We start from the raw sequence: 230,686 nt of genomic DNA on the forward strand, positions 1-230,686 counted from the left end.
TCAACCTGATCCACCACAGCTAATTTAAAGGCAAGAGAATAATCTCGCTGAGTACGCTTAGTGATTGTTGTCATAACACTTTCCAAATTTAAGGTTAGAAAGTGTCAACCTTATTCAGGACGGGTCACAGCTATAAAAAAAGCCGCTGATAGCAGCGGCTTTTTTATACCTGTAAAACAGACTTACGCCTGTCCTTTCCGGAACTCATCCAGAGCCATGCTCATCAGCTGACAGCGCTGGTCGTTTCCTGAGGCTCATCCATGCTGATTTTCTTATTATTCAGCACTTCGATTACCTTCGTCCCGGCAATTAAATCATGCACACAACGTTTGTCTTTCCGGAAAATAAACAGGTTATCAATCAATGATAAGTACTGGCCAACCAAAGGAATGTAACTCACCAAAGCAACGGGAAAATAGCGCCGGGTGATTAAAGGAAAAAACTCAGGCTTATGGCCATCAGTGGTAACAATCGCAATATCCATAATATTTTTACCGATTGTCTGGCCTTTTTTCTTTAACAAATACCCGTGAACTAAAAAGAACATTGCCCAGCTAAAAATCGCTACCTTTATCGAAAGCTCAAGAGGAACAGCTTGTTGCTCGGCGATAACTGTCCAATAATCAAGATAAAACATGAACGGAAGCGTCACTGCCATCGTAATAAGTGCATCGATACAAGCTGCACACAACCGTGTCCAGCGAGACGCTAATGCAGGCGCACCGTCATCCTCAGCGAAATGTGCAGCATGAGTAAGCTTTGCCTGTTCTAAGTCAGCAGCACAATCGCTGTGTTCTTCACACAAAGCAACATGTCCGCTACCCCAGTTAATCCTGATCTTTAATCCGCAAACTTCGCAGTTCATCCCTTTCTCCGCAAATACTGAAGCTAAAGATTCACATGCCTCAGCCTCGTTTTTATCTTGCCGACATTAAACACTTTTTCTTCCAAAAAGGCAGTATCTCACTGATATTAATAACAATATCCCTACTCCTGCCCCTTCCTGAACTCATCGGGAGTCATGCCCATCAGTTTACGGAACATTACGATAAACGCCGATGCACTGCTGTAGCCCAGATCAAACGCAATGGTCTCTACCGTTTGTCCTTCAGCCAGTAGTGGCAGAGCTGCCATGGTGCGTAACCGCTGCCGCCACTCGGTAAAGGTCATGCCCAGTTCCTGTTTACAGCGACGGATCAACGTACGTTCGGTGGTATTAGCCCACTTTGCCAGCTCTGCCAGGGAACGGTTATCCCCCGGGCAGGCTTCTAACTGATTCAGCACCTTACTCAATAACGGATCATTTGTGTCTGGCAGATAACTGCCCGCACACTCTGCCCGGGCCAGTTGGTCCCGCAACACTAACAGCAAGCGTTCATCTTCAGCAGACAACGGTAAGCCCTGAAAATTATCCCGCAGGTATTCCAGTACCGAACGCACCATGGGTGACACGGCCAGCGCACAGGGCACCTTCGGCAATCCCTCCAAAAACGGCTCACTTAAATAAACCGAACAGTAAAGCGTGGCATCCCGGTTCTGCCCACGGTGTGCGGTATGTGGTGGCAGCCAGACTCCGTATGGCGGCGGTGCCATATAGTGACCATCTGCCAGTTTCACCTCCATGACGCCACAGAAGGAATAGACAAACTCTCCCCAGGTATGGCTATGCTCCGGATAACTGGAATCCGCCAGCATATTCTCTGCCCGGTAAAACAGCGGCGCCGGCAACTCATCCGGAAACGGCGTTGCATAAACATGGGTACTGCCCACTTCAGCCACAGACTTACTCCTTCACCTGAAAACTTTAACTGCTGACATATATACAGGATAAATTGTCACTAATTCACTATATCAATAATAAATTCCAGACCGATAATCAACACCCATGTTACACCGAGTCTGGAAATGCTTATGAATACCCGCCTGCCCGTTGATGGCCGTGCCATCGGCCTGATGATGCTCCTCTGTATGACCTGGGGTATGCAACAGGTATCTATCAAACTGGCCGCTGATGATATGGCTGCCGTGCTGCAAATCTGTCTGCGCTCAGGCATCGCAGCCGTCTTACTCGGCCTGTTCATGCTCTGGCGCAAGGAACAGATGAACATCGCCGATACCTGGAAACCGGGGTTACTGGCCGGCTTTCTGTTCTCATCAGAATTCTTTCTGGTGGGTGAAGGCCTGCGGTACACAACCGCTTCCCACATTTCGGTCTTCCTCTACAGTGCACCGGTATTTGCAGCACTGGGGCTGCACATTAAACTGCCGGTCGAACGGCTCAGCCTGCTGCAATGGACCGGTATTCTGCTGGCCTTCTCAGGCATTGCGGTAACTTTTCTGGGCCGGGAAACCGCCACGGATACCGCCACTGCCGACATGATCATCGGCGATATGTACGGCTTAATGGCAGGTTTCTGCTGGGGGATGACCACCGTACTAATCCGCTGCTCAACGCTGTCATCAACACCCGCCAGCCAGACACTCATGTATCAGTTACTGGTATGTTTTGTACTGCTACTCGGTGCCACACTCATCTCCGGCCGAATCGATATCCAGTGGAGTGACGTCGCCATCGGCAGCCTGGTGTTTCAGGGCGTCATCGTATGCTTTATCAGCTTCCTGGTGTGGTTCTGGTTGCTAAAGGAATACGTCGCCTCACAGCTGGGCGTATTCTCCTTCATGACCCCCATGTTCGGCATTGTCTTCGGTGTCGTTGTGCTGGGGGAAAAACTGGAACAGAGCTTTATCTCCGGTGCAGTCCTAGTCATGAGCGGTATTATTCTGGTCAGTGGCCAGAGCCTGATAAAGAAATACCTCACTAACCGGCGTAATCAGGAAATATCATCAACTGAATAGCGCTTTTCAAACGCTTTTTTGAATAGCGCCGATCCCGTGAAAGTGCTTAATTTCTATTGAATTAAGCACGTTCCCTTCCCAAAACCGCCGAATTGCCTTGCCTCAGGCGCCTTGAAATTTATTCATAAATCCCGGCACATCAACAATGTGCTCCTCTCACCCATCTAAACTTTAAACAGCCTTCAGCCACTCATAACAGGCACCTAACCACCCGCTAAACATCAGTATTGGCTTACTTGGGAGGGAATACCATGGTCATTGCCAAACCGATTTACGAACCACTGCCCTTTGTTTACCTGCTGATCGCAGTCGGCCTCGTATACTGGCTCGATAACCCGTTTGCCCTGGCATCAGCTGTATTATTTTATTGCGCCGGCTCGCTCATCTGGGTGCAAAGATCAGTGTTTCGGCGGGATCAGCGAATCATCGCGCGGAACGGCCGCAGTCATATAAAAACCCGGCCAGACCATGCAATGATCAACCTGCCGGAATCAACCTATGAATTACTGCCGTTCATCTATATAGGCATAGGTTTTCTGATTGTTTATTTCCAGCCCGGAAGGCTGGGTTTATTGCTTGCCGTCCTGTGTTGCTTTGCCGGCAGTCTGGCCCTGGCCATGCGTTCAACTAACCGGCACCGGCGCTGACAGAGAGGTAATTAAACAGCGAACACAAGTCCTGTCCCCTGCGTGCACGTAGACATATAATGGTCCGACATGCATCGGGCAGGCACCTTAATCTCTACGCTCCCCTTCCCTAACAAGTACACGTAACAGCAAACACTGCGGCTGTATATTTATGTTCAGGCAACAGAGGTTAACAACGGTATCTGATAATGCGTCGCGAACGCCTTCAGCCCTGCCGGCGTAAACGCCACCGTCCGTGAATCAGCTACCCGGCTCGCCCAGCCTCTGCGAAATACATCCTGTAACAGCCACTGCCCCAAAGACCCGGCAAGGTGGTTGCGCCGCTCGCTCCAGTCCAGACAGGACTTACACAACGGCCTTCGCCCCTTAAACTGCGAAAAATCCACACCGGCGGCTGAAAACCACTGTTTGCCCTCAGGGGTCAGTATTGTGTCCTCACCCTGATCAAGAATAAGTCCCTGCTCTGCCAGCGCATCATATACTGCTACACCATACTCACCGGCCAGATGGTCATAACACACCCGGGCCCGGCGTAGTGCAGGATCAGCAGGGCCGGTTACCGCAGGCGAAACAGCCGCAGCAAGGTTCAGCAGATTCTCGATTACCCCGGCAACCTGAGCATCCCGTAACTGAAAATACTTATGCCGCCCCTGTTTGCGCACAACAATCAATTCTGCGGCTAACAACTTCGCCAAATGGCTGCTGGCAGTTTGCGGCATAATGTCCGCCTCCAACGCCAGTTCAGTGGCTGTCAGCGCCCGACCGCCCATCAGTGCGGTCAGCATCTTACTGCGGGCACTGTCCCCAATCAGACCTGCGATCTGCGAAATATCCGGCTGCACACCCCACCTCCCTCTGTTTACTATCGCCTAAGTGTACCCCACAAAATACCCGCACACTTCGATCACCACCGAAGCACCCAGACACCAGCGACCTAATATACCGGCTGACCCAACCACATTACTGAGGGAACCAGCCAAAATGACCATCACATGTTTCATTGAATACCGGATCGACCCGGCCAAAATAACCGAATTTCAACAATATGCTGAAAACTGGGGGCACATTATTCCCGGCTGCGGCGGCCAGTTACTGGGCTATTTTCTGCCCCATGAAGGCACCAATAACCGGGCATTCGGCCTGATCAGTTTTGCCAGCCTGGCGGATTACGAAAGCTACCGCCAACGGCTGAAAGCAGACCCGGCCGGCAGTAAAAACTTTCAACTGGCTAATACCGGGCAATTTATTCTGGAAGAACAGCGCAGTTTTTTAAAAGCCGTGCCAGGCACCTATTTTCCCGATACCTGCCACACAACGGCCTTCACCGTAAAAGACAGCCCCGAGACACCGGAGACAAACCTATGATCGCGATTATTTTTGAAGTGACACCTAAGGCCAGTGGTAAGCAGGCCTATATGGATATCGCCGCTGAACTGAAAATACATCTGGCCAGTATGCCGGGGTTTATCTCCATCGAGCGCTTTCAGAGCCTGAATGATCCGGAGAAAATCCTCTCACTGTCCTTCTGGGAAGATGAAACCGCCGTCGCCCGCTGGCGTAAAGACATGCACCACCAGAACGCCCAACATCAGGGCCGTCATCACCTGTTCGCCGACTACCGCCTGCGGGTTGCCAGCATCCTGCGGGACTATGGTATGAACAACCGTCAACAAGCTCCGCAGGAATAATACCTGCACCTCTCTTAAGCCTGCACTCAGCCGTAAAGGCTGAATGCAGCTACTTCCATCTCCCCCACAGGCATGCAGAGGACAGTCTAAAACCGTTATCCTCAAATTGGGAACTGGCCAAGCGTTCAAACGTTAGTATTAATATACACTCAGTTATAACAGCCATTAGTTTTATTCAGGCACGGACGCGTTAACCCCTTAACATTTACAGTTAAGCAACGGGAAGGTTCATGCCACTCAACATCCGCTCAGCCATACTCAGTTTCGCGATAGCTCTGCCCGTTCAGGCAGACACCCTGCGGCTGCTGAACTGGGATGAATACCTCAGCCAGAACGTACTCAGCCAGTGGCAGGCGACCGGTCATGATATTGAATCCGTACTGATCGATAACGATGAAACCAGAGATGCAGTACTGCTCAACTCAGTGGATAACCTGATTGATCTGGCGGTCATTGACGAAACTGTCAGCAAGCGCTTTGGCAGCGAAGGGCGGCTGGTAGAAGTCAGTGAAACCAACGTCCCCTCACTTGCAAACGTGGAACCGTTCTGGCGGGAACGCTGTGGCAACTACGCGGTGCCGTATCTCTGGGGCACACTGGGCATCGCCTACCGCGCAGATAAAGTTGAGCAACCACCCACCTCCTGGCAGGACCTGTTGCAACCCGGCGACGCCCTTAAAGGCCATATCGGCATGATGGATGACCACATCGACATGCTCGCCCCGGCCCTCTTTGCCAACGGCCACTCACTCAACAGTGAAAACGAAGCCGAACTGAAACAGGCTTTTGCCACCCTGGAAAAACAGGCTGCCCATGTACTGACCTATGAGTACCCCATCACGTATCTGGGCAACAGCCCGGACGCCGACCAGTTACACATGGCCATGGTCTACGGTGGTGATCAGTACACAATGAACATGAAAGCCGATAAAGAAGACCTCTGGAAATACACCGTGCCAGAAGAAGGCACTGTTCTCTGGGTAGACTGCATTGCCGTCACCACCAGCTCAAACAATCAGGCCCTGGCACTGGCGTTTCTGGACTTTATCAACCGCCCGGCCATCGCTGCACAAAGTGCGGAAGACCTATACTTCGCCACCCCTAACGCCGCAGCAAAACAATTACTTAAAACCGAATTCCGACAAAACACAGAAGTATTCCCATCCGAAGACATTATCCGCCGCAGCCAGCTCTACCGGGAACTGAGTCGTGACAATGTTCAACTGCGCTTACGCATCACTAACGCTGTCATAAATATCTATGAATCTCGGAAAACGCACTAGTTTACTGATCCTCCCGGTGATCATCATCAGCTATGCGATGATCGCCTGGATCATCTACGAACGGGAATCCGGTTCGTTACAGGCGCTTGAAAAAAACCGTCTGGAACAGCGCGCCAGCCTGATCGGCTTTACCTTTAACGACTACAACAACTTTCTGGACACATATCTGAGGTCATTAACCGAAGGGAATATACTTGCTGCCTACCTGCGCAACACCAACAACGTATACCGGGAAAAGATGCTCACAGGCCATCTGGAATCGGCCATTAGCCGGGGCCGGCAAGGCAGGCAAACCTTCGCTTCACTGAGTATCTTCGACAGCGATAACACTCTGAAGCTCTATATCGAAAACAGCACCGACCCGTTTGCGACCATCCAGCCGGAACAAATCCGTATCGCCACTGAAATGGCCGATCAGAAACTGCGTAAAAAATGGGAACACACAACCTCCGATAATGGCCAGTCAGCTATCCGGCAAGGCACCGCCATTGATGCCAAAACCCTGCTGACCCCCACCCTGCTGCAGGCTGAAAGCACCTACCGCATAATCGTAACCGCACGGCCGGACAAATTCGATGAGCTGCTGCGAACAACACAAACAGAATATCAGGCTGAACTTCGCTACTTCGGCATCGACAACCCACTGGACGCACCCCCACAGGGGCTAAGCGCCATTGTTAAACTGTCGCAGAATTACTTTTTACTGATCCAGCCGTCTGAAGCCTATCTGGCCTCCCTGCTCAGCCAGCTACAAATTCGCCTGCTGGCCATAATGTCCGCCAGCGTACTCATTACCTTCATCCTGCTACAGTTATTGATACGCCGTTATATAACCAACCCCATTGTCCGGCTGGATGAACAGCTAACCGACGTAATCGCCCGCAAAAAAGACAATATCGACTTCCCCCACTCCGAAGACGAGGTAGGCCGGCTGGGCCGGAAATTCCACGACCTGTACGAAAAACTCAATCAGGCATTTCAGGAAAGCTTCCTGCAGGCCCGGATCGACGTCCTTACCCAACTGCCAAACCGTGTAGGCTTTCACGAAGCCGCCGAAAAAATGCTGCTCGACGCGGAAAAACACCAAAAGCAGTTCAGCATTATTTACATCGACATCGACAACTTTAAGTTCGTTAACGATAAGTACGGCCATGAAATCGGAGACGAACTGCTAAAAGCCATCTCTGCCAAGTTTAACTACCTGATCGCCATCGCGCTGAAACGCAATGACATGCCCTTTGTGTACCGGCTCTCCGGCGATGAATTCATCATCATGCTGCCTGAGTATGACAACGACAGCGCCAGCCAGGTGTGCAATAAAATCCTGAAACTGTTTACCAATGGCTTCAATTTCGAACGGGGGCACTTTGCAGTCACCGCCAGCCTCGGCCTGGCCAGCTACCCGCAGGACGGCAGCAGCATCACCCAACTGATCTCCAACGCGGACCTGGCCATGTATCAGGCGAAAAATACCGGTAAAAACCGCCTCGCCCATTACTCCAATGAACTGGCCAAAAACGACCGGCAACTTAAAGAAATCGAATTCCTGCTGAAAGAGATTAATCCAGAAGCAGAACTCTCCCTCAACTATATGCCGGTGATCGACCATGCCGACAATGTAAAAGGCTGTGAAGCTCTGCTGCGCTGGCACTCACCCCAGATCGGTCCTGTCTCCCCGGCGGTTTTCATTCCTATCGCCGAAGAAACCGGCGTTTTCGAAATGATCGACCTGTGGGTCATCGAACAAAGCTTTAAAGACTATCCGCAACTGCAAAGCATTCTGGGTGAACAACTACAGGTATCCATCAACATCTCCTCAGCTGAAGTTCACTCCGATAACTTCATCCACAAACTCAAAACCCTATGCCACCAGTACGGCATTACCCCCGGTGACTTCGTGCTGGAAATCACCGAAACCTTCGCCATGGAACAAAGCTCCGACGCGATACAGTGGCTGGAACGCCTCCGCCAGCTGGGTTTTAAAATTGCCATCGACGACTTCGGTACCGGCTACACCAGCCTCATGCAAATGGTGGACTACCCGGTAGACATCATTAAATTCGACAAACAACTGGTCGAACGGATCACCCAGACAGAACGCCGCCACCTGGCCAAAGCACTGATCGACCTTTGCCATATTCAGAGCATACAGGTCGTCGCTGAAGGCATTGAAACCAGCGAACAGAGCCGTTGCCTGTGGCAGGCAGACTGCGACATACAGCAAGGCTTCCTCATCGCCAAACCCATGCCCATCGACACCCTTAAACAATGGCTGGAAGAACACCGCTATCTGGAACGGGTGGTATAACCGCTTAGCTGAGACAATCAGAATGCAGCCGGACAGAGATCTCTATCCGGCCATCAGCCATCAGCGACCAACAGCCCCTGTAATAAGCACTGTAACTCTACTCAGAGCTGGCAATTTTGCAGCAAACGGCGCTGCGCCTGACTATTCGCAGCGCGGGCTTCCAATGCTTCGTCGATAAGAATTGCGGCCATTTTAGACTCCGTACGGTCTTCCTTTTCCCGTAACAGTGTCAGCTGCCTGTAGGTAGCCGCCGGAATAACTGTCTGAACCCGGTGGCTTTTTCCGGTGGTGTTCGTTGCTTCCATTGATATAATCCCTTATCAAGTATGTGGTAGTAACTTTTTTGCAGCTTTAGTATTAATGGAATATATACACAGTGTCAAACAAAAATATGGATTTATTCCATAAGCGACTAAGGGAAGAAATTAAGGCGACGGGCTACACCATGGCTGAAGCATCCCGCCAGATGGGTGAGTCCAGCCCACAGCGCCTCAATGATGTCGTGAATGGCAGGCAAAAAATCCCCACCGAAATGCTGGCATCCGCGGCTGGCATCGGCGTGGATATACTCTATGTAATCACAGGAAAACACCGGGCCACAGAAGACTCTCTGTCTGAAGACGAACAAATCCTTGTTCAGCACTACCGATCACTGAAAGAAAGCGATAAACAGGCCATCTATCAGGTCAGCGAAACTATGGCCGCTTATCGGATACATAAAGAATCTGAGTGATCAGGATACTCTGAGTATTCCCCCTTCCCCATCGCCTTCGGCTTATTGCATCATCACCTCCCAGCACAAGCCCTTTGCAATGAACTACCTATTTGAATTAAGAAGCCTGTACGATTAATCTGTGATTGGTCATGAAACTCAGGGAGGGAGTAACTATGAACTTACAAACATTGAAAGAGTGCGTCCTTCACAATGAAGATGTGCGGACAGAGTATGATGCACTGGAAAGTGAGTTCGCACTTATCAATCAATTGCTCGAAATGCGTAAAGCGGCTGGCTTAACCCAGGAACAGGTAGCAGCGGTGATGCATACTACAAAAAGCAATATCAGCCGTCTGGAGACAGGAGGCACTGCGCCTAAAATTGATACTATCAAACGTTATGCTGATGCTTGCGGTTATGACCTTAACCTTACTTTTCAAGCCCGATCAGCAAACTAAAGACTTATAAAAATCAAACCTTCCTACGTCCTGTAGTTAATCCAGTGCCAGACGATTTAACAGATCATGTACACTATCGAACACAGCTATAACATGGTGTGGTTTTACCCCAATTCTTCGGACAGTCAGTTAAGAGCAGTGGACTTACGCCATATCAGCGGACACTCATCTAAATAATGTCGTCTGCTCTTCATATGCCACAGGCCTGATGTTTCCTATGTGTGCATGGCGTCGAGCTTGATTGTAAAAGACCTCAATATAATCGAATATTTCAGATCTCGCTTCTTCTCTGGTTTTAAATATATATCGACGATATCTTTTCTTTCTTCAGAGTGCTAAAAAATGACTCAGCTGCTGCATTATCATAACAGTTACCACGTCGACTCATACTTGGCATTAAGTTATGAGAAGCGCAGAATCTTTGCCATTCATCACTGCTGTATTGCGAGCCCTGATCAGAATGAATAATGACTTCCTGTTGTGGGTTTCGCCGCCACACGGCCATTAGGATGGCATCTAATACTATTTCTTTCGCCAGGGTTGCTTTCATTGACCAGCCAATAATTTTTCGTGAATAAAGATCCATCACTACTGCAAGGTACAGCCAGCCTTCATAGGCGCGTATATAAATAATATCGGTTACCCAAGCTCTGTCTGGTTGGTTGATGGTAAATTGCTGCCATAAACGATTTGGTACAGCAATTAACGATTTATGATATTTATAGCCAGGACGCTTATATCCACGTACAGCCTTGATTTTATTCGCCTGCATGATTCTGGCAACTCAGTTCAAACTGACTTTTTCACCTATTTCCCGCAAGTCGATCCAGATTCTCGATGCGCCATAAACTTGATTACTCGCTTGATAAGAATCATGAATCAATTCCAACAACCGCTGATTTTCGATAGATCGTCTGGAAGGTGGCCTGTTCAGCCAGTCATAGTAACCACTGTGTGAAATACCCAACGCACGGCACATCCGACGAATGGGATAACACCCCCGATGCTGCAAAACAAACGCATACTTCAGCCGGGGTTCTTGGCGAAGTATACGGCGGCCTTTTTTAATATTTCTCGACCTTCTTTAACCCGCTGAAGCTCTGCTTTTAGCTTTAGATTTTCTCACCTGATCTCACGAATTTCTGCTTCGAATCGATCCTTTTCATCAGGGGCATATGCTTTCACCCATTTATATAAACTCTGAACCGATACGCCTAACCGCTTCGCTACATCAGGAACCGTATAACCCCTTTCGATGACCTGCTTAACAGCCTTGTCTTTGAATTCTTCGGTAAATCTTGCCTTAGTCATGGACCTCTCCCATATGCTTTAAATTAAAGTATATGAGTGTCCGTCAAAATGAAGGAAGTCCAGTTTAAATATCTAGCTGTAATGAGCCTAAAGAAACAGCTTCACTACCGGTCCAATATGCAATCCAGTCAGATTGTTGTCCGATGATTATCAAAACAGCTTCTTTGCCCTGTAAGTTTTTTTTCCACTCAGATATATCATCTCTTGATGGGAATGGATGGGGCTCAGGGTGTGTATGCCACTCCCCCAAATACGTCTGTTCCTCATTGGAGGCGACCCATGCATCCATGATTTTTTTCAAATGACTGTAACTGCGTCGAATAAATCCAAACTTCGAACGCTTATCAAACCAGTCAGGTTCTGAGCAGTCAGTAAGCTCAAAATGGGTCACGCTACCGGGTATACCATGGGATCGTTTATAACCAATAAGTACACCTCCAGCCTCTTTATCTGAAAACCTTAATTGTTGATATTTATGAAGTTTATCCATCAATATTGTAGGAACTATTAGATACCCACCACTAGGTAATTTCGATATCAAATCAGTCTCGGGCTGCAGCATGGGCAATTAACACTTTTTTTCGGGTTTTGATCTTGCGTTCTCTTCACAAAGCTAGCATGGCTTTGATGTCTGAATTTGAAGCCGGCGTTTTCAGATACAGCTTCAAGCACCATTTGCTGAACTAAACCTGCTGCGGCACTCGATATTCCCGCAGAAAAGGGGATATAGCTTTCTCCGCAACGCTGTGTAACTACAATCATATCCTCTTCCTTATCAACTGAATTGAAGAGGGGATATCTCTCGACTAATGCACCAGTATCTGCTCCATTCTTTTGAATTTTTAAGCATCTATAGCATGCACCTGAACCATCATCGAGTAGAGAGCGTACAGCATAACCACCGGCATCTATCCATGTGTGTAACACTATAGGTAGTTTCTGGTCGTCTCTTCTAAGATCTGATAAGTAGCTTGCTAGAAGACATGAAAATGTTTCTTCACCTGTAGCATCGATCACCACATCATAATGTTTGAGCAAACTCAGGTTCTTTACTTTAACTCCGATAGCGGCATTGATATTCAATTGTGATGATGAATTTTTTAAAAGAAAGTCCGCTACGGCATGGCTTTTAGACTCCATTAAATACTCAGCGCCTAAGAGATGTCGTCCTAAGTTACCTTCTTTTAGTATATCCCTATCAAATAAATCAAATTGCCCCTTTGAACCACTACCTGCACCTGCTTTTTGTAATAAGGCAGCGGCCTGGCTTCCGATAGTTCCACAACCAATCAAAGCAATTTTATAATTTCGCAAAGATGAGGTTGTCAGGTTTCTTTCATAAATATACTTTTCTGTTACATCGCTAACTTGCAGGCGATAAAAGTTCTTCACCATTAGTTTATTGCTGACTATCGTACGAAATTGATCAAGATGCTTTCCAGGTAGCACTTTATTTGCATTAGACCGGAATTTCTCGACGCTTTTTCTTAAGTTTGAAGAAAAAAGAAGAGAAACACCAAAAGATCCACTTTTTTCAGACTGTAAAATAATTACTGCGGAAACACATTCTTTAGTTACGGGCAATAAAGCTCGGAGTAGTTGAGCCTCTACAGATGAACTCAAGCTTTTTGTCCACCCCAAAAAATCAGCCATATTCTTCGGAGGCCAAATTTTTTCTAGCTCATAGCATAAAGCTTCGTCCATCTGAAGGACTATTGCATTGGATTCAAATCGGGGTGATAAACTTTCTTTACCATTTCGAATACGGCACCAGTGATTAATTTCACTTGAAGATGCTCCTACTACAAGCTCCTTGGATACTGTCCCATCTAAAGCAACACGATCATAAAAATGACTAATACAACGCTTATTATTACTAGTTAAAAATCCATGCAATTTAGACGGCCAATAGGATTGAAACTCCCCTGCAAAATCATTCTGACTTTGATCCGGATTCACTATTATTTCCAGCGTACTACGCACATGCCCAAGCAAAACAAGCATTGTACGCGCTGGATAGAAAGGGTCTAAGAACTGTCCTAGGCGATCTAGATAACATAACTTATTATTTGGTTCTAAATGAGGTAAGAGAGCAGGCAAGTTTTCAGGCCTGTGCAGCAAATGAACTTCTGGAAGTTCTTCAAACTTCGGATCAATCCTGCTGATACGCAAATGAAAGTCGATACCTTCTACATTCATTTTCCCTTCGAAACATGGCCTCATTCCTGATTTCAGGTGAAAACCTTCGCCTACAAGGGTACGAGCAATAAGCTCATACCCCTCATTCCAAGATACATTCATGCTGAACGATGACTTTTTGAAGGCTGAGGGCGTTCTTGACGCTGGGCAGGTATGTTACGCACAGACTCTGAAACTGTTACAACCTCTACCCAATCTGGCCGATTTGGGATTCGCATCCCGAAAACACTCCGCAAGCTATCAACTACCATTTCAGTGGTTGTAGAGTTGCATAATGCATCCTCAGTTTGTTGCTTGAGCAATCGAATCTGGCTACGAATAATCTGAAGTTCTTCCGAGCTCTGTCCTCGTGGAAACATCTTCTCTTCGCTATCTTCTGGGTTGTAAATCTCTCCATCAAATTGATTAGGCATAGCTCTGACAACTGCTAAAAATGCTTGGCAGTCTGTATCAAAACCTTTTCCGTTCAAATTGAAGAACCGATCAAACGTTTCTGTAGCAGCTACCATCAAAGTGATAGAAGAGGGCCCACCCTTCTTCCAAGTAAAATCTCGCCAAGCTTTTAAGTAACGGCACACACGCCTTAAACGTTTCGTATGTATTGAACAACGTCCTTCAAACCAACGTTGCAACACCATAGGATCAGATGGCTTCCAATGCTCTTTATTACGCATAGCCAGATAGACAAGATTAGAATCTAACCAAATATCCTCTTCAGCATCAAAATTAGCATTGGCACTAAATTTTTCGTCAAAAGTGCGAGCTTCTAATGAAGCTTTAAGGATGGCGTACCTCTCTTCTGGAATTGCATAAATTGGCACATCGATATGTATACGCTCATTAACATTTAATCGAGCACAAGTTGATTTAGAGTCATCAAACTCCCAGCCTTTTGAATTAGCTAAGTTCCGCAGAATGCCATCTACTAGCTTAAACAGAATATCCTTTGCTGCTTTTGGGTTCCCTTCCACAACCTCCATCGGAAAGTAGACACCGTCATCTAAATCAATCTGCTGAGGAGGCACGTAGGCAGGGGAATTCAAAGTTCTATAAACAAAACTACCTTGGGTCCAGAACTTGGGTTCAAGTCTCGCAATATATCGCTGAGTGTCATCAGGATATGTATGAGCACGATCCCTTAATTCTTTGAAGCCGACCTTCAAAGCAGATCTTACTTCTTTCCTCAACATTCTGAGTTGAGAATCTTCTTTATCCGATATGGTAATGTTATCTAAAAAATTCTTTTGTAATTTTATTGTATGGAGCAGTTTAGGTACCTTATGACGCTGATTCATGATCGTTTCCTTAAACATTCTTATTTGGACCGTAATGGAACTCTGGTCTAAGCGCCTGGTACTGCACCATTTCACGGTAAACTAAGTTATTGATAGTTTTTTGAGCCCTAGCTTCTGCTCTGCCTTTCAAAGTATTCGCAGCATCATCTGAAGCGTTATCAAGAGCTAAAATTTTTGACTGATCTGCCGTCTGAACATCATCAACTTCTAAGAACCTTTCTGTTGTAAGCAAATGCTTAGCAATCTGATTATGAAGCCCTTCGTTTGCTGATAGAGTCAGGTCAATTAAATCTCCGCCGGCACCCCAATCCATATACCCTCGTTGAAGCTTTGAGCTCTGGTCAGCAGTTTTTTCTGCCCCCATCGTACCAACAAGCATTAAACGAATTTGTTCTGATGACTTGCCTAAAAAATACTGAGCTTCGTGAATTGCCATCAAAGCAGGTGAATTCGCAGCTAATCCCCCATCTACGTACCAACAGTTTCCAATTTGATGAATTGGAAAGTATGTTGGCGCGGCGCTTGTAGCAAGAGCTACATCAACAGCTTTTACCTTCCAATCGCGTTGAAAGTCAGGATGGTGAGGAGTTTTGAATACCTGAACGCTTCCGGTCGTAAAGTTAACCGTTGGAATTAATACACGAGACTTCAATTCCCCAATGAGCATGTTTCCAAACACATCATCAAGAACTTCTCTAAGCGGTTCTGAAGAATACAATCCTTTACGGGCTTGTCTGATCTTCTTTGTAATCTTTGCTATTTTATTTGTTTTCTCTAAAGGGAAAATTTTTAATCGATTACTATCCAATATATGGCTTAAATCTCGAGCATTTATCCCGCTAGCGAGACCTAAAGCAACTATTCCGCCAATAGATGTGCCACAAATTAAATCAAAATGCTTACCGATCCAATAATCTGGCTCATCATGCAGTTCAGCGAGTGATTGTTCTAACTCGGCTAATACATGTACTGTATATAGCCCTCTCATGCCACCGCCACTAAGGGATAATATTTGGAAATCTTTGTTCGTATTTAAACTCATGATGAATAGGCCCTGAAATCAGTCAGCATCTGATATAATTAGTATGTTTTCCTCAACCCATTGATCCATATCTTCCGGTGACTCGAACTCATAAATTTCATCCTGATACGTAATTGTTAAGTTCATGTAATCTGTTTCATAAATAGTTTTGTTATCTACTATTAAACGTCCCATAGTAACTATCTCCTAAAAGATGATGCTGAAAATAAAATCGAAAAATGTTCTATTGGATATCTGAATATCATCAAAAATAAACTCCACAGAAAGGATTTATTTTATGATTAAATATCAATCAATATTGTCAGATTGGCATCTATTTGGGTTAGCTCGAACATATTCAACACCATTTACGTCAACAGTATGAACTCCCTGATGAGAGCCATTATTAACTTCTCTTACCAATTGAGATCGGCTTACAACCCCACGTCCTTGAACGGTATAGGATTGATTTTCTCCATTTACGCCATCAGCGTTTCCGGAAATACTACTTGCTTTAGCCATAGTGAGGGCCTCGCTTAAAAACTTTATTTATGAAAAGCCAGGAGCGATCCTGGCTTTCCTGTGTTGCTATATCTCACACAAAGGAGAGATCCTAGTCATCGCTATCTAGGTAGTGAACGCCAATGGGTACAAACTTGCTCCCAACGTCCAAAACGAAAGCGAGGATAGGTAGTCACACGAACTACTTTTGGCTTTTTCATAAAAAAGCACCTCTTATACTTTTTGCTAAGAGGTTCTTGTAAAGCAAAGCAACTAAAGCTAATCTGCAAGGGTAACGCTTGCGTATAGCTAGGGGATGTAGACCTCTGTTATACAACCCATCAGAAGCACTCCTACATGCTTCTGGTATGCTTTACTAAGGGTATCTAACATCCTACTGTTAGTTACCCTAAATTCTTCTCTGTCTCTCTTCCTCAGTACTCAAAATCGACTCTATATAGTGTGGAAAGCAATCTTAAAGCACTACATATAGTTCGAGTATAATTCCGTTCAAAAAATATGCAACTAGATTTGATACGGAGAACGTACATTATGATACGCCCGTAATTTCATATTTCAATACGCATTCGCGTATCATTTTGATACGCATGTTGATTGATCAAATATTTTACGTATACTTCTTATCTCTAACAATAAGTAAAGATGCACCTATTATGGATACTTCTCTTAACTACCTAGAGTTACAGAACATTGCTGGAAACAAAGCCGAGCGGCTTGCCTACGTAGACTTTAAGGTACATTTCACGGGATCTATCAAACGAAGCGATTTGAATGTTGCTTTCGGCTTAGCTGACGCCTCAGCCTCAAGACTCTTATCAGACTACGCCGAGTTAAGACCCCAGAACCTGTATCGAGACCCTTCACGAAAAGTGAACGCTATTACAGAATCTTTCCAGCCACTAATAGACATCGATCCGGTTATCGCATTAGGGATGCTTTCGCATGGTTTTAATAAAAACAAACTAATTGATAGTCCTGTTCTCCCGTATGCTCGAATTGGAGCATTAGCAAATGTATTAGAAAGAGAAGACGTTGCTAAGATAACTCGAGCAATGTTTAATTCATCCGCCATTGAGTGCCACTATATTTCAAGCAACAGTAATAACCACCAAAAACGTGAGATCTTACCACTTAGCCTTTTATTTGATGGTCGTTACTGGATTTTTAGAGGTTACCAACGCTGTGAGCAAAGACCGAATAAATTTAAGAACTTCAATTTTAGTCGAACGACATTAGTGAGTGAGTTAGAAGTTGAAAACAAACAACTACCGCATGAGTCTTTGACTGCTGACAGTGCATGGAATGAGAAAATACCATTGGTCTTGGCTCTTCATCCTCAGTTATCAGAAGATCAAAAGAAATCTGTAAGAAAAGATTTTGGTATGTCTATCGATAGCGAAGAACTAATTTTAACCGAACGTGCCGCGCTTCTGTGGATATTAAAACGCCGTTGGTTTATTGATACTGCAGATGTCATTGCTAGTGGAGGTCATGAGTATTACAACTTTTATCTTAAGAATCGTGAGATGTGCATACCCTATGTATGAAGTCGTTTCGATACTCTCGATTGTAAAATCAACTCTAATTTTAAGATAAATATATGCCTTTCCACCTAATAAATATGCATGGATGATAAGGGTAGTTGTAATAAGTATTACACGGCTAATACAATTTTATTAAGTGGTCAGTTAGAAAATGGAATAGAATTACAGGTTGCAAATGTAAAAATGAGTGCTGAAGAACAATACATAATTACAGATGAACTCTTAGAAGAAATAAGAGAGCAATTCAAACTCTGGGCTACTTTTCTCAATACAGGCGTTGGGCTCTTATCTTTTACTCTAGCAATTGCCTGTCTAGGAACAGGTTCACCAGGCATTAATGCCTCGATATCCATGTTAGTAATTGTTTTAGTAAGGTCTCAAGGAAAGAGCTATTTCCCTTCAAAAGTTCAAGATTTAAGGCAAAGAGCTAAAGAAGATAAAAAAGCAAAGGTCCTACTTAAAGGGTTAGAGAGTGAGTTTTTAAGTTTTAAAGCCCTAATCACTGGTTACCCCATTTTCTTGATTGGTTTCATTTTTTTATCTTTAATTGTAGTGAGTCCTTTTCTTGTAAGCTTTCTTCCTGTGTTAGAAAGCTACTTTGGCAGTTAACAAATTACAATAATTTGAGGTCTAAGTTGGCAATCTCAATAACTTAGACCAGTGCCATATCTGTAGAGGCTAATCTGGGGGCTCTTAACCAAATGTCCGACTAACTGGAGTAGCACCACTATCATTTTAGATAAACAAACACAATAAGGTAAGATATATCTGGTGTTCATGTAATTCTTGTGTACTGATCACTGGTAACCCTAGTGAAGAGGGTTACTATGGAAATCAAAAGGGTAAATTCTGAGTATCAGAAGCTTGAAACAGCTAGATTATCTGCTCAGATAGGAGCCTTGATAAAGCAAGCGAGAAAGACGAAAGGGATTTCTCAGGAAAGGCTTGCAGAGGCTGCTGATATTTCTGAAAAATATTTATCATCCGTCGAAAATAGCAAAGAGCCCAATCTTTCCATTGGCTATGTTGTAGCGATAGCGTTAGCCCTTAAGGTACCCTTTTTACAGCTAATTCCCTCAGATACCCCATAAGTCAGTGTTTACTGCTCTTTATTATAAGTCCGACGACCTATGGCCAGGCTCTTATACCTTTGATAGACGTGAGGGGATAGAAGCTTCATGATTATGATGTAGATACGTTTCCTCTTATTATTGACATTCCTACATTATCCTTCACACCTACTATTTGATCGTTTTTTAACCACCACACAATACTCTGCAATATTCCTGACTAACCGCCCCTCTGGTATGTACTAATGAGGCTGTATAAAGCCCTCCCCCTCCTACTTTCAGTAGTTAAAAACGGGCAGATATCTGTGATAATCTGCGTTCAAAGGAATACATCAACAACGCAATACGGAAATAACAGCAATGGAACAGCCACCACAGGGAATGAGCTTTCTACAGCGCAAAGGCAGAGCCATTCGCACCTTATGCATCATCGCGCTGATACTGGCGGCATACGCTTACCTCGGTCCACAACTACTGTTTATCAACACCAAGAATATGGAACCCAGCCTGCTCAGGGGCAACTATGCGTTTTACTGGCAATTCAACACCTTAGTGTATGAACCGAAGCGATGGGATGTGGTGCGGTTTAAAACCCAGATCGGCACCTATTCATTTGGCAGGATTGTTGGCTTACCCGGTGAAGAACTTCATCTTTCAAAAAACGGAACCTACCTGAACGGTGAGTACCTCATGTTACCGGAAACACTTAATGCTAAAGGTGTGAAATATCTCCCGCCACAGGTGCAGCTGAACGATACATCTACAGAATTTGCGACCTATAACATACCCGCCAACGAGTATTTTATTCTGGGGGATAACTCGGAACGTTCCTTCGACAGCCGTTACTTTGGCGGCATTCCTGAAGATAAAATTATTGCCGATATTCAGACAATCACCTGGCTAAGCCAGCGTAACTGATCAGAGCTTCCCCTCTGAGAAGCATTACTACCCCGGACGAATACACCTGAAGCCTTGCCATCGCTGGCAAGTCGCGCCATCATGCCTGTGTACATACATCACAGGGAGCGTGATCATGTTTGAATTTACACTGGGCAGGAAACAGTCAATTATCATTAATGGCGAGACAACTATTAAGGTGCTCAATGTCACCGCCAAAGAAAAAGTCTTTCTGGGCATAACAGCCCCCCGCCACGTCAACATCCTCCGGGAAAACGCCAAACGCAAAAAGCCGGGAACGGATGAAGAATCAGAGATTCAGTCTGATGACGCTGAGCAAACAACTGAATAACCAGCCATTATTCTGCCGAAACAACTTTCGGTATAAAAAGCCTAGCGGGATAAAAACCTGGTGGGATTAAAAACCTGGTGGGATAAAAGCATGCCGACACTGCTTACAGTGACGGTTCTTTTACGTCTGGCGACTTAAGTCAGAAAAACTAAAACAACGATTACCAGTACAATGAAAATCAATCCAATCAGAGATAACCAGCTTCTGGTTGAGGTATAGCTATTTGCCATCCCTTTCAGGGACAAAGGTTGTTTCGGGTATTTGCCTATCGTACACACTTTACAGACAATCCAGCCGGTGTAATAACAAACGCCCCAAAACAGAAACTCTACAAAAAACCAGATAACACCCTGAAAAGTCAGTCTGATAACAACAACGAATAATTCCTCCAAGCAAAACTCCCTGTGCTGATAACAAAGTGTGCAACTAAATGTTACAGATACTCAACTTCAGCATCCCCAGAAGGCTTGCCGTTCCGGTCCACCGCCTGATAAGCAAGAACAATCTGCGAAACCCTGTTATTCTCGAACCAATACGTTATGCCATTTTTCAGATCAGCCACTGCACGGTTTCTGATCCGTTTATTCAATGCATATTCAACGTTTTGTTTGTATTCGCCAACCCTTATTCCGTTCGCATCCACATACTGACGATCATAAATAATAATGGTATTTATCCGACCGGTGCTGTCCTGAATCGTGATATGTACACCGTCGAAAAAATACCTAACGTTGTTAATGTTAGCTTTTTTCCCGTGGGGCGACCCCAACAGGGAGATAACATCCGCGATTGTCGCCTTCCCTACCTGCAGACCTTTATACTTTGATTCATATGTGATGATTTGCGCACCACAGGCAAGAACAGCCATAAACAGACATACACACAACACGATAGGCTTCATTGCTGACCTCCCAATCCAGTAGCCTTCCCTGTGGACGGATATCCATTTCCTTCCCACCAGTGTAGTAGTTTTTAAACAGGCCCCACGAACCGTTAACCGTTATGGCAAACTCACCTAATAAACCCTAAGCCCTTCTTATGACGAACCGGTAGCGGCTCTGTTCTTTTCCGACCTTAGCGACAAGGCAAAAAGCACAAATGCCGTCACCCCCACGGCGGTTCCGGCAGAAATGATCTGGTCAGTCAGTGTATATACGTCATAGGCCACTCCGGTTGGGAGACCGTTCTTGTATTCCAGGTAAGGCATGACAAGCTCGAAACCTGTGACTGAAAGTGTCGACGGTATAAACCCGAACATCATAATCAGCGCCGACAGTTTGCGGGTATTCAGCCAGCATAGCAGCGCCCCCACACATAAAATGCATGGCGAGTAAGCCAATATTATTGCTATGAAGTTATCCACTCTGGAACTACTCCTTTAAGAACGAAAAACTAATCCACGTCCCCAACAAAAAGCATAGACGCAGAAAACGCCAGTAGCTAAAAGCGTCCGGACTTTGTGAGCAGTCATCCAGTGAAACTGAACAAGTGAACCTGGGTTCTTAGCCCCGAATGATGAGAAGTCTGTCTGCTTTCTAATCTCCGAAAGAGACTTCAGCCAGGCGTCAAACTCAAATTGCAGACACAAAAAAGCCGCTACAATGAGCGGCTTTTTTCTGTGAATACTGGCTTACAGCACAGTGCCGTTTTCCTGCTGGTCTTTCTTCAGCAGTTCGCGGGCCAGCTTAGCCACCGGGCCAGGCTTGCCGTCACCAACGGTCTGACCGGCTACTTCAACAACCGGAAGCGCATCCAGCGTGGTGCCAATCATGAACACTTCTTTTGCTTTGTACAGCTCATCAGCACTTTGCTTAGCTTCTTTCATGCCAGTGATCAGACCCTGTGCCTGCAGCTCACCAGACAGCTCGTGCAAACGCAGCAGTGTGGTGCCGCGCAGGGTGTGATCAAAGCTTGAGTAGATCAGTTCATTGGCTTCGTTCAGGTAAACGATGTTCTCAGTCGGGCCTTCACCCAGGAAACCATCTTCAGTCACGTTCACCACGAAGTTCAGCTTCTGATCAACCGCTTCTTTAGCCATCAGCACGTTGGAGATGTAGTTACAGGTTTTAACCTTCGCTAAGCCGCCGCTCTTAATCGCTACCTGGCTGAAACCGATTTTCGCGCCGTTTTCATACAGTTCCGGTGCAGGGTTACGCAACGCAGAGGCGATCAGGTATAACTGTGGGCCAACAGATGCGTACGGGTTTGGGGTAAAACCACCCGGTCCACGGGAAGCGTACAGACGGAACAGAATGTCCTTCAGGCCGCTGACTTCTGCCAGTTGCTTGCAGATATCGATCATTTCTTCTTTGGTATGACGCAATTCCAGGAAGATATCACCGGCAGAACGCTCCAGACGCGCCAGGTGCTCATCCAGCAGGAAGACTTTACCGTCAACCATTTTAAAGGCTTCAAATACGCCGTCACCACGGTGTACCAGATGGTCATCCACAGGCACGGTCATCAGTTTAGGGTCGGTAACGATCCCTGAAAAAACACTGGAGTACATAGCATGATAGTCATTCTGCGCCGCATACTCAGGGCAGGCGTTCACTATCTCTGTCACGTCGTTATAAACTGGATATCCCATAAAGTTTCCTCACTAAACTGATGTTCCGGACCAACCGGCAAAACTGATACAGTAAACCGCTAAACAGGCCGTTCATTTTACAGCCAGTTTCAGAAAAACCTATGGTCCAGAAGTGGGATACGGGATTCAGATTGCCCCCGCAACTGTCAGGACAACCATAACTGATTGAATCAGATTAGCATTCAATTCTATCAGGCTACCCAGCCTGCCGGCCCGTTTACCGGTAAAACTCAGAGGCTTTCAAAGCCTGAATATCCAGGGGCCTTGAGATAATGAAGCCCTGCACCAGATGACAGCCCAGCTCATCCCGGATAAAGGCCAGTTGCGCTTCAGACTCCGCGCCTTCTGCCAGCAAGGTCAGCTCCATACCACTGGCCAGACCGGCAATGGCTTTAACAATGTACACATCATCGGAGTTATCGGGCAGCCCCTGCACAAACTGCTGATCAATTTTCAGCGTATCGATCGGCAACTGCTTCAGATAGGTCAACGACGAATAACCGGTACCGAAATCATCAATGGCAATACTGACACCCAGGTCTCTTAATTCCTGAAGATGTTCACGGGCCGAATTATAGTTATCCAGAATGACATTCTCAGTGATCTCAACCACCAGCCGTGATGCTTCAAGCTGATACTGCTGCAGGTTGTTCCGGATAATCTCCGTCAGATTATGACGTTTAAACTGGTGCGGAGAGATATTCACCGACACCTTACTGATTTTAGAACCGTCCTGAATAAAGTCAGCCAGATCGGCACAGGCCTGCTGAATCACCCAGTTGCCAATGTCATCGATCAGGCCACACTGCTCAGCAACCGGAATGAATACCGCAGGAGATAACTTACGCAGCGACGGATGCTGACAACGGATCAGGGCTTCCACGGCCACCGAACCATCCTTCAGATTCACCTGTGGCTGATAATGCAGGGTAAATGCCTTACTGTGCACAGCTTCACGCAAGGATGACTCAAGTACCTGTTGCTGCTCAATTGCCCGGTTCATTTCAGGCTGGAAAAAGCGGAAGGTATTTTTGCCACTTTCTTTCGCGTAATACATGGCATGATCCGCACTGATCAGCAGCTCTTCAGCACTGCTGCCATCCCGCGGGTAAATGCTGATACCCACACTGCCGGAAATATGAATAATGTTCTTAAATATTTCGAAAGGCGTACTGAGCTGCTCCCGGATGCGGTTAACAACCTTGGGCAGGTTAACAATTTCATCCTCAGGGCTGAGATTCGGAATCAAAATGGTAAATTCATCGCCCCCCATGCGAGCCAGCGAATCTTCATCACGGATACACAGCTTCATTCGCTGGCTGGCTTCTTTCAGCAGCAAGTCACCAATGTTGTGGCCAAAGGTATCATTGGCCGCTTTGAAACCGTCCAGATCCACATACAGAATCGCCACATGCTTCTCTTCCCGAGCCGCCTCAGCCAGCGCCTGGGTAAGCCGGTCCTGAAACAGGTTCCGATTAGGGATGTTCGTCAGCGGATCAAAATATGCCAGATGCTCAATCTTACGTGCAGCGTTGATCCGCTCCGTCACATCATTCTGAACCCCTACCAGATGGGTGGCCTGACCGTTGTTATCCGTAATGACAGAGAGGGTAAATTCATTCCAGAAGGTTGAGCCGTCTTTACGGACATTCTGAATAACCACGGTACAGGGCGTCCGGGTTTCGATGGCATGTCTGATTTTATTCAGGCTCAGGGCATCGCCTTCCCCTGATCCGAAAATACGCGGGTTTTGCCCAATCAGCTCAGCCTGTGTATAGCCTGTCAGATCAGTCACTGCCGGGTTCACATAAATGATCGGATAGTCCGGCCCGTCATAGGCACAGATAACAATGCCGCTTTTAACCGACTCAACCGCCCTGTACAGCTGGGTTAACTGCAGCTCCCGCTCTTTCTTTTCAGTAATATCAAAACAGAGTGCCCCGACCCATTCGATCTCATCAGAACTACTGAAAACCGGAAACAGGGTCGCTTCATAGTGGCGGTTTTTATCTCCAAAGCTCAGTTGCTCTTCGTAGCGGATCGTCCGCCGGGACGCTAACACCCTGGCCTGCAACGTCTGCTGACGTTCCATCACATCCTGTCGTTCAGAAGCGTCCAGCTCAGCTGACAGGTACGACTGTTTGTAAGCTTCATTCCTGATCAGGTTTGTGCCATCAATCCGGTTAAGGGCAAACCCCACCGGTAAATGATTAACAACAGTTTTCAGCAGCTTATCCCGGGAATTAATGGCATCCAGCATTTCATTGATCGATTCGCCAAGCACCCCGATTTCATCGTCCGTCAGTTGACGGGTACGGGCCTCGCTAACGCCGCTTTTCTGCTCACGAATCGTCCGGCCAATCAGGTTCAGCGGTTTCAGAATGACGTGATACACCGTAACCGTGGACAGCACCAGCATCAGCACAATGGCTGCAGTAATGGCCAGCATGTCGTTAATCAGATCTTTATAGGCCAGCGCTTCAACTTCTGCCCAGTTGAAACGCAGGTACAGAATGCCTTCATAATCCCCGGCGAGCAGCGTGTAGGCGTTAGAAACCGCCACACCTTCCGGCAATGAAAGCGACGTGGTATCCATAACCGGATAACGGCTGTCTGAATTAAATTGCTTCAGGGGTGCAACCACAATCACATCGCCATTGCCCTGAATAAACTCACCAAACAGGTGCTGCTCGGCGCTGTCATCCAGAAAATTCAGCATATCAGTGGTGTGCTGATCCGGTTCTGCATCAGGATGGGTGCTTGATGCCCAGATAATCGTAGGGTTAAGGGTGGCCAGGGTAATGCCATAAACCCCGGACGTCTGCAGGGTAATTTCTTCCAGCGCCAGGCGCAGGTCCTGATACCGGGGATTAATCGCAGATGCCGCTCTGATGGTCGTGATCATCAGCTCTGCCCGCTTATATAACTGGGCACGTAAGTCAGGCAGCAGCCCAAGGTGCGTGGTTATTGCAGCACACAGGATCAGCACGATTGCGCCAAAGGAAATAGGCAGCACAAACTTGCGCTGCAGAGACGTCCCCACTGACCATTACCCCCCGGTAATCAGATATGAGATAGCTTAAAAAACGCGTAGAATACCCTGCCGGGGTATTCACCCGCTACTCTTTTCGTGATGCCGCCCCGCCAGATCCGTATTTATCAGAGAAAGTAACCATGTTAAGAATCGCCAGACTGCTCATCCTCTCGGTTTGTATGACGGTGTTATGTGTTCAAGCCACCCCGGAAAAGAACACCATTCGGGTCGCGCTAAATGATCTGCCGGGGGTCGACATGCTGCCAACACTGATCGCCATCGAGCGTAGTAAAGAACAGGGGGTGGATATTAAAGTCAGCTACATGCTCTCAGAAGGCATGGCACTGCGCAGCATTGTTAATCAGCATGCGGATGTGGGCATGGGAACCCCCTATCAGAAAATCCAGCAGGAACAGGCCCCGATCCGAATGTTCTACCAACTGAGCATGCTGCGGTTCCATCCGGTCATCGACACCCGTTATTACAACAGTTGGCACGAGCTGGACGGCGTGGAAATGTATTCCCACGGCAAAGGTTCCGGCACCGAAGCGCTGGTGAATATGATGGCCAACAAGCATGGCATCACCTACAGCAAAATGATTTACCTGCCAGGCTCAGGGGTACGTGCCAGAGCCATGATCAACGGCCGTATTCATGCCACCGTCGTTGATACCGAGCGCAAGAACAAACTGTTGTCGATGCCGGACTCACCGTTTAAGGCGTTGCCCATTCCGCCGATTAACGCATCTGACGAAGCACTTTACGCCCATGAAGCTTTTCTCCGCTCCCATCAGAATGAACTGACGATCCTGACGGCAGAACTGCTAAATGTATGGCAGACGATGATCCGTGAGCCGGAATTCGTACTGGAACAGCGTAATAAATATGCCCTGCTGCCTGATCTGGAAGAAAGCCAGATCCGCCGGTATATGCAGGAAATGGTTGCCGAAAAAACCTTCCCAATTGACGGCGGTAACAGTAATGCATTTGACGCCGACCTGGCATTTTACGGCGCCAGCGGCACTATCACCGAACCGGAACAGCAGCAGTTAAATCAGTACTGGGACTTTTCGCTGCTCCGGCCACTGCTGGAACAACACTGATTCACAACATACAGGTGAAACACCACAAAGGAATATCCCACACCCGGTGCAAACCTGTATCACTGGAGACCGTTCATAAAAAAAGCAGCCATAATGGCTGCTTTTTTTATGCGCGCTTATTTAACAGGAAGGGTCGTCAGTTATCCTGAAAACTCTGGTAACTCTCCAGGCGACCGCCCAGGACTTCTAACTCATCAGCAATCATCATCGCCTGCTCTCGCAAACTGGCAATGCTCTCTTTTATTCGCAGCAACTCTGTTGCATCTCCGGAATGGCTCACCGGCTCTTCACCCTGCCCTACCAGTAGCCAGGTCGGCGCAACATTCAGAATGCCCGCCAGCATCGCCAGACGGCTGGAGCGTGGCTCCGACCGGTCGGATTCCCAGGCTTTCAAAGTGGTGGTGTTGACGCCCAGACGGCGGGCTAGCTGTGAACGAGTGATATTCTGTGATTCCCTGGCACGCACTAAGCGACCTCCCAGAGTGGCAGACATAGACTCATGATTTGATTCTTCGATAAAAGCCACTGAACAGTTCCTTATGTAATTAACGGATCTTTACCATACGGAGATAACCGGCAAGTAGCTATCATCCTTTTGACCCGTGTCATCTAACCTGCCTGTAACACGCCACCTCACCGAGAGCCGGTTTCCTTCATTGCTATACTCAGACTATCCAATACAGGAACGCCTGACACCCACAAAGGAGGAAGGCACTATGTTTCATAAAATACTCATCCCCCTGGACTTAAGTGACTCAGAGGCACAAACAAAGGCGCTTTCAGTCGCCACAGAAATGGCCCGGACTCATAATGCGGAATTACATGCAGTGAGTATCGGCAGTAACCTCCCTGATCCGGCAGCCCGGACTGAAAGCGAACGCACCGCCACCCTGAACGCTCTGGTCTCAGACCTGCGAACACAACACAATATCGATGCGACCGCCCATGAAATTCACTCTGTCGACCCCGGTGCTGAAATGGATTCACTGCTGATGCAGTTCATTGAAGAGTGCCAGATTGATCTGGTGGTTATGTCGTCCCACGAACCGGGCCTGATGGAATACATCTTCCCTGCTCACGGCAGCTACATTGCCAGCCACGCTAAAATTTCCGTTTTCGTGGTCCGTTAATTTCAACCGTTCCCGCCCGGCAGTAACCACTGCTGGCCGGGCGCATATCCTTCCCTACAGAATCCCCATCTGCTTGGCTTCAGCAACGCAGCCGGTACGGTTATCCACGTCAAAAATGTGCATCAGCCTGGAGACATGAAATTTAACCGTACTTTGTGTAATGCCCAGTGATGCACTGATATCGTGATTGCTGTATCCGTTCGCCAGCAGCACCAACACCTCTTTCTGGCGCTCAGAAAGCTGTTCGTCAACCGCCTGATAAACAGGCAGTGCAATGCTTCGGTACTGCTGCAACGCCAGGCTGACTGGCCCCGGTAAATACATCCGCCCCTGCCTCACCGCCTGTAAACAGTCCGCCAGACAGCTTTTCGCGGTCCGTTTTTCCAGATACGCAGCAGCCCCTGATTCCATCACACAATGCACTCTTTCAGGATTCACATATTCCGCCATCACCACAACCGGCGCACTGTGTTTCAGCATTTCAATCATCGCCGGTGCATCGGCACCGTTAGCCGCCTTAAAATCCGGATCCAGAATAATCAGATCAACTGGCTTTATCTGTAGAAACGCCCTTACCTTTGATAAGTCAGACAGACACTCCACCTGCACACAGCCCAACATTTGCGACAACGATAACGTCAGCCCATCCACAAAAAACGAATGATCATCAAGGATTAACACCGAATTCATACCTGATACAGCCCCCACTGCAGTTGAAAACAGCCCATCAAAAACGTGACCGTATCAGGGAAAACTTAAGAAACTCTTAAATCACAAAACATGGGGACAATACTGAAAAGAAAACCGGCAGTATGAAAAAACCGAACAGACGGACGCATGAGTACTCTTCTTTGCCTGTAAGGCCTGCTTATCTGAAGAGTCTGCTCCCGCCTTTCTTCCAGACGCAATGAAACACCATCAAAATCACATGGTCAGAAATAAAACAGAACAGAAAAAAAGAGATTGGGGGCGACCCCGCCAGCCAACATCCCGGCACATGAATCCATCGCTGTGGCTGCTCCCTTCCGGGCCTGACCAGATTCACGACTTATCATTGCGGGAGGACCAACAGGACCGCCATAACAGACCGATTTTACCCGCAGTCACCGGGTAAATGGCCACCTCGAATGAGGTACGGCGCGCAGTATAACAGCCTTCGTTCAGGATGCAACTGCCGCTTGTCATATCCCGGTATTTTTCCTTAACCATCGGGATAACCGGAAGCCGCACCTTTAACTATCAAACAGTTGCGGGTACGGCGGGCTATAGTAAGATAAAAGCTAACAAAGTGTTGTAAACACCCAACGGAATGCCCATGAGTGATCAGGATGGCCCGCGCAAAGGGCTGGCGAAATCGTTTTTTTACCTCAGCTGGATCTGCCTGCTCGGGGTGCTGTATCTGGTATTCGGCAATGTACTTGAGTCCCGGTACAACCCGAATAAAGATCTGAACAGCCGGCAGCAGGCAGGCGAACCTGTGGTACTGACCCGCAATAAGCAGGGGCATTACATTGCGCCCGGGCTGATCAACCAGCAGCCGGTGATTTTTTTACTGGATACCGGTGCCACCAATGTCAGCGTTCCGGCATCCGTGGCTGAAAAAATCGGTTTACAGGGGCAGGCCTGGGGCAAGGTACAAACGGCGAACGGCACCATTGATATACAGGTAACTACTCTGGACTCCATCAGCCTGGGCAGTATTACCCAGACCGGCGTGCGGGCGAATATTAACCCCTATATGGATGATAACACTGTGCTGCTGGGGATGAGCTTCCTCAGGCACCTGGAGTTAACCCAACGGGGCAACACGCTGACGCTGAAGCCTTAACAGTAAGACATTAAGCAGGAATAACGATGCAGGCACAGAAGTTTAAAATCTATCAGATGACGGCCATTTTCAGCATGCTGTTTGCCCTTCTGGGTTTCAGCTATAACGTCTGGCGAATGGAAGTCACAGAAGAGAACAGCAATATCCGCACCGCCTGCTTCGAGATCTTGCTGGAGCTTTCCAATCTGGAACAGCAGATTTACGCACTGCATTACGATAAAGATCAGGTAGCCGGTAATCCCCGTAAGGGCTGGGTTAAGGTAGGGCTGATTGCCGATCTGAGTACCCTGACCAAAGACAGCGTCATAGAAGAAGCCCAGGAACTGAAAGCTGTCTGGTCAAACAAGTGGGATAAAATTGAATACGACCAGAGCGCAACCAACAACATGGTGACGCAAATTGAAGCGGTACGGAGTGAAATTAAGCTGGTGCTCAGTACGCTTGAATAGCTCATCTGAAAAGCACACCTTAACAACCCCATCCTGCATACTGCTACGCCGGATAAACATCCGGCGCACATCCCTGAAATACCCGGTCACAGACCGGAAATATCCGCATACACCCGGTAGTCGTCAATCACTCCCTCCTGCCAGCGCAGAACCGTAGCAAACCGGGCAGAGTGATGAGTTTTATCTAACCTCACATAATCTACCTTCCCATGGCAAATGGTGTGGTTCGCTTCCTGCCAGATGTTATCCAGCGTATGAGACATGGATTCTATACTGCTGAAAAATCCCCGGTTCGCCTCCAGGACCGCGCCAAGGCCTTCAACCGCCGGGAAATTACCCAGCTGAAAGTACACCGCCTCCCCCAGTACCTGTGCCAAAAAATCCACATCTTTGCGGTCTACCGCCTGATATAACGCTTGTGTCAGCGACACTGTATCGGTACTTGTTTTCATGCCGGCTCCCCCGCTAATGAACGTACATTGAATTTAAAATCACCACTTTCTCCGCCGTACAAATTGCGCTCTTCCGGCCGGTCACTGCGGTACTCCAGAAACTCAAACTGAAACCCCGCCGGATCGGTGTAATACACTGTTTTGCGGTACGGATGATCCATGCCGAGAATGTCGATGGCATAGCCTTGCTGCCATAACCGTTCGGTCAGGCCGGCCAGGTCATCCACCACAAAGCCCAGATGGGCAAGCCCGGGCTGAATGCCGCCGATATCCCGGTTCTCACCTTCGGCGCTGTCATTCAGAGTGATGTAATAGTCGTCATTACCCACATGTACCCAGCGTCTCACGGTATCTCCCCAGCGCCCTTTTCCGCTGCCCCGCAACTGCCATTCTGGAAAGGCTGTCAGCAGGAAATCCAGCGTGGGCTGTATCTCCTTTACCACGAGATTGGCGTGTTCAAATCGCACCATTGTCTGACTCCTCTGAAGCTTTCAACAAAGCAGTTAAATACGTAAAACCACTTTAACCAGCAGCAAATTGACAAACAATATAGGTAAAAATAGACTCTTAGTTGACTAAAACTCAACAATATAAGTAACGGGCTCCGATCATGGAAAACTTCAATGCAATCCCTGTTTTCGTGGCGGTGGCACAACAGGGCGGTTTTTCAGCCGCCGCCCGGGAACTGAATATATCCAAGTCGGCGGTCAGCAAACGCATCACCCAGCTGGAACAGCAGTTAGGAGTCAGGCTGATCCACCGCACTACCCGTAAACTCAGCCTGACTGAAGCCGGTGAACGGTATTATGAATACTCACTGCAGGCGACCCGTGCAGCCCAGCAGGCGGAAGATGCTGTGGGAGAGTTACAGGGGGAGCCCCGTGGGCTGCTGCGGATCAACGCGCCGATGTCCTTCGGCCGTCTGCACATCGCCCCGCTGATAGCCGAATTTCTGCAACGCTACCCGCTGATACAGATGGATCTGGTACTGGACGACAATACCCTGAACATCATCGAACAGGGTTTTGATCTGGCCATCAGGGCCACCCGGCTGCCCGACTCAACCCTGATCGCCCGCAAGCTGGCCCCGTTGCGCAGCGTGATTTGCGCCGCGCCGGAATATCCGTTTCGTACTGCGCTCACTTCTCCCGCCTGTCTGGCGGATGAAAACTGCCTGCTATACAGCTATTCCGACGACGCCAGCCACTGGGAATTTATGCCGCAACCTGAAACCGGGGAAGCAGCCCTGCACGTAAAGGTCAGCGGGAACTACCGGGTGAATAACAGCGAAGCCTTACTGGAAGCGATTTTGGCGGGGGCGGGTATTGGCCGGCTACCATCATTTGCAGCCGCGGAATATATCCGTCAGGGTAAACTCATCCGGCTATTCCCGGAGTACAGCATGCCGGTTAAAACCATGTATGCAGTGTATCCGGAGCGGCACTATATGCCCGCCAAGGTACGGGCGTTTCTGGAATTCGCCAGCGAGAAACTGGGGAAGGATACGCCACACTGGGATGCCGGGTTATTCAGATGCTAACCAGCATCTGAATTTCAGTACTGACCTTCAGCCGAGCTGTTCACTCAGAAAGTCCACCAGCACCCGAACCTTGGGCGACAGATGACGGTTATGCGGATACAGGGCCCAGATCCCTTCTTCCGCTGGCCGATAAGGCACCAGCAATTCAGTCAGTAACCCTTTGGCAAGGTAATCCTGTACGTAGTAATCCGGCAGTTGCACTACTCCCAAACCTTTCAGCGCTGCATCCAGTAAGACCTGACCACTGTTACAGTGCAGCGGCCCGGTCACCCGAACGTTTTTCTCGACGCCCTGCTCAGCAAAACGCCAATACCCCAGATTGCCCTGCAGGCAGTTTTGCACTGCCAGATCTTCCGGAGTTTCAGGCACCCCGTGCTCCGCCAGATATTCTTCAGAGGCACAGACATGCAGAGTACGGGTTGCCAGCCGTCTGGCCATCATACTGGAGTCTTCCAGTTGCCCCAGGCGAATCGCCAGATCAAACCCAGCCTCTACTAAATCCACTTTCTGATTAGTCAGCCGGCAATGCACTTCCAGCTCTGGATAACGCAGCATAAAGTCATTCAGCAACGGGCTTATACGGGTTTCACCGTAAGTGGTCGGTGCGGTGATCTTCAGCTTGCCACGGGGTGTACTCTGCAACTGACTTAACGCCCGCTCCGCCTCCTCAAGGCCATCCAGAACCTGCCGGCAATGCTGGTAGTACACTTCACCGGCTTCCGTTAACGAGACTTTACGGGTGGTCCGGTAAAACAGTTTGGTTGCCAGCCGTGTTTCCAGCGCAGTGACCTGCCGGCTCACCTGCGCCGTCGATATACCAAGCTGCGCGGCTGCCGGTGTAAACCCTCCCTGCTCCGCGACTGCCACAAATTCAGAGACCCCTTCCCAGTTACCCATTATTACCAACCAGTAAAAGTTATTTGATAAAAACGCAGATTATCACCCAAACAGAAACAATTAAAATAGCCGCATTCATTAATCAGCAAGAGACAGCTTAATGTCAGATACCATGATCAAATCCAAAGCCGCCATTGCCTGGGGGCCAGGCCAACCTTTAAGCATCGAAGAAATCGATGTTATGCCTCCCAAGGCCGGTGAGGTACTGGTCAAAGTTATTGCCAGCGGAGTATGCCATACCGACGCTTTCACCCTTTCCGGAGATGACCCGGAAGGCATTTTCCCGGTAGTACTCGGTCACGAAGGTGGCGGCATTGTTGAAGCCATAGGCGAAGGCGTTACCAGCGTAGCAGTCGGGGATCATGTTATTCCGCTGTACACACCTGAATGCGGCGAATGTAAGTACTGTCTGTCGGGTAAAACGAACCTGTGCCAGAAGATTCGCGAAACCCAGGGTAAGGGCCTGATGCCTGACGGTACGACCCGTTTCTATAAAGATGGCCAGCCGATTTATCACTACATGGGTTGCTCGACCTTTTCGGAATACACGGTGTTGCCGGAAATTTCCCTGGCAAAGGTGAATCCGGAAGCACCGCTGGAAGAAATCTGTCTGCTCGGCTGCGGTGTCACGACCGGTATGGGCGCGGTGATCAACACCGCCAAAGTTGAAGAAGGCGCCACAGTGGCAATATTTGGTTTGGGAGGCATTGGCCTGTCGGCCATTATCGGCGCCACCATGGCCGGTGCCAGTCGCATCATCGCCATTGACATCAACACCTCAAAGTTTGAGCTGGCAACAAAGCTGGGCGCAACCGACTGCATCAACCCGCAGGAGCATGATAAGCCGATTCAGGATCTCATCGTTGAGATGACCGACGGTGGCGTCGATTACTCATTCGAATGTATCGGCAATACCCAGGTGATGCGTTCCGCGCTGGAATGCTGCCACAAAGGCTGGGGCGAATCGGTGATTATCGGCGTTGCCGGTGCCGGTCAGGAAATATCCACCCGTCCTTTCCAGCTGGTTACCGGCCGGGTATGGCGTGGTTCTGCCTTTGGCGGGGTCAAGGGTCGCTCGGAACTGCCGGATTACGTGGAGCGTTATCTGCAGGGTGAATTCCGGCTGGATGATTTCATCACCCACACCATGAGGCTGGAATCCATCAATGAGGCTTTCGACCTGATGCATCAGGGCAAAAGTATTCGCAGCGTGATTCATTTCGACGCTTAAACTGCAGCAGACTCTCCTGCAGCACTGATAACTGCTCCGGTATTTTTCCGGAGCAGAATTTCACCGGCCGCCTCTTCAACAATACAGGCCCGGAATATTCTCCGCACAACCGTTGCAACTGTTCAGAAAATATCCTAAATTAACCGCCATTAAATCGTTACATCAAGAGAAGGGCTGACGTCCTCGCCAACCTGCCAACCTGGGCAAGGTGGTAACCCGGAAATTCCGGGCGATGTGGTCTTACCGACAAAGAATCAGGTACTACCCCGCACACGTCAGTTCTCATGAAAATGGGAGCAGATCCATGTTTGAAGCACACGTTTATTCAACTGAACCACCCCGGCTTGCTGCAGAGCACAGCCTGCAACCCTGTGAACCTGTTCTTTGCTGGCATCCGGCGCAACAGTGTAATCTGGCAGTCTGGTTTACCCCCGGCAAGCGTAATGGCCGGCAGGTCAGTTTTGTTTACTTTGAATACCGCCGCGGGGATAACAGCCACGCATCAGTACAAACGGAAATAACCGGTACGCCGGACTTCAGCCGTTTACAGTTACTGACGGCTGATCAGCACATTACCGATCTGGACGCCCGCCGCACTGACGAATGGCACCGGCAACGGGCCCTCTGATCCGCAGCTAAATCCACCAGAAACAAAAACAGCGCCATCAGGCGCTGTTTTTACATCAGAGTCAGCAGATCAGTGCTGGTGACCGCCGACACCGTGGGCGTGGCCGTGGGCAACTTCTTCTTCGGTCGCGTCACGCACATCCATGATTTCCACATCAAAGGTCAGGGTCTTGCCTGCCAGTGGGTGGTTGTTATCGACAGTTACCTTAGACATCCCCACCTTAACAACGGAGACCTGACGCAGGCCTTTATCTGTCTGAACGGTAGCAACCATACCCGGCTTCCAGTTCTTTTTGCCCTGCAGGTGCTTCTTCTGAATAACCTGTTCGCAGTTAGGCAGGAACGCACCGTAAGCGTCTTCCGGTGCCAGAGTCACTGAAAAGACATCGCCGGTTTCACGGTCGTTCATTGCCGCTTCCAGACCTTTGATCATATTGTCATGGCCATGCAGGTATAACATCGGGTTACCTTTACGGCTGGTTTCCTGCACGCTGTCGTCGGCAGCGGATAGGTTGTAATGAAACTGAACAACCTTATCTTTGGTGATTTTCATGTTTGTTCCTAAATTCTGAACTATGTGTCTGGCGGCATTATACGCTGGCTTGGCAGTAATAATCAGCCTTTATTGCACATCGGTAATTTCAAATTCAGTGGCGGCAATCATCACGCAGTCCCCCACATATTTTCCCACCAGCTGCGCCCCCAACGGCGCTTCCGGCGTCAGCACAGTAACTGTCATGCCGGCATAGGAAAGTTTCTTACCACCCGCAGCGGGGCCAAGCAGTAGCATCCGTTGTTCACCGGACTCCAGCGCTTCAAGAACAATGAGGCAACCGGACACCACCGGATCATCTTCATAGAACTCTGTATCCGGTACTGCACGCCAGGCGGCGATTTCCTGCTGTATTTCGGCAACCCGGCGGGATTGCCCTTCCGCCAGATAAGAGGCTTCCAGCCCCAGGGTGTCATACTGATTTTCGGCAACGCTCTCTTCATGGGTGGCCGCCTGATGGGCTTCATTCGCGGCCTGCTGACAAACGGCCAGATCCGCTTCCAGCTGTTCAATCACAGCGGCTATTAATGCCTGTTTACTCATAATTCTGCATCCGTCGCCAATTGCTCAATATCTTCAAAGCAGCAGATCTGATTACGGCCATTGGATTTGGCTTTATACAGGCTGCGGTCTGCCTGACTGAGCAGTTTCTGCGCGGTACTTGCCCCATCACGGGTTGTGCTGATTCCGATGCTGGCGGTGATATAAGGCGCGACATGTGAATGCTGATGCTCAATTCGCTCCTGAGCCAATTTAAGCAGGATACTCTGAGCGAGCTTTTCCGCCGCACGCAAAGTCGTATTGGGCAGGACGATGACAAACTCTTCACCGCCGTAGCGAGCCAGCAAATCACTCTCGTTGCGTAAACAGGTTTTGAATAACTCCGCCACCTGACGCAGACAGCGGTCCCCCTGCGGGTGGCCGTAGTTGTCGTTATAGGTTTTAAAGTCATCGATATCCAGAAACAGCAAACACAGTTCCTGATCATTCCGTCGGTGTAGCCGCCAACTGTGCATCAGAGACTCATCAAAACCGCGACGGTTAATCACATTGGTCAGCGCATCGATCTGAGTCAGCCGGTTCAGCTGTAAATTGGTTTCATCCAGCGCAGCCTTCATGTTGGAAATCCGTGCCATGGCATGCACTTTCGCCAGCAAGACCACCGGATTAACCGGCTTGACCAGATAGTCATCCCCGCCGGCATCAATGGCTGCCGCCAGATAATCCGGATCGTCTTTTATCGTCAGGAAAATAATCGGAATCCATTGTTCATCTTTCAGATTCCGGCGAATCTGGCGGGTAAGCTGCAGGCCATCTACTCCCGGTAACTGAATGTCCATCAGAATCAGGTCAACCACCGAGCGTTTGATATGCGCTTTAGCTTCCCGCGCATCTTTGGCAAGCAGTGGTTGTGGATAACCGGCGTTAACGACAATGCTTGTTACCATGTCCCGCACCAGCGCGGAATCATCTACTACTAATATCTGCATCCGGAGGCCCGTTCCATGTAAGTAGCCCGTAGAAAGGGCTTATGGTACCAAGGTATAGCATTCACGCCAAAACATGATTGCCGGCAACACAAATGAATCAGGCACCGCCTGCCGGTTACCGGGCTTTTCTGCAGGGCTGTTTTTGATTAAAATGCCGCCCCTGCCATGTTGGCAGCCCGCATCAGCACTGATGCCCGATATACATAATGAATGCTCCGGATTTACGCTCCGGTTCGCAGAGGAAAATCATGTCACAAATCGTTGTATGTGCGCTCTATAAGTTCGTCACCCTGGAAGATTATCAGGAAATCCGTGAACCGCTTCGCCAGCTGCTGGAAAGCAACGGCATCCGCGGTACTCTGCTGCTGGCCAAAGAAGGCATTAACGGCACCGTTGCCGGTACCCGTGAAGGTATCGATGCCCTGCTGGCCTGGCTGAAGAATGATCCCCGTCTGGCGGATACCGTCTACAAAGAATCTTTCGATGACAGTAACCCGTTCTACCGCACCAAGGTTAAGTTGAAAAAAGAAATCGTAACCATGGGCGTTGAAGGCATCGACCCTAAACAGGTAGTGGGTACTTACGTTAAACCGAAAGACTGGAACGCACTGATCTCCGACCCGGATGTCATTCTGGTAGATACCCGTAACGACTACGAAGTACAGGTCGGCACCTTTGAAGGCGCCATCAACCCGGAAACCGATACTTTCCGTGAATTCCCTCAGTATGTGAAAGACAATCTGGACCCGGAAAAGAACAAGAAAGTTGCCATGTTCTGCACCGGCGGCATCCGCTGTGAAAAGTCTACCGCGTATCTGAAAGAACAGGGCTTCGATGAGGTTTACCACCTGGAAGGCGGCATCCTGAAGTACCTTGAAGAGGTACCTGAAGAAGAAACCATGTGGCAGGGTGAATGTTTCGTATTCGACAACCGTATCACCGTTAACCACCAGCTGGAAAAAGGCATTTACGATCAGTGCCACGCCTGCCGCCTGCCGATCACTGAAGAAGATAAGCAGAGCGATAAGTACATGCAGGGTGTCAGCTGTCACCAGTGCTACGACAAACAGGACCCGGCTCAGCGTCAGCGTTTCATCGAACGGCAGAAGCAGATGCAGCTGGCAGAAACCCGCGGTGAAGCCCACCTGGGTGCCGATGCGGTAGAAACCATCGCCCAGCGCCGTGAACAGAAAGAGCAACTGCGTAAAGAACAGCAGGCCCGTAACGCCCAGGCATAACGGCTCTGACTATGAAAAAACCGGCCAGATGGCCGGTTTTTTTTATTTCAGCGCCGGCACAACTGCATCCAGTGCTCAATGCCCGCACTGATGTATTTATGCCGGTGCAGCATCAGATACAGCCGCCGGTTCAGATCCCGCCCAGCGACCTGTAAGGGCACCAGCCTGCCCTGAGCAAAATCTTCCAGCAAGGCAATCCGGGACAGACACCCCAGCCCCAGCCCGGCCGCCACCGCCCCTTTAATCGCTTCGATGTGTTCCAGCTCCAGCATCACTTTCAGCTCTGGCAGTAAACCGTGCATGGCCCGGTCAAAGGTTTGCCGGGTGCCGGACCCTTGCTCCCGTAAAATCCACTGGGCCTGAAGCAGATCTGTATCACTGAGACGTATCTTCTGCGCCAGCGGGTTATCCGCCGCACAGAACACCACCAGCTCATCATTCTGCCAGGGCAAAATCTCCAGCTCCGGGTGCTGCACCTCCCCTTCGATCAGGCCGATATCAATGTCAAAATTCACCAGGCGTTTGGTAATGGTGGTGGTGTTGGCCACCTGCAAATCCAGCCGGGCCTGTGGGTGTTCTGCCATATACTGCGCCATTAATCCCACCGCCAGATAATTCCCGATGGTCAGGGTTGCACCGATACGTAATTCCCCAACAGCCTGATGCTGCTCCATTTCCTGCTGTAAAGATTTAGCCCGTTCCAGCAGCGCTTCAACCCTTGGCCGCAGGGAACGGCCCAGTTCATTAATCTGCAAACGCTTGCCAACCCGGTCAAACAGCTGCATATCAAACTGCTGCTCAAGGTCCCGCAATGCGCCGCTTACCGCCGACTGGGACATCGCCAGATTCTGGGCAGCCTTGGTAATGTTGTCGAAATGAGCAACCGCCAAAAACACTTCCAGTTGTCTTAAGGTATATTTCATATTCGGTTTTACCGATATAAGTTTTCTGAATTATCGTCTTTACCAATATCATAGACAGGCCTATTATCGATAACAAGAAATAAGGAATACGATTTTTATAACTTTAAATTATAGATAATTCTCTCCGGTCATGAGCACACAAACACTCCGCCCCGGCGAAAACATCTTATATAGGAATCAGCAATGGCAAATATAGCAACCGAAGAAGTCCTCAGCGTCCATCACTGGAACGATACTTTATTCAGTTTCACCACCAGCCGGGATCCGGGTTTTCGTTTCAAGAACGGTCATTTCGTTATGATCGGTCTGGAACATGAAGGCCGTCCGCTGATGCGTGCTTACAGCATTGCCAGCGCTAACCACGAAGATCGTCTGGAATTTTTCAGCATTAAAGTGCAGGACGGCCCGCTGACATCCAAACTGCAGAACATCAATGTAGGTGATCAGATTCTGGTAAGCCGCAAGCCTACCGGCACCCTGATCAACGACAACCTGCTGCCGGGCAAGCGCTTGTTCCTGATCAGCACCGGTACTGGTCTGGCACCTTTCATGAGCATCATTAAAGATCCGGAAATCTACGATGCTTATGATCAGGTGATTCTGACCCACGGCGTGCGCTATCTGTCAGAATTGGCCTATACCGATGTGATCGAAAACCAGTTACCGAACGATGAGTTCCTTGGCGAAATGGTGTCAGACAAGTTGCTGTACTACCCGACCGTTACCCGGGAAAAATTCCGCAATAACGGCCGCCTGACTGACTTAATGGTCACCGGTAAACTGACCAAAGATCTGGACCTGCCGGATCTGAACCCGGAACACGACCGTTTCATGCTGTGCGGCAGCCCGAGCATGCTCAAGGATACCTGCAAGATTCTTGAGAACATGGGCTTCCACGAAGCCCGTCAGGGCGAGCAGGGCCACTATGTCATTGAACGGGCATTTGTTGAACGCTAATCCCTGTTAAAAGGCCGGCTCTCCCCGACCGGCTTTACCGACTTGTTGAAAGCAGAGATCTCTCTCCTGCGTTGGCAGCTCAGCCTCTGAGCTGCCTTTTTTATACCCTTCATTCGAACAGACTTTTCATTTTCTGAACAAACCGTTCAAAAAGAAATTACACCCCATACAGTATTTTTTTACGTGCCAGACTTAGCTGCAAAACTCCCCTGTAAAAACTGAAATTATGACGCTCAGATAGAACAAAGCAGCGTAATTGTTCAAGCGGCTGCCGGAGACAATCCCCAATACTAGAGCTCATCACACAGCAGCAGTCTGTCGCTTGCGGTCAAATACAATGCGTATTCTGACGAAACCGTACTGATCGCTCTGTAATACTGCCAGCAGATCTGCTGTTTCCGTTTTCAGAAACAACCGATCCGCACCTTATAACGATAAAAAGCAACGGAGTAATTATGACCCTATTGAAGCAATCAGTCGCCGCCGTCACTCTCGCCCTGGCATCCGGCATGGCAATGGCCGAATGCGGAGACATCGTCGTCGCCGAAATGGACTGGGCATCCGCCGAGTTCGCCGCCAACCTGGATAAGATCATTCTTGAAGAAGGTTTCGGCTGCAGCGTGGATCTGGCCCCTGGCGCAACCGCGACCACACTGGCCTCAATGGAGTCGAAAGGCCGGCCGCATATTGCGCCGGAATTCTGGTCTAACGCCGTGCGTGAACGGCTGCAACAGGCCGAGGATAACGGCCAGGTTATTGTGGCAACCAAACTGATTCCTGATGCCGCTGACGGCTGGTACGTGTCCAAGAGCATTGCCGATGACTACCCGGAAATTAACAGCATTGATGACGTGCTGGCCCGCCCGGAACTGTTCCCGAATAAAGAAAACCCAGGCAAAGGTACCTTCGTCAACTGTCCGTCTGGCTGGACCTGTCAGATTGCCAATACCAACCTGACCAAGCCAACCGCCTACAACTTTGAAAAAGCCGGCTTCGTTGCCATTGATCCGGGCTCTGCTGCCGGCCTGGACGGCACCATTGCCAAGTCCTATGACCGTGAGGAAGGCTGGTTCGGTTACTACTGGCAGCCATCATCCGTACTGAGCAAATATGAACTGAAGCGCCTCACCACCGACGCTGACGTCAATGATGATCACTGGAACAGCTGTATCGCCAAAGAAGAGTGTGACACACCACAGCGCACTAACTTTACCCCGACCACAGTAAACACCATTGTGACTACCGGATTCGCCGGTGAAAACCCGGATGTAATGGAATACATCAACAAGCGGGGCTACACCTCAGATGAAGTGGGCAAGGTGCTGGTATACATGAGTGATAACCAGGCCGACGGTGAAGACGGTGCAATCTACTTCCTGGAAAACCATGAAGAGATCTGGACTAAATGGGTAACAGCAGAAGTCGCTGACAAGGTACGTGAAGCGATTAACTGATCCCACCTTTCCCGAAGCCGGCGCTGCCCGGCTTCGGATTCATTCTGTCCGACCGGACGATAAAAAATACCTCAGCCCTCTTTCATATTGATATATAAGCACTTTATAATCTAAGCCATCTTCAGCACACACCTTATGTGCCATAAGACCTTTGTCTGACCCGCATTTCAGCTTCCCGCTTGTCAGCTCCGTTCAATATTTCACCATTTAAGAAATAAAGACTTAGAAATCAAAAATATATAGTTAAATACGCTATATAAAACCTGGTTTCAGAGAAAAGTCCCACAACACACGGGGTAGAATGGCCGCGGTTTTCTCCGCCAGTTTTCCGACATTTGCCGTCAAGTGCCCTGACCGTTAAATCCGGCAACTGGCCAGTAATAATAAATATTGGAGTTTGTCTCAATGCAAGCATTTGTCGATTTTATGAACGGCATTATCTGGAGCCCGGCGCTGATTTACCTATGCCTGGGTGCCGGTCTGTTCTATTCCATCATGACCCGTTTCGTACAGGTTCGCCTGTTCCGCGAAATGTGGCGCTTACTGTTTTCCGGTAAGAGCTCTGACAAGGGTATCTCTTCTTTCCAGGCTCTGGCGGTTTCCCTGTCTGGCCGTGTCGGTACCGGTAACATTGCCGGTGTTGCTGCCGCCATCGGTTTCGGTGGTCCGGGTGCAGTTTTCTGGATGTGGGTTGTAGCTTTCCTGGGCGCCGCTACAGCTTATGCAGAATCTACGCTGGCACAGATCTACAAAGAAGAGGCGGACGGTGAATACCGTGGCGGTCCGGCTTACTACATCGAAAAAGCGATGGGTCAGAAGTGGTATGCGTGGATCTTCGCAATCGCGACTATCCTGGCCTGTGGTGTATTCCTGCCGGGCGTACAGTCCAACAGTATCGGTAACGCTGTAGAAACCGCATTCGGTTCCGGCGACATGATCGAAACTGCTATCGGTACCCTGAGCTTCGCGAAAATCATTACCGGTACTATTGTTGTGCTGGTGCTGGGCTTCATCATCTTCGGTGGTGTTAAGCGTATTGCGAACTTCACTCAGGTTGTCGTACCTTTCATGGCACTGGCGTACATCATCATCGCCACTGTTATCGTTCTGCTGAACGTTGACATGCTGCCAGAAATCTTCGGCATGATCATCGGCGATGCATTCACTCCAATGGCTGGCCTGGGGGCTGCGATTGGCTGGGGTGTTAAGCGTGGTGTTTACTCCAACGAAGCCGGTCAGGGTACTGGTCCTCACGCTGCAGCAGCTGCTGAAGTTGAGCACCCTGCTCAGCAAGGTCTGGTACAGGCGTTCTCTGTATACATCGATACACTGTTCGTATGTACTGCAACTGCCCTGATGATTCTGATCACCGGTGCTTACAACGTACACGGTGCAGGTGATGCGTTCCTGATTCAGAACCTGGCGGCTGACGTTGCTGCAAACAGCCCTGCTTTCACCCAGAATGCGATTGAAAGCGTTCTGCCAGGTGTGGGTAGCCCGTTTGTTGCTTTCGCTCTGTTCTTCTTCTCGTTCACCACTATTCTGGCGTACTACTACATTGCCGAAACCAACATTGCGTACATCCAGCGTACTCTGCACATCCCGGGCCTGACCCTGATGCTGAAGGTCGTGCTGATGGCCGCAACCTTCTACGGTTCTGTGAAAACAGCTAACCTGGCGTGGGGTATGGGTGACGTAGGCGTAGGCATGATGGCCTGGCTGAACATCGTCGGTATCCTGATCATCTTCTTCATGGCCCGCCCTGCGATCAAGGCCCTGAAAGACTATGAAGCTCAGCGTAAAGCCGGCGTAACCGAGTACACTTTCGATCCTAAGAAACTGGGCATCAAGAATGCCAAGTTCTGGGAAGACCGTATCAGCAAGAAGTAACTGATACTGTTAAGTACACTTCTAAAGGCCGCGATCATCGCGGCCTTTTTTGTTTCCAGCATTGCTTTATTCCCCACTCACCTGCTACGTACAATTCCCGAAAAATAAAGACACTCCCCGGAACCTTAGCCAGCCGGATCATTCAAACATGTAGCAGGCATTCAACATACTTACTGCAAACCACAGGGATGAAATATGGAAAGCTTTGAACTGGTTATCTTTGACTGCGACGGCGTACTGGTAGACAGCGAACGCATTGCCAATGAGGTATTTGCAGAAATACTGCAGGACAGCTGCGGCCTCACGCTGAATCAGGCGACCATGTTTGAACTGTTCGTCGGCCGCTCTGCTAAGCAGTGCATCGAAACCGTCACAGACTTGCTGGGCCATCCACCGCCGGCAGACATACAGCACCGTTATGAGCAGGAAATAAACACCGCGCTGCGTACATCAGTTACCGCTGTTGAAGGCATCAGAGACGTACTTGAGGGGTTACAGCTCCCCTATTGTGTTGCCTCCGGCGGCTCCTATGCAAAGATGCACACCACACTGGGGAAAACCGGCCTGCTTCCCTTCCTTGAAGACAGGCTGTTCAGTACTTCAGACGTGAAACAAGGCAAGCCCCATCCGGATATATTTCTGCATGCTGCCAAGTCCATGGGTGTTACTGATCCGGCAAAATGTCTGGTGATCGAAGACAGCGCTCCGGGAGTACAGGGCGGCATTGAAGCCGGGATGACGGTATTCGGCTATGCAGAATGCATGAACCCGCATACGCTGCGGCAAGCCGGCGCCCACCTGGTTTTCGATGATATGCGGCAATTACTCAGGCTTAACCGGGGCCAGTGGCCTGACGGCCTATCTATAGAAAAGCAGGCAAAAGAACTTACAGAAGAGCTTACAGAAGAACTTACAGAAAAGCGGACATAACAGACGCAAAAAAGCCGCATCCCTGCGGCCCGTTTGCACAATCCCTTGCACCGGAATCCTTACCGGTCATCCCTGCAAATATTTATACCCGGCCGGCAGCCTGTGCAGCGGCCGTCAGGGCAGCAATTGCCTTGCTGTTACGCTCAGACTTTTTCGCCTCATCCTTCCAGACGGACATGGCCGCGGCGGTCAACGCGTTGGAATCCTCCACCGGCAGAGAAGCAAATTCAAAGATGCCTTCGCCGTTTACATCCATACAGCCGTTCACGTTCCAGGCGTGCATATCCGTTGCGTGCTTAGCGTAGGCCAGCTCGATCACACGGCGCTGGTCATCGCTCATGGAATCCCACTTAGCCTTGTTGATCAGCATACCGTCGGCATAGCCCGGGTTGATCATGTTCAGGTAGGTGTAGTGCTTCGCCGCTTCGTGCAGCTTCAGGGCTTTATATTCCAGTGAACCGCCGTAGATCACACCATCAATGGCACCGGTAGTCAGGGCCACATACAGCTCCTGGCTTGGCAGATAAACGGTCGGAATATCGAATTTCTCAAGAATGGAAGCAACAGTCGCTGTCGCCCGGATCTTCATGTTCTTCAGATCCGCCAGGCTCTTAACCGGCTTGGTGGTCAGCAGGTCGTAAGGACCGCCAAACACAGGACCCAAATAATGCACGCCTTTTTCCGCATAGGCTTCGGCAATCAGATCCGACAGGCCTTTTGCCTTGTGCAGGTACATTGCTTCATCAAAGCTGGTCCAGGCACCGGGAATACCGGATTCGATCTTGGCAATATCCAGCTGGCCGGCCCAGTAGCCGCCATAGCCCTGACACATATCCAGTGTGCCCTTGGATACCGCTTCCAGCATCTGGTCATTCGCTACCAGCTCGCCACCACGGAAACGGCTGATACGAACGCTTTTGTTAGAACTGGTTTTCACATCATCCGCAAACGCTTTATACAGGTCGTCGGTTTCAGTGCCATACAGGGTTTGCATCCGCAGACGAACTTTATCAGCAGCCTGGGCTGAACCGGTTGCCATCGCCAGTGGAGCTGCAGCCATGCCGGTGGCCGCTACTTTCAGCAGATCTCTTCTCTTCACGTGGGTGGTCCTTTTGTTATTGTCGTTATGGCGCTGGGCCGTTATGGGCAAATGCCCGGTCACCGGCGTATTATCCCGCGACAGACGAGAATCAGGGTATACCCCTATAAGGGGATAACACCTAAACCATTGTTAAACAAAAGATTATTTGAAATCAGAAGAGAAAAAATTCGACCTTAGTCGCAGGCAAAATCAGCCTTTTCAGAGGGCAATTTCATGCTGCAGGAGCAGTTTTGTGAGGTGTTTATCCAGACGGCTGAGATCATCAGGGCGCAGATCAGCCACCTCAGACTTATGCAGAGCATAGTGGTTTTTACGGGCCATTTTCTGTGCCAGCTGATGGGCCGTCAGAGAATCGCACCAGTATTCCAGGTAGAGACCGGCATCCGGTAAATAAAAGTCCGCCTGCTGACCCGGCAATTCAGGAATATTCATGTGTGTGGTAAAGCGGATATTGGCCAGATACAGCCAGTTAGCCACCAGCGCTGCACCCTGGTTTTCAATAATGCGGCCATCCAGCGTCCGGATTCCTTGAATGCCCTCGGGGCTGTCTTTACCCAGAGCCACTTCCAGGCGCTGTTCCAGAAGAGCATTCGTCTGCACCGATTTCTGCCATAACACCTTCGGCACACCGGATTCCTGATCTTCATGCTGTACCCCGCCCTGCAGTTTTCCGGCGGCGGTTAACTGCCAGCCATGCAGGTGCGGCTTCATCCAGCCCAGCTCTGCCAGCAAACGCTGCATCATCAGGGGTTCATAACTGAAATGATCGGCAAGATCTTTATGGCTCAATAAACGGGCTTCAAATTTCACCAGTGCCGGATGCTGGCGCACCGACTCCGGCCAGACAATGTAGGTGCCAAATTTATCACTGGTATGGTACTTACCCTTTTCGAACTCACCTTTTGCGGTGAGTTGCCACTGATCATCCTCACGGCGAATCCAGCCTAAGGCAGCCAGCTCTGCAAACATCTGCTTACTGGTTTTATCCAGTGCCCGGGCCAGAGCAGATGTCGATAAACCCCGTGATGATTCCTTTGTCATTGGCTGTTTCCTGAAACCTGAATACTGCCGTCAATAGTGCCACAGGGAGCATTCCGCTGTTAAGAAAAATCACTGCAAAAACAATTCTTCCGCGCTTAAAACTATCACCAGCAAATACCCGGCAGATTCCCACCAACAGCCTTCAGCCTACGGCTCACTCAGGGCAGGAACACACTGCAGCTGTTCACTGATCAGCGCGCGGATCTGCCGATAACGCCGCGGCAGGTTACGGTGTTTTCGGGTAATCAGATAAACGCTTTCATCAATCGCCGTTGTCAGACTGGCGGTGCGAATCAGCTCCCCAAACGGGCATACATCCAGCGAAGATTTTGGAATCACCGTAAAACCCAACCCGCGGGATACCGGTAATAAAATCTGGCTAAGCTGATTGATATAGCCAGACTGAGGCACAGAGGACATACCTTTAAAATCCTCTGCAAAGTTCGCCTCTAATACCTGAATCGCGTAATGGTGGCCATCCGGATGATCAATAAACCCCAGCGCCATCAGGCTGTCCCAGTCTGCCGCGGCATCCGCCGGTAATGCCAGACACAACCTGTCGGCCCCTATTTTCTCTTGCAGCATCTGCGGATCGTTCACCGGCTGGGTGATCAGGCCTATATCCGACTCCCTGCTGCGGACCCGTTCCACAATGGCAGCATTCGGCGCCGCCTCCACACTCATCTTCAGGCCGGGATAATGGCTTTGAAGACTCAGTAATTGTGGATACAGCAACATCGCCATGGAACCGGAACAGGCCAGCCGGCATTCACCGGTGTGCTCATCATCCTGTGCGATGGCACTGAGTAATTCAGACTCAGCAACCGCCTGCTGGCTGGCATACTGACACAACAACTCACCCGCCTGCGTTAACTCAAAACTTTTACCCTGACGGTCTAACAATGCCGTACCCAGCTGCGCCTCCAGCTTCTGAATATGCTGACTGACACCCGGCTGGGTCATATATAACTGTTGTGCGGTTTGGGTGAAATGACGGGTTTCCACCAGATGCATAAAGGTTCGCAGGTATACGGGATTAATCATAATTTAAAATTATCAAAATAATCATTAATGATAATTTCATATTAACACAATCAATTCATACACTGCGCTCAAGATTAATTCTGAGGAGCCAGTACCATGAATACACCCACTCCATATCCCCGTACGTTTTCCCATATCGGTATCTCAGTGCCTGACCTTGAAGCAGCGGTTAAATTTTATACCGAAGTGCTTGGCTGGTATCTGATCATGCAGCCCACAGAAATCACTGAAGATGACAGCCCCATCGGTGAAATGTGTACCGATGTATTCGGTGCCGGCTGGGAATCATTCAGAATTGCTCACCTGTCCACCGGCGACCGGATCGGCGTGGAGCTGTTCCAGTTTAAAGATCAGCAGAACCCGGAGAACAACTTCGAATACTGGAAAACCGGCATCTTTCATTTCTGCGTTCAGGACCCGGACGTAGAAGGTCTGGCAGAAAAAATCGTTCAGGCAGGCGGTAAAAAACGCATGGCCAAACCCCGTTATTATTTCCCCGGTGAAAAGCCCTACCGGATGATTTACATGGAAGACCCGTTCGGCAACATTCTGGAAATTTACAGCCACAGTTATGAACTGCACTATGCCTCCGGTGCCTATAACTGATTAGCTCATACTACCAGCCAGTATCGTATCCAGATGCTGGCTGCCTTTTACACATCATCGACCACTCAGACAGACAGGATTTACCCGCTGCAATCTTATATCCACTCAACGTGCTACAAGAGATGCTGCAAAAAGTTCATCTGTTCAGTATTTTCAACAGTAAAAACCCTTCAATTCATTGATCTGCGTTGTTTTGTAAGAAAAATTACACATTTTGACCACCGGCCCTATTGCAATTTTTTTTAATCGGCGCATTCTGTAAGTGAGCCTGTCAGCAAGGACAGTAGGTATGGCAGGCGGAGACGTGTCCGAGTTTTTTGCAGTAAGGGTTATATATGAATATAAACATCACTAATCGCAACGACAAAGTTTCAGACGCAACACGGGAAAAAATAGAAGGTTGGTTACACGAAAGTCAGAAGCGCTATAACGTCATTACCAGCGCACAAGTCACCATTGAAAAATCAAACGGCAAAGAGGAAGTCGTCGAAGCGACTGTCCATGCCACCGGCAAAGATCTGTTCGCCAAAGCAAGCCACGAAAATCTGTACGCGGCACTGGATGCACTGAGCAGCAAAATCGACAAGCAATTAGCCAAAATCCGCGACATTCAGACCAACAAGAAAGGTACCACCAAACCTGTTGAAGAATCCGCTGAACCAATGCTTGATGATGAGGACGACACCGATTACGAAGAGCAGTATTCCGCGTAACGTGGTTCGCCAACACCGAATCAGAAAGGCCGCACACTGTGCGGCCTTTTTTATTGTCATTCACATCACGAACCGCCAATTGAAAACCAACCACCCCTCCCCTAACTCAGGTACATCTACACTGAAATACATATATAGAGCATCAGAGACTTAACCTTTCTTAACAACCTTTTTACGTTGTCTGGTGTACAAAGAGAGGTACACACTCATCATTACCTTTTATACCGGCTATGCTAAAACGAAATCTTCCACTTCTGACCCTGTTCCTGCTCAGCGCCTGCACCCAGGTAAGCGACCAAAGCCCATTACACACAGCATCTGCCACCCTGCCTGAATACCGGCAGGCTGATTTTCAGAGCTACCTGAGCGACACCCGCGCCTGGCTGGAACAGCAGCGGGTATTCGTCTCAGCAGATAAACAGGCAGAACTGGATGCCAATATGCCTTACGAACTCCAGCCTGCAGATGGCCTGCCAGCACAAAAAGCTATTCTGCTGGTACACGGTCTGGGAGACTCCCCCTTCTTCTTCCGCGATATCGCCCAGGCGCTCAGCCAACAGGGATTTCTGGTACGTACGATCTTACTGTCGGGCCACGGCAGCCGGCCAGCAGACCTGATGCTGGCAGACTCTGATGAATGGCAAACAATGGTCAGCCATCACACCCAACTGTTGCAACAACAGGTCAGTGAAGTATGGCTGGGCGGTTTCTCAACCGGGGCGAACCTGGCGACCTCCGAAGCGTTGAACAATGATGACGTCAGTGGCTTACTGCTGTTCTCACCGGCAATCGTGCCTGAATCCGCCATGACCCACTTATTGCCGGTCGCTAACCTGTTCAGTAACTGGCTGGATCAGGAGGCACCAGACGGCAACTACACCCGCTACGGCTCACTGACCACCAACGGCGCAACTCAGTATTACTACACCACCCGGCAGGTACGCCAACAACTGGCAGATAGCACTTACGACAAACCGGTCCTCATGGCCCTCAGCGCCGATGACAGCGTGGTGGATTCAGAAGCCGTAAAAACCCTGTTTGAACAACGCTTCAGCAACCCGGCCAGCAAACTGTTCTGGTTTGGCAAAACCACAGAGCCTACCGACCCGCGCATCGAAATTCTGACCAGCCACTTACCCCAGCAGCGGATCAGTAACTTCTCCCATATGTCACTGCTGTTCGCCGCCAATAATCCTTTCTACGGCCGTAACGGCAGCCACCGGATCTGTGAAAACGGCCAGACCGAAGCCGCAGAACAGGCATGCCCGAACAGCAATGACCTGTGGTACTCCAACTGGGGCTATCAGGAAGCGAATAAAGTACATGCCCGGCTAACCTGGAATCCATATTTTGATCGATTAGTTAGCGGTATAGAAACAGTAACTGCTGCTGATCAACAGGCAAGTCGGTAGGCACTCTAAATACTGTGGAGAACGGTATCCTGCCGTTCCTCAAAAAAAAAGGACGGTAACAGAAAACTCTGTGTCCACTTTTACCAAAAGTGGACATCCTGATTTTGACTCTCTCCGGATAAAAATATCACGAACCTTACGGCCTTCAGATAACTCTCATTCATAAGCTTGTTTTCTATCAGGCTTCGTTCACTTTTCCCTCTTGCCTTTTCCAGGAATCAGTTACATATTAGATGCTTAGGGATTTTTACTGTTCAGGCTTACGCGCACAGTCATCATACGCACTTTTCTGTTTTCACCGGAGGAAATATAGTTGTGCTGTCATAATTACAAATAGATTCGAATTCTCAAAGTCATTTTGGCTTCTATATTAATAAAAAAGCTCACCAAATTAATAAATCATTAAAAACTTAATGGAATAAGTTCACATGTTTTCAAATAAAAAAGCTATCATTAGAGACAGTCTAATAATCTACACACTTACTTTAATTGGAGGATTCATAGTTGGTGTCACTAGCAAAGGGATACCTAACGAATCAGCAATCGCATTATCAAACTTCATTTTCTCCATTATAGGTTTTTTATTTCCGGCTGTTTAAACAAAAATCACAGATTCAAGCACTTAACAAAAATCACATTCATACTTTGGCTACTAGGCTTATTCAACATGTTATTAGGCGTAACTTTTACTCAGTGGGTAATAAGTATTATTTTCTTATTTATCACCATGGGAATCGGTGGTGGTCTCTCACTACTGGCAGTAAGACCTAATAAAAAAATCAATATATAAAATCAAAGCCTCATTAAATATATTATAAAAATTCAAAAACAAGGAAGAGTTAATAATGTCTGATACACCTGAAATTTTACAACATGCAATAAAAGAATACGAAAACAGGTATGATGGAAGTTTTAACAATGTTCCTTTTATATTAAAAAGAGTTGAATCAGAGTTTGTAGTCGAGTGCCTATCTGACTTGGTTATAGATGACGATGAGCTAGCCTTATTAATTGAATCTTTAGAATTAAACGAAAATCCTGGCTTTAGTGAATACTGTTTATGCTTTCCCGGTAGCTTCTCAGATAGTGATTATCAAGGAGAAGTCATCACTTTAGATTATTGTCATATTGACTCGGAAGAATCAAAAATTTACTTGAATAAAATAGAACTGATACAACAAGAATGGAAAGCTTCTGGTAAACCTTGGTTAATTTCAAATAGCAGAAACAGGTTTATCAAAAAAATAGATAATCCGAAAGAAATTAAAAGCTTGAAAATTGAAGCAGGGACATCTACAAGTTTTGTTGATAATTACTCAGGACATTATCAATTTGTTCGTATTGAGATAAATAGCATAAAGTGCTTTAAAATAAAAACAAAAACAAAATTCTTGCCTGAAAAACCCAAAAGAACTGATGCATACAATTTCAAAGGGCGCCTATTAGATATTAACAAAAACCCTACGGGAAGTTATTCGCTAAACATTAGTAATATATCTACACCTCATCCAAATCATATAAAACTAACTCTGAACTTTAATGGTCAAGAATACGAGACAATAGGATTCCTATACATAATAGAAAACAATGAAGGAAAACTGGTCGTAAAGGATGATTTTGAATCTATTCAACAGTTTTAAGTAAAAAATAACCTAACATTTGAGGACTAAGCTAGAACTAAACAACTTTTTAATATTCACTCCATATCCCTCAGCTATATAACTTATAGTTTGTAGTACTCCCCACTCTTTCAGGGTGGGGAAGCCAAACTCAAGCTGAGTGCGATCAGGCTCATTTCAAGGCACGGGATCAGGTTTTTCCTTTTACTTATTCGAGTAAATTGGCAAGTAAGGTCTCAACCGTTACTCCAAGTTCAAGCCACACGGGACCGAACGTTCTGCTTAATTGCTTCTCCCGCCTCTGTTTCAGCCAGCTTAAGATCATAAGCAATCTGCAGATTCATCCAGGACTGCGCATCACCACCGAAATAACGGGCCAGACGCAATGCGGTATCGGATGTCACAGCACGCTTACCCCGGACAATATCGTTGATACGTGTAGCCGGTACGTGAAGCGCAATCGCCAGAGCATTTTCGGACATACCCAGCGGGACCAGATATTCTTCTTTCAGAATTTCACCCGGATGGATTGGCCGTAGTTTGTTGGTTACCATAATTTTTATGCCTCAGTCGTCGTCCATAACTTGCTCGCCACGGTTCAACAATTTACCTCACCACACTAAACATCAAACGTTAAACCAATCTGACAACCAGATATAAAAAAGCCCCTGCCGGTGACCTTCTGAAGCACCGGCAGGGGCCTGACCAACACAGTAAACGGTTAGTTGTTCATGTCATCCAGAATCATCTGCGCACCTTTTTCACCGATCATCATTGATGGCGCTGAGGTGTTGCCGCTGATCAGAGTAGGCATGACTGAAGCATCCATAACCCGCAGGTTCTGCATGCCTTTCACCTTGAGGGTTTCAGGATCGACCACAGCCATTTCATCGATACCCATTTTGCAGGTACCCACCGGGTGGTACACCGTGGTAGTGGTTTCACGCAGGTAGTCGAGGATCTGCTCGTCAGTCTGAATATGCTTACCCGGCGCCATTTCTTCACCGCGCAGATGGTCAAACTCAGGAGATGCCAGAATCTCCCGGGCCTTTTTCACCCCTTCCACCAACACGTCCTGATCCCGTTTATCAGCAAAGAAATTATGGTCGATCAGCACATTACGGCGGGTACCGTCGTTGGCCAGTTTTACTGTACCAGCACTGCGGGGTCGCAGTACGCAGGTAAACACTGAATAACCGTGGCCGTATTCAAACTTCTTACCCCGGTGGCTACGGTACAGGGGCGTGAAGTGGAACTGGATGTCCGGGTCTGCATCGGCAGAGCCGGGTTCGGCTTCTTCCGCCAACCGGGTTTTGGCAAAGCCGCCAGCTTCCACATAGTTGGTGGTCCACCAGCCTTTCCGGTTCAGCCAGTATTTAAATGGCGCCGGAAGGATGTGCGGTAACAGCGTGCCCACCGAAACACCAATGGTATCGGACTTTTCAGAGCGTACCGTCACCATGCTGTCTACATGGTCCTGCAGGTTTTCACCCACACCCGGTACGTGCTGCTTACAGTCGATGCCCAGCGCATCCAACTGAGACTGATCACCAATACCGGAGGCCAGCAGAATACGTGGCGAAACAATGGTGCCGGCACACAGAATCACTTCTTTACCGGCCAGAATTGTTTCAGGTGTGCCGTTCACTTCCGCTTCCAGCCCGGTAACCCGGTCGCCTTCAATGATCAGAGAGACCACTTCGGTATGGGTCATAATGGTCAGGTTTGGCCGCGAGAGAACCGGCTCAACAAAGGCCGTGTAGCTGCTCTCCCGTTTGCCCTGACGCTGTTTAACGTCATAGATCCCCAGGCCCAGCTGGGTTTCGGCATTAAAGTCAGTGTTTTCCGGCAAACCGGCCGCCTGTCCTGCTTTCACAAACACCCTTCCAACCGGGTTCGGGTCCTGCGGCTTGGTGACATTCAGCTCGCCGTCCGTGCCGTGAAAGTCCCGGCTCTGGCCATTCTGGTTAGCTTCCAGCTTTTTAAACAGGGGTAAAACATCCCCGTAAGACCAGCCCTTACAACCCAGTTTTTCCCAGCCGTCGTAGTCGTTCCGATTACCGCGGATGTACACCATGCTGTTAATCGCACTGGAGCCGCCCAGCGCTTTACCCCGGTTCACCATCATGGTGCGGTTGTTCAGGTGTTTCTGGGGCGTCCCTTCAAAGGTGTAGTCATATTTCTTATTACCATACAGGCCGAAAATGCCTGCGGGGATGGTTACCCAGGGGCTTTTATCACTGCCACCGGCTTCAATCAGACACACGCTCACGGCAGGATCCGCCGTCAGACGGTTAGCCACCACACAACCGGCTGAACCGGCACCGACAATGATGTAATCAAATGACTTCATCGCTCACCTGCCATCAGTCTGTAGAGGTTTTAAAGTGGAAGCTTTTCGGCCGGGTCAGGGCGTCGAATCCCAAAGTCGACAAGGAGCAGCCACGGCCGGTGTCTTTCACGCCGGTCCAGGCCAGCGCCGGGTCCAGATAGTCACAGCGGTTCATGAATACGGTGCCGGTTTCCAGCTGCGGTGCAATGCGCTCAGCAGCGGCCAGATCTTCTGTCCAAATGCCAGCGGTCAGGCCAAACTCTGAATCATTCATCAGCGCGATAGCTTCTTCATCACTGGCAACTTTGATCACGCCCACTACCGGGCCGAAGCTCTCGTCGGTCATCACGGACATTTCGTGGGTTACGTTCGACAACACCTGCGGCGCCATATAAGCAGAGCCAGGCTGATCCAGTTCAAACTGGCTGGTATCCACATGAGCCTGCGCCCCTGCCGCTACTGCATCCGCAATTTGCTGGCGAACAAAGTCTGCTGCGGCTGGCTTGATCATCGGACCAAGATTCGTTGCTGCGTCCAGCGGGTTGCCCAGTACATAGGCCTGACCTGCTGCTGCCAGACCAGCCACCAGCTCATCATGAATGCTTTCGTGCACGTAAATCCGTTCGATACTGCAACAGGACTGGCCACTGTTAAAGAACGCGCCATCTGCCAGATTTTCAATGGTATACGGCAGGTTAGCATCCGCCCGAACATAGGCAGGGTCTTTACCGCCCAGCTCCAGACCCAGCGGGATAAACTGTCCTGCAGCTGCCTTCTCCATCGCCTTACCGCCACCGACAGATCCGGTGAAGCACACCATGTCTACATTGCCCGAGCCAATCAGTTCACTGGTGGCGTCATGATCCAGCACGATATGCTGGAACACGCCTTCCGGCAGCCCGGCCTGATCAAAGGCATCCTGAATACGCTCGGCCACCAGCAAGGTATTTGCGGCATGTTTCAGCACCACGGCATTACCCGCCAACAATGCAGGAATCACTGAGTTCAGTGCGGTCATAAACGGGAAGTTCCACGGGGCAATGGTCATGATCACACCCAGCGGCTCCTTGCTGATCTTACGGGCAAAGCCTGGCTTTTCACCGGGATCAACCGGGCAGAGAGATTCCTCCGCCACAGAGATCATATAACGGGCCCGTTCTTCCAGACCGCGTACTTCTCCTGCACCCTGGCTAATTGGTCTCCCCATCTGCCAGACCAGCTCTTCAGCGATCCGGTCGGTCATGGCCACCATGGCATCCACGGCCGCGGTGCAGTAGGTACAACGTTCCGCCACACTTAACTGCGCCCAGGCATGCTGAGCTAATTTACTGCGGGCGAACAGGGCCGTTACCTGCTCCGCATCAGCCACCGGGCGTTCAGCGTAAACACTGCCATCAACCGGTGAAATACTCTGGATTGTACTCATCATCATTTACTCAGATATTTTGCTCCGCCGGATACGGGCAGAGCGTGCTTTTCAGCTTTCATATGTAAGTGCCGCCACAACCTGCATAACCATTCTGTTGCTCCCCTAAGCACAGGCTGAATGAATTCTAAAGAGATATTCATTCAGACAATGTTCTGAGCAGGCTGCAGCGACAACGACCCGGTAACGCGTTATGCCCGTTCAAATCCGCGGGCAACTTCCCAGTCGGTCACGCGCTTATCATGTTCTTTCTGCTCCCAGCGAGCCGCGTGTACATAGTGATCAATCACCTCATCACCGAAGGCTTCACGCAGCATGGTGGATTCGTTCATTTTCTCAGCCGCAGCCCGCAGGGTTTTCGGTACTTCACGGGCGTTTTCACCGGCGTAGGCATCACCGACAAATTCCGGTTCCAACTCAAGCTTTTGTTCCATACCGGCAATACCGGCTGCCAGCTGTCCGGCCAGTGCCAGATACGGGTTCAGGTCTGCGCCGCCAATCCGGCATTCAATGCGGATGGCTTTCGTGCCTTCGCCGCACAGGCGGAAACCGGCTGTGCGGTTATCCAGGCTCCAAACCGCTTTGGTTGGCGCAAAGGTACCTTCCTGGAATCGCTTGTAAGAGTTCACATAAGGCGCCAGCAGGCAGGTCACATCGTCCGCGTAGGCCAGCAGCCCCGCCAGATAGTGGCACATCACTTCAGACATACCGTGAGGACGGCTTTCATCCAGGAACAGTGGCTGTCCGTCGGTGCTCCACAGTGACTGATGCACGTGGGAAGAGCTGCCCGCCGCCTCGTTATGCCATTTCGCCATGAAGGTCACTGCCTTACCGTGCTGCCAGGCAATTTCTTTACAGGCGTTCTTCACGATGGAGTGCTGATCAGCCGTCACCAGGGCTTTGTCGTATTTAATGTTCAGTTCTTCCTGACCGGCAGAGGCTTCACCTTTGGAACATTCCACCGCAATGCCGGCACCGTATACACCGTTACGCATGGCGCGGATCACTTCTTCTTCCTTGGTAGTCTGGAAGATGTGGTAGTCCTCGTTATAGGCGCTGGCCAGCTGCATATCCCGGTAACCGGCTTTGCAGGCATCAGAATAGCTCTGGTCGAACAGGAAGAATTCCAGCTCAGTGGCCATCATCGGCTCAATGCCCATGGCCGCCAGACGGTCGATCTGCTTGCGCAGAATAGCCCGTGGTGAGTGCGGTACCGGATTATGGTGATGGTCCAATACATCACACAGCACCAGTGCAGTGCCTTCCAGCCACGGCACCCGGCGCAGAGTACTCATGTCCGGCTTCATGATGTAGTCACCGTAACCGGCTTCCCAACTGGTGGACTTATAGCCTTCAACCGTTTCCATTTCCAGATCGGTGGCCAGCAGGTAGTTACAGGAATGGGTTTCTTCCACCGCGTGATTAATGAAGTAATCCGCATGGAAGCGTTTCCCCATCAGACGCCCCTGCATGTCGATCTGACAGGCCAGCACAGTGTCGATGCTTCCTGCCGCAAATTCTTGTTTTAATTGTTCCAGCGTCAGCATACCGCTCATGGTTAATCCTCTTTTATCCGGCCGTGTTATTACACAGCTTAATTCTTATTCGTATGCGCCCTGGTTGATCAGAGCTTTTATTCAGCGCTTGTATTCGTCAGCGTCGTCAGGGTGGCGGCAATCAGCGCCGCCCAGGTGTCCTGCCCTTCTTCAGCGCTCACCAGATCATTGCGTACTTCCAGCATGACATTCGGCAGTTGCTGGTCATCCCCGTGCCGGGTGACCATATGCAGCACCGGGTCAGAGGGGCCGTAAGGCTCATTCATCCGGATATCAAAGCCACTGTTATTCAGCTCTGAATATTTCTGTGCTACCCGCAGAAAGTCGCCGGCAAAGGCGTTATCTTCATGGCAGATCACGCCGAGCTGCACCGCCCGGGGCTGGCCCATAAACACCGGTGTAAAACTGTGAATGGTCACCAGTACGGTGTTGCGACCTGCCGCCTTACGTTCAGCAATCTGCGCTGCGATGGCATTATGAAACGGTTCATAAATGCCCTGCACACGGTAATCCCGCTGCTCCGGTGTCAGATCTTTATTGCCCGGTATTTCCGTCACTTCACTCAGCGGCGGCACCGCACTTGGCTCACTGGGAGGCCGGTTACAGTCATACAGCAAACGTGAATAATGCTGCAGGATAAGACTGGCATCCAGTGCCTCACTGAGTTTACGCGCCAGATCCGCGGCACCGATGTCCCAGCCAATATGGCTGAGACGTTCCTGTTCACTTAACCCCAGGTTAGCAAAACTGTCCGGGATATAATTGCTGGCGTGTTCACACACCAGCAACACATCAGAACGGCCATAAGGGTTAACCAGATCTGCCGGCGATTGTTCTAAACCTTGCATCACCACAGTGTTAAATCTCCTGTCGTTCCGTCGTCATTATTTCGCACCGAAGATCATTTCCGGCAGCCACAGAGTCAGCTGTGGGAAGGCCATCAGCACTAACAGCGCCAGCACCATGATCGCAACAAACGGCGTGATCGATTTATAAATATCCACCAGCCCCACTTCTTTCGGTGCCATGGCCTTCATCAGGAACAGGTTATAGCCGAACGGTGGTGTCATGTAAGCGATCTGGCAGGTAACGGTATAAAGCACACCGTACCAGATCGGGTTAAATTCCAGCGCAATGATCAGCGGGATATACAGCGGCGCAACGATTACCAGCATCGCCGTATCATCCAGGAACATACCCATAATAATGTACGACAGTTGCATCATCAGCAGCACCTGCCACGGGGTCAGACCCCACTCTTCCAGGAACAACGCTTCAATGGCTTTAACCGCCCCCAGGCCATCAAACACCGCACCGAAACACAGTGCCGCCATGATGATCCACATAAACATGCAGCTCACACCCAGAGTTTTACGCAGCGTGGTATGGATCAGCCGGAAGGTCAGACGCCCCTTCGCCAGTGCCGCCAGCATAGCGACAGTTGCACCGACAGCTGAACATTCCACCAGGCTGGTGTACCCCATCAGGAATAAACCGATCACTGAAAAGATCACCAGCAGCGGCAGGAATCCTGCCCCCAGCAAAAAGTACTTTTCTTTGGTGCTGTACTGGTCCCGTTCTTCTTTCGGTAACGGTGGCCCCAGTTCTGGCTGAATTTTGCAGCGAATCACAATGTAGGCAATGAACATGGTCGCCAGAATCAGGCCCGGAATCACACCCGCCAGCCACAGCTGGCTCACCGGCTGACGGGCAATCATGCCGTACAACACCAGTACGATACTTGGCGGTACCAGAATCCCCAGCGAGCTGCCCGCCTGGATCACACCGGTTACCATGCGCTTGTCATAACCGCGCTTGAGCATTTCCGGCAGGGCGATACTGGTACCAATCGCCATCCCGGCCACACTCAGGCCGTTCATGGCAGAGATTGCCACCATCAGCAAAATGGTGCCGATACCCAGACCGCCTTTCAGGGAGCCCATCCAGACATGTAACATTCTGTACAGGTCGCCGGCGATCCCGGATTCCGACAGCATATAGCCCATAAACACAAACAGTGGCAGGGTCAGCAGCGGATACCAGTTCATCAGCTTCATGCTGGCGGCAAACGCCATTTCTGAACCACCGTCGCCCCACAGGCCTAATGCGGCAACCACCGCCACAAACCCTACAGCTCCAAACACCCGCTGGCCGGTTAACAGCATCAGCATCAGGGTGGAGAACATCAGCAGGGCAATCATTTCATAACTCATACTGAGGTTTCCTCCGGGTGTTGCTCAATATCAAACGGCTTGCCCAGCGCATCAGCGACATTCTGTGCAAAGGTTGCCAGGACCTGTAACAGCATCAGCAGGATACCGCCGGTCATGATCAGCTTGATCGGGGCCAGTGGTGGCGCCCAGGAGGAATAGTTCTTCTGCCCGTATTCAAGGGCATACATGCTGCTGGAGATTCCGCCGTAGAGCAGCATAATCAGATAGGTAATCAGACAGATCACTGTCAGTGCATCGGTAATGGCCTGCCGGCGGGGCGACCAGGTACCGTAGAAAACATCCATGCGAACGTGGGCATCCATCTGCATGGAATAGCCGCCGCCCAGAAGATAATAAGCAGCCATGGTGAACTGCGCTGTTTCGATCACCCAGATCTGCGGTGATCCGATTCCCTTGGAGATGGATGAGAACAGCAAAATCGCCATCATCACCAGTACCAAGTACATGGCAAAGATGCCCACCGTACGGTTGAACTTATAGATGAACCGTATGTAGGCCTGAATCGCGTTATACACAATCACGTACCCAGATAGAAAACTGAAAAGCCCCCTCCGGGCATGGAAATGGGAGGGGGACTGAGATTACCGTCGCTAAGTATTAGCTGTAACGGTAAGGACGACCGGCTTTTTCCATGGTCTCGTTGTACTTGCGGAAGATGTCCACGACCTTCTTGGTACGCTCGCTTCTGCCAGCAACTTCGTCCCAGTACTTCTTACCTTCAGCTTCAACGATGGCCCATTCTTCATCCGGAATAGACGTAAGCTCCATCTTGGTGCCTTCAACACGCAGTTGTGCTTCACCGCCCCAGTACCAGTACTGGCGGTAGTAGTGAGAGCTGTCCATACACAGCTGCCAAAGCTCTTTCAGGTGATCCGGTACTTTCGCCCAGGAATCAGAGTTGGCATAGAAAGATCCGGCCCACGCGCCGGAAATGTTGTTGGTCAGGAAGTAACCGGTACCTTCCGCCCAGCCAGAGGTGTAATCCTCGGTAATACCGGACCAGGCTACGCCGTCCAGCTCGCCGGTCTGCAGAGCAACTTCCACATCTTCAAACGGCAGGGTGACCGGAATCACACCGAAGCGGTTCAGGAAACGGCCCGCGGTCGGGAAAGTGAATACCCGCTTACCTTTCAGATCTTCCAGGCTGCGGATCGGTTCTTTAGTCGCGAAGTGACATGGATCCCAGGCACCGGCGCTCAGCCATTTCACGCCAACTTCGTCGTACGCTTCCTGCCAGATCTCCTTCAGACCGTACTGTTCGAACAGTACCGGTACATCCAGGCTGTAACGGGTCGCAAACGGGAAGTAACCGCCGAATACGGAAATATCCACCGGCGCCCCCATGGAATCGTCATCACTCTGCACTGCATCGATGGTGCCTTTTTGCAGGGCACGGAACAGTTCAGGGGTAGGCACCAGCTGGTCGGCATAGTACAGCTCGATTTCCATCTCACCGTTGGCAGCCTTGTTGAACGCATCAACGGCAGGCTTGATGACATGTGCACCCAGAGCGGCACCGGCATAGGTCTGTAAACGCCACTTAATCGGCGCAGATTTGGCCTGTACATACGGTGCACTTACCGCAGCAGCAGCTGTCGCTGCACCACCAACGACCGCCTTCTTTATAAACTCGCGTTTATTCTTATTCATTATCTGTCCTCTGCTGTATCAGCAAGATTATTTTTTTTGTATTACGAACGTCACGAATCTTATCCAACTTACATCCAACCTGAGCAGTAAGCCGGCAGGATGTAAACATTTATACATTACATATTTTACTTGTCAATTTTTTTATGTAAGGTAAATTACATGTAAAGATTGTTACCGTGCAACCGTCAAGGGGACAGATTCATACCGCCGCCGAATCCGACGGCAGTACCAGACAAAGTACCAGAGAGACTTGCGAATAATTGCAGCAAAACGTTGTAGAATAGCGCCCGACCGCCACCTGACCACGAGTATGCCGCCCATGAATGACAGCCCTGTAACCCCGGACAACAGTCACACGATTGCCGAACTGATCCGCTCGCAGCTCAATCAGTTCAGCCCGGCGGAAATGAAAATCGTCAATCACCTGCTGGCCAACTACCCCATGTCAGGCATGGTCTCTATTACAGAACTGTCGGAAAGCTGCGGGGTGTCTACCCCCACAGTAATGCGGACCCTGAAAAAAATCGGCTACTCCAGTTTCACCACCTTCCAGAAAGAACTGAAAGACGAACTGCAGCAAACCCTCTCCGACCCGATTACCAAACATGATCAGTGGGCCGCTGATGCCCCGGAAAGCCACGTGCTGAACAAGGTTGCGGAAACCGTTACCACCAACCTGCGCCATAGTCTGAATCAGATCAGCCATGAACAGTTCGATGCCATTGTGGACCTGCTGGCCAAACAGGAACGCGCCCTGCACATTGTCGGCGGCCGGATCACCAGCGCCTTTGCCCGCTATCTGAACACCCATCTGGAAGTGATCCGTGAAAATGTTCACATCTTTCCGGAAGCGGTTGCCCTGTGGCCCCACCATCTGCTGAAAATTAAACAAGACGATGTACTCATCGTATTTGATGTACGCCGTTACGAGCAGGACCTGATTACTACCAGCCGGCTGGCCAACGCCCGCGGCGCAAAAATAATTCTGTTTACGGATCAGTGGCTGTCGCCGGTGGCCGGATACGCCGACCACACACTGCCGATCCGAATCGAAGGCAAATCCGGCTGGGACTCAGGGGTGGTTACCCTGTTCTTTGCTGAAGCCCTGGTGGTGGCGCTGGAAGAGAAACTCTGGAGCCAGACCTCCGAGCGGATGCGGGAGCTGGAGAACATGTTCGATCTGACCGAGCGGTTTAAGAAACGGACCGAATAAAGTCCGTTTATATATGGTTACCTTTGAAGTTTGAATACCTGCGCAGATACAGATCCGTGAATTCAAACTGAGCCAACATAGCAAAAGCCACCGTTTCCGGTGGCTTTGCAATTCAGTTAAATAACCGCCTTCACCAGCCCCATCATACTGACCACAATCAGCACGCTACCCAGCACCCGGAAAAACACCGGAGTTTCCGCCGCCAGCATTTTCTGGTGCGCTTTTTCACCGATCACATGGCCGATATACCCCAGCGGCAACAGCCACAGGTGATGAATCAGCTGTAAATCCACTCCTGCTATGACAAAAGACGCCAGCTTGATCAGCACCAGAATCGCCCAGAGGATAAACAGGGTATCCCGCAGCTTATGCTTGGCTACATTGGAGACAAATACTGCGACGATCAGCGGCGCACCGATTAACGACGTACCGCTGATATAGCCCCCCAGAATCAGAAACACCGTATCCAGTGTTTTACTGTTACTCTTCAGCGGCTTATTCAGTACATAAGAGATCGCATAGGCAATCACGATCACATAAATGATGCTGCTCATCAGAGTGGCTGGCAAAGTCAGCAGGCCGAATACCCCGATCAGCTTCGGGATCATCATCACCTTCAGGCTGTACTTCAGGTACGGCCAGTCGATGGACGATGACTCAAAGAAACCGGCACTCTGCGGCTGACTCTTATTACTCTTCCAGGTAATCAGCACTGAAAAGAACAGCAGGTGCACACCGATGATCGGCAGGAAAATCAGTGGATCATCCTTAATCAGCAGTAAAAAAGGTAACGACAGTACCGCGCCACCAAACCCCAGCCCGCTGCGGACAAACCCGCTCCAGATAAAAATCAACCCGATCAGTGCATACTGGTAATACGCTAAACCTTCCACTCACCCTTCCTTTCTTATACGTCCTTTACCAAACGCGCTTAAACACGCTTACCGGGAAGACTGATTCAGCGCTTCTTCCACCCCGACGACATCCCCGCACAGATCCGGACTGTATCCCGGCAGCTCGCGGACCGCCTGATAGAACTGGCTGGTGCGGATCATCTCCAGGAACCTGATCACCGCTTCCTGCTGCAAACTGCGGTGGTGGCACACAAACAGGTATCGCTCATAAGATAACGGTATAAAATCAAGATTAAACTGCCGGGCTGCTGCTTCAACACCGATCCCCACATCCGCCATGCCCGCAGCAACATAGGCTGCTACCGCTGAGTGCGTAAATTCCTCATCGTCATAGCCGGATACCTTTGCCGGGTTAATCTTCTCCCGGCGCAGCAGTTCGTCAAGCAGTGTTCGGGTACCGGAATCTTCCTGCCGGTTTATAAAGCGCACGTCATCCCGTAACAGGTCACTCAGCCCCTGAATCTCACAGGGGTTATCCCGCTTAACGATTAAGCCCTGCCGGCGGGTAATAAACTGAATCACCTTATGTACGCGGGGCTTAAGATAGTGACCGTACTTCTTAATCTGCGCCTGGCTCATGCCTTCAATCGGTACATGGAAACCAGCAATGTCGCAGACACCCCGATTAAGGGCAGCCAGCGCTTCTTCACCGCTCTTGTACTGCAGATCCAGCTGAATCTCGCTGGCATGCTCCGGTAACAACGCCACCGCATAGCCATAACTGGCATGTACCCGCAATAACGGGCTGACCCCTTCCAGGGCACGGTGAATTTCCAGATTCAGTTGCGACGTCAGGCTATCTAATTGCGGCTCAAGCCGGGCTACCACCCGTTGCTTGGCCCAGAGCAACTTATCCCCCAGCGGGGTCAGGGTTGCCCCCTTACCTTTCTGCATGCTGACCAGTGGTACCCCGAAAAAAGCCGCCCATGTATTCAGCAGGTTCCAGCCGTGACGGTATGATATCCCTACACTTTTTGTGGCTGCTGTCAGCTTGCCATGCTCATGGATCGCCGCCAGTAAACTGAACAGCTGCGGGTTAAGTTCATTGCCGCTTTCGTCCCGGAAAGACCACCCCGGAACCACCTGTATTCTTTTAATATGCATAATTATTCATATTTTCAAATTTTAGGCCCAATGCTACCTTATGGGCATCTAAAAGGGATAATTCTGTACTCATTTTAGCCAAATATGAAAATGGGTTCATATATAAATTATAAATAAGAGTCGTTTGCATTTGTAATGTCACTTTACGAATAGCAATGTCGCACTCAGATAAACAGGCTGTGAATTTTACTGCTAATTGCAGGCAAAAGGGTGATTTTCTCAAACCCGTTGACCTTCGATACGCGGTTTATTCCGGTTAAATAATTCAACAAGAGCTGCTCAGTACTGAATTTTTTGATTAAGCCGGCAGGTTAATAAGCCGGTTAACCAGAAAACAGCTGAGACACTTATAGCAGGTGAGCAAAAAATGACTGCATTCAACGAGCAGAGTCGCCAGCAAGTCTGTGACATTGTCGAGGAGATGAAAGATCTTCCCGGCGCTATGTTGCCGATCTTGCACGCCATCCAGGACGCCCAGGGCTACATCCATGCCGACGCCGTAAGCATTATTGCTGATGGTCTGGCTCAGTCCCGTGCTGAAGTCCACGGTGTGATCACTTTCTACCATCACTTCCGTACTACCCCACCGGGCAAGCACACCATTCAGGTATGCCGCGCTGAAGCCTGCCAGTCTATGGGCTCACGCCAGCTGGAAGCACACGTGAAAGAAAAGCTGGGTATCGGCTTCCACCAGACCAGCGCTGACCAGCAGGTGTCTCTGGAACCGGTTTACTGCCTGGGCAACTGTGCCTGCGCACCTTCTATTCAGGTAAACGACGATGTTGTTGGCCGTGTTACCCCAAGCAAGTTCGACCAACTGGTTGATCAGCTGTCCACCCAAGCGCTGGAGGTGAAGTAATGGTTAAGGTTTATATCCCACGGGATACCACCGCACTGGCAATGGGTGCCGAGCGTCTGGCAGCAGAAATGGCCGTTGAAGCCAAGAACCGTGGTGCAGACATCGAGATCGTCCGCAACAGCTCCCGCGGCATGTTCTGGCTGGAACCTCTGGTTGAGGTTGAAACCGCTAACGGCCGTGTTGCTTATGGCCCGGTTGAAGCAAAAGACATCGACAGCCTGTTCGATGCAGATTTCGTAAACGGCGGCCTGAGCCACCCACTGTGCCAGGGTCTGACCGAAGAAATCCCTTACCTGAAAAAGCAGCAGCGTCTGACGTTTGCCCGCGCCGGTATCACTGATCCTGTCAGCCTGGAAGATTATCAAGCGCACGACGGCTTCAAAGGCCTGAAAAAAGCACTGGAAATGTCCGGTCAGGCCATCGTTGATGAAGTTAAAAACTCCGGCCTGCGTGGCCGTGGTGGTGCTGCCTTCCCTACCGGCATCAAGTGGCAGACTGTACACGATGCGGTTGCACCGGGTGATGCTGCGCAGAAATACATCGTTTGTAACGCCGACGAAGGTGACTCCGGTACCTTCGCTGACCGTATGGTCATGGAAGCTGACCCATTCATGCTGATCGAAGGTATGACCATCGCCGGTCTGGCGGTTGGTGCGACTCAGGGCTACATCTACCTGCGTTCTGAATACCCGATTGCTCACCAGATCCTGAACGAAGCACTGGCGAAGGCAGAAGCTGCCAACCTGCTGGGTGAAAACATTCAGGGCAGCGGCAAGACCTTCCATCTGGAAGTGCGTCTGGGTGCCGGGGCTTACATCTGTGGTGAAGAAACATCCCTGCTGGAAAGCCTGGAAGGTAAGCGCGGTCTGGTCCGTGCCAAACCACCACTGCCAGCTATCGTTGGTCTGTTCGGCCAGCCAACTATCGTTAACAACGTGCTGTCTCTGGCAGCGGTTCCTTACATTCTGGCTGAAGGCGCCAAGGCTTACGCGGATTACGGCATGGGCCGTTCTCTGGGTACCCTGCCATTCCAGCTGGCCGGCAACATCAAGCGCGGCGGTCTGGTAGAACTGGCTTTTGGTCTGACTCTGCGTGAACTGCTGGAAGACTTCGGTGGCGGTACCTTCTCCGGCCGTCCGATGCGTGCTGTTCAGGTAGGTGGACCTCTGGGTGCATACCTGCCGGAAAGCCAGTGGGACACCCCGCTGGACTATGAATCTTTCGCAGCAGTAAGCGCTGTACTGGGCCACGGTGGCGTGGTTGCATTCGACGATACTGTCGATATGTCTCAGCAAGCCCGCTTTGCGATGGAATTCTGTGTGGTTGAATCCTGCGGTAAGTGTACCCCTTGCCGGATCGGTTCTACCCGCGGCGTAGAAGTGATTGACCGCATTGTCAATGACGAAAACCGCGAAGATAACCTAGAATTATTAAATGATCTCTGCGATACCATGATTGACGGCTCCCTGTGTGCAATGGGCGGTATGACTCCGTTCCCTGTGAAGAGCGTTATCAATCACTTCCCAGAAGACCTGCATAAACCCGTCACCGAAGACATGGCGTCTTAAGGAGTCCGATCATGCTGCAACATTTTGATCCTAATAAAGATTACGGTACGCCGGCCCGTGTTTCCGAGAACCTGGTGACACTGAACATCGACGGTGTGGAAGTAACCGTACCGGAAGGTACGTCCGTACTGCGCGCCGCTGCTGAAGCGAACATCAACATTCCTAAACTGTGTGCCAGCGATAACCTGGAAGCATTCGGCTCTTGCCGTATCTGCGCAGTGGAAATTGAAGGTCGCCGCGGCACCCCTGCTTCCTGTACCACACCTGCCGAAAACGGCATGTCTGTTACTACGCAGAACAACAAGCTGGCGAAACTGCGCCGCAACATCATGGAGCTGTACATCTCCGATCACCCGCTGGACTGTCTGACCTGTCCAAGTAACGGCAACTGCGAACTGCAGGACGTTGCCGGTGCGGTTGGCCTGCGTGAAGTACGTTACGGCTTCGAAGGCAACAACCACCTGGATGCGAAGAAAGACGAGTCTAACCCGTACTTCACCTTCGATCCGAGCAAATGTATCGTTTGTTCCCGCTGTGTACGTGCCTGTGAAGAAGTTCAGGGTACTTTTGCACTGACCATCGACGGCCGTGGTTTCGACTCCAAGGTTGCTGCCGGTCAGGACGACGGCTTCCTGGCATCTGACTGTGTATCCTGCGGTGCCTGTGTACAGGCCTGCCCGACTTCCACTCTGATGGAAAACAGCGTTATCGAACGCGGTCAGCCAGAACACAGCGTTGTTACCACCTGTGCATACTGTGGTGTTGGCTGTGCCTTCAAGGCAGAAATGAAGGGTAACGAAGTTATCCGCATGGTGCCGTTCAAAGACGGTGAAGCGAACCGTGGCCACTCCTGTGTTAAAGGCCGTTTCGCATTCGGTTACGCAACTCACGACGACCGTGTTACCGAGCCGATGATCCGTGACTCCATTGACCAGCCATGGAAGAAAGTAAGCTGGGAAGAAGCCTTCAGCTTCGCTGCCGGCCGCATCAAAGACATTCAGGCGAAATACGGCCGTGAATCTGTCGGCGGTATCACATCTTCTCGCTGTACTAACGAAGAAACCTACCTGGTTCAGAAACTGATCCGTGCAGCCTTCGGTAACAACAACACCGATACCTGTGCCCGTGTATGTCACTCTCCGACCGGTTACGGTCTGAAGACTACCCTGGGTGAGTCTGCCGGTACTCAGACTTTCGACTCTGTAATGAAAGCTGACATGGTGATGGTAATCGGTGCGAACCCGACTGCTGCTCACCCGGTATTCGGTTCCCGCCTGAAGCGCCGTGTACGTGAAGGCTGTGGTCTGATCATCGCCGATCCGCGCACCACTGAGCTGGTTAAGAGCCCGCACATTATTGCCGATCACCACCTGAAACTGCGTCCGGGTACCAACGTTGCATTCATCAACGCAATGGCTCACGTGGTTATCACTGAAGGTCTGGAAGACAAAGAATTCATCGCTAACCGTTGTGACAACACTGCTTACAACAAATGGCGCGAGTTCATCTCCGAAGAACGTCATGCACCGGAACAGACTGAAGACATCACCGGCATTCCTGCCGCTGAAATCCGCAGCGCTGCCCGTCTGTTTGCCGCTGCACCTAACGCCGCTATCTTCTACGGTCTGGGTGTAACCGAGCACAGCCAGGGTTCCAGCATGGTAATGGGTATTGCTAACCTGGCGCTGGCGACCGGTAACATCGGCCGTGAAGGTGTAGGTGTTAACCCGCTGCGTGGTCAGAACAACGTACAGGGCTCCTGTGACATGGGTTCTTTCCCGCACGAACTGCCAGGCTACCAGCACGTTGCCGACGACGCGATCCGTGGCCGCTTCGAAGCAAGCTGGGGCGTAACACTGGACAACGAACCGGGTCTGCGTATTCCGAACATGTTCAACTCTGCAATCGACGGTACCTTCCGTGGCATGTACTGCCAGGGCGAGGACATTGCACAGTCTGACCCGAACACCAACCACGTTGACCAGGCACTGCGTTCTCTGGACTGCCTGATCGTCCAGGACATCTTCCTGAACGAAACAGCTAAGTACGCGCACGTATTCCTGCCGGGTGCTTCTTTCCTTGAGAAAGACGGTACCTTCACCAACGCCGAACGCCGTATCAACCGTGTTCGTCAGGTAATGCCGCCTCTGTCCGGCATGGCAGACTGGGAAGTAACCATGGCCCTGTCCAACGCACTGGGTTATGAAATGAACTACAGCCACCCATCCGAAATCATGGATGAGATTGCGACTCTGGCTCCAACCTTCAAGGGCGTCAGCTATGACCGTCTGGAAGAGCTGGGCAGCATTCAGTGGCCTTGTAACGATGCTGCACCGGAAGGTACGCCTACCATGCACATTGAGAACTTCCCTATCGGCCTGGGTAACTTCGCGATCACTGAATACGTGGCAACCGAAGAACGCTCTACCCGTAAGTTCCCGTTACTGCTGACCACTGGCCGTATCCTGTCGCAATACAACGTAGGTGCTCAGACCCGCCGTACGCCTAACCAGGCATGGCACGATGAGGACGTACTGGATCTGCACATCTCCGATGCGGAAATGCGCGGCATCAGTGATGGTGACTGGGTTGGTATCAGCAGCCGTGCCGGCGACACCGTAATGCGTGCACGCATTACTGATAAGGTGCAGCCTGGCGTGGTTTACACCACCTTCCACCACCCTGGCAGCGGTGCCAACGTAGTAACCACCGACAACTCTGACTGGGCGACAAACTGCCCTGAGTACAAGGTGACTGCGGTACAGGTTGTGAAAGTGAATTCACCATCCAGCTGGCAGCAAAACTACCAGAACTTTGACGACCAGCAGCAGGACTTCCTGAAGCAGGGTCGTGAAAGCGTTAGCCAGTAACAGACGTCACGAGGACATTGATGACCCAACCACGTTTCAGGCAGGACGCCGGCGAGCCAGTGCTCGCCGCCGAACTGCAACATTGCCACCGGGGGGCTGAAGTCACCCGGCGGCAACTGGACCAGATAACCGACACCGAAGATCAGATCGCTGAAGAGGTGCCTGTTGCCATGATCTTTAACGGCATATCCCATGCCGTGATGATGGCCAGCCCCAACGATCTGGAAGACTTCGCCACAGGCTTCAGCCTGAGCGAAGGCATTGTCGAGCACAGCGATGAGATCTATGGCATCGAAGTGATCCGTCCGACAGCCAGTCTGACCGCCGGTATCGAAGTCCAGGTTGCAATCAGCAGCCAGCGTGCTGCCCTGCTGAAACAGCGTCGCCGTAATCTGACAGGCCGCACCGGTTGTGGCCTGTGCGGTGCAGAGTCACTGCAACAGGCCATTCGCCCGATCCGTAAAGTCACTAAGACTGAACTGATCAGCGCGACAGCCGTTGAAACCGCCATCTCTCAGCTGACTCAGCGCCAGCCGCTGCAGTCACTGACCGGTGCATTTCACGGTGCCGCCTGGTGCAACCTGAATGGTGACATTGAGGTGATTCGCGAAGACGTGGGTCGTCATAACGCGCTGGACAAACTGCTCGGCGCACTGAAACGTGACAAGGTCGATCTGACCACCGGTTTTACCCTGGTATCCAGCCGCGCCAGCTACGAAATGGTTCATAAAGCCAGTAGCTGTGGCGTACCGACCCTGGTGGCAGTCTCTGCCCCCACCGGTCTGGCACTGGATCTGGCCAAACAGTCAGGCCTTAACCTGATTGGTTTTGCCCGCCCGGGTAAACACGTTGTTTACAACCGGTCAGACATACCGAGAGATTAACTGAACCGGTCAGGCGTACTGACCGGGCATAAATGGAGTAGATCCATGGGAAATGCAACACTGAGCAGTCTGATTAAAATGGTTAATCAAATTGCAGACAACAACGTTCACGTTGGTACCGCTGACGATGCAGCTAACGCTGTGGCGTCACACATCACCCGCTTCTGGGCCCGCCCGATGAAGCAGCAGATCAATGAGTATCTGAACGAAGGTGGTGAAGAACTGAACGACATCGCCCGCCAGGCGGTAACTCAGCTGCAAAAATAGCCTTCGCTGAGCCCACAAAAAAGCCACCTGAACAGGTGGCTTTTTTGCTGGGGCGCTCCACCAGCAAAGTGCCTGACCACTCAGGTCAGACACAATGAAAACGAAAAACCGCAATCGTCCCCCGAGACAACTGCGGTTTTTGGCCTCGCGGCCTTTTTACACCGAAAACCTGACAAACAGGCTTCCGAAGAAAAACCTAATGCTTACCCGGCTTATTCTTAGCCGGCAGATGTTTATCGAGCTTACGCTTAAAGGGTAGCACCTTTGCTTTAAGTGTGGGCAGCTCAGAAGCCGGAGGCGCGGGCTTATCCTCATCCACACTCGCCACACCTTTCGGATGCGACAGCGCAACTCCGTTTCGCAGCACGTCATTCAGCTCCCAGAGCTGCTCATGCATAAACTTCGAAATCTGAATACAGGCGTGCAGAGGTGAACTGGCACGGCGTCGGATAGCATCCATCCGGAACTGCAAACGCTCCAGCATGATGCGGGATTCAGGCTTTGCCTGGCTGATAATCTGACGAACCTTAAACCGCAGATACCGGTCAATCACAGCCGGCCGGGTCGTCGCCAGCAATGCAATGCGGTCCAAATCCAGAGGCTGGTAATCGGTTAACATGTGCTCACCCCTTATCTCGCTTACAACGCCAGGCTGACCGGGATCACAAAGACATGCCGCAGCCTGATCTTGAAATAAAGTATGGCAGAAAAATAGCAATCTCACCGGAATGGGTACAAATCCAGTGTAAGAAAAATCAGATATGGAAAATAAAACAGAAACATCAGGAAGAGAAAGTGGCGTCCCATAGGGGGTTCGAACCCCTGTTACCGCCGTGAAAGGGCGGTGTCCTAGGCCACTAGACGAATGGGACGCTGCAGGTAGGAATTCCGTTCAGTCATTCAGTTATAAGTGCTTGTAAATAAGCGTATAACCGGCTGCCTTCAGGTCATCCTCAGGACGGGGCGTATAATACCCCGACAGAGATTATTGTCAACACAGAGACATAAAAAAACTGCTAATGGAGCACATTTCTGCCCCGCATAGCCAAGCGGGCCTCAATCGTTACAGACCGGCAAATCCTGATAAAAAAAAATTATCAGATGTAGCAATCATTATTCATTAGACAGCCATCCGGGTGACAGGTAAAAATGCCAGTCTGAGAATTTTTTCGCGAGCCTGATACGAGAATAACAACCATGCGAACAGCGATGCCTCTTCACCAGTTTCAGCAAATCCGTCACGTTGATGAAGTTGTCGAAAAAGCCAGCGACAGCTGGTGGGTTTACCGCCGTAATGTCAATCATAACGGCGCACTGAGCACCGTTGCCCGGGTCGTATTCTTCGCCCGCACCAAACAGGCGGTTGATCAGTGGCTGACACAACAGGCCACCGCCTGCTAGCCACCCCTCCCCTGCACAGAATTTCCCTGCCGACAGCACCGCTGGTCCTGTCGGCCAGTGCCCGCTGGCTGCATTCAGCACAGAGCATATACTTTATGCTCAGAATCAGCCTGTATATGACAATAAAAGACAATAGCGGCCAAGCCGTTTCAGAGTAAGGTTTATTATGAACGCAGATATGACGCCACTGGCAATTCGCCAGCAAATCCGCAGCGGTGAATTCACCGGTAACACTTCAGGTTTCGCTCAGGGTTTTGTACAGGGCAATCTGGCGATCATGCCAAAAGAATGGGCCAATGACTTCCTGCAGTTCTGTCAGCTGAACCCTAAGCCGTGCCCGATCGTTGGCATGTCCGGCCAGCCTGGCGCTTTCATGCTGCCAGACCTGGGTGAAGATCTGGATATCCGCTCCGATATCCCGAAATACCGCATTTATGAAAACGGCGTAATGACCGCCGAAGTCGCCGATGTAAAAGATTACTGGCGCGATGACCTGGTGACCTTCGTACTGGGTTGCTCTTTCTCATTTGAAGAAGCCCTGATTGCTGACGGCCTGGAAGTACGCAACATTACAGAAGGCGTTAACGTCCCTATGTACCGTACCAACATCGAATGCCGCAGCGCTGGCCGCTTCAGCGGTACTACCGTGGTCAGCATGCGCCCGATGAAAGCGGCTGATGCAATCCGCGCGGTTCAGATCTGTACCCGCTTCCCGTCAGTACACGGTGCCCCGCTGCACCTGGGCGATCCGTCCCAGATCGGCATCAGCGACATCAACAACCCGGACTTCGGCGACGCCGTTACCATTAAAGAAGGCGAACTGCCGGTATTCTGGGCATGCGGTGTAACCCCACAGGTTGCCATCGAACAGGCCAAGCCTGACTTCTGCATTACCCACAGCCCGGGCCACATGCTGATCACTGACCTGCCAAACAGCCGTCTGGCCGTTCTGTAAACCGGCGCACAGGAGAAATTATCATGACGTTACAACTGAACTGTGACCTGGGTGAAAGCTTCGGCTCCTGGAAAATGGGTCTGGATGAAGCGGTTATGCCGCATATCGATCAGGCCAACATCGCCTGTGGTTTCCACGCCGGCGATCCGCTGGTGCTGGAAAAAACCCTGAAACTGGCCAAAGAAAACAATGTCACCATCGGTGCGCACCCGGGCTACCCGGATCTGGTGGGCTTCGGCCGCCGCAGCATCAAGGCATCCCCGGCTGAACTGAAAGCTATGGTGATGTATCAGATCGCTGCCATCGACGGTATGGCTGCCAGCCTGGGCCTGACACTGGCCTACGTGAAGCCACACGGCGCTATGTACAACGACATGATGGCCAACATTGAAGTCCGTCAGGTCATCATGGAAGCCATCGCGTCTTACCACCGCCCACTGGTACTTATGCTGCAAAGCACCCCGGAAGCCGACACCATTCAGGCGGAAGCGGATGCAGCTGGTATCTCCCTGTGGTTCGAAATTTTTGCCGACCGTTGCTACGACGACGACGGCAAACTGCTGGCCCGCAGCAAGCCGGGCGCAGTACACACCAAAGACAAAATGCTGGCTCAGGTGAAGCAACTGAAAGAACAGGGCACCATTACCACGGTAAGCGGCAATGTTCTGAACCTGCGTGCTGACACCCTGTGCGTACACGGAGACAACATGGACGGCGTCAATGCCATTCAGGAAATCCGCGAGATGATCAAGCAATGAGCCAGACTGAATATCAAACTCCGAGAGTCGAAATCGCCGGCGAAAACGCCCTGATCCTGTATTTCGGCGAAAAGACCGATCCGGCGGTATCCGCGAAAGTTCAGCAGGCCGTCGACGCACTGGAAACCGTGCTGGCCGACGTGCTGATTGATATGGTGCCTTCCTATGCATCCCTGCTGGTAATCTTTAACCCGCTGGCCTGTGACCATCTGGAAGTACGCCGCCGTATTCGCACCGCACTGAGCGATCAGGCCTCCGGTGAAGCATCAGAAGGCCGTTTAGTTAAACTGCCGGCTTACTACAGCACCGAATCCGGCCCGGACCTTGAAGATCTGGCCACCCGCGCCAACCTGAGCGTGGAAGAAGTCATTAAGATTCACAGCGAAATGGAATACCGGGTTTATGCCATCGGCTTCGCGCCGGGCTTTGCTTATCTGGGCGAAGTGGACGAGCGCATTGCTGCGCCCCGCCTTTCCACACCGCGTCAGAAAGTACCCCGCGGTGCTGTGGCCATTGCCGACCGCCAGACAGCGGTTTACCCGGCGGTTTCTCCGGGTGGCTGGAACCTGATCGGCCTGTGCCCTACCCGCATGTTTAACCCGGACGCTACCCCAAGCATGCCAGTGCAGGTAGGTGACCGGATTCGTTTTGAGCCAATCGAACGTGATGAATTTCTGTCTCTGGGAGGCGAACTGTAATGAGCGGATTTAAAGTATTACAGCCAGGCCTGCTAACCCTGATTCAGGATGCCGGCCGTATCGGTCAGCACCGTATCGGCCTGACCACCGGCGGCCCGCTGGACAGCAATGCCTTTGCCTGGGCCAACCGCCTGCTGAATAACGACAGCAACGCTACGGCGCTGGAAATCAGCATCGGTGGTCTGGTAATGGAAGCCCAGTGCGATACCTATATCGTCCTGACCGGCGCCTCCATGCCGCTGAAAATCAACGGTACCGAACAGGAAGGCTGGTGTGCCCATAAAGTTCAGGCCGGAGACCGTATCGACATTGGCTTCTCCAGCGCCGGCGCCCGTGCCTACCTGGCAGTCAGCGGTGGCTTTACTGTTGCTAAGAGCTTCACCAGCACCGCCACTGTTACCCGTGAGGGGATCGGCGGACTGAACGGCGAAAAACTGCAACAAGGGGACATCCTGCCTGCAGAGCCTGCAGCAGACCAGCAGGTTTACCGTCTGCCCGAAGCATTCCGTCCGGATTACACCGCGGCGGTTTCCCTGCGGGTAATCACCGGTTACCAGCAGGACGCCTTCAGCGATGTTCAGAAACGCCTGTTCTTCAGCAGCGAATATAAAGTAACTGACCGTGCTGACCGCATGGGCTACCGTCTGGAAGGGCCACAAATCACGCCATCTATCGACGGTATCCTGTCCGAAGGCATCTGCCACGGTGCCATTCAGGTACCGGCAGACGGCCAGCCTATCGTACTGCTAAATGACCGCCAGACCATCGGTGGTTATCCGAAGATCGGCTCCATGATCGCCATGGACACCGCGCGCCTGACCCAACTACTGCCAGGCTCTGCGGTATCTTTTGAAGAGATCAGCATCGACGCTGCACACAACCTGCGCTGCCTGGAACAGGCGCGCTTCGCACGGACCGAGCCAGAAGCTCTGTAAGCGAAAAAACAGTGCCGGCCCGGCTGATTGCAGCATGACAAGTAACTGCAGCCAGCCACCGGCCAACTGACGATTTACTGATATAAAAAATGCGGTTACGGCGTGCTGTAATCAGCTGTTAATAAACTTTTGGTGCTGCCCGGACGGATCAGCCAAAGCGGTGTTAAGTCACCGGCCCGATCCGCGACAGCAGACAAAAAAGAGAGATGACCTATGGAAAATTTAGTGAATGAGGCGGCGCTGAGCCAGCAAATCGAAGATGCTCTGGTTGCCCGTAACCTGCGCGGTATGAAAACCGTGCAGCCTGCCCTGCAAACCGGTTACTACCTGCGTGCAGCGCGTATCCTCAACAAATGTAAAGGTCACGTTCTGATCGGCACCGGCTTCCCGGTAGTTGATACGTTTGAAACCGACGGCCCTGTAGGCGCTATCGCCCTGTACCGCGCACTGGAAACCCTGGGTGCCACCCCTGTGATCGTTTGTGGCCCACCGGTTTCACAAGCCCTGATGAAAGATTTCCGCGTGCATGAAATCCGTGTAGGTGAACACCAGGAACGTAAACTGGAAGCCTTCCAGGCCCTGTACCACTACAACCCGGATGCGGTTCTGTCTATCGAACGTCCGGGCCAGGCGGCTGACGGCGGTTACTACAACATGCGCGGCGAAAGCATCAGCCCGCGTACTGCCTGTTTCGACACCTTCATCAATAACGCTAAATGCCCGACCATCGGCATCGGCGACGGCGGTAACGAAATCGGCATGGGTAACATCACCGAAGCCCTGAAAGACCTGGATATCGTATCAGCCTCTACCCGCGTTGATGAACTGTGTATCGCCGACGTTTCCAACTGGGGCGCATACGGCATCATGTCCTTCCTGAGCCTGTGGAACAACATCGACCTGCTGGAAGCAGTTAAGCCACTGGAAATTCTGGAATACCTGTCCAGCCTTGGCAGTGTTGACGGCGTTACCCGCCTGAACGAACTGACAGAAGACGGCCTGCCACTGGAAGAAGGCGAATCAGTTCTGCTGGAACTGCGCAAAATTATCGGCATGGCGTAATCGCCCCGCCACTCATAAAACGGCCGCCATTCGCGGCCGTTTTTTGTTTCCGTACAAAAGCCCGTCACAAAAAGCGCGTCACAAAAGCTTCACATAAAAACACCCTCGCTTTCCCACACCTGAGCAAAGCCCTTCTATACTGAAAAATGTGTGACACAAAAGGTCTGCTTATGAATGGGAAATACCCGCGCTATACGCTGCACTTTGATGAAGAACACCCCGGACACCCCGTATTTATCCGGGACGATCCCCCCTCGAACGTTATATCCGCATGTATCCCCGGACTCCCTGAACAAACCTGGCTGCGCACCATCACCGACCTGCTGCTGATTCTGGCGCTTGCCGGGCTCACATATATTGCCCTGAACAACTATCCGGGATTCTGGCCCGGCTGGCTGCAAACAGTCGCTGGCGCAGGGTTTGCTATCGCGGCAGGTTATCTGGCAATCCGCTACTACACCCTCTTTATCTTCCTCTACTTACTGGGGCTATGCCTGGTAGCCGGCACCTCAGCAGTGGCATTCTTCTGGTGGATACTCTGAACAGCCCGGTACTGCATTATTGCGGTTAACTTATGTAGAATCAGGCACATGACAAGAGACGGCTTAAGCCGCAGCGAACATTCACCACTCTCATCACGCCCATAAAAACAACGAGGCCACCATGCGCTACCTACACACCATGGTTCGGGTAAAAGACCTGGACGCATCCCTGAAATTTTACTGTGACCTTCTCGGACTGGTTGAAATCAAACGCAACGAATATGAAGGCGGCCGCTTTACTCTGAGCTTCCTGGCCGACCCTCACTACGAAGCCCATGCCCGGGAACACCAAAGCCCGTTACTGGAGCTAACCTACAACTGGGACCCGGAAGACTATGATGAAGGCCGCAACTTTGGCCACCTGGCATTTGAAGTGGATGATATCTATGCCCTGTGCCAGAAACTTCAGGATGCCGGCGTCACCATCAACCGTCCGCCACGGGACGGCCACATGGCGTTTGTACGCTCACCGGATAACATCTCCATCGAGCTGCTGCAAAAGGGCGAATCTCTGGCACCTGCTGAACCCTGGGCCTCAATGGAAAATACCGGCCACTGGTAAGCTCATCTAAAGAACTCGAGTAAAGAGCTCATCTGAAAAGCTCTACTGAAAAGCTCTACTGAAAAGCCCGTCTGAACTGAAACCACCGCCCCTGCGGTGGTTTTGCTTTTCCCCGTCAGCCTGAGCACAAGATTTGTGCACCGCCAAAATTTCGCACTGAATATGCACACTGGCCATCATTCATAAATAAGGAAGCTGATGATCAAAACAATCTTAACCCCTTGATTATTAAGATTTAAAAATCCATCCCGCGTTACTCACCCAGCCGTTTGGCACGCTTTCTGCTTTATGAGTCTGATAACAGCATTCTTACAACTGGCAGAGCCCCATTCAGATGAACCCGACGCTTTTATATTCCCAAGTCTACCTGTTAGATGACCAACTGGATTCCGACGCCTCACTGCAGGACGCCCTGTTCAGACTGGGTTATGAAGTCAGCCACACCTGCGGTTCAACCTTACCGGCGAACTTTCAGCGCAGCCATACAGATATCCTGTGTATCCGCCAAACATCCCTCAGCCCGGAACTGCTTATTCAGTTAAAGCACCTCCAGCAACAGCAACCGATGCCGCTGATCATCTTTACCGATTCAGACAACCAGCACACTGCCGAACAGGCTTTGCAGGCCGGTGCCAGCGCGTATCTTATAAAAGGCCTGCAATACAACCGGCTGGCATCTGTTATCCGGATCGCCTGTATGCGGTTTGAAACAACCGGCCACCTGCAACAGGATCTGGCCCGGGCCGAGCGGTCACTGGACGAGCGCAAGCTCATTGAACAGGCGAAAGGTCTGGTCATGCAGCATCACAAATGCGACGAACAACAGGCCTTCACTGCAATGCGCAACATGTCAATGCAGCAAAGTATCAGCCTGGCAAAACTGGCCAGACAACTGATCACCGCTCTGGAGCACTGACCACAGAAAACGACACCGGATTCACACACAACCCTACATTCACAGTTTCAGGCAAAGGCGCTTAAAAGCTGCTGGTTTAAACCACAGCTTTTTAAGCGCCTTTTTTAATTTTAAGGAGCTAACGATGGACACGACCACCCGCTTTAACCTCTTTTCCTGGCAGGGGAAGATGAAGATCCTGCACTTCAGCTGGATCGCTTTTTTTATCACCTTCTTTGTCTGGTTTAACCACGCTCCCCTGCTGGGCGTTATCGGTGAATCGCTCAACCTGACCCGGGAACAGATTAAAACCCTGCTGATCCTCAACGTTGCCCTGACTATCCCGGCCCGGGTCATCGTCGGCATGCTCACCGACAAATACGGCCCCCGTCACGTGTATGCCTGCATTCTGGCACTGGCCAGCATCCCCTGCTTCATGTTCGCACTGGCGGATGACTTCATGGACGCTGCCATTGCCCGTTTTCTGCTGGGCTTTGTCGGCGCCGGTTTTGTGGTAGGCATCCGGATGGTCAGTGAATGGTTCCCGGCTAACGAACTAGGCACCGCTGAGGGTATTTACGGCGGCTGGGGCAACTTCGGTTCTGCTGCCGGCGCGATGCTGCTGCCGGGTATGGCAATCCTGCTGGGGCTAATTGAATTTACCAACCTGGAAGGCTGGCGGATTGCAGTGCTGCTCAGTGGTTTTATCAGCCTGTGCTTCAGTGTGATCTGGTACCTGAATGTCACCAACACCCCCAAAGGCGCCACCTACTACAAACCCAAAAAAATCGGCGGTATGGAAGTCTCCAGCGTAAAAGACTTCTGGTTGCTGATCATCATGAAGCTGCCAATGTATGCTGCTCTGGCACTGCTCAGCTGGAAGTTATCACCTGCCGGTGTCGGCCTCCTCAGTGAACAGGTTTGCTATGTGATTTACCTGTTACTGACCGGCATTTTCATTTACGACTGCTACAGCGCATACCGCATTAACCGGCATATATTCTCTGCGCCTGTGCCGGAATATGAGCGCTATGAATTTAAGCAGGTCGCCATTCTGAATGTGCTGTACTTCGCCACCTTCGGTTCCGAACTGGCGGTGGTTTCCATGCTGCCACTGTTTTTTGCGGATGTATTCTCACTGGATATGGTCGTTGCCGGTCTGCTGGCATCTGCCTACGCCTTCATGAATCTGATGTCACGCCCCGGTGGTGGCTGGCTCAGTGACCGTTTTGGTCGCCGTAAAACCCTGCTGATTCTTACCGCTGGCCTGGCTGCAGGCTATGCCCTGATGGCACTGATCGACAGCAGCTGGCCACTGGTTCTGGCGGTGATTACCGCCATGGCCTGCTCGTTCTTCGTCCAGGCCGGTGAAGGTGCAGTATTCGCCGTGGTGCCCCTGATTAAGCGACGTCTTACCGGGCAGATTGCCGGCATGACCGGTGCCTACGGTAACGTCGGTGCCGTGTTTTATCTCACCGTGTTATCGCTGGTTGAGTATCAGGTGTTTTTTATGGTGATCAGCACCACCGCAATCATGGGCCTTATCTGCCTTACGTTCCTGAAGGAACCCGAAGGCCATATGGCAGAAGTGGATGAAAACGGCAGCGTTGAACTGATCAGCGTGACTTAATCCGGCCAGTGATACGGCGTTTACCCATAGCCGGGTAAACGCTGCTCAGAAGGGTACATATTATGAATTCAGCCAACCTCTCAGCCAAACCGGTTCAGGAGCACGCTTCGGTTAACCTGTCAGACAGCCTGCAGCCCCGCACCCGGGAACTGCAAGTGAGTTTCGGCGGGTACTCCAGTGCCGGGGTAAAACCCATTAATCAGGATGCTTTTGCGGCAGCGTACCCGGATAACGCCAGCCGCCCTTTTAAAGGTGCGGCCGCCGCCATTGCCGACGGTGTCAGCAGCTGCCCGGATGCAGCCATTGCCAGCCAGACCAGTGTTACCAGCTTCATGCAGGACTACTTTTCAACCCCAGACAGCTGGAGCGTCAAGCAATCCAGCGCCCGGGTACTGAATGCACTGAACAGCTGGCTGCACCGGCAGCAGGCTGCGGAACAAACCGGCCTGCTGACAACCTTCTCGGCCGCCATCATCAAATCAGCCACCCTGTTTACCTTTCATATCGGCGACTCCCGTATCTGCCATATCCGTAACGGCCGTCTGGAGCAGCTCAGTGAAGATCATCAGCATTGCGAACAGCAACATACCTATCTGGCCAGAGCCCTGGGGGCTGACCCACACCTGAAAGTCGATTTTTCCAGCAAACAGTTAAAGGCCGGTGATCTTATATTGCTGACCACCGACGGCGTACACGAACACCTGAAAAACAGCGCCATACTCGACACCCTCCGGCGTGAACATCAGATCACTTCTCCGACAGCTGCAAAGCTGGAAGATATCGCCCGGCAACTGGTCAGCCAGGCCCTGCAAAACGGTAGCCAGGATAACCTGACCGCGCTCATCATCAGCATTAATCATTTACCGGACCGGAATCAGCATGAGGCACAACAAGCCTTTGCGCACCTACCCGTTCCGCCAGTCCTGAAAACCGGCCAGACAATCGACCACTATCAGGTTATCGATACCCTTTTCAGTGGCACCCGCAGTCACTTATATAAAGTTAAAGATCTGCGTAACGGCCACTATTGCGCACTCAAGGCCCCTTCACTGAACTTCTCTGACGATCCGGCATATCTGCAAGCCTTTATCCGTGAGGAATGGACCGGCCAGACCGTGAAGCATTGTCATCTGATGCGCACCTTCAGCAGCGCCGATAAACGCTTTATGTACGCGGTCAGCGAGTACATAGACGGTATTAACCTGCGCCAGTGGATGAACGAACACCCGACACCGGACATACATCAGGTACGTAAAATATCACGGCAAACCGCCGCCGGACTGCGCGCTCTGCAAAGGCAGGGCATTATTCATCAGGACCTGAAGCCCGAAAACATCATGCTCAACCAGGATGGTCAGGTAAAAATCATTGATTACGGCAGCGTACAGATTGCCGGCGTCAATGAACTCCATCCCCCGGCTGCCGACGCAATCCCCCCCGGAGCGGTAGGCTATACCGCACCGGAATACCTGCTGGGCAATTCGGGAACTACCCGCTCAGATTTGTTTTCACTGGCGATCATCAGCTATGAAATGCTGACCGGACAACATCCCTACGACCAGTTGCAAAAAGACGGCTGCCAAATCAGGCAATACAACCAGCTGAATTACACACCGGCCCGCCAACACCGGCCTGACCTTCCTGTCTGGATCGAAGCCTGCCTGCAAAAAGCCCTGCAGGCTGACCCGGCTGTCCGCTATCAGGCCCTTTCTGAATTTATCCATGACTTCAGCACACCGAATGCTGAGCTGGTCAGTTTGCTCGAACAGCAACCGCTGTTAAGCCGCAATCCCCTGCTGTTCTGGCAAGGGCTTAGCGGTGCACTGCTGCTGACGCTTCTGGCGGTTACCGCCCTGGGCTAACGTGCACCAATAGCAGGCACCGCCCTGTCCGGTGGGTTTGCTTTGGTGCAGGCGGCCTGTCCTGAAAAATCACAAAACCGGTAACACACTGTTTATTAATCGTTTTTACGTTCTGGCACAGAGCCTGCTATATAACAAACCGGATACTGACAGTTTCTCTGCCGCTATCTGCAACTTTAAAACGAACAAAGGCGTTCATCCTGTCGGGCTTGCACCAGCCCGACAGGTGAGCGCCTTTTTTATTGCCGCCCCCGCGGTACCCTTACAGTCATCACGGAGCTATGTATGTATTCAGCATCTGCCAAACCCCATCTGATTATTATCGGAAATGGCATGGCAGGTACCCGCCTGCTGGAAGAAATGCTGGCAGATGAAGGACACAATTACCGCATCAGTATTTTTGGTGCCGAGCCACAGCTGGCGTATAACCGGATTTTGCTTTCCCCGGTGCTTGCCGGTGAAATGCCCCGGACAGATATACAGCTTCACAATAAAGACTGGTACCGGCAGCACCGTATACATCTTTATACCGATGACCCGGTCATCCATGTGGATACTGAAAACGGCTACATCAGCAGTGCAAGCGGTGTACGCCTGGCCTATGACAAACTGGTATTCGCCACCGGTGCCTCATCTTTTATTCCGGAACCTTTACAGCACATTCAGCATGAAAACATTCATCAGTTCCGCACCCTGAATGACGTCACCCAAATTCTCAACAGCAGCCGTAATGCCCACCGGGCAGTGGTGCTTGGCGGTGGTCTGCTGGGGCTGGAAGCAGCCCACGGCCTACAAAAGGCAGGCCTTCAGACCGATGTGGTACACCGTGGTCAGTATCTGATGAACCGGCAGCTGGATATGCCGGCAGCCACTTTGCTGGAGAACACACTCATCAACAGAGGCATCTCTGTCCATACCGGGTGCGAACCGGAAAACATAACTGTTAACACCGACAAGGCAATCAGCCTGCGACTCAACAATGGTCGACAATTACAAACAGATATGCTGGTGATTGCTGCCGGCATCAGACCGAACACTCAGCTGGCCAACAGCAGCGGTTTGCACTGTCAGCAAGGCATCAGGATTAATGACCGGTTACAGACTTCCGTCGACAACATTTATGCACTGGGAGAATGCTGCCAGCTCGGCGATCACACATTCGGGCTCGTTGCCCCCATCTGGGAACAGGCCAACGTGCTGGCTGCACAGCTCAAAGGCCGCTATCAGCAACGCTACCAGCCACGCCCAAGCGCCACCCAGCTGAAAGTCGCCGGTATTGATCTGTTTTCCGCCGGTAATATTTCCGACCAGCTACCCGCAACCGATACCCTCGTCCTGAAAGATCCCGGCAAAGACACCTATAAAAAACTCTTCTTTACCCGCAACGGCTTAAGCGGCGCCATCCTATATGGCGACGTTGCCGACGGCCAGTGGTACTTCAACCTCATCAATAACCGGCAGGACATCAGTCAGCTAAAACCTGATCTGATCTTCGGTCAGCCATTCTGTTCACCGGGACCCGCCCGGCCCGCTGCCGGATGAACATAAGCCGGTCAGCATACGCAATTTTTCCAGCCGCCCACGTATCTGCCTCACAGGAGCCAATAATGACACAGCCAACAGACCCAGCAGTAAAAACCAGCCATACGCCACACATAATCGTGGCGGGAAACGGCATGGTTGGCCATCAGTTCTTACAAAGCCTTGCCGACAACGGCCAGCTGGAAACCTTCCGTATTACAGTGTTCAGTGAAGAACCCTGCCTGGCCTACGACCGGGTAAAGCTGAGCAGCTACTTCTCCGGCACCGGTAAAGAAGATCTCGCCATCGCCAGCCAGGAAGAATATGACCGCTGGGGTATCCGCGTGATTACCGGAGAAACCATCACCGCGATCGACCGCGACCAGAACACCATAACCACCGACACCGGCCAGCAACTGCACTACGACAAACTTATTCTGGCTACCGGCTCCTACCCGTTTGTGCCGCCGGTACCAGGGCACGACCGCGAACGCTGTCTGGTATACCGGACCCTTGATGATCTGGACCGCATCCGTGACGCGGCCGCGACCGCCAAACGTGGCGTAGTCATTGGCGGCGGGCTGCTGGGGCTGGAAGCGGCAAAGGCTCTTGTGGATTTAGGGCTGGATACCCATGTCGTTGAATTCGCACCGCGGCTGATGGCCGTCCAGCTGGACGCCGGCGGCGGTGCCATGTTGCAACAGAAGATAGAAGCTCTGGGCGTCACCGTACTGACCAACAAAAATACCCAGCAAATCTGTGCCGGCGAACAAAGTTTCCACTGCATGAAGTTTGCTGACGGCGAACAGTTAGAAACCGATCTGATCGTATTTTCTGCCGGTATCCGCCCCCGTGACGAACTGGCCCGTAGCAGCCAGCTGGAAGTCGGGGAACGGGGCGGCATCGTCATCAACAACCAGTGCCAGACCAGTGACCCGGACATTTACGCCATTGGCGAATGCGCCCTGTGGAACAAACAGATTTTTGGTCTGGTGGCCCCCGGCTATCAGATGGCCAAAGTAGTTGCTGATCACCTGTGTGGCGGACCACTGAGCTTTACCGGTGCTGACATGAGCACCAAACTCAAACTCATGGGCGTGGATGTAGCCAGCATTGGCGACGCCCACGCCCGCACACCCGGTGCCCGCAGCTATACCTTTGCCGATGAACATAACGAAATCTACAAGCGCCTGATTGTTTCAGAAGACAACACACAGCTGCTCGGCGCCATTCTGGTGGGTGACACTGAAGATTACGGCAGCCTGTTACAGTACATGCTCAACGGCATCGCCCTGCCGGACAACCCTGACAGCCTGATTCTGCCCCGTCACAGCGCCGGAACCGAACAGGCAGCGCTGGGCGTTGCCGCACTGCCGGAAAGCGCACAGGTTTGTTCCTGTCACGATGTCAGTAAGGGCGATGTTCAGGCGGCAGTGGCAGCAGGTTGCTGCTCAATTGGCGACATCAAAGACACCACCAAAGCAGCCACCGGTTGTGGTGGCTGCGCAGCCCTGGTCACCGATGTGTTGAATCACGAACTTGAAGCCAGTGGCATCACAGTAAACCGTGATCTTTGCGAACACTTTGCCTATACCCGGCAGGACCTCTACAACCTGATCCGGGTAGAAAACATCCGCAGTTTCAGCGAGCTCTTCAGCCGGCACGGCAAAGGTAATCGGCATGGTTGTGAAATCTGCAAACCGGCCATCGGCTCAATGCTAGCCTCCTGCTGGAACGATTATATCCTTGAAGACCGGCACGTCAGCCTGCAGGACACCAACGATACGTTTCTGGCCAACATGCAGAAAGACGGCACCTATTCCGTGGTACCCCGCATTCCCGGCGGCGAAATCACCCCGGAAAAACTCATCGTCATCGGTCAGATCGCCAAAGACTATAATCTCTACACCAAGATCACCGGCGGCCAGCGGATCGACCTTTTCGGTGCCCGCCTGGAACAGCTCCCGCCGATCTGGCAACGGTTGGTGGATGCCGGCTTTGAAACCGGTCATGCCTACGGTAAATCACTGCGTACAGTGAAATCCTGCGTCGGCAGCAGTTGGTGCCGCTACGGTGTCGATGACAGCCTTGGTCTGGCAATCGAAGTGGAAAACCGCTACAAAGGCCTGCGCTCACCCCACAAAATCAAATTCGCCGTCTCCGGCTGTACCCGTGAATGTGCTGAGGCACAGAGCAAAGACATCGGCATCATCGCCACCGAAAAAGGCTGGAACCTCTATGTGTGCGGCAACGGTGGTATGAAGCCCCGCCACGGTGATCTGTTCGCCACTGATCTGGATAAAGCCACCTTACTGCAGTACATCGACCGGATTCTGATGTTCTACATCAAAACCGCCGAACGCCTGCAGCGTACCTCCGTCTGGATGGACAATCTGGAAGGCGGCCTCAGCTACCTGCAGGACGTCATCATTAATGACAGCCTGAACATCGGTGCCGAACTGGAACAGCAAATGGAAACTGTCATTGGCAGCTATCAGTGCGAATGGAAAACCACGCTGGAAGACCCGCAGGCCCTGAAACGCTTCCGTCATTTCGTTAACAGTGACAACGCAGACGACAACATCCGCTTTGAAGAAGTCCGCCAGCAAATTGCCCCTGCAACCGCGCCGGTGAAAGCCGAAGCAATCAATATTATTTCCAGCCGGAGTGCCTGAACATGTCTCAACAATCCTCTCCCGTTACCCAGCAAGCAGTCGCACAGGACTGGCACAGCATATGCCCTGCCTCCGAACTGGTAGGCAATGCCGGCATCTGCGCCCTAATCCGGCAACAGCAGGTAGCCATTTTCTACCTGCCGGACGAAAACGCCGTGTATGCACTGGATAACTATGACCCCATCGGTAAAGCCAATGTCCTGTCCCGGGGGCTGATCGCTGCCCACGGTGACGAACTGGTGGTCGCCTCTCCGTTATATAAACAGCACTTTTGTTTACGCACCGGACGTTGCCTGAGCGAAGCGCAACACAACATCCGCAGCTGGCCGGCCCGGATCCGCAACGGTCAGGTTGAAGTAGCCGCCCCCCGGCCAGTAATCCGCCACAACAGCCCCACGCAGGATCCCCCCCATTGATACTCAGGAGACACCCATGAACTGTGCCCGCCAGCCGCGCCAGACTGAAACCACCTGCCCCTACTGTGGCGTCGGCTGCGGTGTGACAGCCACCAGCTACGACCCGTTACCCGGCGACGACTCAATTCCGCTGGTGTCGGTCAGTGGCAGCCAGGATCATCCGGCCAACCGGGGCAGGCTCTGTGTAAAGGGTGCCAGTCTGGCAGACACTCTGGATCACCGGGGCCGCCTGCTGACACCGCAAATCAACGGACAGAATACCGACTGGAACACAGCGACAGAATTTGTCGCCGGCCAGTTCCGGCAGATTATCGAAGAGCACGGCCCGGACGCGGTTGCTTTTTACCTGTCCGGCCAGTTACTCACCGAAGACTACTACGTCGCAAACAAACTGATGAAAGGCTTTATCGGTTCTGCCAACATAGATACCAATTCACGACTGTGTATGGCCTCAGCGGTTACCGCTCACAAACGGGCTTTCGGTGCCGACATCGTGCCCGGCTGCTATGAAGACCTTGAACAAACCAACCTCCTGCTGATTACCGGTGCAAACACCGCCTGGACACATCCGGTGCTCTACCAGCGAATCGTCGCGGCCAAAAAAGCCCGTCCGGACATGACCGTGGTGGTGATTGATCCCCGCAAAACCGCTACCTGCGACATTGCTGACATTCATCTGGCGATTACACCGGGCTCAGACAGCTTCCTCTTCAACAGCCTGCTGGCCTACCTGGCACGTACTGACGCCCTCGATGAGGCCTACATCAGCAACCATACAGAAGGATTTGAAAGCTGCCTGCAGCAGGCAATGCTCTCTGCTCCCAGCCTGGCCGCTACTGCAAAACAATGCGGCGTGACAGAAGCACGTTTACAACAGGTTTATCGTCTGTTTGCTGATACTCCCCGTTGTGTCAGCCTGTTTTCCCAGGGCATTAACCAGTCCAGCAGCGGTGTGGATAAAGCAAACAGCATCATTAACTGCCACCTGGCCACGGGCAAAATTGGTAAACCCGGCGCGACACCTTTTTCGGTAACCGGACAGCCCAACGCCATGGGCGGCAGAGAAGTCGGCGGGCTGGCCAATCAGTTGGCCGCCCACATTGATTTTTCTGATGCGGATGCAATTCAGCTGGTGGCTGACTTCTGGCAAACCGGCAACATTGCCCGCCGGGAAGGCCTTAAGGCAATCGACATGTTCAGTGCAGTCCATCGGGGAGATATAAAAGCCATCTGGATAATGGGCACCAACCCGGCGGTCAGCATGCCGGATAACAACCTGATCAAAGAAGCCCTGCAAAACTGCCCGATGGTCGTCGTCTCAGACTGCATAGAACACACCGATACCGGTGTTTACGCAAACGTGCTGCTGCCCGCCACCGGCTGGGGTGAAAAAGATGGCACAGTCACCAACTCAGAACGGACAATCTCCCGCCAACGCCAGTTTTTAACTCCGCCGGAACAGGCCCGCCACGACTGGCAGATTATCTGTGATGTCGCCTGCAGGCTGGGCTTCGCAGACGCTTTCAGCTTTGGCAGTCAGGCTGAAATATTCAGTGAACATGCGACCCTGTCCGGTTTCAGAAACGCTGCCAGTGAAAAATACCGGCTGTTTAACATCAGCGGACTGGCTGGCCTGAGTCAATCTGAGTACGACAGCTTAAGCCCCCGCCAATGGCCCGTCATGACAGACGAAGCCGCCTGTGAAAACAACTTATCTGACAACAATAAGCGCCTGCTTACCGGCGGCCGCTTTGTTACCGCCAGTCAACGTGCGCGGCTGATCAGCATCACGCCACAAATGCCACAGGCCAGCGTATCCGCAGAATTCCCTTTTCTGCTGAATACTGGCCGGATCCGCGATCAGTGGCACACCATGACCCGGACCGCCAAAGCCCCGCAACTGCTGACCCACACGGACGAACCTTTCATCAGCCTGCACCCGGACGATGCAGCCACACTTGAACTGGGTTACCGTTCACTGGCAGTCATCAGTAACCGCTATGGCCACTGTATTGTCAAAGTAGACCTGAATGATGATCAGCAACCGGGACAGGCATTCATGCCCATTCACTGGAACCGGCAGTATGCCGCTCAGGCCAGCGTCTGCAGCCTGTTTCCTGCGTATAGCGACCCTCTTTCCGGGCAACCTGAACTGAAACAAGCAGCGGTCAGCATCGAACCTTTCGATGCCGCCTGGTATGGCACCCTGATATGCAGTCAGGAACCGGAACAGCTGCCCTGCGAGTACTGGAGCAAAATCCCCTGCGAACATGGCTACCGCTATATGCTGGCCGGTTCACAACAACCACAGGACTGGAGCCGCTGGCTGGAACAAAACATGTCTGTTAACAGCGACCGGATCACGGTCAGCTCAGCCAACGGAGAACACTTTCGCCTGGCCAGCTTCAGCGATGATTATCCCCGGGTGGTTTTTATTACAGCCCCTACCCCTCCGGGTATCAATCATCAGTGGCTTGAACAGCAACTGGCAACAGCTCAAAAATCCGGACAGGAACGGCAGATGCTGCTGGCGGGCAGACCCGCAACCCCGGAAAAGCCCAAAGGTAAAATTCTGTGCAGCTGTTTCCAGGTGGGGGAAAACTGCATTCAGGAAGCCCTGGCGCAGGGTTGTACCAGCACTGAAGAGTTAACCGGCAAGCTTAAATGTGGCAGTAACTGCGGCTCGTGTCTGCCGGAAATTAAAGCACTGGTCAGCGCATATGAGCGCCAACCGGCTGCAATTTCCGATTAACCGCAGCCGACACCGGGCATGACTTCATGCCCATTCACGACCAAAAAACCCAGATTGGGCAATCAAAACCCAAAGTGCGAGGTTATTTTAATTAAATGATCATTTAACAACCTTATACTAAAGCGGTAAATATTACAGGGAACGTCATAACAATGGATTGCGTACAGGCCGGTGTTTTCACAAGAAGCAGTGCCTGCACCCATAACAATAAAAAGCTTTAAGGAGCTGTTATGCACCTCTCTGTTACCCACCGTATCGGTGGCGGATTTGCGCTGCTTGTTCTGTTGCTGCTGGTCATCAGCACCACCTCATACCGTAGTCTTGACGCCGTTGATACTCAGTTTCAGCGCACCACCGGTGAAATTGCCCCCATTGCCACCCACAGTGCTGATATCGCGGTAGCCCTGCTATCCGCCAACAAAGCTCTGATGCAATTCATGAGCAGCCAGAATGAAGAGACCCTGAGCGCTCAGGAAAGCGCCCTGAACACACAACAGGCCAGCTATAACACCCAGCGGGAAGCCCTGCTGAATCTGGGTAAACAGTATCAGCAGGTCAGTGAAGCAATCAGTGTCATCGACCCGCAGGCCAGTGAATTCTTTAACAGTTCACAACAGGCCATGAGCAGCCACCGTCAGTACCTGTTACTGGGCGCTGAAGTTAAACAGCTGGAAAGTGACCTGCTGGACGAACTGAAGTTCTTCACCGTGGATATCAACGACCTGACAGAATACGGTGAAAATCTGGCTGAGCGGAACGCCGGCCCGATTCTTACCAGCAACCTGCAAACGGTCACCAGCGACATCGGCCGGCTGTTAAAAAGCGAAGACCTGAGCGTTATCAAACCGCTGGAAAGCTCATTCAATATCACCGGTTACGGGCTGAAAGCCATGCAGGACCGACTGGAAAAGCTGAAAGCCTCCGGTAGCGGAACCGCCGACAGTCTGCTGGAAACCCTGGCCATTATTCAGCAGGCCACAACTGCACCGGACGGGGTTGTTCAGGTTCACAAACGACGGGTTGAACTGAAACTGCAGATCACCGCCTTGCTGGAGCAGATCTCTGCCACCATCAACAGCACCAACGACACCGTTAACCAACTGCGGGCTGATTCGCAGGCCCTTGCGGATGCCGCCACACTGGATGCCCGTGAAACCGTCAGTCTGAGCCAGACCGCCAGCATCATTATCAGTGCTGCATCTGTGATCATCGCCATCATCATTGCCATCTGGGTAAGCCATAACATCCGTACACCGCTGAGCCGGGTGATGTCGATCCTGAAAACCATTGCCGACGGTGACCTCAGCCAGCGCCTGAGCATCACCAGCAAAGATGAATTCGGTCAGCTGTCTCAGTGGGTGAATGATCTGGCCAGCAAACAGGAAAGCATTATCCGGGACATTCAGAGCGCCTCCGGTGAAATCAGTGAATCCGCCCGGGAAGCTGCCACCATCAGTGACCGTACTAATCAACTGATGGATGAGCAGAACCAGCACACTACTCAGGTGGCGACTGCAATTCACCAGATGTCTGCCGCCGCTGAAGAAGTGGCCCAGAGCGCAGAACAGGCTCAGCAGCAGGTTACTGCCATTGACCAGACCGCCGGTGAAAACCGTGCCCTGATGCAGCAAAACATTACCGTGGTTAACGGCCTGGCTAATGAGATTGACCGTGCCTCAGCGGTTATTACTCAGCTTAATGAAGACTCCGCCAACATCGGCCAGATCCTTGAAGTGATTGACGGCATTGCCGGCCAGACCAACCTGCTGGCGCTGAACGCTGCCATCGAAGCCGCCCGTGCCGGCGAACAGGGCCGCGGCTTTGCGGTAGTGGCGGATGAAGTTCGTAGCCTGGCCAGCCGCACCAAGGACTCCACCGAAGATATTCAGGCGATGATCGACAAGCTGCAAACCCGGGCAAAAGAAGCCGTCACCATTATGGAAAGCAGTCGTCAGGAAGCCCAGTCCAGTGTTGATCAGACCGAACAGGCCAGACACTCTCTGGAGAACATGGTCGGCCAGCTATCTGAGATCCGTAATATGTCAGAGCATATCGCGGTAGCTGCCGAAGAGCAGACATCGGTCAGCCAGGAGATTTCCGCCAGCGTACAGCGCATCGCCGACATGGCTGAACAGGGTGCACACGATGCTCAGCAAACCGCCCGGGGCAGTGAAGCCCTGTCCGGCCTTGCCGAACGTCAGCAGAAACTCACCAGCGTGTTTAACCTCGGTTAAACCAGCATCCCGCCATAAAAAAACCACCGCACTGCGGTGGTTTTTTTATATCAGCCGGCGTAACCGCTGGCCGGTACAGATAAACCCGTTCGCTTCGTAAAATTGCTGGGCCCGGGGAAATTCAGCCAGCGGCGGCGCACCTACTTCCAACCGTTGCCAACCCTGCTCCGCTGCAAAGGCCATCGCTTTGTCCAGCAACTGTTCGCCGATTTTCATCGAACGGTAGCCAGGTACAACATACAGCTCAGAAACTTCACCAAACACCCCGCCGGCATACAAAGCAGCACAGCGGTGCAGCGTAATAACTCCTACTAACTCCCCGGCAACGCGGGCAAAGAACGCATACATAAGCTGATCAGCCAGTAAATCCTTCGCCAGCTCTGGCAGATTCATGCCACTGAGTTCAACCTCTGCACCCGGCTCAAGTTCCAGCAACAGCGCACTGACCAGCCGGGCGACGTCTTCAGCATCCTCAGGGCCTGCCTGAATAACGGTTACGCCTTCCGGTGCCGTCACAGGGATTTACCGTCGAACATCTGCAGCGGCAGGCTGCGGGCATCAACACCGTCAACACAGTTAAGGTTGAGCCGGTAAGAACCGGGCACCCGTACGGTTTCATGAAAGGGGTAAATGCCACAGCGGCTGCAGAAATAATGTTTCCCAACCATGGTACCGAACTGATACAGGCTCAGGGCATCAGCTTTTGCAGTGATTTTTAACTGATCCGCAGTGAGCACAAAGTCCGACATAATCGCGCCCTTTCGGCTGCAGATGGAACAGTTACACTGCAAACCGCCGCTAATCGCTGGTGCTTCAAATTCAAACTTCACATCGCCACAGTGGCAGGATCCTGTGTATTGCACGGCATCACCTCCGTCATTCCCGGTTATGAAAACTCAGGGCATTACACCCAGCAAATCTGTTTCACCGATGTCCACACCCCGCTGGCTGAACAGCGTGCTCAGCTGGCCCCGGTGATGGGTCTGATGATTGAAAAAGTGCTGCATCAGGTACGCAAAGCGGCGGCTGAAAGCGACCCCTTTGGTATTTTTGTATTCCAGCTCATGCGCCAGATCTTCATCGGTCAGCTGTTTGCAGAATTCACAGATCATGACGTCCAGCTGGCGGCGCTGTTGCGCCAGTGAGGAAAGATTATCATGCAGCATCTGACTCAGGGCTGCGGGCCGTTTTATATCTCTGACGCCCTGTAAAGGCTCTCCGGCGGGATGCTCAGCAAAACGCTGCAGCCAGATAATGTCTCCCACCATCAGATGGTTAAACGTGCCCAGAATTGAATTAAAAAATGCGCCGCTGTCCCGTTTCAGCTCCGCCTGGGTCAGTTGCCCGGCGGCATCCAGCAGCTTGCTGTTCATCCAGCGGTTGTACTCAGCCATTAAGCGGTAATTCTCTGCCAGCATTTACACCTCCCGGGCCAACATCCGATTAAGTAACGTCCAGTCTTCCCGCACCAGTTGTGCGTATTGCAGACAGGCCTGCACAAAGGCTTCGGTATTGGCCGGCAGTACATCGGCAACCGCCTGCTCAAAACGTACTGATCGCCGGTCACCCCGGCCATGGGCCAGTGCCAGTGCATGGCCACAGGTTTCAGCATATTCTTCAAAACCGCCCTTACGGGCCTTTTTGCCCAGTGCGACATTTTCCGGGTCCAGCCCTACCTTGGCATGATGGCGGGAACTCACCAGCCAGTGCTGTCCCTCATATTCCGCTTCATCCAATACCAGATCCGGGAAACGCTGCATCCGCCGCTGACATTCCAGCGTCAGATGTGCAGGATTCAGGCGGTTCACCGGACTAAGGTCATCAAAGTAAAACAGCGGCGCGGCTTTACGCTGCTGCTTCACCTCAACAATGTGACACAGATTTAAATCCTGCTGCCCCTGATAATCCGCGGGGCCGACCAGGAAGTAATAACGGCCCATATTGACTGAGCCGGTGCCCGCATCCAGACGGGCAACAATGTTCAGCACCGCATCATCCATATACGGCGCGAACGCCTGTTCCAGCGTCTGATACGTTTCTGCACTTAAGCGCTGAAACTTATCTGCCCGGTCACGGAAGCGCAGCGTTGCAGCGTCCACATCCACCGCCTTGGCCAGCGAACTTTTGATAAAAAAATCCGCACCGCCAGCCGCTCTGTTCCGGGCTTTGGCGAACGGTTTACTGAGGATATGATCGTCCGGAAAATCGGTAACTACCTGCTGATGATAATCCGGGCTGGCAATCAGCATCTCACAGCGCTGCTGATAACCTTCCAAAAACCGGCGAATTGCCTTTTCAGCGGCATCTGCTTTCACCCGGGCTTTACCTGCATAATCCTTTTCACCCGGTACCTGAGGAAACTCCCCTTTCGAGAGGCCCCGGCAATAATCAGCACATAACACCAGGCTCACTGCAAAGCGGGCCATATCCCAGACAGCGTGCCCGACACAGGCATCATCAAAGTCATTCGGGGCAAATACGACCCGGTCCCCGTGGGAACCTTCTTCCGTGAAAAAGCCAAAGTTAGAGGTATGACAATCCCCCATGATGCGGGTTTTCGGCAGGGTATATAGTGCTTCAGGCAGCTGCAGATAACCGGCCTGAATATCCGCGTAGAACAACTGCGCAGCGCCCCGTAAAAACACAAAGGGATTGCCGGCCATTTTCAGATGTTTACCCAAAGGGGCCTGGTCGCCATCGCGGGGAGACTGTCCGTCTACCCGGGTTAATTCGGTTTCAAGCCATGCGGCACGGTTCTCAGCTACAGTCATATTCGTTCCATTGATCAGTGCCCGTGAAGGGAGGTTACTTAACCTTTGTGCAGTATCAGCCGGCCTGAAAGCTCACACTGTTATTGCGGTCGCGGCTGCTGCGAATCAGCGCATCGCCGGACTGTGCCGCACCAAGCTTTGCCTGCCGGTCATAGAGTACGACATTAACAGTGGCCGCCAGATTCAGGCAACCGACAGTAGGAATATAAACCGCGGCATCCGCCCGGTCTACGACTGCCTGACTCAGGCTGCCATCTTCCGGTCCGAATATATAGAAGGCTTTTTCCGGATGTTCAAACTCTGCCAGCGACGTAGCACCTTCCACCAGATCGATACAAACCAGCTGCGTATCGTTATCCAGCTCCGGTAATACATCCAGTAAGCAATCAACGCCGGTCAGCGGAATTCGCTGGCTGGCAGACTTGGTATCGGTATGAAACTGGGCAGCACGGTCATAACGGCTACCGGTGTAATACACCCCGTCGGCTTCAAAACAGCCGGCGGCACGCATTACAGCGCCCACGTTTGTCGGGGATTTAGGGTTCGTCAGGCCAACACGGGCAGAGGCTTTCTTCATTGATTAACAACACTCACAACGGGAGCCCTGTTTCCAGAGCTAAGGCATTAACCCCGACTGGCGCAGATAATCACTGAGTAATTTATGTAAGCGCAGTGCCGACCAGTCGTCCGGGGCGATCAGGGTACGAATCATCAGACCATTGATCTGCGCCGTCAAGGCCTCGGCAACATCCAGTGGCGGTTCTGTCAGCTCTATTCCGTGCTGCTGACAATGAATAGCCAGTTGCTGCTGAACCAGTTCAATCCAGCGGTTGTGTACACCAATCTGGTGTTCCGCCAGCCGCGGTTCGGTCAGCGAACGCCCCCAGAAGATCAGCCAGGCAGATACCATACCCCGCCCTTCGGCGTCCGTAGGCAAGACCTGCAGTAACACCCGGTCAAACTGATAAGGCTGCTGTTCAGCCTGTATCAGCATGCGTTCAACACTGCTGGTATAAGCGTATTCCAGTGCGGCGATCAGCACCGCTTCCTTGTCTTCAAAATAATGGCGAATTGCCCCGGTGGTGACCCCTGCTTCCCGACCGATATCAGTCAGTTTGGTTGCTTCCAGTCCCCGGTGGGCAATGACTTTGCTGGCCGCTTTAGCAATGGCGTCACGGCGTTGTTGATGATCGACTATTTTAGGCATTGACAGACTATACACCACTCTTTTACATTACGGTGATAATATAAAAAACTAACCGGCAATGCTTTGCCAAAAACGCCACAAAATACTTCGGAATACAGTCATGCTTAACACCTCTGCTGAAACGCATATTCAAATGCCGGGCAGCGCTGCGGTTCAACTGCAGCAAAATGGTTTAACAGTTAACATTCAGGGCGAGCAGGCCTACTTCAACTATTACTGGCTGCGGGATAACTGTAAGACGTCCTGGGACAAAGAAACCCAGGAGCGTACCTTCGATATTCTGGCGGAGCCGGATAATCTGCAGCCCCTCACCGCTACCGTTGAAGCGGAGACCCTGCAGGTACAGTGGCCATGCGGTCACCAGAGTAGCTACGCTCTGCAATGGCTGGCAAACTGGCATCAAGGTCAGGGCCATGGTGATATCGCTATCCGTGCCCGCCGCTCCTGGTACGCCGAACACTATCCGAATATGGCCCGTTTCAGTCAGCCGGAACTGATGAGCAATCCGGCCAAAGTTGCTGACTGGCTGGAAGCCATGCTGGACGAAGGCGTTGCCCTGATCACCGACATGCCCGACAGCAATCAGGGCCTGCAGGAAACCTGCGAACTGATCGGCACCGTGCGTCCTTCATTCTCAGGCTACCATTTCGATGTTAAGTCGAAGAAGAATCCGGAAAACCTGGCGTACACCAGCAAAGCGCTGGAACTGCACACCGACCTGCCGCCGGAAGAACTGGCACCAGGCATTCAGTTCCTGCACTGCCGGGTAAATAATGCCGAAGGTGGCGACAGCCTGTTTGTGGATGCGACCAGTGTTGCCAACGCCCTGCGTGACCAGCACCCGGAATACTTTGAGCTGCTGTCTACCGTCAGCGTGCCGTTCCGTTACACCACGGATCATCAGGACGTTCGCGCCCGTCAGACCATCATCGAAATCGACCCGAACAACGGTGAAGTCAGCGGCATTAACTACAGCCAGCACCTGAGCGATGTATTCGATCTGCCACAGGCCACCCTGGATACGTTCTACCCGGCTTTCCGCGCCTTCGGCCATATGCTGCAGGACGAACGCTATCTGATGCGCTTCCGCCTCAATGCCGGTGAATGTATCGTCTTCGATAACCACCGGATTGCCCATGGCCGTGCGGAATTTGAAGCCGGCAGCGGCGAACGCCACCTGCGCGGTTGCTACGTGGACCGCGGCGAACTGCGGAGCGCCTATAGAGTGCTGCGCAAACAACACCCGGTGGCCGAGTACACCATCACCACAGACTGATCCCACGGATCAGCAAACATAAAAAAGGCAGCTAATCCGCTGCCTTTTTCAGTTCTTTGCCCCTTTCAGAGCGGTAAACCGTTCATTGCGCTTCAGCAAACCGCTTAAGCCCCTCTCCTTCCAGCCGGTAACCAACCCACTCACTCTGAGCGACCGCGCCGATGGATTCATAAAAATCAATTGCCGGGGTATTCCAGTCCAGGACTGACCACTCAAAACGGCCACAGCCTTCAGCCACTGCCAGCTTGCCTAAATGTTTCAGCAACAGCTTACCGGCACCGGTTCCCCGGGCTTCAGGCGTAACATACAAGTCTTCCAGATATAATCCCTTTCTGCCCAGCCAGGTCGAGTAGTTATAAAAATACACGGCGAATCCTATCGGCTGATCATCTGCCAGACATATAATCCCCGCAGCATTTGCACCGTCACCGAACAGGCTTTCTGCCAGTTGCGCCTCATCGGTTAATACACACCCCTCTGCCTTTTCGTAACGCGCCAGATCCCGGATAAACCCCAAAATCATTCCGGCATCTTTTCGCTCTGCATCACGTATGGTCAGTCTGGTCATTCCTTTACACCCCGCTCAAATCAACATCAGTTACAGACAGATTAGCTTCTAACAATTTGATGATAATGGCATACTGCCGGTCATCTGTCTGATTTACTGGATAATCATGCGCATACGCAACCTGAACACCTTCGTTAAAATTGCCCGGCTTGGCAGCTTCCATGCGGCAGCTCAGCATCTGCACGCCACCCAGCCAGCAATCTCGGCCCGGATTACCGCGCTGGAAAACGAACTGGGTGCCCAGCTGTTTATCCGTGACAAAAGCGGTACCCGGTTAAGCCCCCGGGGCGTACAGCTACTGCCCTATGCAGAAAAGCTGATCGCCATCAGCCAGGAAATGAAGCAGCAGATTCGTGAAGACGCACCGGAAAAAGGTAACCTGCGTATCGGCATTGCCGACACCCTGGCACACCTTTGGCTGTCACCGCTGTTGCGGCACTGGCAGGCGCAGTACCCACTGATGTCATTCGAGCTGATCAGTGACGTATCTCCCACCCTGGTCAAACAGCTGACAAACTGCCAGCTGGATCTGGCCCTTATGGTGTCGGATCAGAACGACATTCCCGAACTGGTCAGCGAACCCTTATGCAGCTATCCACAGTGCTGGGTCGCGGCACCCGGATTAATCGGTGACGCCAGCATCCAGTCTGTTGCTGATCTGGTGAACTATCCGGTACTCAGCTTCCCCCGGGAAACCCGCCCCTGGGATTACCTGCAACAGCTATTTCAGCCTTTTTATGAAGATGCCCCGGTATTTCATACCTGCAGCTCGGTGGCCAGCCTGCTGACAATGGTTGCACAGGGAATCGGCGTCGCCCTGATGCCCGAGCCAATTGTGCGCCAGATGCTGGACGACCAACAGCTGATTGAACTGAACATTGATCAGGCAGCCCCTGCTCTGAGTTTTAATTGCAGCTGGCGGTTAGACGACGATCGCATCCTGCCACAGCTACTTGCCAACAGTAGCCGGGAGATCATGACGGATGGCATTCAGACGGCCTGATAGCAGACAGCAAATCAGTGAATTTTCAACAGGCGTTTTCTCTAAACTTGCTCAGGCAGCAGAATAAAATTCTAAAAAACACCCACTGACAGCATTATATTCTGAAATATTTTTACCTATTGAAAGCAATCCGTTTTTCAAACACACTGCTGCGCACTCAAAAAGTATGATGGCAGCTTTGCCTTCGGTATACAGCCACAAGCTAAGCCGAACACTGCCCTGATCTGTAGCTGTTCATTTCCCGTCGTCTCACGACCACATGCCTACAGAATCACTTAGGAGGCGTCAGTGTCTGACGCAACCTGTTAAGGCCGCAATTGCACAGTGATCCCGGATTGCCGAGAGGCAGTGAGGAGTCCCGGACCGCGTAATGCTTGAGCAATTTAGCTGGTTGATAGCTAGCTGGTACTTGCCTTTGCCAGGTTTATCCAGGCGTAACCCTTAAAACGTGTCAGGACGTTGGCAGACCTTACCCACAGGAAGGTCGGCGGGGATATGCCCCCACAGAATTATAGTTTGAGAGGAAAAGTTAAAATGAGCATTGCGTACTTAAACGGTGAATACCTGCCACTGGCAGAAGCCCGCATTTCTCCACTGGACCGTGGTTTCCTGTTTGGTGACGGTATCTATGAAGTTATCCCGTACTATGGCGGCAAGTCAGTAGGTCTGATGCCTCATCTTAACCGTATGGCTGATGGCCTGGCGGCTATCGAGATCAAAAACAGCAACACCATCGAAGGCTGGAAAGAACTGCTGGACGATCTGGTTGCACGTAACAGCGACATCGGTGAAAACCTGGGCGTTTACGTTCACATTTCCCGCGGTACCGACGTTAAGCGTTACCACCCTTATCCGGAAGGTGTTGAACCAACCGTATTCTGCTTCTGCTTCGCGATCAAAGATCCTGAGCCGGTTGACCGCACTAAAGTTACCCAGTACAGCCTGGTAAGCACCGAAGACCTGCGCTGGCAGCGTTGCCACATTAAGTCCACTGCACTGCTGGGCAACGTAATGCACTTCCAGGAAGGCTACTCTACCGGTAGCGACGAAGCACTGCTGTACAACGCGAACAACGAAGTGACTGAAGGCAGCTCTTGCAACGCTTTCATCGTTAAAGACGGCGTGATCATCACTCCGATTCAGGACAACCAGATTCTGCCGGGTATCACCCGTCGCATCATCATCGACAGCATCAAAGCTGACGGTTCCCTGAAGATCGAAGAACGTACAGTAACAATGGACGAAGTTCGCAACGCTGACGAACTGTGGATCACCAGCTCTTCTAAAGAAATCGCACCTGTTACTAAATTGGACGGTAAGCCAGTAGGTAACGGCGAAGTTGGCGAGATCTGGGAAAAAGCTTTCGCAATCTACTCTGCGTCTAAGTTCGACTACTAAGCCAAAAGCTTTAGTAAACAACTCAAAAAAACCCGGCACACGCCGGGTTTTTTATTGCCTGTCATTTGGCTAATAACCGGGGCTACTGAAGCCAAATAGGCAATTTATCAAGGATCTATAAAAAGGAGTATAGTTAATGCAATACTCACTTCTTTCTTGGGTAATACAAATATTTGAATAATCAAATATGTAAAAAGAAGTAAATCTCGTTATGTGATCTCTTAATCAGTATCTAAATGTAAAAAAACAAGATGTGAATCAATACCGTTTTTCAGCTCAAAACTAAACTGACAATACCACCAGATAACAACCGGGATTACGCCTTATCAGAAGAAGCAGTTATCACCGAGCTAATTAAAGCTCTAAACCACTGGTGTACCGGTGAAGAATGGGTAGTTTTATGCCAAATCATATTAAATTTAACTTTAGGAAAATCAAAAGGTAATGGCACTGATCCAAAATCAGAAAACAAACTATTTTTCAAACTGGATGGTAACGTGGCCACCAAAGATGTACCCCGCATCATAGCTGGCAAAGCCTCAAAGCTAGGTACTTCTAGCTTCACTTTACGATCTATACCAAGCTCTTGATAAATCCTGTCTGAAATCTGGGTTTCAGGAATACCAAACCGAACAACAGCGTGTTCCAAATTTAGATAATTAGACAAAACTTCACTCGCGGTAATTTCTGACGGATCAAAGAAGAACATTGAATGATCTTCGAATAAAGGAACACTATAAATGTCGAGATGACCAGGCGGAGTCAAGGGCGAAAGAACAATATCACACTCGCGGGTTCGAAGGTCTTCAATAAAATTATCTTTTGTTGATACAAGGCGTAATTTCGCATTTGGTGCCTCGTTTAACATCCGCCCCAGAATATAGGGCGCAAAGAATTGTCTCTCGAAATCATTAGCAGAAAGGCAAAACAAAGTGTCAATTTCAGCTAAATCTATAACTTCAGGCACTGCAAGGCCTAACAATTTATCAATCAGTTCACAAATATCTGTAGCAAGATTTTTGGCTCTTTCAGTTGGAACAATTGTTCGTCCAGCACGAACAAACAGCGGATCATTAAAAGCGAGGCGTAAACGGTCCAACGAATGACTAACTACAGGCTGACTTAAACTTAGCCTCTTAGCCCCTTTGGAAATAGAGCCTTCCTCATAAACTGCATTGAAGATCGTAAGAAGCTTTAGATCCACATCCATTATATTAAATTTAGACATATACATTATCACTTAAATGTGAATTTTTTATACATTGCCAAAATTATAGAATTCATGCAATTACCAGTTAAGGAGATAATGATGAGAGATATTTTCGCACGGCTTGTATTGATGATTATTTTCATAAATGGAGGCACACTTCATGCGCAAGAATTCAAACCATTACCACCACAAATGACCAAAGTTGCTGATGGAGTGTATCAATATTTTGCAGGATTCTACTCGAGCCTAATAGTTATCGGTAATGAAGGTGTTCTGGTCACGGACACGGCAAGTAAAGAGCGCGCTCAAGAGCTTAAGAAAGAAATTGCCAAGATAACTAATCTACCGGTGACCTATGTTGGTCTTAGCCATGAACATTTTGACCATGTTGGTGGTACCGGTGTTTTTAAAAATGCTCGGGTTGTATGCCATGTTAACTGTAAAGATATTTTTGCAACAACCATGGTTATGCCAGTTCCAGAAGTTGATGTTGAGTTTTCAGATACAATATCTCTGGATTTAGGTGGAAAAATAGTTGAGGTTTTTCATACTGTTCCCGGTGATGGTGTTGCTACATCAATATACTGGGTACCAGATGTAAAAGTGGCCTTTTCAGCAGATATGTACAACGATCGCGAGTTCTTTTTTGCTGACACACGCCAAGACACAAATTTTCTAGGAGTAATTCAAATCCTGGAAATGATAAAAAGCTGGAAGCCAAACTATGTTATCGAAGCACATATGCCAAACAATAGTTTACCGGCTATGACTGAATATCTTCAGATGCTCAAAGATCTAAGAGATGCAGTAGCAATCCCGATCCGAGAAGCATTCGAAACCCAGGGAACACATGCAGTATTCGGCTTAATCAGTACATTGCCTAATGAAATTAAACTTGAAAAATATGCTGACTGGAAAGGTTATCATGAACAGTTTCCAGCCTTTGTTAAACGCATGGCCATCGTCTTTTTCCACGGCGGATGATGTTTAACTTATTCCCTAGCCTAAACGGGTTCTGCTTGAAATAGCCTTGGATACCATACTTCCGAACCCAATAAAGAAACTTTAAACATCAGTAAGCTCTAATAACCCCGGCACACGCCGGGTTTATTATTGCTCGCCATAAATCCAACACTTCAGCCCATCTGCATCTCAGCCACAATACCCTGTACCCGCTCAGCAATTTCTGCATAGCGCATATCTTCACAACTGGCATAACCTGGTAATTGCCGTACTTTAATCTTGGTCCACACCGGTACGCTGATGCCCGCCAGAAAGCGGCAGGCCAGCGGGACTGATAAAGCCTGATTCGTCTGGCTGTTTGCGGCAAGCTTATCCGCTAGCGCCTGTAACCATTCAGCTAACTGAGCTTCTCCCGGCCAGTTCACTTGCCGTGAACGGCTCAGCTTGGCCGGCTCTCCCCGGCATACGGAGCAGTGGCCACACTGCGTGGGGGCTTGGTGATCGGCGAAGTACTCCGCCAGCTGATGGCTCAGGCAGCGGGTTTCTTCGAAGAACCCCACCAGCGCGGCAATTCTGGCGATTTCCTTTTGCTCTTTTTCTGCAAAATAGTGCTGCAGCTCATCCGCCAGCTGTGGCTGTAACAGGGCCTGTTGGTTTACCCCAAAGACTTCCGTCACACCCCGGCTCTGCAGTTCAATTAACTGTTGCTCACTGAGGTATTCCAGTGCCTTCACCGCCCGGTCCCGGTCGCCACCATAGCTTTGCAGTAAGGTCTGCATATCCAGTTCACCCCAGACTCGCTTGAACTGGGTATGGGCAAACAGAGCCTGCAGGAACGCCCGCCGTTCACCTTCAAAGCGATTAAGTATCTGTTGTTTATCCTGCAGGAACTTGTATTTAAATTCGGCGAAATAGACGGATTTAGCCTGAATAACCTCAAGCAGTTCCAGCTGTACCAGCAGGGTTTTCAGGGTCAGCTGGCGAATGTTACTGCTGTTCGACAGCGCCAGCAGCTGCACTTCCCAGTTGCCTTCCGGGTTTATATTGTCTGCTATGTCCTGCAGTACATAGCGAATGCCTTCCGGCTCTGGGGTATCGCCATAAACGAAGTTCTCAACGGTATTGATACCATCCAGATTCCCCAGTGCGATGCAGTTAGATGGCGCACCATCACGGCCAGCACGGCCGATTTCCTGGCTGTAGTTTTCAACGGATTTAGGCAGGTCGTAATGCACCACGCAGCGGATATCAGATTTATCCACCCCCATGCCGAAGGCAATGGTGGCGACCACCACCTGTACCCGGCCGGCCATGAAGTCATCCTGCACCTGCTGGCGCTGCTCGTCTTTAAAACCTGCATGGTAGGCGGCGGCATTCAGGCCACTTTGCTGCAAGAACTCAGCGACTTTTTCAGCGGTTTGCTGCAGGGTTACATAGACAACAGCCGCAGCAGGTGCTTGTTGCAGGGCCTCAAGCAGGCGGCCGTTACGCTGCTGCTCAGCGACAGCCCAGACACTGAGATCCAGATTCGGCCGGTAAAAACCGGTCTGCACAATATGTTCAGGCTGAATGGCAAACTTGGCGGCCATATCTGCCTTAACCTGTTCGGTGGCGGTTGCTGTCAGCAACAGAACCAGCGGGATATTCAGGGTTTCACAGTATACTGGCAGTTTCAGATAGTCCGGCCGGAAGTTATGCCCCCACTCGGAAATACAGTGGGCTTCGTCCACCACCAGCATCGACAGAGGAATGCCGGCGATGAACTGGCGAAAACGCTCATTCTTAAAACGCTCAACGGATACCATGAGGATTTTCAGCTTGCCGCTGCGGGCATCCGCCATCACCTGACGGTTTTCTTCAAAGGTCATGCCCGAATCAATGCGGGCGGCGGGAATGCCTTTGCTGTGCAGGAACTCCAGCTGATCCTTCATCAGGGCCAGCAAGGGGGATACCACCAGCGTCAGGTGCGGCAGTTGTAGCGCACTGAGCTGATAACACAGTGATTTGCCGGAACCGGTGGGGAATATTGCCAGGCTGGAATGCCCCTGCAACAGCTGATCGACCGTCTGCTGCTGCCCGGGGCGGAACTGATCAAAACCAAAATAGTGCTGTAACGCTCCCTGCGTGTCCATCATCCGTACTCCTCTTTAAACTCATGCCCGCTGCATAAAGAGGCCAGTATACGTGATCAGTTCAGGTTGCAAAGCCGGCGGAGGAATTTATCCGCGGCCGTGGGGCTGATCAAAGTCCAGCACCGGCCCCAACGGAATAACCCGGGTCGGGTTTATCCCCGTGTGGCTGTAATAATAATGGCGTTTAATGTGTTCGAAATTACAGGTCGCTGCCACATTACTCTGCTGATACAGCTCACGCACATAGCCGCTGATATTCGGGTATTCACGCAGCTGACGCAGGTTACACTTGAAGTGCCCGTGGTAGACCGCATCGAAGCGCAGCAGTGTGGTAAACGCCCGCCAGTCGGCTTCGGTAATCCGGTCTCCGGCGATATAACGCTGCTCGCTGAGTATGTTTTCCAACCGGTCCAGTGCACTGAACAGGTCCAGCACATTGTGTTCATAGGCCGCCTGGGTGGTGGCAAAACCTGCCCGGTAAACACCGTTATTGATATCCCTGTAAACCCATTCATTAGCGGTTTCAATTGCGCTTTGCAGGTCCTGTGGGAAGAAGTCCAGTTCATTGCCGGTCAGGTGATTAAAGGCAGAATTGAACATGCGGATGATTTCTGAAGATTCATTGCTGACGATGGTTTCCCGCTGTTTATCCCACAGTACAGGTACCGTTACCCGGCCGGTGTAATCCGCTTTGGCCCGGGTATAAATCTGATGCATGTACTCTGAGTTGTACAGGGCGTCACCGTCTGAGCCGCTGGCTTTATCGAAGGTCCAGCCATGTTCCTGCATGTCCGGGCTGACCACGGATACACTGATCAGATCTTCAAGCCCCTTAAGGTGCCTGAAAATCAGTGTGCGGTGTGCCCACGGGCAGGCCAGGGATACATACAGATGATAACGGCCGTCTTCCGCCGCAAAACCGTCTGCGCCGCTGATACCCGGGCTGCCATCCGGGGTAATCCAGTGGCGGAATCCGGCATCTTCCCGGACAAACTCGCCGTCGCCGGAGGTGTCGTACCATTCATCGTGCCAGCTGCCGTTTATCAGTAATCCCATCGTCGTATCCTCTGTGAATGCAGCCTGATGAAACCGTCTGCATAGTCTGAACATGTTGTGATGGAATTCATATTAGTTTGTTTTAAAGGAAACAAAATCACGAAAATTCGCACAAACCTTTCTAATAAACAGAACTTAAAGCCGTTTATTCGTCTTTGTTTACCCGTTCGAGAATCTGAGCACGCATCGGCACATCGTATTTCGGACACTGCATGACGCAGAATTCTTTCAGCAATTCCGCCAACCGCATCACCCCCGGGCCACTCTGTTCACCCTGAGCGTAGTACATCTGCAGCGTGGCACTGCGGATCGCCCCCTTGGCCAGTGGCAACACCCGTAGCTCATCACTGAGGATTAACGGGCCAACTCTGGTCATCGGCAGCCAGGCAAACCCTACCCCCCGCTGTACCATTGCCACCGCGGTGCTCAGGTTACTCACCGTCCAGCGCTGCTCCGCTTTAAGCCAGCCGGAGTCCACCTTATCCTGCAGGGCTGAGTCACGGGTCACAATCTGCCGGTGATTACGTAAATCATCCATGTTCAGCGGCCCCATATTGCACAGCTCATGATTCACCGAGGCCACTGCGATAAAGTCAATTCCGGTCATGGGTTCTGAGAGATACCCCGCCATTCCGGCACCGGCAATGGCCAGATCCACCGCCCCTTCTTCCAGCGCTTCCCGGGCGCCGGACAACACCGTCTCATAAAGCTGTACGCGGGTATTCGGATACTCGCTGGCAAACTGTTCCAGCACTTCAGTGATATACACAGCGGGCATGATCTGATCGATCGCCAGGCCGATTTCCGGCTCTTCCCCGGCGGAGAGGCTGCGGGCCAGATCATCAATGTGCTGAGCGCTGTCCAGCAACCCTTCTGCACGGCGCAGCAACAGGTGACCGGCATCGGTAAGGTAAGCCTTACGGCCCTTTACCTGCAGTAACTTCACCCCCAGCTGATCTTCCATTTTATGAATTGCGTGGTTAATGCTCGACTGGCTTTTATGTACCGCTGCAGCCGCGTGGGCGAAGCCGCCATGGTCCACCACGGCTTTGAGCATACGCCACTGTTCAAGGGTTACCCGCATCGTTCACTCCCGACATTCATTCGACTAAACCGAATAAATCATACAACTATTCGCGATTAACTTACGAATTTTATGAACCTATAGTGGCTGACATAAACTCATAACAGGAGTCTGCCACATGCATATTCAAGTCATTAACAGCCGGGCATCCAGCGACGGTGCCGGCGTCAAACTGCAACGCATACACGGTTTCCGGGATAACAGCCTCGATCCGTTTCTGATGCTGGATGAGATCAATTCCGATAACCCGGATGACTACATTGCCGGTTTTCCGCCCCACCCTCACCGGGGTCTGGAAACCCTTACCTATATCCGTGCCGGGGGTTTTGAGCATAAGGATCATATGGGCAATGAAGGTAGCATTAGTCAGGGCGAAGCCCAGTGGATGTCGGCCGGTAAAGGGGTCATTCACAGCGAGAAACCGCTAATGGAACAGGGCCACCTGCACGGTTTTCAGTTATGGATTAACCTGCCCGCGGCCAACAAGATGCAGCCCGCCGCCTGGAAAGATATTCCCCTGAGCGAGCTGCCATGGCAAACCGTCCCGGCTGGCAGCGATACAGCTCCGGCCAGCATCAAGGTCATCAGCGGCTCCCTGCAACTGGATTCACAAACATACAGCGGCCCCCTGCAGACCACCGCCCCGACCCGGGTGGCAGACCTGCGGATAAGCGCCGGCCAGAGCCTGACTCTGAATGCAGCCCGCGATGAAAACCTGCTGATCTTTGTGTATGAAGGTCAGGCCGATATTGCCGGCCAGCCGGTTAACAGCCGCCAGATGGCCAGAATCAGCGATGCCGATGATCTGCAACTGATCACACAGGAAGGTGCCGGCATGCTGATCCTCAGCGGTAAACCCCTGAATGAACCGGTCGCCCATCACGGCCCGTTTGTGATGAACACCGCTGAAGAAATTCAGCAGGCCATTGCAGACTATCAGGCCGGTACGCTCACTGACTAACCTGCATGCCGAAAGTCTGACACATAAAAAATCCTTGACGGGTAAAAGAATCTGGGGATTCATAAAGCGATTATCAGATCATTACACAATGGATAAGCGCTTATGACCCCTGATTCTTTTTTTGCGTTCAGCACCTTTCTCAGCCTGGAAGCCTGGCTGGCATTTGTGCTGGCATCCACAGTCCTGCTGATCATTCCCGGCCCGACGATTCTCACAGTCATCAGCTACTCCGTTTCCCACGGTAACCGTGCCCGCTGGCCGCTGATTGCAGCCGTTGCACTGGGCGACTCAACCGCCCTGCTGCTGTCGTTACTGGGTCTGGGTACCCTGCTGGCACAGTCAGCTTTCTGGTTCACCGTGGTGAAATGGATCGGCGGGCTTTATCTGCTCTACCTGGGAATCAGGCTGTTACGCGCCGGCGTGAATCCCACGAGCCTGCCGGCAGACTCTGCTGTCTCCGGCTGGAAGTTGTTCAGTGATACTTATCTGGTCACGGCACTCAACCCCAAAGGAATTATCTTCTTCGTCGCCTTTCTGCCCCAGTTCATTACCCCAGGTGCCGGAGCGACCAGCCAGCTGTGGTGGCTGGCAGTTACCTTTGTCACGCTGGCAACGCTGAACGCCTGCCTGTACTCCCTGTTCGCCGCACAGGCCCGAAAGTTACTGAGCAACAAACGCACCCACCGGGCGTTTAATCTGGGCGGTGGCAGCCTGCTTTCAGTAGCGGGGATCTGGGCGCTGACCGCCAGCCGCCAGTAATAGGTTAAGCAAAATCGGAAAATTGATCTAGGCTATACAGAGGTTCAGAGATGATCCGGCAGGGAGCCGGTACTGGACCTTTCGTACACACAGCAAAAGGATGTTGCATATGCCCGGAATCGACCCAGGTATCGATCTCAGAGCTAACCTGACAGCTCTGCCCCCGTCTTTCGATCCGTCTCCGGTTTCAGCGGCGCAACGTCACATCCACGTCTGTGATTGTCATCAAACCAATACTTGCCCCGGCGGCCGGACCGACTGCCAAGCAATTTATGCGCAGCATTGGAGTATGCCATGATTATTAACAACGTAGATTTCGATTCCGTTCTGGAACGGGTCATTGCCTCCGCCACACTGGAAAACAATACCGCACAGGAAGATGTCAGGCGGGTTATTGAGTACATAGGCAGAGATATGTTCAGTGACATTGCCTTCCTCAGAGAAAAACAGCAAAGCGGCGAATACGAAGAAAATGATGCCCGTATCCTGATGGATGAGCAGAAACTGATCGCCCGCCTGAGGCTGCGAAACCTGCCCTCGATAGACATTTCGCAAGCTAACCGTTTATGGACCCTGGTCGCCGATGAATTCAGCTTTGCCATCAGCAGAGCCATCGGCTGGCAGGTGCTTTAACGTACGATAAGCCTTCCGGGAAAGCCGGTAGCGTGCCGGCTTCCCGGTTGAGAATACGGTCAGTTTTGCCAGTATTCCTGTAATGCTCTCCGGATAGAGATATGGTCAAAACTGTACGTATCCTGCTCAAGGCACCACTGCAAATACAGCACCACAGACTGGCGTTGCATGTTACTCAGAGACTCAAGCTTCGACAGCGAAAACTCATCCAGCTGAATGAGGTGAAACAGGGGATCATCAACCTTTTCCCGTACACTGCCAATGATGTAAGCCGGTAAATGAAACTTCATTCCCTCAGCATCAAAAAACGACAGACTGCTGTGGCAACGCTGCAGGTCATCATAATCCAGTAACTTCCAGTCTGTTTTCTGATCTTTTTCCCGATTGCTTCGGCGGATATCTTCGCAGGCGTAATCATCAATCGCCTGTGCTTCCCAAAGGCCGATACCTGCGCCAAGCGTTACGCCTGCAAACGCTGCTGTTACTTCTTTTTCAACGCTTTGTTTACTCATAATGGTTGTCAGCATAGTCCGGTTTTAACAGCCACGCTGAAGCTACAGAAGTTCCTGTCATCATCACTCAGGCTTCCAGCGCTGCCAGTAAATCCACCAGCGCCTCATCCAGTGCCGCCAGCTTTTCAGGCGGTAATTTCGCCAGTATCTGCTGTTCATTAATGGTATGCGCGGTGACCGCCGCATCCACTTTGGCGAAACCTTCATCAGTCAGTTTTACCAGCATGCTGCGGGCATCCTGAGGGTTAGGCAAGCGTTCCACCAATTCCCGGGATTCCAGCTGTTTCATCCGGTGAGTCATGGTGCCAGACGTGATCATCATGGTGGAAAACAACTCTGTAGGTGACAGGCAGCAATCCCCGCCGGAACGGCGCAAGGTCGCCAGCACATCGAACTCCCAGAAATTCAGATCATACTCTTTAAACACTTTTTCCAGCTTCGGCTGCAGTAAAGCCGCACAGCGCTTGACCCGGCCAATAGTCGCCATCCCATCCAGATTAAGGTCCGGCCGCTCGGCCCGCCACTGGGCAATGATGTTGTCCACGGCATCGCCGTCAGCTGCGTCACCAACTACGCCCCCTGTTGCATCACATGTTTCTGAATGCTTATCGCTCATATGAGATTTCCATAACCGTCAGGCAACCCTGACATTAAACAGTAAAACCATTATCGATAAATTTATCTTGACTTCAAGATAAAACACACCAAGAATAATATTTATCTTGATATCAAGATAAATTAATCAAAACCGTAAAGGTGAACCCGATGCACAACTCAACAGCCAGACCGGTACACTGGTGGGATATTTTTCTCACAGCAATCGCCCCGGTCACCTGGGGATCGACCTACATTGTTGCTACTGAACTGCTACCCGCCGACCGCCCGCTGACCGCCGCCATGCTGCGCATTCTGCCAGCCGGCATTTTACTCGTATGCCTGTGCCGCCACCTGCCACGTAAAGAAGAATGGTGGCGGCTGACAATCCTGGCAGCACTTAATCTGGGCCTGTTTCAGGCATTACTCTTCATTGCTGCTTACCGGCTGCCCGGCGGGGTTGCGGCCGTACTGGGTGCGATTCAGCCAATGTTTGTCATCCTGCTCTGCTGGGGTCTGGCTCAGCAAAAGCCGGCGCTGATCACGCTGATTGCCAGTGTTACCGGAGTTGGCGGAATGGCTGTATTGCTGCTTTCTCCTGAAGCAGCCTGGGACAGTATCGGCATTGCCGCTGCGCTGGCGGGTGCACTGAGTATGGCCTGTGGTACTTATCTGGCCCGTCAGTGGCGCAGCCAGATGCCACTGCTGGCATTCACCGGCTGGCAGCTTCTGCTGGCGGGTCTGATGCTGCTGCCGGTCAGCCTGCTTACTGAACCTTCTCTGCCGGCACTCAGCCCGGTACAGATCGGCGGTTATGCCTATCTCTGTCTGATCGGCGCAGTACTGGCTTATGCATTGTGGTTCCGGGGCATCAGCAAACTGTCTCCGGCGGCGGTTTCATCACTGGGACTGTTCAGCCCCCTTACCGCTGTGGTGCTTGGCTGGATATTCCTGGGGCAAAGCATCTCTGCCACCGGAATGGCCGGTTTCGTGACCGTGCTGATCAGTGTTTATCTGATGCAGAACAGACCGGCCAGAGCGCCTGAACCCCAGCAGAAAATACACACCGAAAATAACAACGCTTTAGCAAAAACATCTGCCTGAACATAACTGAATTCTTCTGATTAAAAAGGACACCGACATGACTTCACAGCCACAGACTTCTTTACCACAACAGGTATTCACCGGACTGATGGAAGACCGCATTTCAACCGGCCGCTATCAGCCTGGCCGGCAGCTGGAACAGCACACTATTGAAACCCTGATCCGGCTGACCGGTTTAAGCCCTTCGGCTTACAACATGCAGAACTGGCGCTTCATTGCGGTACAGTCCCCGGAAGCAAAAGCCAGACTCCAGGCGCAGGCCTATGGTCAGCCACAGATTGCCAGCGCAGCGGTTACCTTCATTATCTGCGGTACACTGAATGCCCATAAACAGTTACAACGGGCACTGCAGCCGTCAGTGGATGCCGGTATCGTTCCGGCGAAGCTGCAGGAAAGCTGGGTGGATGCAGCTACCCAGAGCCACACGGATAACCCTCTGCTACAGCGGGATGAAGCCTTCCGTTCAGCCTCGCTGGCAGCCATGACGCTAATGCTGGCCGCCGAAAGTATGGGGCTTGCAGCGGGCCCAATGAGCGGGTTTGATTCTGAAGGGTTAAGCGCTGAATTTCAGCTTGGTGCTGATGAAGTGCCAGTGATGCTGGTCACCGTAGGCTACCCGGAAAAGCAGAGCAACCGGCAGCAAAAATGCCGGAAACCGGTTGCTGAAATTCTCGACTATGTTTGATTGAACAGACGGCCTGAAAAAATCAGGACTCAGCCAAATTGGCCGGACAGTGAGGTTTACCGATCTGTACCGGCCGGTCGGTTTCCCGGCGGTTATAATCGTAACGCACCACTTCCCATCCCTGACTAACCGCCTGATTGTACTCGCTGACCATTTTCGCCGTTATCGGCGCCAGCAAAAATGCCCGGGCACCACCGGTGTACTGATTGCCATACGCCAGCCCACGGCTGTTGGCAAAAATAGACATGGTCTTCCAGCGGCGCAGTAAGTTGGCATATTCCAGCCACTCATACAAACAACCCTGAGTGAAAACATTATTGACCGCGGTTTCCACATCACTGAACCGGGCTGTTTCAGAAATAACAAACGCCAGCATTTTCAGTGTGGCCTGTTTCTGACGGCGGGATAAAGATCCGAACCACAGGGCGTTTTCAAAGCTGGCTTCAAAACGTTCCCGGCTAATGGTCAGCGGCTCATTGTTATAGCGGACAATATCTTCCGGAAGGGTATGGCCGTTAATGCCAAGAATGTAGAGGTTCTCTGTCAGCAGTTCCAGCTGAAAGCGCGCTTCATCACCGTCACACTGACGTATAAACGCAACATTGAAGCGCTGCTTGGAACGGTTCAGCCGGGGACGCATTTCTTCCTCGGCAAAGGCTGAAATCTCTTCAACCGGATAGGGTTCACTGTCACCGGCAGACAGCCAATAGGAACACTGGCTGGCAAAAACAGTGCCTGGCAGCATCAGTGGCAGCAGCAATCCCGCAAGTGCCAACAGATATCTCATGATTAACTCCGTTTAGTAGAATGTGGTATCCATCACATCAGGTGATGCTATCGTTAGCAGGCATGGGGCCATCCAGGTTCCCCAAATATTACACATGCGTGCCCAACATCTGCCACGACAATTTAAATAAACGGCGCATAGTCAAACATGCCCATATCCACGACGCAAGGTTTAACCCCCATTATTCGCCGGCAAACACGACTTTTGCGCTACATCCCAAAAAACACACATTAAACAGCACATTCAATACATTTAATCAGCCCCTATTCTGGGTACCCGTCACTGGCATTCAGCGCCCTCAAACCATAGTCTGAAGATTCCCCCAGCCATCAACCACTCAGGATTAAAGAGATATGGACCTGAACACACTGAAACCTGAAACCCGGTACGGCTGCCCGGCGGCTGACCAGATTCTGTATAACCGCTTTTTTACCGTTGGCTATTCCTACTACTTCCGGCAGGCAAAATGGGCGCTGGAAATTGTCGACCCGGGCCAAACAGATATGGACGGCGTCACCCGGCTGAACAATTTCCGGCCGGACTTCCGGATTCCCCCGGAATTCAGAGCCGACCTGAGCGACTACAGCAACTCCGGCTATGACCGTGGCCATTTGGTTGCCAGTGCTGACATGGACGACACCCATGTACAGAACAGCGAAACCTTCCTCTTATCCAACATGTCGCCCCAGGCATCAAAACTGAACCGGGGAAAATGGCGCACACTGGAAACCGCCATTCGCAAGCTGAATCAGCTGGAAGACGTGGTTGAAACCTACGTGATCACCGGGCCTGTGTTTGACTACAACAGCCCGCTGGAAACTATTGGCCAGCATGATGATAACGGTGTGGAAATTCCTATCCCCAGTCACTTTTTCAAATGTGTACTGGCGGAACAGCTAAACGGCCGGCTGAAAATGTGGGCGTTTGAAATGCCCAATGCACGGGCCGACGGAGAACTGGAAACTTACCAGGTAAAAACCAGCTATATCGAAAGACGTACCGGCATCATGGTCTGGAACAACCTGACCGGCGAAAAAATCGAGCGGGAAAAAAATACCATCAATCGGCTCTGGCCAATGGACTGAAACACCACTTCCCTGCTACTTACTTCCGGTGACAGAAACAAGTCCGTCACCGGAATATCCTGCACTCAGAGCGCTCCTGATGTAAAAGCAGAAGTACCGCTGATTCAGAGATCTTTCGGCTCAAGCACCGCCAGTTTGGCGCGGATAAACTCACCGTGAGGCAGATGGATCAGATCCGCGATCCTGCGAATTAAGTGATCTTCGAATTTACTGATTTCACCGTCAGCCGCCGCAACCTGCCACAACATTTTCACTAACTCAAAACGTTCTTCAGGACCGTAATTATCTGTGACCAGAGAGGTAAACGGGTATAGTGATGTTAAGTCATTGCTCTGCTGCTCTGCCAACTCGATCACTTTACTAAGCTGCTCCGGATCAAGGTCAAAACACTTATTCAGTGCCGCCTCGATGGCCTCCTGCTCCTTCGGATCACGCTTATAATCCGCCTTACTGAGCTCAATGAGCAAGGTAGCAGCAGCCAGCTGCAACCTGTCTGCCGTATCCGGAGTGTCACTGACTGACAGCTCCTGGGTAAAAAAATGCTTTATTTTGTCTTTTATGTTCATAGTAATTCCAGACAGCCAGAACTCATGAATGTTCAGAGCGTTACGAAAAAACGCTCTCGAACTGACTTACTACAACAGCAGTGAGGTGGAAAGAATGTGGAAAATAATACGGGAATCATCGCTGAAGCATCACCTATGACCAAAATACCTTTAGCATGCAAACTGGGCAAAACCTAAAACCCATATCTATCATGTGTTAATTTTTTTGTTTCAGATGGAAATACATTACGTATTAAAAATATAAAGAATATGGAAAGTAAAAACTACAGTTATATGCGGTGAATTACATTCACGAACTACAAGTTAAAACTAGCGATGTAGCATCTTTGCTGTTTTAACTTTAGATTCGCCAACTAACTTTTTAAGGTGTTGAGCAATGTCTTCCATACTTGAAAACCCCTCAATTTTAGTAACACTGGAATCATAACCATCTACCACTATTGATTTAATTTTTCCATGGATAGGTTGAAGAGTAACTTTCTTAACGTTATTGGTTTTTATTGACCTTTTCTCTTTACTATCAACAACTAAAATATGATCTGCAGATATTTCCAACTTAATTTTACTGCTATTCTCTTTCCAATAGCGTACTTCTTTAAACTTATGTACTCCAAAAACTATTAATGGCATACCCAATAATGCTTTAACATAGTCAAAATCTAAGAGATTAAAACCAACAATTAAGCATCCGGGAACAATATAAAATAATGAAGCAAAAATAATTTTTTTCTTAGTTTTTCTAACAAATGATGAATCTAAACCATAAGTTACATTCTGTGTTTGCATCCTGCACACCCTAACAATGTTGTTCGTTTTAAAGCCAACCAGCTTTACATCAGAATGTTCCCAATGTACTTAATCAGATCACGACAATCCAGACCGCAGCTCTGAAAATCCTTATCAAATCAATATATAAGCCACTTCGCCTGATGCAATCGAGATAATAGTAAGCAGGAAACCTATCAGAGTCATAACCCGAGAGCTCTGTTACCTATGGCGATGGAGAAGTTACATTCATTACCTACAAAGAGCTCCTTACCCTCTCGGCAATACTCAAACCTTATTTCGAACTGACCTTAGCCACCCTTACGTTTGACAAAACAGCCCCGGCCCTATAAAAACGCAAACAATTCCCATTTGTAATTAATTCAGAGATTTTTCATGAGCGTCAACCGTCGCGACTTTTTGAAAACCAGCCTGCAAACCGGCCTGCTGGCCAGTGCTGTGCTTACCGGCTGTGTGCCTGTTACCCGTATGCAGAAGAACGGCGAGTATGACTATACCCTGACCGTTGAACCGGCCGATTTTGAAATCAGACCTGGCACCACTACACCGGGTTTAGGTTTTAATGGTGAATACCCCTATGCGCCGCTGAAAGCTAAGCAGGGCAAGCCCATCACCATCCGGGTGGTTAATAAACTTCAGCAACCAACCACCATTCACTGGCACGGTATCCGGCTTGATATCAAGATGGACGGAGTGCCCTTCCTGAGCCAGAAGCCGATCATGCCGGGTGAAACCTTTGTTTATCATTTCAACCCGCCGGATGCCGGCACCTTCTGGTTCCATCCCCATGTAAACAGTGTTGAGCAGCTGGGTAAGGGGCTGGTAGGCCTGCTGATTGTGGAAGAGGCAGACAATGAACAGTTCTCACCGGACGAATATGCCGCTGATCTGCCGCTGATGCTAAAGAACTGGCACCTGAATAAAGACGGTTCTTTTAAAGCCCTGACCACCCCGCGAAATGCGGCACGCATGGGCACCCCGGGCAACTACCCGACGGTCAACGGGGTCAATAAACCGGCCATTGATGTGCCCGCTGAAGGCTGGTTACGGCTGCGATTCGCCAATGTGGATAACACCGTGGTCTATAAACTGCGTGTTAAAGACTACCCCGCCTATATCATCAGCATCGACGCCAACCCTCTGGCGGAACCCAAACCACTGGACACCTACTCTATCGGTGCCGGTATGCGGGTGGACATTGCCATAAAAGCCCCGCCAGCCGGTGAAGAAATCATCATTGAAAATGGCAAGGGCAAACGCTCATACCGGGAATTACTGCGCCTGAAAACCGTTGCGGAACCACTGAACCACCCGGTAGCAGAAACGGCGCCTCTGCCGCCTCTGAATCCGCTTTCAGAACCGGATCTGGCCAGTGCTGAAATCAAACGTTTTACATTTGAGTGGGAAGGTGCCGTCACACCGGCGGACAGTAAAGGCAAAGCCATGCCAAGGTTCTGGGCCATCAACCGTATTCCCTGGACAGGCATGAGTGCGGATAACATCCCGGCACCGCTGGCAACGCTGGAACTGGGCAAGACGTATATTTTTGACCTTAAGAATGCCACCCCGCACCGCCACCCTATCCATATCCACGGGGTAATGTTTAAGGTTATCCGTTCTAATCAGAAAAAGATCGATCCTTTCTTCACTGACACAGTACTGATGGAACGTAACGAACAGGTCCAGATTGCCTTCGTTGCCGATAACCCGGGCCGCTGGATGTACCACTGCCATGTGATCGAACACATGAAAACCGGGCTGATGGGTTACATCACCATCGCCTGATCCCATCCTTCTCTGCCGGCAGATGCTTTTAAAAAAACACTGCCGGCACTTTTCGATAAACACCGACACTCCCTTGTCCAAAAACGACCACTTTTATAACTTTTTCAGATTAGCACTTTCGTTTAAGTTATTTATGGCACGAATTTTGTTATAGTCCGCCGATTTACCCGTCTGAGCAAAATTCAGCCAATTCTTATGAGCGATCCTACTGAGCATTATCTCCGCAAGGAACTGTACGCACTGATCCAGTCCGACAGAAAGACCTTCGAATTTCTGCAACGTGCCTCACTGGACGGTCTCTGGTACTGGGATCTTCAGGATCCTGAACAGGAATGGATGAGCGCGACATTCTGGCAGACTCTGGGAATCGATCCGGCGCAAAAAAAACATCTGGCGTCTGAATGGCAGGATCTGATCTTTCAGGAAGACCTGGCTCTGGCACTGGATAACTTCAATAAACATCTGGCCGACCCGGATCACCCTTACGATCAGGTTGTTCGCTATAAGCATGCCTCAGGTTCAACTGTATGGGTCCGCTGCCGGGGCATGGCCATCCGTGACTCTGAAGGCACGCCCATCCGCATGCTGGGTGCCCACAACGATATCACCCAGCAAATGGAGATGGAGCAGCAGCTAAACCACAATCTGTTAAAAATGGATGAGCTGTACACCTCCACCAAACTGGCGCTGGATGAAAGCCAGGCCCTGTTTGATATGTCACCGGATGCCCTTATCCAAAGCGACACCAATGGCATGATTGTCAGAGCCAATGCCGAAGCCAGCATTCTCCTGGGCTTCAGCAACGAAGAGCTACTGAAAATGAACGTGGATGAGCTGGTACCCCCAGCCTACCGGGTGAATCATAAAGCCCACCGGGATGCCCATGCCAACGACGACAACCTGCGCAACCTGAAACGTACCCGCCAGGATACCTACGCCCTGCATAAGAACGGACGGGAAATCCCGGTGGAAATCCGCCTCAACAATATTCGCACCCGGGATGGCCGGCAGGTACTCGCAGCCCTGCGGGATATTACTGAATACGTCGAGCTGGTCCACTCGCTGGAAAAAACCATTTCCGAGAATAAATACCTGAGTATGCAGGCCAACACAGACCCGCTTACCGGGCTCTACAACCGCCGCTACTTTAACGAAGTACTCAACCGGGAATTCAGTCAGGCAAAACGCCACGGCATTGTATTTTCTGTGCTGATGATCGACGTTGATAACTTCAAGGATATTAATGACAACCACGGCCACGACATTGGCGATAAGGTGTTACTGGCAATTACCGAACGCTTCAATCAACTGATGCGGGCCGGCGATATTACCGGCCGCCTGGGGGGCGATGAGTTCGTAGTGCTATTACCCCATACCAGCCAGATCGCAGGGCAGGCGCTGGCAGAAAGAATACGGCTGAATATCGGAGAAAAGCCACTGTCGGTGACCGGGGCATCTGAACTGAACATCACACTGAGCATCGGTCAAACCAGCATTGCAGCACAGGATGAAAAGCCGGAACAGATTCTCAAGCGTGCCGATAAAGCCCTGTACGATGCCAAACAGAATGGCAGAAACCGGGTTATCTGTGCCTAATTCCCCCATCAGCAGCACTCGGCTACTAACCTGATGCCTTAAACAAAAAAAGCATACCCATACGGATATGCTTTTATATTTCGGAATAACCGTGCTGAAAGCGGCTTATTCTTCGTAGATCGCGTAAAACTTCTTCACTTCGCCGATGGTTTCCCAACTGCCGCTGAAACCCGCTGAAATCGTAAATGCATCGCCGGCCTCAACTGTTTCACTCTGCCCGTCTGCATCGGTAATCACCGCTTTGCCGCTGATGATGTAGCAGAATTCATCCTCGGTGTAGTTCAGCTCCCACTTCCCTTCAGTTGATGACCAGACGCCACAGAAGAAATTTTCCTTCGCGTTGGTAAACATATTGTTGAGCATATTGGTGGGGTTACCGCTGATCAGCTTTTCAGCAGCAATGGGGGTAGATTCAGCATTGCCAACAGAAGCTGGCAGGCGTTGCAGTTTTGACATCGGTATTCTCCGGGCCGCATAACATAATAAAATGTCTGCAGCCCGGTATGCCGATCAGCGATAGGTTTCCTGATACTGGCGCAGCAGGCTGCAAACCATGAATTTAAGATCCTGCAGGGTACGTTTGGCACGTTCACCTTTCTGGTTAACCACTGTCAGGAAGAGCGCATGGGTGCTTTCCAGATAAACCCGGGCAAGACGCTCACGCTCTTTTACATGGGCGTTGATTCCCATGCGTTTAAATATTTCTGCCATTTTGCTGATCACCAGCTCATCGTGCTGGGTATCCAGTTCCCGCAGTTCCGGCACTGAGAACATTGCCTGCACCAGGGTCAGCATGGCTTTCTGCTTGCGGTAGGCTTTAAGGTTCAGCTGAACCATTTTATCTACCAGTTCTTCCAGCTCATATTCTTCCACCGGCCAGCCCTGAAACTCCTGCAGAATCGCATCGATTTCATTCAGCCAGCGCAGCCCCATCGCATACAGAATGGCCTGTTTGTTCGGGAAGTAGTGGTACAGGGAACCGATGGATATCCCGACTTCCTTGGCAATCAGAATAGTGTTCAGATCATCCAGGCCAACCCGTTCAAGCAGTTCACCGGTCACATCAATGATCTGTTTGGAACGCAACTTTGAGCGCCCCTGAACCGGTGCATTTCTGGGTGATAGATTCTGCTTTGTTTTCATGCTTCCAAATATACCTGCTGGATCAGCCAGGCATATTCAGGGTCAGCCAGACTGATCGACGTTAAAAAAAGCGGTCACGTAACGAATAATACAGCATTCCGGCCACTAATCCCGGCCATCGTAATAAAGTACCACCAGGAAATGTCGGTGTGGGAACATTTGCAAAGGTATCAAACTTTTCGGCACTGCCACTGATTGCTTCCGCCATCAGCTTGCCGCCAAGCGTCGCCAGTGCCACACCGTGCCCGGAATAGCCCTGCGCCACGAACACATTCTGGTCAATCCGGTCGAAATGCGGCATCCGGTTCAGGGTAATCGCCAGGGTGCCACCCCAGCCGTAATCAATCTTCACATCTTCCAGCTGCGGGTAAAACTCAAGCATGTACTTACGTACAAAAGATGGAATATCCGCCGGAAATTTAGAGGTATAGTTCTCACCGCCGCCCCAGAGCAGGCGGTTATCGCCGGAAAGGCGGAAATAGTTAATCACAAACCGTGAATCCGCCACCGCGTAATCTTCACGGTTAATCGCTCTGCACTGAGCATCCGACAGCGGTTCAGTGGCAATAATAAAATTGTTGATCGGCATGATCTTACCGGCAATGCGCGGTTCCAGCTTACCCAGATAGCCGTTACAGGCCAGCAGAATATATTTGGCCTTCACCACCCCTTCGGTGGTATTCACCTGCGGGTTCTCACCGCGGGTATAGTCAGTCACCCGGGTATGCTCGTAAATCCGTACCCCGGCTTTAACTGCGGCTTCCGCCAGCCCCAGTGCATAATTCAGCGGGTGCAGGTGAACCGCTTCTTTCCAAAGCTCACCGCCGTGATAACGGTCAGTGCCCAGCATGCTTTGCACGTCAGGCGTATCAACGTATTCAATATCCTGATAACCAATGACGTTGCGCTTGTATTCAACACTTTCACGGATCTCTTCAACATGGCCCGGTTTGGCAGCAACGTGCAGCACCCCCTGTTTCAGATCACATTCAATCTGGTGTTCAGCAATCAGTGACTTCACCAGCTCAACGGATTCAACCGACATATCCCAGAGGCTGTCTGCTGCCTGACGGCCCACTTTATCGATCATGTCTTCATGATCCATATTGTGCCCCTGGCAGACCTGCCCACCGTTACGGCCGGAAGCGCCCCAGCCTACCTTTTCCGCATCCAGCAACACCACGGAATAACCTTTCTGCGCCAGATGCAGTGCTGCAGACAGCCCGGTAAAACCGGCACCGACAATACACACATCCGCCTGGGTTTCGCCCCGCAAAGGTTGCCCCTGAATGCCGGCCAGCACCGGCGATACGTTCGCAGTGGCCGAGTAATAAGAAGGTTCGTATCCGGACAATGTCATATGCGGGTCTCCGAGTGCTGCGGTGCAAATTGATCAGGTATATCTGACAAGCTGCTGAATTATCATTATTTTTTATCAAATAGCCAGCAAAAGTGGTCAAACCAACTCTCACAAAAACTCAATAAACCGAATAATAATTCTAAAAAAACACACTTACAAGCGCCATAAACCAATAATTTTTTCACCTTTCCGTATTGATTTAAGGCAATCAATAAAATACTCTAAAACTCGAATGATATTTCGGGTTAAATAAATCTGTCCGGTTATCACTCAGTTAACAGGCAGGTGCTTAACAGCAAACGGCAGTTAAAAAATATATCCCCCAGGGGGCATATAAGGACTAATTTATTACTGCTAAGCTATTCTTGTACTTGTATGCTAACAAACTGTTTATTAACACAATTATTGGCTGAGAGCTGGCCTGACCGGAATGCGTCCGGCAGCCACTTTCCACGACAAGACATTATAAGAAGGTGACTTATGGAAGCCGTAGCAAGGTTTCTCAAAGAACACGGTATCACTGAAGTTGAATCCACCATGCCGGACATGACCGGTAATGCCCGGGGCAAATTCTACCCAACGAATAAATTCCTCGCGGAAAAAGGTGGCCGGATTCCCGAACAGCTTCTGGTACAGACAGTTAACGGCGAATGGGCGGAAAACCACGACGACATTGTCGACCCGACCGATAAAGATATGGTGCTGGTCCCTGACCCGGACTCCCTGCGTCTCGTCCCCTGGGCCGACGAACCCACTGCTCAGGTAATTAACGACTGTTTCACCTTCGATGGCCAGCCACACCCGCTTTCCAGCCGTAACGTGCTGCGCCGGGTACTGAAACTCTATGAAGATAAAGGCCTGCGCCCGGTTATCGCGCCGGAAGTTGAATTTTATCTGATCGAAAAGAACCTTGATCCTGACTACGAAATCCGTCCGGCCACCGGCCGCTCAGGCCGTCAGGAAACCGCCCGTCAGTCTTACAGCATTGATGCGGTTAACGAATTCAACCCGATCATCGACACCCTGTATAACTACTGTGATGCTCAGGGGCTGGATGTGGATACCCTTATTCATGAATCCGGTGCCGCGCAGATGGAAATTAATTTCCTGCACGGCGATGCCCTGAAACTGGCGGATCAGGTATTTGTCTTCAAACGCACCCTGCGGGAAACGGCACTGAAGCACAACATCTATGCAACTTTCATGGCGAAGCCAATGGAAGCAGAGCCTGGCAGCTCAATGCATATCCACCAGAGCCTGATCGACGTTAAAACCGGTAAGAACGTATTTGCCAACGAAGACGGCAGCTACAGCGATATGTTCTATCACTACATGGGCGGTCTGCAGACATTCACCCCGAATGCCATCAGTTTCTACGCACCGAACGTTAACTCATACCGCCGCTTTGCGCCGGATATCGCCGCACCGGTGAATATGAAATGGGGCGTGGATAACCGTACTACCGGCCTGCGTGCACCGGAAGCCGTACCGGCAGCCACCCGGATCGAAAACCGCTTCCCGGGCGCTGACTGCAACCCGTATCTGGCCATTGCTGCCAGCCTGGCATGTGGCTACCTGGGGCTGATTAACAAAATTGACCCGACCAAACCAACAGAAGGCCCGGCTGTAAAAGACGGCGACTCCGTCGAACTGGCCCGCTCACTGGAAGAAGGTTTGCGTCTGCTGGAGGAATGTCCTGAACTGCGTGAAATCATGGGTTCACGTTTCATTGACGCCTACATTGGCGTGAAACGGGCAGAATTTGAAACCTTCCATCAGGTAATCAGTTCCTGGGAACGTGAGTTCCTGTTACTGAACGTATAAAAGAAACCGTGCCGCAGACCATACCCTGCGGCACTAACTACTTGCCGGCATCATACGCAGGCACCAAAACGTGAGGCAGAAAATAATGAAAACAGCTTTACCATCCCGATTGAAACTTATCGCATCGTCACTGGCGATTGGCTTATCCGGCATGACCCTGTCTGCCCAGGCGGAAGAAGTACTGAACTTCTATAACTGGTCTGATTATATTGCCGAAGACACCATTGAGCGTTTCGAAGCTGAAACCGGTATTAAGGTGACCTACGACGTTTACGACAGTAACGAAACCCTGGAAGCTAAACTGCTGGCCGGTAACTCCGGTTACGACCTGGTGGTGCCAAGCTCTACATTTATGCGTCTGCAAATCGCTGCCGGTATTTTCCAGCCAATGGACCGCAGCAAGTTACCTAACTTTGAAAACCTGGACCCGGCCCTGCTGGAAACCCTGGCTAACGCTGACCCGGGCAACAAATACGGCCTGCCGTACCTGTGGGGTACCACCGGTATCGGTTACAACGTAGACATGGTTAAAGCGGCACTGGGTGAAGATGCCCCGGTAGACAGCCTGGACCTGATCTTTAAGAAAGAAAACATCGAAAAACTGGCTGACTGCGGTGTCACCATTCTGGACTCCCCGAACGAAGTGATGCCACTGGTACTGAACTATCTGGGTAAAGATCCTAACAGCAACAAACGTAAGGACTACAAAACCGACGGTGAAGCCGCTGAGCTGCTGAAGAGCATCCGCCCTCACATCCGCCAGTTCCACTCTTCCCAGTACATCAACGACCTGGCCAACGGTGATATCTGTGTGGCTATCGGTTTCTCCGGTGACGTATTCCAGGCTCAGTACCGTGCAATCGAAGCCGAGAACGGCGTAAACATTGAATACACCATTCCTAAGGAAGGTGCAGAAATCTGGTTCGATATGATGATGATTCCTGCCGATGCGAAAAATGCTGAAAACGCGCACAAGTTCATTAACTTTGTAATGCGTCCGGACGTTATCGCCCCGATCACCGAATACGTTGCCTACGCTAACCCTAACTCAGCAGCCAACGAACTGGTTGACCCTGAAATCACCGGTAACCCGAACATCTACCCAAGCGATGAAGTCCGTGACCGCCTGTTCCTGGGCACACAGACTCCACCGAAAATCGCCAAGGTTCAGAACCGTACCTGGTCTGATATCAAAACCGGCCGCTAATCTTTCTGTTTAGCTGACCTTCTGAAAAGCACGACTAAAAAGCCCCCGGGGAAACCTTCTCCGGGGGCTTTTTACTTCCAGTAAAACTCTTTACCCTGACACTTTCTTACCCTCAGACACGTGTATGGATACCAGAGTGAAAATCGACTTTGTAAATGCTGATAATGCAGCAGAGATAGCCGGACTGGCTGTCTGCCTTACCAATGAAATTATAGAACGCACCGGCACCCAGCACTTTGATGTCGACCTGCCGCAGACAACTGTTCTGTGTAAACGCTTTCTTGAAGAGCAGCGCTACCGGGTGTTAGGCGCCTGGTACGAGGATAAAATCATTGGCTTTATTGCCATGTGTGAAAGCTATGCACTATACACAGAAGGCAGCTTTGGCATCATTCAGGAATTCTATGTTTTACCGGAATACCGCAACAAGAAAACAGGCGAAGCCCTGCTCCAGAAAGCAAAACACTATGCAAAGACACAAGCCTGGAAAAGATTAGAGCTATGTACACCACCTGTTCAGGAATTTCAGAACACGGTCGACTTCTATCTGAATCAGGACTTCGAAGTTACTGGCGGGTACAAGATGAAATGTGCGCTTTAAAAAATATCTCCTACTGAAAGCTAGCTGCCGCTGGTACTACCACTGCACACAACCGTGGCCCTACTGATCAGTTTTTAAACAGGCGTAAGCTGGATGCCTGACTAAAACGACGGACAGTTAAGGGACAGACCATGCAGCACAACAGACTGAAAGCGCAGAGCCGGGTACAAATTGAGAATGATCAGGTTATCGTCACGGAATGGCGCTTTGCCCCCTTCGCCGAAACTGGCTGGCATACCCACGCAATGGCCTACATCGTCGTGCCACAAACCAGTGGCAGACTGCTATTGGAAACACTTACCGGAGAAACTGACAGGGAAGAGAGCCATGAACAGGAAACAGAACAGTTTTCTGAGTTAACCGCCGGCGAATCCTATTACCGCCCTGCCGGTATCAGGCACAATGTGGTTAACGCCAACGAACATGAATTTGTATTTATTGAAATCGAGCTAAAAGGGTAAACTGCCACTTCATTTCAGCCCACAACGGACACGGATATGGCCCGCCTGCGCATTGTACAGCTCAGTGATATACACCTGACACCGTCTCCGGGCGAAGAACTATACGGTGTCGATACCGGCGAATCACTCAGTGCCGCCATCAACAGCATTCAGCACCTGCAACCGGCCCCTGACCTGATTCTTGTTACCGGCGATATCAGTGAAGACGGTTCCCTGAAGAGTTATCAGCGTTTTGCAAACTGTATGACGCCACTGAGCTGCCCCGTATCTGTTTTACCGGGTAACCATGACCTGCCGGACAATATGGCTGAAGCCTTTTCAGCTACACCCCAGATCAGTTTTCAGCAGGCGATCCACATTCAGGGCTGGCATGTGTTACTTCTGGATTCACACGTACCCGGAGAAGAATTCGGTAAACTGAACACATCCAGGCTGGAACGGCTCAGACAGCAACTGCAAACCGCCGGTGAGGCACCGGTGCTGGTCGCCTTACATCATACCCCGGGGAAAGTCTGCCCTTCTTCCGGGTGCCAGCTGCACAATCCGGATGCGTTACTGAATATCCTTAAAGATGCCCCGAATACACAGGCCGTTGTAGCCGGTCACACCCACAATGACAGTGATCAGACAGTTAACGGCGTGCGCGTACTCACCTGCCCATCCACCTTCGCCTATGCGCAGCATGCACAGCCGGAAGATAACGTGGACCATGAAGATTTCTGGGCGGCCCACCAGCTGGACATCAGCCGGCAGGGCTACCGGATAATTGATCTGGATGACGCACACATCACATCCACGCAAATCATCTGGTTCTGATCAGTCCCTGATCCGCAGCACCTTTTCGGGCGATCACCGTGTGCATATGCCAGTGCTTACTTCGCCCCAGAGCCGTTTGGCCCGGCTCATCCCGCTCATGGCGGTAGATAATCTCAAAGCCGGTAAACAGCGCATCTACGTCGGCAGCAGTAAAAGCAGATACATCATGATCCGGGCTGCTGACCCAGCTGTCATTCACTCCCAGAAGATCACCACTGAAGATACCGCCAGCCGGCAGTGCGTCGATCATCCGTTGCCAGACATCGGGAAACGCCGGTTGCGGACAGAAAAACAAACTTGAATTAGCAACAATCAAGCTAACCGGTGAATACCCGAATTCCATAAAATCAGCCTGGGTAAGTGTTAGCCAGGGGCAGTCGCTGAAACGCTGCCGGCACACATCCAGCGGTTCTTCGCGAATATCAAAACCCTGCACATCAAATCCCTGTTCCAGCAGATACGCGATGTCACTGCCGATGCCGCAACCGCAGTCCAGTGCGGTTTTTTGCAGCGCCGGGCTGAGTGCCTTCACTGCCATGGCGGTCAGTTTACGGTGCGATTGTGTGCTGACCTGCGCGTAGTATTTCTGCCAGCGGGCTTCCGTTGCTTCCTGATCCATAACCGGGATATATCCTTCAGAGCGTCAGTTTATTTGGCGCGATAATAACGGCTGCGTTCTAGCATCTCATCCCGTTTTAACTCAAGCCGGTCAATTTTGAATTCATAGTAGGCTTCGCCAAAACCGCCACCGAGGGTGTAATCCATATCAGCGCTGTAGAGAAACTGGCGGGCGGTGCTGATCTGCCGTTCGATCTGATAAATCTCCAGCCCTTCGGCATGCCCGTCCAGAAAGGCCTGCTCATCATAATCACTGCAGAACCCCTGATAATCATAACCCCGGCGGCCTGCTTTAAAGCCCGATTCAGCGGTACAGAAATCCGGCACACCGGCTTTATGGCCAGCACTGTAAGCATCAAAATCAGGGCTGACACCGTAATCAAAACAGGCTTCGCGGTGTTCATCATAGCGGGCCGTTGTCAGACCCTTCATGGCATCCGCGTAGCCGATATCCTGCCACTGGCCATCCAGACATTGCTGTTTATTCAGACTTGCACAGGCCGACAACAAAAGTGTCGCCGCCAGCAAAAATACATATTTCATAACCATCGCCTCTGATCTGGCTGCATATCCTTGTATGACATGAAATCCCCACAGTGATTCCACCGTTATCGCTAAACAGGTATAGCCTGTGGGGCTGACCGGACAACCGGGCAGCCCGGAATCTCACCTTATCTGTAAGACAAATGCGCCAATCATGTCATCCGCCTTATTAAGTACCTTCACCGCCACGTCACTGCCGCGGGCCTGTTTCAACAACTCAGCCGTTTTATACCGGGTATCCAGTACAACATCAGCACAGGCATCACCCTGTAACTCGACAACCCAGTATCCCAGCTGCAATTTACTGAGGATAAAATTCCAGCGGGAATCCGTATAAAACCGGTCCCAGACACTCCTGCCAAACACTTCGTATTCCTGATCGCCGATACTGATAACAAAATGCTCTTCCGGCACAGAAAAACGCACCGGCCCTCCCCGGTAACAGTGCTGCCCGACGATATAGACATTGAACTGATCCGTGTATTCAATCTTCTCCTGAAACCGGTAAGAGAACCCCTGCTGAGCATTTTTATCTGGGAGGACAGCCCGCGCCCGGTCGGTATTTTTAACTCCCGGCACCGAAGGCTGATAGCTGGCCCCCGCTGCCGGTAATGCCGCAAAGCACGCCAGCCAAAACACATTCAGAAGAACATATGTCCGTTTTACTGCTAAGAATTTTTTCATCGTCATCCATCCCTGGCTATAAACCATTACTGACTATGCAAAGCTGCGATATGAAGTGCATCCCTGACTTCCGACTCTGCTGTCATTACTGTGTACGTGCCTCTGTTATCTGCGGATCAGAAGCTAAAATATTCAGACCATGCCATCACAACATTCCGTTAAATATCAGCACAAACACCTTTACTCAGCCACTGTGCTAACCTGCCACAGCAACATGCCTTCAAAGATAACTATCTGAATAATCTGACAATAAATCAAGGCAACCCCGGCTTCTTGTTTCTAGCCAAACAGCGCCCATAAAAAAACCACCTGCCGCTGAATGCGTACAGGTGGTTTATCACCGGACACTTACCCGAAGTGATTCGGATTAGCCGTTTATGCCGCCCAGCAGGGTATATTTAATTTCCAGATAATCTTCGATGCCGTATTTGGAACCTTCACGGCCCACGCCGGATTCTTTAACACCGCCAAAAGGCGCCACTTCAGTGGAAAGAATACCTTCGTTCACCGCCACCATACCGTACTCCAGCCCTTCTGATACCCGGAATACCCGGCCCAGATCACGGCTGAAGAAATAGGCCGCCAGACCGTACTCAGTATCATTCGCCATCTGAATGGCTTCAGCTTCAGTCTCAAAACGGAACAGCGGTGCAATCGGGCCGAAGATTTCCTCTTTTGCCACCCGCATCTTCGGCGTCACATCCGCCAGCACCGTCGGTTCAAAGAAGTTACCGCCCAGTTCATGGGGCTGACCGCCGCACAGTACACGGGCGCCCTTTTCCACCGCATCGTTCAGCATGCCGGTGACTTTTTCCACTGCCTGACCGTTGATCATCGGGCCCTGCTGGAAATTACCTTCCAGGCAGTTGCCGGTTTGCAGCTTCGCCACTTCAGCGGCATACATGGCGGCAAACTCTTCATACACACCGCTCTGCACCAGCACCCGGTTCGCACAGACACAGGTCTGGCCGGCATTACGGAATTTAGAGGCAATGGCCCCCTGCACGGCCTTATCAAGATCAGCATCGTCGAAAATGATCAGCGGTGCGTTACCGCCCAGCTCCAACGACATCTTCTTCACGGTATCGGCACACTGGCGCATCAGCTGCTTGCCCACTGCCGTAGAGCCGGTGAACGAAAGCTTACGCACCACCGGGCTGTCGGTCAGGGTTTTACCCACTTCCACCGGCCGTTTAGTGGTCACCACATTCAGCACGCCGGCGGGAATGCCCGCCCGTTCAGCCAGCACCATCAGCGCTAGCGCTGACAATGGTGTATCTTCTGCAGGTTTCAGCACCATGGTGCAACCAGCAGCAAGGGCTGGCGCCGCTTTACGGGTGATCATGGCATTCGGGAAGTTCCAGGGGGTTATCGCAGCCACCACGCCGATCGGCTCCTTGGTCACCATGATGCGCTTATCTGCAGCATGGGTTGGAATAACATCACCGTAAGTGCGCTTACCTTCTTCAGCAAACCACTCAATAAAGGATGCACCGTACAAAACTTCACCACCGGTTTCTGCCAGCGGTTTGCCCTGTTCAGCGGTCATCAGCAACGCCAGATCATCCTTGGCAGCCACGATCAGCTCATACCATTTACGCAGTATCGCCGCCCGCTCTTTCGCGGTTTTCGCCTTCCATAACGGCAACGCTGCATTAGCGGCATCAATGGCCCGCTGGGTTTCAACTGCCCCCATATCCGGTACGGTGGCCAGTTGTTCACCGTTCGCCGGGTTTAACACCGGGTTAACGCCAGTCTCATCGGCATCCAGCCACTGGCCATTAATATATGCCTGCTGACGGAACAGTTCCTGATCCTGTAAATTCAACACCTTATCTCCTGAATTCTCTGTGATATCCCTGCACGGCAGATGCCCCGGGCAACTGCAGGCAAAAATATCCGGTATAAAAAAACCGCCAGCGGGCGGTTTTCAGTATGAATAACCCGGCCTCAGCGTTAACTGATGACCCGGTCCTGACGTAATTTGGCAATCTCAGCGGCATCCAACCCCAGCTGCTGCAGCACTTCATCACTGTGCTCGCCCAGTAACGGCGATGCCGACTGATAGGTCACAGGTGTACCGGAAAACTTCACCGGGTTAGCCACACCGGGCACAGAGCCAATCTCCGGATGCTGCAGGTTCACCTTCATTTCCCGGTGCTGCACCTGAGGATCACTGAACACCTGATCCAGGGTATTAATCGGTCCGCACGGCACGCCACACCCTTCCAGCTGGGTCAGCCACCAGTCACTGCTGTACTGCTTCATCAGATGTTTAATCAGCGGAATCAGATCAGCGCGATTGGCGACCCGCTGGGGATTGGTGGCAAATGCCGGATTTTCAGCCAGATCCGCGGCACCGGCCAGTTCACAGAACGCCCGGAACTGACTGTCATTCCCCACCGCAAGAATGATATGACCATCCTCTGTAGCAAAGGCTTCATAGGGCACAATATTCGGATGGGCATTACCCAGCCGGGCCGGTGGCTGTTCCGCCACCAGATAATTCATCGCCTGATTGGCCAGCGCTGCGACCTGTACATCCAGCAGAGACATATCAATATACTGCCCTTCTCCGGACTGCTCCCGGTGCAGCAATGCCGCCTGAATGGCCGTCACTGCATACAAGCCGGTCATCACATCTGCCAGTGCCACACCCACCTTCATCGGCTGGCCTTCAGGTTCGCCGGTGACACTCATCAGGCCACCCATGGCCTGAATCATAAAGTCATAACCGGCCCGCTGTTTATAGGGGCCGTCCTGACCAAAACCGGTGATTGAGCAGTAAACCAGACGGGGGTTCACCGCTTTCAGGCTATCGTAATCCAGCCCGTATTTTGCCAGGCCACCGACTTTGTAGTTCTCAATAACCACATCCACTTCAGCAGCCAGCTTACGCACCAGTGCCTGCCCTTCAGCACTGGTGATATCTATCGCCACTGATTTTTTACCCCGGTTGGCGCTGTGATAATACGCAGCATCACCGGGGTTACCTTCTGCATCCTTAACAAACGGAGGCCCCCAGCGGCGGGTGTCATCACCACTGCCGGGACGTTCTACTTTAATGACTTCGGCACCGTAATCTGCCAGTGTCTGGCCGGCCCAGGGGCCAGCCAGTATGCGGCTGAGATCCAGTACCCGAATATGTGAAAGCGCGCCCATCGGAACCTCCCGCCTGAATTAGAAGAATGCCTGAATGCCGGTCTGCGCCCGCCCCAGAATCAGGGCGTGCACGTCATGGGTGCCTTCATAGGTATTCACCGCTTCCAGATTCATCACATGACGGATCACGCCGAACTCATCGGAAATGCCGTTACCGCCGTGCATGTCCCGGGACATCCGCGCAATATCCAGTGACTTACCGCAGTTATTACGCTTAAGCAGGGAAATCAGTTCAACCGGGCAGGCGTCCTGATCCATCAGGCGTCCCATCTGCAGACACGCCTGCAGACCCAGAGTAATTTCAGTCTGCATATCCGCCAGCTTTTTCTGGATCAGCTGGTTGGCTGCCAGCGGACGGCCAAACTGAATCCGGTCCAGCGTATACTGACGGGCACTGTGCCAGCAGAATTCTGCCGCGCCCAGAGCGCCCCATGCGATGCCGTAACGGGCCTTGTTCAGGCACCCGAACGGACCAGCCAGCCCCTGTACTTCAGGGAAGATATTTTCTTCCGGTACAAAGACATCATCCATTACGATTTCGCCGGTGACCGATGCCCGCAGGGAAAACTTACCCTCGATTTTCGGCGCACTCAGCCCCTGCATGCCCTTTTCCAGAATAAAGCCGCGTACCACACCGTCCAGCTTGGCCCAGACCACAAAGACATCCGCCACCGGTGAATTGGTGATCCACATCTTGGCGCCTTTCAGCTGATAGCCGCCGTCCACTTTTACTGCACGGGTTTTCATATTATTCGGGTCAGAACCCACATCCGGTTCGGTCAGGCCGAAACAACCGATCCACTCACCGCTGGCCAGCTTAGGCAGATACTTCATCCGCTGAGCTTCAGTGCCGTAAGTGTAGATAGGGTGCATTACCAGTGAAGACTGCACACTCATCGCCGAACGGTAACCGCTGTCTACCCGCTCCACTTCACGGGCAACCAGGCCGTAACACACATAATTCACATCCGCGCCGCCATACTGTTCCGGCAGGGTTGAGCCCAGTAAGCCCAGCTCACCCAGCTCAGGCATAATTTCAGTGTGGAAAATCTCATGGCGGTTTGCTTCAGTTACCCGGGGCAACAGTCGCTCCTGGCAGTACTCTCTGGCCGTGTCGCGCACCATGCGTTCTTCTTCGCTCAGCTGCGCTTCAACAGATAACGGATCCTGCCAGTCAAACGCCGGCTTTTTAACAGACTTACTCATGTTCATTGCCCCTGAAAATCGATGTTCGGATAACCCAAAAAATCGGAATAGAATCCATACTACCCCCCTCCCGCAGAGAGGGTACATACCCCTTATGGGTAGCACAGATTTATAATTACTGTATTAGCGGTCTATTTTCATAGATATTGAAAGACAATACGTTGATACAGATCTTGCCGGCTCTGGTTCCGGATGACTGAATCCGGCCGGAAGCTGTTGGCGTGACCGAAGTACTGACAGGTTAAGGTGATGAAATGACGTACACTTTCCCGCTTCCGGAAAACGAGTCTGAACGGCTGCTGGCGCTGGAAGACTACGATATTCTCGACACCCTTCCTGAACAGGCCTATGACGACATTGCCCGGCTGGCGGCCTTTATCTGCGGCGTAGACAAAGCCATGATCGCTTTTCTCGATGCTGAGCGGAAATGGCATAAAGCCCGCTACAACATCGCCGCTGAAGAAGTCCCCCGGGGCTTTGCTATCTGCTCCCGGACCATTATGGGAAGCGAACCGCTCATTGTTCCCGATACACTTGAAGATTCCCGGGTGAAAGATATCGGCATGGTCACCCATCCGCCCCATGTACGTTTTTACGCTGGCGTCCCGCTGATTGATGATGCCGGCATGGTACTGGGCACCCTCTGTGCAGTGGATACCCGGCCGCAGACGATCAGCGAAGAACAGACCCGCGCTCTGACTGCGCTGGGCAATCAGGTGATGCAACTGTTACGGCTAAGAAAGTCCCTCAAAGTGCTGGAAGCAAGGGAACGGCAGCTGTATGAATCCAGACAGCGGCTCGACAGCGCCAACAGCGAACTGCGCCGCCTGACCCTGACCGATGAACTCACCGGGCTGAATAACCGCCGCGCCTTTAACAGTGAACTCAGCCAGGAAATCCACCACGCAGGAATCCGGGAAACCCCGCTCAGCCTTCTGGTTATCGATATTGATCACTTTAAGATACTGAATGATAACCGCGGCCACAGCTTTGGTGATCAGGTACTGATCAGGGTTGCAGAACTGCTGCAACAACGGGTCCGGCATCAGGATTTCTGCGCCCGCTACGGCGGTGAAGAATTCGTCATACTCCTGCCGGACACCCCGTTGCAGGGAGCGTTAAAGCTGGCCGAAGCCTGCCGGCAAAGTATTGAGGAAAACGCCTTTGACGGTGAACAGCTGACCATCAGCATTGGCGTAGCCGAATACAAAGGCCAAACGGCAGAAGCTTTATTCGATAGCGCGGATAAAGCTCTGCTCGACGCCAAACGTCAGGGCCGTAACTGTATTGTTTCCGGATCAGCCACAAGCTCAACTACAGGCCAAGTCACAGTCACAGCCCCTGCGCCCAACCCTCAGAAGGACTGATGAGGAAAGTCAGCCTGAGACGCGATCGCTTCAGTAATGCTTTCCTGCCCCTCAGTATCCCGGTTACCCCACTGATCAAAATGCAGCAGGCTTTCCAGCGGTGCCCGGGGCAGCCAGCCGGCCGATTCAAGTTCCGGCCGTTTGTAGAAATGATCCACATAGCCAATACACAGATAGGCAACCGGTACGATATCCCGGGGAATTCCCAGTACATCCTGAAGTTTCTCCGGGTCCATAATGCTCACCCAGCCGATCCCCAACCCTTCAGCCCGGGCAGCTAACCAGAGGTTCTGTACCGCACACACACTGCTATACACATCCATTTCCGGAATATGGGTACGGCCGATCACTGTCGGGCCGGTGCGGCTGCGGTCGCAGGTAATACAGATATTCAGCGGTGACTCCAGAATGCCCTCGAGCTTCAGGGAGCGGTAGGTGTCCTGCTTCTCTTCAGGAAACATTTCTGCCGCTTCATCATGGGCCTTATCAAACAGACCTTTCACCTGCTGACGCACCCCGGCATCGCGGATCAGCATAAAATCCCAGGGCTGCATAAAGCCTACCGACGGTGCATGGTGAGCCGCATACAGCACCCTGCTGAGCACCTCATCAGGAATGCTGTCCGGCCGGAACTGCCCGCGCACATCCCGGCGGTTAAAAATGGTTTTATACAGACCGTCACGGTCCTGTGAAGTAAAGCGAATGGTTTCCTGATGCGGAAAATCAGTTGTTGCGTGCCCCATAGGTATTCCCCTTAATATGGTGGCGGTAAGTGCCTGTCCAAACACTTTTTCTGATACTTACAGGCCGGTCTTCTGACTCAGGATCAACTTCTGTAAACACCTTCCCGAGATCACTCAGTGGCTGGCAAATGCCTGTTTACAGAATCCCCTTCACAGCGTTGGGCACGTTCCGGACTCACACCGGATTCCCGATTCTCCCCTCACCGTTTAACGGTTCGGGGCACCTGTATGCGGATATAAATTGTCTGCCAGTGGTTATATAAAAATACCCGGCAGCGGGCAAGCACAAACCGCCGGTATACCGACCAGGATCAAACTATTCATGTTAACCCTGCCGAACCGAAAATAATCCAGCCCCGCTGATCGGTTACTGGCCTGGATAAAAAGCTGATAAACCGGCTGTTTTATCCTGCCCGGACTGCGGCCCGGGCAACTGCTTATGCAGCTCAGCCAAACCTCGGTTCAGTATATCCAGATCCGGCCCGGTGCTTTGAGACGAAGCAAACAGCGTCCGCTCCAAAAGCACCAGCTGTGCTGTCAGATCGTCACCGGCTATGGCCTTCAGCCCGGTGAAACCACTGGCCGGTAATAAACCCTCACGGTAACAGCGGTTACCCCAGTGCTGAATAGCGTGATGAATCTCCGCCAGTTGTTGCCCCGCCAGTGCCTTCTGTACATCGGAAAAACCATCCGGCAACAGGGTACGGGCAGGAAGCGTATCCGCTGCCGATACCTGCTGCATTGCTGTAAGTTGCCGGCGCTGTTTCAGCAACAGTGCAATCAGTGCCAGCACCAGACAGGCCCAGAACAGGTTCGCCCACAGCAGCCAGGAAGCCAGCGGCGCAGGCTGATAAATAATCTGCGGCTCAGCCTCCGGCAAAGGAGACGCCGGCGGTAACGGAACGGCTGGCTGCGCGGGTGCCGCAGGTGCACTGGCTGAACTGCCTGCTACTGCCGGTAATACTTCAATCGTCCGGGCTGGTAAACGGGCCTCTTCCGCCCGGTTTTCCGTACTGTTCCACCACTTAACGACCAGTTCAGGAATTTCAATCAGCCCGGGCTTAACCGGCACGAATGCCACACTGCGCTGGCGGGCATTGATGACTCCCCGGCTGTTGAGGTCTTCGGTATTCTGCAGGGGCTCTGCATAGACATTCATCCCGGGAATATCGGCAACTTCAAAAGTAGGCAGGCGGTCAGGGGCTGCCCCCACCGTTGCCAGTGTGATGGTGCGGGTCAGGGATTCGCCCAGACGGATCTGGTCCGGTAACTGACTCCAGCTTTCAGACAGATCCAGCTTGTTCGCCACCAGCCATTCCTGAGCAGCAAATTCCGCCGGGCGGGCTTTCACCTGAAGGGTTTCTGCCCCCATCTGTAAACGTACTTTCTGTGCAGGGCGGCCACTCAGCAGGTTCCGCCGGCCAACCTGAACATCAATACTCTGTGCCGGTATATTCAGCACACCGGCTTCACGGGGAAACACCGCATAAGCCACTTCGTAGACCCCGAAACGCCGGCCATTACGGGTGGTTTCATACTGGTTATCCCCCAGTTCAATGACCTGTGCTCCCAGCAGTTCAAACGGTTGCATTTCCAGCCCACCAACCGCCACACCGTAAAGTAACCGGCGGGTGACAATCACCTGTCCGTTCTCGAAAACCTCTGATTTATCCAGTGCCATCTCCACCCGCAAATCATCAGTAGAGTCTGTGGGCGGAGGCGGCGCAGTGGCTTCAATGGTGATAGGTTCACTGCGGGCACCTCCCAGCTCAAACGCCGGTATTACCAGCGTACCTTCCTGTTTCGGCGTCAGAATCAGCCGCCACTTAATGGTCCGGCTGATATCACCGTTCACGATTGAGGTATTACGCCCTACCGACCGGTTCAGCACCTTAAACAGCGGTTCCAGTAACGCAAAGTCCGGCTCACCGTCGGCAGAACCTTCGGCAAGCACCGTCAGGGAAAGGCTGTCTCCCATGGCTATCCGGTTACGGTCAACGCTGGCTTTCAGCACCGCTGCCAGTGCACTGTGCGTGAACATCAGCATGCTCAGCACGGCCAAAATTTTAACGAAAAACTGTCTCACCACCGTTGCTCCTGAGCCGGTTTCCAGTCACCACTTTCATAGGCCTGGCGCTTCTTCTGATACTCATAATTAAATTTGTTACGCAGTAAACCTGCGGGGTCTTCCGGCAGTTGCCCTAACCATTTCTGGAGGGCCTCATCTTCCGGGGAAGATTGCTGTTCAGCCTGAACCTGCGCCTGTGCTCCGTCCTGCTGTTCCGCCTGAAATTCATCAGCAGCCTTTTCAGCCTGCTGCTTATCCAGAGCTTCCTGCTGTTGCTGATCCACCTGCTGGCTAAGCTGCTCCGCCTGATCCTGAGAGTCTGATTGTTGCTGACTCTGAGCCTGTTGGCTGTCGCCCTGCTGATTCTGATCCTGCTGGCCCTGTTCGCCTTCACTCTGCTGATTCTGACTCTGCTGACTTTCGCCTTGCTGATTCTGATCCTGCTGGCCCTGCTGGTTCTGATCCTGCTGGCTCTGCTGGTTCTGATCCTGCTGATCCTGACCTTCACCCTGCTGATTCTGGTTTTGCTGTTGCTGCATCAGCTTTTCAATCAGGGCTTTATTTGCCTGTGCATCTTCATGGTCAGGTTGCTCATCCAGCACCTGTTCATAAGCTGCCAGCGCTTCCTTCAACTTGCCGGCTTTTGCCAGCGCATTACCGCTGTTATACAGGCCTTCGGTATCACCCTGAGCGGCAAACTGTTCTGCTGCGGCGGTATAATCCCCGTTGCGATACCGGGCTGCCGCCTGCCAGTCAGGCCGCTGAAACAATTCAGCAGCCGTGGCAGCATCACCTGCCGTTAATGCCTTTGCCCCTTGCTGATCCGGCGTTTGCCAAAGATTTTCCCAAAGACTGTTACCGGCTTCTGCTGCGGTCACCTGAGGGCTGTGTACAGCGGGCACAATGAAAGCAAAACACACCGCCAGCAACCAACCGCGCCGGAACGCCAGCGCTGCAATTGGCAACAGCAGTAACAACAGCCAGCTACCGGCCTCCTGCCACCGATCAAAGGTCTGTTCAGCGGCTTGCTGATTCTCACCTTCCCGGTCAGAGCCATTAACGGGTAACAGCCCCGCAGCGGCATTCAATAAAGCGTCTGTATCGCTGTTATCCAGCTGCATAGCGGTGTAAATACCGTCGTTGACTGCCGCCAGCTGACTAAGCCTTTGGGCATCCAGTCGGGCAACCACTATCTTGCCCGCCGCATCTTTGGCAAAGCCTTCTGTCAGAGGAATCGGTGCCCCTTCAGCGGTACCAATCCCCATGACCGATAGAGAGAAATCCGTGCCCGCCGGTAACCCGGCAAACAGTTCATTCACCCCACGGGCTGCCTGCGCCGTCACACCGTCAGTGAGTAAAACCACGCTGCCCTGCCGGCGGTTATCCTGCTTAAACAGATCCAGCGCCAGTGCCACGGCCTCTTCGGTATGGCTGCCGGGAATCGGCATTATCTGCGGCGACAACCCCGGCAACAGGGCCAGCAGCGTCTGCCGGTCGTCACTCAGCGGGGCCAGCACGTGGGAATCACCGGCGTATACCACCAGTGCGGTCATCCCCTCTTCCCGGGCTTTGATCAGATCGGTGAGCTTATAACGCATCCGTTCAAGACGGCTGGGAGCAACATCCCGTGCCAGCATCGAAGGAGACAAGTCCGCTACGATCACCATCGCATCGCCGGTCTGGTATACCGGTTGAGGCAGGCGCTGCCAGGCAGGCCCCGCCAGTGCCAGCACACCTAACAACCAGCCAAAGCCCAGCATAACAAACAGCCATTTGGACAGGCGACCACTCTGACCGTCAATCAGATAATTCCGCAGACCCGGCGCAATCAGGGTCTGCCAGCTGGCTCCGGAAGAACGGTACTGCCACAGCCCCACCAGCAACAAGGGTATAAGCGGCAGCAGCAATAACCATAACGGCCTGATGAAGTGAAAATCAGCCAGCATGCTTCACCTCCGCAGACATCCGGCGACGGAACTGCAGAACCGCCGCCCAGCCCATACTCAGCAACAACGCCAGACCTGCTGGCCAGTAAAACAGCGCCTGCTGCGGCCTTACCTGCTGAGCGTCCTTTGTGCTGGGTTCCAGTTCATCCAGCAAGGCATAAATGCCGGTCAGTTCTTCAATATTACGGGCCCGGAAATACCGGCCGCCGGTACTTTCTGCGATTGTCCTCAGGGTTGTTTCATCAAGATCGGCAGACGGGTTCACTTTACGGTTACCAAAAAAACTGCGCACGATCATTTCATCCGCCCCGAACCCCAGGGTATATATTTTCACCCCCTGTTCCGCTGCCACTCTGGCCGCTTCCAGCGGTTCGATTGCGCCTGAGGTATTCGCCCCATCGGTCAGTAACACCATAACCCGGCTCTGCTGAGGCCGGTCTGCAAGGCGTTTGATCCCTAGCGCAATAGCATCACCGATGGCAGTTTCCGGACCGGCGAAACCGATCTGAGCGTCTTTAAGAAACTGGCCGAGGGTATCGTGATCAAAGGTCAGGGGTGCCTGAATATACGCATTACTGCCAAACAGAATCAGACCAAGACGGTCCTGCGGGCGGCGGCTGATAAAGCCATCCATAACAATTTTGATGCCCTGCAGGCGGTTAAGGGAGGTGTTATTCAGCACCATGTCTTCAGTTTCCATACTGCCGGACACGTCGACCGCCAGCATCAGGTCACGGCCACTGGCCGCCAGTGGCTGAGGCTCACCCAGCCAGACCGGCCGTGCTGCAGCAATTACCAGTAACAGCCAGATAATGACCAGCAGAATCAGCGGCCCCCGCCCCCGGATGACCGTGCCAGGCGCCTGCTGCGTGTTCTGCAACTGCTGATAGTAAGGTACCCGCAATGCCGCTTCAGGCCGGGCTACCGGCGGCATAAACCAGTAAATCAGTGCCGGCACAGGTAAAGCCAGTAATATCCAGGGGAGCTGAAAACTAAACATTGGCAGCCTCCCCGTTGGGTTCCGCCGTTAAAAGCGCCCGCTTATGTTTCTGTAACCAGCGGTGTAATTCTCGCTGTATCCGCTCAACATCCTGTCCGGTTACTTCCGGCTCCGGCCGGTACAGATCCCCCAGCCGGTCTGCAAAACATTCAATAGAGACGCCTGGGGCGACCCGTTGCAGTTCGCTGATCCAGACGCCATTGCTCAACCCGGCAACCTGGCTCGCTCCGTGAGTAAAGTACACCTGCTTCAGTAAACGGTTAACACGCTGTAGATATTTGTGGCCTGCATCCGGGGCAATGCTGCCTTTTACATCAGACATGTATTGCTGATAAACCTTATCCAGTTCTTTTGCCGCTGCCCGTCGATAGGCATTGTGGCGATAACGGCGCACTGTCCAGACAATCAGCCCCGCCAGCACCAAGACACTGGCCAGTAACAGCCACCAGCCCGGTGCCACCGGCCAGTAACCCACCGCCTCCGGCAGATGAATATCACGCAGCTCCGCCAGCGGATCCGCAGCTGCCGTTACTGAATTTGTTGCCCCGGCCATTATGACACTCTCCCCGGTGCTATCCCTGACGACCTGCCGACAGACTGCCCGTAACGCCGCTGCAGTAATTCAGCCACCTGCCCGTCGCCCCGAATATCCAGCAATTCGATACTGCTTCCGGTACAAGCCTGTAACCGCTCCAGTCGCCGGGGCAGCAGATCATTCAGCTGTTCCTGTGCAGATAACAACTGTCGCTGGCTGCCATCCGTAACCCAGAGGCTGCTGCCTGCCGGTAACTGCCATTCCAGCGGATCAGATATACATAACAGGGTCACCTGCGCATGCCGCGCCAGACGCTGCAAATGGGGAATACATTCATCGCTGAAGTCATGAAAGTCGCTGGCCAGATACACCGAGCTGCCCGGCCGGGTTACCCGCTGCAGCTTCAATAACAGATCCTGCATATTCTGCTCAGCCGAATGCAGCGGGTTGCTTAAGCGCCGGCTGAAATCATCAAGACTGTGCAATACACCCAGCACACCCTTTTTGCCATTCTTTGGCCGGATTTCCCGGTGTAGTTGATCTCCCATCACCAGACCGCCCACCCGGTCCCGGCTATTCTGTGCTGCCCAGCCGATCAGCGCCAGTGAGGCAGCAGCAGTTACCGATTTAAAACCCAGTGACGAACCGAAAAACATCGGCGAGCGCAGATCCGCCGCCAGAATCACTGGCCTTTCCCGCTCTTCGGTAAACACTCTGCTATGGGGGGAACCGGTACGGGCGGTTACCCGCCAGTCCATACTGCGGATATCATCGCCGGGCTGATACTCGCGCACTTCCGCGAAGTCCATCCCCCGGCCACGAATACGGGTCTGCCAGTTACCGCTCAGCTGTGCGGCTCTGCGGGGTGCACTTAACAAACTCATCTGGCTGCTGTACTGCTGCAGCCCGATCAGGCTGCTCAGCTGAGTGTAGGCACCGGCAAAAGCCGGGGCGACGCCATTATCAGCCCCTCCTTCAGAAACGGGGGTAGCTAATGCAGCCCCAGCGGATTCAGCCCTCTGACCTGTACGCAGGAAATCAAACATCTTCAGCCCACCGGCACCACAGACAGCAGGGCATCAATTACCTGATCCGCATCGATACCGTTGGCTTCGGCTTCAAAGCTCAGTAACAGGCGGTGGCGATACACATCATGCAGCACCTGCTGTACATCTTCCGGGGTAACAAAATCCCGCCCCGCCAGCCACGCATGGGCGCGGGAACAACGATCCAGTGCGATACTGGCACGGGGGCTGACACCCACTTCCAACCAGCCGGCCAGATTGGCATCGTAAAGATGTGGCTGCCGGGTCGCGATACTCAGCTGCACGATATATTCTTCCACCGGTTCCGCCATGTGGATATTCAGAATGGCTTTTCTTGCAGCAAGAATATCCGCCTGGGTGAGCTGTGGCGGTTCCGACATGCCATTATCCGATGCACCACCGGCTTCCTGACGGTTCAGCCGCAAAATTGCCCGCTCAGCCGCCGCATCCGGATAGGCCACCAGCACCTTCATCAGAAAACGGTCCAGCTGGGCTTCCGGCAATGGGTAGGTGCCTTCCTGTTCCAGCGGATTCTGCGTGGCCATCACCATGAATACATCCGGCAATGGAAAGGTGTTCTGTCCCACGCTGATCTGGCGTTCGGCCATGGCTTCCAGTAAGGCAGACTGCACCTTCGCCGGTGCTCGGTTAATTTCATCTGCCAGCACAAGGTTGTGGAAAATCGGCCCCTGCTGAAAACTGAAACTGGCATCTTCCTGATGGAAAATATCGCTGCCGGTGATGTCTGCGGGGAGCAGATCAGGGGTAAACTGAATACGCTGAAAATCCGCTTCCAGCCCTTTTGAAAGGCTGTTGATTGCCCGGGTCTTAGCCAATCCCGGTGCCCCTTCCACCAACAGATGTCCGTCCGCCAGAAGCGCCACAAGCAAGCGCTCTACCAGCGCTGGCTGGCCAATGATCTGCGCCGATAACCAGGCATGCAGACGTTGAAAATTATCACTGAGATTAACGGCGTTCAAAATATCTCCTTACATACCGTGAAAAGCCCGGGGACTGATTCACCCGGGCAGCTTTCCCGAATTATTTACAGCTGGGAGCTTTGAGCCAACAGCTATAAAATGGTTCCTGTTTATACATACGTCTGAAGTGAAAAAATACAAGGGCTTTCATCAGCCTGTCCCACGGATTTAAGCGCCGGCAGAGTGCAGTACATCTTCAAGAATATCCATGCCCCGGTGCATCTGGGCCTCATCATAGCCGGCAAAACCGATCACGATTCCCTGCGGCCCTTCGCTGGAGGAATAAAAATCAGATAATGCCCGTATCCCCAGCCCCCGGGCCTGCGCTGCAGCCGCCAGATCACGGTCAGAAATATTCAGGTCGTCTCTGAATATAAATGTGGAGTGCATACCGCCATCACTTTCCACCCGCAACAGCTGATCACCGAAGCGTTGCTCAGCCAGGGTGTTAAGGATATCCCGCCGTTGCTGATAAAGCTTACGCATGCGCCTTACATGGCTGGCAAAATCACCACTGGCCATAAAATCCGCCAGAGCTATCTGAGGCAGGGATGACAGACCGCCATCTACATAGGCGCGCACCTGGCTGAAAGGCTCGGTCAGGACTTCCGGCAATACCAGATAGCCCAGCCGGATCGACGGATGCAGAATCCGGCTGAAGGTGCCCATATAAATCACCCGCTCCCCGCCGGACAACCCCTGCAGCGAAGTTAACGGCGGGCCGTCAAAGCGGAACTCACTGTCATAGTCATCTTCGATGATCCAAGCATCCTGCTCCCGGGCCCAGTTCAGCAGTGCCAGCCGCCGGGCCAGACTCAGGGTGTAACCCATCGGGTAATTTCGCGACGGCGTCAGCAACGCCAGCCGGGCATTGCCGGAACGCTGTAACGCAGCCTCCAGATGAAAACCTTCTTCGTCCGCCGGTACGGCAACTTTATTGGCCCCCACCGCTGCCAGTGCACCATCCACGCCGTAATACCCCGGCTCTTCCACCAGAATATCGTCCCCCTGATCCAGCAACAGGAGCGCCGCCAGATAAATGGCCTGCTGGGAGCCGGAACAGATCTGCACCTGTTCAGCACTGGCTTTCACCCCCCGGACAACATTCAGATAATCCGCAATCTGCCGCCGTAAACCGATATAACCGGACCGGGAAACAGACTCTTCAAACTTAATTTTCCGGCCTGCCGCTGTGGCATGCCGCTGCCATTTCAGCCAGGGAAAGCTTTTTACACAGGGGGTTGCCGGTAGCAACAGTCCATTGCCCAGTAACGGTCGCTCAGCAAAGGCAGCAGAAATCCGTGCGGATACTTGCGACAGCACTGGCTGTGCGGCGTCCTGTAAGGTCTCATCACTGCCTTTTTTGGAAATCTGATCCGGCACCGCCGCCGATACAAAACTGCCTGCCCCGTGCCGGGTTTCTATATAGCCCTCTGCCTGCAGCAATTCATAGGCTGCTTTCACCGTATTCCGGGACACCCCAAGGTTTTTACCCAGTGGCCGGCTGGCGGGCAACTTACTGCCCGGCCCCAGTTGCCCGGAAAGAATCGCCTGCTGAAAACCACGAAACAATGCCCGGTACTGGGGCCCACTGTCTGCAGACAGAAACGGCAGAAACAGCTCTGAAGGAAATTCATCACGGGAATGCATCAAAGTGGGCCCTATATCCGAAAAATAATGGATCTTTGTATTACCCCATTAAACACCTAATCTGACAACAGTTACAAGTGCCCGGCAAAGGGCCAAATCAACATAACCTTTTGTTAAGGCTTACATTTAAGGACACACCGATGACTTATCAGGATCACAATCAGATGCCCGTTGGCGAACCTGTTGAAAACTGGCAGCCTCGCCCTTTTCCACCCCACAGCACCATGCAGGGTGACTATTGTCGCCTGGAACCCCTGAATATCGCTCTGCATGCTGAAGAACTGTTTCATGCCTTTGCAGCAGACCCAAGCGGCAAAGGCTGGACCTACCTGTTCAGTGAGCCATTTACCGATCTGGCGGTTTTTAAGCAGTGGCTTGAAACAACCTGCACCGGACAGGACCCACTGTTTTTCACCGTGATCGACGAGTCCAGTAACAAGGCGGTGGGCATGGCCAGTTACCTGCGCATCACCCCGGATATGGGTGTCATTGAAGTGGGCCATATTCACTTTTCATCCCTGATGCAGCGTACGCCGGTATCCACTGAAGCGATGTTCCTAATGATGCAGCGGGTATTCGACGAACTGGGTTACCGCCGCTATGAGTGGAAGTGTGACTCCCGCAACGAACCGTCGAAAAAAGCAGCGGCACGGCTGGGCTTTACCTTCGAGGGGATTTTCCGTCAGGCCGTCACCTACAAAGGCCGCAACCGGGATACCGCCTGGCTATCTGTTATTGATAAAGAATGGCCGGCCCTGAAAAAAGCATTTCAGCTGTGGCTGGCACCGGAGAACTTCGACGCTGAAGGCCGGCAACACAAGTCCCTGCAGGAAATGCAGACGTTAGAGAAATAATCCTGTCCGGAACCCAAAACAGGAAAGAGCAGGAAAGGACAGAAAAAAGAAAGGACGAAGAACAATGACAATTACTACCCGGATGCTACAGCCTGAAGACAGGCAGCAATGGGAACAGCTGTACCGGGGCTATGCTGAGTTTTACGGCATGTCCATGGCACATGAAACACTGGACCAGGTATGGCAATGGATCTTCGGGGAAGAACAGCAGTTCTTTTGCCTGGTCGCCGTGAACGCGGAACAGACACTTACAGGCCTGATGCACTACCGCGCCATGCAATCCCCGCTGCGTGGCGGTTGGGTAGGGTTTCTGGATGACCTGTTCGTAACCCCGGACGCCCGGGGCAACGGCAGCGTTGATGCCTTGTTCCGGGCACTGGAGCAATCTGCTGCGGATCATGGCTGGCCCTTCGTTCGCTGGATAACCGCTGAAGATAACTACCGGGGACAGGCCGCTTACGACAAGATCGCCGACCGGACCCGCTGGGTAACCTACCAGATGCAGACTGGCTGACGGGAAAGAAACACAACGATCTCTGCCATCGGCAGGCTTGCATCCGCAGCCTGCCCCTCCTCTGCTGCTAAGGCGGTCAGCAGCACGACAACTTCCCCCTAAACATCTGTTATCATGCGTTTTTTACTGATCTGATCCGGTCAATCCGGGGTAACCATGAAGCTGACTTTTGATGCAGGCTCCCTGCTGCTCAGCGGGGATACATCCCTGCTGACAGAACACAGTGTTGATCATCTGGTTTTCGACAGCCGGGTCGACGCCTGGCGTGCCCCTGCATGGGCCTACCGCAGTGTCATCCAACAGCTGAAAATGCGGGACTGCGCACTGGAAGATCAGGTTTTCAGTACACCACCGTTACAGGTACCGGAGCAGCTCAGCATAACCCTGCGTGATTATCAGCAGGAAGCCGTGGACAGCTGGCAGGCAAATCAGTGTCAGGGGCTGATCATCCTGCCCACCGGGGTCGGTAAATCCATTGTGGCGATAGAAGCGATTCGCCGCTGTGGCGAAGCCGCACTCATCGTCTTACCCACCATTGATCTGATGATCCAGTGGGCGACTCAGCTGGAAAAACACTTTCAGCAGCCCATCGGCGTGTACGGCGGTGGCAGCAAAGAACTGCACCCCATTACTGTGATTACCTATGACTCAGCCGTGCTGATGATGGAATATATCGGTGACCGGTTTCCGCTGATCATCTTTGACGAATGCCATCACTTGCCCGGCCCGGTAAACCGTCAGGCCGCTGAGCTGAGCCCTGCACCTTACAGACTGGGCCTGACAGCCACGCCGGAACGTAACGACAACGGCGAACACCTGCTCTACAGCCTGATCGGCCATGAGGTCTACCGCCGGGAGATCAATGACTTTGATGACGGGGTACTGGCCCTCTATGACACTGAAGTGATCGAAGTCCCCATGACTGCTGAAGAACAGACAGAATATCAGCTAAACCGTCAGCAATATCTGGACTTTGTACGCAGCCACCGCATCAGCTTTTCATCGCCTTACGGCTGGTCGAACTTTCTCCGCGCCTGTGCGCAGGCCCCGGACGGACGGCAGGTATTACAGGCTTTTCGCACCCAGAAAGAAATTGCCGCCGCCAGCGCCGCCAAGTTCGACAAATTATGGGAACTGCTAAATCAGCACCGTGGTGAGCGGATCATCATTTTTACCGCCCTGAATAAACTGGCTTATGACATTGGCGAACGGTTTCTGTTACCGGTGATCACCCACAACACTAAAGCTGCTGAGCGTAAACGCTTCCTTGACCGTTTCCGGCAGGGAGAATTTACCGTCCTGGTTACCAGCAAAGTCCTCAATGAAGGCATTGATGTCCCCGAAGCCAGCGTCGGTATTATCGTCTCAGGCTCCGGCTCGGTACGGGAACACGTACAGCGGCTGGGGCGTATTCTGCGACCCTCCGCCGACAAGCGCGCCCGCCTTTATGAACTGATCTCTGCTGGTTCCTCGGAAATGAATATTTCCGAACGCCGCCGTCAGCATCTGGCCTACGATAATCAGACACAGGACAACCCGGAGCAGGAAAACTGATGCTGACAAAAGACCTGCAGGTTTACAGCCTTAAATCCACCCGGATCATCCCCGGCTTTATTGATGTTGAAGCACCGGGGCTACTGCAGTTTGCAGAACAACTGCTGACGGTATTTAACGAAGGCACCGGTAAAACCCGCGAAACCATTGAAGCAGAGGCAGAGCTGTATCTGCAGGGGCAACAGAATCTCAAATTCGGCAAAGGCCTGTACAAAATCCTCATGGACCATGCCGAATTCACCCTTGCTGAAGAAGATGCCGGCAGCCGCCGGGATGCCATCCTGAGCGCCGCGGCCAGCCAGTTAAAACAAACTGAATTTCAGACACTGGAAGCATACCGTGCCGCCGTTCAGGCACTCAGCCAGCAAGACCCGGATACCGCCCTGTACCCGGATCTGCCCGCGTTCGAACAGCTAACCCGGATAAAGCGGGATTTTTCACCCCGCCAGTTACTGCAACGCTACAACATGGCGCAGGTACAGGCGCTGTTACTGTCCACCCAATCGTTAACCCTGACCACCCAGGAAATGTCGGCCGCTAACCTGCGGCGGATATTCAAATGCCTGAAGTTCTTCCGGCTGCTGGCTGAGATTAAGCAAACGAAGGACAAAACCACAGTAGTTATCGACGGGCCACTCTCCCTGCTGGAAGGCACCAAGAAGTACGGCCTGCAGATCGCCTCGTTCTTCCCGGTTATCTGCCTGCTGGAGCAATGGCAGATCAGCGCAAAGGTCAAACCCAAGCGGGCAGTAAAAAACCTCAAACTGGATGAAACATCACAGCTGGTCAGCCATTACCGGCATATGTCTGCCTATGTGCCGGAAGAAGTCCGGCTGTTTGCCAGCCACTTTGAAAAAACCGTCGAAGACTGGACCTTTGTTGCCGAATCCCCGTTTATTAAACGCCCCAAAGGCCGGCTGATCTTTCCGGATTTCACCCTGCAACATACTTCAGGCGTGACTGTATATCTGGAAATATTCCACCGCTGGCACCGGGGGCCGCTGATTCAGCGTATGGAAGAACTGGAAAAGATGAAAGAGCCACTGATTCTGGCCATCGACCGGTATCTGCTGAAAGGCCTGCCATCCGGTGACCGGCAGGATGCACTGGAAGATCTGGATAACAGTCGTCACTTTTTGTTCAGTGATTACCCGGCGGTATCGCGACTGCAAAAGACGCTGGAACGGTATCTGGAATCGGTTAAGAGCTGAAGTTTCAGGCTTTCAAAAACTCAATCGCTGCTGCGTCATCGTCCATAGCAAAGCATTGCATGTCGATGCCTGAAAAGAGCTTATCTTCTATGCGAACGATGTGTTCGATCCAGGTTTTATCCGTCTGAATCGCTACCTTGCGCATGTTGGACATCCCCACTTCCCGGAGATAGCGGAATTCTTCCAGTAATGCGGCCAGCTCAACACCGTGGAAAGATTCTATTTTTTCCAGAATCACGATACTGCCATAGCGTTGTACTTTTTCTTTGGAGGCATCCAGAACCAGGGTCATATCCTGTTCGGTGATTTTGCCGGCAATCCGGAATGCGACGGCATTGTCGATGCCTGTGTCGATCATTTCTAACATGTGGATTCCTCCATGGCGTTGCTGGGTTCTTTATGTATTAAGGATAGTCGCTGGGGGCTTTGCTGTTGGTGTGGATGGGCGATGGGTGATGGGCATTGGGGAAGTACCTGCTTAGGGGTGGTTAACTGGTTTATTTGAGGAATGGATTAGTAGATAACGGTATAAACTATAGATTGGTTGATTTTTTTAGTTGGGAATGAGCTTAAGGACGCTGTCGTTATTATTGTGCTGATTTTATAGTTGGGATGATCTGTTTCGACTTCGTCGAGTCAAGACCTTTAAACGGCTAAAGGTCTTAACAATCTAAAGGCCGCCCCACTGTTTGTCCGGCTTCGCCGGATTCCCTGCGCGTTTCACTAACAACAGGCCTTCGAAAAACTCGGCCGCTTCGCGACCTCAAACAATTTCTCCGGCTGATCTGTTGTTAGCTGTAATGCTCGGCTGCACAGAAGGGGAATCGGGGTGCCTACTTTAAACTCATCTCCCGAAAAAAGAGAGAAAGCAGCACTTAAACATTCAAGAGAAACTTGAAGTTAAGCTAGCAATTACGCATGACACTGCAAAGGTTCTACCGAGTATTCATAGAAACCACGAAAACCATGAATCCTGTCCATCTCCTTCATAATCAGACGGATAGTCTCTACTGATTCATACATCGATTTTTCTAACTTATCATTTAATTCTTTTCGAAATTTAGCAGCTTTTCCTAAGTCATTTATATCAAACTTTTTTGATTTAAAATGAACTAAACTATTTCGACTTTTCACAAGATTTTTTAATCCTTCAAAGGCTTGCCCTTCTGTAGGAAACTTTTCACCTGTTACTAGATCAGTGACAACGACTAGCTTGGAAGTAATATCCAACTTATCCAGATATTTCTTTATATAAGCATCCCCTAAATGTGAAGCACCATAATCATAAACAAATGCTTCTATACACATAGCGGCAAAAACGATTGGTGCTAACATCGCCCGCTCTCGACGTTCATATTGCACCGCCAAATTCATTTCAACAATATGAATTTCATTTTCACTGACTTGTTTAGCGTTTAACTCCTCAATGTACTCACAGATAGACTCATACTCTTTAATTTGAGATAAGCATAAGCAAAAATAATTCTGCTGCATGCTTATACGATACTCATTCTCCATGAAAAACCTCCTTATTGAATAATCTTAAGCACCTCAAATCTCAACATATAAAAATGATTACACAAATAATCTTATTAGCTTAAGGCTCTGGATAAGAAATAGAATAAACGTTCAATAAACCGAAAAACCGATTATAAACAAGTAGGCACTACATTAAGCAGTACCCACTTTTTCAGATCTAAACCGTTTCTTCCAGCTCACCCACACAGGCAAACTGATCATCTAGTTTACTGATGCCGACGCCGCTGGTTTTTCTGACTCGGATCTGTACCGGTACCCTTTCTTTCAGGGCGGCGACGTGGCTGATGACGCCGATCATTTTGCCGCTGGCGTTGAGGTTATCCAGTGCGTCCAGGGCGATGTCCAGGGTGGCACTGTCCAAGGTGCCGAAGCCTTCGTCGAGGAACAGAGAGTCGATGCTGGTTTTCTGGCTGACCAGATCAGAAAGGGCCAGTGCAAGTGCGAGGCTGACCAGGAAGCTTTCACCGCCGGAGAGGGTTTTGGTGTCCCGCACCGCATCGCCCTGCCAGGTGTCTACTACCTGCAGTTCCAGTGCTTCGGCCTGATCCTGTTTGGGTTTCAGCTGGTAACGGCCGTGCAGGCGGTTGAGCTGGATGTTGGCCAGGTGCACCAGATGTTCCAGCGTCAGGCTCTGAGCAAACTTACGGAATTTATCGCCTTTTTGTGAGCCGATGAGGCTGGTGAGATAGCCTACGTCTTCGTAGTCCGCTTCACACTGCTGAATGTCTTCCAGCAAGCGGGCCTGTTCTGAGCGTTTACGCTGGTCGTCTTCCAGCCGGTGGCTGTTGCGGCCCTGTGCTTCGATCAGTTCACGGTGTTCGGTTTGCAGGTTTTCCAGCTGAGCAGTCAGCACTTCAGGGGTCTGAGCTTCAGGAGTTTGTGCTTCACCTTCTGCCTGCGGTTCTTCAGTGCCGGTTTCCGGCTGCAGGGCGGCCAGTTGCTGTTCGGTCTGCTCCAGCCGTGTTTTGGCGGCGTTGATTTTCAGCTCGATCTGCTTTTGCTGCTCTGTGAGGCGGGTCTGTTCTTCCGGCTCCAGCATGGCAGCGAGCAGTTCAGCTTCATCACTGAAAATACTGTCGGCCAGTTGTGTCTGCCAGCTTTGTTCTGTAGCCGCCAGTTCGGTTTGCTGGTTTTCCATCCGACTGTTCAGTTCAGTCAGCTGGCCGCTTAACTGCTGCAGCTGACTGTGCAACTGCTGATAGGCTTGCTGTGCCTGTTCGGTAGCCTGTCGGGCAGCAGCTGATTTATCGGCTGCCTGTTGACGGGCTACTGACGTGTCCACTGCGCCGAAAATATCCTGACGTTTTGTCTGCAACTCCTGCAGTGTAGTGTTCACTGAACTGAGTTCTGTCTGCAGCTCTTTAACCTTTTGCTCCAGCTGTTGCTGTTGTTGCAGCTGTTCCGCCATTGCTTCCTGCAATTGCTGACGCTGCTGCTGAAGTTTGTCTGTCTCTTCACGGCAGGTCTGCCAGTCGGACACCAGAATTTCCTGCTGCTGTAACCAGTTCTCACAGATTTCAGCGTCGTTAAGATCCGGCACCGGCAAGCCCTGAGAAGCGATAGCTGCTTCCAGTTCACTGACAGTTTGCCCGGCACCGGTGAGGTATTCCTGCCGGCTGGTTTGCAGCCGCTGTACTTCTTCATCCTGTTTGCTGAGGAAGCCACTCACCTGCTGCAGCTGCTGACGCAGGCCCTGTGTCCGCTCAGTGGTCTGGGCACGGCGTTTTTGCAGTTCTGTTTGCTGTTGCTGTAACTGCATCACCTGCTGGCGCGCCTGCTGGAAGGCTTCCTGCTGGCCCTGCATATCGGTATGGAACTGCTGCAGTGCCTGCTGATCGCCCAAAACCAGCTGGATATTCAGCTGCTGGCAGATTGTCTGCCAGCGCTGCTCACTGCTTTGCTGTTCGGCCTGTAATTGTTGCAGCAGTGTTTGCCATTCCTGCTGCTGGGTCGTCAGTACTTTGATCTCCCCGGCAACGTTCATGCCCTGCTGCTTAACCTTTTCGAGCTCCTGTTCGACAGCGGCAAAGCGTTGCTGAGTTTCAGGTACATCCAGGCTGCGGTATTCGTCCACCAATGGATGTTCTTTTGAACCGCACAGCGGGCATGGCTGATCAGCTTCCAGCTGTTCACGCAGCTGGGTCAGATCAGCAATTTTCCGTTCCTGTTCCAGCATCACCTGTAAATCTTTACGGCTTTGCTGATGGGTTACGTAGAGCTGGCGGAATTCTTCACGCTGAGTATTTAGCTGTTCCAGCTGCTGTAGCCGCTGTGTATCAGCAGCAAGACCTTCCTGCTGCCGTTGCTGATTTTGCAGCCAGGCTGCTGTCAGGCTGTCCATTTCAACCCGGGCCTGATACAGCTGATTAAAGCGCTGTTCTTCCTGCTGCTGTACTGTTTCATCTGCGCTGACCGGCTGTTCAGCAATCTTTGCCTGCAGAGTGGAAAGCTCGGCATCCAGCCCGCTCAGCTGTTCTTCCGCACGACTCAGTTCAGCTTTAAGCACGTCTTGCTGTTGCTGGCTGTCGGTCAGCTGTTGCTGGCCGTTACGCAGGTTTTCATTAGCTTTTGCGGTTTCACGGTGTAACCGCTGCAAGGATTCAAACTTAACCTTCCAGCCGGACAGCTGTTCCGCCAGACGGGCAATCTGTGGCGTAACGGTTGTAATTTTCGTCAGTTGCTCTTTCAGTTCTACTTCCCGGCTCTGGCATTCCGCCAGCTGCCGCTGCTGATCCGAGCCTTTAGTCAGCCCCTGTAACTGTTCACTGGCCTGACGCTGTTCTGTCTGTTTTGCGGTCTGCTGCTCTTGCAGAGCTTTGATCTTTTCATCCAGCGGAATGACCTGTTCCGTCAGCAGGGTATCCAGCGCCTGTTGCTCGGCCTGTGCCGCCTGACTTTGCTGTTCAGTGCTCTGTTTCAGCTGTTCAGACTGTTGCTGTTCTTTTTGCTGACTTTCAGTTTGCTGCTGCAGTCCCTGCTGTTGTTCCAGAATCTGTTGCAGTTGTTCACGCTGCCGCTGCAGGTTGTGCAAAGGCTGGCGTAACGCTTCTGCCGGTTGTGCGCGGGTCAGCCGTTCAAAATCAGCCCCGTGAAGCTGTTGCTGCTGTTCACTGTTGTGCAGTTCCTGCCGGGCTGCAGTCACTTGCGCCGTTGCATCGGCGAGCTGTTGCTGCCGGTGCAGTGTTTGCTGAAGCTGTTTAATCTGCTGTTCCAGCGCACCGCTTTGCTGCTGCAGCTGTATGGTTTGCGTTTGCAGCTCGGCGGTTTCTTCAGCACTGAGCAGTGAGTAAGCCGCGAGACCGGTCCGGAGAGCCTCCAGATGGGCCTTACTTTCTTTGTGCTTTTCGTAAACCCGCTCAGAAATCTTGCCATAGATTTCAGTACCGGTCAGTTCTTCCAGCAGCTCTGCCCGGTCGTTAGCATCGGCATTCAGAAAGGCCGCGAACTGCCCCTGTGAAAGCATCATGGATTTGGTAAAGCGGCTGAAATCCAGCCCGGTCAGCTCTTCCGTCTGCCGGAGTTTTTTGTTCACCTGGCTGGCAAGAATTTTACCGTCGCTGATGCGGGCCAGTTCAACTTTGGCATCCTGCAGATTACCGGTTACCGAATCCCGTGAACGGCGCTGGCTCCAGAATGCCCGGTAGCCCTGCCCCCGCACTTCAAACTCCACTTCAGCCAGACATTCCGCACAGCCGCGGGTCATCATTTCATTGCTGTTTTTGGAGAAGTTATTCAGCCGGGGCGTCCGGTGATAAAGGGCCAGACAAATGGCATCCAGCAACGTAGTTTTACCGGCACCGGTGGCGCCGATAATGGCGAACAGACCATTGTCCACAAAAGGTGACTGGGTGAAGTCCAGCTTCCACTCCCCCTGCAGGGAGTTAAGGTTCTTCAGCCGTAAACTTAAAATTTTCATGCGTCTGAGCCCTTAAAATCCGTCAATCAGTGACTGTTGCTGCATAGCTTCCGGTTCATCGGTTGCTGTTTTCTTTGAAGCGGCGGTTTTGGCTGCCGGTTTTTTCTCAGTTGCCGGCGCAGGTTCCGGCAGGCTGTTACCGAACAGGTCATCAACCGGTTCTGGCTCTGGCTCTGGCTCTGGCTCTGGCTCTGGCTCTGGTTCTGGCTCCGGCTCTGGTTCTGGCTCCGGCTCTGGCGAAACCTCAGCAATTTCCGGTTTAGAGTCTTCAGATTCCGGTTGCGAAGTCTCTGACTCATCTGCATCAGCTGCAGTTCCAGCAAGCTCTTCTACCTCGTCGGCCTCTTCGACCTCTGCTGCATCGTCGGTCAGTGTTTCGGACTCTTCACCGACTTGCTTTGCCGCTGCGGGTTCAGTCACAGGTGCCTGTGTCACCGCCGTGGCCGCACGGGTGAGTTGTTCTGCCAGTACCGGATCATCGCCATCAAGGTTATCCCGGACTTCCCCTAACACCTGGGCGAAGCTGATCCGCAATCGCTGCAGGCGTTCCTGTTCAGATTCACTGCTGAAGTCTTCCCGGGCCAGACGTTGTTCAAACACATCCTGCGGGTTTAGCTCTGCCAGGGTTTCCCGCTGTTCAGCGCCGGCCTGTTCAGATTTCTGTACCCGGCTGCGGCGCAGCTGTAACACTTCAACGTTATAGTCAGCGGTTAAAGCCTGAATGCGCTGTTGTAAGTCATTCAGGTAGGCTTGCGCACTCACCTCAATGGTCAGCCAGACCGGCAGCTCACCTGCGGTTTCCAGTGCTTCAAGCTGTTCGGCAATCTCTTCCAGATCCCCTTTCAGCTGGGCCATTGGCTGAAACATCGGCACCGGCAGCTCAGTCACCCGGGCAGCTTCGCCGGGGGCAACGTCCACCAGCAGTACCTGCTTCTGGCTGCGTAACTCATCAAAACTCAGGGGAATCGGTGAGCCGCAATAACGGATGGTGTCTGACTTGGAGACTTTCTGCGGCCGGTGGATATGGCCCAGCGCGATGTAATCGGCAGGCGGAAAATGGTTGGCCGGAAAGGCTTCCAGTGATCCAACATAGATATCCCGGACGGATTCGCTGGTCTGCACACCCATGGCAGTCAGGTGACCGGTGGCTACAATTGGCAGAGGCTGATCGGTGCCCTGCTCTCCGGCCATTTGCTGTGCGATTTCATAACGGCTCTGATAAAAGTCGCTGATAGCCTGCCCTAACTGTTGCTGCTTCTGCTTACCGGACTGTCCCGCTTCACTGGTCATCAGGTCCCGGGGGCGCAAATAAGGTACAGCACAGAGCACCGCACCCGGCTGACCATCTGCCTGACTCAGTACAATCACCTGTTCCTGCGGGGCATCCCCAACACCGGCAACCACCCGGGTATTTAACTGGGCCAGCAGGGTCTTCGATTCATTCAGCATGGCAACCGAGTCATGGTTGCCCGCCAGCACCACTAACTGACAGTTCAGCCGGCTCAGCTCGACAATGAAATGGTTATACAGCTCACGGGCATAGCTTGGTGGAGCCCCCGTATCAAATACGTCACCTACGATCAGCACCGCATCAATGGCCTGCTCCTGTACCTGCTGTAATACCCAGTCACAAAACTGACGGTGTTCATCAAGCCGGCTTTTACCCATAAAGTTCTGACCAAGATGCCAGTCTGATGTATGCAGAATTCGCATGTGATTCTTTAACTCTTTCACCGGCTGCCGGGGCAGCCATTTAACTCGTTGTGTTTACTGTTCTGCGGCAGTTGCTTTACCGCTGCGGCGTAGCCAGCGTAACAATTGTGGCCCGCGCATATTCACACCCAATCCGGCCAGTACCAGGAATATACCCAGCCACTGGATGCTGCTCAGCTGTTCGTCCAGTAACCAGGCGGCACAGCTCAGCCCCACCACAGGTACGCCAAGCGTTAACGGCGCAACCTGCGATACCGGATAACTGCTCAGTAAATAGCCCCAAAGGCTGTAGCCAAGAATGGTGGCTATCAGCGCCAGATACACCAGCGCAAATACTGAGCTGAAACCAATATTCAGCAGTGCATTTTCTATTAAAGGCCCTTCAAGATACAGGGAGAGTGCAAAAAACGGCAGCGGCGGAATCCACGCCGACCACACCACCAGACTGATAGCGCCATTTTTATTGCGGTTAAAACCGTGCTGATGAATTTGCCGGTTTACGATATTCCCCAGTGCCCAGGCCACTGCTGCGGCGATTGTCAGGCCAAAGCCGATGGCGGTCATATTCTGCTGTAGCGCCGCAGACATAAACCACAGGTCACCCCAGCCAATGAGCACCAGCCCTGAAGCCGCAATCATAATCGCCAGTAACTGGTAACGGCGGATATCTTCCTTCAGCCAGAAAGCCGCCAGTATCAGGGTAAAGAATGCCTGCGATTGCAGTACCAGTGACGCCAGCCCCGCCGGCATCCCCAGATGCATGGCCGTAAAGAGCAAAGCGAACTGTGCGAAGCCCAGGGTCAGACCGTAAGCCAGCAGCCAGCGCAGCGGTACATCCGGCCGGGCCACAAACCAGCAACCAAGTGCGGCCACCAGCAGAAAACGCAGCCCGCCCAGTAACAGCGGCGGCATACCTTCCAGCCCCCAGGCAATGACCACAAAATTGAACCCCCAGACCACCACAATAATGAGGCCCAGTAAGGTGTCTCTGAAATTCATCCGGTTCGCATCCCTGACGCAATTTGCTGCCCGCGCAGCATGAAGAAGCATGCACCCAAACAGCGCATCTTAAAAAGTGAACAGGCAGGTTATGGGAATATCAGCCCGGCGTCCAGAGGGAGATTTAACCACAAAGAGGTAAGTGAGATGACAGCAGCAGATACCACGAAAAACACCGGCAGGATTTCCCTCACCGGTGTCTGTCAAAACTCAGTTATCGCGGCTGACTATTCGCTGCAGTAACTGTTTTGCCAGCCCCCAGTCACGGGGTTGTTCAATGCGCTGATCGGTCACAGGCACAATATCTTCGCCCTTCTGCTCAGCGACCTTAAAAGTGAATACGTAAGCGGGCTCTGCGCCCATCCGCAGATCAGAGATAATCACATCATTATTGCCGGCACTTTCAACTTTAAAGAAGCCTTTACTGAACCACTGCAGGCGGCTGACCGGCCAGTGATCCTGCAAGCCCGACAACAACTCCGGCTGGCTTGAGTAGTGCTCGAATTCGATCCGGCGATCCGGATCAAACAGGGAATAATAGCCTTCCAGATAACCGTCATCCTGCATCACCAGCACCCGCCAGAGCAGTGTATTGAACGGCCCAGCCGTTACCAGCAGTTCCTTATCCGGCGTGTTTTTGTCCGTCGAAGCAGCCAGATTTTCTTCCGCTATGCCGGTGACATACGCCTGTGCAGACAGGCCCCAGATCAGATACAGACTGCTGAATGCCAGGCCGACACGGTTCATCTTGCGCCCCCAGTCAGCCTGCCGGGAGGCCAGCGCCAACACAACACCCAATAACAGCGGCACCGTATACAGCGGATCAATGATAAATATACTGCCGGAGCCCGTCGGCTCCACCGGCAACGGCCAGAACAGCTGGGTGCCGTATATGGTAAAGCTGTCGAGAATTGGATGGGTCACCAGTGCCAGCCAGACCAGCAACAGCCAGCGGCGCTGCAGATCCGGATACTGACCATGGAGTTTATTGATCAGCCAGGCCAGCAACGGCGTCAGCAATGTCAGGGTAATCAGCGAATGGCTGAAGCTGCGGTGATAGGTAAAGTCCGCCACGGCACCGCCCATGGAAACAAATACATCCAGATCCGGCAGGGTTGCCAGAGCACCACCCCACAGGGCCGCCCGGTAACCGACTTTATGGCCTAATACTGCTTGCCCCAGCGCTGCACCCAGCGCTATCTGCGTAACCGAATCCATGAAAATTCCTGTGCCTCAAACTGACCTGCAAAGGGTCCATGCTACGTAGCTGCCCGTGGATTTACAAACAGCTTTACAAAACGTAACACTTGGCAGGATGTTACCTGGCCGGTCAGTTTTCAGCGTCCCGGTTCAGATGCTTCTTCACCCGGTGGGTCACCAGCCAGACGCCGGCAAGTACGACCGGAAGGAAGGCTGCCTTGAGCGTGCCCACATCCATTCCCGGCGTAAACGGCACCGCTGCTTCGAACAGAACGCCACACAGTGCAAGTACATAATAGGTGATGACCACAATCGACAGGCCTTCGACCGTCTGCTGTAAACGAAACTGCAGCTGGGCCCGCTTGTCCATGGATTGCAGTAACGCCTGATTCTGCGCTTCGATTGCCATATCCACCCGGGTACGCAGGAAGTCACTGGCCCGGTCTACCCGGCTGGACAGGTCATCCAGACGGCGCTTGGTAGCTTCCGTTGTCCGGAAAGCAGGGCCCAGACGGTGTTCAATAAACGCCGACATGGTTTGCAGGCCGTTGAGTTCAGTTTCCTGCAAGTCTTCAAGCCGGCTCTGAACCATCTGATAGTAGGCGCGGGCCGCATCAAACCGGTAGCGGGTTTCAGCAATCAGCTCCGCTACTGCAGCAGCCATATCAGACAGTTTTTCCAGCTGTTCCCGTTCTTCGCTGATGACCCGCTCACCACTGATCTGGCGTAACAGATCCGCCAGTTCGGTTTCCATATCGCTGACCCTGGCGCTGGTCTGCTGTGCCACCGGGAACGCCAGTAACATCATATTCCGGTAGGCTTCCAGCTCCAGCAGGGTACGGATCAGCCGGCCGGTCTGGCATTCATTCAGGCTATTGTTGACCAGCAAGATTCGGTTAAAGCCGTCACTGTGCAGGCGCAGGGCACTCCAGACGCTGGCCGCTTCATTCCCCAGCTGGGAAGCAATCAGCCGCTGGCCTTCAAAACAGGGGCGCAGGGTTTCTTTATCCACCACAGCGGTTTCACTGTCGATGCCTTCGATATGCAACGCCGCAACCACTTCACCAGGCAGTTCACTGATCCAGTCATCCGGTAACAGGCTAATCGCCGGCTGAGCAAAACACTGCGTGCTCTTACCCTTCAGCAAAAAGGTATAACTGCTGAACTCAGTATGCCGTTCCCAGCGCACTTCAAATTCACCAAAGCTCTGATAAAAGCAGACATCCCCTTCTGACGGCGGATTGATACTGTAGCGTTTACACAGGCTCCGCAGGTGCTTCAGCTCACGGGGATAATGATCCGTGCCGGTATGCAACAGCGTCATATGCGAAACCCGCACCGGTGTAGTGGCTACCGGAAACGGACGGGCATGAAGGTCCGCGTAGTTATCCTGAAAGCGCATGTGCTGACTCAACCCGAAACTGTCATTCAGCGGGTCGTTCAGAACCGGTAACTGGTGTAAAGCCTGGCGCAATTGCTACTCCTCAGATTAAAGCCGTCAAAAAATATAGGGCCACTATTCATACCGTCAGATTCGTCACAAAACAATCACTTAGTATAAAAAACGTCGTGTTTAAGCTAATTTAGATAAGTTTTGTGACAACCCGAAGTGAAACAGATGATATCTCTGTTAAAGACAGCCCGAACACAATTAACCGCTGGCATAAAAAAGGCCCGTAAAACGGGCCAAGGGTCTGAATGATCACACACAGGTTACGACTGTCAGCCAGTCAGCAAACCCTGCTTAGTGACGTGATCCAGAGTGTCATCCAGCGCCTTGCCGAACGACTCAAGGATTTCATCCACGTGCGCCTCTGTGGCAATCAGCGGTGGGCATAATGCCAGCGAAGATCCGGCTACTGCACGGGTAATCAGGCCATGACGCTCACAGGCCTGCTGGGCAAAGGCACCGATGGCACCGCCGGCAAAGGCTTCGCCGGTTTGCTTGTTGGCCACCATTTCAACGGCGGCAATCATGCCTTCACCGCGGACTTCACCCACCAGCGGGTGATCGGCAAACTTCGCCAGCCCTTTCTGCAGGTAGGCACCGGTTTCAGCCGCTTTACCGAAGATATTATCCCGCTGATAAATCTCCAGGGTTTTCAGGGCAACTGCACAGGCAACCGGGTGACCGGAATAGGTATAGCCGTGACCGAATACACCAACTTTGGCACTTGGCTCGATCATCGCTTCATACATATCACCACGGATTACGGACGCACTGATCGGGATATAAGCAGAGGATAACTGCTTGGCCAGGGTCATCAGTGCCGGTGAATCAATCCCCATGGTGTTACAGCCGAAGTCTTTACCGGTCCGGCCGAAGCCGGTGATCACTTCATCGGCCCAGAACAGAATGTCGTACTTCGCCAGAATTTCCTGAACCCGCTGGTAATACCCTTCCGGCGGCACGATGACGCCGCTGGCACCGGTAATCGGCTCAGCGATAAACGCAGCGATGGTTTCCGGGCCTTCTTCCAGAATCATCTGTTCCAGATTATTGGTAATCCGGGTAACAAAGTCCGCTTCAGACTCACCCGCCAGCCCACCACGATAGTAATGCGGTGCATCGGTACGCAGGATTCCCAGCGGATCAAACGGCAGATCAAAATGCTGATGATTGGCCGGCAGGCCCGTCAGGGATGCCGATGCCACGGTAATACCATGATAAGAACGGTCCCGGGAGATGATCTTGTATTTCTCCGGTTTACCGATGGCATTAAAGTAGTAACGCAGCATTTTGATGTGTGTATCGTTCGCGTCGCTGCCGGAGTTACCGAAGAATACTTTAGCATTCTCAACCGGCACCATTTCTGCCACTTTGGCCGCCAGATCAATGCCCACCTGGTGGGTTTTGCCGCCAAACATGTGCGAGTAAGACAGCTGCCCCATCTGCTCAGTGGCTGCGTCAATCAGCTCACGGTTGTTGTATCCCAGCGATGTACACCAGAGGCCCGCCAGGCCTTCCAGATAGCGGTTACCCTGATTATCGTAAACATACACACCATCACCGCGTTCAATGGTCAGGGTTTCAGTGTTGGTCAGGTTAGTGGTCGGATAAATGATATTGCTCATAACCGGTCCCTCAAATAAAAGTTTCACAGGCGGTATGCTCTGCCAGCGGAATATCTGTTCGCTGGCAGAAGATACCGTTCAGCATCAGCGGTTCAGACCACCCATGCAGATGTATTTCGTTTCCAGATAATCATCCAGACCGTACTTGGAACCTTCACGGCCCTGACCGGATTCTTTGACCCCGCCGAACGGAATCACTTCAGAGCTGATCGCCGTTTCGTTAACACCGACCATGCCGTAATCAACACCTTCCGCCACACGCCACATACGGCCCATGTTTTCGGTGTAGAAATACGCCGCCAGGCCGAACTCGGTATCATTGGCCATAGCAATGGCTTCTTCTTCGGTGCTGAACTTAAAGACTGGTGCTACCGGGCCAAAAATTTCTTCACGGAACACCCGCATCTGCGGATTCACATCGGTCAGAATGGTTGGCTGATAGAAGTTACCGGCACCGGCCTGAGGCTCACCGCCAATGACAACCTTCGCACCCTCTTCCACTGCACTGCTTACCTTGGCATGGACATCACGCACGGCTTTTTCAGTAATCAGCGGGCCGTGAGTTGTGTCTGCCGCGAAACCATCACCGATGCTGAATTCGGCAACCGCTGCACGCAGTTTTTCGACAAAGGCGTCGTAGATACCTTCCTGAACAATCAGACGGTTAGCACAGATACAGGTCTGACCTGAGTTCCGGTATTTGGATACCAGCGCACCGGCCACGGCCTGATCAAGATCGGCATCGTCAAAGATAATTACCGGCGCATTACCGCCCAGCTCCATTGAGGTGCGTTTCACGGTATCTGCACACTGACGCATCAGCAGCTTGCCAACAGGAGTGGAACCGGTGAAGGTCACTTTTTTAACCGTCGGGTTGGAAGTCATTTCACCGCCGATGGCCGGCGCATCGCTGCCGGTCACCACACTGAACAGACCGGCAGGTAAACCGGCACGTTCAGCCAGTTCTGCCAGGGCCAGCGCTGATAAAGGGGTCTCAGCCGCTGGTTTCAGTACGATGGCGCAACCCACCGCCAGTGCTGGTGCAACCTTGCGGGTAATCATGGCATTCGGGAAGTTCCACGGAGTAATCGCAGCAACCACACCCACCGGCTGTTTAATCGCAATGCCACGGCGGTCGGTCTGCGGGGTTGGAATAATGTCGCCGTACACCCGCTTACCTTCTTCAGCAAACCACTTCAGGTAAGAAGCACCATAGGCAACTTCGCCCCGGGATTCGAACATTGGCTTACCCTGTTCGGCGGTCATCAGAATCGCCAGGTCTTCCTGATTTTCCAGTAACAGCGCGTGCCACTTTTCCAGAACAGCGCTGCGGCTTGCCGCAGACAGGGCGCGCCACTCTTTCATCGCACGGGATGCCGCTTCAATCGCCTGACGGGTTTCAGCCGCCCCCAGGTCAGCAACATCCGCCAGATGTTCACCATTCGCCGGATTGGTCACGGCAAAGGTTTTACCTTCGAAGCCGTCAGTCCAGTTACCGTCAATATAAGCCTGGGTTTTCAGCAGACCAGGATCGTTCAGTTGAATTGCCATGAATTTCTCCGCGTATTGTTCTCTACAGCCGGTAGCGGCCGGATAAATATCGTTGAGAACATTTATAGTGAAGATTTTTATTTGTTAATATAATTATTTATCCAAGCAAACATTTGCATATTCAAATGTAATTCTTTCTCTGCAGCGGAGTTAACCATGGGCCGAAAAAAAGCAGCCATCAGCGGGCAACTGGCGGATCAGGATCTGCGCCTGCTACGGGTATTCAAAAGCGTTGCGGAAGCCGGTGGTTTCAGTGCCGCCGAAGTGCAGTTAAATCTGGCCAATTCCACCATTTCCAACTACATCGCCGATCTGGAAAAACGCCTGGGTATGCGGTTATGTGAACGGGGCCGCGGCGGCTTTAGCCTTACCCAGCAAGGGCAGACTGTCTATGAGGCCACGCTGGAACTGCTCAATGCACTGGATCAGTTCAGCCAGCGGCTGAACCGTTCAACTCAGGGCATTTACGGCCGGCTGCATCTGGCCTTTGCCGAACACATGCTTGGGGCACATAACGCCTTTGTGGTTGAAGCACTGGATCTGTTTACCCGCCGGGCCCCGGAAGTAAATATCGAAATCACCACCCTCAGTTCCGATGAAGTGAGCACCGCCCTGCTGAATAAACAGGCAGATATCGGCATCACCGTTGAACCCCAGCGCTATCACGAGCTCAATGCGGTGGATCTTTTCGATGAACAGATGTTGCTGTACTGCGGTCAGCAGCATCCCTTATATGAACAGCCCGAAGCAGATATCAGCAGAGAAGCATTGCGGGAGTATCGCTTTGTAGAGTCCCCCCGTTTGCTGCCAGGCCGTGAAGTACATCCGGATATGCGTCATTGGCACCGCCATGCCAAGGCACACCATCAGGAAGCCCGGGCCACGCTGATTCTCAGTGGCCAGTACCTCGGCCTGCTGCCGGAACACTTTGTTGCCAGTTGGGGGCTGGGAGACAAACTGCGCCCGCTGATGAGCGATACCTACGGATACCGCAACAGTTACCGGGCAATCTGGCCGAAAAAAACCACCAAGGATGAAATCATCGAGGTCTTTCTTGAGGCACTCAGTCAGGCCCGTTTAACGGCGGCTCATGCGCCGGCATAACAGAATATTCATAGTGGTTTCAGGGAGCCGGGGAATAATGCCTGAAACCTGATAACGGACCCGTAATATGCCAAGCGCGATTTCCCCCCGCCGGACAGCTTTTTGCCTGCTGCCCATGCTTCTGATTCCCACCGTCGCAAGCGCAGGCATTCTGATAAAACATCCGGATTTCAGCGTCGTTGCGGATGCCTACCTGAACCTGACCACCGGCAACGCGGCAGATGACTCCGAACAAGTGGCTGCCGATGCTGACATTCGCCTGCTGGGGTTATATGAAGCCGCCGATGGCAACAAATACGGCGGACGAATTACCTTTGAATCCACCTCTGCTGGCAGCAATAACGGAGATCCGGAAGTGGGTGAATACAGCCTGCTGGCTCAGTCAAACTGGGGCCGGATAGAGGTTGGCGAACGCCAGGGGTTACCGGATGTTCTGACTGGCTTTGCCCCCAACAACTATACCTTTACCTTTGCAGAATACGGCCCGTCTACCGGTCGCAACCTGAATCCGGCCGGTGGCCTGCAAACCAGTTTTATTGATGCTGCCGATGCTGCATCTGTGAACCAGCTCAGCTCATTGGGGTTTGTCGCCTCTCTGGCCGGCGACCGCTCTGCCAAACTGATTTATGCCGCACCCCGTTCGACATCCGGCATCAATACCGGTATTTCTTACGCCCCGGATATCAGTGAAGATAACCCGGGCTTTAAACAGCTGATCCAGACCGGCCTGACCTATGACTATTACTGGGATGAACACCAGTTACATCTGGGCGGCAGTTACACCTACGCAGACGCGGAAGATCTCAGCGCCGGCCAGCAGCGGGATGATCTCAGTTCGGTAAATCTGGGAATTTCAGCCACCTTCAACAGCAAACTGGCACTGGGCATCAGCACCACCCTTAACGGAACATCCGGGCAACTGAGTAACAGTATTCAGGAAGATACCCGGGGCTGGGTGACCAGCCTGAACTATAACAGCGGCCCCTGGACTTACGGTGGTTTTTACCAGCAAGCGTACGGTCAGGGGGATGCTCAGCAGGCCGGCCGCAACCGGCTGGAAGCTTACCAGTTGGGTATTTCATACCGGTTTAATATCCGTACCCGGCTGTATACCGCCTATTATCATTATGATCTGAGTAGCGATAATCAGAACAACAGTGACGGCGATGTCGTACTGTTTGGCGTGCGTATCATTCTGTAACAGTAAAAGAGTCAGACTATGAATAACAAAACCAAAGCCATTCTGGCGCTGACATCTGCAGCCGCTCTGCAGGGCTGTACCCAGCTGGAAATATCGTCCACCCTGACACCGGGTGAGACCACTCAGCCACTGAGCCACCCGGAAAAACCTGTCTACGAATTTGAGAAATGTTACGGCGTGGCAAAGAAAGGTCAGAACGACTGTTTTTCCAACGGTCTGGCCTGCGCAGGCACCTCCACCGAAGACCGTCAGAAAAACGCCTGGATATTTGTCCCCGAGGGCATCTGCAATAAAATTGCCGGCGGCAGCACGTCTAAAGGCTGACTCCCTGTTACTGAAGCCCTGCTGCTGAAGCCCTACTGCCGAATCCCTACTATTAAGACCTACTATTGAGCCGCGCTTTTAAATGACAGTAACCCAACCCCCATGCTGACGAACAGGCCGCCGGTTACCCGGTGAAACCATTTCATCCCCTGCCCGCCGGTAAGAAAACCTTTTGCCGACTGGGCAATCAGGCCATAGCAACTTAAAGAGATAAACGAGAACAGCATAAAGGCACCGGTCATCACCGAGAATTGCGGTGCCAGGGCGTAATTCAGATCGATAAACTGCGGAAATAACGCGCCAAAAAACAGAATAGGTTTAGGGTTGGTCACCGCCAGCAGTAATCCTTCCCGGTAATGAGACAACCCACTGCGCTGTTCAGTTACACCTTCTGCCTGTAGCTTCATCTGACGTTTACGGGAAAACAGCTGACGTGCGCCGAGATAAATCAGATACGAAGCTCCGAGTATTTTCACCACCATAAACAATGTGGTTGAAGCCATCAGAATGGCACCCAGTCCGCCAACTGATACCAGCGAGAGAATAAACAGCCCGGTAATATTCCCCAGCGCGCCAATCATAACCGCCCGCATACCGTGGGAAATACTGTTGAAGATCGCCAGTAAAATCGCAGGGCCGGGGCTGATGACATAAAAAAATGAGATCAGCAGATACATCATCAGAGTGTCGGTATTCATACGCAATGTCCTTTTGAGTCTTCTGTCCCGACACCGATGTGCCGCAGGAGAAAAACTATAGCGCTTTTAACCGCCGCTGACGACTGGCAAGTAAAATATCTCCAACTGGGTATATCAGCCTCCGGGGGCTTACCGATACTGTAGCTGCATGATCGGCGAATCTGTTCGCCCACCGAATGACAGAGGTATTTATGACTGCCCAGGCCCACACAACATCTTATTACGCGGCATCTGCCAATGAAAAACAGTTACGCCCGGCGCTGACCGATAATATCGACGCCGACGTCTGCGTTATCGGTGCCGGATTTACCGGACTCTCCAGTGCCCTCCATCTGGCCAAAGCCGGATTTAAAGTGGTGGTACTGGAAGCCAACCGGATTGCCTTCGGAGCCTCTGGCCGTAACGGTGGCCAGATCGTGCACAGCTACAGCCGGGATATCGATTTCATCCATAAGCATTACGGTAAAGAAACCGGCACAGCGATGGCCAGCATGGCATTCGAAGGCGGTGAAATCATCCGTGGCCTGGTCGATGAATTCAATATTCAGTGCGACCTGAAAGACGGTGGTATTTTCGCCGCCTGTAACGATAAACAGATGCGTGAGCTGGAAGGTAAAAAAGCCCTCTGGCAGGCTAACGGCCACCGCCAGCTGGAACTGCTCAACGCCTCAGAAATTCAGAATCATATCGGTACTGGCCGTTATAAAGGCGGTTTGCTGGATAAGAGCGGCGGACACTTCCACCCCATGAATCTTGCTCTGGGCGAAGCGGCAGCGGTTGAATCGCTGGGCGGACAGATTTTTGAAGACTCTGCCGTCACCGGCATTGATCAGCAGGCAATCACCCGGGTGAATACTGCCCGCGGCAGTGTTACCGCCAAATATGTTGTCGTTGCCGGTAACGCTTACCTCAACGGCCTGCTGCCAAAGCTGGAACAGAAAGCCATGCCCTGCGGTACTCAGGTGATTGCCACTGAACCGCTGAGCAAAGAACTGCAGCAACAGCTGCTGCCGAAGGATGAATGCGTTGAAGACTGTAACTACCTGCTGGACTACTTCCGCCTGTCCGGTGACGGTCGGCTGATCTATGGGGGCGGGGTTACCTACGGTGCCCGTGAGCCGGGAAAAATTGAGTCACTGATCGTGCCGAAAATGCTGAAAACCTTCCCGATGCTGAAAGATACCAAAGTGGATTTTGCCTGGACCGGCAACTTTCTGCTGACCCTGATGCGTCTGCCGCAATTCGGCCGTATCGGCAATAATATCTTTTACGCTCAGGGTTACAGCGGCCACGGTATTACCAGTACCCACCTTGCCGGCCGGGTTATCGCCGAAGCCCTGCAGGGACAGGCTGAACGCTTTGATGTATTTGCCGGCCTGCCACAGTACCCGTTCCCCGGTGGCCGTACCTTCCGGATTCCGTATACAGCAATGGGTGCATGGTATTACACGATGCGCGATAAACTGGGCATCTGATCAGATAAGAAAGAGTCGGTGATGGCGGGATGTCACCTATCCCGTCACGCAGACAGATCAGTGAACACCCACAGGTGAAGGAAAAAACAATAAAAAGAAAATGATTGTCAGGTAGACTGCATACTGCCACACATGTTGTCCAGCTGAGCAATTTCACGGCTCATTTCCCGAGTCACATTGATCATGAAGATCTTAAAATCTTCCGGATAAATATCGCAAAGCTCATGGAACAGGGCGCTGGAGATTTCCAGTACAAATCCCTCTTTCTGCATGACCGCGTTACCGTGGCGGGCCTGCAGGCCAATCATTCCCACAAACCCCAGTTGTTCACCGGGTAAATAGGCTTTCAGGGGTACCTGATCATCGGAATCTGTCTTGGGATGATAAAACCGCGCCTGGCCGCTGAGGATGACAAAAAACATGTCTGAACTGTCACCCAGGGAATAAATTCTGTCGTTGCCTGCCAGTTTGTAAATGTCGCCGTGGGTCAGTAAAAACTCCAGGCTTTCATCAGATAAAGCACCAAACATGGACAGGCCATGGCAATACTCCAGGGAAAATTGCCCACTCAGGTCTGAGTATTGATATAACTGCATAATCCGTCTCCGGGAATCACAATCTCAGTATAGTGCAATAACCAGGTTCCCAAATGCCTAAGGCACGAAAACTAAAGAAAAAATTCAAAAAAATCTGCAGCGTCCCGAATACCTGAAATGTTCACAGATTTTTACCTATTTGCTGCACTTATATTGCACTTAAAAATATACGTCGTCGCACGTTAACTCCGCGTTAACAACATAGCAAGGCTACTAATTGATTATTCACCTTCCCTACCCGACTTAAGTACTAAAGTTAAACGGCGGTGTTACATAAACGGTCATCGGGAGGTTAGTCAGAACGACGCTTTTTCAGTGAGTGCCCCGGGTCCGCCTCAAGAGGATTATCCGGCCAGTAATGTTTCGGATAACGGCCTTTCATATCTTTCTGTACTTCCCGGTAGCTATTTTGCCAGAAACTTTCCAGATCCTGAGTCACCTGCAGTGGCCGCCGGGCCGGTGATAATAGGTGCAGCATAACCGCTGTGCCCCGGCCAATGGTGGGGGTTGTGGTACAGCCGAACATCTCCTGCAACCGCACCGCCAGTACCGGCGGGCTCTGGCTGTAATCCAGCCGGGCATTACTCCCGGCCGGTAACTTTATGCTCACCGGTGCCAGGTTATTCAGTGCCTGTTGCTGCTCCCAGCTCAACCGGGCCAGCAAAATATCCTGCAAATTCAGTTTTTTAAGCTGCGATAACTGGCGGACATTATCCAGATAGGGCCCCAGCCATACTTCCAGATCCGCCGTGAGTGCTGCATCGGATACATCCGGCCAATTTTCCGGATCCTGCTGGTGCAGAAATGCCAAACGCTGGCGTAAACCGGTTGCCTCTTCCCAGTTCAAAATATGCAGCCCGCGTTTAGCCAGCATACTGAGGATAGCGCCTACCCTCAGGGCAGGATCAGCATCCGGCAAATCAGCGCGCTGTAACACAATGGCACCTACTGCTACCTGCCGCTCACTGCGTAAGCGCTCCCCGGAGGTATCCCATTCAACCTTATCCCGGCGGGCTGTCAGCGCCTTAAGTGGCCCGTCAAAGAGAGACTTATTCAGTGTCACTGCGGAGTAGATCTGATCAACACTCTGCCCTTGTCGGCCGCCCTGTTCAGCAATGACCAGAAATTCGGATTTATGCAACGGATCATGCTGCTTCAGTCGGGCCGCACGGCCATTGCTTAGCAGATAATCATGGCCCTGGGGATTTCGCCGGGCAGCAATTCGGTCCGGGTAGGCATAGCTGAGCAGAATGGCCAGCCAGTCTTCCTGATGATCCGTCGGCGGCAATCCGGTCAGGTTCTCCTGCGACAGGTTTTGTTTGCGGACCAGCCGGCTGAACTGACCTGCCAGTTGACGGCAACGTTTGCGCAGTTGAGCAGTATGACTGCTGGCGGCGATGTCCCCCTGCAACCAGGCAAGATGACGGCTGAAATCTGAGCTGTCGATTCCTGAGCGCTCACTCAGTAAGGCAGCAATATCTGCTGCCAGAGCCAGCTGCCCCTGCTGTGCACCAATGATCAGCATTCGTGCCAAACGGGGATGCACCGGCAGCGCGGCCATCTGTTCTCCCAATGAAGTAATGCTCACGGCACCTGTAACCGGGTCTGTCACTAACGCAGAGAGATTCATTAACAGTTGTTCTGCCTGTGCGACAGCCCCTGCTGGCGGCATATCCAGCCAGGCCAGTTCTGCCGGATCACTGACACCCCATAACTGAAGTTGCAGTACCAGTGGCACCAGATCCGCGTTGGTAATTTCCGGATCAGAATGGGGCGCCAACTGATCTTGCTGTTCACGGGACCAGAGACGGTAACAGATACCGGGCTCCGTTCGCCCCGCACGGCCGCTGCGCTGAATACTGGCAGCCCGGGACAAACGCCGGGTATGTAAGCGGGACATGCCGGTATTCGGATCAAACGCCGCATAACGACTCAGGCCGGCATCAATCACCACCCTGACACCGTCAATGGTCAGGCTGGTTTCAGCAATACTGGTGGCCAGTACGATCTTACGCTCACCTGCTTTCGCCGGTGCAATAGCCCGCTGCTGACGGGCAAAGTCTAGGTCACCGAACAATGGAAGCAACCGGGCTTGCGGAAACAATTGTTCAATGTCTGCCAGTTGCTGGGCGGCACGGCGTATTTCAGCCTGCCCCGGCAGAAATACCAGAATGCTGCCACTTTCTGTTTCCAGTGCTTGCCGTACCGCTGCTGATACCTGCTCTTCCAGCCGTTTATCAGTCCTGTATCCCAGATATTCCACATCCACCGGATACATACGTCCGGCACTGCTTACCAGTGGCGCCGCCGGCAGGAGTTGCTGAATCTGAGCGCCATCCAGCGTGGCGGACATAATCAGTAACCTCAGCGGCTGATCTTCCCGGAACAGCTCCCGCCCCTGCAAACACAGCGCCAACCCAAGGTCGGCATCCAGATTACGTTCGTGGAATTCATCAAATATCACCAACCCCACCCCTTCCAGGCTGGGATCTTCCTGCAGCATGCGCACCAGAATACCTTCGGTGACCACTTCTATGCGGGTTGCCGGGCCAACGGCGGATTCCAGCCGCACCCGGTAACCCACGGTTTCACCCACCTTTTCATCCAGCACAGATGCCATGCGCTGCGCAGCCGCCCGGGCAGCCAGACGGCGGGGTTCCAGCATGACAATCTTCTGCCCTTGCAGCCATTCTTCCTGCAGTAACGCCAATGGAACACAAGTGGTTTTACCAGCCCCCGGCGGGGCTTCAAGAATCACATCAGGTGAATTGATCAGGGCTGCGGTGAGCTCATCGAGCACATCATAGATTGGCAGTGAAGTCATAACAGGTCAGTGTTGAGTTACAGGCGGATAAATCAGACTTGCAGCATTGTATCAGGGGTAGCCAAAGCATTCAGAAAATAACCTGCAGGAAAAGTCATATTCTCACAGGTGAAGTTTTCTCACCCGAAAGAGTCTTTCCAGCCTCACAGAAGTTGAAAAATTACTGGCAAAAAAAAACCGCACATTTGTGCGGTTATAAGCAACGATCAAAGGTTTATCGCCCTCAACAGTCCCAGGAAAATTCCGGTTTACGGAAGCAGACTGGACGGCGTTCAGTGAAAGTTGCCGTTTATTGTGTCTGCTTCATTGTAGATAAATTCATCATAGCTCAGGCTTGACTGTTTGGCTCCCCTTGTGTTTGGGTTTCATCCCCAGATTGGGTACCGAGGTTTGCCAGCATGGAATCCAGCAGTGACAGATTATTCTGCAACTGCTGCTGAGCTTCGTTATTCGCTTCGGTATAACGGCCATCCTGCTCGATCAGGCTGTTCAGCAACGAACGGGTAAAGTCGGTCGCGTCCTGCATAATCTGGTGGGCGTTATCCAGTTGCTCTGTCAGGCCTTCACGTAATGGCTGCAGCCCCTGCAGGCCATAGCCCGGGTCATTCATCTGCTGCACATTTTCATACATTGCTGTACTGGTGTAGGTCTGGCTACGGGTCAGCTGGAAATCCATAGAGGCCAGTTCTGCACCGTCCATCTGATAGTTAGCCGCGGTATTGAATGCATCCTGTACATTACCGGAGAAGAAATCATTGGCAATGCCAGTCATGTCTTTAACCAGATTGGTAATGGCATCCAGTTCGTCAGCATTCAGGTCGCCTTCAACGCTGAAACCAAATGAGCTGCTGGATGATTGCTCAAGCATCACGCTGGCAGCCTGGCCATTCTGGTTCTTTACACCGGCAATGCTGGCACTGAAACTGTCCTGACCACTGAACTGAATAGTGACCTTATCACCTTCTTTGGTTTCCAGTGTCAGGGAAAAGCTTTCTGCGGAGGTAAACCGTTCTGAAGCAGCAACAGCCTGAGAATTTCCGCTACGGGACACACCTTCAGACTGAGCACGGACATTGGCTTCGGAACGCTCATTGCGCCCTTCGGCCCGGTCTGAAGAAAACGGATGACTGAATAAATTCGAGGACGGTAGTTGTGAAATGTCCATCGTGCTGGCCCTGTAAGTTTGTATTCGATAGCCGGGTTATCGACCCCCGCCGGGAATACTTAAGGCCTAAATTAAATCAGTTTGTTATTTGCTAATAGCTAAGACAGCGCTAAGGCATTGATTGAAATGTACGCATGACTGATTTGTAAGCGGTTTTTAGATCAGCAAAAAATGACAAAAAAATCTGAATTAACAAATTTCAATCTGTTCAACCCAGCTTTCTTCATCAGCATCCAGATACACCTGTTCCAGCAGAGCACCCGGCCAGGCATGCTGCTGGTTAATGTACCGCAGCATCGCCACCGACAACATTTTCACCGGCGTTACTTCACTCCAGATTGAATTATTCAGACAACGCCAGTGATTGTGATCGATCAGTCTGGGTCGCATGATCTGTTTCTGACAGGTATCACAGATCATAATGCAGTGATCATAATCGGGCTCAGTGAGGACCGGCGGCACTTCAAATACCGACAGTTTAACCCCCTGCGCATCACACAGTTCGCAGTGTGCGCTGCAGCGGCGCACTAAATCTTTTCCGAACACCGACAGGCCATGGTGACCTTCGTAGTGTCTGGCATGTCCTCTGGACATACATCACCCCCATACCCGGCCAGAGCTGCAACTCACACTTCAAACCTGAATCACCCGGTAACAGATACCGGTCTCAGCCCGAGTCCATTCCATAAAAACGTTGCTAGTAAGTATTGTTCAGAACCTGGTATTTACAACTTTTTTGAATATTTAATTCCAATATTTCAATTAGTTATATCAAAAATTAAAACATTTCACCCATTATCAAAGTAACATTTTTTTCAGAGGTTAGCGGCATGTTCAGCGCTGTTATACACCTGATAGCCCGGCTTTTACCAAGTGGTCAGTTGCGATTACAACAAAACCCATTTTGAAATTTTTTCCCGTACATACCCTTAAGACACGCAAAAATGACATATGTCACTTTACACTTTGCAATTACATAAATATGATAATCGTTATCATTTAGATTTACGGAAATTAATTATGCGCTTTCTTTGCGAAACCCATCGCCAGCAGCTTCTTCAGGATGAAACTCAGGTACTCAGCCACTGGCATGAGTGGATGCGTCAGGGTGATGATTTTCTTCAGGCTGAACAGTGGGCTGATGCTTTTCGTGTTTTAGGCTGCAGCTTTGAAGCTGCGGAATGGCTGGTGTTTGACTGCCAGAAAAATCAGCAGGATTTTGCCCATCTGACACATTTTATTACTGCGGGTCACCGGCTTGCAGGGTGCTGTCGCCGCAGTGGCCGTACTGACCTGGAACTGCATTTTCTGCTGTCTATTCACTACCGGCTGATCGACCTGGCCAAAGGCAGTGCTGCTGAGTACTATCCGCTCAGTCTGAATTTGCAGGAATCTGTGCAGCGGCTGAAACAGCACAGCCACCAGCACGGCGCATTTGAAGGTTATCAGGACTGCCTGACAGAAACAGACACTTATCAGAAGCGTCTGCGCCGTCACCTTCACTGATCATTACAGGTTCAGACTGAAGTCGTCCGCATCCTGATAAGCAGGAAATTGTTCACGAAACGCCAGTAAATCACTTTTTGATAAGGTATTACTGGCGCAGAACACCTTGCCCTGCATGTAATCACACAGCACTTCACCTTTAAAATCCAGCAGCATGCTGTCGCCACTGTATTCCAGTTCGTTAGCATCCGTCCCTACCCGGTTAACACCGGCAACATAGCAAAGGTTTTCAATTGCCCGGGCCGCCAGCAACGTGCGCCACGGATAGCGGCGGACAGCCGGCCAATTAGCCACATACAGCGCCAGATCATAATCATTGCGGTTACGTGAATAGACCGGGAAGCGCAGGTCATAACAAACCTGCAGTAAGATATCCCAGCCACGGAAATTAACGATCACCCGTTCCTGGCCGCTCTGATAGCGTTCATGCTCACCGGCCATCCGGAACAGATGCCGTTTATCGTAGTGCAGCACTTTGCCGTCCGGTTCCACCCACAGCATCCGGTTGTAGTATTCACCGTTTTCGATAATTGCCAGGCTGCCAGTGATTGCTGCATCACGCTGTGCAGCCTGCTCTTTCATCCAGACAATGGTATCACCGTCCATTGTCTGAGCAGCCTTACGACTGTCCATCGAAAAGCCGGTGGCAAACATTTCCGGCAACACGATCACATCCGCACTGGCTGAATGCTCATCCAGCAAGCGAGCATACATGTCACAGTTCTGTACAGGGTTCTGCCATTTGATATCCGGCTGAACCAACACCACCGTCAATTCTTCCTGAACTAGATTTTGCATAATATTTCCGCAGCCTTCTCAAGGGTATTGTCTTCTTTGGCAAAACAGAAACGGATAAGTTTCTGCGCCGGTGGTTGCTGATAAAACACCGAAACAGGAATCGCCGCTACGCCTTGCTCTGTCAGCCAGTCAGCAAACTCAACATCATCACGCTGATTATCAATCGCTGAATAATCCATCAGCTGAAAATAGGTGCCCGCAGTCTCCGTAAAGGTAAACCGGCTCTGTTTCATCAGTGAGCAGAACAGATCACGTTTGGCCTCATAAAACGCCGGCAACTGCAGGTAATGTTCCGGCTGTGCCTGTAGGTAATCGGCCACCGCACATTGCATAGGATGCACCGAACTGAAGGTCAGATACTGATGCACCTTACGCAATTCTTTACTCAGTTCAGCCGGCGCCACACAGTACCCCAATTTCCAACCGGTGGTATGCAGGGTTTTGCCAAATGAAGACACCACAAAACTGCGCGCAGCCAGAGCCGACCGGGTCAGCACACTGTGATGCTGATGGCCGGTAAAATAAATATGTTCATAGACTTCATCACTGAGTAACAGTATGTCAGTGCCGGCCAACAGGGCTTCCAGCCCGTCCAGCTCTGCCTGAGTGAGCACCGCGCCGCTTGGATTATGGGGTGAATTAATAATCACCATTCGGGTACGGTCATTAATCGCCCGCCCCAGTGATTCCAGCGGCAGGCTGAAGTCTTCGCTGTTGAGCTGTAAGTGCACCGTCGTGCCACCGTTCAGTTCAACAGCAGGCTCATAACTGTCATACGCAGGGTCAAAGACAATGACTTCATCTCCGGGTCTGACAACAGCACTGATCGCCGCAAAAATAGCTTCAGTTGCACCGCTGGTGACAGTGATTTCTGTCTCCGCACAGGGCAGTACCCCGTAACAGCGCTGCACTTTACCGGCGATGGCCTGCCGTAAAGAAGGCGCACCGGTCATCGGCGCATACTGATTCAGCCCCTGACGCAAATAAAAGTTCACCCGCTCGCGTAATTCATCCGGGCAGTCAAAATCCGGAAAGCCCTGGGAAAGATTGATTGCACCCTTTTCTGCCGCCAGTTGCGACATCCGGGTAAAGATAGTAGTACCGACGTTCGGCAGTTTGGAATCTATATACACACTTCGTTTCTTTTAAAGGTTCTTATTTTGAATTCAGCAAAAAAGTGTACACCCGGCAGCAGTCGCTACCCAGTTTTTTTCAATTTTTAAACCGTCAGTAAGTTAACGGCCGGAGAAAAGTCTGTAATCAGGCCAGATACTGATACAAATTAAGTGAGCCCGGAAAAGACTGCGGCAATCACCGCACCTGTGCCCCGTCAAACAACCAGCCGGAACGGCTAGTCGAATGAAGCACCGTCAATCAGTTCCGCGTCCGGCAACAACGCGCTGTCGACGCCGTCCAGGCAGCCCACATTCACGCCAACCAGCGCCGGATTCATACGTGGTCTGTGATGAGTATAAATTCCACAGGTTTTACAGAAGTAGTGTTCCGCCTTATGGGTATGAAACTGGTAACAGCCAAGGTTTTCAGCACCTTTTAGCAGGGTGAAGTTTTCCTGTTCGGTACGGTGCATCAGCGCACCCTTGCGACGGCACAGTGAACAGTTACAGCGAACGACAGGCTGCAGATCCGTATTCACCTCAAACTTCACAGCACCGCAATGACACTGACCTGAATACACCTGGCCCATGATGCACCTTTCCTTTACTGCTCAGAAGATCAGCAAATGTAGCACCCCCCTGACCAGGACACCCACCGTTGCTCCCATGATGGCGGCTTTAGCCACCTGCCGGACACGGGCACCGGCAGAAATGATGATTGCTACACCCACCACATCAAAGGGGTTAATGGCAAAACCGGCGATACGGTTAAGATCCGTAACAGTCAGCAATCCCTGATCCAGCAGGTCCAGGGTCACCCCCATCATGGCTGTTCCGCCGGCAATGAACTTGGTCACGATTGGCAGCACGGCGGCTTCCGGCAATGCCAGTAATTCCAGTAAGGGAGACAACAACCAGGTGATTCCCTCTATGGCGCCGGTGAGCTTCAGTACATTCACCAGTAAGATTGCCAGTATCAGTAACGGAATTGAGCTGATGACAATCTTGATACCTTCCTGACCACCATCAGACATAATCTGCATGATACTTTTCGGTGTTTTCCGGGCGGCTTCCACCGACTGATCTTCCTGATTCCCGTCTTGCCAAACCGGCTGCCTGGCAAACCAGTAGTACGTGGCACTGGCTGCCACCAGCCCGCCAATGACCGACGTCAGCATCATCATGCCCAGATCCAGCCCAACCGCTGCAAGCGGGAATACGACATTCGCCTGGGAAAGTGTCAGCACCGCCGCCAGCGTTGCTGCAATGGAACGCCGGGCGGTGCCGTCTTTATCCATCACGGCCAGGGTAGCAACCGGGGCTGAAAAACTGACAAACAGAATTTTGACGATGGCAAATACGCCCATCCCGGGAATACCGAAAAGCTTTAACAGCGGTGACAGTCTGTTCGCCACAAAGGCCAGTACCCCCTTGGCTTCCAGCAACTTCATCAGCGCCAGCATAACAACCATTACAGGCATTAACAGATAAAGCGCCATATCAATGGCGGTCCGGCCGGACTCTAAAATTAACGGGACGATCTGTTCCACTGATAATGCTCCGTAAACTCGCGCAGTAAAACCGGCAATGTTACGCAAATAAGTGTGTAAATTCTGAAAAAATTACCGACCGGTCTGACCGCTCAGCACAGAAACCAAACTGAAACTATGGAGGTTGAAACACGTCAATACTGTACAAAAACCTAATAAAACCTTTCCTTATTCACCAAACTGGGTATATTTAGAGGTGTATGGTTTTTCTTTTTACATCAGTGCATTAATACTGCACCTCGTGCAATAACAACTTCTAACACGTGTACAAAGGCTATAACTATGCGATCAGCACTTATTCTGACGATTCTCTTTTTCAGTGCCTGCATCCAGGCTGGCTCCCAGCCCTCCTCCGAAAAACTCCCACAACTAGCCTCTGTCAGCGTTGCTGTTGCCACCGAAAATGAATCTGATCCTGTGCTGTTAAAAAACGCCGACATGATCGTACCGATCGCCTCGGTCACCAAGATTATGACCGCCATGGTCATTCTCGATGCCGAACAGGATCTCAACGAGTACATTACGTTTACCAAAGCCGATAAAGAAGCCATCAACAATTATTACAGCCGGATCCGTATTGATTCCCGCCTGCGCCGTAAAGACGCACTGCGAATTGCGCTTATGTCGTCTGAAAACTTTGCATCTATGAGCCTTGCCACTAACTATCCGGGCGGCAGTAAGGCGTTTATTCAGGCGATGAATGATAAAGCTGACAGCTTAGGTATGACGAAAACCCGCTTTGCCGACTCAAGTGGTCTGTCTCCGGATAACGTATCCACAGCAAAAGATCTGGCAAAGATGGCACTGGCGGCTGCCAAATATCCGAAGCTGCGTGAATTCAGTACCACCGGCCAGTTCACCGCTAACTTCAAAGGCCCCCGCTACCGGCTGGGCTACGGCAATACCAACCCGCTGGTACACCGCAGCAGCTGGCCCATTGATATCACCAAAACCGGCTATCTGGACATTGCAGGCCGCTGTCTGGTCATGGTGACAGAAGTGGAAGGTGAGAAGGTTGCAATGGTCTTGCTGAATTCATACGGCAAACGCACCCCGATCGGGGATGCAGGCCGTATCAAACGCTGGATGACTACGGGCGAAACCGGCAAGATCAGCCAGAATGCCCGTAATTATCAGAAGAAACAGTTAGCACTGTATAAAGAAAAACTGGCTTCGCAGTTAGCCTCAAACGAAAGCTGATCAGCCTTCTTCATAAGGCTCGATCTGGAAAGCATCCATTACGTAACCGGCTGTGCCCAGATCATGGGCTACGGTGGCGATCTTCAGTTTACCGGTGACCCAAACCGCATCATACAGGTTTTCCACATTGGTACCCGGCTCGAATTCAACATGAATCATCTGGTTGGACGGTGGCGGCGGAACATGAATACAGGCGCCAAAGAACGGCACCAGAAAAAACTCTGTTACCCGGGTACCCTCTTCACTGAGCGGCACAACAAAGCCGGGAATCCGGATCATTTTACCGTCCATTTCAGGTACTACCGGCGCAGATGCCAGGGATTCCATCAGGGCTTTAAATTTAATTTCTGCTAACGGGTCAAAATCATCAAGCGTACTGTACTGATTGGCTGTCGCGGCAAAGATTGCTTCGATGTTGTAATCCGCCGGCATCAGCATTTCCCAGTCAAGCTCTTCCACCGGCTCGCCGTTAAAAGTGTTTGCAGCACTTGCTGTTAGCGGTAACGATACCGACAGTAACAGTGCCAATAACCCGGACACACAGAATTTAAACACTTATTTTCTCCACAACGGTTAAATACGGATTGTCATACCATCTGCCAGCGAATAACGGTACGCCCGGTAGCCAGGTATCAGACCAGTACACAGACCGGCGATAAAAATTATCCCCAGCAAGCCCAGTTCATGCAAGCTAAGCCAGGTCAGCTGCAGATACAGGCCGAACTCGGTTTCCAGAAAGTTCAGCCCCGCCGCCAGCGCAAGAAATAACAAACCGGTCCCCAGCAGTATTCCCAGTACAGTCAGCAGGCAGGTTTCCATCACCAGCAAACAGTAAATGTGCGCCGGACGCGCACCCACTGAACGTAAGATCGCCATTTCCCGCCGACGTTCATTTAATCCGCTTAATAATACGGTCAGCATGCCAAACAGTCCTGAAAATACAACACAGGCAGAGATCACCAGCATGGCATTTTCCGCCACATTCAGCATGCCCCACAATTCCTGTAACGCCACACCGGGAAGTATCGCCAGTAAGGGTTCTTTACGGTAATTATTAACTGCTCTCTGTAGCTGAAAGGTTGCCACTTTGGATTTCAGACCAACCATAATAGCCGTAATCGCCTGTGGCTGAAGGTCTCTGGCCTCAAGAGGTTCTGTTCCCCCGGAACCCGGCAAATAGGTACCGGACTGCCAATCCACATGAATCGCTTCAATGGCTTCAAGGCTGACATACAGAGCCCGGTCTACCGGTGTACCGGTCGGCGCAAGAATCCCGCTGACCTTAAATGGCTGATCTTCATGCTTGGCAAAACTGGCATTACCCGTACCATGGGCAACCACTAGCTCATCACCCATCTGGTAACCCAGCTTCGCCGCCACTTCCGCCCCCAGTACAACATCATGCAGTGCACTGAACTGCTGACCTTCGGTAAATACCAGCGGTTGCTTACGGCCGTATTTATAATGTTTAAAGTAATCGGTATTGGTTCCCACCACCCGATAGCCCCGGTGGGAATCTCCCAGTGAAATGGGAATGGTCCAGGCGACCCGGGAATGCCCGGCAATGTCCTGATAACTTTGCCAGGTAATATTGTTACTGGCATCCCCGATACGAAATACGGAGTACAGCAACAGCTGCACAGATCCAGAGCGGGCACCGACGATCAGATCTGTACCGGAAATGGTATTGGCAAAACTCTGTTTCGCCTGATCACGTACCTTCTCGACCCCCAGTAATAATGCAACGCTGACGGCTATTGAGATGATTGTCAGCACAACTGAGGTACGTCGGTTAAGCAAACTCTTCGCTGCAATACGGAATAACAACATCAGTACACCCCTCCGTTATTCAGCTGAGCAAGTGACATACTGCGGTCAAACTGACCGGCCAGTGATAAATCATGACTGACGAACAGCAGACTGCTGTGACTGGCTTCACACTGTTCGGCCAGTAATTCAATAAACCGGGCACGGCTGTCGCCATCCAGTGCTGAAGTAGGTTCATCAGCGATGATAAGCTCCGGTTCACCGATCAGTGCCCGTGCTGCGGCAACCCGCTGCTGCTGCCCGATACTCAGTTGAGCGACTTCTCTGTCCATCAGATCACCCAGCCCAAGCCGCTCAAGTAACGCTGCGGCTCCGGCAGCTTCACTGCCATAGGTATCGATAACCCGCTTTTTCCGCAACGCTGAGAACCCGCAGGGCAACAGGACATTTTCCTGCACAGACAAGTACGGTAAAAGATTAAACTGCTGAAAAATAAGCCCAAGATGATCTGCTCTGAAACTGTCACGCTGACGGCTGTTCAGCGTACCGGTGGATGTATCCAACACCCTGACACTGCCCGTCTGAGGCTGCTGAATACCGCTGATAAGGTTAAGTAATGTGCTTTTACCACTACCGGATGGCCCGTGCAGAAATACTTTCTCACCCCGGGATATCGCAAAATGCTTGATATCAATCAGAACCGGCTGGCCCGGCCAGCCAAAGCAGATATCTTTCAGTGTCAGGATCATATACTTACTCTGAATCTCATCCGTAATCAAAAAAAACGGCCAGTATTAACTGACCGAATTTTGTCTCACCCTTACAACTCAGAATTCAAACCTTGAATCCTGCGGTGTCAGTGTCTGTAAACTCTGTCGCTGGGCACCAACAGCCTGTACCCGAATATTTTCCAGTGCCGGATATACCGTAAATAATCCAACATCAAGGTATGTGACCGCCTGACCGTCAGAACATTCCAGATGATACTCTAACTGCCAGTCACTGTGTGTTTCATTGTGGCCATGATCATCATGTTCATGGTCGTCATGCTTTTCATGATCATGGTCGTCGTGCTTCTCATGGTCATGGTCTTCATGCTTTTCATGGTCATGGTCATCATGTTTCTCATGATCATGGTCATCGTGCTTCTCATGGTCATGATCTTCATGCTTGTCATGATCATGGTCGTCGTGCTTCTCATGGTCATGATCGTCGTGCTTCTCATGGTCATGATCGTCATGATCTTCAGCAGACGCTGTAAATGTTGCTTCCTTTAACGTGCAACCGGCCGACGCAGGAACCCCTAACCAGGATTCTGCATCCAGCAAAAACTGCTTGGCATCACTGACTTTCTGACGCTCTTTGTCTGTTTTAGGTTCGTATTCAAACCCCACAATGTTTGCTGCAGGTGACGTAAAACTCAGTACTAACTCATTGCCATCAAGGGCAATATCCAGGTGCGCTTCACCGTGCTGATGGCTGCCCAGTTGGCGTTCAAACCCTTGATCATCCCCTGCCTGGCTGGCAGTTGACGCCATGCTGCTGGCCAGCAAAACTGATGTAAACAATAATGCCCGGGACGTTCGCTGCCGTACCTGTTTTTCCGGCGCTAAACGGCTACAGATTGCTAACAGCTGCTTATCGGCGACATCTTTTATCAGTATTTGCTGTAATCCCATTTTCATAACGCTTTATGCTCCGTGGCGGAATAATAAATCAGATACGGGCTTTATGTATCTAAGAAACACAATTGTTACAACATAACATAACACATACAAGTGAAATTTAGTCCGCTACCCTGCCCCGTAAAGCCTTGGTGGCCCCCCGCTGCTTTTTACCGTCCAGCCGCCGGCGCTGGGAGCCTTTTGTCGGTTTAGTTGGCCGCCGTACCTTCTGTACGACTGTAACCGTGCGGATCAGTTCCACCAAGCGCTGGATGGCATCTTCACGGTTCAGGTCCTGACTGCGATGCTGCTGCGCCTTAATAACAATCACACCGTCCTTGCTGATCCGGCGGTCTTTGAGCGCCAGTAAACGCTCCTTGTAAAACTCTGGCAATGATGATGCAGCAATATCAAAACGCAGATGAATCGCACTGGAAACCTTATTTACATTCTGACCACCTGCCCCCTGAGCACGAATACCGGACAGTTCCACTTCATCATCATGCAGACTGACTGCGTTAGAAATTACGATCATCGGATTACCTGCCTGCTACTGGTTCAGCTTCATCGTAAACCGGTAGTTCAGTATCATTCTGATACCAGCCGGCCTGCTGAGATGTCCAGATGTGGCTGCGTTCACGAGGAGTATTTCCTGCATTGAGGCTGTCATTATCCAGGCTGCCAAGACGCAGGATTACATGAGCAGCGCCCTCCCGTTTGGCATAAATATGGCTGCTACAGCTCTGACAAAACCAGCGTAATTTACCGGGAGAAGACTCAAAGTGGCTCAGTTTTCCAGCCCCTTCAAGTAACTGAAAATCCGTATCGGCAACAGCTGCAACACTGGAAAATGCACTGCTGTGGGTTTTACGGCACGTCTCACAATGACAATGCACAATGTCACCCAAAGGCCCCATCAGACGATACTTAACAGCACCGCATAAACATCCGCCAGTTATCATTATGGTTTCTCCCTCTACCTTTTACCCGGGCAATTATGCCGCCTAAAACAGTTCGACTTCACCGCCTGCTACTTTCAGACCACCGGAGGATTCCATATCCCCATAGAAGGTTACCTGATTGCGCCCGCTGTCTTTACTGTGATACAGCGCCTGATCGGCATATTCAAGCAGGGTAACCGGCATGATCTTTGGCGAAATACGGGTAACACCTATACTCACCGTTACCGTCCCCAGCTGCGGGAAATTCCGTTGCTCCACAGCACTGCGCAGACGCTCGAACATTTCCCGGGCACCGTGCTCATCGCCGCACTCCGCCACCAGCACAAACTCTTCTCCGCCATAACGGAACAGCATGTCATTACGGCGCAGTTTGTGTTGCATGGTTTGTGCAAGCAGCACTAATACTTCATCACCATACAGGTGGCCGAAGTTATCATTGATGTTTTTAAAGTGATCGACATCCAGCAACGCCATCCAGTATACCGGCGCTTTACCGGCACCGCCGGTGCCGGTTTCCAGGTCACTGTACTGGCTGACCTGCTGATAAATCTTCTTAATATATTTATCGAAACTGTTACGGTTAGCGAGCCCGGTCAGCTGATCTTTCTGAGCATCTTCCAGTAAATTACAAAAGTTACTGTAAATATCCATCAGACCCGTAATCAGATCACTGTGGTAGCCGGACAGCTCACTCTCGGTCTGCACCAGCAGATATACCTGATAAAAACGCGACTCAAACAGGCTGAACAGGTTCAGGGCATAATCCACATGCGCTTCGGCATACCGGTTACTGACAGTAAAATCAGCCTGGTCAATAATTTCTGGCACGGTCAGCCCGTCAATCTGCACGTCACCGCCATCAGCGGTATAACGCATCTCAGCCAGCAAATGACCATCATTGTGACGTTTATACAGAATCAGATCCTGAGGCTGCAGAAGCTGGTGAAGCGATTTCAGCAGGCTGAACTCAAGATGCTCGGTATCGCGGACAGCCGTCAGATCGGCAATATTACCGATCAGCGTTCTCTCCGCGCCCCTTCCGGGGTGGTCCGCTGGATTATTCATCATACTGCCGTTTAACCACTCTACAGACTCATTTGCGGCACGCTTCAGCCGGATAACTCACCGCACACAGACTCTGCCATCAGGCGACGAACATCATCAGTTGACGGCTCAGTTGCCAGCAGGAAATGTAATTTAGTGAAAGCGGCTTCCAGCGTCAGATCACTGCCCGGTAACACACCAATTTTATTCAGCGTCTGACCGGTTGCATACGCTCCCTGGCTGACCCGGCCCTGCAGGCAGTGAGTCAGGTTAACGATGACCACACCCCGTGCAGTTGCCTCAGCCAGAATATCCATCAGTTCAGTATTGGCATCCGGCGGATTACCTACCCCGTAACTGATCATAATCAGGCCTTTAACATGTTCAGGTGCCAGCAGATCCCGGGCAACTGCCGCGCTGATACCGGGATATACCGGCAATACCCGAACAGTATCTTCAGCAAATTCCGGATTGGTAAACCGCTGTTCACGCTTGGATAAAAGCAGATGACGATGTAAATCAATGTGAATACCCGCCTGCCCCAGCCATGGGAAATTCGGCGAATCGAAGGCATCAAAGCCGGTACTTTTCAGCTTACTGCTGCGGTTACCCCGTAACAGCCGGCCATTGAAAAATACACTGACTTCATTCAGCGGATAATTTCCCGCCAGAATCAGCGCTGTCAGCAGGTTATCCAGTGCATCATTACGTAACTCAGTCAGAGGAATCTGGGAACCGGTAAAGATAACCGGCTTATCAAGCCCCTGCATCATGTACGACAAAGCCGAAGCACTGTAGGCCATCGTATCGGTGCCATGCAGAACGATGAAACCGTCATAGCGGTCCCAGTTCGCCTGTAACTCAGCGGCAATTTTATTCCAGTGTTGGGGCTGCAGGTTTGAACTGTCGATAAGGTGCTCAAACTCCAGCACTTCAAAGTTCGGCAGCTGCATAGCTGCACCGGCATTCAGCCGTTCGCGTAATAACGCTTCAAACCCTGCAACCGGCACATAACCATCGTCCGACATCTGCATGCCAATGGTGCCACCGGTATAAATAATCAGCACATTGCTGCTCATCAGTCGGTCTCCGGTCCGGTTTAAGCCTGAACTTTCCAGCGCAGTGTTTCACCGGCATAGAAAGGTACAATCGGCTTGCCGTTCGGCAGAATGATCTCCGCCGGCACCTGCCACTCTTCCTGCACCAGAGTTATGCTGCCGGCATTGCGTGGCAGCCCATAAAAGTCTGCACCATGGTGGCTGGCAAATGCTTCCAGCTTATCCAGTGCGCCAATGTCTTCGAACACCTGTGCATAAAGCTCAATAGCGCTCCAGGCACTGTAACAACCGGCACAACCGCAGGCACTTTCTTTCGCTTCTTTCGCATGGGGCGCAGAGTCAGTCCCCAGGAAGAACTTTGCAGACCCGGACTTAACCGCATCCTGTAACGCCAGCTGATGGGTATTACGCTTGAGAACCGGCAGACAGAAGTTGTGCGGACGGACACCGCCCACCAGCAGATCATTACGGTTCAGCAGCAGGTGCTGTGGCGTAATCGTTGCTGCCACATTGTCAGATGCACCGGCTACAAAAGCTGCCGCATCTGCAGTAGTGATGTGCTCAAAGACAACTTTCAGCTCAGGGAAACGCGCCACAATATGCTGCAGTTTCTGATCAATGAACATTTTCTCACGGTCGAAAATATCAATGTGATGATCAGTCACCTCACCGTGCACCAGCAATAACATGCCCTGCTCAGCCATTACCTCAAACACCGGATACATAGCTTCCAGCTGGCTGACCGCTGCAGCGGAGTTAGTTGTCGCGCCCGCCGGATACAGTTTGGCAGCGACTACACCGGCCGCTTTGGCATCAATAATATCCTGAGCAGAGGTTGCGTTGGTCAGGAACAGGGTAACCAGCGGCTCAAAAGTACTTCCTTCCGGACGGGCACCCAGAATCCGCTGCTTGTATGCCATCGCCATATCAACATTGGTTACCGGCGGTACCAGGTTCGGCATGATAATCGCGCGCTGAAAGCAACGGGCTGTTGCCGGTACAGTTTCAGGCAGCATGTCAGCATCACGCAGGTGCAGATGCCAGTCATCAGGGGTTTGGATCGTCAGGCTAGTCATAGAGGCTCTTCTGTATAACCGGAGAACTGTATTTCACAGCTGTCCTTTGGCGGGCATGGATAATATGCCCGCATTATACAATAACCCTCCGCGACATGTAGGACGTCCCGGGGAATTTTTATTCGCTTGCGAGTAGCTGGGCGACCTCTTCCAGCGCCGCGATTCTTGCCGGACTCCAGGGCTGGGCAAAACCGATTCGTAAACAGTTCTGGTAACGCTGCTGAGAAGTGAACAGACTGCCCGGGGTAATAATGATGCCCCGCTTACGGGCCTGATTGTAAAGCGCCAGGGTATCCACATGTTCCGGCAGTTCCAGCCAGAGAGCGATTCCCCCCAGCGGTTTACTGCAACCGGTTGCCTGTGGAAACAGACGGGCTAATAAATCCTGTAGCTGCTGGCACTGTTCTGCCAACTGCTGACGCCGCTTACGCAGAAAGCGGTCGTAGCTGCCGGATTCCAGAAACATTCGTACCCCCTGCTGAGTTAGCTGACTGCTGGCCAGCTGTGTCACCAGCTTCAGCCGCTTTACCTTATCTTTATAGCGGCCCGGTAAAATCCAGCCTAAGCGTAAATCTCTGGATAAACTCTTTGAAAAAGAAGAACACAGCAGCACCAGCCCGCTGCTGCCCATTTCCTGATCATAGGAATGGATACTCCTTGGGCGCTGCAGGCCAAAGGTCAGGTCGCCATAGATATCATCCTCAATCAGTGCGATTTCCTTGCTGCGGATCAGGCTCAGCACCCGCTGCTTGTGACTGTCAGGCATGCAGGCCCCGGTGGGGGTCGCAAAGTTAGGACTCAGTAAAACCGCTTTGATTGGCCAGTGCTGCATAGCCAGCTCCAGCGCATCCGGACTGACCCCGGTCGCCGGTGAAGACGGCACCTCTACGGCTTTCAGCCCCAGCGCTTCGATCAGCTGTAAACTGCCATAAAACCCCGGCGACTCCACCGCCACCGTATCCCCCGGAGATGTGGTGGCCATCAGCGCCAGCATCAGTGAGTGCTGGCAGCCCCCGGAAATAACAATGTCATCCGCCTGAACCATACTGCCAGCATCCGCACAGCGGCGAACCAGTTGTTGGCGTAACCCGGACAAACCGGCGGGCTCATCGTAATACTGTTGCTCAGGCGCTTTTTGCGAACGGGCAGCCCGGGCCAGACAACGGCGTAAAGGCTCATTATATTCGTCCCACTTACCGTCTGGACGAATATCAAATGCGGCACTTTGCTCCATAATATCCAGCAAAACCTGATCCAGACTAATGAATGCCGGGGCCATATCCGGTTTACTTTCCGCAGGCAGTTCCAGCCGGCTGGTCGTATAACTGACGAAATATCCGGATTTAGGCCGGGCCTCAATCAGCCCCGCAGCCTCCAGCCGGGCATAGGCATTCAGCACCGTCGCCTTGGAAAGATCCTGCTCCTGACACAGTGCCCTGACCGAGGGTAAACGGCTGCCAAACGCCAGCTGACCGCTCTCAATCTGTTCACGGATTTGTTGCTCAAGCACTTGATAAAGGAACATAGGTACAGATTCCATAAAAATTACAGGCACAGACTAGATTACACAAAATCTGTACCTAATAATATATTATTTTTTACATCTGTTCTTATTCTATTTTTTCTCTACTATAAGCATCCTCGCAAAGAACCAAGTGACAACAAAACCGATAACACACCCCTCTTGATTGCGACCCGGTTCCCGCTAACACGCCACAAGCGTTATGCGGGGCACTGCCAATACTTTTGAACAGAGTTTTTCAGAGCATCGCCATGCAACAGATTCCGGTACACCAGCACGATCCCAAACAGGTCGACGGCAAGATTTACGTTCGTCTCACGGAAGGTCACTACCAGCGCATCCGCCGGGCCATCAGCGGTAGCCTGATGCTGATGTTTTTCCTCACGGCGTGGATTAATCTGGACGGTCAGCAAATTGTCCTGTTCGATTTCTTCAGCCGCCGTCTGCACCTTTTCGGCATGCTGCTGAGCCCGAAAGACATTTATCTGCTTGCCGGTTTTATGATTATCGGCGCAATCTTACTGTTTGCGCTGGCCTCGGCTTACAGCCGGGTATGGTGCGGCTTTGCCTGTCCGCAAAGCATCTGGACCTGGGTATTTATCCGTATAGAAACCATTACCGAAGGCCGCCGTAACAACCGCATTAAAGATGATAAGAAAGGCTGGAATCCCGGTAAATTAACCCGCCGAATCGCCAAACACAGTCTCTGGGCACTGTTTGCCACCCTGACATCTATGACCTTTATCGGCTATTTCGTCCCTATCCGCGAGATAGCCAGCGATATCATCAGCCTGAACCTCAGCCTGGAAATGTTCAGCTGGATACTGATTTTTGCCCTGCTGACGTACGTAAATGCCGGTCTGGTCCGGGAAAAAGTATGCGCCCATATGTGCCCTTATGCCCGCTTCCAGTCCGTTATGTTTGACCCTGATACCCGCACCATCAGCTATGATGTTGACCGCGGCGAACCCCGGCACAAAAACCGCAGCAGCAATGAAGGCGGTGACTGTATTGACTGTAAACTCTGTGTGCACGTTTGCCCCACCGGGATTGATATCCGCCAGGGCCTGCAATCTGACTGTATCACCTGTGGCGCCTGTATCGATGCCTGCGATGACGTCATGACCCGGATGCGCCGACCAACCGGCCTGATCCGCTTTGTTTCCGAGAATCAGGAACAGGGCAAGGCCAGCCCGGTGTTACGGCCACGTATCTGGGCTTACATCGCCTCCATTGTGCTGATCAGTGGTTATCTGATCTGGGCTTTTGCGAATAAAGAAGCACTGATCATGGATGTTATTCGCGACCGCCAGACCCTGTATGTCACCAACGGTGCCGGTGAGGTATGTAACGAATATAAACTGATCATTGAAAATGTATCGGTTACTGCCACAGACTTTGCGCTCACGCTGGATAACAGCCTGTTACGCCTGGAAGGTAAATCCGGCCTGGACTTACAGCCCGGCCAGCGCAACGAACTGAATTACCGGGTATGCGCCCCCACAACTGCCGATACTGCGCTGATCCCACGGAAGATAAACTTCACAGCAAGCAGCAGCGACGGCCAGTGGCAACAGATGAGTTCATTTATCATGCCCCAGCAACGCCGCTGAAAATTGTCTGAGCACAAAATAACAACGGGCCACTAAAGGCCCGTTTTTTATATCTGACAATAGTGACTCAGTGCATTTGCTCAACACTGTAGCCTTTCTTTTCTAACTGCTGCAGCAGGCCCTCACGGCCAACCAGATGTAAAACGCCCACTAAAACCAGCTCATCCTCCGCTGACGAAAACATCTGTTCAATCTGTGGCAACCAGTTATTGTTCCGTTCAACAATCAGTGTATCGAACACGTCCGGCGAGCCTTCACGAAACGGAATCAGCGCAACATCCTGCAGCCCCTGTCGGTCTCCGACCCTCCAGGCACGCTTAATTGCCAGCATATCTTCACGCATCTGATACATATCCTTCAGAGCATATTCAATAAAATCGTTCTCATTTCCATTGCCCATCGCAGCGATAAAGCGAATCTGCTCTTCCGGTGTTTCCAGTTGCCCTCTTGGTTTCTGATCCCGCATTGCTATATCGGTATAGAACTGATCAACACCTTCTCCCGACATGCCCTGAAACTCTAACTCAATGTTAGTCATCACCATCGCCAGCATACCCGGTCTGAAACGCTTCAGCGCCTCTAGAGAAGCCCCCCGGCTCTGTAAGTAATCATACAGGCTCTGCAGCACCACCGGACTTAGCCGGGAATCAATTCCCTGCCCCTGAGGGTAAGTGGTCAGAGCAACCAGCTGTTGCGCAAATTCCGGCTTTGACTGAGCATCTATATCGGTTTCAAAAAATACAGTTTCTGCCTCTGCATATGCCCGCTGAAAAGCAGCTGGTAGCGGATAATCATCTTCTGCCAGCACATGAATAGTACCGCCAAGATAAACCGTTTCATTACCGTCAGACACTTTCCATACCGGACTGGCATAAACACTCTGGCTGGCCAGAACAACACTGGCCAGACAGCCAAGCAACGCAGAAAAACGCATTATTCACTCCCCGGAAATTCAATCCTATACAGTTCAGCCCAACACTTAACCGTCCATAGATGGACATGCACTTAGCAGAGACAGCTTTACCGGCCGATAATTCATACAGATGTTCGAGAGTACGTCAGAAAGTGTGCTGACTCAATCCGTCGGCGGATTATTCTCAGCTGTCGCAGATCAGGCGGAGTTTCGCCCGGCGGGAAAGTTTTTTAATGGCCGCTTCACGCTGGCAAGCATGACTGCGGTCAGTGCAGATCTCATGGTACTGCAAACTGACAGGACGCCGGACCCGGGTGTATTTGGCCCCAAGCCGATCGTTATGATTGTGCTCATTAAGCCGACGCTTCAGGTCCGTGGTCACCCCGGTGTACAACGTACTGTCTGCACACTCGAGGATATAAACGAACCAGGTATCAGCTTTTGACATAGAACGAAGAGCCGGTGGGCCTCAGACCAGCACCAGACGATCAGCATCACATGGAATATCAGGATTAGCTTTAAGGTAGTCAACCAGCACCTGACTTACCTGACGATCCTGTTCAAGATTTGAAATGTGCCCGGCATTCTTGATCACTGTCAGCGCGCTGCCCGGAATCTGACTATGCATATGCCGCGCTTCAGCAACCGGCCGGAAGACATCACTGTCACCGACAATAATGCTGACCGGACAACGAATTTCCTCCAAACGGTCAAGCTGAGAGCGGCGCTTAAGCATCGCCTTCCCCATTGCGACAGCAGTGGCAATCTGCTCCGGCGTCAGTGTCATCATATCGAAACGGTAAGTTTCAATCAGCGCAGGCTTAGAAACAAAAGTAGACTCACAGAACATCATACGGGTCAGTGCATCCATCACCGCACCGGGAATGGAGCCCATCGATCCTACAATATCCAGAAGGTGTTCATATTCAGCGACATTTTCAGCGGGCTCTTCCCCAAGATACCCGTTGAGCATCACCAGTCCGGCAACTTCTTCAGGATACTCAATGGCCAGCCGTGCGCCCCAGAGCACGCCGATAGACGAACCGATTACCGCATAACGGTCAATGCCAAGCTGCTGCATAAGCGCGTGATGATCATCTGCCAGCGCACTGATATCCAGCGGACGGGCAGCGTCAGGCTGCGAGCCACCATGGCCCCACAGATCCGGCACGATACAGCGGAAATGTTCTGATAAGACATCAAGCTGCGGCGCCCACATACGTGAATCCCACAGATATCCATGTCCAAACAACAGCGGAAACCCTTCTCCCTGATCCAGGTACTGCATTTCCATGCCATTGATGTTCGCCGTAGGCATATACTTTCCTCGGTATTGAGCCCGTTCCTCCCCCTGAAACAAGCTTAGCTTCAACTTAACAAGCTATGATCCTGATACCGAATATAAAGAAAACCCGTGCAGAACTGAAGTAAGATATTTCCCATCTTGGGTTTTACTGCCCCCGATCACTGAAAAAGCGCCAGCAACCGGGAGCGAAGGCAGAAAATGATTAAAAATCAGTCTTCTGTAGCATGAGCGTCCGGCAATACCAGACCGTGATTATGGAGGACCTGATCACCGAACCAGGTTAGATTTTCGTGCAGCTTAACCACTTCACCGACAATGATCAGAGCCGGTGCTGCAAGCTGTGCCTCAGCTTGTTTTTCGGCAATATCAGCCAGTGTGCCGATCAGCACCTGCTGATCGCGGGTTGTACCCCGGGAAACCACGGCTGCAGGCGTATCAGCCGGCTTGCCGTGTTCAATCAGATTCTCGGCCAGCACCGGTAAGGTATGCAGCCCCATATAGAACACAACGGTCTGATTCGGATGAATCAACTCAGCATAATTCAGATCCGTAGTACGGTTTTTCAGCTGACCGGTTACCAGTTTCACCGACTGAGCATAATCCCGGTGGGTCAACGGAATACCGGCATATGTTGAACAGGCGCTGGCAGCGGTAATACCCGGCACCACCTGGAATGGAATGTTATGCGCCTTAAGCGACTCAAGCTCTTCGCCACCGCGGCCAAAAATAAACGGATCGCCACCTTTAAGGCGTAATACCCGCTTACCCTGCAATGCATAATCAATCAGCAGCTGGTTAATGCCATCCTGCGGTACCGCATGGTTATCACGGCGTTTACCGACAAAGACTTTGTCCGCATCACGGCGACACAGGTCCACGACCTCGTCAGACACCAGGCTGTCATAAAGTACAACATCTGCTTGCTGCATCAGACGCAGAGCCTTAAAAGTCAGTAACTCAGGATCACCGGGGCCACCGCCGACCAGATAAACTTCACCGACTTGCTGATGGGGATCAGCCGCATCAAGGTTCGCCTGCAGCAACTGAGCAGCTTCTTCTTCACGGCCGGCAAAGACCTTTTCAGCCACCTGACCCTGTAAGGTTTTTTCCCAGAAAGTACGGCGGGCATTGATTGTTGTAAAACGCTCTTTCACCTGTTCGCGGAACTGCCCCACCAGCTTGCCCAGACGGCTGTACCCCTGCGGAATCCAGGTTTCCAGCTTGGCACGCATTAAACGGGATAACACCGGCGATTCACCACCGGAAGAAACACCGATCACCAGCGGAGAACGGTCAACAATTGCCGGAAAAATAAAGCTGCACAAGTCTGGCTTATCCACCACATTCACAGGAATATGCCGGGCAACTGCATCACTGTGTACCTGCTCATTCAGAGACAGGTTATCCGTGGCAGCAATGACCAGATCGACGTTATCAAGCATCTGCGCCTGATATTCACCGATAATAGCCTCACCGTTATTCTGCTCTACCAGTTCTGCCAGCTCGGGCAGAATCTGATGGGAAATCACCTTAACCTGCGCCCGTGCCCGCACCAGTAAAGTCGCCTTACGAAGGGCTACCTGACCACCTCCGACCAGCACTGCGGTTTTATCATCTAACTTAAAAAATAGCGGAAGATATTCCACGAAGAATCTCCTGAGAAAAGCTCTGTTCCTGGCGACAGATAAATACGGCCCGATAAAAAGACAGAAAATTCCGGGCGCTTACTGGCTCGGAATGTAACAAAAACTCAGGAACGAAGGTACCGATTAGTTCACAATTAGCGCCAATGTTGACGCATATTGGAAAGTTGGACATTTTATCTCAATTTATCCGCTTACCACCATTGATAAACGGATAAAGATAAGGCCGGCAGCATAACGGCCGGCCCAGCAGGGATTCAGCGGCGGAAGATTGGCCGCTCATCATCAGCACTGCCCTGATAGTGCACGGTGATCTCACCGAAAACCGAACAGGTTTCAGCAGTGAAACGCTCATCAGGAATTTCGAACGCATCAAAACCACAACGGGTCATATACTCCAGGCGGTCATGGCTGACATCACCTGTTGCACGGATTTCACCGGTAAAACCTTTACGGCGCAGGATGCGCGCAAAGCTGAAACCACGGCCATCCGTAAACGCCGGAAACTCAACCACCACCAGAGACAAACGCTCAAGGTTCGCCAGTACCAGTTCAAAGTCCTGATCACCGTTAATCTGTACCGCCAGCGGGCGGTCTCCTGCCAGCAGAGACTCCTGCTCAGCAGCAAACAGATCAAACGGTACAATCACTGCAGCATCCGGGTGCTGAGCCAGTGTATCGACATCAACCCGCAGCCACTTATCGTCGGCAACAACGCTCTGATTAATTAACAGGGGCATAAACTCTCTCCTTAAACGGCGTCAGACCGATACGGCGAACGGTATCAATAAAGCGCTCTTCTTCTTCACGCTGTTCAATATAAACCTGCAGAACTTTCTCCAGAGTGTCAGCCACTTCAACCTGCGGAACCGCTTTACCGATAACCTTACCCAGAGACGCATCTTCACGGGAAGAACCACCCAGAGTGATCTGATAGTAATCTTCACCCTTACGGTCCACACCCAGAATACCGATATGGGCAACGTGGTGATGGGCACAGGCATTAATACAGCCAGACATATTCAGCTTGATATCACCGATATCGTGCAGGTAATCAAGGTCATCAAACTTCTGGTTAATCTGATCAGCCACATTCAGTGTGTGTGCGTTGGCCAGTGAGCAGAAATCAAAACCCGGGCAAACGATCATGTCGGTCAGAGTACCGATATTCGGACGGGCCAGGTTGTGCTCAGCCAGTACCTGCCACAGAGCAAACAGGTCACCTGCCTGAACGTGGGCCAGTACCAGGTTCTGATCATGGGTACTGCGGATTTCACCGAAGTTATACTTGTCAGCCAGATCAGCAACTACATCCAGCTGCACATCAGTGATGTCACCCGGCGCCTTCAGATAAGGCTTCAGGCTGACAACGACTGCACGGTAGCCGTCGATCTTATGTTCACGGGTATTACGCTCGTACCATGCAGCAAAATCACTGTCTTCAGCCAGCTTAGCTTCCAGGGCAGCAACACCCTTAACAGCATCAGCTTCATACGGGTGCGGCTCGAAGAAACCTTTAATACGCTCAATCTCAGCATCCGTCAGGTGCATTTCACCGCCACGGATTTCAGCCCACTCGGCATCAACCAGCTCACGGAATTTATCGATACCCAGAGCATCAACAAGAATCTTGATACGGGCTTTGTACTTGTTATCACGGCGACCGTTCAGGTTGTAAACCCGCAGAATCGCTTCCAGATAGGTCAGTAAGTCATGCTTGGGCAGGAACTCACAGATAACCTTACCGATCATCGGCGTACGGCCCAAACCACCACCAACCAGCACTTCGAAACCAACTTCACCGGCATCGTTCTTCACCAGGTGCAGGCCGATATCGTGAACCTGTGACGCAGCACGGTCTTCACTTGAGCCGGTGACGGCAATTTTGAACTTACGCGGCAGGTAAGCAAATTCCGGGTGCAGTGTTGTCCACTGACGGATAATTTCACACCACGGACGGGAATCTTCGATTTCATCTTTCAGAATACCGGCGAAGTGATCTGTCGTGGTATTACGCAGACAGTTACCGCTGGTCTGAATAGCATGCATCTGCACTTCAGCAAGCTCTGCCAGAATATCCGGCACTTCTTCCAGCTTCGGCCAGTTAAACTGCAGGTTAGTCCGGGTTGTGAAGTGGGCATAATTTTTATCGTAGGTACGGGCAATGTGAGCCAGCTTACGTACCTGTACAGAATTCATCAGGCCATAAGGCACCGCGACACGCAGCATCGGCGCATGGCGCTGCACGTACAGGCCGTTCATCAGACGCAGGCCACGAAACTCATCATCCGGTATTTCACCGGCAAGAAAACGCCGGGTTTGATCACGATACTGTTCAACCCGCTGATTGACCAGGTTCTGATCCTGTTCGTTATACTGATACATATTTATTAACCTTAAATAAAGCCGGCTGTTCTGCTTATCCTGTTATACCCACTGCTACATTTGGCGCTAACAGTGGCTCAGGAAATACCGGCACTCACCCTTTATTCATAAGTAAAGCAGGTTTACCTGCATCCGGCCTGACGGTCGGCTATGGCTCTGCCCTGTGCAGAAGGAAGCCCTGGAGTCAGACCTTTTCAGTTCTGTTGGGCAATCACAGATGTAGCACAGACGAATGCCCTAGATTAGACACAGTCTACCCGCCCCTCTTTATAACTCAAAATAATAATTAGTAATTAAAAATCACCAAAAAGGAATAAGCAGATAAAACTAAAGTTCATTAATTATTCCTAAAAGATTTAAAAAGAAGGCAATTTATTCTTTTTAATTTTATGCAGTTATCTGCCATAATAGCCGCCACCATGCCCTCTACGCCGGTGCTGGGCTGCCAAACAGGCGCAAAAAAACCTGCGCTCCGGCAATAAAAGCCGGAAAAAGAATAAAAATTGCCGTCGCCGGAAAGCTTGCCTATACCCCGGGGATGCTAAAATCAGTAGAATTTAGCCGCCTTAAAAAGCAGCGACGGACATCCGCACGAAACAACTGATAGCGGATGAATGAAACAGCGTAGCGGCTTAACGGAAATATCGGACATACAGCGAGCGCCTGTGCAGCATCCGGGCGCAAGACGTACCCTCTTCCTCCGGGAGAGAACCCTATAAGAGCTATATAAAAGGTTACACAATCGCCATATGACAGAGTATCTGCTTATTCTTATCAGCACCGTGTTGGTTAACAACTTCGTACTGGTGCAGTTTCTCGGCCTTTGTCCGTTTATGGGGGTTTCCAATAAACTCGAAACCGCTATGGGCATGTCGCTGGCGACAACCTTTGTACTAACCCTGTCATCCGTGTGCAGCTACCTGGTATACAGCTACCTGCTGGAACCACTGGATCTGACGTATCTGAAAACCATCAGCTTTATTCTGGTTATTGCGGTAGTCGTACAGTTCACCGAAATGGTTGTGCGCAAAACCAGCCCCCTGCTGTATAAACTTCTCGGTATTTTTCTGCCACTGATTACTACCAACTGTGCAGTACTCGGTGTCGCCCTGCTGAACATCAAAAAGATGAACGGCTTTATTGATTCAATTGTGTACGGATTCGGTGCAGCCGTCGGCTTCTCACTGGCTCTGATTCTGTTTTCAGCCATGCGTGAGCGTATCGCTGTCGCAGATGTTCCTACGCCATTTAAAGGCTCGGCCATCGGTATGGTAACCGCTGGTCTGATGTCACTGGCATTCCTGGGCTTTACTGGCCTCGTTCAGTTTTAACCGCCGGACAGTCGAGGAATTATCATGAGCGCCGTATTAATCGCCATTCTTGTTCTGCTGGGCCTCGGGCTTGCTTTCGGCATCCTGCTTGGCTACTCATCTATTCGCTTCAAAGTTGAAGGCAATCCACTGGTTGAACAGGTGGACGGACTACTGCCACAGACCCAGTGCGGCCAGTGCGGACACCCGGGCTGCCGCCCCTATGCCGAAGCCATCGTAAACGGCGAAGCCATCAACAAATGCCCCCCGGGCGGCCAGAGCACTATTGATGCGCTGGCGGACCTGCTGGATGTTGAAGCCATCCCTCTGGATGCGGAACACGGCGAAGAACAGGTTAAATCCGTCGCCTACATCCGTGAAGATGAGTGCATTGGCTGCACCAAGTGCATTCAGGCCTGCCCCGTAGATGCCATCCTCGGTGCCGCCAAACAAATGCACACCGTCATAACCTCTGAATGTACCGGTTGTGATCTTTGTGTTGAGCCATGCCCTGTTGACTGTATTGATATGCTGCCAATTGAAACCACTCTGAATACCTGGCAATGGAACATGCCAAAACCTGGCGTTGAACTGATCGCCACTGATCTGCGCCCGGGTGTTAGCCGGCACTCTGCGGAGGGCAAAGCATGAACGCTCAGATTCACAGCTTCCACGGCGGCATCCACCCTCCGGAAAACAAGCGCCAGTCGACCGGCGGCACCATTACTGAAGCACCGGTACCGTCCCGTATCGTTCTACCATTACAACAGCACATCGGCCTGCCGGCTGATCCGCTGGTAAAAGTGGGCGATAAAGTTCTGAAAGGCCAGACCGTCGCTGAAGCAATCGGCCGTATCAGTGCCAATATCCACGCCTCAACATCCGGTACAGTGGTTGCTATTGAGGCACATCCGGTGCCGCACATGTCGGGCATGATGGCCGACTGCATCATCATTGAAGCAGACGGCGAAGATCAGTGGACAGAGCATCAGGGGCTGGAAGATTATCAGCAGCTGCCCAAGCCGGAACTGATTGAATATATCCGCAAAGCGGGCGTTGCCGGTATGGGCGGTGCAGGTTTCCCGACCGACGTTAAACTTCATCTGGGTGATGACCACATCGTTAACACCCTGATCATTAACGCAGCCGAATGTGAACCCTACATCACTGCAGACGATATGCTGATGCGTGAGCGGGCAGACCGGATACTGGGGGGCATTGAAATTATTGCCCACCTGCTCCAGCCCCTGCATATCATCGTCGGCATTGAAGATAACAAGCCGCAGGCAATCCGCGCCCTACATGAAGCTTTTGACGGCTGCGATCTGAATCTGGACATTATCAGCGTCCCGACCAAATACCCGTCCGGCGGTGAAAAGCAGCTCATTAAACTGCTCACCGGAGTTGAAGTACCCAGCGGAAAGATCCCTGCTGACGTTGGTATTGTCTGTCAGAACGTGGGCACCACCACTGCAGTTTATGACGCAGTCCAGCACGGTAAGCCACTGGTCAGCCGGGTAATCACCATTACCGGTCAGGCTGTGGCCCATCCGCAAAACCTTGAAGCCCGGATAGGCACCCCGTTTGCAGATCTGCTGGAATATTGTGGCCTGAGTGAGCAGCATCTGGCCCGACTGATTGTCGGCGGCCCGATGATGGGCCTGACTATCGAGAATCCACAGATCCCGATGATCAAAACCAGTAACTGCCTGATTGCCGGCAGCATTAATGAATTCCCGGCACAGCCGCCGGCACAGGCCTGTATCCGTTGCGGCATGTGCGAACAGGTCTGCCCGGTCGAGTTACTGCCACAACAGCTGCACTGGTTTGCCAAAGGCCGTGAGTTTGAGAAAGCCAAACACCACAACCTGTTCGACTGCATCGAATGTGGCGCCTGCTCTTACGTCTGCCCGAGTAATATTCCGCTGGTGCAATACTACCGCTTTGCCAAAGGTGAAATCCGTAAGGAAGATGCTGAACAGCGTAAAGCCGACCATGCCCGCCTGCGTTTTGAAGCCCGTCAGGCACGCCAGGAACAGGAACAGCTGGAAAAAGAGCTGCGTCGTAAGGCCCGCGCTGAAGAAGCCGCCAAGAACCAGGCTGCTAAGCGCGATGCTGTCATTACCAAGCAGGCCAGCAGCACTGTCGAAAGCAGCGAACCGGATCTTAAGCAGCTGAAAACCAACGCTGCCGTTGCCCGCACCAAACTGAAGAAAGCAGAAAAAGCACTGAGCAACGCCCAGGCAAAAGGACTGGACGGAATCGATGCTCTGCAGGAAACGGTTAATCAGTTACAGGCCAAGTCTGACGCCGCAGCCCAGGCTTACGAACAGGCACAGCAGGCACCTGCTGCACCGGCAGCGCCGGTTGTAGACATCAAGCAGCTTAAAACCAATGCAGCAATCGCCCGTACCAAGCTTAAGAAGGCCGAAAAACAGCTGGCCAGCGCACAGGAAGCCGGCGCCGACAACATCGCTGAACTGGAAGCGGAAGTTAAAGCCCTGACTGAAAAGTCAGCCACTGCTGAAGCCGCTTTCAAAGCTGCAGAGTCCGGCGGCACGCCACCTGCTGTTGCCGCAGCACCGGCCTTCAGTCAGGCACAGCTGGATGACCTGAAAGCTGCCGTTGACGCACTGCAGGGTAAAGTAGAGAAAGCAAAAGCCGCCTACGAGAAAGCAGCCGCTTCCGACAGCCCTGCTGCACCGAAGATGGCCGACGGTGTGACCAAGCTGGAAGGTAAACTCAAAGAGGCTGAAGACGAGTATCAGAAGGCGCTAGAAGCCAACCAGGCCAGCGCAGGCGCACCCGCCCCTGCCGCCCCCGCCTTTAGCCAGACACAGCTGGACGACCTGAAAGCAGATATTGAAGCACTGCAGGGCAAAGTAGAGAAAGCCAAAGCTGCTTACGAAAAAGCAGCCGCTTCCGACAGCCCAGCCGCACCGAAGATGGCCGACGGTGTGACCAAGCTGGAAGGTAAGCTTAAAGACGCCGAAGCCGAATACCAGCAAGCACTCCAGGCCAATGAAGCCAGTGCAGCCGCACCAGCCCCAGCTGCTCCCGCCTTTAGCCGGGCACAGCTGGATGACCTGAAAGCCGACGTTGAAGCACTGCAGGGCAAAGTTGAGAAAGCGAAAGCTGCTTACGAAAAAGCAGCCGCTTCCGACAGCCCTGCCGCACCGAAAATGGCCGACGGTGTGACCAAACTGGAAGGTAAGCTTAAAGACGCCGAAGCCGAATACCAGCAGGCACTTCAGGCTAATGAGGCCAGTCAGGCCAGCACAGCTGCACCGGCTCCAGCTGCACCGGCGTTCAGCCAGGCACAGCTGGATGACCTGAAAGCCGATGCTGATGCAATGCGAAGCAAAGTCGAGAAAGCTAAGGCCGCCTACGAAAAAGCCGTAGCCTCTGAAAGCCCCGCAGCTGCCAAAATGGCCGATGGCGTCGCTAAACTGGAAGGCAAGCTTAAAGAGGCTGAAGCCGAATACCAGCAAGCCCTGCAGGCCAATCAGGCCAGCACAGAGACTGCCGCACCAGCCATAAACAATGTTGCCGTTGAAAAACCGGATGCCAAAGCGCTGAAACAGCAGGTATCGATCATGCGCACCAAGCTGAAAAAAGCAGAAAAAGCGCTTGATGAAGCGGATGACAGTAACCGTGAAAACCTGCAGCAGGATGTTGCAAACCTTACCGCACGCTACGAACAGGCACAGAATGATCTGGCCAGCCTGGAAGCGGAACATATTGCCGCTGCAGCAGCTGAAGGCATTGACCTAAAACAGCTTAAAGTTGATGCTGCACTGGCACGGGCAGCCGTAACCAAAGCCGAACGCGCACTCAGCAAGGCTGAAGACGACATGCAGGCAGACCTGCAGGCAGAACTGCTCAGCGCGCAGGAAAAAGCAGCCGAACTTAACTCAACCCTGGAACGTTTTTCTAAGTAACCATTATGGCTTTAATAAGAATTACATCTCCTCATACGCACCGTCCCGGAAACACCGGTGATGTAATGCGTACAGTTATCCTGGCAACACTGCCGGGAATGGCAGCAATGACATTCTTTTTCGGCTGGGGCACCCTGATTCAGGTTCTCTGGGGCTGCCTGCTGGCGGTTGGCTTTGAAGCCGCCATTATTAAACTGCGCAAGCGCCCGGTCAGCTTCTACCTGCAGGATTACAGCGCAGTGGTTACCGCGGTTCTGCTGGGACTGGCGATACCGCCATTTGCTCCATGGTGGGTGATGTTTGTCGGCATCCTGTTCGCCATTGCCATCGCTAAGCATATGTATGGCGGCATGGGCAGCAACCCGTTTAACCCAGCCATGGCAGCTTATGCACTACTGCTGGTGTCCTTCCCAGTCCCGATGACCAGTTGGAGCGCCCCGTTTGTCATGGTAGGTGAAGGCTGGAATATCATCAGCCTGACAGACTCCCTGCAATTCATTTTTGCCGGTATTCAGCCTGCCCTGTATGACGCCTTTTCCATGGCTACACCACTGGATGTAATGAAGCACAAAGGCGGCTTTACCACTGAAGAAATGTGGAACCAGAGCGAACTGCTGGCCAACGGAATCGGTGCCTGGCACGCCGTCAGCGCCGCTTATGTAATGGGCGGCATTTTCCTGCTGTACCGCAAAATTTTCACCTGGCATGCGCCGGTTGCCATGCTGGGCACTCTGGCACTGGTTTCCACCCTGTTCTTCCTGATTGATCCGGATAACTACCCCGACCCGTTCTTTCACCTGACCACAGGTGCAACCATGCTGGCGGCCTTCTTCATCATCACGGACCCGGTTACCTCCTGCACCAGCAACAAGGGCAAACTCTGGTTTGCCGCCGGTATCGGCCTGCTGATCTTTATTATTCGCAGCTGGGGCAACTATCCGGACGCCGTTGCTTTCGCCGTTCTGCTGATGAACCTCAGCGCCCCCTTTATTGACCAGTACACCCAGCCACGTACCTACGGGCATGCAAAAGCCAAACGCGGCATGAAGGGGAACAGCTAATGGAAATGCTTACCGCTATCCGCAACAGCGCCGCCGGCCTCGGCATCTTTGCAGTTGTCACCGCCGGTGCGATTGCCCTGACACAGATATCCACCGAGCAGCGCATTGCTGACAACATTAAAGAACAGCAGGCAAAAGCGCTTTACGAAATCGTGCCGCGTAGCAGCATCGACAATGAACTGCTCAACGACACGCTGATTATCAGAAAACCTGAGTTGACCGGCGAAAACGAAGCAACCGCTTTTCGCGCCCGTCGCAACGGCCAGGTAGAAACGGTTATCATGCCGGTGGTTGCACCAGATGGTTATACTGGCGCAATCTCTCTGATTGTAGGCATCAACCGGGATGAAAGCCTGGCTGGCGTCCGGGTACTGGCTCACAAAGAAACGCCCGGTCTTGGTGATAAGGTTGAACTGAAAAAGTCAGACTGGATCTTAAGTTTCAATGGCCAGCACTATGACGGTGACGATGATACCGAATGGGCCGTAAAGAAAGACGGTGGCCGCTTCGACCAGTTTACCGGTGCTACCATTACCCCGCGGGCAATTGTTAACGCTACCAAAGCGGCTATACATTATTTCCGCGAAAACAAAACCGCGTTACTGGATGATCCTCAGCCACAGGACAACCAGGCAGCAACCACTCAAACAACGGGAGCAGAGTAATGGCGACCGATTACCAGAAAATCACTTTAGACGGCCTCTGGACGAATAACCCGGCACTGGTACAACTGCTGGGCCTGTGCCCCCTGCTTGCGGTAACCGGCACCGTCGTTAACGCACTGGGCCTGGGCATTGCCAGTATTCTGGTACTGATAGGGTCAAACCTGACGATCTCCATGTTCCGTCACTTTGTGCCGGACTCTGTCCGCCTGCCGGTATTCGTGATGGTTATTGCTTCCTTCGTAACCTGCATCGAACTGCTGATGCAGGCATTCACCTATGAGCTGTATACCATTCTCGGCATCTTCATCCCCCTGATTGTAACCAACTGCGCAATTATGGGCCGGGCGGACGCGTTTGCCTGTAAAAACCCGGTAGGCGCCTCACTGCTGGACGGCGTAATGATGGGACTGGGCTTCACCCTAGTGCTGGTATTACTGGGGGCAATGCGTGAGATTCTTGGCCTGGGCACCCTGTTTGCAGATATGAACCTGCTGTTCGGCCCTGCTGCTGAAAATTGGAAAATCACCCTGGTTGATGACTATAGCGGCTTCCTGTTTGCAATTTTGCCACCGGGCGCTTTCGTTGGCATGGGGCTGATTGTCGCCGTTAAGAACATCATTGATCAGCGCCTGGAAGAACGTCGTAAGCAACAACCAAAAGCGCCGTCAGAAGGCCCTAAACGGGCGCGTATTACCGGCAACATCAGCTAACCCTGATCGCTGATATTCAAACCTGAAAATACCGGCTTGCTGCCGGTATTTTTTTACCCGCGGTTTAACACCCTTACCTGCAAACAGCCTCTTTACGCCCTTCAATTACGCGTGAAGGCCAATTAAGATAAAGCCTATTAAAAAAGCGCCACGAGCCACATAAAAAAGCCAACATAATGAACAAGACCAAACGCCAGGAAATTTTCACCCGCCTTCGCAACGATAACCCCAACCCGGTGACAGAACTGGAATACAGCAACCCGTTCGAGCTTCTGGTTGCCGTCGCACTGTCAGCACAGGCAACAGATGTCAGCGTCAATAAGGCTACCCGCAAGCTGTTTCCCGTCGCCAACACCCCTGAAGCCATCTATGCATTAGGGGTCGACGGCCTCAAGGAATACATCAAAACCATCGGGCTGTATAACTCCAAAGCCGAAAACGTCATCAAGGCCTGCAAAATCCTGATCGATAAGCACAACTCTGTGGTACCGGAAAACCGTGAAGATCTGGAAGCTCTGCCGGGGGTCGGCCGCAAAACCGCCAACGTGGTGCTTAACACCGCTTTCAGACAGATTGCCATGGCCGTTGATACCCATATATTCCGTGTATCCAACCGCACTAAAATCGCACCGGGCAAGAACGTAAACGAAGTGGAACAGAAGCTATTGAAATTCGTACCAAAAGAATTCCTGATGGATGCACACCACTGGTTAATTCTCCATGGTCGCTACGTCTGCACCGCCCGCAAACCCAAGTGCAACAGCTGCATGATTGAAGACCTTTGTGAGTTCAAAGATAAAACAGAACTCTGAACAATAGTTAACAATCTAACCGCCCTTCCGCCACCTATCACACCAAGCTCTGTACCGCCTGAACAAACATACCTGCTTCAGGCGCGCTCTCCTGACTAAACACCTGCTTTCCGCATCTGACACCCGGCTATCCAAATCGTCAACCCAGCCTTCTCCCAGAAGCTAAAACACCTGACATTACAGGCAAAAGCACTCAGATAATTCAGACTTAAAACCAACCTGAAATGTAACTGAAAGTTACCCCCACTTTCTGTGGATAAAACTGTTTACAACTATTGGACACCCGCCTGAAAGCCGCATAACTACAGGCTTTGTTACAGATCGGTCACATTTAACACAAAACAATTAAACATAACAAATTCAATAACTTACAAACAAACAAGCGTTGTAATTAAAAAATAACTAAACAGTTATTCAAGAAAAAAAGCCTTGACAAGCAACTGTGGACTTTAAATTTTTCAATCAAAAAAGAAGGGTTACTAAACTGATTAAATAACAACCAATTTTCATGCCAGACTGACATTAAAAACTGTTTTTTTCATTTTCAGCCAGGCTACTCAAACATTGGTTTTCAGGAACGCATAAACAGGCTCATTGAGACTACAAAGTTACTTCTGCAGAGATATCTCTTAAACGACGGTATAGCGCTACCTTCAGCTCATTAATTGATCAATTACTGTACAAGCCAATAAAACGTGAAAATAAAATTCAAACAAAACTGTTAACAATTATTTACACAAATGGAACATTTTTCCGGCGTCAAAAAATAGCAGCACGCCATTTAGCCGCGACAAGAGAGAGCAGAACGAGGAAAAAACGAACGTAACGGGAGTTGTGGAAAACTGAGAATCAGTCTTCCGGTATTTCGATTTCTATATGCCCGACAGGCTTACAGCAGCAGGTCAAAATCTCATCGCCTACAGTATCAAACAGCGCATCCTGCACCTGTTCAACTTCACCGTCGATTAGCCTGACTTTACAGGTGCCGCAATAGCCACCGCGGCAATTATAAGGCGCAGGAATTTCCTGCGCCTCCAGAGCATCCAGCAATGAGAACTCATACTGGTAATAGAACGTACCGTGGTGATTGACCTTAATCCTTGGAATACCACTCATGACTCAGCCCTCAAAGATCAAAGATCAAAATCATCAAAGTCGCTTTCATCAACTTCGTTATCGATTGCACCCACCAGGTAGGAACTGATTTCCGCTTCCTGTGGTGCAACCTGTACGTTATCACTCACTAACCAGGCATTCATCCATGGCAGTGGGTTCTGGCGTGCCGGGAAGATCTCTTCCAGACCAACAGCCTTCATACGTACGTTAGTGATGTATTCAATATAATCACGCAGAATCTGTGCATTCAGACCGATCATAGAACCGCCACTGAACAGGTAGTTCGCCCAGTCTTTCTCCTGTTCAGCCGCCTCACGGAAGATTTCAATCACTTCGTCATGACATTCAACCGCAATCTTCTTGAAATCAGGGTCATCAGCGCCGGAGGACAGCACGTTGATCATGAACTGCGTACCGGTCAGGTGCAGCGCCTCATCACGGGCGATCAGCTTAATGATCTTGGCGTTACCTTCCATAATTGCCCGCTCAGCGAAGGCAAAGGAACAGGCAAAGCTGACATAAAAACGAATCGCTTCCAGCACGTTTACGGATACCAGCGTCAGGTACAGTTTCTTTTTCAGATTGTACTTAGTGGTATCAAACAGCTTGCCGTCTACGGTATGACGCCCTTCACCCTGAATCAGATAGATGTTGGTTAACTCAATCAGCTCGTCGTATAAACGGGTAACACTCTGGGCCCGCTTAACGATTTCTTCATTAGTCACAATCTGATCAAACACTTCAGACGGCTCATTCATGATGTTCCGGATGATGTGCGTATAAGAGCGGCTGTGAATGGTTTCACTGAACGACCAGGTTTCCAGCCAGGTTTCCAGTTCCGGTAACGAAACAATTGGCAGGAACGCAATGTTCGGAGAACGGCCCTGAACACTGTCCAGCAGGGTCTGGTACTTCAGGTTGCTCAGGAAGATGTGCTTTTCATGCTCCGGCATACCCATGAAGTCTTTACGGTCAGTGGACAGATCCACTTCTTCCGGACGCCAGAAAAAAGATAACTGCTTTTCAATCAACTTTTCAAAGATCGGATACTTCTGCTTGTCATAACGGGCAACGTTAACGTTATGGCCGAAGAACATCGGCTCTTTAGTGCTGTCATTAAAGGTCGGATCAAAAGTTGAATATAGCATCTGGTATCTTAATTTTTGCGAGCTTGGAATCATCACGCCGGAAAGAAAAATCCGGCGGCACTCATATTCGGGTATCCGGCTTTACGCCGGGAAGCACTCAGTCGGCCAGCCTCAGAGATGACTGGCCGAGAGGCAATTAAAGCTTACAGGCTCCGCTTTCACAACCCATATCATCGTGCTGGTCAGTCGCACCGTCACGGGTGTTGTGGTAGTACAGCGTCTTAACGCCGTACTTATAAGCGGTCAGCAAATCTTTAAGCAGCAACTTCATTGGCACTTTTTCGCCCGGGAAGTTGGCTGGATCATAGTTAGTATTTGCTGAGATAGACTGGTCAACAAACTTTTGCATGATACCGGTCAGCTGCAGGTAACCATCGTTGCTCGGAATATCCCACAGCAGCTCATAGTCATCTTTAAGCTCAGTGTACTCAGGTACAACCTGCTTCATAACACCATCTTTACTGGCCTTCACGCTGACATAACCCCGTGGCGGCTCAATGCCGTTGGTAGAGTTAGTAATCTGTGAAGAAGTTTCACATGGCATCAGAGCTGTCAGTGTACTGTTACGCAGACCGAACTCACGGATATCAGTACGCAGAGTTTCCCAGAAATAGTGCAGTGGCTCTTCACAGAAGTCATCCACTTCACGCTTATAGGTATCAATCGGCAGCAAGCCTTTTGAATACGTAGTTTCATCAAACTTGGAGCACGCACCCAGCTCTTTAGCCAGTTCATTAGAAGCTTTCAGCAGGTAGTACTGAATTGCTTCAAAGGTCTTGTGCACCAGGCCATTTGCGGAACCGTCAGAGTAGCGCACACCGTTCTTCGCCAGATAGTAAGCAAAGTTGGTTACACCCACACCCAGTGTACGGCGGCTCAGAGATGCCTGACGGGCTGCTTCAATCGGGTAATCCTGATAGTCCAGCAGGCTATCCAGGGCACGGACAATCAGGTCAGCCAGATTTTCCAGTTCATCCAGATCTTCCAGCGCACCCAGGTTAAATGCAGACAGAGTACACAGGGCAATCTCCCCCTTGTCATCATTTACATCAGACAGAGGCTTGGTTGGCAGTGCAATTTCCAGACACAGGTTAGACTGTTTAACCGGTGCCACAGCCGGATCGAACGGGCTGTGCGTATTACAGTGGTCAACGTTCTGAATGTAGATACGGCCGGTAGAGGCACGCTCAGATGCCAGCAGACCAAACAGCTCAACCGCTTTAACGGTTTGCTTACGGATAGAGTCATCCTGCTCATACTTCACATACAGGCGCTCAAACTCGTCCTGATCCGCAAAGAATGCATCGTACAGCCCCGGCACTTCGTGCGGGCTGAACAGGGTAATGTTCTGACCTTTAATCAGACGCTGATACATCAGTTTGTTCAGCTGAACACCGTAATCCAGGTGACGAACACGGTTTTCTTCAACACCACGGTTATTCTTCAGAACCAGCAGAGATTCAACTTCCAGGTGCCACAGTGGATAGAACAGCGTTGCTGCACCGCCACGGACGCCCCCCTGAGAACAGGACTTAACCGCTGTCTGAAAGTGCTTATAGAAAGGAATACAACCGGTGTGGAACGCTTCACCCTGACGAATCGGGCTGCCCAGTGCACGGATACGACCAGCATTAATACCGATACCCGCACGCTGACTCACGTACTTAACAATGGCACTGGCAGTTGCGTTGATAGAATCCAGAGAATCATCAGATTCGATCAGTACGCAGGAGCTGAACTGACGGGTCGGTGTCCGAACACCGGCCATAATAGGTGTCGGCAGTGACAGCTTAAACAGAGAACAGGCGTCGTAGAAACGCTTCACGTAATCCAGACGGGTCGCTTTCGGGTAACCCGCAAACAAGCAGGCAGCCACCAGCATATAAAGAATCTGCGGGCTTTCAAAAATCTCACCGGTAACCCGGTTCTGTACCAGGTACTTACCTTCCAGCTGTTTAACAGCCACGTAGCTGAAATTCATATCCCGGCTGTGATCCAGGTAATCGTTCAGTTCATTGAATTCTGCTTCGCTGTAATCTTCCAGCAGGTGCCTATCGTAACGCTTATCGTCAACCATTTTGGCAACGTGCGTCATCAGGTGTGGCGGCTCGTAACTGTCGAACGCGCGCTTACGCAGGTGGAAAATCGCCAGACGCGCTGCCAGATACTGGTAATCCGGCGCATCTTCAGAAATAAGGTCTGCAGCAGACTTGATCAGCGTCTCGTGAATATCTGCTGTCTTAATGCCTTCATAAAACTGTATATGTGCTTTCAGTTCGACCTGAGATACCGAAACATTCTGCAATCCCTCTGCCGCCCAGATTACAACGCGGTGAATTTTTTCCAGGTCGATCTTTTCCTTTCGACCATCTCTTTTGGTAACCATCAAGTCCTGCATTACGCGCTTCCCACCAATGAATAAACTGAAATCAAACCTTGCCGTCACTGCAGCGGAACAGTCTGTTCAGCAACAATGGAGTCGGACTGTATAAAATCCAAACAAAACAGACCCTTAATAAAGCAGTGAACAACACTATATATAGTGCAGGGTCATACAGCAGACACCCAATATAGATACTAAGAAGTTAAATTCAATATTGATTTTGCTATCTGATAGGTGTAGCCAGATAAGAACCAAACCCATTAACAGTTGGCAAGCCCACTGGTTTCAGTACCTCCGGCGGGACAGTTAAACTAAAGCCGTGTTTCAAAAACTTTTATATGGCGATTAAAAGTTTCATAGAAAAAATCTATTGAATTTTTCTGCGGGCTGCAGCCCTCCCGATGAGTAACTTTTTTTCACTTTTTTACGTTTTAGATGTTTACAAAACGCCTCGGCACACATAAGATTCACGCCCTCTTCTGGTGGGGTTCCCGAGTGGCCAAAGGGATCAGACTGTAAATCTGACGCGCAAGCTTCGGTGGTTCGAATCCACCTCCCACCACCATCTTCTTCCTGAAGATGATTCATGATTAAACCGATTTCTCCTGTTTATTTCTTTCTGACTGTGCCAGAGTTGATCCATGCCGGTGTCGTAACTGTTTTTACCGGTACAATCACCTGAAGCATACCCGTATAAGGAAAGTCACTATGCCTTGTAATCATGAGATTGCCGAAGAGATTAACATGCTGATCCGTTTCAGCCAGACCAGTACCCTGCAGGGTATAAAAGTACATGCAAATGCCGATTCCGAGGTTATTGCAGCCACCTCGCGGCTATTCGACAAAGGCTTAATTTCCCAGCAGGACGGCGGCTACCTCACCCCACTGGGGCATGAAGCTGCTGATCAGGCCCATTGTCTGTTAAATATCCTTACACCGCCAAAACCCGCAGCCTGATGATCACCCCGCGCTGTACAACAACTACAGCGCTTTATTTACCATCTCAACCTACGATATAGGACCACAATGAGCGGCGAGCCATTCCTGATTGAAGATATGAATGTCTGGGAAACACGCATGTTTAGCGTTAATTACCCGGAACACAGTAAAAACCGGCAGGCTCTGTTAACGGCTATCGAAAACATCCGTCAGCAACAGGAAGAAGCCATTGCCAGTTACGTCGCCCCCACCGCCAAGCACAAACTGTATGAAAGCAGCCTCGATTTGCTCGATCAGCCAGTACCGGCTCTGAGCGATCTGAAGGTATTTCTTGAAGATATGCTGACCACCGTCGCATATGCGGTGAATGAAGAATTCTGGCCGGAAGAAGTGCAGGCTCAGGCCAGTATTATCGAATCCTGGTTCCACGTAACAGAGAATGGGGGCTACCACGACACCCATTCACATCCAAACTGCTCCTGGTGCGGTATTTATTACCTGCAGGCAGGCGAAAGTGGCATTGAAGAACGTAACGGCGTAAACCGTTTTTATGATCCCCGCCACGGTGCCGACCAGTATCTGGATGCAGGTACGGCTTACCTCAATGCCGCCGGCACATGGGACTTCGCCCCTCAGGAAGGGCAGATTGTTATTTTCCCGTCTTATCTGAAGCATGCCGCCATGCCCTATTTTGGCTCCCAGGCACGCATCGTACTGGCCTTCAACAGCCAGGTGAACTTCCTCGAAGAATGACATAACGCTTCCCTCCCCTTTCAGAAACCTTTCCTGGGGAGGGGAAATTAAGCTTAATCCATTGATTGAACTTTATTTTTCACTTAGCCTCACAACATCTAAATCAGGGATTTACAGGTATTGTAATTATGTTGCACCATGCTGCCGCACTCGGAAAACACGCTGGCTTCTGGCTGACAATTATTCTTGTTGGCTGTGTACTTGAAGGCGTTGCACTGTTTTATCAGTACGTTTTAGATTACGGCCCCTGCGTGCTCTGTATTCATATCCGTATCTGGATTCTGGCCCTTATTGCCCTGGCCGTACTTGCGCTGTTCCTGAGACGCTACCGGATTCCCAACCTGTTACTGCAAATACTCAGCCTCGGGGCGGCCGCTGCACTGCTTGAGCGCTCCTGGATGGTATTTGCGGTTGAACGCAACCTGATTGAAAGCAGCTGTGAAATGTCCACCGGGCTGCCCTCATGGTTCGCTGTGGATCAGTGGTTCCCGGTGGTATTTGAGCCATGGGAACTGTGTGGCTACACCCCGGACCTGTTACTGGGCATCACCATGGCCGAAGGCCTGATGGTTATTTCGCTGGCTGCCGTCGCAGGATTTGCCGCCGTGCTTATTGGCAGTTTCAAATACCCCCACGCGGAATAACAGCCCGGCAGCGAAAGCTTCCACCTTCGTTTTATTCCCTGTACAATCGCGCTCAATTTTTGAACAGGCCCGGCACCGCCGGGCTGATTGCAACCCTTTATCTTCAAGAGGTGTACTGTGCGTCTAGCAGAGATCGAAGGCATCATGATGAACGTAGGCATCGCAGTATTTGCGGCCTTTATCTTTTTCATCATTTACGATTTGGCAAAAAAATCCAACGCGGGGAAATTCGGAACTGTGATTCTGTTCTTTGCCCTGGGCCTGGGCCTGGCAGCCTTTCTGGTTAAAACCGTTGCAGTGTATATGATTGAAGGTGGCGGAGCCGCCTGATTAAGACCTGTTACTGAGCGTTTAGCCAAACGCTCAGCATTCTGTTTCAGTCTTCAGCACATCATTCCTTTAAGACCATCACTTTTTTAAGTCGTCCGGCCCCACGTGACGCAAGCTGAAATCCGTTGTATCAATATCATAGGCCTTACCGAATCCCACCACATAACGCCCGCTGACCGGCTGTAATGCAAACAGCCTGAAATCACTTAATCCTTTCAGCACCCCGACAGTAGACCCGAATACGTCTTCCAGATCAGCCAGTACCGGCTCAAACGCCAGTGCATCCCTCGGTACTTCCAAGGCCCTGCACACAAAGCTCGCCCGCCGCCGGGCAAACGGATTACGGTTACCGGCCTCATCCTCAATAAACATGACAGATGTACTCTCACTGGCCATCAGATTACGGGTATGCGCTGCCAGCTCGCTGATAAACACGTAGAACACACCGTCACGCCAGATAAACGGGGCATAGCTGACATCCGGCCAGGCATCAGCAGCAGTCACGCCACTCAGGCTGCCCGCCACCAAAGAACCCAGCATCAGAGACTGACGCTGATTAATAAATGTCTGACATTCTTCTGCCAGCTTAGCCAGATCCTGCTCACTCATTCCATGCTTCCTGTGATCTTGTAATCAGGCCTCTAATATACCGCAAACCCTTCGGCTAGCGTATACTAATGCCATTTTTAAGCCGTCTGTCATACCCTGAAACTGATCCGTGACAGACCATCGCAACACCACTAAGGAATCGCCAGGATGCAACAGAAAACCGTTAAAGCCGGTCATATTGAAATCAGTAACGAAAGCCCGATGGTTCTGTTTGGCGGCATGAATGTTCTGGAGTCCCGGGACCTGGCCATGCGCATTGCTGAACACTACGTCGAAGTTACCCAAAAACTGGACATTCCTTACGTATTCAAAGCGTCTTTTGATAAAGCCAACCGTTCTTCCCTGACCTCTTTCCGTGGCCCCGGACTGGAAGAAGGCCTGAAAATCCTGCAGGAAATCAAACAGACCTTTAAGGTACCGCTGATCACTGACGTTCACGAACCTCATCAGGCAGCACCGACTGCCGAGGTCTGTGACATCATTCAGTTACCGGCTTTCCTTTCCCGCCAGACCGATCTGGTTGAAGCCATGGCGAAAACCGATGCCGTGATCAACATCAAAAAAGCGCAGTTTCTGGCACCGCAGGAAATGAAGCATATCCTGAATAAAGCCGAACAGGCAGGTAACGATAAGCTGATCCTGTGCGAACGGGGCAGCAGCTTCGGCTATAACAACCTGGTGGTTGATATGCTCGGTTTCTCGGTGATGAAAGAGTTTGGCTATCCAATCATGTTTGATGCCACCCATGCCCTGCAAATGCCTGGCGGTCGCAGTGACAGCGCCGACGGACGCCGGGCACTGGTTGCCCAGCTTTCCCGTGCAGGTCTGGCGCAGGGCATTGCCGGCCTGTTCCTGGAAGCCCACCCTAACCCAAGCGAAGCAAAATGTGACGGCCCCTGTGCGCTGCCACTGGATAAGCTCGAACCTTACCTCCAACAGATGCAGGCTGTTGATCAGCTGGTTAAAAGCTTCCCGCCACTGATTACTGAATAATCTCTGCCCACCTGTCACCCCGGCAATGTCCTGCATCCGGGGTAACAGGCTGTTATACAAACCTTTTCCCGCTTTTTTGCCCCATCCCACCCGGCCGCTTCACTATACTTTATTCATGTTCTATTATGGGCTGATAAATCATCAGGGATTAGGCCGGTAATGTATGGTGGATTCTCAGCAAGCCCTCTATAACGGACTGAAAGCCGAACAGATTATCGGCCCGGATCACCATCCGTATAAACTGCTGACCGCACTTAAACCCACAATACTTGGCCAGCTCTGGCAAGCCGAAGACCTCTCCACCAGCACGGGCGCACTGGTCAGCCTGCATATTATCAACCCTGTATTCAGCCGGCACAGCGGCTTTATCGAGCACATTAAAAAGCAGGTTAGCCTCAGCAAGCGCCTTAAACATCAGTATCTCGCAGATCATTACGGCATATTCAAACACCGTGGCGGCTTGGTGTTAATTGCTACTGAACGGCTGGATGGCCTGACACTTGCCCAGTTACTAAGCAGCGGCGCCCACAAAAAGCTCAGCCGTGCCCAGAAAGAAGGTTTACTGATTCAGCTGGCACTGGCGCTGGACAGCATTCATGCCAAACTGGCCAACCCTCACCGCAGCCTCAGCCCGGAGATGGTATTCGTTAACCGTCAGGGCGGTGTCCGGCTAACCGGTTATCATCTCGCTGACAGCCTTGAATGTATCAGTGAGCAACTAAAAGAGCCTGCCAGTTACCTGGCTTATCAGGCACCGGAATGCTTTCATCCGGAACCGCTGACTCCAAAAGCCGACATATACGCCTATGCCGCCATCATCTATCAATTACTGAGCGGTAAAGCACCGTTTCGGGCACAGGATGATGAAGCCAGCCGGGTACGCATTGAGCTGAAACCTCTGAAAATGCTGACCGCCACCCAGTGGCAGTCATTGCAAAGCGCCTTTTCCACCGACCCGGACGAGCGCCCGGCAACCGCTTCCCAGCTTATTCAGAGTATTCTTCAGGAAGAAAATGAAGAACCGTTACCGAACATAAGGAAACCGGAAGCGGAAGGCAATCTTTCAGATGAAGATCTCAGTGACAACAGTGCCGGCAAGCAAAGCCTTCGCGACAAGATAACGGGCCTGACGGCCTGGCGACCCAGCCGTCCGCAAATATTGGGGTTGGGTATTTTTACCGCCGGTATGCTGGTTGGTGCAATCGCCACTGCTGCCATTCTGATGTTGCAGCAAGCACGCACAAACACTGCACTGACAAACAGCCTGGCGGAAATCGAAAACCTCCGCAATCAGTTGGAACAGCAGGCAACCGAGCAACTAGCAACCAATGAAGATTACCAGGCGCAAATTGATGCTCTCAAAGACAGCCTCACAGCCCGTACCGATGAAGTAGCCTCACTGGAAGCCCAGCTGCTCAAAGCCAAATATCCCGATGCGGATGCCAAAACACTGTTTACCGACCAGCTTACCGATGGCTTTAAAGGCCCACAGATGGTGATCATTCCCCGGGGACGCTTCATGATGGGCGACCAGCAACTGATCGGCGATGATAACGAACTGCCCAGCCACGAAGTTAATATTGGCTATAAGTTTGCGCTGGCCCGCAATGAAATTACCTTCAACGACTATGATCATTACGCCCGCGCTACCGGCCAGCCCCTGCCTGATGACAATGGCTGGGGACGGGGCAACCGACCCGTGGTCAATGTCACCTGGCAACAGGCCAAAGCCTACACCCAATGGCTGGCGGATATCACCGGACAGCCTTATCGCCTGCCGACCGAAGCCGAATGGGAATACGTGGCCCGGGCTGGCTCAGACAGCAACTACTGGTGGGGCGAGGAACTGGAACCGGAACGGGCGGTCTGTGGTGAATGCGGCAGCCCATGGGACGGAAAACAAACCGCCCCGGTGGGAAGTTTCCCCGCAAATTCATGGGGAATTCATGACATGAGCGGTAATGTCGACGAATGGGTGGAAGACTGCTATCAGGATTCTTATATCGGCGCACCGGTAAACGGCGACGCCCGCCGGGATGGCAGCTGCGAATTTCGTGTCATGCGCGGCGGCTCCTGGTTTGATATCGGCCGGGTTATCCGTTCTTCCAGCCGTTACCGCCACCCGCCCAATGCCAGCAAAAACACCTGGGGCTTCCGGGTTGCTCTGAATTTACCGGAAGATACACCGGACGTATCAACGCTTAACGAGGAATAAAATCATGCACAGGTTTGTTACCGGTGTCGTCTCTTTGCTCACCCCGGCGCTGACGCTCGCCGCCGGAATCAGCATTGATGCCAGCCAGCAAAAATCACTGACAGTTACCCTGTATAACGACAACCTTGGGCTTGTCAGAGACACCCGTCAGTTACCGGCCATTCCCGCCGGCGAAAGCATATCCGTACAGGATGTCAGCCATCAGATGATGAGCGAAACCCTGCGCCTTGAAAATGCCGGTGAAGTACTGGAGCAAAACCTCAACACCAACCTCATCAGTACTCAGGCACTGTTACAGCACTATATAGGCAAAAACCTGCAAGTGGCCCGCACCAATCAGGCAACCGGTCAGGAAACCCGGTTTCCAGCCCGCCTGCTCAGCTTCAGCGGGCAACTGGCGACCATTGACCGTGACGGCAGCATAGAAAGCATCCCGGTAAACAGCAATGGCTGGCGATTCATCTTTCCAGCCCTGCCGGAAGGCATGCAGTCCAAGCCGAGCCTGGAAATCACCACCGCCGGCAGCAAAGCCAACCGTGAAGCCGTACTGACCTATCTGACCCGCGGCCTTAGCTGGCAGATGGACTACGCCATGACACTGAACCAGCAGGGTGACCGGTTAAGCCTCGACGGGCTGGCAACACTCAACAATCAGACCGGGGTCGACTTCAACAACAGTAATATTCTGCTGATGGCCGGACAGGTTAACCAGCCACCACAAAACCTGCGTTACAAACAGGAACGGGGCATGATGGCTATGGCAATGGCCGATGGCATGGAAAGCGGCCAGCCACAGCAGTTACAGGATTATCAGCTCTATAAACTGCCCCGCACAACCAGCCTCAAAACCGGCCAGACCAAGCAGGTTAACCTGATCAGCTCGGACATGGTAAAAACCGAAAAAACCTACCGGTACCGGTTCCCCGTGTACCCGGGACTGGACCACAACGAATACCGTGAAAAACCGGCTATAGAACTGAGCTTCAGGAACACTGCCGACAGCAGTCTGGGCTTTCCGCTACCGGCCGGTAATGCCCGGGTATTCAGCCCTGATAATGACAACCAGCTCCAATTCATCGGCAGCGCCCGGGTGGAACATACGGCCACCGGTGAAACCGTTCGCCTGCCGATCGGTAAAGCATTTGATCTGAGTATTAAACGCCAGCAGACCGACTTCGAAAAAGTATATAACGGTCATAAAATGCGCCAGACACTGGAAGTCCGTAACAGCCGCAGTACCGCTGCTAAGGTAACGCTGAATGCAGACTTCTCTCAAGACTGGAAAATTGAAGATAGCAGCCACGCCTACACCAAATCAGCAGCAGGTCAGGCTCAGTGGGTTATCGATATTCCCGGCAACGGCGTAACAACGGTCAGTTTCAGCGTACAGCTACTGCAACCTTAACCACCAAAACGCGCCTGTTGCGCCTTCCAGAACGCCAGCTGTCCGGGATCCGCCAGCTGGTGTAAACCGCCTGACTCATACACCTCAATCAGACGCTTTATTGCCAGAACATGCCCCTTCTCACCCGCCTGGCGATAAAACTTCAGTGCCTTATCAGCATCTTCACCAATTACCGGATAACCCTGTTCAAATAAACGGGCAATCTGATACGCAGCCTTAGCATCCCCCTGCTCGGCTGCGCGGCGAAGGTAAATCGCCCCCTGAATCCGGTTGGTCTCATCCTCTCCCCGGTAATGCAACAGGTGCCCATAGACCGACAATGCTTTAGTACTGCCGTTATCCGCTGCCTTACGGAACAGCTTCATGACAAGCTGATGCTTTGCTCTGGACGATTTCAGCAGCGAGCTGCGAAACGCTGCAAAAGCCAGCCAGCCCAACAGGGGCGCTATAAGTTTCATAACCAACCGCATTGCCATCCTCACCGGAAAACCAGAATAAAACCGATAAAACCAATTTTATTTCAGGCTGACTAAGGAATACATCGATATTTGTCTTGCGTTAGTTATTGCGCTGCGCTTAAATCGAAAAGTTATAGAAGTTATTTCTCTTATTACTTATTTTAGTGAGATCAGGACATCCCCATGAACAGCTTCAGTGATAATTCCCTATCAATCGGTAACACTCCATTAGTACGCCTTGGCAAAATTGCACCACAGGCTAATGTTTACGCCAAAATAGAAAGCCGTAACCCTGCCGGTTCAGTAAAGTGCCGGATCGGTGCAAACATGGTCTGGGCCGCTGAACAGGACGGCCGTCTGAAGCCCGGTATGACACTGATCGAGCCAACCAGCGGTAACACCGGTATTGCACTGGCTTTCGTTGCAGCGTCCCGTGGCTACAAACTGGTTCTGACCATGCCTTCTTCTATGAGCATTGAGCGCCGCAAGCTGATGAAAGCACTGGGCGCAGAAATCGTACTGACGGAACCTGCTAAAGGCATGAAAGGTGCAATCGCTAAGGCGGAAGAACTGGTTGCCGAAAATACTGACAGCTACCTGATGCTGCAACAGTTTGAGAACCCGGCTAACCCTGAGATCCACGAAAAAACCACCGGCCCAGAAATCTGGCGTGATACTGAAGGTCAGATTGATATTCTGGTGGCAGGCGTTGGTACCGGCGGTACCATCAGCGGCACGTCCCGCTATATTAAACAAACCGAAGGCAAAGCGATTCATTCAGTCGCAGTTGAGCCAACGGATTCTCCGATCATCAGCCAAACCCTGAATAATGAAGAATTGCAGCCAGCTCCACACAAAATTCAGGGCATTGGCGCCGGCTTCGTACCAAAGAACCTGGACCTCTCTCTGCTGGATGAAGTTTCACAGGTAAGCAATGAAGAAGCCATTGAAATGGCCCGTCAACTGATGGTTAAAGAAGGTATTCTGGCAGGCATCTCTTGCGGAGCAGCGCTGGCAGCTGCCGTTAAGCAGGCAGAAAAACCGGAAAACCAGGGCAAGAATATTGTCGTAATCCTGCCGGACTCCGGCGAGCGCTATCTGTCTACCGCACTGTTCGAAGGCATGTTCAGCGATAACGAAAACGTCCAGTAAGAATCCCCCCCTCTGTAACAGACCTGCCCTGCAGGTCTGTTTTCGTTTTCAGGCAATCTCCACAAAATGGAGAATCATGCCCCCATTTTCAAACAAATCCGGTTGCGATTTCCCAGGGTTAAAACCATACTGGCAATTAATCAAACCAACATTTGGTTAAGACTAAGGAATCAGGTCGCAAACATACTGCATTATCTGGTTTTAGTACGCTTAACCGGGTGACCTGATGAATACTGGTTTATCCCCAGCGTCGTTCTGGCGGGCAGAACCAGCACGATGACAGGTTACGATGATGATAGATACCCAAGCTTGCCTTTCCCGCCATCCGCACCCTAACCTTGATCTGGAAAAATGGCAGACAACTGTCGACCTTATGGCCGAGCTGTTCGACTCAGCCTGTGGCACCATCGTACAGTTTCGCCAGCAGGAGTTTAATGCCGTTGTTGCCAGCCTGAATGAAGATAATTTTCTGCAGCGTAATTCAAGCTGGCCATGGGATATGAAAAGTTTCTGTCGCCGTATAGTCGAAACAGGTGAAGGGCTTTATGTCGAAAACGCACCGTGCAACAGTGAATGGAAAGATGCTCCGCCGGTTGCAGAAGGCCCGGTACGGTCGTATTTCGGCATGCCGATTACCTGGCCGGACGGTACTCTTTTCGGCACCATCTGTGTTATCGATAAAAAACTGTCCGACTACTCTGACACCCAGCTGAAAATACTCGAACAGTTCCGTAACCTGATCAATGCCGACCTGCATATGCTGATCAGCTATGAAGAAATTAAGGCGCTGGCGATCACCGACGAATTAACCCAGGTGCATAACCGCAGAGGCCTGAACCTGTTGGGCGAACAGCGCTTTAAGGATGCACGGCGCTTCGACCAGCATATCGGCATGGTGTATATCGACATTGATAACTTGAAACAGCTCAATGACACCGAAGGGCATCAGGCAGGCGACGCCTGCATTACCGGTCTGGCAAACACGCTGCAAGAAAACTGCCGGGACAGCGATATTATCGCACGAGTAGGCGGTGACGAATTTCTGGTCATGATGCTGACAGATAACGAACAGCAGATACAAACATTTTGTCAGCGAATCGAGCATCAGTTCAGCGAACAATTAAAACAAAATCCCTCCTTCCGCATGAACAGCCTCAGCTATGGCTATTGCTTTACCGAAGTCGTTGATGACACCTCTATGGAAGCGATGATCGATAAAGCAGATAAGCACATGTACGAAAACAAACAGGCGAATAAACTGCACCGCTCAGCCTGATCAGCCACCGTTTTCAGGACAAAAAAATACCTGCGTCATGCAGGTATTTTTTTAACCTAAAACAAATCTGTTTTAAGCGTCTTTCCAGCTTTCCAACATTGTCAGCCCCGGCGCAAAGAATGACTGCCCCGTCACCGCTACGGTGTAGTCCAGCAGTTTGTCGTAAGCACCACCCTGCTCTTCACCATGAAACATACTTTCCAGCATCTGAGTAAAAGGTACTGCCGACGCGCCGAAAGAAGCGAACAGCAATCCCCGTTTCGTCAGATCACCATAAGGCATACTGTGTCGCAGGATTTCAACCGACTTACCCTGCGTATCTTTCAGGGATGTCCGTTTGGTATGGGCAAAGCTGGCTTTATCCGCACCGGCATACTCAACATTGTCTGTTTTGGTACGGCCGATAATATCTTCCTGCTGTTTAACCGCCAGCTGACTCCAGCGCTGCAAATCATGCTCGTAACGCTGCAGGTGAATATAACTGCCGCCGGCAAAGGCTCCGTCAGCGATCACAGCAACCGCAGCCCGGTCATCTCCCTGAGGGTTCTCAGTACCGTCAACAAAACCGGTCATATCCCGACTGTCCAGATAGCGGAAACCGTGGACCTGCTCCACCAGGACAACATGCTCGGCAAGCAAGGCGTGCAACCGGGACGCCATTTCGTGATTGATATCATGGCGGTTACTGCGGATATGCAGCAACAAATCCGCCGGGGTCGCCGGCGCAGACAGCTGATCCCGCTGCTGCTGAGGAAAAGGTAATAACTCAGCAGGACGCTGAGTAGCATCAAACTGATCCCAGACCTGCTCACCGACAGCAACCGTAACATGCAGTTCAGCACCGGCTCCGGACTGGGAGGAAGTATCTTCCATCGCCCGGGTCAGCACCGGTACCTGCGCCAGCAAATGCTTCAGACGGGATACATCAGCTTCAGGGGATAAATCATACGTAATAAACAGTGCATCACTGTTTGCTTCAGCAATGACACCTGACTGACAGAGAGCCTGTGCAGCACTTGTTTCTGTCATACCTCACTCCTTTTCTGCTTTACCGGCCTGATTTGGCGTGCCGGCAGCTATCTTTCTGACTTTCTGAATACTCAGGCCGGCGGATGGTATTTTAACCATTCACTCCATGACCCAGGATACACCCGGGAACCGGACAGCCCAGCAATTTCCATCGCCAACTGATTGTGACAGGCGGTAACACCGGAACCACAATAATGTATCACCTGCTCAGCAGGCACATCCTTTAACAGAGCCAGCCACTCAGCCTTCAGCACATCTGCCGGCTTAAAGCGGCCATCACTGCTCAGGTTATCCTGTAGCGGCCGGTTCAGTGCACCGGGAATATGTCCGGCAACCGGATCAATCGGTTCCTGCTCACCGTTATAGCGCTCTGCCGTTCTGGCATCCACCAGACAGCTGTCCGCAGCAAACTGCGCAACCTCTTCCCGCTCAGCAATCATTGAATGATCGTAACTGTTCAGCCGGACAGTGCTCGAATGGGGCATAATAAACTCTGTTACCACCGGAGCTGAGGCCGCCAGCCAGGCCGGATAACCACCGTCCAGCACTGCCACATCCCGCACCCCGATTGCTTTCAGCAGCCACCAGGCACGGGCAGCCATCGCACCACCGCAGTCATCATACACAACCACCTGTACATCTGGCCGGATACTCGTGGCTTCGCACAACTCAGCAAACTTATCCAGTGCCGGTAACGGGTGCCGGCCGGTCTCATCGGTAACCTCAGCCGCAAGATCTTTATTAAGATCCACGAACAGCGCACCGGGAATATGGCTCGCCTGATACGCTTTACGGCCCTGATTAACATCCATCAGATTAAAACGGCAGTCCCAGATCACCAGGGCACTGCCACGCTCAACCTTTGCTTTCAGATCATCAACGCTGATCAGAGTCTGATTCATAGGTTACTCCGTCATTTCCGGGTTACAGATACTGAGCGAACTCTTCCTGCAAAACATCCAGCTCATTCTGGGCTTTTTGCTTCGCCTTCTTCTTCAGACCTTCCACCTCAGCAGCTTTAGCAGCCAATACTTCACGGGCAGCCGCTGCTTTGTCATCGGCCTGTGCGACCTGCTCCAGCACCGACTTAAGCTGCATCAGAATACCGCGACGGCGGCCTTCTTCAGCCCGGGCAATCTGCTCGGCGGATTTTTCCTTCTTCAGCTCTTCCTGCTGCACCGGTGCCGCTTCAGTGTAGGTCAGCGGGCGGATACCGGCAGCAATGCGTGCCTGTGCCAGGAACGGGGTTGCAAACTCACGGGCTTTGGCCGCACCTTTATGCAACTGCTGCTCAACAAAGGTCAGATCCTGCATCAGACGGTTATATTCTTCACGGGGCTTGGTCAGGTACGCGTCCAGATATTCGAAGAGCTGCTTCTTAGCATCACCCCAGCCGATACCGTTTTCGAACTGACGGCGCATGTCGGCCTGCTCTGCTTCAGTGGCAAAGTTAGCAAACAACTGGAAGATTGTGCTGTTGTCCGCATCTTTAGGCTGACCCGGCTCCAACGTATCGGTCTTAATCTGCTTGATCAGCTTGTAAAGCTCATCGGAGCTGGCAAACAAAGGAATCGTGTTGTCATAGCTCTTGGACATTTTGCGACCGTCCAGACCCGGGATCAGCTGAGTCTGCTCATCAACCTGTGCCTGTGGCAGATTAAACAGTTCACCATAGGTATGGTTGAAACGTCCGGCAATATCACGGGCCATTTCAATGTGCTGAATCTGATCCTTACCCACCGGGATAATATCCGCATTAAACATCAGAATGTCCGCAGCCATCAGAATCGGATAGCTGAACAGTCCCATGGTGACATCATCATCTTCCTGCTTGCCTGCTTCACGGTTCGCATCAACGGACGCTTTATAGGCATGGGAGCGGTTCATCAGTCCCTTTGACGTCATACAGGTCAGAATCCAGGTCAGCTCTGTAATTTCCGGAATATCCGTCTGGCGGTAAAAGGTTGCTTTATCAGTGTCCAGCCCCAGCGCCAGCCAGGTCGCGGCAATTTCCCGGGTTGAACGGGCAACACGGTCCGGATCATGACATTTGATCAGTGCATGGAAGTCCGCCAGGAAAAAGTAGCTGTTAAAATCACTGTTCCGGCTTGCTTCGATCGCTGGTTTGATCGCACCCAGATAGTTACCAATGTGCGGGGTACCGGTGGTTGTTATACCAGTAAGAACAGTCTGTTTAGTCATCTGAATTCTGCTTAGGTCTGAAAAATTACAAATCTCAAAAAAGGCCGGCACCTGATCAATACCGGCACCTGGAATAAGGCCATCCATGATACTCGCTGCGGGCCTAATTAGAAACGCACAGTGACGCTTTTTCTCTGTTACCGTCCGGCTATCAGATCTGACCCACGCCTTACTATAGGTTTAAGGATTTCAGTGCTTTAACACTGGGTTCAGTACCGGCCCCGGGGTATAATCCGGGACTTCGTGATAACACTGAAAGGAACCGACATGACCGAATTGCTCCCGTCATGGATTGTACTGGCCTCGGCACTCGGGTCTCTGGCATTTCTGATCGCCACCGGACCTGATAAAAAACCCGCTACTCTGGTGAATCGCCTGCTGATGGCCGCCTTATGTTTTATCGGTGGCTTTCTGTTATCTGCCGTATATTCCCGGGCTGCCGGCGAAACAACCGAACCTATGATTGTTGCTATTCTCGTCATGATAGGCACCGCAGGCTCTACCGCTATTTTCCGTACCATTGAAAAAAAGCATCAGGCCAACAACCGCGACAACTGATCACTTTTGACAAGTCTGGCGAACCCGCTAGGCTTTTTAGGGCACCCGTAATTAAATCCCCTGACGGAGGCCCTCTATGGATCGTTCATTACACAGCATCAATAATTTGTTCGCGCAGCTGGGATTACCCTGCGAGGACCATGAGATTGATCAGTTTATCCGTACCCATACCCTTTTCAGCCAGCGAATCCGCCTTGACGAAGCCACTTTCTGGACACCAAGCCAGGCAAGCTTCATTAAAGAATCACTGGATTTCGATTCAGACTGGTCTGAAGCGGTGGATGAGCTGAATACCCGTCTCCATGCCTGATTAAATTTCCCTATCCTGACGATACACTTTCTAAACTTTCAGTTTGCCGGCCAGTGGTTTACCATCATGACAAATTCACTGGCCGGGTATACTCACAACCATGCTACTTGTTATTTCTCCAGCAAAAAATCTAGACTACGACACCCCTGCAACAACTGACACTTACAGCCAGCCAGACCATCTGGATCATGCTGCTAAGCTGATTGAGCAGCTGAAAGATTTTGCGGTTCAGGATATTGCCGAGCTGATGAAACTCAGCGATAAACTGTCAGCACTGAACGTTGCCCGCTACCAGAGCTGGCACCCGGACTTCAACACTGACAACGCCAAACAGGCGGTACTGGCCTTCAACGGCGATGTATATACCGGCCTGAATGCCCCTGCCTTCAGTGAAGAAGAGCTCAACTTTGCTCAGCAACATTTACGCATTCTGTCCGGTTTATACGGTTTACTCCGTCCGCTGGACCTGATGCAGCCATACCGTCTGGAAATGGGCACTAAGCTGGCAAACCCGCAGGGTAAAGATCTGTATGCGTTCTGGGGCAATGTCATCACCGATGCTCTGAACGAACAACTACAGGCGCTGAACAGTGAAGAACTGGTTAACCTTGCATCCACCGAGTACTTTAAATCGGTCAAGCCTAAGGGCCTGAATGGCCGGGTCATCACCCCGGTGTTTAAAGACTGGAAAAACGGCCAGTACAAAATCATCAGCTTCTTTGCCAAAAAAGCCCGTGGCCTGATGTGCCGCTACGCCATTGAAAACCGCATTCAGAATGCAGAAGACCTGAAAGGATTCGATCTGGCAGGCTACCAGTATGACGAAAGCCTTTCCAAAGGTGACACCTGGGTATTCACCCGCAAAGAAGCCCTTTAAAAGCTACAGATACAAAAAAGGCGCTGCTCCCAACAGGACAGCGCCTTTTTTATTACCTGTTCAATCAGGAAGGCTGCTCGATACCCACAATCATCCAGTCGGCATTTTCCTGAGACATATCACGCATCAGATGCCACAGCTCACTGAATTCTGTGGTCTGATCGCTGTCTTCCTTCATCCAGCCATAGAAGTTAATGGTCGCAATCACGTGATCGCCGTTATCGATGAAGTTAGCCATTTCAGCCATCACGGATACTACTTCTGTATGCTGAGCGTCAGCCAGTTTTGCACGCTCAGTCTGCAGGTGATGCAGTACATCCGGGGAAACATAGGTCTGGATATCATCCCAGTCATTGTTATCCCACGCCTTTTGCAGGTGCGCAAAATGCTGTTTGCCACCTTCCAGGAAATTGTTTTCATTAAACCAGGTCGGTAACACGAAGCCACGGCCACCAAAACCACCGCTGTTAAAACGGGAAGGTTTAGCTACCGGCTCAGACGCCTGGAAGTTTTGTGGCTCAGATGTTCTGAAGTTCTGCTGATGATTCCCACTCTGCTGACTCATACCGCCCATACCGGCACCCGCGCCGGCATAATTTGGCCGGGAGCCCTTCTTAAGTATCGAGAAGATCTTAAACGCTACAAAGGCCAGTAAACCGATCAGTAAAATATCCATGAACTGGATACCGTCGAAACCGTCACCAAAGAACATTGCACCTAACAGACCACCGGCCAGCAAGCCTGCCATCAAACCACCAAAGCCACTGCGCTTCTTAGGCTGCGTAGTCTTGCCCGCCGTATTCGTTGCCGTTTTCTGGCTGGTAGGCGCCGCTGCAGGCTTAGTCGATTTAGGGGTAGAAAAAGATTTACCAAAGCTCTTGCCGCCACCGAACCGCTTGGCCTCTGCGTCCGGTGCAACCAGACCAAAGCTGAGAATACAGGCAAAAAGAGTTACTAACAGGGTACGCATATCATCTCCTGAATCATGCTGGTTTTTCAGTAACAGTTACTCGCACACATAACTGCCACCAGATTATTTCAGCCAAGATAGTAGCTGTATAGCCGGTAAATATAAAGTTCAGAAACGTTTAAGTATGCGTGAAAGGAGGTTAAAGCTCGGGTCTTCCCCGGTCAGAATGTAGTAGAGAATATTATAATTCTTCAGTATCCATTCCATCCGGCCCTTCGCGGATGAGAGCCCGCAAAACAGTACTTCATCCCCCGGTTGCAACTCAAGCAGCTCACCCGGCAGCATTGAAAGCTCACCATCCCTGCGATGCAGTAACGGAAAACAGGGTAAGGAATGACGACGGTCACGGGAGTTTTTCATCAGTGCCTGCAACTTCACGGTCATATCCTGCTCAAACATTGCCATCACCGCCGGCGCAGATACTTCATTTACCTTAACAGACCAACTATCCAACTCCCTGTCGCCGGCAATATTGCTCATACGGTTCAGCAGTGTATGGGCCCAGACTTCATCATGGTGCTGCATTCTTTCGATGAAAACCGGCAACAGCGGCGTTTTCAGCTTGGCCAGAATACGGTTTGCAATGATCCGGCCCGGTTCCATAACGAAGTCAGCCCGGGAGTTTTCAAATACCAGCCGGTTAGAACTCAGGTTCTGACGGACAACCGTTACCAGCTTTGGATTGATCTCCATCGCCGTCATAATGATCGACATATTGTCGGCATCATTATGGGTGCCGGCCACTACTGCTACCGCATCTTCAACACCGGCTTTAAGCAGGGTTTCCGCTTCAGTTCCAAGCCCCAGCACGGTATTTTCATAACCTTCCAGCACCGCCGGATTATCATCCAGCAATACCATTTCCACATTCGCCTGTGCGAAGTCGTCATACAACGCCCTGCCGAACCGCCCGAAGCCACAGATAATCCAACGTCCGGACGCCTTCTTATACACACTGGACACAGGCCGGTGATACGGGTTGACCAGCCAGTCATAGACCAGATGCATATAGGGAGATTTAGCCACCAGCGAAAGATATTCCGCATAAGCTCTGAAAGGATCAATAATATGATTGGTGCCAAATGATGCCAGATTACGCGCATGCACATCCGACTCGGTGCGGCTTACCACAACCCGTTCAGGTTGTAGCAGTTTGCTGGCAATGGCTATCGACAGGTTTACATTGTCATCGTCCGTCAGCGCCAGCACACCGATACAGGTAGCATGCTGCAAGCCTGCATCGTCCAGTACATCCGGCAAAGATGCATTGGCACACAGACCCGGTACCCGGATGGGCAGATCATCCATTTTCAGGGCATCAATCCGTTCCTGATCAATATCCACCACGACTGAGCGAATGCCCCGCTGACAAAGCCCGGCAATAATTGCCGTTCCGGTAACGCCGTAGCCACACACCAGATAAAACGGTTCATTAAAATTCCGCACTTCCTTAGCAAAAGAACGGCGTCGCAGTATGCGTGAAAAACCCGGTTCCTGAACCAGTGCCAGCATCGAACCGATGCCATACAGCCAGGCAATTACAGTGGCGTAGATGGTAACCATTGTCCACGCACGCTGCGGGGTGGTAAAAGCATAGGGAATTTCACCAAAACCAATGGTAGATCCCATAAAACTGACAAAATAAATGGCATGGAAGAAATCCATGCGCCAGGGCTGGCCGGCGTCGTCCTGACCGGGTATCAGTACAAAGCCGGTTACTGCAACCGCATACACCACGATAACAGTGATCAGTGGTTTTCGCAGACGCCTGAGTAACAGGTAAAGAACGTCATGCATAGCGGCAAGCCTTTAACGACGTACCATAATGGTCTCAACCATAAGCAGCACAACAGACACCACGTTTGCCAGCAATGCGCCACCAGACAGGGAAACAATGCTGCTGACCAGCTCCGGTGTCATGCCGTCCACGCTCATCTGTACACCGTACCCCCAGATTATGGAAGCAACAATCAGCTGTAAATCAGCCACCAGACTGGTAGCCAGCATCAGTGCACCAATATGAGTGCGGTCACCGAACTTAAGCACCGTACAGATCATGCTGACAATGGTGGCAGCAAACAGCTCATACACATTGTGGTGGGCTATTTCATCGAATTCACCGAGAAAGAAGCCGAAATTAAGGGTTAGCGCCAAAACAATGAAAAACGCAAAAATCACTTTTTCCCGGTTCATATGTCACTCATTCCCATTAAGTGCGATAAAAAGAACAGATCCGAACAATCGCTCAGCCCGGCCTGATGCCTGAATTGTAACGAAGCCCCTGCCCCGCAACCAGAAAAACACGCAAAATATCAATGAATAAGTGATCTATATCGAAAATCAGCTGTCCAAATCGCAAGTTGGATATACTCCATAATCATGACTGTGAGCTTATACAGAGATTTACCATGCATCAGGTAACACTACGCCACCTATTCGCCGGTTGCTTAACACTGGCACTCAGCTCAGCCGTTCCGGCTATGGCACTGGCTGACACTACAGCGGTTCAGGCCTCCAGCAGCATCGTTAAAAGCCCCAATGATAAGCGCCTGTACCGCAGCTTTAACCTGCCAAACCAGATGAAAGTTCTGGTTATTTCCGACCCGGAAGCCGACAAAGCAGCCGCTTCACTGGATGTGAACGCAGGCTCCAATGCCAATCCTGAAGGCAGAGAAGGTCTGGCACACTTTCTGGAGCACATGCTGTTTCTGGGCACAGAAAAGTACCCGGAAGCAGGCAGTTACAAAGCCTTCATCAGCGCCAATGGCGGTAACCATAACGCTTACACCGCCTATCAGAACACCAATTACTACTTTGATGTTGCTATCGGTCAGTTAGAGCCAGCACTGGACCGCTTTGCACAGTTCTTTATATCCCCAACCTTTGATGAAGCTTACGTAGACCGGGAACGTCAGGCAGTTTTTTCTGAATATCAGTCAAAACTTAAAGATGATAGCCGACGCTCGCTGGATGCTTACAAACAAATCATGAATCCGGAGCATCCATATGCTCAGTTTTCAGTCGGCGACCTGAACACCCTGAATAACGACCAGCCCGGACAACTGCGGCAAGAACTGATTGCCTTCTATGATCACTACTATTCCGCTAACCTGATGAGCCTGGTGGTGCTGGGCAACGAATCCCTCGATCAGCTTGAGAATATGGTTCGGGAGAAGTTTTCTCCGGTACTGAACCACGATACAGCGCCCCCCTCTTCTGACCTGCCCCTGTTCAATGAAGGTGATTTACCCGCTCAGCTGACAATTAAGCCGCTAAAAGAACTGCAGCAACTGAGACTGAGCTTTCCCCTGCCGTCTACCCGCCAGCTCTATGACCAGAAACCCCTGTTCTATCTGGCTTCGATGCTGGGATACGAAGGAAAGAACAGCCTGCTGAGCGAACTTAAACGTCAGGGACTGGCCAACTCTCTGTATGTATTTCAGGGTACAGACCTGAGCAACCTGGCAACGCTGGATATCTCCATCGACCTGACTCAGGCAGGCCTGGCGAACATAGACACTATTGTTGAACAGGTTTTCGCCAGTATTGAGTTGCTCCGCAGCAGTGGTATTCAGGAAACCATCTACAACGAAGAAAAACGCCTGGGCGAACAGGGCTTCCGGTTTAAAGAAAAAGGCGGTGCACTGGGGTACGTATCCAGCCTGTCGAGACGTTTACAGCTTTACCCGACGCCACAAATTCTGAATGTCGGCTACTCAATGAACGACTTTCAGCCTGAACTCATTGCAGACTTTGCAGCCAAGCTCACTCCTGAAAACATGCTACTGACGGTTTACAACTCTGCCGCAGAAACTGACAAGACCAGCCCGTGGTATGACACGCCCTATAAAACCGAAACAATCAGCCAAGCCCGTCTGGATCGCTGGCGGACGCCTGAAATCCCTGCCAGCCTGAAAAACCGCGACGCTAATCCGTTTATTGCTGAAAATCTGGAGCTGAAAGCGGCCGGGAACCCGGAGAACCAGCCAGTTAAACTGGTCAGCAAGCCGGGGGCAACACTCTGGTATCAGCAGGATCAGACTTTCAACCTGCCGAAAACAAACACCTTTGTGTCATTGTTTTCCCCTGTTGCCAACACAGATCCCCGTGCCCGGGTTCTCACCAGCATGGTCATTCAGATGACGCGGGAAAAACTCAGTGAAACCCTGTATGACGCCAGTCTGGCGGGCATTGGCGGACAGATCTATTCCCACCTTCGGGGTTTTGGTTTCCGGATTACCGGCTATAACGATAAACAGGAAACGTTGCTAAAGCGCATTGTTGCCACGCTTAATGAACCGCAATTTGATCAGTTAAGCTTTGAACGGATCAGGCAAAAGTATCTGGAGCAACTGCAGAACAGCGCTCAGGACAAACCCTACAATCAGACCATCGATGAAATCTATAACACGCTGATGCCCCGCTGGAGGGCAACAGATAAGATGGCAGCACTGGCTGAAATCACCCTTGAAGAACTCAACCAGCACGCCCGGCAACTGATTGAAACCAGCAGCATTCGTATGCTCACTCACGGCAATGTATCTGAGACTGAAGCTGAATCCATGCTGCAACTGGTAGAAACCGGTTTAACCCGGCGACAGGAAAATGCAGCGGAAACAGCCATTACCATCAAACGGCTTGATACCGGCGAACCCCGTAAAACCACTCTGGAGCTGACCCATAACGACTCAGCAATCAGCATTTACTTCCAGGGGGAAAATACCGACCTCAGCACCCGGGCGGCCTATACCCTGTTAGGAGAAATTATGGAGGCCCCCTTCTATACCAGCCTGCGTACCGAGCAACAGCTGGGATATGTTGTATTTGCAACACCGCTGCAAATGCAAGATGTGCCCGGGCTGGCCTTTGTGGTCCAGTCCCCCAACAGCCATCCTGACCAGATAGCCCAGGCAGTTGATAGCTTTTTGCAAGACATGCAAAAACAACTGGCAGATATGACAGAAGAACAGCTAAGCACTTACAAACGCAGTGTTCTGTCACGTATCAATCAGAAAGAAACCAGCCTCTATCAACTGACCGGCCGTTACTGGCGGGAGATAGACCGCAAAGAATACAGCTTTAACAGCCGGGAAAAATTCAGCCAAAGTATCTCTGAGCTGCGACTTAGAGATCTGCAAGACACGCTAAAGCATTTACCTGATCGCCGCTTTACCGTCGAGAGTGTTGGCAGCAACCTGCTGGCGGCAAAACCCTGAGGCAGTATTTCTGTCAGATACAAAAAACGCGTCGATACTGACGCGTTTTTTATTCCGGCACCCTTTTATGATGACCGGCAGCTACTGCAATGCCTGAAACTGTCGGTCAATTACCCGACGGGACTTAGGCTCTGCGGGCTCATCTTCGATAATATCAAAGGCGGCACAGTCTTCACCTTCGCGCTCCCCAAGCAAGCAATCAATTTCCACCTGATCAATCGCAATCTGATAGAAAATTTTATCTTCGGCTGAATGGGTCGGTACGATCTCCTGTTCACCGATAACGACCTGCACCGGGTCGAAACGGTCAAACGGTACCACGGTAGGCGGAGGTAACTGTTTTTCCTGAATCATGGCGGGACGTACTTCGAACATGGTTTCGCTATCCACAAAGCCCCGCGGTTTCAGATCATACAGGGTTGCCGGCTCAGGCGAGCTGTCCAGATAACCGGCAGGCTGAGTTACTACATAGGTAATCGCTTCGTTAAGCTGCCCGGAAGCATGGGAAACGGCCGGCACTAAGACCAGACTCCCCATAACAGACAACCCAAACGCGAGTTTACCTATGTTCATTAATATACCTCATCAGCGGGATAGATAGCTTCAGCGTACAAAGCAAGCTCTTCCAGTATTTCCCGTTGCTTCTGATCAGTTTCCCGTTGCTGATACAGAGTGTTTAAACGTTCAAATAACGCCGGAATCGTCAGATACCCGCCGTTATTCGGCCCCATCAGCTTTTGCTTGCGGTATTCTTCCCACCGCTGCCGCTGCTCTTCATCCAGTGTATATGGATAATTACGGGCCTTATAACGCAGCAGCATTTCTTCCAGACGGGGATCCTGAAACGCAAATTCCATTGCTGCCAGCTGAGCCGGCGCAGCTTCGCGGATCTGATTCATCGCCGCCTTATCTGAATCATTAAAAAAGCCACCGCCATACAACATATGATCCGGATCCAGATCCTCTGCAAAATCCTGCTCTGCAAATACCCATGCTAGCTTCTCTTTTAAATCCCGACTAGCACGCAACATCTCTAAATGGGTACGGCAGTCAGGGCCACTGATCCCCAGCCGGTTCGCCTCTTCCGTCGACAACATACCTGCCGGCGCCACTATCGGAGACTTATTGGTATGCAGCTGTTTAAGAGGTAAACGAACTTCTCCCGGTGCCAGATCATCTGTCGCGGTATACAGCAATCGCTTAATTTCTTCTTTGGGCATCGCCAGCATGGCGGAAGGATCAACCCGCAAATCATACACAATGATACTGTTACGGTTCACCGGATGGACTGCCACGGGAGCAACAATCGCCAGGTTGCCCCATTCCGCAGGGTACATGGAAGACACATGCAGCACAGGCTTCATCGTCATCACATCCAGCATATTTTGCACGGCCTGTTTGGAGCGGTTATTCAATACGTAGTTATACAGTTTGGGCTGGCGTTCCTTTACCAGTCTTGCCATGCCGATCGTTGCGTGAACATCCGACAGAGCATCGTGTGCATTACCATGATCAATACCATTAGCCTTCGTCAGATCTTCCAGACGCATGCTTGGACGGCCATCCGGATATTCCGGCCACTCAATCCCCTCAGGGCGCAGTGCACGAGTCAGGCGCATCATATCGATAATATCCCAGCGGGAACAACCGTTCTGCCATTCCCGGGCATAGGGATCAAAGAAATTACGGTACAG

The 230,686-nt window shown here is 51.6% G+C and carries 216 protein-coding genes, 2 tRNA genes, 1 other RNA gene, 1 pseudogene and 2 riboswitches (1 of these 222 cut by a window edge); of the genes and pseudogenes, 101 read left to right on the forward strand and 119 right to left on the reverse strand.

Annotation, left to right across the window (positions count from 1 at the left end):
• Positions 1-223: 223 nt before the first annotated feature.
• Positions 224-865, reverse strand: coding sequence for an RDD family protein (locus JYB63_RS13425; protein ID WP_205658406.1), 642 nt, complete (start codon positions 863-865; stop codon positions 224-226).
• Between the two features lie 122 nt (positions 866-987).
• Positions 988-1,779 (reverse strand): helix-turn-helix domain-containing protein, encoded by a 792-nt coding sequence (locus tag JYB63_RS13430; RefSeq protein ID WP_205658407.1) that lies wholly within the window; start codon positions 1,777-1,779, stop codon positions 988-990.
• Between the two features lie 132 nt (positions 1,780-1,911).
• Here JYB63_RS13430 and JYB63_RS13435 point away from each other — a divergent pair, with 132 nt between their 5' ends.
• Both JYB63_RS13435 and JYB63_RS13440 read left to right on the forward strand, forming a co-directional pair.
• Positions 1,912-2,856 (forward strand): DMT family transporter, encoded by a 945-nt coding sequence (locus tag JYB63_RS13435; RefSeq protein WP_205658408.1) that lies wholly within the window; start codon positions 1,912-1,914, stop codon positions 2,854-2,856.
• A 251-nt stretch (positions 2,857-3,107) separates the two neighbouring features.
• The gene (locus JYB63_RS13440; RefSeq protein ID WP_205658409.1) at positions 3,108-3,503 is read left to right on the forward strand and encodes a hypothetical protein; all 396 of its coding nucleotides are present in this window, start codon (positions 3,108-3,110) and stop codon (positions 3,501-3,503) included.
• Between the two features lie 155 nt (positions 3,504-3,658).
• On the opposite strand, the gene JYB63_RS13445 is transcribed toward JYB63_RS13440, so the two are convergent.
• Complete coding sequence (locus tag JYB63_RS13445) at positions 3,659-4,345, reverse strand: ArsR/SmtB family transcription factor (RefSeq protein WP_205658410.1); 687 nt, start codon at positions 4,343-4,345, stop codon at positions 3,659-3,661.
• Positions 4,346-4,484: 139 nt separating this feature from the next.
• On the opposite strand from JYB63_RS13445, the gene JYB63_RS13450 reads away from it, so the two are divergent.
• The 4 genes from JYB63_RS13450 to JYB63_RS13465 all read left to right on the forward strand — a co-directional run bounded on the left by JYB63_RS13450 (position 4,485) and on the right by JYB63_RS13465 (position 8,782).
• Positions 4,485-4,868, forward strand: coding sequence for an NIPSNAP family protein (locus tag JYB63_RS13450; RefSeq protein ID WP_205658411.1), 384 nt, complete (start codon positions 4,485-4,487; stop codon positions 4,866-4,868).
• A complete protein-coding gene (locus tag JYB63_RS13455) occupies positions 4,865-5,191 on the forward strand; it encodes an antibiotic biosynthesis monooxygenase family protein (protein ID WP_205658412.1) in 327 nt (108 codons plus the stop codon). The genes JYB63_RS13450 and JYB63_RS13455 overlap by 4 nt, the downstream gene beginning before the upstream one ends.
• 230 nt (positions 5,192-5,421) lie before the next feature.
• On the forward strand, positions 5,422-6,474 hold the full coding sequence (locus JYB63_RS13460; RefSeq protein WP_205658413.1) for a polyamine ABC transporter substrate-binding protein: 1,053 nt from the start codon (positions 5,422-5,424) through the stop codon (positions 6,472-6,474).
• Entirely contained in the window at positions 6,452-8,782 is a 2,331-nt protein-coding gene (locus tag JYB63_RS13465) for a putative bifunctional diguanylate cyclase/phosphodiesterase (RefSeq protein WP_205658414.1), read from the forward strand. The genes JYB63_RS13460 and JYB63_RS13465 overlap by 23 nt, the downstream gene beginning before the upstream one ends.
• Before the next feature lie 101 nt (positions 8,783-8,883).
• Here JYB63_RS13465 and JYB63_RS13470 read toward each other — a convergent pair whose 3' ends face one another.
• Positions 8,884-9,087: a ribbon-helix-helix domain-containing protein gene (locus JYB63_RS13470; protein WP_205658415.1), complete on the reverse strand. Its 204-nt coding sequence runs from the start codon at positions 9,085-9,087 to the stop codon at positions 8,884-8,886.
• 71 nt (positions 9,088-9,158) lie between these two features.
• On the opposite strand from JYB63_RS13470, the gene JYB63_RS13475 reads away from it, so the two are divergent.
• Both JYB63_RS13475 and JYB63_RS13480 read left to right on the forward strand, forming a co-directional pair.
• The gene (locus JYB63_RS13475) at positions 9,159-9,515 is read left to right on the forward strand and encodes a helix-turn-helix domain-containing protein (RefSeq protein ID WP_205658416.1); all 357 of its coding nucleotides are present in this window, start codon (positions 9,159-9,161) and stop codon (positions 9,513-9,515) included.
• Positions 9,516-9,670: 155 nt separating this feature from the next.
• The gene (locus tag JYB63_RS13480; protein WP_205658417.1) at positions 9,671-9,955 is read left to right on the forward strand and encodes a helix-turn-helix domain-containing protein; all 285 of its coding nucleotides are present in this window, start codon (positions 9,671-9,673) and stop codon (positions 9,953-9,955) included.
• Positions 9,956-10,120: 165 nt separating this feature from the next.
• On the opposite strand, the pseudogene JYB63_RS13485 reads toward JYB63_RS13480, so the two are convergent.
• The 6 genes and pseudogenes from JYB63_RS13485 to JYB63_RS13510 all read right to left on the reverse strand — a co-directional run bounded on the left by JYB63_RS13485 (position 10,121) and on the right by JYB63_RS13510 (position 16,303).
• Positions 10,121-11,266, reverse strand: a pseudogene (locus tag JYB63_RS13485) (IS3 family transposase).
• A gap of 64 nt (positions 11,267-11,330) precedes the next feature.
• Positions 11,331-11,756 carry a Mov34/MPN/PAD-1 family protein gene (locus tag JYB63_RS13490; protein ID WP_205658418.1) on the reverse strand — a complete coding sequence of 142 codons (426 nt, stop codon included), beginning with the start codon at positions 11,754-11,756 and terminating at the stop codon, positions 11,331-11,333.
• A gap of 47 nt (positions 11,757-11,803) precedes the next feature.
• On the reverse strand, positions 11,804-13,567 hold the full coding sequence (locus JYB63_RS13495) for a ThiF family adenylyltransferase (RefSeq protein WP_205658419.1): 1,764 nt from the start codon (positions 13,565-13,567) through the stop codon (positions 11,804-11,806).
• Complete coding sequence (locus tag JYB63_RS13500) at positions 13,564-14,760, reverse strand: CBASS cGAMP synthase (RefSeq protein WP_205658420.1); 1,197 nt, start codon at positions 14,758-14,760, stop codon at positions 13,564-13,566. Before JYB63_RS13500 ends, JYB63_RS13495 begins: the two co-directional genes overlap by 4 nt.
• Before the next feature lie 10 nt (positions 14,761-14,770).
• Complete coding sequence (locus JYB63_RS13505) at positions 14,771-15,802, reverse strand: CBASS cGAMP-activated phospholipase (RefSeq protein ID WP_205658421.1); 1,032 nt, start codon at positions 15,800-15,802, stop codon at positions 14,771-14,773.
• Positions 15,803-16,090: 288 nt separating this feature from the next.
• Complete coding sequence (locus JYB63_RS13510) at positions 16,091-16,303, reverse strand: DUF3892 domain-containing protein (protein ID WP_205658422.1); 213 nt, start codon at positions 16,301-16,303, stop codon at positions 16,091-16,093.
• Positions 16,304-16,956: 653 nt separating this feature from the next.
• Here JYB63_RS13510 and JYB63_RS13515 point away from each other — a divergent pair.
• From JYB63_RS13515 to JYB63_RS13535, 5 genes are all read left to right on the forward strand, one after another.
• The gene (locus JYB63_RS13515; RefSeq protein WP_205658423.1) at positions 16,957-17,850 is read left to right on the forward strand and encodes a BrxR family helix-turn-helix transcriptional regulator; all 894 of its coding nucleotides are present in this window, start codon (positions 16,957-16,959) and stop codon (positions 17,848-17,850) included.
• A gap of 78 nt (positions 17,851-17,928) precedes the next feature.
• Entirely contained in the window at positions 17,929-18,456 is a 528-nt protein-coding gene (locus JYB63_RS13520; protein ID WP_205658424.1) for a hypothetical protein, read from the forward strand.
• A gap of 218 nt (positions 18,457-18,674) precedes the next feature.
• Positions 18,675-18,938: a helix-turn-helix domain-containing protein gene (locus JYB63_RS13525; RefSeq protein ID WP_205658425.1), complete on the forward strand. Its 264-nt coding sequence runs from the start codon at positions 18,675-18,677 to the stop codon at positions 18,936-18,938.
• A 339-nt stretch (positions 18,939-19,277) separates the two neighbouring features.
• Entirely contained in the window at positions 19,278-19,835 is a 558-nt protein-coding gene (gene lepB / locus JYB63_RS13530; RefSeq protein ID WP_205658426.1) for a signal peptidase I, read from the forward strand.
• A 115-nt stretch (positions 19,836-19,950) separates the two neighbouring features.
• Complete coding sequence (locus JYB63_RS13535; RefSeq protein ID WP_205658427.1) at positions 19,951-20,166, forward strand: carbon storage regulator; 216 nt, start codon at positions 19,951-19,953, stop codon at positions 20,164-20,166.
• Positions 20,167-20,599: 433 nt separating this feature from the next.
• Here JYB63_RS13535 and JYB63_RS13540 read toward each other — a convergent pair whose 3' ends face one another.
• The 4 genes from JYB63_RS13540 to JYB63_RS13555 form a co-directional block, all read right to left on the reverse strand.
• A complete protein-coding gene (locus tag JYB63_RS13540; RefSeq protein WP_205658428.1) occupies positions 20,600-21,034 on the reverse strand; it encodes a hypothetical protein in 435 nt (144 codons plus the stop codon).
• Positions 21,035-21,202: 168 nt separating this feature from the next.
• Positions 21,203-21,529: a hypothetical protein gene (locus JYB63_RS13545; protein WP_205658429.1), complete on the reverse strand. Its 327-nt coding sequence runs from the start codon at positions 21,527-21,529 to the stop codon at positions 21,203-21,205.
• 267 nt (positions 21,530-21,796) lie between these two features.
• Positions 21,797-22,756 carry an aminotransferase class IV gene (locus JYB63_RS13550; RefSeq protein WP_205658430.1) on the reverse strand — a complete coding sequence of 320 codons (960 nt, stop codon included), beginning with the start codon at positions 22,754-22,756 and terminating at the stop codon, positions 21,797-21,799.
• A gap of 217 nt (positions 22,757-22,973) precedes the next feature.
• Complete coding sequence (locus tag JYB63_RS13555) at positions 22,974-25,799, reverse strand: EAL domain-containing protein (protein ID WP_205658431.1); 2,826 nt, start codon at positions 25,797-25,799, stop codon at positions 22,974-22,976.
• A gap of 131 nt (positions 25,800-25,930) precedes the next feature.
• Between JYB63_RS13555 and JYB63_RS13560 the strand changes: the two genes are divergently transcribed.
• Positions 25,931-26,893 carry an ABC transporter substrate-binding protein gene (locus JYB63_RS13560; protein WP_205658432.1) on the forward strand — a complete coding sequence of 321 codons (963 nt, stop codon included), beginning with the start codon at positions 25,931-25,933 and terminating at the stop codon, positions 26,891-26,893.
• A gap of 136 nt (positions 26,894-27,029) precedes the next feature.
• Here the strand turns inward: JYB63_RS13560 and JYB63_RS13565 are convergent, their stop codons facing one another.
• Positions 27,030-27,419, reverse strand: a complete 390-nt coding sequence (locus JYB63_RS13565) for a helix-turn-helix domain-containing protein (RefSeq protein WP_205658433.1) — start codon at positions 27,417-27,419, stop codon at positions 27,030-27,032.
• 190 nt (positions 27,420-27,609) lie between these two features.
• Here JYB63_RS13565 and JYB63_RS13570 point away from each other — a divergent pair, with 190 nt between their 5' ends.
• Positions 27,610-28,023: a universal stress protein gene (locus JYB63_RS13570; protein WP_205658434.1), complete on the forward strand. Its 414-nt coding sequence runs from the start codon at positions 27,610-27,612 to the stop codon at positions 28,021-28,023.
• A 54-nt stretch (positions 28,024-28,077) separates the two neighbouring features.
• On the opposite strand, the gene JYB63_RS13575 is transcribed toward JYB63_RS13570, so the two are convergent.
• Entirely contained in the window at positions 28,078-28,713 is a 636-nt protein-coding gene (locus JYB63_RS13575) for a response regulator transcription factor (protein ID WP_205658435.1), read from the reverse strand.
• A 283-nt stretch (positions 28,714-28,996) separates the two neighbouring features.
• Positions 28,997-29,094: signal recognition particle sRNA small type (gene ffs / locus JYB63_RS13580), an RNA gene on the reverse strand.
• 244 nt (positions 29,095-29,338) lie between these two features.
• Between ffs and JYB63_RS13585 the strand changes: the two genes are divergently transcribed.
• Together JYB63_RS13585 and JYB63_RS13590 are read left to right on the forward strand one after the other, a co-directional pair.
• Positions 29,339-29,851 carry a retropepsin-like aspartic protease family protein gene (locus JYB63_RS13585; protein ID WP_205658436.1) on the forward strand — a complete coding sequence of 171 codons (513 nt, stop codon included), beginning with the start codon at positions 29,339-29,341 and terminating at the stop codon, positions 29,849-29,851.
• Positions 29,852-29,877: 26 nt separating this feature from the next.
• Complete coding sequence (locus tag JYB63_RS13590) at positions 29,878-30,300, forward strand: hypothetical protein (protein ID WP_205658437.1); 423 nt, start codon at positions 29,878-29,880, stop codon at positions 30,298-30,300.
• A gap of 86 nt (positions 30,301-30,386) precedes the next feature.
• Here JYB63_RS13590 and JYB63_RS13595 read toward each other — a convergent pair whose 3' ends face one another.
• On the reverse strand, positions 30,387-30,752 hold the full coding sequence (locus JYB63_RS13595; RefSeq protein WP_205658438.1) for a nuclear transport factor 2 family protein: 366 nt from the start codon (positions 30,750-30,752) through the stop codon (positions 30,387-30,389).
• Positions 30,749-31,222: a VOC family protein gene (locus tag JYB63_RS13600; RefSeq protein WP_205658439.1), complete on the reverse strand. Its 474-nt coding sequence runs from the start codon at positions 31,220-31,222 to the stop codon at positions 30,749-30,751. The genes JYB63_RS13595 and JYB63_RS13600 overlap by 4 nt, the downstream gene beginning before the upstream one ends.
• Positions 31,223-31,362: 140 nt before the next feature.
• Between JYB63_RS13600 and JYB63_RS13605 the strand changes: the two genes are divergently transcribed.
• The gene (locus JYB63_RS13605) at positions 31,363-32,292 is read left to right on the forward strand and encodes a LysR family transcriptional regulator (RefSeq protein ID WP_205658440.1); all 930 of its coding nucleotides are present in this window, start codon (positions 31,363-31,365) and stop codon (positions 32,290-32,292) included.
• A 27-nt stretch (positions 32,293-32,319) separates the two neighbouring features.
• Here the strand turns inward: JYB63_RS13605 and JYB63_RS13610 are convergent, their stop codons facing one another.
• Positions 32,320-33,189, reverse strand: a complete 870-nt coding sequence (locus JYB63_RS13610) for a LysR substrate-binding domain-containing protein (protein WP_205658441.1) — start codon at positions 33,187-33,189, stop codon at positions 32,320-32,322.
• A gap of 100 nt (positions 33,190-33,289) precedes the next feature.
• On the opposite strand from JYB63_RS13610, the gene JYB63_RS13615 reads away from it, so the two are divergent.
• Entirely contained in the window at positions 33,290-34,420 is a 1,131-nt protein-coding gene (locus JYB63_RS13615; protein ID WP_207758377.1) for an S-(hydroxymethyl)glutathione dehydrogenase/class III alcohol dehydrogenase, read from the forward strand.
• A 154-nt stretch (positions 34,421-34,574) separates the two neighbouring features.
• A riboswitch (SAM-I-IV-variant riboswitch) is annotated at positions 34,575-34,684 on the forward strand.
• Positions 34,685-34,724: 40 nt separating this feature from the next.
• The gene (locus JYB63_RS13620) at positions 34,725-35,048 is read left to right on the forward strand and encodes a hypothetical protein (protein ID WP_205658442.1); all 324 of its coding nucleotides are present in this window, start codon (positions 34,725-34,727) and stop codon (positions 35,046-35,048) included.
• A 69-nt stretch (positions 35,049-35,117) separates the two neighbouring features.
• Here the strand turns inward: JYB63_RS13620 and JYB63_RS13625 are convergent, their stop codons facing one another.
• The 3 genes from JYB63_RS13625 to JYB63_RS13635 form a co-directional block, all read right to left on the reverse strand.
• Positions 35,118-35,600, reverse strand: a complete 483-nt coding sequence (locus tag JYB63_RS13625) for an FKBP-type peptidyl-prolyl cis-trans isomerase (protein WP_205658443.1) — start codon at positions 35,598-35,600, stop codon at positions 35,118-35,120.
• A 69-nt stretch (positions 35,601-35,669) separates the two neighbouring features.
• The gene (locus JYB63_RS13630) at positions 35,670-36,143 is read right to left on the reverse strand and encodes a GreA/GreB family elongation factor (protein ID WP_205658444.1); all 474 of its coding nucleotides are present in this window, start codon (positions 36,141-36,143) and stop codon (positions 35,670-35,672) included.
• The gene (locus JYB63_RS13635; RefSeq protein ID WP_205658445.1) at positions 36,140-37,090 is read right to left on the reverse strand and encodes a GGDEF domain-containing response regulator; all 951 of its coding nucleotides are present in this window, start codon (positions 37,088-37,090) and stop codon (positions 36,140-36,142) included. Before JYB63_RS13635 ends, JYB63_RS13630 begins: the two co-directional genes overlap by 4 nt.
• Before the next feature lie 248 nt (positions 37,091-37,338).
• On the opposite strand from JYB63_RS13635, the gene trhO reads away from it, so the two are divergent.
• Positions 37,339-38,328 (forward strand): oxygen-dependent tRNA uridine(34) hydroxylase TrhO, encoded by a 990-nt coding sequence (trhO, locus tag JYB63_RS13640; RefSeq protein ID WP_205658446.1) that lies wholly within the window; start codon positions 37,339-37,341, stop codon positions 38,326-38,328.
• Between the two features lie 47 nt (positions 38,329-38,375).
• Here trhO and JYB63_RS13645 read toward each other — a convergent pair whose 3' ends face one another.
• Entirely contained in the window at positions 38,376-39,251 is an 876-nt protein-coding gene (locus JYB63_RS13645; protein ID WP_205658447.1) for a LysR family transcriptional regulator, read from the reverse strand.
• A 183-nt stretch (positions 39,252-39,434) separates the two neighbouring features.
• Between JYB63_RS13645 and JYB63_RS13650 the strand changes: the two genes are divergently transcribed.
• From JYB63_RS13650 to JYB63_RS13665, 4 genes are all read left to right on the forward strand, one after another.
• Positions 39,435-40,208 carry a ferredoxin--NADP reductase gene (locus tag JYB63_RS13650; RefSeq protein WP_205658448.1) on the forward strand — a complete coding sequence of 258 codons (774 nt, stop codon included), beginning with the start codon at positions 39,435-39,437 and terminating at the stop codon, positions 40,206-40,208.
• A 455-nt stretch (positions 40,209-40,663) separates the two neighbouring features.
• Entirely contained in the window at positions 40,664-41,662 is a 999-nt protein-coding gene (locus tag JYB63_RS13655) for a glycine betaine ABC transporter substrate-binding protein (protein ID WP_205658449.1), read from the forward strand.
• 405 nt (positions 41,663-42,067) lie between these two features.
• A complete protein-coding gene (locus JYB63_RS13660; RefSeq protein WP_205658450.1) occupies positions 42,068-43,552 on the forward strand; it encodes an alanine/glycine:cation symporter family protein in 1,485 nt (494 codons plus the stop codon).
• Positions 43,553-43,747: 195 nt separating this feature from the next.
• Positions 43,748-44,482: an HAD family hydrolase gene (locus JYB63_RS13665; RefSeq protein ID WP_205658451.1), complete on the forward strand. Its 735-nt coding sequence runs from the start codon at positions 43,748-43,750 to the stop codon at positions 44,480-44,482.
• An 82-nt stretch (positions 44,483-44,564) separates the two neighbouring features.
• Here the strand turns inward: JYB63_RS13665 and dctP are convergent, their stop codons facing one another.
• From dctP to JYB63_RS13680, 3 genes are all read right to left on the reverse strand, one after another.
• Complete coding sequence (dctP, locus tag JYB63_RS13670; RefSeq protein ID WP_205658452.1) at positions 44,565-45,581, reverse strand: TRAP transporter substrate-binding protein DctP; 1,017 nt, start codon at positions 45,579-45,581, stop codon at positions 44,565-44,567.
• Between the two features lie 201 nt (positions 45,582-45,782).
• Positions 45,783-46,625, reverse strand: a complete 843-nt coding sequence (locus JYB63_RS13675) for a hypothetical protein (protein WP_205658453.1) — start codon at positions 46,623-46,625, stop codon at positions 45,783-45,785.
• A gap of 147 nt (positions 46,626-46,772) precedes the next feature.
• Positions 46,773-47,669: a LysR family transcriptional regulator gene (locus JYB63_RS13680; RefSeq protein ID WP_205658454.1), complete on the reverse strand. Its 897-nt coding sequence runs from the start codon at positions 47,667-47,669 to the stop codon at positions 46,773-46,775.
• Between the two features lie 96 nt (positions 47,670-47,765).
• Here JYB63_RS13680 and JYB63_RS13685 point away from each other — a divergent pair, with 96 nt between their 5' ends.
• From JYB63_RS13685 to JYB63_RS13700, 4 genes are all read left to right on the forward strand, one after another.
• The gene (locus JYB63_RS13685) at positions 47,766-48,275 is read left to right on the forward strand and encodes a lactoylglutathione lyase family protein (protein ID WP_205658455.1); all 510 of its coding nucleotides are present in this window, start codon (positions 47,766-47,768) and stop codon (positions 48,273-48,275) included.
• A gap of 335 nt (positions 48,276-48,610) precedes the next feature.
• On the forward strand, positions 48,611-48,988 hold the full coding sequence (gene hpf / locus JYB63_RS13690; protein ID WP_205658456.1) for a ribosome hibernation-promoting factor, HPF/YfiA family: 378 nt from the start codon (positions 48,611-48,613) through the stop codon (positions 48,986-48,988).
• 230 nt (positions 48,989-49,218) lie between these two features.
• Entirely contained in the window at positions 49,219-50,400 is a 1,182-nt protein-coding gene (locus JYB63_RS13695; RefSeq protein ID WP_205658457.1) for an alpha/beta hydrolase, read from the forward strand.
• Positions 50,401-51,245: 845 nt separating this feature from the next.
• Positions 51,246-52,040 carry a hypothetical protein gene (locus JYB63_RS13700; RefSeq protein ID WP_205658458.1) on the forward strand — a complete coding sequence of 265 codons (795 nt, stop codon included), beginning with the start codon at positions 51,246-51,248 and terminating at the stop codon, positions 52,038-52,040.
• A gap of 233 nt (positions 52,041-52,273) precedes the next feature.
• Here the strand turns inward: JYB63_RS13700 and JYB63_RS13705 are convergent, their stop codons facing one another.
• From JYB63_RS13705 to JYB63_RS13740, 8 genes are all read right to left on the reverse strand, one after another.
• Positions 52,274-52,573 carry a HigA family addiction module antitoxin gene (locus tag JYB63_RS13705; RefSeq protein ID WP_205658459.1) on the reverse strand — a complete coding sequence of 100 codons (300 nt, stop codon included), beginning with the start codon at positions 52,571-52,573 and terminating at the stop codon, positions 52,274-52,276.
• 167 nt (positions 52,574-52,740) lie between these two features.
• Positions 52,741-54,372 (reverse strand): GMC family oxidoreductase, encoded by a 1,632-nt coding sequence (locus tag JYB63_RS13710; protein WP_205658460.1) that lies wholly within the window; start codon positions 54,370-54,372, stop codon positions 52,741-52,743.
• Between the two features lie 13 nt (positions 54,373-54,385).
• Positions 54,386-55,777 carry an aldehyde dehydrogenase family protein gene (locus JYB63_RS13715; RefSeq protein WP_205658461.1) on the reverse strand — a complete coding sequence of 464 codons (1,392 nt, stop codon included), beginning with the start codon at positions 55,775-55,777 and terminating at the stop codon, positions 54,386-54,388.
• 191 nt (positions 55,778-55,968) lie between these two features.
• Positions 55,969-57,333 carry a glutamine synthetase family protein gene (locus JYB63_RS13720; protein ID WP_205658462.1) on the reverse strand — a complete coding sequence of 455 codons (1,365 nt, stop codon included), beginning with the start codon at positions 57,331-57,333 and terminating at the stop codon, positions 55,969-55,971.
• Positions 57,334-57,410: 77 nt separating this feature from the next.
• Positions 57,411-58,181 (reverse strand): N-formylglutamate amidohydrolase, encoded by a 771-nt coding sequence (locus tag JYB63_RS13725; protein ID WP_207758382.1) that lies wholly within the window; start codon positions 58,179-58,181, stop codon positions 57,411-57,413.
• 36 nt (positions 58,182-58,217) lie between these two features.
• Positions 58,218-59,546 (reverse strand): TRAP transporter large permease, encoded by a 1,329-nt coding sequence (locus JYB63_RS13730; RefSeq protein WP_205658464.1) that lies wholly within the window; start codon positions 59,544-59,546, stop codon positions 58,218-58,220.
• The gene (locus JYB63_RS13735; protein ID WP_205658465.1) at positions 59,543-60,082 is read right to left on the reverse strand and encodes a TRAP transporter small permease subunit; all 540 of its coding nucleotides are present in this window, start codon (positions 60,080-60,082) and stop codon (positions 59,543-59,545) included. The genes JYB63_RS13730 and JYB63_RS13735 overlap by 4 nt, the downstream gene beginning before the upstream one ends.
• 82 nt (positions 60,083-60,164) lie before the next feature.
• Positions 60,165-61,217 carry a TRAP transporter substrate-binding protein gene (locus JYB63_RS13740; RefSeq protein WP_205658466.1) on the reverse strand — a complete coding sequence of 351 codons (1,053 nt, stop codon included), beginning with the start codon at positions 61,215-61,217 and terminating at the stop codon, positions 60,165-60,167.
• A gap of 319 nt (positions 61,218-61,536) precedes the next feature.
• Here JYB63_RS13740 and JYB63_RS13745 point away from each other — a divergent pair, with 319 nt between their 5' ends.
• Positions 61,537-62,430, forward strand: a complete 894-nt coding sequence (locus JYB63_RS13745) for a MurR/RpiR family transcriptional regulator (protein WP_205658467.1) — start codon at positions 61,537-61,539, stop codon at positions 62,428-62,430.
• Positions 62,431-62,546: 116 nt separating this feature from the next.
• On the opposite strand, the gene JYB63_RS13750 is transcribed toward JYB63_RS13745, so the two are convergent.
• Entirely contained in the window at positions 62,547-63,323 is a 777-nt protein-coding gene (locus JYB63_RS13750) for a TSUP family transporter (protein WP_205658468.1), read from the reverse strand.
• Between the two features lie 48 nt (positions 63,324-63,371).
• The gene (locus JYB63_RS13755; protein ID WP_205658692.1) at positions 63,372-64,442 is read right to left on the reverse strand and encodes a substrate-binding domain-containing protein; all 1,071 of its coding nucleotides are present in this window, start codon (positions 64,440-64,442) and stop codon (positions 63,372-63,374) included.
• 373 nt (positions 64,443-64,815) lie between these two features.
• Between JYB63_RS13755 and JYB63_RS13760 the strand changes: the two genes are divergently transcribed.
• Genes JYB63_RS13760 through JYB63_RS13780 form a run of 5 tightly spaced genes read left to right on the forward strand, consistent with a single transcriptional unit; the run spans position 64,816 to position 70,896 of the window.
• Positions 64,816-65,307 carry a formate dehydrogenase subunit gamma gene (locus JYB63_RS13760; RefSeq protein WP_205658469.1) on the forward strand — a complete coding sequence of 164 codons (492 nt, stop codon included), beginning with the start codon at positions 64,816-64,818 and terminating at the stop codon, positions 65,305-65,307.
• Positions 65,307-66,875, forward strand: a complete 1,569-nt coding sequence (locus JYB63_RS13765) for a formate dehydrogenase beta subunit (protein ID WP_205658470.1) — start codon at positions 65,307-65,309, stop codon at positions 66,873-66,875. The genes JYB63_RS13760 and JYB63_RS13765 overlap by 1 nt, the downstream gene beginning before the upstream one ends.
• 11 nt (positions 66,876-66,886) lie before the next feature.
• Positions 66,887-69,745, forward strand: a complete 2,859-nt coding sequence (gene fdhF, locus JYB63_RS13770) for a formate dehydrogenase subunit alpha (protein WP_205658471.1) — start codon at positions 66,887-66,889, stop codon at positions 69,743-69,745.
• A 20-nt stretch (positions 69,746-69,765) separates the two neighbouring features.
• Positions 69,766-70,629 (forward strand): formate dehydrogenase accessory sulfurtransferase FdhD, encoded by an 864-nt coding sequence (fdhD, locus tag JYB63_RS13775; RefSeq protein WP_205658472.1) that lies wholly within the window; start codon positions 69,766-69,768, stop codon positions 70,627-70,629.
• Between the two features lie 45 nt (positions 70,630-70,674).
• Positions 70,675-70,896: a formate dehydrogenase subunit delta gene (locus JYB63_RS13780; RefSeq protein ID WP_205658473.1), complete on the forward strand. Its 222-nt coding sequence runs from the start codon at positions 70,675-70,677 to the stop codon at positions 70,894-70,896.
• Positions 70,897-71,092: 196 nt separating this feature from the next.
• Here JYB63_RS13780 and JYB63_RS13785 read toward each other — a convergent pair whose 3' ends face one another.
• Together JYB63_RS13785 and JYB63_RS13790 are read right to left on the reverse strand one after the other, a co-directional pair.
• Positions 71,093-71,515: a DUF3135 domain-containing protein gene (locus tag JYB63_RS13785; RefSeq protein ID WP_205658474.1), complete on the reverse strand. Its 423-nt coding sequence runs from the start codon at positions 71,513-71,515 to the stop codon at positions 71,093-71,095.
• Positions 71,516-71,692: 177 nt separating this feature from the next.
• Positions 71,693-71,768, reverse strand: a tRNA-Glu gene (locus JYB63_RS13790).
• A 325-nt stretch (positions 71,769-72,093) separates the two neighbouring features.
• Here JYB63_RS13790 and JYB63_RS13795 point away from each other — a divergent pair.
• The 16 genes from JYB63_RS13795 to JYB63_RS13870 all read left to right on the forward strand — a co-directional run bounded on the left by JYB63_RS13795 (position 72,094) and on the right by JYB63_RS13870 (position 91,794).
• Entirely contained in the window at positions 72,094-72,297 is a 204-nt protein-coding gene (locus tag JYB63_RS13795; RefSeq protein WP_205658475.1) for a hypothetical protein, read from the forward strand.
• Positions 72,298-72,463: 166 nt separating this feature from the next.
• On the forward strand, positions 72,464-73,252 hold the full coding sequence (locus JYB63_RS13800; protein WP_205658476.1) for a putative hydro-lyase: 789 nt from the start codon (positions 72,464-72,466) through the stop codon (positions 73,250-73,252).
• 23 nt (positions 73,253-73,275) lie between these two features.
• Positions 73,276-74,010, forward strand: coding sequence for a 5-oxoprolinase subunit PxpA (locus JYB63_RS13805; protein ID WP_205658477.1), 735 nt, complete (start codon positions 73,276-73,278; stop codon positions 74,008-74,010).
• Entirely contained in the window at positions 74,007-74,708 is a 702-nt protein-coding gene (pxpB, locus tag JYB63_RS13810; protein ID WP_205658478.1) for a 5-oxoprolinase subunit PxpB, read from the forward strand. Before JYB63_RS13805 ends, pxpB begins: the two co-directional genes overlap by 4 nt.
• On the forward strand, positions 74,708-75,643 hold the full coding sequence (locus JYB63_RS13815) for a 5-oxoprolinase subunit C family protein (protein WP_205658479.1): 936 nt from the start codon (positions 74,708-74,710) through the stop codon (positions 75,641-75,643). Before pxpB ends, JYB63_RS13815 begins: the two co-directional genes overlap by 1 nt.
• Positions 75,644-75,856: 213 nt before the next feature.
• Entirely contained in the window at positions 75,857-76,705 is an 849-nt protein-coding gene (locus JYB63_RS13820; protein WP_205658480.1) for a DUF4392 domain-containing protein, read from the forward strand.
• A gap of 170 nt (positions 76,706-76,875) precedes the next feature.
• Complete coding sequence (locus tag JYB63_RS13825) at positions 76,876-77,247, forward strand: hypothetical protein (RefSeq protein ID WP_205658481.1); 372 nt, start codon at positions 76,876-76,878, stop codon at positions 77,245-77,247.
• Positions 77,248-77,368: 121 nt separating this feature from the next.
• Complete coding sequence (gene gloA, locus JYB63_RS13830) at positions 77,369-77,809, forward strand: lactoylglutathione lyase (protein WP_205658482.1); 441 nt, start codon at positions 77,369-77,371, stop codon at positions 77,807-77,809.
• Between the two features lie 334 nt (positions 77,810-78,143).
• Positions 78,144-78,725 carry an ANTAR domain-containing response regulator gene (locus tag JYB63_RS13835; RefSeq protein WP_205658483.1) on the forward strand — a complete coding sequence of 194 codons (582 nt, stop codon included), beginning with the start codon at positions 78,144-78,146 and terminating at the stop codon, positions 78,723-78,725.
• Positions 78,726-78,849: 124 nt separating this feature from the next.
• Complete coding sequence (locus tag JYB63_RS13840) at positions 78,850-80,334, forward strand: NarK family nitrate/nitrite MFS transporter (protein ID WP_205658484.1); 1,485 nt, start codon at positions 78,850-78,852, stop codon at positions 80,332-80,334.
• 62 nt (positions 80,335-80,396) lie between these two features.
• Positions 80,397-82,196: a bifunctional protein-serine/threonine kinase/phosphatase gene (locus JYB63_RS13845; protein ID WP_205658485.1), complete on the forward strand. Its 1,800-nt coding sequence runs from the start codon at positions 80,397-80,399 to the stop codon at positions 82,194-82,196.
• Between the two features lie 285 nt (positions 82,197-82,481).
• Entirely contained in the window at positions 82,482-83,738 is a 1,257-nt protein-coding gene (locus tag JYB63_RS13850) for an NAD(P)/FAD-dependent oxidoreductase (protein WP_205658486.1), read from the forward strand.
• Between the two features lie 65 nt (positions 83,739-83,803).
• The gene (nirB, locus tag JYB63_RS13855) at positions 83,804-86,392 is read left to right on the forward strand and encodes a nitrite reductase large subunit NirB (RefSeq protein WP_205658487.1); all 2,589 of its coding nucleotides are present in this window, start codon (positions 83,804-83,806) and stop codon (positions 86,390-86,392) included.
• Positions 86,393-86,394: 2 nt separating this feature from the next.
• Positions 86,395-86,808: a nitrite reductase small subunit NirD gene (gene nirD / locus JYB63_RS13860; RefSeq protein WP_205658488.1), complete on the forward strand. Its 414-nt coding sequence runs from the start codon at positions 86,395-86,397 to the stop codon at positions 86,806-86,808.
• 16 nt (positions 86,809-86,824) lie between these two features.
• Entirely contained in the window at positions 86,825-89,560 is a 2,736-nt protein-coding gene (locus JYB63_RS13865) for a nitrate reductase (RefSeq protein WP_205658489.1), read from the forward strand.
• A 230-nt stretch (positions 89,561-89,790) separates the two neighbouring features.
• On the forward strand, positions 89,791-91,794 hold the full coding sequence (locus JYB63_RS13870) for a methyl-accepting chemotaxis protein (RefSeq protein WP_205658490.1): 2,004 nt from the start codon (positions 89,791-89,793) through the stop codon (positions 91,792-91,794).
• A 45-nt stretch (positions 91,795-91,839) separates the two neighbouring features.
• On the opposite strand, the gene JYB63_RS23390 is transcribed toward JYB63_RS13870, so the two are convergent.
• The 6 genes from JYB63_RS23390 to JYB63_RS13900 are packed head-to-tail and all read right to left on the reverse strand — an operon-like array spanning position 91,840 to position 95,772.
• Positions 91,840-92,310 carry a GNAT family N-acetyltransferase gene (locus JYB63_RS23390; protein WP_205658491.1) on the reverse strand — a complete coding sequence of 157 codons (471 nt, stop codon included), beginning with the start codon at positions 92,308-92,310 and terminating at the stop codon, positions 91,840-91,842.
• Entirely contained in the window at positions 92,307-92,657 is a 351-nt protein-coding gene (locus tag JYB63_RS13880) for a GFA family protein (protein WP_205658492.1), read from the reverse strand. Before JYB63_RS13880 ends, JYB63_RS23390 begins: the two co-directional genes overlap by 4 nt.
• Positions 92,658-92,690: 33 nt before the next feature.
• The gene (locus JYB63_RS13885) at positions 92,691-93,212 is read right to left on the reverse strand and encodes a DinB family protein (protein WP_205658493.1); all 522 of its coding nucleotides are present in this window, start codon (positions 93,210-93,212) and stop codon (positions 92,691-92,693) included.
• Positions 93,213-94,565, reverse strand: a complete 1,353-nt coding sequence (locus JYB63_RS13890; RefSeq protein WP_205658494.1) for a DUF2252 family protein — start codon at positions 94,563-94,565, stop codon at positions 93,213-93,215.
• A gap of 55 nt (positions 94,566-94,620) precedes the next feature.
• A complete protein-coding gene (locus JYB63_RS13895) occupies positions 94,621-95,142 on the reverse strand; it encodes an RNA methyltransferase (RefSeq protein ID WP_205658495.1) in 522 nt (173 codons plus the stop codon).
• 39 nt (positions 95,143-95,181) lie between these two features.
• Positions 95,182-95,772 carry a TetR/AcrR family transcriptional regulator gene (locus tag JYB63_RS13900; protein ID WP_205658496.1) on the reverse strand — a complete coding sequence of 197 codons (591 nt, stop codon included), beginning with the start codon at positions 95,770-95,772 and terminating at the stop codon, positions 95,182-95,184.
• Between the two features lie 100 nt (positions 95,773-95,872).
• Here JYB63_RS13900 and JYB63_RS13905 point away from each other — a divergent pair, with 100 nt between their 5' ends.
• The gene (locus tag JYB63_RS13905; protein ID WP_205658497.1) at positions 95,873-97,048 is read left to right on the forward strand and encodes a TauD/TfdA family dioxygenase; all 1,176 of its coding nucleotides are present in this window, start codon (positions 95,873-95,875) and stop codon (positions 97,046-97,048) included.
• A gap of 82 nt (positions 97,049-97,130) precedes the next feature.
• Here JYB63_RS13905 and JYB63_RS13910 read toward each other — a convergent pair whose 3' ends face one another.
• Complete coding sequence (locus tag JYB63_RS13910; RefSeq protein WP_205658498.1) at positions 97,131-97,616, reverse strand: GNAT family N-acetyltransferase; 486 nt, start codon at positions 97,614-97,616, stop codon at positions 97,131-97,133.
• A gap of 106 nt (positions 97,617-97,722) precedes the next feature.
• On the opposite strand from JYB63_RS13910, the gene JYB63_RS13915 reads away from it, so the two are divergent.
• Entirely contained in the window at positions 97,723-98,619 is an 897-nt protein-coding gene (locus JYB63_RS13915; RefSeq protein WP_205658499.1) for a LysR family transcriptional regulator, read from the forward strand.
• Between the two features lie 534 nt (positions 98,620-99,153).
• Positions 99,154-100,017, forward strand: coding sequence for an aminotransferase class IV (locus JYB63_RS13920; RefSeq protein WP_205658500.1), 864 nt, complete (start codon positions 99,154-99,156; stop codon positions 100,015-100,017).
• A gap of 316 nt (positions 100,018-100,333) precedes the next feature.
• Here the strand turns inward: JYB63_RS13920 and JYB63_RS13925 are convergent, their stop codons facing one another.
• On the reverse strand, positions 100,334-101,245 hold the full coding sequence (locus tag JYB63_RS13925) for a LysR family transcriptional regulator (protein WP_205658501.1): 912 nt from the start codon (positions 101,243-101,245) through the stop codon (positions 100,334-100,336).
• 78 nt (positions 101,246-101,323) lie between these two features.
• On the opposite strand from JYB63_RS13925, the gene JYB63_RS13930 reads away from it, so the two are divergent.
• Positions 101,324-102,211 carry an MBL fold metallo-hydrolase gene (locus JYB63_RS13930; RefSeq protein WP_205658502.1) on the forward strand — a complete coding sequence of 296 codons (888 nt, stop codon included), beginning with the start codon at positions 101,324-101,326 and terminating at the stop codon, positions 102,209-102,211.
• Between the two features lie 152 nt (positions 102,212-102,363).
• Here the strand turns inward: JYB63_RS13930 and JYB63_RS13935 are convergent, their stop codons facing one another.
• The 3 genes from JYB63_RS13935 to JYB63_RS13945 form a co-directional block, all read right to left on the reverse strand.
• On the reverse strand, positions 102,364-104,325 hold the full coding sequence (locus JYB63_RS13935) for a RecQ family ATP-dependent DNA helicase (RefSeq protein WP_336510887.1): 1,962 nt from the start codon (positions 104,323-104,325) through the stop codon (positions 102,364-102,366).
• Between the two features lie 84 nt (positions 104,326-104,409).
• A complete protein-coding gene (locus JYB63_RS13940; protein WP_205658503.1) occupies positions 104,410-105,378 on the reverse strand; it encodes a glutathione S-transferase family protein in 969 nt (322 codons plus the stop codon).
• 145 nt (positions 105,379-105,523) lie between these two features.
• Positions 105,524-106,462 (reverse strand): LysR family transcriptional regulator, encoded by a 939-nt coding sequence (locus JYB63_RS13945; protein ID WP_205658504.1) that lies wholly within the window; start codon positions 106,460-106,462, stop codon positions 105,524-105,526.
• A gap of 118 nt (positions 106,463-106,580) precedes the next feature.
• On the opposite strand from JYB63_RS13945, the gene JYB63_RS13950 reads away from it, so the two are divergent.
• The 3 genes from JYB63_RS13950 (at position 106,581) to JYB63_RS13960 (ending at position 108,815) form a co-directional block, all read left to right on the forward strand.
• A complete protein-coding gene (locus JYB63_RS13950; RefSeq protein WP_205658505.1) occupies positions 106,581-107,423 on the forward strand; it encodes a pirin family protein in 843 nt (280 codons plus the stop codon).
• Positions 107,424-107,525: 102 nt separating this feature from the next.
• Positions 107,526-108,182 carry a LysE family translocator gene (locus tag JYB63_RS13955; RefSeq protein ID WP_205658506.1) on the forward strand — a complete coding sequence of 219 codons (657 nt, stop codon included), beginning with the start codon at positions 107,526-107,528 and terminating at the stop codon, positions 108,180-108,182.
• A gap of 294 nt (positions 108,183-108,476) precedes the next feature.
• Positions 108,477-108,815, forward strand: a complete 339-nt coding sequence (locus JYB63_RS13960; protein WP_205658507.1) for a hypothetical protein — start codon at positions 108,477-108,479, stop codon at positions 108,813-108,815.
• 59 nt (positions 108,816-108,874) lie between these two features.
• Here the strand turns inward: JYB63_RS13960 and JYB63_RS13965 are convergent, their stop codons facing one another.
• Positions 108,875-109,327 (reverse strand): DUF6714 family protein, encoded by a 453-nt coding sequence (locus JYB63_RS13965; protein ID WP_205658508.1) that lies wholly within the window; start codon positions 109,325-109,327, stop codon positions 108,875-108,877.
• Positions 109,328-109,394: 67 nt separating this feature from the next.
• Complete coding sequence (locus tag JYB63_RS13970; RefSeq protein ID WP_205658509.1) at positions 109,395-109,943, reverse strand: MarR family winged helix-turn-helix transcriptional regulator; 549 nt, start codon at positions 109,941-109,943, stop codon at positions 109,395-109,397.
• A gap of 149 nt (positions 109,944-110,092) precedes the next feature.
• On the opposite strand from JYB63_RS13970, the gene JYB63_RS13975 reads away from it, so the two are divergent.
• Together JYB63_RS13975 and JYB63_RS13980 are read left to right on the forward strand one after the other, a co-directional pair.
• Positions 110,093-111,025, forward strand: coding sequence for an EamA family transporter (locus JYB63_RS13975; protein ID WP_205658510.1), 933 nt, complete (start codon positions 110,093-110,095; stop codon positions 111,023-111,025).
• 37 nt (positions 111,026-111,062) lie between these two features.
• A complete protein-coding gene (locus JYB63_RS13980; protein ID WP_205658511.1) occupies positions 111,063-111,710 on the forward strand; it encodes a nitroreductase family protein in 648 nt (215 codons plus the stop codon).
• A 22-nt stretch (positions 111,711-111,732) separates the two neighbouring features.
• On the opposite strand, the gene JYB63_RS13985 is transcribed toward JYB63_RS13980, so the two are convergent.
• Entirely contained in the window at positions 111,733-112,497 is a 765-nt protein-coding gene (locus JYB63_RS13985) for a hypothetical protein (RefSeq protein ID WP_205658512.1), read from the reverse strand.
• Positions 112,498-112,850: 353 nt separating this feature from the next.
• Between JYB63_RS13985 and JYB63_RS13990 the strand changes: the two genes are divergently transcribed.
• The gene (locus JYB63_RS13990) at positions 112,851-113,582 is read left to right on the forward strand and encodes a DNA/RNA non-specific endonuclease (RefSeq protein ID WP_205658513.1); all 732 of its coding nucleotides are present in this window, start codon (positions 112,851-112,853) and stop codon (positions 113,580-113,582) included.
• A gap of 104 nt (positions 113,583-113,686) precedes the next feature.
• On the opposite strand, the gene JYB63_RS13995 is transcribed toward JYB63_RS13990, so the two are convergent.
• Both JYB63_RS13995 and JYB63_RS14000 read right to left on the reverse strand, forming a co-directional pair.
• Positions 113,687-114,148, reverse strand: a complete 462-nt coding sequence (locus JYB63_RS13995; RefSeq protein WP_205658514.1) for a tellurite resistance TerB family protein — start codon at positions 114,146-114,148, stop codon at positions 113,687-113,689.
• 309 nt (positions 114,149-114,457) lie between these two features.
• The gene (locus tag JYB63_RS14000) at positions 114,458-114,934 is read right to left on the reverse strand and encodes a hypothetical protein (protein WP_205658515.1); all 477 of its coding nucleotides are present in this window, start codon (positions 114,932-114,934) and stop codon (positions 114,458-114,460) included.
• A 375-nt stretch (positions 114,935-115,309) separates the two neighbouring features.
• Between JYB63_RS14000 and JYB63_RS14005 the strand changes: the two genes are divergently transcribed.
• A complete protein-coding gene (locus JYB63_RS14005; RefSeq protein WP_243431993.1) occupies positions 115,310-116,719 on the forward strand; it encodes a multicopper oxidase family protein in 1,410 nt (469 codons plus the stop codon).
• A gap of 195 nt (positions 116,720-116,914) precedes the next feature.
• Positions 116,915-118,315 (forward strand): sensor domain-containing diguanylate cyclase, encoded by a 1,401-nt coding sequence (locus JYB63_RS14010; RefSeq protein ID WP_205658516.1) that lies wholly within the window; start codon positions 116,915-116,917, stop codon positions 118,313-118,315.
• 105 nt (positions 118,316-118,420) lie between these two features.
• On the opposite strand, the gene JYB63_RS14015 is transcribed toward JYB63_RS14010, so the two are convergent.
• The 3 genes from JYB63_RS14015 to JYB63_RS14025 form a co-directional block, all read right to left on the reverse strand.
• Complete coding sequence (locus JYB63_RS14015) at positions 118,421-118,771, reverse strand: cupin domain-containing protein (RefSeq protein ID WP_205658517.1); 351 nt, start codon at positions 118,769-118,771, stop codon at positions 118,421-118,423.
• A 54-nt stretch (positions 118,772-118,825) separates the two neighbouring features.
• Positions 118,826-119,458 (reverse strand): TetR/AcrR family transcriptional regulator, encoded by a 633-nt coding sequence (locus JYB63_RS14020; RefSeq protein ID WP_205658518.1) that lies wholly within the window; start codon positions 119,456-119,458, stop codon positions 118,826-118,828.
• 61 nt (positions 119,459-119,519) lie between these two features.
• Positions 119,520-120,818: an NAD(P)/FAD-dependent oxidoreductase gene (locus JYB63_RS14025; RefSeq protein ID WP_205658519.1), complete on the reverse strand. Its 1,299-nt coding sequence runs from the start codon at positions 120,816-120,818 to the stop codon at positions 119,520-119,522.
• Positions 120,819-121,298: 480 nt separating this feature from the next.
• On the opposite strand from JYB63_RS14025, the gene JYB63_RS14030 reads away from it, so the two are divergent.
• The 5 genes from JYB63_RS14030 to JYB63_RS14050 all read left to right on the forward strand — a co-directional run bounded on the left by JYB63_RS14030 (position 121,299) and on the right by JYB63_RS14050 (position 125,727).
• Positions 121,299-122,642, forward strand: a complete 1,344-nt coding sequence (locus JYB63_RS14030) for a glutamine synthetase family protein (RefSeq protein WP_205658520.1) — start codon at positions 121,299-121,301, stop codon at positions 122,640-122,642.
• Positions 122,643-122,727: 85 nt separating this feature from the next.
• Entirely contained in the window at positions 122,728-123,849 is a 1,122-nt protein-coding gene (locus tag JYB63_RS14035) for an extracellular solute-binding protein (protein WP_205658521.1), read from the forward strand.
• A gap of 124 nt (positions 123,850-123,973) precedes the next feature.
• On the forward strand, positions 123,974-124,450 hold the full coding sequence (locus JYB63_RS14040; RefSeq protein ID WP_205658522.1) for a GNAT family N-acetyltransferase: 477 nt from the start codon (positions 123,974-123,976) through the stop codon (positions 124,448-124,450).
• A gap of 131 nt (positions 124,451-124,581) precedes the next feature.
• Positions 124,582-124,911 carry a cupin domain-containing protein gene (locus tag JYB63_RS14045; RefSeq protein ID WP_205658523.1) on the forward strand — a complete coding sequence of 110 codons (330 nt, stop codon included), beginning with the start codon at positions 124,582-124,584 and terminating at the stop codon, positions 124,909-124,911.
• Between the two features lie 36 nt (positions 124,912-124,947).
• Positions 124,948-125,727, forward strand: coding sequence for a metallophosphoesterase (locus tag JYB63_RS14050; protein WP_205658524.1), 780 nt, complete (start codon positions 124,948-124,950; stop codon positions 125,725-125,727).
• Here JYB63_RS14050 and JYB63_RS14055 read toward each other — a convergent pair.
• The 6 genes from JYB63_RS14055 to JYB63_RS14080 form a co-directional block, all read right to left on the reverse strand.
• Positions 125,714-126,346, reverse strand: coding sequence for a class I SAM-dependent methyltransferase (locus tag JYB63_RS14055; protein WP_205658525.1), 633 nt, complete (start codon positions 126,344-126,346; stop codon positions 125,714-125,716). The genes JYB63_RS14050 and JYB63_RS14055 overlap by 14 nt on opposite strands.
• Positions 126,347-126,375: 29 nt before the next feature.
• Positions 126,376-126,888 carry a DUF2799 domain-containing protein gene (locus JYB63_RS14060; RefSeq protein WP_205658526.1) on the reverse strand — a complete coding sequence of 171 codons (513 nt, stop codon included), beginning with the start codon at positions 126,886-126,888 and terminating at the stop codon, positions 126,376-126,378.
• A 123-nt stretch (positions 126,889-127,011) separates the two neighbouring features.
• Positions 127,012-127,572 carry a hypothetical protein gene (locus JYB63_RS14065; protein WP_205658527.1) on the reverse strand — a complete coding sequence of 187 codons (561 nt, stop codon included), beginning with the start codon at positions 127,570-127,572 and terminating at the stop codon, positions 127,012-127,014.
• 367 nt (positions 127,573-127,939) lie between these two features.
• On the reverse strand, positions 127,940-129,400 hold the full coding sequence (locus JYB63_RS14070) for an NAD-dependent succinate-semialdehyde dehydrogenase (RefSeq protein WP_205658695.1): 1,461 nt from the start codon (positions 129,398-129,400) through the stop codon (positions 127,940-127,942).
• A 128-nt stretch (positions 129,401-129,528) separates the two neighbouring features.
• Complete coding sequence (locus JYB63_RS14075) at positions 129,529-130,734, reverse strand: CaiB/BaiF CoA transferase family protein (RefSeq protein ID WP_205658528.1); 1,206 nt, start codon at positions 130,732-130,734, stop codon at positions 129,529-129,531.
• An 18-nt stretch (positions 130,735-130,752) separates the two neighbouring features.
• Positions 130,753-131,940 (reverse strand): acyl-CoA dehydrogenase, encoded by a 1,188-nt coding sequence (locus tag JYB63_RS14080; protein WP_205658529.1) that lies wholly within the window; start codon positions 131,938-131,940, stop codon positions 130,753-130,755.
• Between the two features lie 254 nt (positions 131,941-132,194).
• Here JYB63_RS14080 and JYB63_RS14085 point away from each other — a divergent pair, with 254 nt between their 5' ends.
• Complete coding sequence (locus JYB63_RS14085; protein WP_205658530.1) at positions 132,195-133,307, forward strand: sensor domain-containing diguanylate cyclase; 1,113 nt, start codon at positions 132,195-132,197, stop codon at positions 133,305-133,307.
• Here JYB63_RS14085 and bluB read toward each other — a convergent pair.
• The 8 genes from bluB to pdxR all read right to left on the reverse strand — a co-directional run bounded on the left by bluB (position 133,295) and on the right by pdxR (position 143,275).
• Positions 133,295-134,050, reverse strand: a complete 756-nt coding sequence (gene bluB / locus JYB63_RS14090; protein WP_205658531.1) for a 5,6-dimethylbenzimidazole synthase — start codon at positions 134,048-134,050, stop codon at positions 133,295-133,297. The two genes, JYB63_RS14085 and bluB, sit on opposite strands and share 13 nt — an antisense overlap.
• A 45-nt stretch (positions 134,051-134,095) precedes the next feature.
• Positions 134,096-134,293, reverse strand: a riboswitch (cobalamin riboswitch).
• Between the two features lie 124 nt (positions 134,294-134,417).
• Positions 134,418-136,139, reverse strand: coding sequence for a BatD family protein (locus JYB63_RS14095; RefSeq protein WP_205658532.1), 1,722 nt, complete (start codon positions 136,137-136,139; stop codon positions 134,418-134,420).
• Positions 136,133-138,064, reverse strand: a complete 1,932-nt coding sequence (locus JYB63_RS14100) for a vWA domain-containing protein (protein ID WP_205658533.1) — start codon at positions 138,062-138,064, stop codon at positions 136,133-136,135. Before JYB63_RS14100 ends, JYB63_RS14095 begins: the two co-directional genes overlap by 7 nt.
• The gene (locus JYB63_RS14105) at positions 138,054-139,064 is read right to left on the reverse strand and encodes a vWA domain-containing protein (protein WP_205658534.1); all 1,011 of its coding nucleotides are present in this window, start codon (positions 139,062-139,064) and stop codon (positions 138,054-138,056) included. Before JYB63_RS14105 ends, JYB63_RS14100 begins: the two co-directional genes overlap by 11 nt.
• On the reverse strand, positions 139,057-139,617 hold the full coding sequence (locus tag JYB63_RS14110; protein ID WP_205658535.1) for a DUF4381 domain-containing protein: 561 nt from the start codon (positions 139,615-139,617) through the stop codon (positions 139,057-139,059). The genes JYB63_RS14105 and JYB63_RS14110 overlap by 8 nt, the downstream gene beginning before the upstream one ends.
• Positions 139,617-140,645, reverse strand: a complete 1,029-nt coding sequence (locus JYB63_RS14115; RefSeq protein WP_205658536.1) for a DUF58 domain-containing protein — start codon at positions 140,643-140,645, stop codon at positions 139,617-139,619. Before JYB63_RS14115 ends, JYB63_RS14110 begins: the two co-directional genes overlap by 1 nt.
• Before the next feature lie 2 nt (positions 140,646-140,647).
• Entirely contained in the window at positions 140,648-141,625 is a 978-nt protein-coding gene (locus JYB63_RS14120; protein WP_205658537.1) for an AAA family ATPase, read from the reverse strand.
• A 168-nt stretch (positions 141,626-141,793) separates the two neighbouring features.
• Complete coding sequence (gene pdxR, locus JYB63_RS14125) at positions 141,794-143,275, reverse strand: MocR-like pyridoxine biosynthesis transcription factor PdxR (protein WP_205658538.1); 1,482 nt, start codon at positions 143,273-143,275, stop codon at positions 141,794-141,796.
• Positions 143,276-143,415: 140 nt separating this feature from the next.
• Here pdxR and JYB63_RS14130 point away from each other — a divergent pair, with 140 nt between their 5' ends.
• The 4 genes from JYB63_RS14130 (at position 143,416) to JYB63_RS14145 (ending at position 147,408) form a co-directional block, all read left to right on the forward strand.
• Complete coding sequence (locus JYB63_RS14130) at positions 143,416-144,129, forward strand: GNAT family N-acetyltransferase (protein ID WP_205658539.1); 714 nt, start codon at positions 143,416-143,418, stop codon at positions 144,127-144,129.
• A gap of 64 nt (positions 144,130-144,193) precedes the next feature.
• Positions 144,194-144,643: a GNAT family N-acetyltransferase gene (locus JYB63_RS14135; protein ID WP_205658540.1), complete on the forward strand. Its 450-nt coding sequence runs from the start codon at positions 144,194-144,196 to the stop codon at positions 144,641-144,643.
• 156 nt (positions 144,644-144,799) lie between these two features.
• Positions 144,800-146,197, forward strand: coding sequence for a DEAD/DEAH box helicase (locus tag JYB63_RS14140; protein WP_205658541.1), 1,398 nt, complete (start codon positions 144,800-144,802; stop codon positions 146,195-146,197).
• Positions 146,197-147,408: a DUF790 family protein gene (locus JYB63_RS14145; protein WP_205658542.1), complete on the forward strand. Its 1,212-nt coding sequence runs from the start codon at positions 146,197-146,199 to the stop codon at positions 147,406-147,408. Before JYB63_RS14140 ends, JYB63_RS14145 begins: the two co-directional genes overlap by 1 nt.
• A 4-nt stretch (positions 147,409-147,412) precedes the next feature.
• Here the strand turns inward: JYB63_RS14145 and JYB63_RS14150 are convergent, their stop codons facing one another.
• From JYB63_RS14150 to JYB63_RS14190, 9 genes are all read right to left on the reverse strand, one after another.
• Positions 147,413-147,775 (reverse strand): SpoIIAA family protein, encoded by a 363-nt coding sequence (locus JYB63_RS14150; RefSeq protein ID WP_205658543.1) that lies wholly within the window; start codon positions 147,773-147,775, stop codon positions 147,413-147,415.
• A gap of 545 nt (positions 147,776-148,320) precedes the next feature.
• Positions 148,321-148,926, reverse strand: coding sequence for a hypothetical protein (locus JYB63_RS14155; protein ID WP_205658544.1), 606 nt, complete (start codon positions 148,924-148,926; stop codon positions 148,321-148,323).
• 178 nt (positions 148,927-149,104) lie between these two features.
• The gene (locus JYB63_RS14160; protein WP_205658545.1) at positions 149,105-152,863 is read right to left on the reverse strand and encodes an AAA family ATPase; all 3,759 of its coding nucleotides are present in this window, start codon (positions 152,861-152,863) and stop codon (positions 149,105-149,107) included.
• Positions 152,864-152,875: 12 nt separating this feature from the next.
• Positions 152,876-154,576, reverse strand: coding sequence for an exonuclease subunit SbcD (gene sbcD, locus JYB63_RS14165; protein WP_243431994.1), 1,701 nt, complete (start codon positions 154,574-154,576; stop codon positions 152,876-152,878).
• Positions 154,577-154,630: 54 nt separating this feature from the next.
• Positions 154,631-155,575, reverse strand: a complete 945-nt coding sequence (locus JYB63_RS14170) for an EamA family transporter (RefSeq protein ID WP_205658546.1) — start codon at positions 155,573-155,575, stop codon at positions 154,631-154,633.
• A gap of 210 nt (positions 155,576-155,785) precedes the next feature.
• Positions 155,786-156,793: a metal-dependent hydrolase gene (locus JYB63_RS14175; RefSeq protein ID WP_205658547.1), complete on the reverse strand. Its 1,008-nt coding sequence runs from the start codon at positions 156,791-156,793 to the stop codon at positions 155,786-155,788.
• 112 nt (positions 156,794-156,905) lie between these two features.
• Entirely contained in the window at positions 156,906-158,249 is a 1,344-nt protein-coding gene (locus tag JYB63_RS14180; protein WP_205658548.1) for a DUF3422 family protein, read from the reverse strand.
• Between the two features lie 248 nt (positions 158,250-158,497).
• Positions 158,498-159,850, reverse strand: coding sequence for an aminotransferase (locus JYB63_RS14185; protein ID WP_205658549.1), 1,353 nt, complete (start codon positions 159,848-159,850; stop codon positions 158,498-158,500).
• Positions 159,851-159,934: 84 nt separating this feature from the next.
• Positions 159,935-161,401, reverse strand: coding sequence for an NAD-dependent succinate-semialdehyde dehydrogenase (locus JYB63_RS14190; RefSeq protein WP_205658550.1), 1,467 nt, complete (start codon positions 161,399-161,401; stop codon positions 159,935-159,937).
• Positions 161,402-161,557: 156 nt separating this feature from the next.
• On the opposite strand from JYB63_RS14190, the gene JYB63_RS14195 reads away from it, so the two are divergent.
• From JYB63_RS14195 to JYB63_RS14205, 3 genes are all read left to right on the forward strand, one after another.
• A complete protein-coding gene (locus JYB63_RS14195; RefSeq protein ID WP_205658551.1) occupies positions 161,558-162,505 on the forward strand; it encodes a LysR family transcriptional regulator in 948 nt (315 codons plus the stop codon).
• A gap of 67 nt (positions 162,506-162,572) precedes the next feature.
• On the forward strand, positions 162,573-163,706 hold the full coding sequence (locus tag JYB63_RS14200; RefSeq protein WP_205658552.1) for a porin: 1,134 nt from the start codon (positions 162,573-162,575) through the stop codon (positions 163,704-163,706).
• Between the two features lie 18 nt (positions 163,707-163,724).
• On the forward strand, positions 163,725-164,030 hold the full coding sequence (locus tag JYB63_RS14205) for a BufA1 family periplasmic bufferin-type metallophore (RefSeq protein WP_205658553.1): 306 nt from the start codon (positions 163,725-163,727) through the stop codon (positions 164,028-164,030).
• Between the two features lie 62 nt (positions 164,031-164,092).
• Here JYB63_RS14205 and JYB63_RS14210 read toward each other — a convergent pair whose 3' ends face one another.
• Entirely contained in the window at positions 164,093-164,728 is a 636-nt protein-coding gene (locus JYB63_RS14210; RefSeq protein ID WP_205658554.1) for a LysE family translocator, read from the reverse strand.
• 191 nt (positions 164,729-164,919) lie between these two features.
• On the opposite strand from JYB63_RS14210, the gene JYB63_RS14215 reads away from it, so the two are divergent.
• Complete coding sequence (locus JYB63_RS14215; RefSeq protein WP_205658555.1) at positions 164,920-166,203, forward strand: NAD(P)/FAD-dependent oxidoreductase; 1,284 nt, start codon at positions 164,920-164,922, stop codon at positions 166,201-166,203.
• Between the two features lie 107 nt (positions 166,204-166,310).
• Here the strand turns inward: JYB63_RS14215 and JYB63_RS14220 are convergent, their stop codons facing one another.
• The 4 genes from JYB63_RS14220 to JYB63_RS14235 all read right to left on the reverse strand — a co-directional run bounded on the left by JYB63_RS14220 (position 166,311) and on the right by JYB63_RS14235 (position 171,382).
• Positions 166,311-166,799 carry a Crp/Fnr family transcriptional regulator gene (locus JYB63_RS14220; RefSeq protein WP_205658556.1) on the reverse strand — a complete coding sequence of 163 codons (489 nt, stop codon included), beginning with the start codon at positions 166,797-166,799 and terminating at the stop codon, positions 166,311-166,313.
• A gap of 292 nt (positions 166,800-167,091) precedes the next feature.
• On the reverse strand, positions 167,092-169,623 hold the full coding sequence (gene hrpB, locus JYB63_RS14225) for an ATP-dependent helicase HrpB (protein ID WP_205658557.1): 2,532 nt from the start codon (positions 169,621-169,623) through the stop codon (positions 167,092-167,094).
• Between the two features lie 328 nt (positions 169,624-169,951).
• Positions 169,952-170,788 carry a hypothetical protein gene (locus tag JYB63_RS14230; protein ID WP_205658558.1) on the reverse strand — a complete coding sequence of 279 codons (837 nt, stop codon included), beginning with the start codon at positions 170,786-170,788 and terminating at the stop codon, positions 169,952-169,954.
• Positions 170,789-170,977: 189 nt separating this feature from the next.
• Entirely contained in the window at positions 170,978-171,382 is a 405-nt protein-coding gene (locus JYB63_RS14235; RefSeq protein WP_205658559.1) for a phnA protein, read from the reverse strand.
• 426 nt (positions 171,383-171,808) lie between these two features.
• Between JYB63_RS14235 and JYB63_RS14240 the strand changes: the two genes are divergently transcribed.
• Positions 171,809-172,294, forward strand: a complete 486-nt coding sequence (locus tag JYB63_RS14240; protein WP_205658560.1) for a DUF2753 family protein — start codon at positions 171,809-171,811, stop codon at positions 172,292-172,294.
• A gap of 3 nt (positions 172,295-172,297) precedes the next feature.
• Here JYB63_RS14240 and JYB63_RS14245 read toward each other — a convergent pair whose 3' ends face one another.
• The 4 genes from JYB63_RS14245 to JYB63_RS14260 all read right to left on the reverse strand — a co-directional run bounded on the left by JYB63_RS14245 (position 172,298) and on the right by JYB63_RS14260 (position 175,757).
• The gene (locus JYB63_RS14245) at positions 172,298-173,092 is read right to left on the reverse strand and encodes an amidohydrolase (protein WP_205658561.1); all 795 of its coding nucleotides are present in this window, start codon (positions 173,090-173,092) and stop codon (positions 172,298-172,300) included.
• Positions 173,080-174,225, reverse strand: coding sequence for a methionine aminotransferase (locus JYB63_RS14250; protein ID WP_205658562.1), 1,146 nt, complete (start codon positions 174,223-174,225; stop codon positions 173,080-173,082). The genes JYB63_RS14245 and JYB63_RS14250 overlap by 13 nt, the downstream gene beginning before the upstream one ends.
• Positions 174,226-174,443: 218 nt before the next feature.
• Positions 174,444-174,797, reverse strand: coding sequence for a GFA family protein (locus JYB63_RS14255; protein WP_205658563.1), 354 nt, complete (start codon positions 174,795-174,797; stop codon positions 174,444-174,446).
• Positions 174,798-174,818: 21 nt separating this feature from the next.
• Positions 174,819-175,757: a nucleoside recognition family protein gene (locus tag JYB63_RS14260; RefSeq protein WP_205658564.1), complete on the reverse strand. Its 939-nt coding sequence runs from the start codon at positions 175,755-175,757 to the stop codon at positions 174,819-174,821.
• 282 nt (positions 175,758-176,039) lie between these two features.
• On the opposite strand from JYB63_RS14260, the gene pbpG reads away from it, so the two are divergent.
• Complete coding sequence (pbpG, locus tag JYB63_RS14265) at positions 176,040-176,957, forward strand: D-alanyl-D-alanine endopeptidase (RefSeq protein ID WP_205658565.1); 918 nt, start codon at positions 176,040-176,042, stop codon at positions 176,955-176,957.
• Here the strand turns inward: pbpG and JYB63_RS14270 are convergent, their stop codons facing one another.
• The 10 genes from JYB63_RS14270 to JYB63_RS14315 form a co-directional block, all read right to left on the reverse strand.
• Positions 176,958-177,512: a DUF3299 domain-containing protein gene (locus JYB63_RS14270; protein ID WP_336510889.1), complete on the reverse strand. Its 555-nt coding sequence runs from the start codon at positions 177,510-177,512 to the stop codon at positions 176,958-176,960. It abuts the gene before it with no gap.
• Between the two features lie 18 nt (positions 177,513-177,530).
• Positions 177,531-178,787 carry an ABC transporter permease gene (locus tag JYB63_RS14275; RefSeq protein ID WP_205658566.1) on the reverse strand — a complete coding sequence of 419 codons (1,257 nt, stop codon included), beginning with the start codon at positions 178,785-178,787 and terminating at the stop codon, positions 177,531-177,533.
• Positions 178,787-179,473, reverse strand: coding sequence for an ABC transporter ATP-binding protein (locus JYB63_RS14280; RefSeq protein WP_205658567.1), 687 nt, complete (start codon positions 179,471-179,473; stop codon positions 178,787-178,789). Before JYB63_RS14280 ends, JYB63_RS14275 begins: the two co-directional genes overlap by 1 nt.
• 78 nt (positions 179,474-179,551) lie before the next feature.
• A complete protein-coding gene (zrgA, locus tag JYB63_RS14285; protein WP_205658568.1) occupies positions 179,552-180,409 on the reverse strand; it encodes a zinc uptake protein ZrgA in 858 nt (285 codons plus the stop codon).
• 100 nt (positions 180,410-180,509) lie between these two features.
• Positions 180,510-180,923, reverse strand: a complete 414-nt coding sequence (arfB, locus tag JYB63_RS14290) for an alternative ribosome rescue aminoacyl-tRNA hydrolase ArfB (RefSeq protein WP_205658569.1) — start codon at positions 180,921-180,923, stop codon at positions 180,510-180,512.
• A 4-nt stretch (positions 180,924-180,927) separates the two neighbouring features.
• Positions 180,928-181,350 (reverse strand): GFA family protein, encoded by a 423-nt coding sequence (locus JYB63_RS14295; protein ID WP_205658570.1) that lies wholly within the window; start codon positions 181,348-181,350, stop codon positions 180,928-180,930.
• 42 nt (positions 181,351-181,392) lie between these two features.
• A complete protein-coding gene (locus tag JYB63_RS14300; protein WP_205658571.1) occupies positions 181,393-182,418 on the reverse strand; it encodes a GGDEF domain-containing protein in 1,026 nt (341 codons plus the stop codon).
• A gap of 41 nt (positions 182,419-182,459) precedes the next feature.
• Complete coding sequence (ansA, locus tag JYB63_RS14305) at positions 182,460-183,473, reverse strand: asparaginase (RefSeq protein WP_205658572.1); 1,014 nt, start codon at positions 183,471-183,473, stop codon at positions 182,460-182,462.
• A gap of 20 nt (positions 183,474-183,493) precedes the next feature.
• Positions 183,494-184,528, reverse strand: a complete 1,035-nt coding sequence (gene pyrC, locus JYB63_RS14310) for a dihydroorotase (RefSeq protein WP_205658573.1) — start codon at positions 184,526-184,528, stop codon at positions 183,494-183,496.
• A 118-nt stretch (positions 184,529-184,646) separates the two neighbouring features.
• Positions 184,647-186,053 (reverse strand): aminotransferase-like domain-containing protein, encoded by a 1,407-nt coding sequence (locus JYB63_RS14315; protein WP_243431995.1) that lies wholly within the window; start codon positions 186,051-186,053, stop codon positions 184,647-184,649.
• A 221-nt stretch (positions 186,054-186,274) separates the two neighbouring features.
• Here JYB63_RS14315 and ccoG point away from each other — a divergent pair, with 221 nt between their 5' ends.
• A complete protein-coding gene (gene ccoG, locus JYB63_RS14320; protein WP_205658575.1) occupies positions 186,275-187,663 on the forward strand; it encodes a cytochrome c oxidase accessory protein CcoG in 1,389 nt (462 codons plus the stop codon).
• Between the two features lie 67 nt (positions 187,664-187,730).
• On the opposite strand, the gene JYB63_RS14325 is transcribed toward ccoG, so the two are convergent.
• From JYB63_RS14325 to JYB63_RS14350, 6 genes are all read right to left on the reverse strand, one after another.
• Positions 187,731-188,597, reverse strand: coding sequence for a TraB/GumN family protein (locus JYB63_RS14325; protein ID WP_205658576.1), 867 nt, complete (start codon positions 188,595-188,597; stop codon positions 187,731-187,733).
• A 163-nt stretch (positions 188,598-188,760) separates the two neighbouring features.
• The gene (locus tag JYB63_RS14330) at positions 188,761-189,024 is read right to left on the reverse strand and encodes a GIY-YIG nuclease family protein (protein WP_205658577.1); all 264 of its coding nucleotides are present in this window, start codon (positions 189,022-189,024) and stop codon (positions 188,761-188,763) included.
• A gap of 21 nt (positions 189,025-189,045) precedes the next feature.
• A complete protein-coding gene (locus JYB63_RS14335) occupies positions 189,046-189,894 on the reverse strand; it encodes an alpha/beta fold hydrolase (RefSeq protein ID WP_205658578.1) in 849 nt (282 codons plus the stop codon).
• A 197-nt stretch (positions 189,895-190,091) separates the two neighbouring features.
• The gene (gene cysG / locus JYB63_RS14340) at positions 190,092-191,528 is read right to left on the reverse strand and encodes a siroheme synthase CysG (RefSeq protein WP_205658579.1); all 1,437 of its coding nucleotides are present in this window, start codon (positions 191,526-191,528) and stop codon (positions 190,092-190,094) included.
• Positions 191,529-191,782: 254 nt separating this feature from the next.
• Positions 191,783-192,265: a DUF934 domain-containing protein gene (locus JYB63_RS14345; RefSeq protein ID WP_205658580.1), complete on the reverse strand. Its 483-nt coding sequence runs from the start codon at positions 192,263-192,265 to the stop codon at positions 191,783-191,785.
• Entirely contained in the window at positions 192,249-193,910 is a 1,662-nt protein-coding gene (locus JYB63_RS14350; RefSeq protein ID WP_205658581.1) for a nitrite/sulfite reductase, read from the reverse strand. Before JYB63_RS14350 ends, JYB63_RS14345 begins: the two co-directional genes overlap by 17 nt.
• Positions 193,911-194,659: 749 nt before the next feature.
• On the opposite strand from JYB63_RS14350, the gene rsxA reads away from it, so the two are divergent.
• The 7 genes from rsxA (at position 194,660) to nth (ending at position 202,409) form a co-directional block, all read left to right on the forward strand.
• Positions 194,660-195,241 (forward strand): electron transport complex subunit RsxA, encoded by a 582-nt coding sequence (gene rsxA, locus JYB63_RS14355; protein WP_205658582.1) that lies wholly within the window; start codon positions 194,660-194,662, stop codon positions 195,239-195,241.
• Positions 195,242-195,265: 24 nt separating this feature from the next.
• Positions 195,266-195,871, forward strand: coding sequence for an electron transport complex subunit RsxB (gene rsxB / locus JYB63_RS14360; RefSeq protein ID WP_205658583.1), 606 nt, complete (start codon positions 195,266-195,268; stop codon positions 195,869-195,871).
• Positions 195,868-199,161 (forward strand): electron transport complex subunit RsxC, encoded by a 3,294-nt coding sequence (gene rsxC, locus JYB63_RS14365; protein WP_205658584.1) that lies wholly within the window; start codon positions 195,868-195,870, stop codon positions 199,159-199,161. Before rsxB ends, rsxC begins: the two co-directional genes overlap by 4 nt.
• Positions 199,162-199,166: 5 nt before the next feature.
• Positions 199,167-200,222, forward strand: coding sequence for an electron transport complex subunit RsxD (rsxD, locus tag JYB63_RS14370; protein WP_205658585.1), 1,056 nt, complete (start codon positions 199,167-199,169; stop codon positions 200,220-200,222).
• The gene (gene rsxG / locus JYB63_RS14375) at positions 200,222-200,887 is read left to right on the forward strand and encodes an electron transport complex subunit RsxG (protein ID WP_205658586.1); all 666 of its coding nucleotides are present in this window, start codon (positions 200,222-200,224) and stop codon (positions 200,885-200,887) included. Before rsxD ends, rsxG begins: the two co-directional genes overlap by 1 nt.
• Positions 200,887-201,597, forward strand: a complete 711-nt coding sequence (locus tag JYB63_RS14380; RefSeq protein WP_205658587.1) for an electron transport complex subunit E — start codon at positions 200,887-200,889, stop codon at positions 201,595-201,597. The genes rsxG and JYB63_RS14380 overlap by 1 nt, the downstream gene beginning before the upstream one ends.
• Before the next feature lie 176 nt (positions 201,598-201,773).
• Entirely contained in the window at positions 201,774-202,409 is a 636-nt protein-coding gene (gene nth / locus JYB63_RS14385; RefSeq protein ID WP_205658588.1) for an endonuclease III, read from the forward strand.
• A gap of 849 nt (positions 202,410-203,258) precedes the next feature.
• Here the strand turns inward: nth and yfaE are convergent.
• From yfaE to nrdA, 3 genes are all read right to left on the reverse strand, one after another.
• Positions 203,259-203,525: a class I ribonucleotide reductase maintenance protein YfaE gene (gene yfaE, locus JYB63_RS14390; RefSeq protein ID WP_205658589.1), complete on the reverse strand. Its 267-nt coding sequence runs from the start codon at positions 203,523-203,525 to the stop codon at positions 203,259-203,261.
• Positions 203,526-203,542: 17 nt separating this feature from the next.
• Positions 203,543-204,673 carry a class Ia ribonucleoside-diphosphate reductase subunit beta gene (gene nrdB, locus JYB63_RS14395; protein ID WP_205658590.1) on the reverse strand — a complete coding sequence of 377 codons (1,131 nt, stop codon included), beginning with the start codon at positions 204,671-204,673 and terminating at the stop codon, positions 203,543-203,545.
• Positions 204,674-204,809: 136 nt separating this feature from the next.
• Positions 204,810-207,071 carry a class 1a ribonucleoside-diphosphate reductase subunit alpha gene (nrdA, locus tag JYB63_RS14400; RefSeq protein ID WP_205658591.1) on the reverse strand — a complete coding sequence of 754 codons (2,262 nt, stop codon included), beginning with the start codon at positions 207,069-207,071 and terminating at the stop codon, positions 204,810-204,812.
• Positions 207,072-207,537: 466 nt separating this feature from the next.
• Here nrdA and JYB63_RS14405 point away from each other — a divergent pair.
• From JYB63_RS14405 to JYB63_RS14425, 5 genes are all read left to right on the forward strand, one after another.
• A tRNA-Tyr gene (locus JYB63_RS14405) sits at positions 207,538-207,621 on the forward strand.
• A 143-nt stretch (positions 207,622-207,764) separates the two neighbouring features.
• Positions 207,765-208,013, forward strand: coding sequence for a TIGR02647 family protein (locus tag JYB63_RS14410; RefSeq protein WP_205658592.1), 249 nt, complete (start codon positions 207,765-207,767; stop codon positions 208,011-208,013).
• A gap of 69 nt (positions 208,014-208,082) precedes the next feature.
• Positions 208,083-208,748, forward strand: coding sequence for a TIGR02466 family protein (locus tag JYB63_RS14415; RefSeq protein ID WP_205658593.1), 666 nt, complete (start codon positions 208,083-208,085; stop codon positions 208,746-208,748).
• 128 nt (positions 208,749-208,876) lie between these two features.
• Complete coding sequence (locus JYB63_RS14420) at positions 208,877-209,392, forward strand: disulfide bond formation protein B (RefSeq protein ID WP_205658594.1); 516 nt, start codon at positions 208,877-208,879, stop codon at positions 209,390-209,392.
• A gap of 117 nt (positions 209,393-209,509) precedes the next feature.
• Complete coding sequence (locus tag JYB63_RS14425) at positions 209,510-209,722, forward strand: DUF2788 domain-containing protein (RefSeq protein ID WP_271273585.1); 213 nt, start codon at positions 209,510-209,512, stop codon at positions 209,720-209,722.
• 78 nt (positions 209,723-209,800) lie between these two features.
• On the opposite strand, the gene JYB63_RS14430 is transcribed toward JYB63_RS14425, so the two are convergent.
• Entirely contained in the window at positions 209,801-210,331 is a 531-nt protein-coding gene (locus tag JYB63_RS14430) for a HugZ family pyridoxamine 5'-phosphate oxidase (RefSeq protein WP_205658595.1), read from the reverse strand.
• 147 nt (positions 210,332-210,478) lie between these two features.
• Here JYB63_RS14430 and kdsA point away from each other — a divergent pair, with 147 nt between their 5' ends.
• The 3 genes from kdsA (at position 210,479) to JYB63_RS14445 (ending at position 214,944) form a co-directional block, all read left to right on the forward strand.
• Positions 210,479-211,324 (forward strand): 3-deoxy-8-phosphooctulonate synthase, encoded by an 846-nt coding sequence (gene kdsA / locus JYB63_RS14435; RefSeq protein WP_205658596.1) that lies wholly within the window; start codon positions 210,479-210,481, stop codon positions 211,322-211,324.
• 163 nt (positions 211,325-211,487) lie between these two features.
• On the forward strand, positions 211,488-213,539 hold the full coding sequence (locus JYB63_RS14440; protein WP_205658597.1) for an SUMF1/EgtB/PvdO family nonheme iron enzyme: 2,052 nt from the start codon (positions 211,488-211,490) through the stop codon (positions 213,537-213,539).
• A gap of 4 nt (positions 213,540-213,543) precedes the next feature.
• On the forward strand, positions 213,544-214,944 hold the full coding sequence (locus JYB63_RS14445; RefSeq protein ID WP_205658598.1) for a DUF4139 domain-containing protein: 1,401 nt from the start codon (positions 213,544-213,546) through the stop codon (positions 214,942-214,944).
• On the opposite strand, the gene JYB63_RS14450 is transcribed toward JYB63_RS14445, so the two are convergent.
• Entirely contained in the window at positions 214,941-215,402 is a 462-nt protein-coding gene (locus JYB63_RS14450; protein ID WP_243431996.1) for a tetratricopeptide repeat protein, read from the reverse strand. The genes JYB63_RS14445 and JYB63_RS14450 overlap by 4 nt on opposite strands.
• A 183-nt stretch (positions 215,403-215,585) precedes the next feature.
• Here JYB63_RS14450 and cysK point away from each other — a divergent pair, with 183 nt between their 5' ends.
• On the forward strand, positions 215,586-216,554 hold the full coding sequence (gene cysK / locus JYB63_RS14455; protein ID WP_205658600.1) for a cysteine synthase A: 969 nt from the start codon (positions 215,586-215,588) through the stop codon (positions 216,552-216,554).
• Between the two features lie 289 nt (positions 216,555-216,843).
• Entirely contained in the window at positions 216,844-217,830 is a 987-nt protein-coding gene (locus JYB63_RS14460) for a sensor domain-containing diguanylate cyclase (RefSeq protein ID WP_243431997.1), read from the forward strand.
• Between the two features lie 72 nt (positions 217,831-217,902).
• Here the strand turns inward: JYB63_RS14460 and JYB63_RS14465 are convergent, their stop codons facing one another.
• From JYB63_RS14465 to JYB63_RS14475, 3 genes are all read right to left on the reverse strand, one after another.
• On the reverse strand, positions 217,903-218,859 hold the full coding sequence (locus JYB63_RS14465; RefSeq protein ID WP_205658601.1) for a Dyp-type peroxidase: 957 nt from the start codon (positions 218,857-218,859) through the stop codon (positions 217,903-217,905).
• A gap of 71 nt (positions 218,860-218,930) precedes the next feature.
• Positions 218,931-219,761, reverse strand: coding sequence for a sulfurtransferase (locus tag JYB63_RS14470; RefSeq protein WP_205658602.1), 831 nt, complete (start codon positions 219,759-219,761; stop codon positions 218,931-218,933).
• Between the two features lie 22 nt (positions 219,762-219,783).
• The gene (locus tag JYB63_RS14475) at positions 219,784-221,061 is read right to left on the reverse strand and encodes a tryptophan--tRNA ligase (protein WP_205658603.1); all 1,278 of its coding nucleotides are present in this window, start codon (positions 221,059-221,061) and stop codon (positions 219,784-219,786) included.
• Between the two features lie 267 nt (positions 221,062-221,328).
• Between JYB63_RS14475 and JYB63_RS14480 the strand changes: the two genes are divergently transcribed.
• The 3 genes from JYB63_RS14480 to yaaA all read left to right on the forward strand — a co-directional run bounded on the left by JYB63_RS14480 (position 221,329) and on the right by yaaA (position 222,806).
• Positions 221,329-221,619, forward strand: coding sequence for a hypothetical protein (locus JYB63_RS14480; protein WP_205658604.1), 291 nt, complete (start codon positions 221,329-221,331; stop codon positions 221,617-221,619).
• Between the two features lie 76 nt (positions 221,620-221,695).
• Positions 221,696-221,929: a DUF2789 domain-containing protein gene (locus JYB63_RS14485; protein ID WP_205658605.1), complete on the forward strand. Its 234-nt coding sequence runs from the start codon at positions 221,696-221,698 to the stop codon at positions 221,927-221,929.
• 100 nt (positions 221,930-222,029) lie between these two features.
• Positions 222,030-222,806, forward strand: coding sequence for a peroxide stress protein YaaA (yaaA, locus tag JYB63_RS14490; RefSeq protein ID WP_205658606.1), 777 nt, complete (start codon positions 222,030-222,032; stop codon positions 222,804-222,806).
• A gap of 64 nt (positions 222,807-222,870) precedes the next feature.
• On the opposite strand, the gene JYB63_RS14495 is transcribed toward yaaA, so the two are convergent.
• The 3 genes from JYB63_RS14495 to JYB63_RS14505 all read right to left on the reverse strand — a co-directional run bounded on the left by JYB63_RS14495 (position 222,871) and on the right by JYB63_RS14505 (position 225,969).
• Positions 222,871-223,776 carry a Tim44 domain-containing protein gene (locus JYB63_RS14495; RefSeq protein WP_205658607.1) on the reverse strand — a complete coding sequence of 302 codons (906 nt, stop codon included), beginning with the start codon at positions 223,774-223,776 and terminating at the stop codon, positions 222,871-222,873.
• 108 nt (positions 223,777-223,884) lie between these two features.
• Entirely contained in the window at positions 223,885-225,573 is a 1,689-nt protein-coding gene (locus JYB63_RS14500; protein ID WP_205658608.1) for a potassium channel family protein, read from the reverse strand.
• Between the two features lie 12 nt (positions 225,574-225,585).
• Positions 225,586-225,969: a DUF6394 family protein gene (locus JYB63_RS14505; RefSeq protein WP_205658609.1), complete on the reverse strand. Its 384-nt coding sequence runs from the start codon at positions 225,967-225,969 to the stop codon at positions 225,586-225,588.
• A 215-nt stretch (positions 225,970-226,184) separates the two neighbouring features.
• Between JYB63_RS14505 and JYB63_RS14510 the strand changes: the two genes are divergently transcribed.
• Positions 226,185-228,992: an insulinase family protein gene (locus JYB63_RS14510; protein WP_205658610.1), complete on the forward strand. Its 2,808-nt coding sequence runs from the start codon at positions 226,185-226,187 to the stop codon at positions 228,990-228,992.
• Between the two features lie 81 nt (positions 228,993-229,073).
• On the opposite strand, the gene JYB63_RS14515 is transcribed toward JYB63_RS14510, so the two are convergent.
• Complete coding sequence (locus JYB63_RS14515) at positions 229,074-229,565, reverse strand: hypothetical protein (protein ID WP_205658611.1); 492 nt, start codon at positions 229,563-229,565, stop codon at positions 229,074-229,076.
• On the reverse strand, positions 229,565-230,686 hold the 3' portion of the coding sequence (gene sbcB / locus JYB63_RS14520) for an exodeoxyribonuclease I (protein WP_205658612.1). 330 nt of this gene lie beyond the right edge of the window; the window shows 1,122 of its 1,452 coding nt (coding positions 331-1,452); its start codon lies off the right edge, out of view — the gene reads right to left on this strand; the stop codon is at positions 229,565-229,567. Before sbcB ends, JYB63_RS14515 begins: the two co-directional genes overlap by 1 nt.

Source organism: Aliamphritea spongicola (assembly GCF_017051665.1).
GTDB classification, from domain to species: Bacteria; Pseudomonadota; Gammaproteobacteria; order Pseudomonadales; family Balneatricaceae; genus Amphritea; species Amphritea spongicola.

Coding starts and splice junctions, on each gene's coding strand:
- JYB63_RS14075 (WP_205658528.1), bottom strand. CDS start 130,734: ATGGGCGCGCTTTCACATATTCGGGTACTGGATCTCAGCCGCATACTG.
- JYB63_RS13930 (WP_205658502.1), top strand. CDS start 101,324: ATGATGAGAGATATTTTCGCACGGCTTGTATTGATGATTATTTTCATA.
- JYB63_RS14145 (WP_205658542.1), top strand. CDS start 146,197: ATGCTGACAAAAGACCTGCAGGTTTACAGCCTTAAATCCACCCGGATC.
- JYB63_RS14040 (WP_205658522.1), top strand. CDS start 123,974: ATGGATACCAGAGTGAAAATCGACTTTGTAAATGCTGATAATGCAGCA.
- JYB63_RS13585 (WP_205658436.1), top strand. CDS start 29,339: ATGAGTGATCAGGATGGCCCGCGCAAAGGGCTGGCGAAATCGTTTTTT.
- JYB63_RS14330 (WP_205658577.1), bottom strand. CDS start 189,024: ATGTCAAAAGCTGATACCTGGTTCGTTTATATCCTCGAGTGTGCAGAC.
- JYB63_RS13535 (WP_205658427.1), top strand. CDS start 19,951: ATGTTTGAATTTACACTGGGCAGGAAACAGTCAATTATCATTAATGGC.
- JYB63_RS14035 (WP_205658521.1), top strand. CDS start 122,728: ATGAAAACAGCTTTACCATCCCGATTGAAACTTATCGCATCGTCACTG.
- JYB63_RS14045 (WP_205658523.1), top strand. CDS start 124,582: ATGCAGCACAACAGACTGAAAGCGCAGAGCCGGGTACAAATTGAGAAT.
- JYB63_RS13480 (WP_205658417.1), top strand. CDS start 9,671: ATGAACTTACAAACATTGAAAGAGTGCGTCCTTCACAATGAAGATGTG.
- JYB63_RS14280 (WP_205658567.1), bottom strand. CDS start 179,473: ATGATCCTGACACTGAAAGATATCTGCTTTGGCTGGCCGGGCCAGCCG.
- JYB63_RS13815 (WP_205658479.1), top strand. CDS start 74,708: ATGAGCGGATTTAAAGTATTACAGCCAGGCCTGCTAACCCTGATTCAG.
- JYB63_RS14445 (WP_205658598.1), top strand. CDS start 213,544: ATGCACAGGTTTGTTACCGGTGTCGTCTCTTTGCTCACCCCGGCGCTG.
- JYB63_RS13510 (WP_205658422.1), bottom strand. CDS start 16,303: ATGGCTAAAGCAAGTAGTATTTCCGGAAACGCTGATGGCGTAAATGGA.
- JYB63_RS14315 (WP_243431995.1), bottom strand. CDS start 186,053: ATGTTCCTTTATCAAGTGCTTGAGCAACAAATCCGTGAACAGATTGAG.
- JYB63_RS13980 (WP_205658511.1), top strand. CDS start 111,063: ATGACTTCACAGCCACAGACTTCTTTACCACAACAGGTATTCACCGGA.
- JYB63_RS13945 (WP_205658504.1), bottom strand. CDS start 106,462: ATGCGGGTAACCCTTGAACAGTGGCGTATGCTCAAAGCCGTGGTGGAC.
- JYB63_RS13685 (WP_205658455.1), top strand. CDS start 47,766: ATGAATACACCCACTCCATATCCCCGTACGTTTTCCCATATCGGTATC.
- JYB63_RS13825 (WP_205658481.1), top strand. CDS start 76,876: ATGAATGGGAAATACCCGCGCTATACGCTGCACTTTGATGAAGAACAC.
- JYB63_RS14500 (WP_205658608.1), bottom strand. CDS start 225,573: ATGCATGACGTTCTTTACCTGTTACTCAGGCGTCTGCGAAAACCACTG.
- JYB63_RS14170 (WP_205658546.1), bottom strand. CDS start 155,575: ATGAATTTCAGAGACACCTTACTGGGCCTCATTATTGTGGTGGTCTGG.
- JYB63_RS13505 (WP_205658421.1), bottom strand. CDS start 15,802: ATGAGTTTAAATACGAACAAAGATTTCCAAATATTATCCCTTAGTGGC.
- JYB63_RS13500 (WP_205658420.1), bottom strand. CDS start 14,760: ATGAATCAGCGTCATAAGGTACCTAAACTGCTCCATACAATAAAATTA.
- JYB63_RS14230 (WP_205658558.1), bottom strand. CDS start 170,788: ATGGACATTTCACAACTACCGTCCTCGAATTTATTCAGTCATCCGTTT.
- JYB63_RS13590 (WP_205658437.1), top strand. CDS start 29,878: ATGCAGGCACAGAAGTTTAAAATCTATCAGATGACGGCCATTTTCAGC.
- JYB63_RS14055 (WP_205658525.1), bottom strand. CDS start 126,346: ATGGATCAGGAAGCAACGGAAGCCCGCTGGCAGAAATACTACGCGCAG.
- JYB63_RS14185 (WP_205658549.1), bottom strand. CDS start 159,850: ATGAGCAATATCATTTATCCGACCACTAACCTGACCAACACTGAAACC.
- JYB63_RS13625 (WP_205658443.1), bottom strand. CDS start 35,600: ATGAAAATCACCAAAGATAAGGTTGTTCAGTTTCATTACAACCTATCC.
- JYB63_RS13965 (WP_205658508.1), bottom strand. CDS start 109,327: ATGAGTAAACAAAGCGTTGAAAAAGAAGTAACAGCAGCGTTTGCAGGC.
- JYB63_RS14345 (WP_205658580.1), bottom strand. CDS start 192,265: ATGCCCCTGTTAATTAATCAGAGCGTTGTTGCCGACGATAAGTGGCTG.
- JYB63_RS14060 (WP_205658526.1), bottom strand. CDS start 126,888: ATGAAATATGTATTTTTGCTGGCGGCGACACTTTTGTTGTCGGCCTGT.
- JYB63_RS13610 (WP_205658441.1), bottom strand. CDS start 33,189: ATGGGTAACTGGGAAGGGGTCTCTGAATTTGTGGCAGTCGCGGAGCAG.
- JYB63_RS14200 (WP_205658552.1), top strand. CDS start 162,573: ATGCCAAGCGCGATTTCCCCCCGCCGGACAGCTTTTTGCCTGCTGCCC.
- JYB63_RS13700 (WP_205658458.1), top strand. CDS start 51,246: ATGTCTGATACACCTGAAATTTTACAACATGCAATAAAAGAATACGAA.
- JYB63_RS14100 (WP_205658533.1), bottom strand. CDS start 138,064: ATGCTGGCTGATTTTCACTTCATCAGGCCGTTATGGTTATTGCTGCTG.
- JYB63_RS13975 (WP_205658510.1), top strand. CDS start 110,093: ATGCACAACTCAACAGCCAGACCGGTACACTGGTGGGATATTTTTCTC.
- JYB63_RS14515 (WP_205658611.1), bottom strand. CDS start 229,565: ATGAACATAGGTAAACTCGCGTTTGGGTTGTCTGTTATGGGGAGTCTG.
- JYB63_RS13570 (WP_205658434.1), top strand. CDS start 27,610: ATGTTTCATAAAATACTCATCCCCCTGGACTTAAGTGACTCAGAGGCA.
- JYB63_RS14440 (WP_205658597.1), top strand. CDS start 211,488: ATGGTGGATTCTCAGCAAGCCCTCTATAACGGACTGAAAGCCGAACAG.
- JYB63_RS13695 (WP_205658457.1), top strand. CDS start 49,219: ATGCTAAAACGAAATCTTCCACTTCTGACCCTGTTCCTGCTCAGCGCC.
- JYB63_RS13800 (WP_205658476.1), top strand. CDS start 72,464: ATGAACGCAGATATGACGCCACTGGCAATTCGCCAGCAAATCCGCAGC.
- JYB63_RS13885 (WP_205658493.1), bottom strand. CDS start 93,212: ATGCTGGCAGAGAATTACCGCTTAATGGCTGAGTACAACCGCTGGATG.
- JYB63_RS14335 (WP_205658578.1), bottom strand. CDS start 189,894: ATGCCTACGGCGAACATCAATGGCATGGAAATGCAGTACCTGGATCAG.
- JYB63_RS14325 (WP_205658576.1), bottom strand. CDS start 188,597: ATGCGTTTTTCTGCGTTGCTTGGCTGTCTGGCCAGTGTTGTTCTGGCC.
- JYB63_RS14470 (WP_205658602.1), bottom strand. CDS start 219,761: ATGAATCAGACTCTGATCAGCGTTGATGATCTGAAAGCAAAGGTTGAG.
- JYB63_RS14110 (WP_205658535.1), bottom strand. CDS start 139,617: ATGGCCGGGGCAACAAATTCAGTAACGGCAGCTGCGGATCCGCTGGCG.
- JYB63_RS13710 (WP_205658460.1), bottom strand. CDS start 54,372: ATGAAGTCATTTGATTACATCATTGTCGGTGCCGGTTCAGCCGGTTGT.
- nrdB (WP_205658590.1), bottom strand. CDS start 204,673: ATGCTATATTCAACTTTTGATCCGACCTTTAATGACAGCACTAAAGAG.
- JYB63_RS13970 (WP_205658509.1), bottom strand. CDS start 109,943: ATGAGCGATAAGCATTCAGAAACATGTGATGCAACAGGGGGCGTAGTT.
- ansA (WP_205658572.1), bottom strand. CDS start 183,473: ATGAGCAGCAATGTGCTGATTATTTATACCGGTGGCACCATTGGCATG.
- rsxC (WP_205658584.1), top strand. CDS start 195,868: ATGAACGCTCAGATTCACAGCTTCCACGGCGGCATCCACCCTCCGGAA.
- fdhF (WP_205658471.1), top strand. CDS start 66,887: ATGCTGCAACATTTTGATCCTAATAAAGATTACGGTACGCCGGCCCGT.
- trhO (WP_205658446.1), top strand. CDS start 37,339: ATGTCACAAATCGTTGTATGTGCGCTCTATAAGTTCGTCACCCTGGAA.
- JYB63_RS14000 (WP_205658515.1), bottom strand. CDS start 114,934: ATGCAAACACAGAATGTAACTTATGGTTTAGATTCATCATTTGTTAGA.
- cysK (WP_205658600.1), top strand. CDS start 215,586: ATGAACAGCTTCAGTGATAATTCCCTATCAATCGGTAACACTCCATTA.
- JYB63_RS14350 (WP_205658581.1), bottom strand. CDS start 193,910: ATGTATCAGTATAACGAACAGGATCAGAACCTGGTCAATCAGCGGGTT.
- JYB63_RS13665 (WP_205658451.1), top strand. CDS start 43,748: ATGGAAAGCTTTGAACTGGTTATCTTTGACTGCGACGGCGTACTGGTA.
- JYB63_RS14245 (WP_205658561.1), bottom strand. CDS start 173,092: ATGCAAAATCTAGTTCAGGAAGAATTGACGGTGGTGTTGGTTCAGCCG.
- JYB63_RS13835 (WP_205658483.1), top strand. CDS start 78,144: ATGAACCCGACGCTTTTATATTCCCAAGTCTACCTGTTAGATGACCAA.
- JYB63_RS14080 (WP_205658529.1), bottom strand. CDS start 131,940: ATGAGTAAGTCTGTTAAAAAGCCGGCGTTTGACTGGCAGGATCCGTTA.
- JYB63_RS13465 (WP_205658414.1), top strand. CDS start 6,452: ATGAATCTCGGAAAACGCACTAGTTTACTGATCCTCCCGGTGATCATC.
- JYB63_RS14210 (WP_205658554.1), bottom strand. CDS start 164,728: ATGAATACCGACACTCTGATGATGTATCTGCTGATCTCATTTTTTTAT.
- hpf (WP_205658456.1), top strand. CDS start 48,611: ATGAATATAAACATCACTAATCGCAACGACAAAGTTTCAGACGCAACA.
- JYB63_RS14025 (WP_205658519.1), bottom strand. CDS start 120,818: ATGACATTGTCCGGATACGAACCTTCTTATTACTCGGCCACTGCGAAC.
- rsxD (WP_205658585.1), top strand. CDS start 199,167: ATGGCTTTAATAAGAATTACATCTCCTCATACGCACCGTCCCGGAAAC.
- JYB63_RS14215 (WP_205658555.1), top strand. CDS start 164,920: ATGACTGCCCAGGCCCACACAACATCTTATTACGCGGCATCTGCCAAT.
- pyrC (WP_205658573.1), bottom strand. CDS start 184,528: ATGACTAGCCTGACGATCCAAACCCCTGATGACTGGCATCTGCACCTG.
- rsxB (WP_205658583.1), top strand. CDS start 195,266: ATGAGCGCCGTATTAATCGCCATTCTTGTTCTGCTGGGCCTCGGGCTT.
- JYB63_RS14015 (WP_205658517.1), bottom strand. CDS start 118,771: ATGTCAAAACTGCAACGCCTGCCAGCTTCTGTTGGCAATGCTGAATCT.
- JYB63_RS13575 (WP_205658435.1), bottom strand. CDS start 28,713: ATGAATTCGGTGTTAATCCTTGATGATCATTCGTTTTTTGTGGATGGG.
- JYB63_RS13985 (WP_205658512.1), bottom strand. CDS start 112,497: ATGAGATATCTGTTGGCACTTGCGGGATTGCTGCTGCCACTGATGCTG.
- JYB63_RS14420 (WP_205658594.1), top strand. CDS start 208,877: ATGTTGCACCATGCTGCCGCACTCGGAAAACACGCTGGCTTCTGGCTG.
- JYB63_RS13705 (WP_205658459.1), bottom strand. CDS start 52,573: ATGGTAACCAACAAACTACGGCCAATCCATCCGGGTGAAATTCTGAAA.
- JYB63_RS13895 (WP_205658495.1), bottom strand. CDS start 95,142: ATGAAGAAAGCCTCTGCCCGTGTTGGCCTGACGAACCCTAAATCCCCG.
- JYB63_RS13490 (WP_205658418.1), bottom strand. CDS start 11,756: ATGGATAAACTTCATAAATATCAACAATTAAGGTTTTCAGATAAAGAG.
- JYB63_RS13540 (WP_205658428.1), bottom strand. CDS start 21,034: ATGGCTGTTCTTGCCTGTGGTGCGCAAATCATCACATATGAATCAAAG.
- JYB63_RS14105 (WP_205658534.1), bottom strand. CDS start 139,064: ATGTTTAGTTTTCAGCTCCCCTGGATATTACTGGCTTTACCTGTGCCG.
- JYB63_RS14485 (WP_205658605.1), top strand. CDS start 221,696: ATGGATCGTTCATTACACAGCATCAATAATTTGTTCGCGCAGCTGGGA.
- JYB63_RS13515 (WP_205658423.1), top strand. CDS start 16,957: ATGGATACTTCTCTTAACTACCTAGAGTTACAGAACATTGCTGGAAAC.
- nth (WP_205658588.1), top strand. CDS start 201,774: ATGAACAAGACCAAACGCCAGGAAATTTTCACCCGCCTTCGCAACGAT.
- JYB63_RS13900 (WP_205658496.1), bottom strand. CDS start 95,772: ATGCCTAAAATAGTCGATCATCAACAACGCCGTGACGCCATTGCTAAA.
- pbpG (WP_205658565.1), top strand. CDS start 176,040: ATGCGATCAGCACTTATTCTGACGATTCTCTTTTTCAGTGCCTGCATC.
- pdxR (WP_205658538.1), bottom strand. CDS start 143,275: ATGCATTCCCGTGATGAATTTCCTTCAGAGCTGTTTCTGCCGTTTCTG.
- JYB63_RS13675 (WP_205658453.1), bottom strand. CDS start 46,625: ATGACAAAGGAATCATCACGGGGTTTATCGACATCTGCTCTGGCCCGG.
- JYB63_RS14295 (WP_205658570.1), bottom strand. CDS start 181,350: ATGATAACTGGCGGATGTTTATGCGGTGCTGTTAAGTATCGTCTGATG.
- JYB63_RS14085 (WP_205658530.1), top strand. CDS start 132,195: ATGACGTACACTTTCCCGCTTCCGGAAAACGAGTCTGAACGGCTGCTG.
- JYB63_RS13435 (WP_205658408.1), top strand. CDS start 1,912: ATGAATACCCGCCTGCCCGTTGATGGCCGTGCCATCGGCCTGATGATG.
- JYB63_RS14465 (WP_205658601.1), bottom strand. CDS start 218,859: ATGACAGAAACAAGTGCTGCACAGGCTCTCTGTCAGTCAGGTGTCATT.
- rsxA (WP_205658582.1), top strand. CDS start 194,660: ATGACAGAGTATCTGCTTATTCTTATCAGCACCGTGTTGGTTAACAAC.
- JYB63_RS13550 (WP_205658430.1), bottom strand. CDS start 22,756: ATGGGATATCCAGTTTATAACGACGTGACAGAGATAGTGAACGCCTGC.
- JYB63_RS14475 (WP_205658603.1), bottom strand. CDS start 221,061: ATGACTAAACAGACTGTTCTTACTGGTATAACAACCACCGGTACCCCG.
- JYB63_RS13955 (WP_205658506.1), top strand. CDS start 107,526: ATGACCCCTGATTCTTTTTTTGCGTTCAGCACCTTTCTCAGCCTGGAA.
- JYB63_RS13495 (WP_205658419.1), bottom strand. CDS start 13,567: ATGAATGTATCTTGGAATGAGGGGTATGAGCTTATTGCTCGTACCCTT.
- JYB63_RS13660 (WP_205658450.1), top strand. CDS start 42,068: ATGCAAGCATTTGTCGATTTTATGAACGGCATTATCTGGAGCCCGGCG.
- JYB63_RS13925 (WP_205658501.1), bottom strand. CDS start 101,245: ATGTCTAAATTTAATATAATGGATGTGGATCTAAAGCTTCTTACGATC.
- JYB63_RS14235 (WP_205658559.1), bottom strand. CDS start 171,382: ATGTCCAGAGGACATGCCAGACACTACGAAGGTCACCATGGCCTGTCG.
- JYB63_RS14005 (WP_243431993.1), top strand. CDS start 115,310: ATGAGCGTCAACCGTCGCGACTTTTTGAAAACCAGCCTGCAAACCGGC.
- JYB63_RS13630 (WP_205658444.1), bottom strand. CDS start 36,143: ATGAGTAAACAGGCATTAATAGCCGCTGTGATTGAACAGCTGGAAGCG.
- JYB63_RS13990 (WP_205658513.1), top strand. CDS start 112,851: ATGGACCTGAACACACTGAAACCTGAAACCCGGTACGGCTGCCCGGCG.
- JYB63_RS14010 (WP_205658516.1), top strand. CDS start 116,915: ATGAGCGATCCTACTGAGCATTATCTCCGCAAGGAACTGTACGCACTG.
- JYB63_RS13920 (WP_205658500.1), top strand. CDS start 99,154: ATGAGCATTGCGTACTTAAACGGTGAATACCTGCCACTGGCAGAAGCC.
- JYB63_RS13455 (WP_205658412.1), top strand. CDS start 4,865: ATGATCGCGATTATTTTTGAAGTGACACCTAAGGCCAGTGGTAAGCAG.
- JYB63_RS14135 (WP_205658540.1), top strand. CDS start 144,194: ATGACAATTACTACCCGGATGCTACAGCCTGAAGACAGGCAGCAATGG.
- JYB63_RS13780 (WP_205658473.1), top strand. CDS start 70,675: ATGGGAAATGCAACACTGAGCAGTCTGATTAAAATGGTTAATCAAATT.
- JYB63_RS13845 (WP_205658485.1), top strand. CDS start 80,397: ATGAATTCAGCCAACCTCTCAGCCAAACCGGTTCAGGAGCACGCTTCG.
- JYB63_RS14430 (WP_205658595.1), bottom strand. CDS start 210,331: ATGAGTGAGCAGGATCTGGCTAAGCTGGCAGAAGAATGTCAGACATTT.
- JYB63_RS13915 (WP_205658499.1), top strand. CDS start 97,723: ATGCGCATACGCAACCTGAACACCTTCGTTAAAATTGCCCGGCTTGGC.
- JYB63_RS14220 (WP_205658556.1), bottom strand. CDS start 166,799: ATGCAGTTATATCAATACTCAGACCTGAGTGGGCAATTTTCCCTGGAG.
- JYB63_RS13905 (WP_205658497.1), top strand. CDS start 95,873: ATGCTTAACACCTCTGCTGAAACGCATATTCAAATGCCGGGCAGCGCT.
- yaaA (WP_205658606.1), top strand. CDS start 222,030: ATGCTACTTGTTATTTCTCCAGCAAAAAATCTAGACTACGACACCCCT.
- JYB63_RS13525 (WP_205658425.1), top strand. CDS start 18,675: ATGGAAATCAAAAGGGTAAATTCTGAGTATCAGAAGCTTGAAACAGCT.
- JYB63_RS13850 (WP_205658486.1), top strand. CDS start 82,482: ATGTATTCAGCATCTGCCAAACCCCATCTGATTATTATCGGAAATGGC.
- JYB63_RS14160 (WP_205658545.1), bottom strand. CDS start 152,863: ATGAAAATTTTAAGTTTACGGCTGAAGAACCTTAACTCCCTGCAGGGG.
- hrpB (WP_205658557.1), bottom strand. CDS start 169,623: ATGACTTCACTGCCAATCTATGATGTGCTCGATGAGCTCACCGCAGCC.
- nirB (WP_205658487.1), top strand. CDS start 83,804: ATGACACAGCCAACAGACCCAGCAGTAAAAACCAGCCATACGCCACAC.
- pxpB (WP_205658478.1), top strand. CDS start 74,007: ATGAGCCAGACTGAATATCAAACTCCGAGAGTCGAAATCGCCGGCGAA.
- JYB63_RS13760 (WP_205658469.1), top strand. CDS start 64,816: ATGACTGCATTCAACGAGCAGAGTCGCCAGCAAGTCTGTGACATTGTC.
- JYB63_RS14300 (WP_205658571.1), bottom strand. CDS start 182,418: ATGATGAATAATCCAGCGGACCACCCCGGAAGGGGCGCGGAGAGAACG.
- JYB63_RS13795 (WP_205658475.1), top strand. CDS start 72,094: ATGCGAACAGCGATGCCTCTTCACCAGTTTCAGCAAATCCGTCACGTT.
- JYB63_RS14020 (WP_205658518.1), bottom strand. CDS start 119,458: ATGAAAACAAAGCAGAATCTATCACCCAGAAATGCACCGGTTCAGGGG.
- JYB63_RS13785 (WP_205658474.1), bottom strand. CDS start 71,515: ATGTTAACCGATTACCAGCCTCTGGATTTGGACCGCATTGCATTGCTG.
- zrgA (WP_205658568.1), bottom strand. CDS start 180,409: ATGAAAATGGGATTACAGCAAATACTGATAAAAGATGTCGCCGATAAG.
- JYB63_RS13605 (WP_205658440.1), top strand. CDS start 31,363: ATGGAAAACTTCAATGCAATCCCTGTTTTCGTGGCGGTGGCACAACAG.
- JYB63_RS14050 (WP_205658524.1), top strand. CDS start 124,948: ATGGCCCGCCTGCGCATTGTACAGCTCAGTGATATACACCTGACACCG.
- gloA (WP_205658482.1), top strand. CDS start 77,369: ATGCGCTACCTACACACCATGGTTCGGGTAAAAGACCTGGACGCATCC.
- nrdA (WP_205658591.1), bottom strand. CDS start 207,071: ATGCAGGACTTGATGGTTACCAAAAGAGATGGTCGAAAGGAAAAGATC.
- JYB63_RS13425 (WP_205658406.1), bottom strand. CDS start 865: ATGAACTGCGAAGTTTGCGGATTAAAGATCAGGATTAACTGGGGTAGC.
- yfaE (WP_205658589.1), bottom strand. CDS start 203,525: ATGAGTGGTATTCCAAGGATTAAGGTCAATCACCACGGTACGTTCTAT.
- JYB63_RS14205 (WP_205658553.1), top strand. CDS start 163,725: ATGAATAACAAAACCAAAGCCATTCTGGCGCTGACATCTGCAGCCGCT.
- JYB63_RS13715 (WP_205658461.1), bottom strand. CDS start 55,777: ATGAGTACAATCCAGAGTATTTCACCGGTTGATGGCAGTGTTTACGCT.
- JYB63_RS13940 (WP_205658503.1), bottom strand. CDS start 105,378: ATGGGATTACTGATAAACGGCAGCTGGCACGATGAATGGTACGACACC.
- JYB63_RS13820 (WP_205658480.1), top strand. CDS start 75,857: ATGGAAAATTTAGTGAATGAGGCGGCGCTGAGCCAGCAAATCGAAGAT.
- arfB (WP_205658569.1), bottom strand. CDS start 180,923: ATGATCGTAATTTCTAACGCAGTCAGTCTGCATGATGATGAAGTGGAA.
- JYB63_RS13950 (WP_205658505.1), top strand. CDS start 106,581: ATGCATATTCAAGTCATTAACAGCCGGGCATCCAGCGACGGTGCCGGC.
- JYB63_RS14415 (WP_205658593.1), top strand. CDS start 208,083: ATGAGCGGCGAGCCATTCCTGATTGAAGATATGAATGTCTGGGAAACA.
- JYB63_RS14115 (WP_205658536.1), bottom strand. CDS start 140,645: ATGTTTGATTTCCTGCGTACAGGTCAGAGGGCTGAATCCGCTGGGGCT.
- JYB63_RS13805 (WP_205658477.1), top strand. CDS start 73,276: ATGACGTTACAACTGAACTGTGACCTGGGTGAAAGCTTCGGCTCCTGG.
- sbcD (WP_243431994.1), bottom strand. CDS start 154,576: ATGCGAATTCTGCATACATCAGACTGGCATCTTGGTCAGAACTTTATG.
- JYB63_RS14140 (WP_205658541.1), top strand. CDS start 144,800: ATGAAGCTGACTTTTGATGCAGGCTCCCTGCTGCTCAGCGGGGATACA.
- JYB63_RS13870 (WP_205658490.1), top strand. CDS start 89,791: ATGCACCTCTCTGTTACCCACCGTATCGGTGGCGGATTTGCGCTGCTT.
- JYB63_RS13615 (WP_207758377.1), top strand. CDS start 33,290: ATGTCAGATACCATGATCAAATCCAAAGCCGCCATTGCCTGGGGGCCA.
- JYB63_RS13650 (WP_205658448.1), top strand. CDS start 39,435: ATGGCAAATATAGCAACCGAAGAAGTCCTCAGCGTCCATCACTGGAAC.
- JYB63_RS13620 (WP_205658442.1), top strand. CDS start 34,725: ATGTTTGAAGCACACGTTTATTCAACTGAACCACCCCGGCTTGCTGCA.
- JYB63_RS13935 (WP_336510887.1), bottom strand. CDS start 104,325: ATGATGGACACGCAGGGAGCGTTACAGCACTATTTTGGTTTTGATCAG.
- JYB63_RS14380 (WP_205658587.1), top strand. CDS start 200,887: ATGGCGACCGATTACCAGAAAATCACTTTAGACGGCCTCTGGACGAAT.
- JYB63_RS14240 (WP_205658560.1), top strand. CDS start 171,809: ATGCGCTTTCTTTGCGAAACCCATCGCCAGCAGCTTCTTCAGGATGAA.
- JYB63_RS14030 (WP_205658520.1), top strand. CDS start 121,299: ATGGAAGCCGTAGCAAGGTTTCTCAAAGAACACGGTATCACTGAAGTT.
- JYB63_RS14130 (WP_205658539.1), top strand. CDS start 143,416: ATGACTTATCAGGATCACAATCAGATGCCCGTTGGCGAACCTGTTGAA.
- bluB (WP_205658531.1), bottom strand. CDS start 134,050: ATGGGGCACGCAACAACTGATTTTCCGCATCAGGAAACCATTCGCTTT.
- JYB63_RS13890 (WP_205658494.1), bottom strand. CDS start 94,565: ATGACTGTAGCTGAGAACCGTGCCGCATGGCTTGAAACCGAATTAACC.
- fdhD (WP_205658472.1), top strand. CDS start 69,766: ATGACCCAACCACGTTTCAGGCAGGACGCCGGCGAGCCAGTGCTCGCC.
- JYB63_RS13560 (WP_205658432.1), top strand. CDS start 25,931: ATGTTAAGAATCGCCAGACTGCTCATCCTCTCGGTTTGTATGACGGTG.
- JYB63_RS13865 (WP_205658489.1), top strand. CDS start 86,825: ATGAACTGTGCCCGCCAGCCGCGCCAGACTGAAACCACCTGCCCCTAC.
- JYB63_RS13635 (WP_205658445.1), bottom strand. CDS start 37,090: ATGCAGATATTAGTAGTAGATGATTCCGCGCTGGTGCGGGACATGGTA.
- JYB63_RS13440 (WP_205658409.1), top strand. CDS start 3,108: ATGGTCATTGCCAAACCGATTTACGAACCACTGCCCTTTGTTTACCTG.
- JYB63_RS14510 (WP_205658610.1), top strand. CDS start 226,185: ATGCATCAGGTAACACTACGCCACCTATTCGCCGGTTGCTTAACACTG.
- JYB63_RS14065 (WP_205658527.1), bottom strand. CDS start 127,572: ATGAAAAAATTCTTAGCAGTAAAACGGACATATGTTCTTCTGAATGTG.
- nirD (WP_205658488.1), top strand. CDS start 86,395: ATGTCTCAACAATCCTCTCCCGTTACCCAGCAAGCAGTCGCACAGGAC.
- JYB63_RS13745 (WP_205658467.1), top strand. CDS start 61,537: ATGAATGACAGCCCTGTAACCCCGGACAACAGTCACACGATTGCCGAA.
- JYB63_RS14480 (WP_205658604.1), top strand. CDS start 221,329: ATGACCGAATTGCTCCCGTCATGGATTGTACTGGCCTCGGCACTCGGG.
- JYB63_RS13645 (WP_205658447.1), bottom strand. CDS start 39,251: ATGAAATATACCTTAAGACAACTGGAAGTGTTTTTGGCGGTTGCTCAT.
- JYB63_RS13740 (WP_205658466.1), bottom strand. CDS start 61,217: ATGAATAAGAATAAACGCGAGTTTATAAAGAAGGCGGTCGTTGGTGGT.
- JYB63_RS14155 (WP_205658544.1), bottom strand. CDS start 148,926: ATGGAGAATGAGTATCGTATAAGCATGCAGCAGAATTATTTTTGCTTA.
- JYB63_RS13730 (WP_205658464.1), bottom strand. CDS start 59,546: ATGAGTTATGAAATGATTGCCCTGCTGATGTTCTCCACCCTGATGCTG.
- rsxG (WP_205658586.1), top strand. CDS start 200,222: ATGGAAATGCTTACCGCTATCCGCAACAGCGCCGCCGGCCTCGGCATC.
- JYB63_RS14255 (WP_205658563.1), bottom strand. CDS start 174,797: ATGGGCCAGGTGTATTCAGGTCAGTGTCATTGCGGTGCTGTGAAGTTT.
- JYB63_RS14450 (WP_243431996.1), bottom strand. CDS start 215,402: ATGAAACTTATAGCGCCCCTGTTGGGCTGGCTGGCTTTTGCAGCGTTT.
- JYB63_RS13960 (WP_205658507.1), top strand. CDS start 108,477: ATGATTATTAACAACGTAGATTTCGATTCCGTTCTGGAACGGGTCATT.
- JYB63_RS14150 (WP_205658543.1), bottom strand. CDS start 147,775: ATGTTAGAAATGATCGACACAGGCATCGACAATGCCGTCGCATTCCGG.
- JYB63_RS14195 (WP_205658551.1), top strand. CDS start 161,558: ATGGGCCGAAAAAAAGCAGCCATCAGCGGGCAACTGGCGGATCAGGAT.
- lepB (WP_205658426.1), top strand. CDS start 19,278: ATGGAACAGCCACCACAGGGAATGAGCTTTCTACAGCGCAAAGGCAGA.
- JYB63_RS13520 (WP_205658424.1), top strand. CDS start 17,929: ATGGATGATAAGGGTAGTTGTAATAAGTATTACACGGCTAATACAATT.
- JYB63_RS13460 (WP_205658413.1), top strand. CDS start 5,422: ATGCCACTCAACATCCGCTCAGCCATACTCAGTTTCGCGATAGCTCTG.
- JYB63_RS13595 (WP_205658438.1), bottom strand. CDS start 30,752: ATGAAAACAAGTACCGATACAGTGTCGCTGACACAAGCGTTATATCAG.
- JYB63_RS13470 (WP_205658415.1), bottom strand. CDS start 9,087: ATGGAAGCAACGAACACCACCGGAAAAAGCCACCGGGTTCAGACAGTT.
- JYB63_RS13600 (WP_205658439.1), bottom strand. CDS start 31,222: ATGGTGCGATTTGAACACGCCAATCTCGTGGTAAAGGAGATACAGCCC.
- JYB63_RS13655 (WP_205658449.1), top strand. CDS start 40,664: ATGACCCTATTGAAGCAATCAGTCGCCGCCGTCACTCTCGCCCTGGCA.
- JYB63_RS13720 (WP_205658462.1), bottom strand. CDS start 57,333: ATGAGCGGTATGCTGACGCTGGAACAATTAAAACAAGAATTTGCGGCA.
- JYB63_RS13765 (WP_205658470.1), top strand. CDS start 65,307: ATGGTTAAGGTTTATATCCCACGGGATACCACCGCACTGGCAATGGGT.
- JYB63_RS14175 (WP_205658547.1), bottom strand. CDS start 156,793: ATGGATTCGGTTACGCAGATAGCGCTGGGTGCAGCGCTGGGGCAAGCA.
- JYB63_RS13840 (WP_205658484.1), top strand. CDS start 78,850: ATGGACACGACCACCCGCTTTAACCTCTTTTCCTGGCAGGGGAAGATG.
- JYB63_RS14460 (WP_243431997.1), top strand. CDS start 216,844: ATGATGATAGATACCCAAGCTTGCCTTTCCCGCCATCCGCACCCTAAC.
- JYB63_RS13995 (WP_205658514.1), bottom strand. CDS start 114,148: ATGAACATAAAAGACAAAATAAAGCATTTTTTTACCCAGGAGCTGTCA.
- JYB63_RS14190 (WP_205658550.1), bottom strand. CDS start 161,401: ATGGCAATTCAACTGAACGATCCTGGTCTGCTGAAAACCCAGGCTTAT.
- JYB63_RS13725 (WP_207758382.1), bottom strand. CDS start 58,181: ATGCAAGGTTTAGAACAATCGCCGGCAGATCTGGTTAACCCTTATGGC.
- kdsA (WP_205658596.1), top strand. CDS start 210,479: ATGCAACAGAAAACCGTTAAAGCCGGTCATATTGAAATCAGTAACGAA.
- JYB63_RS14410 (WP_205658592.1), top strand. CDS start 207,765: ATGCCTTGTAATCATGAGATTGCCGAAGAGATTAACATGCTGATCCGT.
- JYB63_RS13910 (WP_205658498.1), bottom strand. CDS start 97,616: ATGACCAGACTGACCATACGTGATGCAGAGCGAAAAGATGCCGGAATG.
- JYB63_RS13680 (WP_205658454.1), bottom strand. CDS start 47,669: ATGATTAATCCCGTATACCTGCGAACCTTTATGCATCTGGTGGAAACC.
- JYB63_RS14505 (WP_205658609.1), bottom strand. CDS start 225,969: ATGAACCGGGAAAAAGTGATTTTTGCGTTTTTCATTGTTTTGGCGCTA.
- JYB63_RS13450 (WP_205658411.1), top strand. CDS start 4,485: ATGACCATCACATGTTTCATTGAATACCGGATCGACCCGGCCAAAATA.
- JYB63_RS14495 (WP_205658607.1), bottom strand. CDS start 223,776: ATGCGTACCCTGTTAGTAACTCTTTTTGCCTGTATTCTCAGCTTTGGT.
- JYB63_RS14275 (WP_205658566.1), bottom strand. CDS start 178,787: ATGTTGTTATTCCGTATTGCAGCGAAGAGTTTGCTTAACCGACGTACC.